The organism is Bradyrhizobium sp. 170 (assembly GCF_023101085.1).
Taxonomy (GTDB): Bacteria; Pseudomonadota; Alphaproteobacteria; order Rhizobiales; family Xanthobacteraceae; genus Bradyrhizobium.
In genome coordinates this window covers 7586268-7812417 of sequence record NZ_CP064703.1, presented here as the reverse complement: position 1 = coordinate 7812417, position 226150 = coordinate 7586268, and the positions used below count along the sequence as shown (strand labels likewise).

General features: G+C 62.0%; 220 protein-coding genes, 1 tRNA gene and 5 pseudogenes (2 of these 226 only partly in view). 118 read left to right on the top strand and 108 right to left on the bottom strand.

The genetic code is table 11. From position 1 onward, the window contains the following. From pgeF to IVB05_RS36485, 4 genes are all read right to left on the bottom strand, one after another. Positions 1-595, bottom strand: the 5' portion of a protein-coding gene (gene pgeF / locus IVB05_RS36500) for a peptidoglycan editing factor PgeF (RefSeq protein ID WP_247780946.1). It extends 173 nt beyond the left edge of the window; 595 of the gene's 768 nt are visible here — the first part of the coding sequence; its start codon is at positions 593-595; its stop codon lies beyond the left edge, outside the window. After that, a complete protein-coding gene (locus IVB05_RS36495) occupies positions 592-1659 on the bottom strand; it encodes an SAM-dependent methyltransferase (RefSeq protein ID WP_247787265.1) in 1068 nt (355 codons plus the stop codon). The genes pgeF and IVB05_RS36495 overlap by 4 nt, the downstream gene beginning before the upstream one ends. A gap of 68 nt (positions 1660-1727) precedes the next feature. Beyond that, a complete protein-coding gene (lgt, locus tag IVB05_RS36490; protein ID WP_247780945.1) occupies positions 1728-2573 on the bottom strand; it encodes a prolipoprotein diacylglyceryl transferase in 846 nt (281 codons plus the stop codon). A gap of 12 nt (positions 2574-2585) precedes the next feature. Continuing rightward, complete coding sequence (locus IVB05_RS36485; RefSeq protein WP_247780944.1) at positions 2586-3320, bottom strand: dienelactone hydrolase family protein; 735 nt, start codon at positions 3318-3320, stop codon at positions 2586-2588. Between the two features lie 197 nt (positions 3321-3517). Here IVB05_RS36485 and IVB05_RS36480 point away from each other — a divergent pair, with 197 nt between their 5' ends. From IVB05_RS36480 to ychF, 4 genes are all read left to right on the top strand, one after another. After that, positions 3518-3799 carry an accessory factor UbiK family protein gene (locus IVB05_RS36480; RefSeq protein WP_247780942.1) on the top strand — a complete coding sequence of 94 codons (282 nt, stop codon included), beginning with the start codon at positions 3518-3520 and terminating at the stop codon, positions 3797-3799. A 311-nt stretch (positions 3800-4110) separates the two neighbouring features. Then, positions 4111-4833 (top strand): 50S ribosomal protein L25/general stress protein Ctc, encoded by a 723-nt coding sequence (locus IVB05_RS36475; protein WP_247780940.1) that lies wholly within the window; start codon positions 4111-4113, stop codon positions 4831-4833. 21 nt (positions 4834-4854) lie between these two features. Then, positions 4855-5463, top strand: coding sequence for an aminoacyl-tRNA hydrolase (pth, locus tag IVB05_RS36470; RefSeq protein WP_247780938.1), 609 nt, complete (start codon positions 4855-4857; stop codon positions 5461-5463). 160 nt (positions 5464-5623) lie between these two features. Beyond that, complete coding sequence (gene ychF / locus IVB05_RS36465) at positions 5624-6721, top strand: redox-regulated ATPase YchF (protein ID WP_247780936.1); 1098 nt, start codon at positions 5624-5626, stop codon at positions 6719-6721. A 131-nt stretch (positions 6722-6852) separates the two neighbouring features. Here the strand turns inward: ychF and IVB05_RS36460 are convergent, their stop codons facing one another. Next, positions 6853-7146, bottom strand: coding sequence for a DUF4282 domain-containing protein (locus tag IVB05_RS36460; protein WP_025590606.1), 294 nt, complete (start codon positions 7144-7146; stop codon positions 6853-6855). A 209-nt stretch (positions 7147-7355) separates the two neighbouring features. On the opposite strand from IVB05_RS36460, the gene IVB05_RS36455 reads away from it, so the two are divergent. The 3 genes from IVB05_RS36455 (at position 7356) to IVB05_RS36445 (ending at position 8678) form a co-directional block, all read left to right on the top strand. Next, the gene (locus tag IVB05_RS36455) at positions 7356-7814 is read left to right on the top strand and encodes a MaoC family dehydratase (protein ID WP_247780934.1); all 459 of its coding nucleotides are present in this window, start codon (positions 7356-7358) and stop codon (positions 7812-7814) included. A gap of 2 nt (positions 7815-7816) precedes the next feature. Then, positions 7817-8305: a MaoC family dehydratase gene (locus tag IVB05_RS36450; protein ID WP_247780932.1), complete on the top strand. Its 489-nt coding sequence runs from the start codon at positions 7817-7819 to the stop codon at positions 8303-8305. 229 nt (positions 8306-8534) lie between these two features. After that, positions 8535-8678, top strand: a complete 144-nt coding sequence (locus IVB05_RS36445; protein ID WP_212420990.1) for a hypothetical protein — start codon at positions 8535-8537, stop codon at positions 8676-8678. Positions 8679-8712: 34 nt separating this feature from the next. On the opposite strand, the gene IVB05_RS36440 is transcribed toward IVB05_RS36445, so the two are convergent. From IVB05_RS36440 to IVB05_RS36410, 7 genes are all read right to left on the bottom strand, one after another. Beyond that, on the bottom strand, positions 8713-8850 hold the full coding sequence (locus IVB05_RS36440; protein ID WP_247780930.1) for a hypothetical protein: 138 nt from the start codon (positions 8848-8850) through the stop codon (positions 8713-8715). Between the two features lie 156 nt (positions 8851-9006). Next, positions 9007-9423: a hypothetical protein gene (locus IVB05_RS36435; protein ID WP_247780928.1), complete on the bottom strand. Its 417-nt coding sequence runs from the start codon at positions 9421-9423 to the stop codon at positions 9007-9009. 173 nt (positions 9424-9596) lie between these two features. Then, the gene (locus tag IVB05_RS36430) at positions 9597-10499 is read right to left on the bottom strand and encodes a hypothetical protein (protein WP_247780926.1); all 903 of its coding nucleotides are present in this window, start codon (positions 10497-10499) and stop codon (positions 9597-9599) included. A gap of 238 nt (positions 10500-10737) precedes the next feature. Then, complete coding sequence (locus tag IVB05_RS36425; protein WP_247787263.1) at positions 10738-11172, bottom strand: nuclear transport factor 2 family protein; 435 nt, start codon at positions 11170-11172, stop codon at positions 10738-10740. A gap of 183 nt (positions 11173-11355) precedes the next feature. Further along, complete coding sequence (locus tag IVB05_RS36420) at positions 11356-11622, bottom strand: hypothetical protein (protein WP_247780924.1); 267 nt, start codon at positions 11620-11622, stop codon at positions 11356-11358. A 167-nt stretch (positions 11623-11789) separates the two neighbouring features. Then, positions 11790-12239 (bottom strand): nuclear transport factor 2 family protein, encoded by a 450-nt coding sequence (locus IVB05_RS36415; RefSeq protein WP_247780922.1) that lies wholly within the window; start codon positions 12237-12239, stop codon positions 11790-11792. 153 nt (positions 12240-12392) lie between these two features. Continuing rightward, on the bottom strand, positions 12393-13220 hold the full coding sequence (locus tag IVB05_RS36410; protein WP_247780920.1) for a hypothetical protein: 828 nt from the start codon (positions 13218-13220) through the stop codon (positions 12393-12395). A gap of 147 nt (positions 13221-13367) precedes the next feature. Between IVB05_RS36410 and IVB05_RS36405 the strand changes: the two genes are divergently transcribed. The 4 genes from IVB05_RS36405 to IVB05_RS36390 all read left to right on the top strand — a co-directional run bounded on the left by IVB05_RS36405 (position 13368) and on the right by IVB05_RS36390 (position 15677). Next, entirely contained in the window at positions 13368-13547 is a 180-nt protein-coding gene (locus IVB05_RS36405; protein WP_247780918.1) for a hypothetical protein, read from the top strand. A gap of 986 nt (positions 13548-14533) precedes the next feature. Next, positions 14534-14917: a hypothetical protein gene (locus IVB05_RS36400; protein WP_247780917.1), complete on the top strand. Its 384-nt coding sequence runs from the start codon at positions 14534-14536 to the stop codon at positions 14915-14917. A 127-nt stretch (positions 14918-15044) separates the two neighbouring features. Continuing rightward, entirely contained in the window at positions 15045-15263 is a 219-nt protein-coding gene (locus tag IVB05_RS36395; RefSeq protein ID WP_247780915.1) for an SEC-C metal-binding domain-containing protein, read from the top strand. A gap of 228 nt (positions 15264-15491) precedes the next feature. Next, entirely contained in the window at positions 15492-15677 is a 186-nt protein-coding gene (locus IVB05_RS36390) for a hypothetical protein (RefSeq protein WP_247780913.1), read from the top strand. A 50-nt stretch (positions 15678-15727) separates the two neighbouring features. Here the strand turns inward: IVB05_RS36390 and IVB05_RS36385 are convergent, their stop codons facing one another. Then, positions 15728-16750 carry a D-cysteine desulfhydrase family protein gene (locus tag IVB05_RS36385; protein WP_247780911.1) on the bottom strand — a complete coding sequence of 341 codons (1023 nt, stop codon included), beginning with the start codon at positions 16748-16750 and terminating at the stop codon, positions 15728-15730. Between the two features lie 374 nt (positions 16751-17124). Between IVB05_RS36385 and IVB05_RS43850 the strand changes: the two genes are divergently transcribed. Together IVB05_RS43850 and IVB05_RS43845 are read left to right on the top strand one after the other, a co-directional pair. Beyond that, positions 17125-17823 carry an alpha/beta hydrolase gene (locus tag IVB05_RS43850; protein WP_346771803.1) on the top strand — a complete coding sequence of 233 codons (699 nt, stop codon included), beginning with the start codon at positions 17125-17127 and terminating at the stop codon, positions 17821-17823. Then, positions 17751-18443, top strand: a complete 693-nt coding sequence (locus IVB05_RS43845; protein WP_346771889.1) for an adenylate/guanylate cyclase domain-containing protein — start codon at positions 17751-17753, stop codon at positions 18441-18443. The genes IVB05_RS43850 and IVB05_RS43845 overlap by 73 nt, the downstream gene beginning before the upstream one ends. A gap of 211 nt (positions 18444-18654) precedes the next feature. On the opposite strand, the gene IVB05_RS36375 is transcribed toward IVB05_RS43845, so the two are convergent. The 5 genes from IVB05_RS36375 to uvrB form a co-directional block, all read right to left on the bottom strand. Continuing rightward, positions 18655-19527 carry a tetratricopeptide repeat protein gene (locus tag IVB05_RS36375; RefSeq protein ID WP_247780910.1) on the bottom strand — a complete coding sequence of 291 codons (873 nt, stop codon included), beginning with the start codon at positions 19525-19527 and terminating at the stop codon, positions 18655-18657. A 346-nt stretch (positions 19528-19873) separates the two neighbouring features. Continuing rightward, positions 19874-21073, bottom strand: coding sequence for an IS91 family transposase (locus IVB05_RS36370; RefSeq protein ID WP_247778958.1), 1200 nt, complete (start codon positions 21071-21073; stop codon positions 19874-19876). Between the two features lie 12 nt (positions 21074-21085). After that, positions 21086-21961, bottom strand: coding sequence for a site-specific integrase (locus IVB05_RS36365; RefSeq protein ID WP_247778957.1), 876 nt, complete (start codon positions 21959-21961; stop codon positions 21086-21088). A gap of 257 nt (positions 21962-22218) precedes the next feature. Beyond that, the gene (locus IVB05_RS36360; protein WP_247780908.1) at positions 22219-23532 is read right to left on the bottom strand and encodes a serine hydrolase; all 1314 of its coding nucleotides are present in this window, start codon (positions 23530-23532) and stop codon (positions 22219-22221) included. A 186-nt stretch (positions 23533-23718) separates the two neighbouring features. After that, positions 23719-26631: an excinuclease ABC subunit UvrB gene (uvrB, locus tag IVB05_RS36355; protein ID WP_247780906.1), complete on the bottom strand. Its 2913-nt coding sequence runs from the start codon at positions 26629-26631 to the stop codon at positions 23719-23721. Positions 26632-26863: 232 nt separating this feature from the next. Here uvrB and IVB05_RS36350 point away from each other — a divergent pair, with 232 nt between their 5' ends. Beyond that, positions 26864-28288: a hypothetical protein gene (locus IVB05_RS36350; protein WP_247780904.1), complete on the top strand. Its 1425-nt coding sequence runs from the start codon at positions 26864-26866 to the stop codon at positions 28286-28288. Between the two features lie 63 nt (positions 28289-28351). Here IVB05_RS36350 and IVB05_RS36345 read toward each other — a convergent pair whose 3' ends face one another. The 4 genes from IVB05_RS36345 to IVB05_RS36330 all read right to left on the bottom strand — a co-directional run bounded on the left by IVB05_RS36345 (position 28352) and on the right by IVB05_RS36330 (position 31097). Continuing rightward, complete coding sequence (locus IVB05_RS36345; protein WP_247780902.1) at positions 28352-28537, bottom strand: hypothetical protein; 186 nt, start codon at positions 28535-28537, stop codon at positions 28352-28354. A gap of 50 nt (positions 28538-28587) precedes the next feature. Further along, positions 28588-28800, bottom strand: coding sequence for a hypothetical protein (locus IVB05_RS36340; RefSeq protein ID WP_108522009.1), 213 nt, complete (start codon positions 28798-28800; stop codon positions 28588-28590). Positions 28801-28981: 181 nt separating this feature from the next. Continuing rightward, positions 28982-30202, bottom strand: coding sequence for an NAD(P)-binding domain-containing protein (locus tag IVB05_RS36335; RefSeq protein ID WP_247780901.1), 1221 nt, complete (start codon positions 30200-30202; stop codon positions 28982-28984). Beyond that, positions 30192-31097: a LysR substrate-binding domain-containing protein gene (locus IVB05_RS36330; protein WP_247780899.1), complete on the bottom strand. Its 906-nt coding sequence runs from the start codon at positions 31095-31097 to the stop codon at positions 30192-30194. Before IVB05_RS36330 ends, IVB05_RS36335 begins: the two co-directional genes overlap by 11 nt. Before the next feature lie 324 nt (positions 31098-31421). Between IVB05_RS36330 and IVB05_RS36325 the strand changes: the two genes are divergently transcribed. From IVB05_RS36325 to IVB05_RS36305, 5 genes are all read left to right on the top strand, one after another. Continuing rightward, positions 31422-32183: a sulfite exporter TauE/SafE family protein gene (locus tag IVB05_RS36325; protein WP_247780897.1), complete on the top strand. Its 762-nt coding sequence runs from the start codon at positions 31422-31424 to the stop codon at positions 32181-32183. A 29-nt stretch (positions 32184-32212) separates the two neighbouring features. Then, positions 32213-32449, top strand: coding sequence for a hypothetical protein (locus IVB05_RS36320; RefSeq protein ID WP_247780895.1), 237 nt, complete (start codon positions 32213-32215; stop codon positions 32447-32449). 123 nt (positions 32450-32572) lie between these two features. Continuing rightward, positions 32573-33280, top strand: coding sequence for a glutathione binding-like protein (locus tag IVB05_RS36315; protein ID WP_247780893.1), 708 nt, complete (start codon positions 32573-32575; stop codon positions 33278-33280). 214 nt (positions 33281-33494) lie between these two features. Continuing rightward, on the top strand, positions 33495-34187 hold the full coding sequence (locus tag IVB05_RS36310) for a glutathione S-transferase family protein (protein ID WP_247780892.1): 693 nt from the start codon (positions 33495-33497) through the stop codon (positions 34185-34187). Positions 34188-34450: 263 nt separating this feature from the next. Further along, positions 34451-34627, top strand: a complete 177-nt coding sequence (locus IVB05_RS36305; RefSeq protein ID WP_247780891.1) for a hypothetical protein — start codon at positions 34451-34453, stop codon at positions 34625-34627. A 102-nt stretch (positions 34628-34729) separates the two neighbouring features. Here the strand turns inward: IVB05_RS36305 and IVB05_RS36300 are convergent, their stop codons facing one another. The 3 genes from IVB05_RS36300 to IVB05_RS36290 all read right to left on the bottom strand — a co-directional run bounded on the left by IVB05_RS36300 (position 34730) and on the right by IVB05_RS36290 (position 38161). Further along, on the bottom strand, positions 34730-36070 hold the full coding sequence (locus IVB05_RS36300; RefSeq protein ID WP_247780890.1) for a serine hydrolase: 1341 nt from the start codon (positions 36068-36070) through the stop codon (positions 34730-34732). A gap of 92 nt (positions 36071-36162) precedes the next feature. Further along, positions 36163-37269, bottom strand: a complete 1107-nt coding sequence (locus IVB05_RS36295; RefSeq protein ID WP_247780888.1) for an AraC family transcriptional regulator — start codon at positions 37267-37269, stop codon at positions 36163-36165. 100 nt (positions 37270-37369) lie between these two features. Beyond that, positions 37370-38161 (bottom strand): crotonase/enoyl-CoA hydratase family protein, encoded by a 792-nt coding sequence (locus IVB05_RS36290; protein ID WP_247780886.1) that lies wholly within the window; start codon positions 38159-38161, stop codon positions 37370-37372. A gap of 90 nt (positions 38162-38251) precedes the next feature. Between IVB05_RS36290 and IVB05_RS36285 the strand changes: the two genes are divergently transcribed. Then, positions 38252-38851, top strand: a complete 600-nt coding sequence (locus tag IVB05_RS36285; protein ID WP_247780884.1) for a TetR/AcrR family transcriptional regulator — start codon at positions 38252-38254, stop codon at positions 38849-38851. A gap of 152 nt (positions 38852-39003) precedes the next feature. Here the strand turns inward: IVB05_RS36285 and IVB05_RS36280 are convergent, their stop codons facing one another. Together IVB05_RS36280 and IVB05_RS36275 are read right to left on the bottom strand one after the other, a co-directional pair. After that, the gene (locus IVB05_RS36280) at positions 39004-39693 is read right to left on the bottom strand and encodes an HAD family phosphatase (RefSeq protein WP_247780882.1); all 690 of its coding nucleotides are present in this window, start codon (positions 39691-39693) and stop codon (positions 39004-39006) included. After that, positions 39690-39893 carry a cysteine-rich CWC family protein gene (locus IVB05_RS36275; RefSeq protein WP_247780880.1) on the bottom strand — a complete coding sequence of 68 codons (204 nt, stop codon included), beginning with the start codon at positions 39891-39893 and terminating at the stop codon, positions 39690-39692. The genes IVB05_RS36280 and IVB05_RS36275 overlap by 4 nt, the downstream gene beginning before the upstream one ends. A gap of 102 nt (positions 39894-39995) precedes the next feature. Between IVB05_RS36275 and IVB05_RS36270 the strand changes: the two genes are divergently transcribed. Further along, entirely contained in the window at positions 39996-41543 is a 1548-nt protein-coding gene (locus IVB05_RS36270; RefSeq protein ID WP_247780878.1) for a DUF1800 family protein, read from the top strand. After that, on the top strand, positions 41540-42784 hold the full coding sequence (locus tag IVB05_RS36265) for a DUF1501 domain-containing protein (protein ID WP_247780876.1): 1245 nt from the start codon (positions 41540-41542) through the stop codon (positions 42782-42784). The genes IVB05_RS36270 and IVB05_RS36265 overlap by 4 nt, the downstream gene beginning before the upstream one ends. A gap of 175 nt (positions 42785-42959) precedes the next feature. Here the strand turns inward: IVB05_RS36265 and IVB05_RS36260 are convergent, their stop codons facing one another. From IVB05_RS36260 to IVB05_RS36250, 3 genes are all read right to left on the bottom strand, one after another. After that, on the bottom strand, positions 42960-43898 hold the full coding sequence (locus tag IVB05_RS36260; RefSeq protein ID WP_247780874.1) for an aldo/keto reductase: 939 nt from the start codon (positions 43896-43898) through the stop codon (positions 42960-42962). A 286-nt stretch (positions 43899-44184) separates the two neighbouring features. Further along, entirely contained in the window at positions 44185-44646 is a 462-nt protein-coding gene (locus IVB05_RS36255; RefSeq protein WP_247780873.1) for a GNAT family N-acetyltransferase, read from the bottom strand. Positions 44647-44939: 293 nt separating this feature from the next. Then, positions 44940-45752 (bottom strand): PAS-domain containing protein, encoded by an 813-nt coding sequence (locus IVB05_RS36250; RefSeq protein ID WP_247780871.1) that lies wholly within the window; start codon positions 45750-45752, stop codon positions 44940-44942. Positions 45753-45953: 201 nt separating this feature from the next. On the opposite strand from IVB05_RS36250, the gene IVB05_RS36245 reads away from it, so the two are divergent. Continuing rightward, entirely contained in the window at positions 45954-46307 is a 354-nt protein-coding gene (locus tag IVB05_RS36245) for a DMT family protein (protein ID WP_247780869.1), read from the top strand. A 99-nt stretch (positions 46308-46406) separates the two neighbouring features. Here IVB05_RS36245 and IVB05_RS36240 read toward each other — a convergent pair whose 3' ends face one another. The 5 genes from IVB05_RS36240 to IVB05_RS36220 form a co-directional block, all read right to left on the bottom strand. After that, complete coding sequence (locus tag IVB05_RS36240) at positions 46407-46673, bottom strand: Txe/YoeB family addiction module toxin (RefSeq protein WP_247780867.1); 267 nt, start codon at positions 46671-46673, stop codon at positions 46407-46409. Further along, entirely contained in the window at positions 46670-46948 is a 279-nt protein-coding gene (locus IVB05_RS36235) for a type II toxin-antitoxin system prevent-host-death family antitoxin (RefSeq protein ID WP_247780866.1), read from the bottom strand. Before IVB05_RS36235 ends, IVB05_RS36240 begins: the two co-directional genes overlap by 4 nt. 106 nt (positions 46949-47054) lie before the next feature. Further along, positions 47055-48215, bottom strand: a complete 1161-nt coding sequence (locus IVB05_RS36230; RefSeq protein ID WP_247780864.1) for a PQQ-dependent sugar dehydrogenase — start codon at positions 48213-48215, stop codon at positions 47055-47057. Positions 48216-48284: 69 nt separating this feature from the next. Continuing rightward, positions 48285-48458, bottom strand: coding sequence for a hypothetical protein (locus IVB05_RS36225; protein WP_247780862.1), 174 nt, complete (start codon positions 48456-48458; stop codon positions 48285-48287). Positions 48459-48664: 206 nt separating this feature from the next. Beyond that, entirely contained in the window at positions 48665-49318 is a 654-nt protein-coding gene (locus tag IVB05_RS36220; RefSeq protein WP_247787261.1) for a glutathione S-transferase family protein, read from the bottom strand. Positions 49319-49999: 681 nt separating this feature from the next. On the opposite strand from IVB05_RS36220, the gene IVB05_RS36215 reads away from it, so the two are divergent. Then, entirely contained in the window at positions 50000-51202 is a 1203-nt protein-coding gene (locus IVB05_RS36215; RefSeq protein WP_247780861.1) for a pyridoxal phosphate-dependent aminotransferase, read from the top strand. A gap of 221 nt (positions 51203-51423) precedes the next feature. Further along, on the top strand, positions 51424-51942 hold the full coding sequence (locus IVB05_RS36210; protein WP_247780859.1) for a DUF992 domain-containing protein: 519 nt from the start codon (positions 51424-51426) through the stop codon (positions 51940-51942). A gap of 72 nt (positions 51943-52014) precedes the next feature. Here IVB05_RS36210 and IVB05_RS36205 read toward each other — a convergent pair whose 3' ends face one another. Both IVB05_RS36205 and IVB05_RS36200 read right to left on the bottom strand, forming a co-directional pair. Further along, positions 52015-52359 carry a helix-turn-helix transcriptional regulator gene (locus tag IVB05_RS36205; protein WP_247780856.1) on the bottom strand — a complete coding sequence of 115 codons (345 nt, stop codon included), beginning with the start codon at positions 52357-52359 and terminating at the stop codon, positions 52015-52017. Beyond that, entirely contained in the window at positions 52356-52727 is a 372-nt protein-coding gene (locus tag IVB05_RS36200) for a type II toxin-antitoxin system RelE/ParE family toxin (protein WP_247780854.1), read from the bottom strand. Before IVB05_RS36200 ends, IVB05_RS36205 begins: the two co-directional genes overlap by 4 nt. Positions 52728-52995: 268 nt before the next feature. On the opposite strand from IVB05_RS36200, the gene IVB05_RS36195 reads away from it, so the two are divergent. From IVB05_RS36195 to IVB05_RS36160, 8 genes and pseudogenes are all read left to right on the top strand, one after another. After that, complete coding sequence (locus IVB05_RS36195) at positions 52996-53478, top strand: DUF992 domain-containing protein (protein ID WP_247780852.1); 483 nt, start codon at positions 52996-52998, stop codon at positions 53476-53478. A gap of 198 nt (positions 53479-53676) precedes the next feature. Then, positions 53677-54501: an alpha/beta hydrolase gene (locus IVB05_RS36190; RefSeq protein WP_247780850.1), complete on the top strand. Its 825-nt coding sequence runs from the start codon at positions 53677-53679 to the stop codon at positions 54499-54501. Positions 54502-54516: 15 nt separating this feature from the next. Continuing rightward, positions 54517-54660 (top strand): annotated as a pseudogene (locus IVB05_RS36185) (DUF992 domain-containing protein); the annotation flags it as partial. A 231-nt stretch (positions 54661-54891) separates the two neighbouring features. Then, positions 54892-56940 carry an elongation factor G gene (locus IVB05_RS36180; RefSeq protein ID WP_247780848.1) on the top strand — a complete coding sequence of 683 codons (2049 nt, stop codon included), beginning with the start codon at positions 54892-54894 and terminating at the stop codon, positions 56938-56940. A 133-nt stretch (positions 56941-57073) separates the two neighbouring features. Then, positions 57074-57907, top strand: coding sequence for a shikimate dehydrogenase (locus IVB05_RS36175; protein ID WP_247780846.1), 834 nt, complete (start codon positions 57074-57076; stop codon positions 57905-57907). A gap of 87 nt (positions 57908-57994) precedes the next feature. Continuing rightward, the gene (locus IVB05_RS36170) at positions 57995-58621 is read left to right on the top strand and encodes a hypothetical protein (RefSeq protein ID WP_247780844.1); all 627 of its coding nucleotides are present in this window, start codon (positions 57995-57997) and stop codon (positions 58619-58621) included. Between the two features lie 76 nt (positions 58622-58697). Then, on the top strand, positions 58698-59324 hold the full coding sequence (locus IVB05_RS36165) for a hypothetical protein (protein WP_247780842.1): 627 nt from the start codon (positions 58698-58700) through the stop codon (positions 59322-59324). A 390-nt stretch (positions 59325-59714) separates the two neighbouring features. Further along, positions 59715-60068, top strand: coding sequence for a hypothetical protein (locus tag IVB05_RS36160; protein ID WP_247780841.1), 354 nt, complete (start codon positions 59715-59717; stop codon positions 60066-60068). Between the two features lie 250 nt (positions 60069-60318). Here the strand turns inward: IVB05_RS36160 and IVB05_RS36155 are convergent, their stop codons facing one another. Then, positions 60319-61455 (bottom strand): alpha-hydroxy acid oxidase, encoded by a 1137-nt coding sequence (locus tag IVB05_RS36155; protein WP_247787259.1) that lies wholly within the window; start codon positions 61453-61455, stop codon positions 60319-60321. 108 nt (positions 61456-61563) lie between these two features. Between IVB05_RS36155 and IVB05_RS36150 the strand changes: the two genes are divergently transcribed. From IVB05_RS36150 to IVB05_RS36100, 11 genes are all read left to right on the top strand, one after another. Continuing rightward, positions 61564-61743: a hypothetical protein gene (locus tag IVB05_RS36150; protein WP_247780839.1), complete on the top strand. Its 180-nt coding sequence runs from the start codon at positions 61564-61566 to the stop codon at positions 61741-61743. A 214-nt stretch (positions 61744-61957) separates the two neighbouring features. Next, on the top strand, positions 61958-63304 hold the full coding sequence (gene glmM / locus IVB05_RS36145; RefSeq protein WP_247780837.1) for a phosphoglucosamine mutase: 1347 nt from the start codon (positions 61958-61960) through the stop codon (positions 63302-63304). A gap of 146 nt (positions 63305-63450) precedes the next feature. Next, positions 63451-64710, top strand: a complete 1260-nt coding sequence (locus tag IVB05_RS36140) for an MFS transporter (RefSeq protein WP_247780835.1) — start codon at positions 63451-63453, stop codon at positions 64708-64710. Between the two features lie 287 nt (positions 64711-64997). Next, positions 64998-65831 carry an outer membrane beta-barrel protein gene (locus IVB05_RS36135; RefSeq protein WP_247780834.1) on the top strand — a complete coding sequence of 278 codons (834 nt, stop codon included), beginning with the start codon at positions 64998-65000 and terminating at the stop codon, positions 65829-65831. 212 nt (positions 65832-66043) lie between these two features. Further along, positions 66044-66805, top strand: coding sequence for an outer membrane beta-barrel protein (locus tag IVB05_RS36130; RefSeq protein ID WP_247780832.1), 762 nt, complete (start codon positions 66044-66046; stop codon positions 66803-66805). Between the two features lie 83 nt (positions 66806-66888). After that, on the top strand, positions 66889-67479 hold the full coding sequence (locus tag IVB05_RS36125) for a glutathione S-transferase family protein (RefSeq protein ID WP_247780830.1): 591 nt from the start codon (positions 66889-66891) through the stop codon (positions 67477-67479). Positions 67480-67496: 17 nt separating this feature from the next. Further along, positions 67497-67967, top strand: coding sequence for a GNAT family N-acetyltransferase (locus IVB05_RS36120; protein WP_247780828.1), 471 nt, complete (start codon positions 67497-67499; stop codon positions 67965-67967). A 256-nt stretch (positions 67968-68223) separates the two neighbouring features. Beyond that, positions 68224-68418 (top strand): hypothetical protein, encoded by a 195-nt coding sequence (locus IVB05_RS36115; RefSeq protein WP_247780826.1) that lies wholly within the window; start codon positions 68224-68226, stop codon positions 68416-68418. Between the two features lie 79 nt (positions 68419-68497). Next, positions 68498-69670 (top strand): phosphoserine transaminase, encoded by a 1173-nt coding sequence (locus IVB05_RS36110; RefSeq protein ID WP_247780824.1) that lies wholly within the window; start codon positions 68498-68500, stop codon positions 69668-69670. 235 nt (positions 69671-69905) lie between these two features. Then, complete coding sequence (gene serA / locus IVB05_RS36105; protein ID WP_247780822.1) at positions 69906-71495, top strand: phosphoglycerate dehydrogenase; 1590 nt, start codon at positions 69906-69908, stop codon at positions 71493-71495. Positions 71496-71673: 178 nt separating this feature from the next. Next, on the top strand, positions 71674-73359 hold the full coding sequence (locus tag IVB05_RS36100) for a mucoidy inhibitor MuiA family protein (protein WP_247780821.1): 1686 nt from the start codon (positions 71674-71676) through the stop codon (positions 73357-73359). A 153-nt stretch (positions 73360-73512) separates the two neighbouring features. Here the strand turns inward: IVB05_RS36100 and IVB05_RS36095 are convergent, their stop codons facing one another. The 5 genes from IVB05_RS36095 to IVB05_RS36075 form a co-directional block, all read right to left on the bottom strand. Next, entirely contained in the window at positions 73513-74865 is a 1353-nt protein-coding gene (locus IVB05_RS36095) for an esterase-like activity of phytase family protein (protein ID WP_247780819.1), read from the bottom strand. A gap of 108 nt (positions 74866-74973) precedes the next feature. After that, positions 74974-75780 (bottom strand): heme ABC transporter ATP-binding protein, encoded by an 807-nt coding sequence (locus IVB05_RS36090; protein ID WP_247780818.1) that lies wholly within the window; start codon positions 75778-75780, stop codon positions 74974-74976. Then, positions 75777-76874, bottom strand: a complete 1098-nt coding sequence (locus tag IVB05_RS36085) for an iron ABC transporter permease (RefSeq protein WP_247780817.1) — start codon at positions 76872-76874, stop codon at positions 75777-75779. The genes IVB05_RS36090 and IVB05_RS36085 overlap by 4 nt, the downstream gene beginning before the upstream one ends. Beyond that, positions 76871-77824 (bottom strand): hemin ABC transporter substrate-binding protein, encoded by a 954-nt coding sequence (locus IVB05_RS36080; RefSeq protein WP_247780815.1) that lies wholly within the window; start codon positions 77822-77824, stop codon positions 76871-76873. Before IVB05_RS36080 ends, IVB05_RS36085 begins: the two co-directional genes overlap by 4 nt. 19 nt (positions 77825-77843) lie before the next feature. After that, a complete protein-coding gene (locus IVB05_RS36075; protein WP_247780813.1) occupies positions 77844-78050 on the bottom strand; it encodes a hemin uptake protein HemP in 207 nt (68 codons plus the stop codon). 255 nt (positions 78051-78305) lie between these two features. Between IVB05_RS36075 and IVB05_RS36070 the strand changes: the two genes are divergently transcribed. From IVB05_RS36070 to IVB05_RS36045, 6 genes are all read left to right on the top strand, one after another. Continuing rightward, positions 78306-80672: a TonB-dependent hemoglobin/transferrin/lactoferrin family receptor gene (locus IVB05_RS36070; RefSeq protein WP_247780811.1), complete on the top strand. Its 2367-nt coding sequence runs from the start codon at positions 78306-78308 to the stop codon at positions 80670-80672. A gap of 135 nt (positions 80673-80807) precedes the next feature. After that, positions 80808-81143: an antibiotic biosynthesis monooxygenase gene (locus IVB05_RS36065; RefSeq protein ID WP_108521446.1), complete on the top strand. Its 336-nt coding sequence runs from the start codon at positions 80808-80810 to the stop codon at positions 81141-81143. A 13-nt stretch (positions 81144-81156) separates the two neighbouring features. Beyond that, positions 81157-81672, top strand: coding sequence for a heme utilization cystosolic carrier protein HutX (gene hutX / locus IVB05_RS36060; RefSeq protein WP_247780810.1), 516 nt, complete (start codon positions 81157-81159; stop codon positions 81670-81672). Positions 81673-81727: 55 nt separating this feature from the next. Continuing rightward, a complete protein-coding gene (gene exbB, locus IVB05_RS36055; RefSeq protein ID WP_247787257.1) occupies positions 81728-82489 on the top strand; it encodes a tonB-system energizer ExbB in 762 nt (253 codons plus the stop codon). Positions 82490-82505: 16 nt separating this feature from the next. Beyond that, positions 82506-82946, top strand: coding sequence for a TonB system transport protein ExbD (gene exbD / locus IVB05_RS36050; RefSeq protein ID WP_247780808.1), 441 nt, complete (start codon positions 82506-82508; stop codon positions 82944-82946). 4 nt (positions 82947-82950) lie between these two features. Further along, the gene (locus IVB05_RS36045) at positions 82951-83781 is read left to right on the top strand and encodes a TonB family protein (protein WP_247780806.1); all 831 of its coding nucleotides are present in this window, start codon (positions 82951-82953) and stop codon (positions 83779-83781) included. A 105-nt stretch (positions 83782-83886) separates the two neighbouring features. On the opposite strand, the gene IVB05_RS36040 is transcribed toward IVB05_RS36045, so the two are convergent. From IVB05_RS36040 to IVB05_RS36025, 4 genes are all read right to left on the bottom strand, one after another. Further along, positions 83887-84783, bottom strand: a complete 897-nt coding sequence (locus IVB05_RS36040; RefSeq protein ID WP_247780804.1) for a carbohydrate ABC transporter permease — start codon at positions 84781-84783, stop codon at positions 83887-83889. Continuing rightward, entirely contained in the window at positions 84776-85732 is a 957-nt protein-coding gene (locus IVB05_RS36035) for a sugar ABC transporter permease (protein ID WP_247780802.1), read from the bottom strand. The genes IVB05_RS36040 and IVB05_RS36035 overlap by 8 nt, the downstream gene beginning before the upstream one ends. Before the next feature lie 130 nt (positions 85733-85862). Next, positions 85863-87209, bottom strand: coding sequence for an extracellular solute-binding protein (locus tag IVB05_RS36030; protein WP_247780800.1), 1347 nt, complete (start codon positions 87207-87209; stop codon positions 85863-85865). Positions 87210-87281: 72 nt separating this feature from the next. Continuing rightward, positions 87282-88325: a C-terminal binding protein gene (locus IVB05_RS36025; RefSeq protein WP_247780798.1), complete on the bottom strand. Its 1044-nt coding sequence runs from the start codon at positions 88323-88325 to the stop codon at positions 87282-87284. A gap of 251 nt (positions 88326-88576) precedes the next feature. Here IVB05_RS36025 and IVB05_RS36020 point away from each other — a divergent pair, with 251 nt between their 5' ends. Next, positions 88577-90262: a methyl-accepting chemotaxis protein gene (locus IVB05_RS36020; protein WP_247780797.1), complete on the top strand. Its 1686-nt coding sequence runs from the start codon at positions 88577-88579 to the stop codon at positions 90260-90262. 51 nt (positions 90263-90313) lie between these two features. Here the strand turns inward: IVB05_RS36020 and IVB05_RS36015 are convergent, their stop codons facing one another. Both IVB05_RS36015 and IVB05_RS36010 read right to left on the bottom strand, forming a co-directional pair. Further along, positions 90314-91852 carry an ATP-binding protein gene (locus tag IVB05_RS36015; protein WP_247780795.1) on the bottom strand — a complete coding sequence of 513 codons (1539 nt, stop codon included), beginning with the start codon at positions 91850-91852 and terminating at the stop codon, positions 90314-90316. After that, positions 91849-92568, bottom strand: a complete 720-nt coding sequence (locus IVB05_RS36010; RefSeq protein ID WP_247780794.1) for a response regulator — start codon at positions 92566-92568, stop codon at positions 91849-91851. The genes IVB05_RS36015 and IVB05_RS36010 overlap by 4 nt, the downstream gene beginning before the upstream one ends. 1103 nt (positions 92569-93671) lie before the next feature. Here IVB05_RS36010 and IVB05_RS36005 point away from each other — a divergent pair. Continuing rightward, on the top strand, positions 93672-94856 hold the full coding sequence (locus IVB05_RS36005; RefSeq protein ID WP_247780792.1) for an OpgC domain-containing protein: 1185 nt from the start codon (positions 93672-93674) through the stop codon (positions 94854-94856). Here the strand turns inward: IVB05_RS36005 and IVB05_RS36000 are convergent. Then, positions 94828-95754, bottom strand: a complete 927-nt coding sequence (locus IVB05_RS36000) for a tripartite tricarboxylate transporter substrate binding protein (protein WP_247787256.1) — start codon at positions 95752-95754, stop codon at positions 94828-94830. The genes IVB05_RS36005 and IVB05_RS36000 overlap by 29 nt on opposite strands. A 150-nt stretch (positions 95755-95904) precedes the next feature. Further along, on the bottom strand, positions 95905-96843 hold the full coding sequence (locus IVB05_RS35995) for a DMT family transporter (RefSeq protein WP_247780791.1): 939 nt from the start codon (positions 96841-96843) through the stop codon (positions 95905-95907). Between the two features lie 94 nt (positions 96844-96937). On the opposite strand from IVB05_RS35995, the gene IVB05_RS35990 reads away from it, so the two are divergent. Next, entirely contained in the window at positions 96938-97339 is a 402-nt protein-coding gene (locus tag IVB05_RS35990) for a DUF1330 domain-containing protein (RefSeq protein ID WP_247780789.1), read from the top strand. A 99-nt stretch (positions 97340-97438) separates the two neighbouring features. Here IVB05_RS35990 and IVB05_RS35985 read toward each other — a convergent pair whose 3' ends face one another. The 3 genes from IVB05_RS35985 to IVB05_RS35975 form a co-directional block, all read right to left on the bottom strand. Further along, on the bottom strand, positions 97439-98446 hold the full coding sequence (locus IVB05_RS35985; protein ID WP_247780787.1) for a tripartite tricarboxylate transporter substrate binding protein: 1008 nt from the start codon (positions 98444-98446) through the stop codon (positions 97439-97441). 62 nt (positions 98447-98508) lie between these two features. Further along, positions 98509-99417 (bottom strand): VOC family protein, encoded by a 909-nt coding sequence (locus IVB05_RS35980; protein WP_247780785.1) that lies wholly within the window; start codon positions 99415-99417, stop codon positions 98509-98511. Between the two features lie 56 nt (positions 99418-99473). Then, positions 99474-100484 (bottom strand): zinc-dependent alcohol dehydrogenase family protein, encoded by a 1011-nt coding sequence (locus IVB05_RS35975; protein ID WP_247780783.1) that lies wholly within the window; start codon positions 100482-100484, stop codon positions 99474-99476. Between IVB05_RS35975 and IVB05_RS35970 the strand changes: the two genes are divergently transcribed. Genes IVB05_RS35970 through IVB05_RS35960 form a run of 3 tightly spaced genes read left to right on the top strand, consistent with a single transcriptional unit; the run spans position 100483 to position 102270 of the window. Next, the gene (locus IVB05_RS35970; protein WP_247780781.1) at positions 100483-100764 is read left to right on the top strand and encodes a hypothetical protein; all 282 of its coding nucleotides are present in this window, start codon (positions 100483-100485) and stop codon (positions 100762-100764) included. The genes IVB05_RS35975 and IVB05_RS35970 overlap by 2 nt on opposite strands. 58 nt (positions 100765-100822) lie before the next feature. Continuing rightward, positions 100823-101692, top strand: a complete 870-nt coding sequence (locus IVB05_RS35965) for a fumarylacetoacetate hydrolase family protein (RefSeq protein WP_247780779.1) — start codon at positions 100823-100825, stop codon at positions 101690-101692. Then, positions 101689-102270 carry an amino acid synthesis family protein gene (locus tag IVB05_RS35960; RefSeq protein ID WP_247780777.1) on the top strand — a complete coding sequence of 194 codons (582 nt, stop codon included), beginning with the start codon at positions 101689-101691 and terminating at the stop codon, positions 102268-102270. Before IVB05_RS35965 ends, IVB05_RS35960 begins: the two co-directional genes overlap by 4 nt. A 3-nt stretch (positions 102271-102273) precedes the next feature. Here the strand turns inward: IVB05_RS35960 and IVB05_RS35955 are convergent, their stop codons facing one another. The 3 genes from IVB05_RS35955 to IVB05_RS35945 form a co-directional block, all read right to left on the bottom strand. Beyond that, complete coding sequence (locus tag IVB05_RS35955) at positions 102274-103491, bottom strand: alpha-hydroxy acid oxidase (protein WP_247780776.1); 1218 nt, start codon at positions 103489-103491, stop codon at positions 102274-102276. A gap of 38 nt (positions 103492-103529) precedes the next feature. Next, positions 103530-104345 carry an MlaD family protein gene (locus IVB05_RS35950; protein ID WP_247780774.1) on the bottom strand — a complete coding sequence of 272 codons (816 nt, stop codon included), beginning with the start codon at positions 104343-104345 and terminating at the stop codon, positions 103530-103532. A 93-nt stretch (positions 104346-104438) separates the two neighbouring features. Next, on the bottom strand, positions 104439-105365 hold the full coding sequence (locus IVB05_RS35945) for a DMT family transporter (RefSeq protein WP_247787254.1): 927 nt from the start codon (positions 105363-105365) through the stop codon (positions 104439-104441). A gap of 407 nt (positions 105366-105772) precedes the next feature. Here IVB05_RS35945 and IVB05_RS35940 point away from each other — a divergent pair, with 407 nt between their 5' ends. Beyond that, positions 105773-105937 carry a hypothetical protein gene (locus IVB05_RS35940; protein WP_247780773.1) on the top strand — a complete coding sequence of 55 codons (165 nt, stop codon included), beginning with the start codon at positions 105773-105775 and terminating at the stop codon, positions 105935-105937. Positions 105938-105966: 29 nt separating this feature from the next. Here the strand turns inward: IVB05_RS35940 and ybaK are convergent, their stop codons facing one another. Beyond that, positions 105967-106440: a Cys-tRNA(Pro) deacylase gene (ybaK, locus tag IVB05_RS35935; RefSeq protein WP_247780771.1), complete on the bottom strand. Its 474-nt coding sequence runs from the start codon at positions 106438-106440 to the stop codon at positions 105967-105969. 279 nt (positions 106441-106719) lie between these two features. Between ybaK and IVB05_RS35930 the strand changes: the two genes are divergently transcribed. After that, positions 106720-108012 (top strand): adenylosuccinate synthase, encoded by a 1293-nt coding sequence (locus IVB05_RS35930; protein WP_247780768.1) that lies wholly within the window; start codon positions 106720-106722, stop codon positions 108010-108012. A 37-nt stretch (positions 108013-108049) separates the two neighbouring features. Continuing rightward, complete coding sequence (locus IVB05_RS35925) at positions 108050-109693, top strand: hypothetical protein (RefSeq protein ID WP_247780767.1); 1644 nt, start codon at positions 108050-108052, stop codon at positions 109691-109693. Between the two features lie 197 nt (positions 109694-109890). On the opposite strand, the gene IVB05_RS35920 is transcribed toward IVB05_RS35925, so the two are convergent. After that, a complete protein-coding gene (locus IVB05_RS35920; RefSeq protein WP_247780764.1) occupies positions 109891-110160 on the bottom strand; it encodes a hypothetical protein in 270 nt (89 codons plus the stop codon). Between the two features lie 875 nt (positions 110161-111035). On the opposite strand from IVB05_RS35920, the gene IVB05_RS35915 reads away from it, so the two are divergent. From IVB05_RS35915 to IVB05_RS35900, 4 genes and pseudogenes are all read left to right on the top strand, one after another. Then, a complete protein-coding gene (locus IVB05_RS35915) occupies positions 111036-112166 on the top strand; it encodes a DUF2336 domain-containing protein (RefSeq protein WP_247780762.1) in 1131 nt (376 codons plus the stop codon). A 170-nt stretch (positions 112167-112336) separates the two neighbouring features. Next, complete coding sequence (locus tag IVB05_RS35910) at positions 112337-112759, top strand: DUF5413 family protein (protein WP_247780760.1); 423 nt, start codon at positions 112337-112339, stop codon at positions 112757-112759. Positions 112760-113191: 432 nt separating this feature from the next. Next, positions 113192-113305, top strand: a pseudogene (locus IVB05_RS35905) (AraC family transcriptional regulator); the annotation flags it as partial. A 120-nt stretch (positions 113306-113425) separates the two neighbouring features. Beyond that, positions 113426-113962: a DUF4112 domain-containing protein gene (locus tag IVB05_RS35900; RefSeq protein ID WP_247780759.1), complete on the top strand. Its 537-nt coding sequence runs from the start codon at positions 113426-113428 to the stop codon at positions 113960-113962. 81 nt (positions 113963-114043) lie between these two features. Here IVB05_RS35900 and IVB05_RS35895 read toward each other — a convergent pair whose 3' ends face one another. From IVB05_RS35895 to msrA, 5 genes are all read right to left on the bottom strand, one after another. Next, on the bottom strand, positions 114044-114328 hold the full coding sequence (locus IVB05_RS35895; protein ID WP_212417802.1) for a hypothetical protein: 285 nt from the start codon (positions 114326-114328) through the stop codon (positions 114044-114046). A gap of 223 nt (positions 114329-114551) precedes the next feature. Further along, positions 114552-114716 (bottom strand): DUF3309 family protein, encoded by a 165-nt coding sequence (locus tag IVB05_RS35890; protein ID WP_247780758.1) that lies wholly within the window; start codon positions 114714-114716, stop codon positions 114552-114554. Between the two features lie 144 nt (positions 114717-114860). Then, positions 114861-115235, bottom strand: coding sequence for a hypothetical protein (locus IVB05_RS35885; RefSeq protein WP_247780756.1), 375 nt, complete (start codon positions 115233-115235; stop codon positions 114861-114863). Positions 115236-115352: 117 nt separating this feature from the next. Beyond that, positions 115353-115763, bottom strand: a complete 411-nt coding sequence (gene msrB, locus IVB05_RS35880) for a peptide-methionine (R)-S-oxide reductase MsrB (RefSeq protein ID WP_247780755.1) — start codon at positions 115761-115763, stop codon at positions 115353-115355. Positions 115764-115772: 9 nt separating this feature from the next. Then, positions 115773-116492, bottom strand: coding sequence for a peptide-methionine (S)-S-oxide reductase MsrA (msrA, locus tag IVB05_RS35875; protein WP_247780754.1), 720 nt, complete (start codon positions 116490-116492; stop codon positions 115773-115775). Positions 116493-116757: 265 nt separating this feature from the next. Here msrA and IVB05_RS35870 point away from each other — a divergent pair, with 265 nt between their 5' ends. Further along, complete coding sequence (locus tag IVB05_RS35870) at positions 116758-118467, top strand: caspase family protein (protein ID WP_247780753.1); 1710 nt, start codon at positions 116758-116760, stop codon at positions 118465-118467. A 9-nt stretch (positions 118468-118476) separates the two neighbouring features. Here IVB05_RS35870 and IVB05_RS35865 read toward each other — a convergent pair whose 3' ends face one another. Then, positions 118477-119592 (bottom strand): ATP-dependent RecD-like DNA helicase, encoded by a 1116-nt coding sequence (locus tag IVB05_RS35865; protein ID WP_247780752.1) that lies wholly within the window; start codon positions 119590-119592, stop codon positions 118477-118479. 199 nt (positions 119593-119791) lie between these two features. Here IVB05_RS35865 and IVB05_RS35860 point away from each other — a divergent pair, with 199 nt between their 5' ends. Then, complete coding sequence (locus tag IVB05_RS35860; protein ID WP_247780750.1) at positions 119792-121000, top strand: LLM class flavin-dependent oxidoreductase; 1209 nt, start codon at positions 119792-119794, stop codon at positions 120998-121000. Positions 121001-121061: 61 nt separating this feature from the next. On the opposite strand, the gene IVB05_RS35855 is transcribed toward IVB05_RS35860, so the two are convergent. Continuing rightward, entirely contained in the window at positions 121062-122048 is a 987-nt protein-coding gene (locus IVB05_RS35855) for an ABC transporter substrate-binding protein (RefSeq protein ID WP_247780748.1), read from the bottom strand. Between the two features lie 487 nt (positions 122049-122535). Between IVB05_RS35855 and IVB05_RS35850 the strand changes: the two genes are divergently transcribed. The 7 genes from IVB05_RS35850 (at position 122536) to IVB05_RS35820 (ending at position 128130) form a co-directional block, all read left to right on the top strand. Next, complete coding sequence (locus IVB05_RS35850) at positions 122536-123483, top strand: sulfonate ABC transporter substrate-binding protein (protein ID WP_247780746.1); 948 nt, start codon at positions 122536-122538, stop codon at positions 123481-123483. Positions 123484-123556: 73 nt separating this feature from the next. Continuing rightward, positions 123557-124468, top strand: coding sequence for a sulfonate ABC transporter substrate-binding protein (locus IVB05_RS35845; RefSeq protein ID WP_247787252.1), 912 nt, complete (start codon positions 123557-123559; stop codon positions 124466-124468). Beyond that, positions 124465-125631 (top strand): FMNH2-dependent alkanesulfonate monooxygenase, encoded by a 1167-nt coding sequence (gene ssuD, locus IVB05_RS35840; protein ID WP_247780745.1) that lies wholly within the window; start codon positions 124465-124467, stop codon positions 125629-125631. The genes IVB05_RS35845 and ssuD overlap by 4 nt, the downstream gene beginning before the upstream one ends. After that, complete coding sequence (gene ssuC / locus IVB05_RS35835; protein ID WP_247780743.1) at positions 125628-126434, top strand: aliphatic sulfonate ABC transporter permease SsuC; 807 nt, start codon at positions 125628-125630, stop codon at positions 126432-126434. The genes ssuD and ssuC overlap by 4 nt, the downstream gene beginning before the upstream one ends. Before the next feature lie 9 nt (positions 126435-126443). Continuing rightward, a complete protein-coding gene (locus IVB05_RS35830) occupies positions 126444-127289 on the top strand; it encodes an ATP-binding cassette domain-containing protein (RefSeq protein WP_247780741.1) in 846 nt (281 codons plus the stop codon). 72 nt (positions 127290-127361) lie between these two features. After that, positions 127362-127880: a flavin reductase family protein gene (locus IVB05_RS35825; protein ID WP_247780739.1), complete on the top strand. Its 519-nt coding sequence runs from the start codon at positions 127362-127364 to the stop codon at positions 127878-127880. A gap of 70 nt (positions 127881-127950) precedes the next feature. Then, a complete protein-coding gene (locus IVB05_RS35820; protein ID WP_247780738.1) occupies positions 127951-128130 on the top strand; it encodes a hypothetical protein in 180 nt (59 codons plus the stop codon). 110 nt (positions 128131-128240) lie between these two features. Here the strand turns inward: IVB05_RS35820 and IVB05_RS35815 are convergent, their stop codons facing one another. From IVB05_RS35815 to IVB05_RS35780, 8 genes are all read right to left on the bottom strand, one after another. Continuing rightward, positions 128241-129620, bottom strand: coding sequence for a sigma-54 dependent transcriptional regulator (locus IVB05_RS35815; protein WP_247780737.1), 1380 nt, complete (start codon positions 129618-129620; stop codon positions 128241-128243). A 55-nt stretch (positions 129621-129675) separates the two neighbouring features. Then, positions 129676-130026 carry a flagellar motor switch protein FliN gene (fliN, locus tag IVB05_RS35810; RefSeq protein WP_108521346.1) on the bottom strand — a complete coding sequence of 117 codons (351 nt, stop codon included), beginning with the start codon at positions 130024-130026 and terminating at the stop codon, positions 129676-129678. A 19-nt stretch (positions 130027-130045) separates the two neighbouring features. Continuing rightward, entirely contained in the window at positions 130046-130672 is a 627-nt protein-coding gene (locus IVB05_RS35805) for a FliH/SctL family protein (RefSeq protein ID WP_247780735.1), read from the bottom strand. Beyond that, entirely contained in the window at positions 130672-131757 is a 1086-nt protein-coding gene (gene fliG, locus IVB05_RS35800) for a flagellar motor switch protein FliG (protein WP_247519249.1), read from the bottom strand. The genes IVB05_RS35805 and fliG overlap by 1 nt, the downstream gene beginning before the upstream one ends. 1 nt (position 131758) lies before the next feature. Continuing rightward, a complete protein-coding gene (gene fliF, locus IVB05_RS35795; RefSeq protein WP_247780734.1) occupies positions 131759-133381 on the bottom strand; it encodes a flagellar basal-body MS-ring/collar protein FliF in 1623 nt (540 codons plus the stop codon). A gap of 170 nt (positions 133382-133551) precedes the next feature. Continuing rightward, the gene (locus tag IVB05_RS35790) at positions 133552-133827 is read right to left on the bottom strand and encodes a DUF1153 domain-containing protein (RefSeq protein WP_002714638.1); all 276 of its coding nucleotides are present in this window, start codon (positions 133825-133827) and stop codon (positions 133552-133554) included. A 204-nt stretch (positions 133828-134031) separates the two neighbouring features. Continuing rightward, on the bottom strand, positions 134032-134727 hold the full coding sequence (locus IVB05_RS35785; protein WP_247780732.1) for a flagellar hook capping FlgD N-terminal domain-containing protein: 696 nt from the start codon (positions 134725-134727) through the stop codon (positions 134032-134034). Between the two features lie 11 nt (positions 134728-134738). After that, on the bottom strand, positions 134739-136451 hold the full coding sequence (locus tag IVB05_RS35780) for a flagellar hook-length control protein FliK (protein WP_247780730.1): 1713 nt from the start codon (positions 136449-136451) through the stop codon (positions 134739-134741). Positions 136452-136792: 341 nt separating this feature from the next. Between IVB05_RS35780 and mnmA the strand changes: the two genes are divergently transcribed. The 4 genes from mnmA (at position 136793) to IVB05_RS35760 (ending at position 139353) form a co-directional block, all read left to right on the top strand. Next, positions 136793-137992 (top strand): tRNA 2-thiouridine(34) synthase MnmA, encoded by a 1200-nt coding sequence (mnmA, locus tag IVB05_RS35775; RefSeq protein WP_247780729.1) that lies wholly within the window; start codon positions 136793-136795, stop codon positions 137990-137992. A 21-nt stretch (positions 137993-138013) separates the two neighbouring features. Next, on the top strand, positions 138014-138652 hold the full coding sequence (locus IVB05_RS35770) for a methyltransferase domain-containing protein (RefSeq protein WP_247780727.1): 639 nt from the start codon (positions 138014-138016) through the stop codon (positions 138650-138652). 179 nt (positions 138653-138831) lie between these two features. Further along, on the top strand, positions 138832-139161 hold the full coding sequence (locus IVB05_RS35765; protein WP_247780725.1) for a hypothetical protein: 330 nt from the start codon (positions 138832-138834) through the stop codon (positions 139159-139161). Positions 139162-139276: 115 nt separating this feature from the next. Then, positions 139277-139353, top strand: a tRNA-Met gene (locus IVB05_RS35760). Positions 139354-139913: 560 nt separating this feature from the next. Here the strand turns inward: IVB05_RS35760 and IVB05_RS35755 are convergent. After that, entirely contained in the window at positions 139914-140918 is a 1005-nt protein-coding gene (locus tag IVB05_RS35755) for a recombinase family protein (RefSeq protein WP_247780724.1), read from the bottom strand. 720 nt (positions 140919-141638) lie between these two features. On the opposite strand from IVB05_RS35755, the gene IVB05_RS35750 reads away from it, so the two are divergent. The 3 genes from IVB05_RS35750 to IVB05_RS35740 all read left to right on the top strand — a co-directional run bounded on the left by IVB05_RS35750 (position 141639) and on the right by IVB05_RS35740 (position 144558). Beyond that, the gene (locus IVB05_RS35750) at positions 141639-141887 is read left to right on the top strand and encodes a helix-turn-helix domain-containing protein (RefSeq protein ID WP_247780723.1); all 249 of its coding nucleotides are present in this window, start codon (positions 141639-141641) and stop codon (positions 141885-141887) included. 92 nt (positions 141888-141979) lie between these two features. After that, positions 141980-142147: a hypothetical protein gene (locus IVB05_RS35745; RefSeq protein ID WP_247780721.1), complete on the top strand. Its 168-nt coding sequence runs from the start codon at positions 141980-141982 to the stop codon at positions 142145-142147. Positions 142148-142446: 299 nt separating this feature from the next. Then, a complete protein-coding gene (locus IVB05_RS35740; protein WP_256472793.1) occupies positions 142447-144558 on the top strand; it encodes an AAA family ATPase in 2112 nt (703 codons plus the stop codon). 823 nt (positions 144559-145381) lie between these two features. Here IVB05_RS35740 and IVB05_RS35735 read toward each other — a convergent pair. Further along, positions 145382-146383, bottom strand: coding sequence for a hypothetical protein (locus IVB05_RS35735; RefSeq protein ID WP_247780719.1), 1002 nt, complete (start codon positions 146381-146383; stop codon positions 145382-145384). 755 nt (positions 146384-147138) lie between these two features. Here IVB05_RS35735 and IVB05_RS35730 point away from each other — a divergent pair. After that, the gene (locus IVB05_RS35730) at positions 147139-147513 is read left to right on the top strand and encodes a hypothetical protein (RefSeq protein ID WP_247780718.1); all 375 of its coding nucleotides are present in this window, start codon (positions 147139-147141) and stop codon (positions 147511-147513) included. Between the two features lie 1636 nt (positions 147514-149149). Next, positions 149150-149275, top strand: a complete 126-nt coding sequence (locus tag IVB05_RS43615; RefSeq protein ID WP_256472791.1) for a hypothetical protein — start codon at positions 149150-149152, stop codon at positions 149273-149275. Between the two features lie 34 nt (positions 149276-149309). Here the strand turns inward: IVB05_RS43615 and IVB05_RS43610 are convergent, their stop codons facing one another. The 3 genes from IVB05_RS43610 to IVB05_RS35720 all read right to left on the bottom strand — a co-directional run bounded on the left by IVB05_RS43610 (position 149310) and on the right by IVB05_RS35720 (position 152086). Next, the gene (locus IVB05_RS43610; protein ID WP_256472789.1) at positions 149310-149435 is read right to left on the bottom strand and encodes a hypothetical protein; all 126 of its coding nucleotides are present in this window, start codon (positions 149433-149435) and stop codon (positions 149310-149312) included. 85 nt (positions 149436-149520) lie between these two features. Next, positions 149521-150066, bottom strand: coding sequence for a hypothetical protein (locus IVB05_RS35725; RefSeq protein ID WP_247780716.1), 546 nt, complete (start codon positions 150064-150066; stop codon positions 149521-149523). 1678 nt (positions 150067-151744) lie between these two features. Then, positions 151745-152086: a hypothetical protein gene (locus IVB05_RS35720; RefSeq protein WP_247780714.1), complete on the bottom strand. Its 342-nt coding sequence runs from the start codon at positions 152084-152086 to the stop codon at positions 151745-151747. 1424 nt (positions 152087-153510) lie between these two features. Here IVB05_RS35720 and IVB05_RS35715 point away from each other — a divergent pair. Further along, positions 153511-153666, top strand: a complete 156-nt coding sequence (locus IVB05_RS35715) for a hypothetical protein (RefSeq protein WP_247780712.1) — start codon at positions 153511-153513, stop codon at positions 153664-153666. Between the two features lie 130 nt (positions 153667-153796). Here the strand turns inward: IVB05_RS35715 and IVB05_RS35710 are convergent, their stop codons facing one another. The 3 genes from IVB05_RS35710 to IVB05_RS35700 all read right to left on the bottom strand — a co-directional run bounded on the left by IVB05_RS35710 (position 153797) and on the right by IVB05_RS35700 (position 156980). Continuing rightward, complete coding sequence (locus IVB05_RS35710; protein WP_247780711.1) at positions 153797-155632, bottom strand: DUF262 domain-containing protein; 1836 nt, start codon at positions 155630-155632, stop codon at positions 153797-153799. 110 nt (positions 155633-155742) lie between these two features. Further along, entirely contained in the window at positions 155743-156144 is a 402-nt protein-coding gene (locus IVB05_RS35705; RefSeq protein ID WP_247780710.1) for a hypothetical protein, read from the bottom strand. Positions 156145-156194: 50 nt separating this feature from the next. After that, entirely contained in the window at positions 156195-156980 is a 786-nt protein-coding gene (locus IVB05_RS35700) for a hypothetical protein (RefSeq protein ID WP_247780709.1), read from the bottom strand. A gap of 446 nt (positions 156981-157426) precedes the next feature. On the opposite strand from IVB05_RS35700, the gene zorA reads away from it, so the two are divergent. From zorA to IVB05_RS35675, 5 genes are all read left to right on the top strand, one after another. After that, positions 157427-159580 carry an anti-phage ZorAB system protein ZorA gene (zorA, locus tag IVB05_RS35695; RefSeq protein WP_247780708.1) on the top strand — a complete coding sequence of 718 codons (2154 nt, stop codon included), beginning with the start codon at positions 157427-157429 and terminating at the stop codon, positions 159578-159580. Next, a complete protein-coding gene (locus tag IVB05_RS35690; protein ID WP_247780707.1) occupies positions 159580-160581 on the top strand; it encodes a hypothetical protein in 1002 nt (333 codons plus the stop codon). Before zorA ends, IVB05_RS35690 begins: the two co-directional genes overlap by 1 nt. Continuing rightward, positions 160578-161966, top strand: a complete 1389-nt coding sequence (locus IVB05_RS35685) for an EH signature domain-containing protein (RefSeq protein WP_247780706.1) — start codon at positions 160578-160580, stop codon at positions 161964-161966. Before IVB05_RS35690 ends, IVB05_RS35685 begins: the two co-directional genes overlap by 4 nt. A 7-nt stretch (positions 161967-161973) precedes the next feature. After that, positions 161974-165303, top strand: coding sequence for an SNF2-related protein (locus IVB05_RS35680; RefSeq protein ID WP_247780704.1), 3330 nt, complete (start codon positions 161974-161976; stop codon positions 165301-165303). 435 nt (positions 165304-165738) lie between these two features. After that, entirely contained in the window at positions 165739-166191 is a 453-nt protein-coding gene (locus IVB05_RS35675; RefSeq protein ID WP_247780702.1) for a hypothetical protein, read from the top strand. 85 nt (positions 166192-166276) lie between these two features. Here IVB05_RS35675 and IVB05_RS35670 read toward each other — a convergent pair whose 3' ends face one another. From IVB05_RS35670 to IVB05_RS35655, 4 genes are all read right to left on the bottom strand, one after another. Next, the gene (locus IVB05_RS35670; RefSeq protein WP_247780701.1) at positions 166277-166603 is read right to left on the bottom strand and encodes a hypothetical protein; all 327 of its coding nucleotides are present in this window, start codon (positions 166601-166603) and stop codon (positions 166277-166279) included. 11 nt (positions 166604-166614) lie between these two features. Continuing rightward, the gene (locus IVB05_RS35665) at positions 166615-168153 is read right to left on the bottom strand and encodes an IS66 family transposase (RefSeq protein WP_247786632.1); all 1539 of its coding nucleotides are present in this window, start codon (positions 168151-168153) and stop codon (positions 166615-166617) included. A gap of 120 nt (positions 168154-168273) precedes the next feature. Further along, positions 168274-168621 carry an IS66 family insertion sequence element accessory protein TnpB gene (tnpB, locus tag IVB05_RS35660; RefSeq protein ID WP_247780700.1) on the bottom strand — a complete coding sequence of 116 codons (348 nt, stop codon included), beginning with the start codon at positions 168619-168621 and terminating at the stop codon, positions 168274-168276. Next, positions 168618-169019: a transposase gene (locus IVB05_RS35655; RefSeq protein WP_247780698.1), complete on the bottom strand. Its 402-nt coding sequence runs from the start codon at positions 169017-169019 to the stop codon at positions 168618-168620. Before IVB05_RS35655 ends, tnpB begins: the two co-directional genes overlap by 4 nt. 79 nt (positions 169020-169098) lie before the next feature. Here IVB05_RS35655 and IVB05_RS35650 point away from each other — a divergent pair, with 79 nt between their 5' ends. Both IVB05_RS35650 and IVB05_RS35645 read left to right on the top strand, forming a co-directional pair. Then, positions 169099-169611, top strand: coding sequence for a hypothetical protein (locus IVB05_RS35650; protein ID WP_247780696.1), 513 nt, complete (start codon positions 169099-169101; stop codon positions 169609-169611). A 196-nt stretch (positions 169612-169807) separates the two neighbouring features. Then, a complete protein-coding gene (locus IVB05_RS35645; protein ID WP_247780694.1) occupies positions 169808-170200 on the top strand; it encodes a hypothetical protein in 393 nt (130 codons plus the stop codon). A gap of 49 nt (positions 170201-170249) precedes the next feature. On the opposite strand, the gene IVB05_RS35640 is transcribed toward IVB05_RS35645, so the two are convergent. Together IVB05_RS35640 and IVB05_RS35635 are read right to left on the bottom strand one after the other, a co-directional pair. After that, positions 170250-171083, bottom strand: a complete 834-nt coding sequence (locus tag IVB05_RS35640) for a hypothetical protein (protein WP_247780692.1) — start codon at positions 171081-171083, stop codon at positions 170250-170252. Continuing rightward, entirely contained in the window at positions 171080-171757 is a 678-nt protein-coding gene (locus IVB05_RS35635; RefSeq protein ID WP_247780690.1) for a rhomboid family intramembrane serine protease, read from the bottom strand. The genes IVB05_RS35640 and IVB05_RS35635 overlap by 4 nt, the downstream gene beginning before the upstream one ends. A 195-nt stretch (positions 171758-171952) precedes the next feature. Between IVB05_RS35635 and IVB05_RS35630 the strand changes: the two genes are divergently transcribed. Together IVB05_RS35630 and IVB05_RS35625 are read left to right on the top strand one after the other, a co-directional pair. Next, positions 171953-172903 carry a restriction endonuclease gene (locus IVB05_RS35630; protein ID WP_247780688.1) on the top strand — a complete coding sequence of 317 codons (951 nt, stop codon included), beginning with the start codon at positions 171953-171955 and terminating at the stop codon, positions 172901-172903. A 17-nt stretch (positions 172904-172920) separates the two neighbouring features. Then, positions 172921-173667: a nodulate formation efficiency C protein gene (locus IVB05_RS35625; RefSeq protein WP_247780686.1), complete on the top strand. Its 747-nt coding sequence runs from the start codon at positions 172921-172923 to the stop codon at positions 173665-173667. Positions 173668-174153: 486 nt separating this feature from the next. On the opposite strand, the gene IVB05_RS35620 is transcribed toward IVB05_RS35625, so the two are convergent. Further along, on the bottom strand, positions 174154-175074 hold the full coding sequence (locus tag IVB05_RS35620) for a LysR substrate-binding domain-containing protein (RefSeq protein ID WP_247787248.1): 921 nt from the start codon (positions 175072-175074) through the stop codon (positions 174154-174156). Between the two features lie 209 nt (positions 175075-175283). Here IVB05_RS35620 and IVB05_RS35615 point away from each other — a divergent pair, with 209 nt between their 5' ends. From IVB05_RS35615 to IVB05_RS35565, 11 genes and pseudogenes are all read left to right on the top strand, one after another. After that, positions 175284-176315, top strand: coding sequence for an ABC transporter substrate-binding protein (locus tag IVB05_RS35615; protein ID WP_247780684.1), 1032 nt, complete (start codon positions 175284-175286; stop codon positions 176313-176315). A 99-nt stretch (positions 176316-176414) separates the two neighbouring features. Then, positions 176415-177458: an ABC transporter ATP-binding protein gene (locus IVB05_RS35610; RefSeq protein WP_247780682.1), complete on the top strand. Its 1044-nt coding sequence runs from the start codon at positions 176415-176417 to the stop codon at positions 177456-177458. Positions 177459-177529: 71 nt separating this feature from the next. Then, the gene (locus tag IVB05_RS35605; RefSeq protein WP_247787246.1) at positions 177530-178363 is read left to right on the top strand and encodes an ABC transporter permease; all 834 of its coding nucleotides are present in this window, start codon (positions 177530-177532) and stop codon (positions 178361-178363) included. Beyond that, entirely contained in the window at positions 178360-179166 is an 807-nt protein-coding gene (locus IVB05_RS35600) for an ABC transporter permease (protein ID WP_247780681.1), read from the top strand. Before IVB05_RS35605 ends, IVB05_RS35600 begins: the two co-directional genes overlap by 4 nt. 19 nt (positions 179167-179185) lie before the next feature. After that, the gene (locus IVB05_RS35595) at positions 179186-180325 is read left to right on the top strand and encodes an FAD-dependent oxidoreductase (RefSeq protein ID WP_247780679.1); all 1140 of its coding nucleotides are present in this window, start codon (positions 179186-179188) and stop codon (positions 180323-180325) included. A 46-nt stretch (positions 180326-180371) separates the two neighbouring features. Further along, complete coding sequence (locus IVB05_RS35590) at positions 180372-180668, top strand: (2Fe-2S)-binding protein (protein WP_247780677.1); 297 nt, start codon at positions 180372-180374, stop codon at positions 180666-180668. Beyond that, positions 180665-182083: an NAD(P)/FAD-dependent oxidoreductase gene (locus tag IVB05_RS35585; protein ID WP_247780675.1), complete on the top strand. Its 1419-nt coding sequence runs from the start codon at positions 180665-180667 to the stop codon at positions 182081-182083. The genes IVB05_RS35590 and IVB05_RS35585 overlap by 4 nt, the downstream gene beginning before the upstream one ends. Further along, complete coding sequence (locus tag IVB05_RS35580; RefSeq protein WP_247780673.1) at positions 182080-183201, top strand: FAD-dependent oxidoreductase; 1122 nt, start codon at positions 182080-182082, stop codon at positions 183199-183201. The genes IVB05_RS35585 and IVB05_RS35580 overlap by 4 nt, the downstream gene beginning before the upstream one ends. 19 nt (positions 183202-183220) lie before the next feature. After that, positions 183221-183568: a RidA family protein gene (locus IVB05_RS35575; RefSeq protein ID WP_247780671.1), complete on the top strand. Its 348-nt coding sequence runs from the start codon at positions 183221-183223 to the stop codon at positions 183566-183568. Between the two features lie 152 nt (positions 183569-183720). Further along, a pseudogene (locus IVB05_RS35570) lies at positions 183721-184464 on the top strand (sugar phosphate isomerase/epimerase family protein); the annotation flags it as partial. Between the two features lie 31 nt (positions 184465-184495). After that, positions 184496-185647 (top strand): Gfo/Idh/MocA family oxidoreductase, encoded by a 1152-nt coding sequence (locus tag IVB05_RS35565; RefSeq protein WP_247780669.1) that lies wholly within the window; start codon positions 184496-184498, stop codon positions 185645-185647. 378 nt (positions 185648-186025) lie between these two features. Here IVB05_RS35565 and IVB05_RS35560 read toward each other — a convergent pair whose 3' ends face one another. Further along, positions 186026-187213 carry an enoyl-CoA hydratase-related protein gene (locus IVB05_RS35560; RefSeq protein ID WP_247780668.1) on the bottom strand — a complete coding sequence of 396 codons (1188 nt, stop codon included), beginning with the start codon at positions 187211-187213 and terminating at the stop codon, positions 186026-186028. Between the two features lie 185 nt (positions 187214-187398). Between IVB05_RS35560 and IVB05_RS35555 the strand changes: the two genes are divergently transcribed. Genes IVB05_RS35555 through IVB05_RS35530 form a run of 6 tightly spaced genes read left to right on the top strand, consistent with a single transcriptional unit; the run spans position 187399 to position 192862 of the window. Next, positions 187399-188658 (top strand): aromatic ring-hydroxylating dioxygenase subunit alpha, encoded by a 1260-nt coding sequence (locus IVB05_RS35555; RefSeq protein ID WP_247780666.1) that lies wholly within the window; start codon positions 187399-187401, stop codon positions 188656-188658. Then, complete coding sequence (locus IVB05_RS35550; RefSeq protein WP_247780664.1) at positions 188658-189152, top strand: aromatic-ring-hydroxylating dioxygenase subunit beta; 495 nt, start codon at positions 188658-188660, stop codon at positions 189150-189152. The genes IVB05_RS35555 and IVB05_RS35550 overlap by 1 nt, the downstream gene beginning before the upstream one ends. Before the next feature lie 23 nt (positions 189153-189175). Then, entirely contained in the window at positions 189176-189970 is a 795-nt protein-coding gene (locus IVB05_RS35545; protein WP_247780662.1) for an enoyl-CoA hydratase-related protein, read from the top strand. A 3-nt stretch (positions 189971-189973) separates the two neighbouring features. Then, positions 189974-190732: an SDR family NAD(P)-dependent oxidoreductase gene (locus IVB05_RS35540; RefSeq protein ID WP_247780660.1), complete on the top strand. Its 759-nt coding sequence runs from the start codon at positions 189974-189976 to the stop codon at positions 190730-190732. A 1-nt stretch (position 190733) separates the two neighbouring features. Further along, a complete protein-coding gene (locus tag IVB05_RS35535; protein ID WP_247780658.1) occupies positions 190734-191672 on the top strand; it encodes an alpha/beta hydrolase in 939 nt (312 codons plus the stop codon). After that, complete coding sequence (locus tag IVB05_RS35530) at positions 191669-192862, top strand: acyl-CoA dehydrogenase family protein (RefSeq protein ID WP_247780656.1); 1194 nt, start codon at positions 191669-191671, stop codon at positions 192860-192862. The genes IVB05_RS35535 and IVB05_RS35530 overlap by 4 nt, the downstream gene beginning before the upstream one ends. A gap of 48 nt (positions 192863-192910) precedes the next feature. Here the strand turns inward: IVB05_RS35530 and IVB05_RS35525 are convergent, their stop codons facing one another. Genes IVB05_RS35525 through IVB05_RS35495 form a run of 7 tightly spaced genes read right to left on the bottom strand, consistent with a single transcriptional unit; the run spans position 192911 to position 200924 of the window. Beyond that, positions 192911-194071, bottom strand: coding sequence for an ABC transporter substrate-binding protein (locus IVB05_RS35525; protein WP_247780654.1), 1161 nt, complete (start codon positions 194069-194071; stop codon positions 192911-192913). A 31-nt stretch (positions 194072-194102) separates the two neighbouring features. Further along, positions 194103-195149 (bottom strand): branched-chain amino acid ABC transporter permease, encoded by a 1047-nt coding sequence (locus IVB05_RS35520; RefSeq protein ID WP_247780653.1) that lies wholly within the window; start codon positions 195147-195149, stop codon positions 194103-194105. A gap of 4 nt (positions 195150-195153) precedes the next feature. Next, positions 195154-196026, bottom strand: a complete 873-nt coding sequence (locus tag IVB05_RS35515) for a branched-chain amino acid ABC transporter permease (protein ID WP_247780652.1) — start codon at positions 196024-196026, stop codon at positions 195154-195156. Continuing rightward, positions 196026-197960 (bottom strand): AMP-binding protein, encoded by a 1935-nt coding sequence (locus tag IVB05_RS35510; RefSeq protein ID WP_247780650.1) that lies wholly within the window; start codon positions 197958-197960, stop codon positions 196026-196028. Before IVB05_RS35510 ends, IVB05_RS35515 begins: the two co-directional genes overlap by 1 nt. Continuing rightward, on the bottom strand, positions 197960-198754 hold the full coding sequence (locus IVB05_RS35505; protein WP_247780649.1) for an ABC transporter ATP-binding protein: 795 nt from the start codon (positions 198752-198754) through the stop codon (positions 197960-197962). Before IVB05_RS35505 ends, IVB05_RS35510 begins: the two co-directional genes overlap by 1 nt. Continuing rightward, positions 198751-199572 (bottom strand): ABC transporter ATP-binding protein, encoded by an 822-nt coding sequence (locus IVB05_RS35500; protein WP_247780647.1) that lies wholly within the window; start codon positions 199570-199572, stop codon positions 198751-198753. Before IVB05_RS35500 ends, IVB05_RS35505 begins: the two co-directional genes overlap by 4 nt. A 38-nt stretch (positions 199573-199610) precedes the next feature. After that, positions 199611-200924, bottom strand: coding sequence for an FAD-dependent oxidoreductase (locus IVB05_RS35495; protein WP_247780645.1), 1314 nt, complete (start codon positions 200922-200924; stop codon positions 199611-199613). A 242-nt stretch (positions 200925-201166) separates the two neighbouring features. Here IVB05_RS35495 and IVB05_RS35490 point away from each other — a divergent pair, with 242 nt between their 5' ends. Further along, positions 201167-201802 (top strand): TetR/AcrR family transcriptional regulator, encoded by a 636-nt coding sequence (locus IVB05_RS35490; protein WP_247780643.1) that lies wholly within the window; start codon positions 201167-201169, stop codon positions 201800-201802. A gap of 105 nt (positions 201803-201907) precedes the next feature. After that, positions 201908-203155, top strand: coding sequence for a DNA polymerase IV (gene dinB / locus IVB05_RS35485; protein ID WP_346771888.1), 1248 nt, complete (start codon positions 201908-201910; stop codon positions 203153-203155). Positions 203156-203256: 101 nt separating this feature from the next. Here the strand turns inward: dinB and upp are convergent, their stop codons facing one another. From upp to IVB05_RS35470, 3 genes are all read right to left on the bottom strand, one after another. Then, positions 203257-203886 (bottom strand): uracil phosphoribosyltransferase, encoded by a 630-nt coding sequence (gene upp, locus IVB05_RS35480; RefSeq protein WP_247780639.1) that lies wholly within the window; start codon positions 203884-203886, stop codon positions 203257-203259. A 16-nt stretch (positions 203887-203902) separates the two neighbouring features. Then, positions 203903-205069 carry a URC4/urg3 family protein gene (locus tag IVB05_RS35475; RefSeq protein WP_247780638.1) on the bottom strand — a complete coding sequence of 389 codons (1167 nt, stop codon included), beginning with the start codon at positions 205067-205069 and terminating at the stop codon, positions 203903-203905. Positions 205070-205161: 92 nt separating this feature from the next. Beyond that, the gene (locus tag IVB05_RS35470; protein ID WP_247780636.1) at positions 205162-206412 is read right to left on the bottom strand and encodes a GTP cyclohydrolase II; all 1251 of its coding nucleotides are present in this window, start codon (positions 206410-206412) and stop codon (positions 205162-205164) included. A gap of 326 nt (positions 206413-206738) precedes the next feature. Between IVB05_RS35470 and IVB05_RS35465 the strand changes: the two are divergent. Continuing rightward, a pseudogene (locus IVB05_RS35465) lies at positions 206739-207000 on the top strand (RidA family protein). A 274-nt stretch (positions 207001-207274) separates the two neighbouring features. Here the strand turns inward: IVB05_RS35465 and IVB05_RS35460 are convergent. Beyond that, entirely contained in the window at positions 207275-208000 is a 726-nt protein-coding gene (locus IVB05_RS35460; RefSeq protein WP_247780635.1) for an FCD domain-containing protein, read from the bottom strand. Between the two features lie 233 nt (positions 208001-208233). Next, a pseudogene (locus IVB05_RS35455) lies at positions 208234-208572 on the bottom strand (acyl-CoA dehydrogenase family protein); the annotation flags it as partial. On the opposite strand from IVB05_RS35455, the gene IVB05_RS35450 reads away from it, so the two are divergent. From IVB05_RS35450 to IVB05_RS35440, 3 genes are all read left to right on the top strand, one after another. Continuing rightward, the gene (locus IVB05_RS35450; protein WP_247780633.1) at positions 208522-209592 is read left to right on the top strand and encodes a VOC family protein; all 1071 of its coding nucleotides are present in this window, start codon (positions 208522-208524) and stop codon (positions 209590-209592) included. The pseudogene IVB05_RS35455 and the gene IVB05_RS35450 overlap by 51 nt on opposite strands. Before the next feature lie 94 nt (positions 209593-209686). After that, positions 209687-210568, top strand: coding sequence for an alpha/beta fold hydrolase (locus tag IVB05_RS35445; RefSeq protein WP_247787244.1), 882 nt, complete (start codon positions 209687-209689; stop codon positions 210566-210568). Continuing rightward, positions 210529-211620, top strand: a complete 1092-nt coding sequence (locus IVB05_RS35440) for an Ldh family oxidoreductase (RefSeq protein WP_346771802.1) — start codon at positions 210529-210531, stop codon at positions 211618-211620. The genes IVB05_RS35445 and IVB05_RS35440 overlap by 40 nt, the downstream gene beginning before the upstream one ends. A gap of 213 nt (positions 211621-211833) precedes the next feature. Here the strand turns inward: IVB05_RS35440 and IVB05_RS35435 are convergent, their stop codons facing one another. Further along, complete coding sequence (locus tag IVB05_RS35435) at positions 211834-212658, bottom strand: SDR family NAD(P)-dependent oxidoreductase (RefSeq protein WP_247780632.1); 825 nt, start codon at positions 212656-212658, stop codon at positions 211834-211836. 174 nt (positions 212659-212832) lie between these two features. On the opposite strand from IVB05_RS35435, the gene IVB05_RS35430 reads away from it, so the two are divergent. Further along, positions 212833-214269 (top strand): NAD-dependent succinate-semialdehyde dehydrogenase, encoded by a 1437-nt coding sequence (locus IVB05_RS35430; RefSeq protein WP_247780631.1) that lies wholly within the window; start codon positions 212833-212835, stop codon positions 214267-214269. A gap of 71 nt (positions 214270-214340) precedes the next feature. Here the strand turns inward: IVB05_RS35430 and IVB05_RS35425 are convergent, their stop codons facing one another. Together IVB05_RS35425 and IVB05_RS35420 are read right to left on the bottom strand one after the other, a co-directional pair. Next, positions 214341-216053, bottom strand: a complete 1713-nt coding sequence (locus tag IVB05_RS35425; protein ID WP_247780629.1) for a bifunctional protein-serine/threonine kinase/phosphatase — start codon at positions 216051-216053, stop codon at positions 214341-214343. Positions 216054-216086: 33 nt separating this feature from the next. After that, a complete protein-coding gene (locus tag IVB05_RS35420; RefSeq protein ID WP_247780626.1) occupies positions 216087-217346 on the bottom strand; it encodes a nitrate/nitrite transporter in 1260 nt (419 codons plus the stop codon). 654 nt (positions 217347-218000) lie between these two features. Between IVB05_RS35420 and nirB the strand changes: the two genes are divergently transcribed. Genes nirB through IVB05_RS35405 form a run of 3 tightly spaced genes read left to right on the top strand, consistent with a single transcriptional unit; the run spans position 218001 to position 223465 of the window. After that, positions 218001-220460 (top strand): nitrite reductase large subunit NirB, encoded by a 2460-nt coding sequence (gene nirB / locus IVB05_RS35415; RefSeq protein WP_247780625.1) that lies wholly within the window; start codon positions 218001-218003, stop codon positions 220458-220460. Continuing rightward, positions 220457-220792, top strand: a complete 336-nt coding sequence (nirD, locus tag IVB05_RS35410; protein ID WP_214487587.1) for a nitrite reductase small subunit NirD — start codon at positions 220457-220459, stop codon at positions 220790-220792. Before nirB ends, nirD begins: the two co-directional genes overlap by 4 nt. A gap of 6 nt (positions 220793-220798) precedes the next feature. Then, positions 220799-223465: a nitrate reductase gene (locus IVB05_RS35405; RefSeq protein ID WP_247780624.1), complete on the top strand. Its 2667-nt coding sequence runs from the start codon at positions 220799-220801 to the stop codon at positions 223463-223465. Between the two features lie 4 nt (positions 223466-223469). Here the strand turns inward: IVB05_RS35405 and IVB05_RS35400 are convergent, their stop codons facing one another. The 3 genes from IVB05_RS35400 to IVB05_RS35390 form a co-directional block, all read right to left on the bottom strand. Next, a complete protein-coding gene (locus tag IVB05_RS35400) occupies positions 223470-224324 on the bottom strand; it encodes a hypothetical protein (RefSeq protein ID WP_247780623.1) in 855 nt (284 codons plus the stop codon). Positions 224325-224518: 194 nt separating this feature from the next. Then, positions 224519-225703, bottom strand: coding sequence for a Na+/H+ antiporter NhaA (nhaA, locus tag IVB05_RS35395; RefSeq protein ID WP_247780622.1), 1185 nt, complete (start codon positions 225701-225703; stop codon positions 224519-224521). Next, positions 225700-226150 carry the 3' portion of a TetR/AcrR family transcriptional regulator gene (locus tag IVB05_RS35390; protein WP_247780620.1) on the bottom strand. Its footprint extends 188 nt past the window's final position, so 451 of the gene's 639 nt are visible here — the last part of the coding sequence; its start codon lies off the right edge, out of view — the gene reads right to left on this strand; the stop codon is at positions 225700-225702. The genes nhaA and IVB05_RS35390 overlap by 4 nt, the downstream gene beginning before the upstream one ends.

Genomic DNA, 226150 nt, shown 5'->3' with positions numbered 1-226150 from the left:
CGAACATGGCATGGCCTGATCGAACCGAGGGGATGAAGAACACGCCATTCTCGGCGTCGGCATCGAGGAAACGCTCGACGAATTCGCTACCCACCTCATAGGAGTGCTGGCGGATCAGCGGGCCGATGGCGGCGACGATGCCGGAGCGGTCGGCGCCGAGTTTCTCCATCGCGTCGATGGTCGATTCCAGCACGCCGGTCAGCGCGCCCTTCCAGCCGGCATGCGCCGCGCCGATCACGCGCGCGCTTGCGTCGGCAAATAGAACGGGTCCGCAATCCGCGGCGGTGACGCCGATCGCGATGCCCTCCGTGCGGGTGACGAGTGCGTCGGCGCGCGGCTTGTCGTCTTGCCAGGGGCCGGTCACAACGACAGCGTCGGGTGAATGGATCTGGTGCGCGCTGAGCAAGCGCTCGGGCGCAACGCCCATCTGCTCGGCCATCCGGCGGCGATTTTCCGCGACACTGGCCGGGTCGTCGTTGGAGCCGAGGCCGCCATTGAGACCTTCGTAGATTCCGCCGGACACCCCGCCCTCGCGGGTGAAGAAGGCGTGGCGCAGCCCGGGAATGGCTGCGAGCAGCGACGATCCGAACGTCATTCTGTTTCATCTCCCGGCGCCGGCGGTTCGTCGCTGAGGCCCGCGACCGCGGTGAGATTGGGCTCCGTGATCGCAAGCACCTTGAACATCGATCCCATGCCGCCGCGGCCGCTGTCGGTCAGGCGCTTCAGCGCGGCGGAAATATCGGCGGAAACTTCCGGCGTGGTTTTTCCCATCAGCGTGACGGCCCGCGTCTCGATGCCGAGCCGCTTGAGGAATTCGCCTTGCGTCACCGGGCCATGAACGCGTGCGCCGACGTCTTCCGCCGCGCGCGCCAGCGCCTGGAAATCGACATGGGCGGTGACGTCGGCCTGGCCTGGATTCTTCAGGGGATCGGCAAAGCTGTGGCGGGCGATCGCCTGGAAGGTGTCGCCGGCGTCGCTGCGCAGGTGGCCGTAGTCGATGATCAGCGCCGCGCCGTCCTGGTCGCGTACCCGCGCGGCGATCTTCATCATCTCGGAGTCCGGCCGCCATTCGAACACGGCGCCGACAGGGGCCGCGCGCACCAGCGGCGGCAGCAACACCTCGAAGCGCGGCGTCGGCTCGTCCGAGGCCGCGAATACCAGCTTGCCATTGGCGTCGAGGTCGACGACGCGCTCGTGCCAGCCGGTCTCGCGTTTGACCACCTGATGGATCGGCAGTACGTCGAAATATTCGTTGGCGAGAATGACCGCGGGGCCCTCCGGCACGTCGTCGATGCTGTCATGCCAGGTAATGTTGCGGGCGCCGGACAGCGTCGCCCGCTGTTTTTCGCGCAGCACCGGGTTGATCTCGACGAGATCGACATGGAGCGATTGATAGAGCGGCGGCAGCACCCGAACCGCGCGGAGTGCGTCCGCCATCATGGTGCCGCGGCCGGGGCCGAGTTCGACCAGCCGCAGCATCGGCGGCGATCCGATCGCCTTCCACACCGAAGCCGTCCACAGGCCGAGCAGCTCGCCGAACATCTGGCTGACCTCGGGCGCGGTGGTGAAATCGCCCTCGCGGCCCAATGGATCGCGCGACACGTAATAGCCGTGCTCGGGATGCACCAGGCACAGCTCCATGTATCGCCAGACCGGCATCGGTCCTGACGATCTGATCAGCTTGTGGATCTCCGCCTGCAACGGTGAAAATTCGGTCACGGCCTGCCTTAAATCGACTTCTGTATATGCTCCGATGTCTTGCGGCGCCATGCCATCATAATCAGGATGGCCCCGGCAATGATCATTGGTACCGACAAAAGCATGCCCATGGTCAGTCCGCCCCACAAAAATCCGAGCTGGGGATCGGGTTCTCGGAAGAATTCGCCGGTGATGCGCGCAAGACCGTAGATGGCGATGAAGCTGCCGAGGATCAGGCCCGGCCGTTTCAACGCGCCCATCCGGATCATGACCGCCAGGATTGCAAACAGCAGGATGCCCTCGAGCGCTGCTTCGTAGAGCTGGCTTGGGTGGCGGAAAAGTTGAGACGGGTCATCGGGAAAGACCATTCTCCAGGGCACGCTGGCATCCGCCCCACGCCCCCACAACTCGCCCTTGATGAAGTTGGCGAGGCGCCCGAGGAATATTCCTATCGGAGCGACCGCGGTCGTGATGTCGCCAAGCGACAGGATGGAGATATTGTTCTTGAGCGCAAACAGCATCACCGCGGCGACGCAGCCGAGAAAGCCGCCGTGAAAGGACATACCGCCTTCCCATAATTTGAGAATGGCGGCGGGATGCTCGATGAAGAAGGCGGGGTTGTAGAACAGCACATAGCCGGTACGGCCGCCGAGGATGATGCCAAGGGTGACCCAGAGAATGAAGTCGTCGAGTTGCACGGGTGCGATCGGCGCCGGCCCGTCCCACAATTTCTCGCTTCTGATCAGCCCGCGCGCATATACCCATCCGATCACGATGCCGCTGATATAGGCCAGCGCATACCATCGGATCGCGAGCGGTCCGATTGAGATGGCGACGGGATCAATTGCCGGAAAGGTGATGGTGAGGAATTGCATCCGGTGCGATGCCTACGGCACGAGGTTGCGGCGATAGAGCGCCAGCAGTCGCTCCCAGTGCCGTTCGGCGGCATCGCGGTGGTAGACCGGGCGCTTCGGGAAGGCAAAACCGTGATGGGTGCCGGGGTAGATCTCGACCTCGTTGTTCGATCCCTTCATGCCGGCCGCGACCTTGTCGATAATCTCCTGCGGCGCATAGATGTCGGTCTCGGCGCAGGCGAAATAGAGTTCGGCCTTGGTCTTCGACGCGGCCAGATGCGGGCTGTCGGGCTGCTCGGTCGCAAGGTGGGTGCCGTAGATCGAAGCCGCCGCCTTCACGCGATCCGGAAAATGCGTCGCCGCGTTGACCGCGTAGCGGCCGCTCATGCAGTAGCCGACGGTGCCGACGATCCCTGTATTCGCAGCCGCTTGCGTCTCGGCATAGGCGAGCAGGGCCTTGGTGTCTTCCATCACCATGGGAATGTTGATCGAGTTCATGAAGCCGAACATCCGCTTGCGCTCAGGCGCCTCCGGATCCGGCGGGATCGGGCCGATCTCCATAACGCCGGAGCGGTAATACATATTGGGCAGCATCACGTAATAACCCGAGGTGCCGAGCCGCCGCGCCATGTCGCGCAGTTCCTCGCGGATCGCCGGTGCGTCCATGTAGAAGATGATGACCGGAAACGGTCCGCCGCGTTCGGGATGGGTGATGAAGGTCGTGGTCTTGCCGTCCTTGGTCGCAATATCGATCTGCTGGTCGATCATGGGCGTTTCTTTTTGCGTTGTGATTCTGGTTGTTGGTTAGGCGCTAGATACGATTGCAAGGAAACCGGGGCATGACAAGGCAAAGGGCACCACGTCGGCCTTGAACGGCGCACTTGAACCTTGCTCTTGAACCTTGCCTTGGGGATCGCCATTGTCATGCCGGTGACGATCAATTTGCAGCGACCGGAGCGTTTCAGATGACCCAGACCAACAATCGGTTTTTCGACGAGATCGGCCGTTTGATGAACGACGCCGCCGGCGCTGCCCAGGGCGTCAAGCGCGAGGTCGATACGGTCATGCGCAACCAGGCCGAACGCATCCTGCGCGACCTCGATCTCGTCAAGCGCGAGGAGTTCGACGCGGTCAAGGACATGGCCCGCCTGGCGCGCGAGGAGAACGAGGCGCTGAAGGGCCGGATCGCGGCGCTGGAAGCCAAGCTCGGCATTTCGCCGGCTGCGCCGGATGCCGGCGCGGTCTGAAGACGGACGGGTAGGGGATTTACCCCGTAGCCCGGTAGCCCGGATGGAGCGCAGCGCAATCCGGGGGAGTTTTACGGCTGATAGGGTGTTCCCGGATTTCGCTCCGCTCCATCCGGGCTACGGGTTACGGGCTTTGAGGCCGTCATCGCCCCCAAAACCGCAGAAAAATCCCTTCATTTCCTTGTCATTTTGTCCCTTTGGGGCTAAAAGCCCGCCACGTCCGCAGCCCCCGCACCCCTGGAGGCTTGCTGTGGGACGCCAACGGGCCGCGATGCGGCCTTTAACTTTTTAGAAAACAAGGACTTAACACGATGGCGACCGTCAAGGAATTGAAGGCGACCGCGCGTCCGCAGAGCGGCAAGGGGGCCGCCCGGGCAGAGCGTCGCGCCGGGAGAGTGCCCGGAGTGATCTACGGCAACAACCAGCCCCCCGTGACCATTTCGGTCGACGACAAGGAACTGCGCCAGCGCATCCTGGCCGGCCGCTTCCTGACCACGCTTTTCGACATCGATCTCGAGGGCAAGAAGCACCGCGTGATTCCGCGCGACTTCCACCTCGATCCGGTGCGTGACTTCCCGCTGCATGTCGATTTCATGCGGCTCGGCGAAGGCGCGACCATCCGCGTCAGCGTCCCCCTGCACATCGTGAACGCGGAATCCGCACCCGGCGTCAAGCGTGGCGGCACCGTCAACATCGTCACCCACACCATCGATCTCGAATGCTCGGTCGAAAACATTCCGCAGTACATCGATGCGGATGTCGGGGCGCTGGAAATCAGCTACTCGCTGCATCTGTCCGACATCAAGCTGCCGACCGGCGTGAAGTCGCTGTCGCGTGAGGACGCGACGCTGGTGACCATCGTGCCGCCGTCGGGCTACGCCGAAGAACAGAAGGCTGCGGCGGCTGCTGCGGCTGCGGGCACGGGTGCTCCGGCGGCGGGTGCCGCTGCGGCGCCGGCTGCTGCCCCTGCGGCGGGTGCTGCGGCTCCGGCGGCTGGCGCGAAAGCGCCGGCCGGTGGCGACAAGAAGAAGTAAGCTGGCGCGGGATGCCGCGTCATGCGCCTGTTTGTCGGTCTTGGTAACCCCGGTTCGAAATACGCGAACAACCGGCATAACATCGGGTTCATGGCCGTCGATGAGATCGCGCGTCGTCACGGTTTCGCACCGTGGCGCCGCCGTTTTCAGGGCGAGACTTCCGAAGGCACGCTCGATCGCGAGAAGGTCGTTCTGCTTCGGCCGACCACCTACATGAACGAGTCCGGGCGCGCGGTTCAGGAAGCTGCCAACTTCTTCAAGCTGTCCGCCGGAGACATCACTGTTTTTCAGGACGAGCTCGAACTGCCGGCGGCGAAGGTGCGCGTCAAGATCGGCGGTGGCATTGCCGGCCATAACGGGCTGCGCTCGATCTCCTCGCATATCGGCAACGACTATCGCCGGGTGCGGCTCGGGATCGGTCATCCCGGCGTCAAGGAGTTGGTGCACAGCCACGTGCTGTCGGATTTTGCCAAGAGCGATCGACCGTGGGTGGAAGCCCTGTGCGAGGCGGTTGCCGACAATGCCGGGCTGCTCGTAACAGGCAAGGACTCGACGTTCCAGAACAAGGTGCATCTGACGCTGCAGGCCAAGGGATTTTTCGAGAAGGAAGATGACGGGAAGCAGGGCTGACTTCTCGTGCTAGCGCTCCGCTGTCATGCCCGGCCTAAAGCGCGAAGCGCGTCTTCGCGCAGATGTGCCGGGCATCCACGTCTTCCTTTTCTGGAACGAAACAAGACGTGGATGGCCGGGACAAGCCCGGCCATGACGAAGAGAAATCATTGAGGACGAAATGGGATTCAAATGCGGTATCGTTGGCCTGCCCAATGTCGGCAAGTCGACGCTGTTCAACGCGCTGACCGAGACGGCAGCGGCGCAGGCGGCGAATTATCCGTTCTGCACAATCGAGCCGAATGTCGGCGAGGTCGCCGTGCCTGATCCCAGGCTCGACAAGCTGTCGGCGATCGCAGGCTCCGCGCAGATCATCCCGACGCGGCTGACCTTCGTCGATATTGCGGGCCTCGTCCGCGGCGCCTCGAAGGGCGAAGGCCTCGGCAACCAGTTCCTAGCCACCATCCGCGAGGTCGACGCGGTCGCGCATGTGGTGCGGTGTTTCGAAGACTCCGACATCACCCATGTCGAGGGCAAGATCGCGCCATTGGCCGATATCGAGACCATCGAAACCGAGCTGATGCTCGCCGACCTCGACAGCCTGGAAAAGCGCGTCGACAACCTCGCCAAGAAGGCCAAGGGCAACGACAAGGACGCCAAGGAAGCGCTCGATCTCGTCAACCGCGCGCTGGTGTTGCTGCGCGACGGCAAGCCGGCGCGGTTTCTGGAGCGCAAGCCGGAGGAAGAGCGCGCGTTCAATATGCTGGGCCTGCTGACGTCGAAGCCGGTGCTCTATGTCTGCAACGTCGAGGAAGGCTCGGCCAAGGACGGCAACAGCTTCTCAAAACAGGTGTTCGAGCACGCCAAGAAGGAAGGCGCGGTCGCGGTGGTGATCTCGGCCAAGATCGAATCCGAGATCGCGACCCTGTCACGCGAGGAGCGCGCCGATTTTCTCGAGACGCTGGGTCTCGAAGAGCCCGGCCTCGACCGCCTGATCCGCGCCGGCTATCAGCTGCTCGATCTCATCACCTATTTCACCGTGGGCCCGAAGGAGGCCCGCGCCTGGACCATCCATCGCGGCACCAAGGGGCCCGCCGCGGCCGGCGTGATCCATACCGATTTCGAAAAGGGCTTTATCCGGGCTGAGACCATCGCCTATGCCGATTACGTCGCTCTGAACGGCGAAGCCGGCGCCCGCGACGCCGGCAAGCTCAGGCTGGAAGGCAAGGAATATGTCGTCGCCGACGGCGACGTGATGCATTTCAGGTTTAATACCTGAGAATTCTCCACGTCATTGCCTGCGACAAACGCGGAGCGTTTGCGCAAGGGAGCGAAGCGACGAAGCAATCCATCTATCCCCGCGTGGAGAGGTGGATTGCTTCGCTTCGCTCGCAATGACGGTGAGGGGGCTTACCGCATCTGTCCCTGATCGCGGATCGCGCCGAGATGCTCGTTGATGCGGAAGACGATCAGGATGAATTCTGCGGCGATGCGCGAAAACACCACGCCGACCACGACACCGGCGATCGAGGACAGCAGCAGGATGAATCCGCCGAACGGGCTGATCGCCATCGCGGCAAGTGCCGAGAAGATCCCGGACAGGCCGAACAGCACGATCAAGCCGATAACCAGCCAGTAGAAAGTCTTGATGATCGTGGGCGTGATGAAGCGGTCCCACTGAAACAGATCCTGAAAATCGAGCATCGATGGTTCTCCGGCGGGTCAAAAACCTGGTCCCAGATGGCACAGGGCTAGCCCCGAAAATTGCTTCGGGCAAGTCAGGGGCGAGTGCCGGGAACGGTACTCGCCTCTGGCGAACGAGCCATGCGGGTGGACGGGTTGAGATTGCCGCAAATAACGGCCACATTCAGGCTTCTCCACAACCAATCCCCAATCCTTATCCTCGATCAATGATGACACTCACCTTCGATGACTTCACGCCCGGCCATTTCGGCACATTCGGACCGCGCCACGTCACGCGCGAGGAGATTTTGGCCTTTGCCGCCGAATTCGACCCGCAGCCGATGCATCTGGACGAGGCGGCCGCCAATGCGTCGATGCTGAAGGGGCTGTCCGGTTCGGGCTGGCATCTTGGCTCGATCATGATGCGGATGCTGTTTGACGGCTTTATCGGCCGCACCGCCTCGCTCGGCTCGCCCGGCGTCAACGAGATGCGCTGGCTGGCGCCGCTGCGCCCGGGCGACGACCTGACGCTGGATGTCGACGTCGCTGAGGCCAGGATTTCGAAGAGCCGTCCCGAGACCGGCATCGTGACCTTCAAGGGGACGATCCGCAACGCGGCTGGCGTGGTGCTGTGCGAGATGGAGTCGCCGATCATCGTACGCCGGCGCACTGAGGCGGGAGCGAAGTAGCGATGCGTTTCTTCGAGGACATCGAGATCGGCGCACAGCGCGAGGTTGGCTCGTTCACCTTCACCGCCGAAGACATCAAGAGGTTTGCCACGCAGTTCGATCCGCAGCGCTTTCACCTCGATGAGGAAGAGGGCCGCAAATCCCTGTTCGGGGGGCTGGCAGCATCGGGCTGGCACGTCGCCGCGGTCTGCATGAAGCTCATGGTCGCCGACGGCAAGCGTTCGGCGGCAGAGGCTGCCGCGCGCGGCGAGAAAGTCGCGGTGGGGGGGCCCTCGCCGGGCTTCCGTGAATTGCGCTGGATCAGGCCGGTGCTGGCTGGCGATACCATCCATTTTTCTAGCCGGGTCGAAACCAGGCGGACCTCGGAGAAGCGTCCCGAATGGGGCATCCTGCAGATCCGCAATACCGGCATCAACCAGCGCGGCGAGGTAGTGTACTCGTTCCTCGCCACCGCCTTCGTGCCGCGGCGGAGTGGGATTTCCGGAGCTTAATCGTAGCCCGGATGAGCGAAGCGACATCCGGGAACGGTGCCCGCGTGAATCCCGGATGTCGCTTCGCTCATCCGGGCTACGTGCTACGTGCCCCTCCGTGGCATATGGTTAGCGATTTGTGCCGTTAGCACCTCGTAATCCATGACTCCACGGAACGGATTCTTTGCTAACGCATTTTGAACTTTCTGCCTGCCAAATGCGTCTCAGGGGAAGTACCGAGGGGATGATTATGGCAGATCGCAGCAGCCTGAAATTCGTCGGCTTTGTCTTCGCAACCGTCACGCTGGCGGTGATGCTGACCGCCGGAATGGTAGTGAAGTCCTATGCCGACGGCGTCTACACGATCGAGGACACCGCGTTCGTCCGCCAGTAGTTGCGGATCGGACAGACATGCGCGCTGAAGAAGTTCAGCGGCTCCAGATCAGCGTCATTGCCGCGACCGCAAGCGTCAGCAGTCCGACGAAGCGGATCGCGATCGTGCCCACGCTATGCGACGATTGCCGCAGCGGCATTGAATTCATGTTGTCTGGCTGAACGTTCTGCATCGCCGGTGTGTCCCCAAAAGGTGCCTGCCGCCACGTGACGGCATCCGTCCTTGGACGCGACCGTGCTTATAAAGTTTAGATCGAACACAGCCAAATAAAACCGCCGCGCTCCCGTACGGAACGCGGCGGAGTGTTAGATTTTTGCAACGATCGCGCTTAGCTGTTGCGCAGGCCGTCGGCGGCGCGCTTCCACTGCGTGACGTTGTCGGAGATCATGCGCGTCGACTTCATCGCGGCCTGGCTGAGCTGGGCATAGCCGGAAATCTCGCGCTGGACGCGCTGGCCTTCGGCATGCAGCAGGTCGCGGAGGCTTTCGAGTTCGGAAATCAGCTTCTCGATTTCCGCAAGCGAGGTGCCGGCGACGCGCTGGATCAGCGAATTGACGTTGTTGACGGTGGCTTCCGCATTGGCGTCGAGCGGCGCGGTGTCCGGGGCGACCGCGGGGCGGCGTAGATAGGCAATGTCGTTGCGAACGAATTCGCGGATGCCGGCCTCGACTTCGGATACGGCGGCGAGATCGTTGTCGACCTCCGGGGTTTCATCAATCTGTTCCGGGCGAATGGTGGCGTTCATCGGCAATTCCTCTGTTTCGCTTTCAGGCGAGCGCGGAAGTCCCCCGCACGACGAAGTGGAGCGTTCCCATCTGCGCTGCCGATTTTGGCCAATCTGCGGCAATGGTTGATCATTCTCGGGGGGCGGCGCTTTGGGGCCGGCAAACTGCGTCAAATCGGGACGAGTCCAGCCCTTTACCAGCTACGTTTGAACCCCGCGCTGAGGCTCTTGTTGGCGGCGCCGGACGGCGTTTCGCCGATCGAGCCCGAGATTGTGACGCCGTCGAACAGCTTCTGCTCGGCGCCGACCTTGCGCAGCCATTTGTCGTCCGAGGTCGACAGGGTCTGGCCGGCGATCAAGCTGGTGCCGGTGTCGGTGATGCTGAGCCTCGCGGATTGATCGGTCTCATAGCTGCGCGCCGGATGGCTGACGATGCCGGGAACCGGCACGATGCCCTGCTGGATCAAATTGTAGTCGTTCTTCAGGGTCACCGAATATTGCTCGCTGAGCGGCAGCGATTTGCTCAAGGAGGTGCCGAGCCTGCTCTGCTCGGATCCGGGATCGACGCGGGCTTCAACCGAGGTCTTGTCCCAGATCGAAGCAACGCCGGGTGCCGTGATCGCCGCCCAGGCGGTGCCGGATGATTGCGGCAGGCTGCCGCCATTGGCGAGTTTTTCCGAGAGCAGTTCGGATGTCGTCGCCGTGCCCTGCCGTGCGACCGTCATGTCGGCGCCGATGCGCGTATCCCAGAACGGCGTGATCGACTGCTTGACCGACACCGCGGAGGTGCCGTTCGCCCTTTCATTGGCGGACCACGCGGCATCCACGCTGCTGGCGGCTTTCGACGCGCCGCTTCCCTTTGGCGCCGGACCGGTCAGGGTCGACGCATCGACATTGAGCAGGCTCCAGTCGAGCTTGCTGACGTCGATATCCTTCATGATGTCGACATCGTTGACGCTGGGAGCTGCCTCGGTCTCTTCCTCGGCAGGGGTGTCCGGATCGTCGTCCGCCGGCGGCGTTTGTGCCGCTGCCGCTATAATCGAAGCCAGTGTGATGCCGGCCGCCAGCAATGGCAGCCGTGCCCAGCCAAATCGCATTTTGGGAATCATTGCCCGCCCGCATTCCAAGTCGCGCCCAGAATGCGTTCGCTCTGTTGCGAAATTATGGCGTGCACGATCTTGTTCATTTCACGAGAACGTCATGGCCGGGCACAGCGCGTCGTCGCGCCAGATGACCCGGCCATCCACGCCCCTTGGGGCTGGCGAAGGAAGGCGTGGATGCCTGGGGCGCGAAGACGCGCTCCCGGGCATGACGATTGGAATCGATTGGCGTGAGCTAGACCGCCATCCGCGGCAGGTGAATCGGATAGCCCACGGTCTGCTCGACCAGATCGAAGGTGTCGATCAGCACGCGGAAGTTGGTCAGGCGGCCGGCCCTGAACTGGGCGAAGTGGGCGATCCGCAAGGAGATCGGCTTGTTCGAATCCAGCGCGGTCAGCGAATAGCGCATCATCGAGGCGGCCGAATCCACCCCCAGCATGATCGATTCGCGGTCGAAGCGGTGGACGCGGAAGTTGTCGGCGATCTGCCTGATCACATCGATCACGGCCGCCTTGCCGCGGCGCGAGCCGAAGAACGGATACATGTCGATCGGTCCGTAGATCGCCCAGTCGACGTCCTCGTCGAGCAGGGCTTCGAGATCGGCGGGCTGGCGTTCATTGATCGCGCGATGCAACGCGCGCGAAAAACGCCAGAGGCTATGCTCTGTCATTTTGGTTTGGTCCTTGAAACTGGATTTAATAAGCGGCAATCGCGCCCAAAGGGGCGTCTTCATCGACGCCGGGCCGAAATGCCGAACTTCACTGTTGCAGCCAGAAATAGAGTAGATCGGCCAAAATACAATTGCCGTTTTTGCATTGCACAAATGCGGCGGTTTTGGCCGTTTTCCGGTCACTTAAGGGTCATGACGACGCACCGGCTCGCGCTCGATAGCGATTTCGGCGTCGCGAATGGCGATGATGCCGAACAGCAGGGCGCCGCCGACGCCGCCGATCGCAACCCCCAGCGGCATGAAGGTGAAGAACACCAGCATCCCGTTATGGCCTTCAAAACTCGTGGTTTTGAAGATTTCCACCCAGGCGAGGCCAGCCCCGATGCCCAGTGCCGCGCCTCCCAGCGCCCCCAACGCCAAACCAAGCAAAGCCAGCAATGCGATCTTCATACGTTCTTCGTGTCCGGAAACAGCCTTGTGGTGGGTCACGGCCGGCCGAATGAGGTTCAATGGTGCGCGGAAAATGAGCGGTGCGTCGGTGTGCACCTCAGATGTGCAATGGCGTATCCGAGGGGTCTGCTCTGCGGCGCGTCTCGGAATGACGGAGTCCGCAATCGCTAGATCGGATCCGGCCGCCTGCCGGTCAGGATCGCGGCGATATCGCGCTCGAGCAGCTGCTGGACCAGGTCGAAGGTGTCGATGACTTCCCTGATATGGCTGATCTTGCCGCCGCGCAGCGTGTAGAAGCCGGCGATGTCGAACTGCACCATGCGCTGATTGATGTTCTTGCGGAAGAACACGCGGATGAAGGCGGCTACCTTGTCGCCTTCGGTGACCAGGGTCGGCACTTCGCAGCGCAGCTCGGAATAGCGGGCGCGCACCGCATTCCACATCTCGCGCATTTCGGCCTTGCCGCGGCGGTGGCCCATATGGGGCAGGATATCGATCGGCGCATTGGCGAGGAATTCGATGTCGTCGGTGCAGCGCTCCAGTGCGGCTTCGACGTCGCCGGAATACAGGACGTTGAGGAAATCCAGCACGTGCTGGCGATTTGATCCCTCGGTCATTCGTCGCTCTCCGCCTGCATTCGACCCGGCTTTGCGGCGGACCCATTGTGAGGGGATCGGCAGAGGGATCAATCCGCAAAAGGACTCACAGTATGTGACGCGGTGGTTTCCAAAAGGTTCACCGCCGTCACCGCGACGCAGCAAGGGCGGTAATCATTGCTTGCCGAATTCCGCTTCCCGCATGGCCTTGCTGGTTGTGAGGTCGATCACGAACCTTGCCTTCTCATGGCCGGGCGGGACATAGGCCTCGCCGGGTCCAAGCTCGCCAAAGATCTCCTTCGGGCGCGGAAAGCCCTTTCCGCATGCGGTCGCGATCGTGTCCTTGTCGGCGTAGTCGATGTCGACGGCGACGGTATCGCGTCCCGGCCCGGCGCCGAGTCTGGCGAAGCCGAAATATTTTGACGTGTCCTTGCACTCGACGACGTTGGATCCGTAAGCGCCGGTCGCGTCCTCGCCCGTCACGAAATAGTTCTGCGACACATCGATGGTTTTGGAGAAGTCCCGCGTGAACACCGTTTCCGCGACGCCGGATTCGAGATGGCCTTGCCCGAGATGGCCGGTAATGCAGATCAGGCGATCCTGCTTCTCATTGCGCGCAACGATGATGCAATCGTTGGCCTGAAAGCCGGGCTGATAGCCTTTGAAGATGGCGGCGCCGTCCTTCTGTTCGAAGATCACCGCGCCGCCGAAATTCGTGGCGTGCGGCTCGCAGCCGCTCTCGTAGTTGACGACGAGAAGCGTGCTGCCGTCGGCGAGGAATTTTCCGCTGTAGCGGTCCGGCTGCAGCTTGACGTCGCAACGCTTGCCGCTGCGATATCCCCTGGCCCGGGTGCAGGCCGATCCCTTGATATTTGCGGTATCGCAGAATGTCGCGAGCAATGGCCGGTCTGGATTTGGCGCCTTGCCCTTGGCTTGCGCGAATGCGGGTCCGCTCAGCGGTAGGACGCCGAGTGCCAGCAGGAGCGCGCCGATTGCCTTCAAGAGGGTCTCCTATTGCAGCCTCAGCATCCGCACCAAACCGGCTTTTAAGCCGGCGACAATGCATGCCGCCGTTGCATGCCGTCGTTTCCGGGGAACGATCCCGCTACGGCCGGCGTTGTTTTTCATCCGTTGATAACGGAGACCATGATGACGAAACCTGTTCCGCCTATCCCCCACGACAACCAGAGCCACAAGGGCCCCGGCAGCGCGCCCGACGTTCCGCTCGACACCACCGAGGGCCATCGCGACGACGAGAAGAACAACATCCGTGAACAGGCCGAGCACGGCAACATGACGCAGAACACGAGCAACCGCCGGTCGGGGTGAGGGGGCGCGGTGCCACCGTCATTGCGAGCGCAGCGAAGCAATCCATAGCGCGGCAAGCGGAGAGGTGGATTGCTTCGCTGCGCTCGCAATGACGAGGCGGCGATGTCGGATTCGAATGTCAAACAGCTAGATCCGTAGGATGGGTGGAGCGAAGCGATACCCATCAATCGTGATGGACGCGGCGCTCGATGGGTTTCGCTTCGCTCTACCCATCCTACAAGAGAACACACGTCCGCATTCTCGCGGCGCGACGCGCCCGAAGTGATGCACTGGCGATGCCCTCGAAATCGAAGAGGGCGCAGGGAAAGCCGGGTGCCCTCAGCACCCGCGATCGTGCGCACAAAATGCACACGGGTGATCGCAAGGTGCGCCGGAACACCCGGCCTTCCCTGCGCAATGGTTTTACGGCTTATAGCGCGCTCTCCCCGGCGACGAATTCCTCTTGCCACCGTCGCTGACGGATTGGCGACTGGCCGAAACCCGGTTGGGCCCGGCAAATCTCCATCAGCTTGACACCAGCCACGGGTGCCAGGACCACACGCCTTTGCCGTCCGCGGCTTCCTCTGCCAAAACGCTTCGACCGGCTCATGTGCTGCCGACCGAGATTCTGGCGAAGGCGTTTAAGCGCCGGTCGTCTGCGCGGAGGCCTGTCGCTCACAGGCCGAAGCCCGCCCTGCGACCCCTCGCGCGCCCGACGCTGCCGCGTCCATCGCATCCCGCGCCCAACGTCCGTGACGATCGCGATACGCCCCTCTCATGGGGTGCGGGATGGCGGGAGTTGTAGGCGTGATTTGGGGTAACGGCGAAGGGGAATATTTTTTCGGACAGGACTAGACAGGATTTTACTGATTTGCCCGACAAGCAATTTTTGCACAGCTCCCCGCATCGATCCTGTCGTCCGCGGTCGCTTTGTGACGCCGATCACGGCGCCCGCGCCAGAGGCGAACGAGACTGGCGGCGTCGTCCTCGCAACGGGAAACGCCGCCATGAACGCCGCAACAGCGCCGAAATCGCGTTCGCAAAACCGGCTCGAAGGTTTTGCGCTGACAGTCCTCCTGCAGGGCTTCCCGACCTTCGCCGGCGCAGCTTTGCTGTTGAAACTCGCCCATCACGAGATCGCCGGCGGCGTGGTGTTGTTCGTTGCGATGGCCTCGATCTTCCATGGCCTGCTCACGCCCTGGCTCGCGCCAAGGTTTCCAAAATTCCTTGAGCATAGCTACGAGCCGCTGTTCTTCGATGCGAGCCTGTCATTTGTCGAAAAGATCGAAAAGTGGCGCGCCCAGCCCACGACATCGCTTCAACTGGTGACGAACGTGCTGATGCTGTCGCTGCTGTCGCTGCTGGCGGTGGGAGCAGCGAGTATGAACTGAGCTGCGCGGCCGTCATTCCCCGATGCGCAATCGCGCATCTGAGGGCGCCGCTACGCGGCTTCCGGAATGATGAAGCGTGTGATATCTACCCCGCGCGGCAATGGGCCGCGTTTGAACCAATGGAGGTGTGCCATGCGCAAGCATCGCGATTTCGAAAACCTCCCCTGCTTTCAGCATCTCGCGTAAGCGGCGGAAGTCCTTCCCCTCGGAAACCCATGTCAAGCGTGGACCGCGCGTCGTTCATGGCGATGTCGAGCTGACCGAAAAGCTCGGCCGCAACGATCTATGTCCATGCGGCTCCGGACGCAGGTTTCAAAGCCTGCTGCATGAAGTCCGGCGTCTATGATGGGTCGAACAGGGATTATTACTTTCAGGGAGTAGTTGCCGGTCCCTGCACGTGAACTGTCATTCCGGGGCGCCGCGAAAGCGGCGAGCCCGGAATCCATGGCGCGACAGGGATGCCGCTAACGTCGTTTCCGGAATGACGCAAAGCGATGCTTCGCTTATGGTGCGAGCAAGTCTGTTGACGGACCATTGTGTTGCAGTACCAAGCCGCGAGCCTAGGAGATTGAAGATGGCCGAGGCAAAACCGTTTGATGCAGCCGAATATCTCGATAGTCCCGAGATGATCGTCGCTTACCTCAATGAAGCGCTCGAATCCGATGACGCGTCTACCATCGCTGTCGCCATCGATACGATTGCCCGCGTCCGCGGAATGAGCGCGGTAGCGGAAAAGCCGGACTCTCGCGGGAGAGTTTGACAGGGCGCTGGCGGAGAAGATCGACCTTTGGTGCCCTTGGCTTCACCAGTTCAAATCCCGAGCGCGCTCTGATAAGCGAAAAGCGCCGGCGCGCCGCCGGTGTGCAGGAATATGACATCCTCGTCGTTGCGCCAGCGCCCCTGGCGGATCAGGGCGATCAGGCCCGCGAGGCCCTTGCCCGAATAGACGGGATCGAGTGGAAGCGCCTCGAGTTGGCCGGCAAGCCGGATCGCTTCGATGGTGGCTTGGTGCGGGACGCCGTAGGCAGGTCCCGCATGGCCCGCGACGACTTCCACGCTTGCTTCGTCGAAGGGAACGTCAAGCAGATCGGACGCTTCCCGCGCAAACGCCACGACATCGGCGCGCACCCGCGCGGGCTCGGCGTCGATATCGATCCCGACGATCGCTGTGTTCGGCATGGCCACGGCGGCACCGACGACGAGACCGGCCTGCGTGCCGGCGCTTCCGGTGCAGTGCACGATGGCGGCCGGTGCAAAACCCAATCGCGCGGCCTGCGGTTCGATCTCGGCAATCGTCGTGGCATAGGCGACGGCGCCCAGGGCATTCGAGACGCCGTATGGCACGAAGTATGGCTTGTGACCCTTTGCCTGGAGATCGCCGACGAGCGTGCGAATGGCGGCATTGCGGTCACCGGACCACGGCACGTCACGGAGGTGCGCGCCGAACAGCCGGTTGAGAAACGCGTTGCCCGAGGTCTTGTATTCCGGCGTCGGCGGTTCGAGCCGGCCGTGGTAGACGGCGAGATGGCACGCGAGGCCGAGCTTTGCCGCCACCGCCGCGACCTGCCGCTGGCTGTTCGATTGCACGACGCCGCCCGAGACGATCGTATCGGCGCCGCTCGAAACGGCCTCGTGCAGGACGTAGTCGAGCTTGCGCAACTTGTTGCCGCCAAAGCCGAGCCCTGTCGCATCTTCGCGCTTGACCCACAGCCGCGGTCCGCCGAGATGCGCCGTCAGCCGCTTCATCGGTTCGAGCGGGGTCGGCAGAGTTGCAAGACCCAGGCGAGGAAAGGCGGCGAGTCGGTCGGCTAACGGCCTGCGATCAATTTGCATCGTTCTGTCCGTCTGACTCACAGGTAATATTCTAAACAATGGACCGACGGCCGCAATTATAGCGCCATTCTCGCTTCCTTGCGTCGAAGTCCGGGGTAAGTAATTCGCTCGTGGCTGCGTCTCCTCGGTTGATGAGGAGGCCATATTCCGAGCGGAAGAGCTCTCAACGTGGTCCGCTTTCAGTCACCTTGAGACCTGAGGTCATCCGGTTGCGTGGTCCAAGACGCCGCTTTTGACCCAATTCGGACGTGCAACCGGCCTATGACTATCCAACCGCACAGTCTTCTTGGGCCCGAATTTAGCCCCAGCGCAGTGTGGCAACTACGTCGGAAAGTAGTAAGCTCGAAGGCCTCTCGCCTCGCGCGGAGGTCCCGATGCGGGTCCCGAACACTCAATACGCCAAGAGCGGTCACGTTCGCATCGCTTATCAGGTCGTGGGGGACGGACCATTCGATCTCGTGTTTGTTCCTGGCTTTATTTCCAACCTCGACCTGACATGGGATGATCCAGTCCGGGCACAGGTCTGGACCCGCCTTGCTGCCTTCTCGCGCCTTATTTTGTTTGACAAGCGGGGTACCGGGCTATCCGACCGAACAGGTGGAGTGCCAACACTTGAAGAGCGAATGGACGACGTGCGCGCAGTAATGGACGCAGTTGGCTCGCGTCAGGCGGCTCTTTTCGGCGCCTCGGAGGGTGGCGCGATGTCAATGCTGTTCGCAGCCACCTATCCGGACCGCACCCGGGCGATGGTATTGTATGGTGCCTTTGCCCACTTCCTCTCTTGGATTACACCTCCAGACCAACTCGAGGCATTTCTTGAACGTTTGGAGAAAAACTGGGGGACGGGTGAAACGCTTGCTTCGTTTGCCCCTAGTCTGCTCTCTGACGACGCGTACAAGCGACGCTACGCACGCTTCGAACGCCTCAGTGCGAGCCCGTCATCGGCCACTGCACTCATTCGCATGAACAGTGAAATCGACGTTCGCCCAATCCTTCCACAATCCGAGTACCCACGCTTATTGTCCATCGAGAAGCAGATGCTAATGTCAACGTTGAAGCGGGGCGGTACCTAGCTCATCAAATCCCAAACGCGAAATACGTCGAGTTGCCTGGAAATGATCACTTGCTGTGGGTCGGCAACACGGAACGGGTGGTGGACGAGGTCGAGAAGTTCTTGACGGGATCGCGGCATACACCCGAGCCCGATCGTGTGCTTGCCACCGTTCTGTTTACCGACATCGTAGGCTCGACGAAGAGAGTGGAGGCAATTGGAGATCGGGCTTGGCATGACTTGCTCGATCGACACAATGAGATTGTACGGCGAGAGGTTCTACGCCATCGTGGGCGTGAGGTGAAAACGACTGGAGACGGATTTCTCATTACCTTCGATGGTCCGGCGCGATCAATCAAGTGTTCGCTGGCCATAAGCGAGGCCGTCGAGGATCTTGGCTTGCAGGTGCGGGCTGGACTTCACACGGGTGAAGTCGAAATGACGGACAACGACGTAAGCGGCATTGCAGTTCACATCGCATCGCGCATTGTTGCAATGGCGCAACCTGGGCAGGTTCTCGTGTCAAGCACGGTCCGTGCCCTTGTCGCAGGATCAAACATTCGTTTTCGCGATGAGGGTAGCCACCGCCTCAAGGGTCTGGAAGAAAGCATCAGGTTGTTTGCTGCAGGACACCGTAGTTAGCACGTAGGCTTGTCGGTCAGGGCACTTAAACTCGCTCCGACGAGTGAGCTTTTGCGCTCAATGAAGCTGGAGTCCGCTTCTGGCACTTTTCGGACCTGACGCACCCGGTCGGCGATGTCCGCTGATCGGAGAAGAGCAGAAGTTCGCGGCGCGCTGTCAAAGTGAAGCGATTGACCCACAGCAGACATTGCTTCCGCGACGCACGGGAATACTACCGTTCCGGTTTCGACTTCCACTCAACCGCCAGCTTCTGCGCTTCGGCGATCTGTGCCGGGGTCATCTGCTGCGCGACGCGATTTCGATTGCTGATCGCATCTTGGTCACTTCGCGCAGCCGCCAAACTGAGCCACATGTATGCTTGAATATTGTCTTGCGGCACGCCTAGTCCCGTAGCGTAACAGAGGCCAAGATATACCTGCGCTCCAATATGACCTTGGTCTGCAGCGCGGCGAAACCACTTCGCAGCCTCGATCCGGTTCTCGGACACGGCCACGCCCGCGAAATGCAGGACCCCGACGTTGAACTGCGCACCATCGTTACCGCGCTCGGCGGCAAGGTGATACCACTTCAATGCTTCAGCTTTGTTCTGAGGCACCCCATTGCCGTTGTCGTACAAGGTCCCCAGGTTGTACTGGGCGAAGGTATGGCCTTGATCGGCTGCGAGGCGCCACCACTTTGCAGCCCTAGCGTAATTTTTCGGCACACCTTGGCCGCCGTCGTACATGAACCCGAGTGCGTACTGCGCCTCGGCATTGCCTTGGTCGGCCAGCGGACGCCAGAGCCGTAGCGCGGTTGCGTAGTCGCGTCTGCTATGCGCCGCCTGCGCATCCTCAAACGGCCCCGCAACAGCGCCTCCCGCCATCGACAGCGGCGAAGCGAGCGCGAGAAGGACCAGGAGGATTCGGACGATCGGCATGGGAAACCTCAATTGGCGTCGCGCGATCGGCGCGGCACGCGCCGCCGTCGCGACGATGGCGGCTTGTTTGTCGCGGGCCGCCCGCGAAAGGTTCACCGCCGACGGCCTCTTGCGGACACAAACGAACGACCATTGCGCATTAGCCCGGATCCGTGCCTTTGCAAGCATGTCGCCTATTGTGAAGGTTTTCGGATGCCGGCCCCATGACGGTGGTGCCGCGGGCGCGGGGCCGGCGTCCGCAAACCTCCAAGGGAGGAAACCGCGGGAGGGGTACGGGGATGGCGCGGCCTACGCTATGGGGATTTGAGTGCCGCGGATGAGGTGTGTGAATGGAGTCGAGGCGCTCCAGCAGGCCGGTGGACGGTGAAACGGCTGCTGGATGAGGGGCGGGTCGCATCGACCGCAGTGAAGTGTCGGACGATTTGAGACGACGGCTGGATATCTGAGCGCGTTCTACCGTGGCCGGTCGAGAGGCAACTAGTGCGACGATCAGATTTGCGGGGGTGTGACGCGGTCATGAGGTGTCGATCTTGATTGCGGTAGGTGAAGCTGTCGGCCGATGCCGTGGCGTTGCACCGCGCGCGAAGACCTCGATGATGATCATGCGACCGCCGCAGCATGGACAAATCGGCTTGCCGGGATCGGCGGCGGCACCGGTGGGCTCGGCCTGGGAGTTTGAGACGGCGAGCAACTCACGCGCTCGGGCGATGTTGTCGGCGCGCGTGCCGCTGGCCAAAAGGCCGTAGTGGCGGATGCGGTGAAAGCCGTGCGGCAGAACGTGGATGAGGAAGCGGCGGATAAACTCGCCGGTTGGGAGTGTCATGAGCTTCTGGCGATCGCGACCATTGGCACGATAGTCTTTCCACCGGAAGGTGACACCGGTGCGGTCACAGGCGATCAGTCGGCTGTTGGCGATGGCGACGCGATGGGTATAGCGCGACAGATAGGCCAGCACGGCCTGTGGCCCGCCGAACGGGCGCTTGGCATAGACCACCCATTCGGCTCGGCGTAGCGGTGCCAGATACGCCGCGAACGCCCGCGGGTCGGCGAGAGCGGCATGATCGCCGAAGAACTTCAGATGGCCGGTGTTGTGGGCCGCGATCAGCTTCTCCAGGAACAGCCGCCGGAACAGGCGCGAGAGCACGCGGACGGGGAGGAAGAAGCCAGGTCGGCAGGACACCCAGCGCTGGCCGTCGGGCGAGACGCCGCCGCCCGGCACGATCATGTGGACGTGCGGGTGGTGGGTCATGGCTGAACCCCAGGTATGGAGAACCGAGGTGATGCCGACGCGGGCGCCGAGGTGCCTGGGGTCGGCGGCGATCGTGGCCAGGGTCTCGGCCGAGGCCTTGAACAAGAGATCGTAGACCACCGCCTTGTTCTGGTAGGCGATGTCGGCGATGGCTGCCGGCAGCGTGAACACCACATGATAGTACGGCACCGGCAGCAGATCGGCCTCGCGCGCGGCCAGCCAGTCCTTTGCCGCCGCGCCTTGGCACTTCGGGCAGTGCCGATTACGGCAAGAGTTGTACGAGATCTTGGTGTGCGCGCACTTCTCGCAGCGCGCGACATGGCCGCCGAGCGCCGCGGTGCGGCAGTTCTCGATCGCCGACATTACCTTCAACTGGCCAAGGCTCAGATGGCCGGCGTTGGCGCTGCGCCATGCCGGTCCATGATCGCGGAAGATATCCGCGACCTCCAGTGCCGGACGCGGCACGCGAGCCGCGCTTTAGGCCGGTGGCTCGACCCTCTCGATCTTGCGGGCGATATGCTCCAGCGGGCTCATGACTTGTTGGATCGTCTTGGTGGCGACGCGGGTATAGAGCGCCGTGGTGTCGAGCTTGGCGTGCCCGAGCAGCACCTGGATCACCCGGATATCGATGTTCTGCTCAAGCAGATGGGTGGCGAAGCTGTGCCGCAAGGTGTGGAGCGACACGCGCTTGTCGATCTCGGCCCTCTCGGCTGCGGTATGGCAGGCGCGATTGAGCTGGCGCGTAGTCATCGGCTGCACGCGGTCGCGGCCAGGAAACAACCAGCCCTGCGGTCGTGCTGTCTTCCACCAGGCACGCAGCAACTCGAGCAGATGCGGAGACAGCATCACGTAGCGGTCTTTGCGGCTTTTGCCTTGTTCGACGCGGATCACCATGCGCTTGCTGTCGATGTCGCCGATCTTGAGCGAGATCACCTCGGCGGCGCGCAAACCTGCGCCGTAAGCCACACTCAGCGCCGCCTTGTACTTGAGGCCCGGCGCGGCATCCAACAGCCGCGCCACCTCCTCTGGGCTGAGCACGACCGGCAGCTTGCGGGGCTCGTGGAGGAATGTGGTGTGCTCGATGATATCGGAGCGCCTGAGCGTGATCCTGAAGAAGAACCGCAACGCAGCTACGGTATGATTGAGAATCGGGATGTGCGCGCCGTTCGCCGCCAGATGCAGTTGAAAGCGCCGGACGTCCTCGAAGCTCGCCGTGTCGGGCGATCGGCCGAGGAATGCAGCAAAGTCCCTGATGGTGCGGATGTAGCCTTGTTGGGTCTTTGGCGCTAACTTGCGGATCGTCATGTCTTCGATCATGCGCCGCCGTAAAGGGCTCATGGCCTCGTCGGTCATGGGGATGCTCCTGTCTTGAGTGAGGTTGTCGAAACCCCTCGATCTCAAGACAGGACGTCCCGTTGCGCTATCGCCTTGGCTGTGCCTCCCGCCGCAGTGCCCTACCGCGCGAGCGGTTTAGTCCTTTGGCACATTTGAGACATGCCGACCCACGGTAACGAGGTCTGTTTCTAGGGGTAGAGCGGAAGTCGTCGGTACGTGCCTAAACCGACGCGAATGACCCGAAGCGGTCATGTCGAGTTTGTCCCGAGCTACTATCAGCCTAGCTGATCGACCAGGGCCGACCACAAGGCCCATGGCTCGTCTCGATGTACCGGGTCCTCAATTGCAGTGTGCACCATGACAATCTTGGAGGTCGGATCAACGCAAATATACTGGCCTTTGAATCCTAACAACGCGAATTGCCGCCTCTCACCGGGAAAAAGCCACAAGAGATAACCGTAGCCAAATCTTTTCGTCGCCACGCCCGGTAGCAGATAGCCATCCGAAGCTCGAACGGTTGTTGCATCGATCATCCATTGCTCCGGAACGATCTGCTTGCCATTCCATGCGCCATCATGCGCCAGCAAACGCCCAAGCCGGGCGTAATCGCGCAGAACGGCATTGAAACCGAAGTGTCCCAGTTCAAATCCTTCTGCGTCTACCAACCAATTGGCATCCGCTTCCGCGCCGATCGGCTCCCATACTTTCTCGCGCAGATAGTCAGACGCTGACTTGTTAACAGCACTGTGAAGCACCATACCGAGCACGTCGGCTTCAATGCTGGCGTAGTAGAATCTCGTTCCCGCTGGGGCGATACGCTGATTGAATTGCACGATGCTCTTAGTCGTGCCCAATTTCGTGTTCGGGAACGCGATCCCCATACCGTTCCACAGGCGATTGAGGTCGCGTCCTCCGTCTCTTGTTTCACCGAAATCCACGCCTGAGGACATGTGCAGCAGATCGCGAATCGGCGTCCTGCCGTACTCGCTGCCCATAAAGCCCGGCACATAACTTTCGGGGATATCATTGATCGACTTAATCGCGCCCTCCGAGATCGCGATCCCGATCAACAGTCCGGTTATCGACTTGACCATCGACTGGGATACGAACCGATCTTGATCAGTTCGCGCGTACTGATAGCGCTCGAAGATAATCTGGTCGTCCTTGGCGATCAGCAGGCCAGTGACCGGATTGCGCGACATGTAGTCGAGTGGCGAAAACCTGCTTCCCTGAAAATTGTAGTAAACTTCTGCCTTCGAGCACTTGAACTTCCAAGGCGTCACAGCTCGCTTAATGAGCCGTGTTGGATAGATGTGATCGATATGGGTGAATGCGCCGACACGGTATTTGGGTTCCCAAGGGGTGCCTTGCCTCCGTGCCTCCGTAATGTCGGGAAGAGGATAACCATCTTTGGCTCCGTACAGCTCGGCGTTTGGCCCTGTTGTGGAGAAAATCGGTCCGGCGCAGTCTTGCGTCTCGCCCGCGGAAGCTGGTTCTGCGGTTGCGGAGATGGGGCCAGCCAACGCACAGGCGACTGTAGCAGCCAGCGATGAAACAGCCTCACGACGGGAATATTGCTGCTCCGACATATAAATCCCCCAAGGATTCCCGTAAGTAGAGACCAAATTGAGTGGAAACTTCAAGGAGTATGTCTCTTGTTGGCACTTTTCGGACCTCACGCGATGACCCGACTTGAGTCCGGAATGCGCATCAAAGCGGACGTCCGCCGACCAATCTGAATTTATGGGTTCACGCCCTGGAATGCGGAGCAGCGACTACCTCTTCTTCCATCCTCCCCGATGCCCCGGCGCGCCGCCGCTCGATCGCGGGGCGGGGCCGAACTCGGGGCCGGATTGGCGGGAGTCGGTGGGCTGGAAGATCTTGCTGCCGCTGTCGGTCTCGGGCTTGCGCGGTCTGGCGCCGCCGGGGCGGAAAGGCAGTGACTCCGGACCGTGCATTTCGTCGAGATGGGGTTTGTGGACCTTTGAACCGCCACCGCCGCTGGCCTTGATCGCCGAAGACACGCCTTTCTTCTTCATGGCGCTGACGGGGAGGTTTGCCGCCTCGCCATACTTCTTCGTGCCGGCATAGGCGCCGGCCTTGCCTTGCACGGCGCGTTGTTTGGCGGTGGGGTCGTCGACGACGGCCATCTCCGTCGCGCGCAATCGCTTGACTTCGTCGCGTAATCTGGCGGCTTCCTCAAAATTCAAGTCGGCGGCGGCTTCGCGCATCCTCGTTTCGAGGTCGGAGAGGACGGCCTCGAAATTGTGGCCGATGCTGATGACGTCATCGGCCATGCCGCCGTCGCCGATCTCGACCAGCACGTGGTCGCGCTCGTAGACGCTGTTCATGATGTCGCCGATCGACTTCTTCACGCTCTCCGGCGTGATGCCGTGCGCCGTGTTGTACTCGACCTGCTTCTCGCGGCGGCGGTCGGTCTCGGCGATGGCGCGCTCCATCGAGCCGGTCATCTGGTCGGCATAGAGGATCACCTTGCCGTCGACGTTGCGCGCGGCGCGGCCGATGGTCTGGATCAGCGAGGTCTCGCTGCGCAGAAAACCTTCCTTGTCGGCGTCGAGGATCGCGACCAGCGCGCATTCGGGAATGTCGAGGCCCTCCCGTAGCAGGTTGATGCCGACCAGCGCGTCGAACGCGCCGAGGCGGAGGTCGCGGATAATCTCGATGCGCTCGATCGTGTCGATATCGCTGTGCATGTAGCGCACGCGAATGCCCTGCTCATGCAGATATTCGGTGAGGTCTTCCGCCATTCGCTTTGTCAGCACCGTGATCAGCGAGCGATAGCCGGCCTGCGCGGTGGCGCGGACTTCGCCGACGAGATCGTCCACCTGCGTGCGGGCGGGGCGAATGTTAACGGGTGGATCGATCAGGCCCGTGGGGCGGATCACCTGCTCGACGAACACGCCGCCGCTTTCGTTCAATTCCCAGCCGCTCGGCGTCGCCGACACCGCGACGCTCTGCGGGCGCATCATGTCCCATTCCTCGAACCGCAGCGGACGGTTGTCCATGCAGGAAGGCAGGCGGAAGCCGTATTCGGCGAGCGTCGCCTTGCGGCGGAAGTCGCCTTTGAACATGCCGCCGATCTGCGGCACCGTGACATGGCTTTCGTCGGCGAACACCAGCGCGTTGTCAGGCACGTATTCGAACAGCGTCGGCGGCGGCTCGCCGGGTCGGCGTCCCGTGAGGTAGCGCGAATAGTTTTCGATGCCGGCGCAGCTTCCCGTGGCTTCCATCATTTCGAGATCGAAGGTGGTGCGCTGCTCCAGCCGCTGCGCTTCCAGCAGGCGGCCGTGATTGTTGAGTTCATCGAGCCGCAGCTTCAACTCGGACTTGATCGACTTGATCGCCTGCACCAAGGTCGGGCGCGGCGTCACATAGTGCGAGTTGGCGTAGATCTTGATGAATTCGAGATCGTCCTGCTTGTGGCCGGTGAGCGGATCGAACTCCTCGATATTTTCCACGGTGTCGCCGAACAGGTTCACCCGCCAGGCGCGGTCTTCATAGTGCGCCGGGAAGATGTCGATAACGTCGCCGCGAACCCGGAAGGTGCCGCGGGTAAAGTCGGCTTGTGTCCGCTTGTATTGCAGCGCCACGAGGTCGGCGATCAACTGCCGCTGGTCGATGCGCTCGCCCTTCTTCAGCGCAAAGGTCATCGCGGTGTAGGTCTCGACCGAGCCGATACCGTAGATGCACGACACCGACGCGACGATGATGACGTCGTCGCGCTCCAGCAGCGCGCGCGTCGCCGAGTGGCGCATGCGGTCGATCTGCTCGTTGATCGAGGAGTCTTTTTCTATGTAGGTGTCGGTGCGCGGCACATAGGCTTCGGGCTGGTAGTAGTCGTAGTACGAGACGAAATATTCCACCGCGTTGTCGGGGAAAAAACTCTTGAACTCGCCATAGAGCTGGGCGGCCAGCGTCTTGTTCGGCGCCAGGATGATGGCGGGGCGCTGCGTCGCTTCGATCACCTTGGCCATGGTGTAGGTCTTGCCCGAGCCGGTGACGCCGAGCAGCACCTGCGTGCGGTCGTTGCGGTTGATGCCCTCGACCAGTTCGGCGATCGCGGTCGGCTGGTCGCCCTTCGGCTCGTATTCCGACTTGATCTCGAAGCGCACGCCGCCTTCGGATTTCTCCGGGCGCGGCGGCCGGTGCGGCGTCCAGACCTTGATCTGGCCGGCATCGCCCTTGAACTCCGGGCGGCCGTCGCGGATCAGATTCTCCAGCGCCTCGGCGGTGGCCTTGACGCCGAGCGCCTCCATCTTGTTGCGCGGCGGCCGGGCCAGCGCCTCGTCGTCGTCTTCCGCGGTCGGCAGGCCGAGCTGGCGCGCAAGTTCGGGATCGAGCGTGGGGATGGTGGCCGAGGTGCCGTAATTGGCTTGGGGGGCTTCTTCGAGGCCTTGGCTCGACGCGTCGCGTTTGGCGACGTCATCGCTTGTTCCCTTGGTCGAGGCCCGCGCGCGATGCGCCGCGGCCTCGCCGCCGGCGCGGCGATCCCAGGAATTGTCCGGCGGCGGCTGCAAGCCGGTGCCCGAGCCCATGCCGGCATCGCCGCGGTTGAGCGCGGGATTGAGCAGCTCGGCCAGCGCCGGCCCGATCGGTTGCACGTCGGGCCGGTGTGCTTTGGATTTTGGAGTTTTCGATTTCTTGGGAACTTCGGGAGTCTTCGCCATGACGGCAATATGGGACTGCGGCAGGCCGCTGAAAAGGCCGAAAACGGCAACTCGTTTTGCAGTCCCGTGGCAAATCCGTTCGCTTCAGCACTGCTGCCAGCCACTGACAAGCGCAGCCTAGACGTCACCCGAACGGGGGAAGTGAAAGATGTCTGGATTCGCTGCGCCGAGTCTTGCTGGTAAAAACAGCCTGTGATTGTATCGATGCCGGAGCAAACTCCGGGGGGAAGTCATGCAGCTCATTGAAGCCGCGCTGGCGTTCGCGATTACGATGCTCGCGCTGTCGCTGGTGGTCTCGTCATTCGTGGAAATGATTCACCGCATATTCTCGATGCGCGAAGCCGGGCTCAAATACGTGCTCGGGCAGATGTTCGACCAGGTGATCAAGAAATACCTGACGGATGGTAATATCCTTCACCTGGTCAACGGCTCAAAGCCCGCGAACGAACGTTTAACGAGCGTGACAGAGGCGCTGAAGATCCTCCGAGACGGCTTTGTCGAACGCATGAGCGCAAATCGCGCGCCGATGGGTGTGACCCCGAACGCCACGCCCACCGTTGCGGCCGCGGACGTCGCGGGCAGTTCGACGGCCGCGCCAACCGATGCAACGGCGCAGGGCGTGGGTGGTCAGCAAAAACGCAGTCTGCCCGAAATTCGTTTGTGGAACGGCCGCGATCTCGCGGCGATGACGTCAGCCGAGTTTATGGAGCGGCTTGGCAGCATGGATGTCGGTCAAGCTATCGCCGGGGTCAAGTCTGCCGCAACAGGCGCCGTCGAGAACGCCGGTGCGACTGCAGCGGATGCCGTCGATACCATCCTCAAGGATATTGCGCAGAAGTTCGAAGCGTTCGGCAAGGAAGCAAGCGTTTATTTCGAGGGCCGCGCCCGATTGCTCTCGGTGGTGGTGGCGATCGCGCTGGCGTTCCTGGCCCATGTTGATGCGGTCGATCTGTTCAGGACCTATCTGCGCGATCCCAACGCGCGCGCCAAGGTGATCGAGCAATCCGAGGCGGTGACGGCGCAGCACAAGGCGGCCGTCGAGGCGATGAAGGCGCTGAAAGAGATCGATCCAACCGAGGCGTTGACCGCTGAGCAAGTCAGGCAGCAGATCGAAGCGTTAAGAAACGACTGGAAGGAAGCAATTGCCAAGGCAAATTCGACGGTCAAGCAATACGCCGATCTTGGCGTTCCGCTCGGGTGGAGCGATGACCGCATCAAGGCGGCGGAGATGTGGCGGTTGCTCTGGACCTGCACCAAGCTGAGTGATGGCGACACGGAGCGATTTGGAACCTGGCGGCAGACCTGCAGGTCGGATGAAGAGGACAGCAAGACCAAGCAGGAGTTGGCCGAGCTGCGGAACACCGGCAAACTGAATTACACCAAACACCGGAATATCTGGTTGCAGATTCCGACGGCGGCGGGCGTCTGGTTCTACCTTTTCCTCGGCGGCCTCCTGGTCGGGCTCGGTACGCCATTCTGGTATAACGCGGTCACCGGGTTGACCAACATCCGCAACGCGGTGCGCGGGGCGACTTCGACTGATGCGCAAACGCGTGCTGCTACAGTCGCCGCCGCGCAGGCCCGCACGCTACAGCCGGCGACGCCGGTCGATGCCTTCAAGGTATCGGCCAAGATGCCGAACGCGGCGCAGCCGTGAATGAAAGGCAGAGGAGGGGAATCTGAACGCCTCGCCCGCCACGACGGTGGCGGGGGCCGCGCCTTACGCGATCAGCGGGGCGGTCGAGGGTTTGACGATATCCAGATGGATCCCGCCGCAGCGGGTGCAGCGCATGGTCCAGTACTCGGCGCCGGAACGGCCCGGGATGATGCGCAGGACCGAGAGCGAGGCGCTGCAATCCGGACAGTTCGAGAGCACCGGCGTCGCCTGCAGGATCTGTTCGGACAAGGGCAGCGAGAGTCGGCCAGCCAGCGGGCGGGCCGTTCCGTTGGGGGCGCTTACGGGTTCGCGAACCGCGGCTTGAAACGGTCGATATGGGCTTTCGCGTCCGCAATCGCCGCTTCCGGATCCGACCACGCGAAACCGACTTCGAGGGTCGGAAACGCCATTCCATCGATCACCACCGGCTCCTGGTCGGCCCGTTGAATCCTGGCGTGCCATAGCCCTCTCCCTGCTTCGAACGACTGAATTTCAAAGCCGCCATAGATCATGGCGTGTCCCCCGGATTGTCCCATGGGACGAGAACAGCATGGCTGGGGGATGGCATATGTGAACGGGTTCACATGTCCGGCGATTTTTTGGCGTTCCACGGATGCGGCGCAGCGTTACCGGACGATGCTACGCATCGCCTGGGCTGCACCGCGTCCGGGACACGAGAGCATCTCCGGCTTGTCAGCCCCGCGCCAAAATATGATCGGCAAGTACCGCCGCGTCGTCGCCGACGCCGGACAGGAACGAGGAGTTCATTTTCGACAGCCATTGCAGGCCGAGGAAATACAGGCCCGGCACGGCGGATATGCCGTTGCGGTGGACTGCCTCGCCTTTGGCGTCGGTGACCGCAAGGTCGATCCAGCCGAAATCGACGCCGTAGCCGGTGGCCCAGATCACCGCGGAGATGCCTTCCGCGGCGAGGTCGAGGTGCGTGAGCGGTGCGGTGACGCAAGGCGGGTCGGCGAACGTCGCGCGGGCGTCGGGGTCTTCGGGCAACTCCATGCGGCGCCGTTTCACATACGCGTCCACCGTATCGAGGAAGGTGGTGTAGACGAGGTCGCCGTCGGTCATGCTTTCGGCAAGGCCGGGTGCAATCTCGATCACGCCGCCATGCGCCGCCTCGATGCGTCCCACCAGGATCATGCCGTCGGCGGCGAAGTTGCGGAAATCGATGGTGCGGCCGCCATACGCGCCGGAAATGACGGGGCCCAGGCGCGCGGGCCCACGCTCCTCCGGCGTGACCTGATCGAGGCGCATCTCGGCGAGCCACCAGACCAGGTCGCGGCCGCGGTAGCGGCGCGGCAGGCGGCGGTGCCGCCCGATCGAGAGGTAGACGCGGCGGCCGGCCTGCAACAATTCCTCGGCAATCTGCGCGCCAGATGCGCCGGCGCCGGCGACCAGCACCGCGCCCGGCGGAAGCTGTCCGGGATTCTTGTAGTCGGCGGCATGGACCTGGAACACGGGATGATTGTGCAGCAGGTCCGGGACGAGGTTGCGCTGATAGGGGCCGGTGGCGACGACCACATTGTCCGCCGCGATCGTGCCGTCAGTGGTCTCGGCGATGAAACCTGTGCCGTCACGCTTCGAGAGCCGCGTCACGGCTACGCCGCAGCGGATCGGCGGGTTGACGAAACCGGCATAGGCCTCGATGTATCTGATGATGTCGTCCGTGTTGGCAAAGGCATCCGGATCGCTGTGCGGAAACGGAAAGTCCGGCAGCCGCACCGACCAGTTGGGAAACTGGAATTTCAGCCCGTCCCAGCGTTCGCTGCGCCAGCGTTCGGCGATCCGGTGGCGCTCGAGCACGAGGTGCGAAAGCCCCCGCTCCTTCAGCCGGTGGCTCATCACGAGGCCAGCCTGGCCGCCGCCGATCACGAGCGTTTCGATTTTTTCATCCGGCATGTCTCTGGCCCCTGCGGCGCATGGCGGGTTCGGCCGCCGCGCGGATAATCCAGCGCCGGAACGCGGCGAAATCGCGCTGCTCCGTGCTGAAGCCGCGATAGACCAGATACCAGCGCATGCCTTTCGGCACGCTTAACGCAAACGGCGCGACCAGCCGGCCGGCGGCGAGGTCGTCGTCGATATAGGGGCGGATGCCCATGGCGATGCCGAGGCCGTCGACGGCGGCCTGCAGCGCCTGGCCGTAAAATTCGAACTCCGGTCCGCGGGCGGTGATGCGCCCTGTGCCGGCGGCCTCGAGCCATGATGGCCAGTCGTCGGGCGAATGGGCAACCCGGAGCAGCGTCGGCCCTTTCAGGTCGGTGGGGCGCTTGAGCGCGTTCGCAAGCCGCGGGGCGCATACCGGCAGCAGGTCGGCGGCGAACAACGGTTCGACGATCAGGCCGGGCCATTCGCCGTCGCCCAGCTTGATGCCGCAGCTCCAGTCCTCGCCGAACGGCACCGCGGCGCCGCCGGTGGTGATGCGGACGTCGATATCCGGCTCTGATTTCCGGAAATCCGCCAGCCGCGGGATCAGCCACTTCATCGCAAAGGTGGGACCGACCCCGATGGTCAGCACGCGGACGCTGGAGGGCGCGGTGACCTGCGCGGTCAGGCTCGCCAGCGCGTCGAAGATCGGCGTCAGCCCGCCCTGATAGGCGCGGCCCGCCGCCGTGGTGGCGAGGCGGTTGGCCTTGCGCTCGAACAGCGCGACCCCGAGCCGGTCTTCCAGCAGGTGCACCATCCGGCTGACCGCGGCGGCGGATACGTTGAGCTCGGCGCCGGCGGCGGCAAAGCTGCCGGTCCTGGCCGCAGCCTCGAATGCCTTGATACCGTTGAGAAAGAGCAGCCGCCGCACAATACCCTCAGGAAAACTGATGCCAGAGCAAGATAACTCAGTTTGCGTGCGCGTCACAAGCTGAGGCACAAGAATGGGCATGTTGATAGGTTGAATTGGTGCGGCTCTTTCAACCTCGCCCCGCTCTTTTGCGGGGAGGGGTCGGCGCGAAGCGCCGGGTGAGGGGCTCTCTCCGCGAGTCCGACTGTGAGCGAGTCCGCGGAGAGAGCCCCTCACCCCGACCCTCTAAGAGCGAGCTTTGCTCGTCTCGACCCCGCGAAGAGCGGGGAGAGGGGGCAGAGGCAGCGCCGGCACCCTGAGCCTGGCTTGCGAAGGAGACTTCTCTTGACGCCCCTGATGATCGCAGCCCTCGGTGCGTTGATGGTCGCGACAGCGTTCCTGTCGGGCCTGTTCGGCATGGCTGGCGGGATGATCCTGATCGGCGTGCTGTTGATGCTGATGCCGCTGCCGACCGCGATGGTGCTGCATGCGATCACGCAGATGGCCTCGAACGGCTGGCGCGCCTTTCTGTGGCGGGCGCATATCCGCTGGCGGCCGGTGTTCGTCTATCTGATCGGCTGCGCGCTGGCGCTCGGCGTCTGGTCGATCGCCCGTTACGTGCCGGACAAGCCCATTGCATTACTGTTGCTCGGGGCGACGCCGTTCCTGGCGCGGCTGATGCCGAAGAACCTGAAGCCCAATCCTGATAGCATCGCGCAGGGCTCGTTCTACGGCTTCATCTGCATGGGCCTGATGCTGATGACCGGCGTCTCCGGTCCCCTGATGGACACGTTCTTTCTCGGCGGCAATTTCGGCCGCCGCGAGGTGGTCGCCACCAAGGCCACCTGCCAGGTCGCCAGCCATCTCACAAAACTGATCTATTTCGGCGGCATCGTCGACCAGGCCGCGACGCTCGATCCGGTGCTGGCGGCGGTCGCCATCGTAGCCTCAATGCTCGGCACCACGCTGGCGCGGCGCATCCTGGAAGCGATGAGCGATGCGCAGTTTCGCACCTGGGCGAACCGGCTGATCACGACGGTCGCGGGCTACTACATCCTCTACGGCGGCTGGCTGTTGTTCACGCGCACCAGCGCGATGGCATTTTGAGTTTGACCGCTTCTGATACGGAGGCGCTGATGACCGAGACCACGGACGCACTGGTGCTCGATCTCGTCGAATGGATCGGCCGCGAGCCGAGACTTTATTCCGACGTGATCGAGACGTGGCGCACCTCATGCCCGCGCCTGACCATCTGGGAAGACGCCGTCGATCGCGGCTATGTCACGCGCCAGCCGGCGGTGGGGCAGGGCGTGCGCGTCACGATCACCGCAAGCGGCGCCAAATTCCTGCGCGAGCACGGCCGCAGCGCCTGACACATCTATCACATTCGCGCGTGCGGGGCCGGCGCCAATTGACTTGAGCGTGTGATCCGCCCAAATTCATGCAGTCGCATCTTTCTTGCGAAAACAACAATCTAGCGCATAGCAGGATCGCCCATGATCGACCTTCACTACTGGACCACGCCGAACGGCCACAAGATCACGATGTTCCTCGAGGAGACCGGGCTTCCCTACAAGATCTTCCCGGTCAACATCAGCAAGGGCGAACAGTTCAAGCCGGAGTTTCTGGCGATCGCGCCGAACAACCGCATTCCCGCGATGGTCGATCATGAGCCGAAGGGCGGGGGAAAGCCGGTCTCGATCTTCGAGTCCGGCGCGATGCTGTTGTACCTCGCCGAGAAGACCGGAAAGTTTTTGCCATCGGATCTTTACGGCCGCTACGACGCGATCCAGTGGACGTTCTGGCAGATGGGCGGGCTCGGCCCGATGGCCGGGCAGAACCACCACTTCAGAAATTACGCGGTAGAGAAAATCAAATACGCCATCGACCGCTACGTGAACGAGACCAACCGGCTCTACGGCGTGCTCAACAAGCGCCTGTCGGATCGCGAATTCATCGCCGGCGACTACTCGATCGCCGACATGGCGAGCTATCCCTGGATTGTGCCCTACAAGAACCAGGAGCAGAACATCGACGACTTCCCGCATCTGAAGCGCTGGCTGGAAACCATCCGCGCCCGGCCGGCGACCGAGCGCGCCTATGCCAAGGCGAAAGAGGTCAATCCGAATTTCGGCCAGCCCGTCAACCGCACCGAGGAAGAACGCCGGATCCTGTTCGGCCAGACCGCGGCGGTGGTGCGGTAGGGTGCGCTGTTTCCATCACGCTCCACCCGTCATCATCCGCGAAGGCGGATGATCCAGTAATCACCGACGGATGTGAGTCTCACTACTGTCTCGGCGTACTGGATGCCCCGCCTTCGCGGGGCATGACGGGAGTGGTGGGCGTAGTGGCATGGATTGCTTCGCTTCGCTCGCAATGACGATTGTCTTCGGCGTTGACTTCGCACACAATATCCTCATGCCACTCAAACTTTTCGAACTCGTCGGCACCGACGCATCCCGCCCGTTCAGCCCGTTCTGCTGGCGGACGCGGATGGCGCTGGCGCACAAGGGGCTGTCGGCGGAAACGATCCCGTGGTGCTTTACCGAGAAAACGGCGATCGCGCCGCATGGCTCTGAAAAGGTGCCGGTGCTGCTCGACGGCGATAGCGCAGTCGTCGATTCCTGGACCATCGCCAACTATCTCGAAGACAAATATCCGGACCGGCCTTCGCTGTTCGGCGGCGAGGGCGGCCGCGCGATGGCGCGGATGCTGAACTGGTGGGGCGACGGCGTGATCGGCGGCATGTTTCCGCTCATCATCGCCGACATCCCGCTCAACCTGAAGCCGGAGGACGCGGCCTATTTCCGCACGTCGCGCGAGGCGCGTTTCGGCAAGAAGCTGGAAGAAATCATGGCCAGCCGCGACAAGGCGGTCGACGGTTTTCGCAAAAGCCTCGACCCGCTGCGGCTGACATTGCGGACGCAGCCCTTCCTCGGCGGCACTGCTGCGAACTATGCGGACTATATCGTGTTCGGCGCGTTCCAGTGGGCGCGGGTGGTCAGCCCGTTCAAGCTGCTGATGGAAGACGATCCGGTCTATGCCTGGCGCGAGCGGCTGCTCGACGCGTTCGATGGGCTGGCGCGGAAGTCGCCAAGCTATCACGGGTAGTGTCAGCGGGCGCAGGCCGGCTGTCGGTGCTCGATCCACGTATTAATTCCTTCGCCGAGATCGCCGGCCGGCGCCAATCGCGGCGGCGTTGGTTGGCGGCAGCAATGACGACGTTCGCCGGCGCAAATCAGCAGGCAATGATTGCGCGACTGTCCGCCCTATCGCCGAGGCTGTAAATTAGTTCTATCCGATAACGATGTTAGCTGTGACGTAAATTGAAGGCGTAGTCTTGTCTCCTTGGTGGCCGTCAGGGGAGGCGCGTCATGATCGACTTTGAAGCCAAACTGGAGCGGTTTGAGACTCTCGCTGCCGAATGCGATTTGATCAGCAAGTTGACGGCGGATCAGACGAAGCGCGAGCTATATCTGCGCCTCGGCCAGCATTACCGCGAACTGGCTGATGACATGCGGACGGTGATTGCGACCAAGAACGCCGCTTAGCGCGTGGACTCATTGGCGCGCCGTCACAGCCGTATTGACGGGGTGAAGCGAGCCGGCCTTTAGCTGCGCTGCGGCATCGAGACGTTCGGAAAGCTGAGCCGGTCATCGTCCAAGCTGCCCGAGCACGCCGAACCACAACGCAAGCGGCTCGGCATAAGAGGCCGGGTCCGACGGTTTCCTGCGAACGGCGGTGTGCACCATGACGAGCTTGGAGGCTGGATCGACCAGGATGGTCTGACCCCGGATTCCGAACAGCGCAAACCTCCGCTGCTCGCCAGGGAAAATCCACACTTGGTAACCGTAACCAAAGTAGGGGTTGGCTATTCCCGGAGCGAGATAGCCATCCGCCGGCTTCACTGTCGTGGCGTCCAACACCCACTGCCGTGGAATCAATTGGCGCCCTTCCCATGCGCCGTCATGCGCAAGCAGCCGTCCCAGTCGCGCGTAGTCGCGCAAGGTCGCGTTGAAGCAGCAGAAGGCGATCTCCTGCCCGGTGCCGTCGATGGCCCAGGCCGCGTCGCCCTCGGCGCCGATTGCGTCCCAGATCCGGTCGTGAAGATAGTCTGCAATCGGTACGCCCGTGGCAGACCGCAACACCAGGCCCAGGATCTCGGTCTCGATGCTGGCGTAGTGCCATTTGGTTCCCGGTGGAACAGCGCGCGTGTTGAACTGGGCGACGCTGGCGACGGGATCCTTTCCGGGCTGACCAAACAGGTCGAGCGATAGCCGCGCGATGTCGTCTTTCCCATCATAGTTTTCCGAGAAAGCGACGCCTGACGACATGTGCAGGAGGTCCCGGATAGACGTCTTTCCATATTCCGCGCCCGCTAGGCCGGGAACATAGGCCGAGACGGGATCATCGATCGATTTGATTTTGCCTTCGGAGACGGCAATGCCGATCAGCATCGCCGTGATCGTCTTGGCCATGGACTGTGAGAGGAAGCGGTCGCGATCGGTGCGTCCATATTGATAGTGCTCATACAGGATGGTGTCGTCTTTCGCGATCAAGAGGCCCGTGGTTGGGTTGTGGCTAAGATAGTCTGCGATCGAGCGCCGTTCCGGCCCGAACGTGTAGGAGATCACAGGCTCCGGCGCCCGCTTGAACAGCCAAGGAGTGGTCGCGCGCCGGATCTGGCGCGAGTGAAACATTTCGTCGAAATGGCTGTAAGTGCCGACGAGATTTTCGATCTGACTTGCGGTTGCCCGGGTACCAACTGGAAAACCAGCCGCAGCGCCGTAGGCGGGCGCGTCGGGGCCAGTATCCGAAAACACAGGCCCTGGCGCAGCCACACCGTTATGGCCCGCGCCCGGCATGCCTTGCGCGTGTGCCGATGACGTCAAGCCGGCCATGACAAGGTTGAGCGACACCAAGAGAGACCGTAACCAGCGCGACCTATCCAGGGCTGCGAACGCTACCGGGGCCGAGGTTGAAATCCTGATCACCTGTATTCTCCCGCTATGGTCTTGCCACCGGAAAGGTTGGCGGATCGATCGCGAACTGGCTTGTCGAATTTTGAAATCGCCCGGTCGAATTGTCAGGTCGATGGATCAATCCCTGACTCGTCGTTCCCGGCATGCCGTCTGGCGAGTGCCGAGCGCCGAAATTCGGTCGGTGTCTGCCCGGTGTCTGCCTTGAACGCGCGGTTAAACGGCGTAATGGACTGGAATCCGGCATCCAGGGCGATCGTCAGAACCGGCACGTCCATCTGATCGGGATCACCTAGCGCCGCCTTGGCCTCGTCGATCCGATAACGATTGAGGAATGCATTGAAATTGCGGTGCCCCAGCCCCTCATTGATCAGCGTTCGCAAGCGATGTTCGGGCAGCCCGAGCTTGACTGCCAGCAGCCCGATCGTCAGTCCTTCCTGCCGGTAGACACGCTCCATCGTCATCACGCGTTCGATCTGCTTCCGCCAGGCCTGGTTTGGCGGAAAGACACCGATGCGCGCCGCCGCCTCTCTTTTTCGAGTGGCTTCCCGGACCGGGCCGGCGGCGCCGACCAGGGCCGGCTGGCCGATGAATTCCGGGAACGAGGTCCACACGCCGAGCAGCACCACGACGCCAAGGCCGAACGCATAGCTGAAACTCAGGGATCGCCACGGAATTGCAGCGAGGCCCGAAACCGCATTGACCACGACAAACGCCGTCATCGCCAAGAGGAAGGCGATCAGCAGCCGGCGACGCCCCGCCACCAGATCCGCACGCCAGACCGGCAGGGTCTGCGCAGCAGCCAGAAGGGCGAACATGATGGAGACCAGCGCGAACATGCGGCCGCTGATCAGGCTGATCATCGGCGAGGTCGCCCATCCGCAATAGGCGAAGAGCCCGAGGCCGGCGACAAGCGCCCAGATCGCCAAGTGGTGCGGCCGCAAGACGAAACTGTCGTCGAAGACCGCGAGTGCCCACAGCCACAAGATGACCGGTGAGCCGGTATAAAGGATTACAAGCGGCGCGTTCCAAAAGGATCCCAGCGGAAAGAACGGCGCCGTTGAAATGGCATAGGCGGCGGCGCCAGTGCCCAGCGCGACGCGCAGCGCCGTGAGCGTGCGGATCGGCCGATCGCGCAGCAGCAGCGCACAAATCACGAGAACAAGGCCAACCGCCGCGCCGCGGAAACCGAAATCAAGTGCCGTCCACGCCATAACGACCCGTCCCCTGCCGTCTTCTCGGTGTTCTCGTATCCGGCGTGAGCATAGTGCCTCCGATGTTTCGTATGAAGAGGCGTTGATACTGAGCCCGGCATCAGCGGCCGGAATAGCTCGGCGGCCGGCGCTCGATCCAGGCATTGATGTCTTCGCCGAGATCGCTGGTCGGCACCAGCGCGGCGAATTGTTCGCTCTCGACCTGCAGCCCTTCGCCGATGCCCATGTTCAGTCCGCGGGTGACCGCCGTGATGATCCCGCCGACCGCGAGCGGCGAATGTCGCACGATACGTGCTGCCAGTTCGCGCGCGGCCGGCAGCAGCACGTCATGCGTCACCACCCTGTTGACCAGCCCGATCTCCAGCGCCCGTTGCGGCGAGAAGGGATCGCCCGTCAGCAGCAGTTCAAGCGCGCGCTTGCGCCCCACGAGCCGCGGCAGCCGCTGCGTTCCGCCGAAAGTCGGCGGCATGCCCAGATCGATTTCCGGCTTGGCGAAACGCGCGCGCTCGCTGGCGATGGCCAGATGCACGGCCTCGGTGATCTCGCATCCGCCGCCGAACGCCAGCCCGTTGACGGCTGCGATCACCGGTTTCCTGAACGCTTCGAGCCGCGCAGTCATGGCCTGTCCGCGCCGGACGAAGTCCCGCACGGCCGTATCGCGACCGCGACGGACGCTGCCTGCGAATTCGTGGATATCGGCGCCCGCGGAGAACGCGCGTTCGCCCGCGCCGGTCAGGATTACCGCGCGCACGGCGGCGTCGGTCTCGATTCTATCCAGTGCCGCCATCAGGCAATCGATCAGATCGTAGTTCAGGGCATTGAGCTTGTCAGGGCGGTTGAACGTGACAAGCGCGATTCCGTCATCGATTTCGAGCAGCACGGCGTCGGACATCAGGGTCTCTCGGTAAGTGTGGGTAGCTTGCGGGCACCCTAGAAGCCGGATCGCGTTGTGTATATTCACTGGTTAGTATACATACGCCCCATGGCACGATCCGGCATCCCGACACGCGAACGCATCATCTCGGCGGCGAACGCGTTGTTCTACAATGACGGCATCAGGGGCGTCAGCGTCGATGCGGTGGCGGCGAAGGCCGGCGTCACCAAGCGAACGCTGTATTATCATTTCAAGAGCAAGGACGATCTCATCGCGGCGTATCTTGCCGCCCGCGACCAGCCCAACCTCGCGCTGTTCCGGCAATGGTTCGCGGAGGCCGACGACGGGCTGCCGGCCCGGGTCGAGCGCATCTTTCGCAACCTCGCCCGCTCGGCGCGGCATCCGAAGTGGAAGGGATGCGGATTCCTGCGCACGTCAGCCGAACTCGCCAACATGCCCGGTCATCCCGCGATGAAAATCGGCGCCGCGCACAAGAAGAAGTTCGAGGAATGGCTGCGTGTGAGCTTCGAGGAGGAAGGCATTGCCGATCCTCTGCAGCTCGCGCGGCAAATCCTGCTGCTGCTCGATGGATCGTTCGCGGTCGTGCTGCTGCACCGTGATCCCGGCTACATGGAAACGGCGGGTGAGGCCGCCCATGCGTTGATCGAGGCTGCACTTCCCGTGCGGGTGAAGCGGCGAGTGCGATAATTCTCCGTCATTGCGTGCCAACGGGTCGCGCGAATGCGCGCCCGATGACAGGCTCCGCGAAGCAATCCATATGTCCGCTTGCGGCGCGATGGATTGCTTCGTCGCTTTCGCCCCTTGCGCAAACGCTTCGCGTTTGTCGCAGGCAATGACGGCTAGAGCGAGCGGCTTTCGAATCGCCCGCGCTCGCGCAGTACCTCGAGCACGGCACCGAGGTCGGGCACCACGGCAGCGCATCGCGCGCGCGACTCTTCCGTCGGCGTCACCATATCGGGCACCATGATCGTAATGGCGCCGGCGGCGAGGGCGGCCGCCACGCCGTGATTTGAATCCTCCACCGCCACGCAAACTTCCGGTTTCAGGCCAAAGCGCGACGCCGCCAGAAGATAGAGATCGGGACTCGGCTTGCCGCGGACAACGTCGTCACGGGTCAGGAGCGTTTCGAAACGGTGGCGAATGCCGGCAAGCCGCAGATGCGCATCGGCGGTTCGTTGCGACGAGGAGGTGACGATCGCCATCGGGCATTCGGCGGCCTGCAGCGCATCCAGCAGTTCGACCGCGCCGCTTTTCAGCGGCAGGCCCGCGCTGAGAAGTTCATCGCGGTTGCTGACGAAGGCCCGGCTGATCTCCGCAAGCGGAAAGCTCTCCCCATAGCGCGTGTGCAGCATGGCCTCGCACTCCGGACCGGGGAGACCGACCATTGCCTGACACAGCGTCGTGGTGTCGTCGGTGTAGCCATGCGTCTTCAGCGCCGCGACCAGGCTGTCGAGATAGACGCGCTCGGTGTCGAGCAGCGTGCCGTCCATGTCGAGGAGGACGGCGCTGACATTCCATTTGCCGGTCACGTCGCACCTGCGCCTGCGCGCTGTTCTGCGAGTTTGCGCAGGCAGGTCGGGCAGAGACAATCGCTGCCGTCTGCCGGCATCGGCAGGCGGAACGCTTCGTCGGAACACCAGCACGGCCCCGACAGGCTGCAACTGAATTCAGCGCCGCAGCCGGCGCAGGCGAGGCGGCGGGAAGGCTGATTTTCTAACCGATTTGTCATGAATCGGGCGGCATCCCTTAAGTGGAATTAATCTCGGGTTCACGGCGAAGCGCGGTATAATCAGCGGCAATATACGCCGGCGAAAGACCCAAGGGAAATCCGATGGCCCGCGATTCGCAAGCAGCCCTCGTTGCGCTCAATCGCTTCGGACTGGGCGCGCGTGGCGGGGCGTCCGGCGATTTTCTCAATGCGGCCTCCGATCCGCGCGGCTTCGTCAAGGCAGAACTCGCCCGTCCCAACGGAGTGCTGCTCGAAGTGCCGGGATTGCAGTCGACGCCGGCGCTCGGCAAGGCCGTGTTCGACTATCAGTTCGAGATTCAGCAGGCCCGGGACGCAGCCGGCAAGTCGGCCACGCCGGCGCCCGCGACCGAAGGTCAACCGCCGGCGGATGCGAAGGCGCAGCGGCGGAACCTTTCGCTCAACAGCATCGCCATGGAGATGGCGCCCAAAGAGCCAGCGAAACCGCCGGACAATGCGGCGATGGCGCCCGCCGAGGCGATGCGGCCCAGTGCGCCAAAACCGCCGCCGCAACCGCTCAACATCATCCAGAAAACCTTTCGCGCCGAGGCGCTGGCGCGGCTGCAACGGGCCGTCATCGCCGATTGCGGTTTCACCGAGCGGCTGGTGGTGTTCTGGTCCAATCATTTCTGCATCTCGGCCAACAAGGGCGGGCCGGCGCGGATGTGGGCCGGCTCATTCGAGCGCGAGGCGATCCGGCCGCATGTGCTCGGGCGTTTCGGCGACATGCTGAAGGCGGTCGAGCAGCATCCGGCGATGCTGTTCTTTCTCGACAACCAGCAATCGCTGGGCCCGGATTCGCGCGCCGGGAAAAACCGCAACCGCGGACTGAACGAAAACCTCGCCCGCGAAATCCTGGAACTGCATACACTCGGCGTCGGCGGCGGTTATTCGCAGGACGACGTGACGTCGCTGGCGAACATCATCACGGGCTGGACCTATGCGGGAAGGCTGGGCCAGTTGGGCGCGCCCGGCTCCTTCGTGTTCAACGCCAACGCGCATCAGCCGGGCGCGCAGCGGGTGATGGGAAAAATCTACGGCGCCCCTGATGTGGCGCAGGGCGAGGCGGTGCTGGCGGATCTCGCGCGCCATCCTTCGACCGCGAAATTCATCGCGGCGAAGTTCGCGCGCCACTTCGTGGCCGACGATCCGCCGCCGGCATTGGTGGCGCGGCTCGCCGATGTCTTCACGCGAACCGACGGCGATCTCAAGGCGCTGGCAATGGCGCTGGTGGATTCCGACGAGGCCTGGAAGGCGCCGCTCTCCAAGATGCGCTCGCCTTACGAATTCCTGGTCGCGGCGGGAAGATTGCTCGCGCAGATTCCGAACGATCCCGGCCGCTATCTCGGCGGCTTGAACGCGTTGGGCCAGCCGCTGTGGTCGCCCGCGGGGCCGAACGGCTTCCCTGATACGAACGCGGCATGGGCGGCGCCGGAAGGCATCAAGCTGCGGCTCGATATATCAGCGCAGATCGCCTCACGGCTCGCCGACGGCGTCGATCCGCGCGACCTGCTCGAACTCGTTGCCGCGGATGCGGCATCATCAGAGACGCGGAAAACCATCGAGCGCGCGGAATCGCGGCAGCAGGCGCTGGCGCTGTTGTTGATGTCGCCGGAATTCCAGAGGAGATGACGCCCATGGAAACGACAATGGATTGCTGCGAGAACCTGAGATCGTCGGTCGTTTCGCGACGCTCGCTGTTGCTCGGCGGCGCTTCCTTTGCGGCGTGGGCCTATTTGCCGAAGTTCGCGCGCGCCGCCGATGGCCGCGATCCGCGGCTGGTGGTCGTGATCCTGCGCGGCGCGCTGGATGGGCTCGCCACCGTGGCGCCGATTGGCGATCCTGATTATGCCGGCCTGCATGGTTCGATCGCGTTGTCGTCGAGCGGACCGAACGCGGCTGTGGGGCTCGACAATTTCTTTTCGCTGCATCCGGCGATGCCGGAGCTCGCGCGGATGTATCGCGAGAAGAAGGCGGCCGTGGTTCATGCGGTCGCGACGTCCTATCGCGACCGTTCGCATTTCGACGGGCAGGACGTGCTCGAAAGCGGTTTTGCAGGTCCAGGCCGGGTGCAGTCCGGCTGGCTCAACCGCGCGCTGGAAGGCCTGCCGAAAGGCGAGCGAGTGACGGGCGCGCTCGCGGTCGGCCCGACCACGCCGCTGGTGCTGCGCGGCGCGGCACCGACGGTCGGCTGGGCGCCAGTCGCGGTGCCGCAAGCTGCCGAGGATACCGCGATGCGGCTCGTCGAACTCTATCAACACCGCGATCCCGCGCTGGCGAGCGCGTTGAAGCAGGGCCTCGCGCTCGACAAGGCCGCGCAAGGCGACGACATGAAGCCTAAGCCCGGCACCAACGGCGTGGCTGCGATGCGGCTGGCGGCGCGCGGCGCCGCAAAGCTGATGGCGGCCGACGACGGCCCGCGGATCGGCGCGCTCGCCTTCGACGGCTGGGATACGCATGCCAATGAAGGCGGACCTGTCGGGCGGCTGGCGCAATTGCTCGGCGGCCTCGACGGCGCGTTGGCGGAATTCGAAAGCGGGTTAGGGGCGCGCTGGCGCGACACGGTGATCGTGGTCGCCACCGAATTCGGCCGCACCGCGCGCATCAACGGTACGCAGGGCACCGACCACGGCACCGGCACCATCGCGCTGCTCGCCGGCGGCGCGGTAAAGGGCGGGCGCGTGATTGCGGACTGGCCGGGGCTGAAGCCGGCCAATCTCTATCAGGGCCGCGATCTCGCCCCGACCACCGATTTGCGCGCGGTGATGAAGGGCGTGCTGAAGGATCAGTTCGGGCTGGCGGAGCGCGTGCTGGCGGAGAGCGTGTTTCCGGACAGCAGCGCGGTGAAGCCGATGCAGGGGCTGGTGGGGTAGGGAGCTAACCCACCCACGGTGTTGTCCCGGCCCATATGCGCAATTGCGCATCAGGAGCCGGGACCCATAACCACCGCAGATAATTGTTGGAGCGCGCTGGAGCTCCAGCGCGGCGTAACCGCAAACATTTGTGGTTATGGGTCCCTGCTTTCGCAGGGACGACACCGAGCAAGATCTATTTCGTAATCTGGTCGATCTCCGCCATCTCCTCCGCGCTCAAACTCCAGCCGATCGCTTTCACGTTCTGCTCGACCTGTTCGACACGCGTCGCGCCGGCGATGACGCTTGAGACTTGCGGGCGGGAGGCGAGCCAGGAGAAGGCGAGTTCGAGCATGGTGTGTCTGCGCGCTTGCGCGAACGCCTGCAGTTTTTCGACGATGTCTTCATTGCGCGACGTGACGTAGCGGTCCTTCAGCGCCGGCGCCTTGGCGAAGCGGGTGTCGTCGGGGGCGGCGGCGCCGCGCTTGTATTTGCCGGTGAGGAGCCCGCTCGCCAGCGGGAAGAACGGCAGCAGACCGAGCTTGTACTCTTGCGCGGCGGGCAACAGATCCTTTTCGATGCCGCGCACCACGAGGCTGTATTCGTCCTGGCAGGAGACGAAGCGGCTGACGTTCATCTGCCGCGCCATCAGTTCCGCTTCCGCGATGCGCCAGGCCGGAAAATTCGAATTGCCGATGTAGCGGACCTTGCCCTGGCGGACGAGATCGTCGAGCGCGCGCAGCGTCTCTTCCATCGGCGTCAGGGGATCGTAATCATGCTGCTGGTAGAGATCGATGTAGTCGGTCTTCAGCCGCGTCAGGCTGGCTTCGACGGCGGACATGATGTAGCGGCGCGAGGCGCCCTGCTTGGTGCCGTCGGTTGCCATCGGCTTGGAATATTTCGTCGCCAGCACGATGTCCTTGCGGCGGTCGCCGAGCACGGTGCCCAGCACGGTCTCGGAGCCGCCCATGCCGGCATAGATGTCGGCGGTGTCGAACAGGGTGATGCCGAGGTCGATCGCCTTGTGGATGACCTTGCGCGAGGTCTCCAGATCGGTGCGCTGGCCGAAATTGTTGCAGCCGAGGCCGACGGCGGAAACGCGCAGGCCGGAGCCGCCGAGGTTGCGAATTTGCATGGATCGATCCTGTGGGGAGCACGTAGGGGAGGGGGTCGGCATTGTGGCCCGCGCGGCTTGGCGCCGCAAGCAGCGGGGCCATCGGCCTTTGCGCTTGGCAGCCATGCGGCACAAAAAGATGCGGCCCCGGTCAGACGCGGCGACTGACGGGGGCCGCTTGGGGCGCGTGATCTGAGACGGGGGGCCTGATCAGACGCGCCTGCAACCTATCCGCGCTATGTTACGCTCCCGTGACATCCGGACTTATCCACAGCCGGCTTGACGGGACCGTCTTCACGAAACCGTGTCAGAACAGCTTGCGGTAAACGATGAAGCCGGAACGCTCCGCCACCTTGTCGTAAAGCTGCATCGCGGTTTCGTTGGTCTCGTGCGTCTGCCAATAGACGCGGGAACATCCAGCGAGCTTCGCCTGTTCGTACACGCCGTTGATCAGGGCGCGGCCGACGCCCTTGCGGCGTACTGCCGCGCTCGTGAACAGATCCTGCAGATAGCAATTCGGCTCGATCATGGTGGTAGAGCGGTGAAACAGATAATGCGTCAGCCCAAGCAGCTCGCCGCCGCTCTCGGCGACCAGCGCATGCACCGGCTCATAGGCGTCGAAGAAGCGCGCCCAGGTCATCGCCGTGATCTCGGGCGCCAGCGCGGTCGCGCCCGATCGGCCGTAGAAGGCGTTGTAGCCATCCCACAGCGGAAGCCATTGCGCGTAGTCCTGACGGGTGACGAAGCGGATGGTGAGGTCGCCGGACATTTAGCGATTCCGTTTGCTGGGACGCGTCGGGACGCGCAGGCGGGGTGTCCGTTCATTACTACAGACACACTTGGCAGCCATCAACTTCGCACGTCGACGTGTCGTCTCGCGCGATTGACTCCCTCTCCCCGTTCTTCACGGGGAGAGGGTTGGGGTGAGGGGCTCTCACCGCGAGCAGTGAACGACGTGAGACCTGTACCCCCTCACCCGGATCGCACCGGACGATGCTTCGCATCGCCGAGGCGATCCGACCTCTCCCCGCAAGCGGGGCGAGGTTTAAGAGAGAGCCGCCGCTATTCCGCGGCGCCGAGGTGGTGGGCAAGGCTGCGATAGCTGCCGCGTAGCGCGCGATAGTAGTCGGCGCTGCCGGGATCGTCGCTGTGGCGGACGAGGTCGGTGACAGGTGTGTAGCTCAGCATGCGTCCACCATCGGGCAGCGCCGTGCAGATGAAGCGCAGCACCTGTCCGTCGGCGAGATTGATGTTGATCGGCGTGGAATCGCCGGTCCGTATCATCTCGGTGCGCTTGGCGATGAACGCGCTCAACTCGTCCTCGGGCAGTTGCCAGGCGCCGGTGTCGCGGCCGTGATACATCAGCGCGATGAAGGGCGGCTTGCTGTCGGCCTGCGCGTCAGACAGCGCGAAATAATCGCGGAAGGCGCGGTTGATGAATTCGGCGCGGGTATCGGCATCGAGCAGCACGATGCCGATATCGACCTGATCGAGCGCGGCCGACAGGCGGTCCGCGGTGGCATGATGCTTTTTCTCCCATGCGAACGCATCGACCCATTTCTTCCGCAACAGGCCGGTGATCAGCGCGGTGCCGCCGGCGGTAACCGCCAGCAGCAGCATGCGCGCCAGGTCCGACATGTCGTAGCCGGGCGTGGCGCGGTGGTTGAGGAAGAACAGCGCGGAAGACGCCACCGCGATGACGGCGCTGGCCATGCCGGAGGCGATGCCGCTGACGGAAGCGGCAAGAGCGACGATGCAGACGAACAATGGCGCGGGATTGGGGACGGGAACGAAATGCCGGTCGACCAGGAAGGCGATCAACGCCGTCGCTGTCGTAAGGGCCGGACCGGAGATTGCGCGCCAGTTTAACTGCATGCCCGTTCTCGTCACTTGCCGGGAATAAGACGCAAGCATGCCCGATTGTTGCGATTGTGCACGCCTTTCTGCCGCCAGTCTTAAGAGAGCGTTGCGCGGATGCGGCGAACTTTCGCATTTTTGAAATCAAATGATATCGAGTTAAGGAACGGGGTACCGCACCCGCCGATTGAGCCGCATGACATTTGCAAGAGGACATCGATGCCCACTGTTTCCCCGACGTTGCTGCCGGTCCTGATGCTGTTCGCCTCCAACGTCTTCATGACCTTTGCCTGGTACGGCCATCTGAAATTCAAGCAGAGCCCGCTGGCGCTGGTCGTGCTGGCGAGCTGGGGCATCGCCTTCGTCGAATACTGGCTGGCGGTGCCGGCCAACCGCTGGGGCAGCGCGGTCTATTCGGCGGCGCAGCTAAAGACCATGCAGGAGGTGATCACGCTGGTGGTGTTTGCCTGCTTCTCGGTGCTCTATCTGAAGGAGCCGCTCGGGTGGAACCACGCGCTCGGCTTTCTTTTCATCGCCTTCGGCGCGTTCCTGATTTTTCACAAATGGGCGTGAGTTGATGGCAACGGCGTGTTCGGGGAACACCGCTCAATCGCATGAGCCGCTGAAGGCTGAGAAAGTAGCAAAGAGAAAGAAGGCTGGAAAAATGGCCCGCTAGTAATGATAGCGGCACTGAGCAATGTCGAGTTGCTGAGTGTCACCCTTTCCAGAAACGCGATACACCAAGCGATGTTCGCCTGAAATGCGGCGCGACCACCATCCCTGGAGCGCATGTTTAAGGGGCTCTGGTTTCCCAAGCCCCTTGAACGGATCGCGCTTAATATCTTTGATTAGACCGTTTATGACTTCGAGGATCTTTTCATCCTCCTTTTGCCATTGCAGATAGTCTTGCCAGGCATCTTCCGTCCAAGCGGTTTTCATACCTTGGCCGAACCTGCCTTTGTTGGCTCGATCAACTCGCGTTCAGTTAGTTTGCCCTCGTCCGCTTCCTTGATGGAACGTAGAAGACGTACTGCATTGGCGGGACTCTTCAGGAGGTGGACGGTCTCCATGAGACTCTCATACTCATCCTCGGCCATGAGAACGACGGTGCGGGCATTCTGGCGGGTGACGAACAGGGGGGCGCGATCATCGCAAACCTCGTCCATGTAGGACGCGAGGTTGTTACGCAGTTCAGTGTAAGAAACGTGTGCCATCTCTTCTACCTTTGTGCTGCACGGCGATATGTACAGATATATGTACATATAGTGCGCGTGTCAACAAGAGGTTTAGTTCCCCGCCGTTCCCACCAAGTACGCAACTTCACTTCGCAACCGGCGCCACCCGCAATACCCGTCCGTTCGAACTATCCGTCAGCAGCCACAGCGCGCCATCCGGCCCCTGGCGGACGTCCCTGATGCGCTCGTGCAGGTTTTGCAGCAGGCGTTCCTCCGACGTCACGGCATTGCCGTTCAGCGTCAGCCGCACCAGCATCGCGCCGCGCAGCGCGCCGGTGAACAGGCTGCCGTTCCATTTCGGAAACAGCTTTCCGGTGTAGAAGGCCATGCCCGACGGCGCGATCGACGGCACCCAGTATTTGAGCGGCTGCTCCATGCCGTCCTTGGCCGTAGCGTCGTGGATCTTGGCGCCGGAATAATCGATGCCGTAGCCGATCACCGGCCAGCCGTAATTCTTGCCCTTGCCGATCAGATTGAGCTCGTCGCCGCCGCGCGGGCCGTGCTCGATTTCCCAGGGGTCGCCGGAAGCCGGATTGATCGCGAGCGCCTGCACGTTGCGGTGCCCGTAACTCCAGATCTCTGGCTTGGCGTCAGTGCGGCCCGCGAACGGATTACCTGATGGCACCGAACCATCGGGCGCGATCCGGATCAGTTTGCCGAGATGATTGCCGAGGTTCTGCGCCTGGTCGCGGTGAGTGAAATGATCGCCCAGCGCCACGAACAGATTGCCGTCATCGGCCTGCGCGATGCGGCAACCGTAATGATTGCCTGATGACAGAGGCCCTTGCTGGCGGAAGATGATCTTGACGTCGTCGAGGCGGCCGTTGCCATCGTTGAGTTTTGCGCGGGTGACCGTGGTGCGCCCGCCACCTTCGGTTCGTTCGGCGAAGCAGAAATAGATGGTTTTGCTCTGCGCAAAGGATTTGTCGACGACGACATCGAGCAGGCCGCCCTGGCCAGACGCCCAGACCTCGGGAACGCCCTTCAGCGGCGGCGAGATCTGTCCTTCGGTCGTAACGATGCGCATGCGGCCCGGACGCTCGGTCACCAGCATCTTGCCGTCGGGCAGGAACGCCAGCGCCCAGGGATTAGCGAGGCCTCTGGCGATGGTCCGGACTTCGAGTTCGCCCGCCGACGAACCAAATGCCTGCTCCTGGCCGCGGGTGCCGGTGGCGATCAGGAACGAGACGGCAAGCAGGATCGCGACCGCCAAGGCGGCGGTCACAAGGCCGACAGGTGTCTTCATCCTGTCCGTCCAATCGCGATGACGGTCATCGCGCGTTCGCTAATGATGCAAACAGAAAAGCCGCAACCATTACGGAAAGGGCATCGCGACCGTGGCCTTGATCGACAGCACCGTCAGGGTGACCATGAGGCAAAGCGATAGCGTGCCGATCGCGAGCGAGGTGGCGATGGCACCAAGCAATCGGGAAGAAGCGACGGGCGCGCGGCTACTCTCGAAGCCGACCGCGCCGGGGGACCGTATCATTGGCCTAAATCCTTGTAACGCGGGACGAATCACCCGCGACTCACGCGACGTCAGGAAAATCTTGCAATGATCACCGGCAACATTGCGGCGTTCGGCCCTTGAAAATGGCGGAATCGCGGCAAACGTTAACATTATGCCCGCTATTTTTAACCTTTGGCGGCGTGCTCGCGCGAAAGTGAGGAGGCCGGCGGCAGACGTGGCGGCGGTTATGCGCCGGCGGCGATACCGGCCTGGTCGTCGACCTCGACCTCCGGCTGCCAGTCCATGGTGACGAAGCCAGGGGTCTGCTCGACCCGCCGCAGCCAGGCGCGGATGGCGGGGAAGGTCGCGAGGTCGTAGTCGCAGCGGTCGGCGACATGGGTGTAGCCGTACAGCGCGATATCGGCGACCGTCAGTTGCCCCGCGGCGAAATAGCTGCAGGTCTTGAGATGGTTTTCCATCACCTGAAGCGCGGCATAGCCGCGCTCCATCCAATCCTCCAGCGCATGCGTCTGCAGGTCGCGGCCGCCCTTGACCAGCGACAGCCAGAAATAGGCGGCGCCGATATTGGGCTCGAGCGCATGTTGCTCGAAGAACATCCATTGCAGCGCTTCGGCGCGTTCGACCCGCGACTCCGGGGCCAGCGACGTGCCGCCGCAGACATACCAGAGGATGGCGTTGGACTCGGCGAGGTAGCGTCCTTCGGCGACTTCCAGCAGCGGCACCTGTCCGCTGGGATTCTTCTCCAGAAAATCCGGCGTGCGGCTTTCGCCTCTGAGAATGTCGACTTCGATCGCCTGATACGGCGCGTTGAGCAGCGCCAGCGCAAGGCGGACCTTGTAGCTGTTGCCGGAGCGCTGCATCGAATAGAGCTTGTACATCGTCGTTGGGTTCACTCAGGGATCGAATCGCGCACGCGGTGGGCGAACTGCGGAAAGCTCTTGCGCCGCAACGCGGCTAAACAATGATGCCGATACGAATGCGTCGCAAGGCCCGCGGAATGGAAAAAGTCGAAAACCTCTACTGCACTGCACGCGCGCAGCATGTCATGCCACGCCGCATAGCTCACGCGGCCGGGAGCGGAGCAGCAAACCGATTCAAGCCTTCGCGATCAAGCTGCCGGCGTCCGCTTCCGACATGAGCGAGGGGGAAACCGAATCGCGCGCGAGACACCTTGGCGTTGTGTCCATGTTGGCCGCGAAGAGGCGTGTGCCACTCCGTCTGACACGGCGCTGGAGAACCGGGATGCCGGCGGCCTTCCTCTGCGGCCATGCAGCAGGACGGTGGCCCCCGGGGCCATCAGCCGCGCTCGGCATCGCGATCCATGGCGGATGTTCGCGCTTGCCGGCCCCTTGTCAGATATGAGTCAATTCGCTGCGGAACTTTGCGAATATTGCGCCGATATTGCTCCGATCGTACCGAGCCTCTTCGACGCTCCTTAAAGTTTGACCCGTATCCGGCCAAGCTTCTTGCGATGCAGCGCGCAGCGCCTTAGGGTGCGGTGTTCCCATCAAAAAGAGTCGTGAAATTCTTCAGCTCACGACGTTTGCCAGGAGATGATGATGCCCTTCCTGTCCGCCTCGCTCGCCCGTGTGAAGCCGTCCGCGACGATCGCGGTCACGGATAAAGCGCGCGCGCTGAAAGCGGCGGGCCGCAACGTCATCGGCCTTGGCGCCGGCGAGCCGGATTTCGACACGCCCGCCAACATCAAGCTGGCGGCGATCCGCGCCATAGAGGCCGGCAAGACCAAGTACACCGATGTCGGCGGCATTCCCGAACTGAAGGAAGCCATCATCGCAAAATTCCAGCGCGAGAACGGTCTCAGCTACAAGCCGAACCAGGTCATCGTCGGAACCGGCGGCAAGCAGGTACTCTACAACGCGCTGATGGCGACGCTTAACCCCGGCGACGAGGTGATCATCCCGGCGCCATACTGGGTGAGCTATCCAGAGATGGTGGCGCTGGCCGGCGGCGAGACGGTGCCGGTGGTGTGCCCGGCGTCGAGCGGCTTCAAGCTGCTGCCCGAGGATCTCGAAAAGGCGATCACGCCGAAGACCAAATGGATCATCCTGTGCTCGCCGTCGAACCCGACCGGCGCCGCCTACACGCGCGCTGAGCTGAAGGCGATCACCGACGTGCTGATGAAGCATCCGCATGTCTGGGTGATGACCGACGACATGTATGAGCACCTGGTCTATGACGACTTCCAGTTCGCAACGCCGGCGCAGGTCGAGCCGAAACTGTATGAGCGCACGCTGACGGTGAACGGCGTGTCGAAGGCCTATTGCATGACCGGCTGGCGCATCGGCTATGCCGGCGGCCCCGCCGACCTGATCAAGGCGATGTCGACGATCCAGTCGCAGTCGACCTCGAACCCGTCGTCGATCGCGCAGTGGGCTTCGGTGGAAGCGCTGAACGGTCCGCAGGACTTCATCCCCGTGCACAACAAGGTGTTCAAGGAACGCCGCGATCTCGTGGTCTCGATGCTGAACCAGGCCAAGGGCATCGAATGCCCGCGGCCGGAAGGCGCGTTCTACGTCTATCCGTCCTGCGCCGGAACCATCGGCAAGACCTCGCCGTCCGGCAAGGTCATCGCTAACGACGAGGACTTCGTCACCGAGCTTTTGGAGAGCGAAGGCGTCGCCGTCGTGCAGGGTTCCGCGTTCGGCCTTGGGCCGGCGTTCCGGATTTCCTACGCGACGAAAACCTCCGACCTCGAAGACGCCTGCAAGCGCATCCAGCGCTTCTGCGGCAATTTGAGATAAGAAGCGTTTTCGCGGCACAAGCCTGTCCCGCACTTGATGCGGGATGGCTTCCCGGTTGCTGTCCAAGAAAACGCGTCAGAAAAAAGGCGTGTCAAATCACAACAGGTCGTGATCGACTGATGTTTTGACGACTTCTTGAGGAAGCGCCATGTTTTGGACACGGCGCTTCCATCCTGTCCGCTCCGCTGAATTTGTTTTTCAACATGCGGAGACTGGGACACATGCGACTTCTGACACTGACACTCGCGACGCTATCGCTGCTCGCGCCGATCGCAAGCGCTGACGCGGCGCCGGTGGTTCGCGCCGGCATCCTGCAATGCCAGGGCGGCCAGAATGTCGGCTTCGTGGTCGGCTCGGTGACGAGCCTCGAATGCGTGTTCCGCAGCGAAGGCCGCCGTCCTGAACCCTACATCGCCAAGGTGCAGCGCATCGGCCTCGATCTCGGTGTGACCGCGCAGACCCAGTTGTCCTGGGCGGTCAGTGCGCCGAACAGCCGGCTCGGACGCGGCGAACTCGCCGGCAGCTATGGTGGCGTCGGCGCCAACGCGTCGATCGGCATCGGCGGCGGCGGCAATTTTCTGGTTGGCGGTCCCGCCAACGCCTACGCACTGCAGCCGATCAGCCTGCAGGGACAGACCGGGCTGAACGTCGCCGCCGGTATCGCCGGCCTCGAACTGCAGCCGTTCAACGGCAACGCTCCGCGCCGGCACACCCACCGCCGCCACCGTCACCGCGGCTAAGGATGACACGTTAAGGAAAAGGCCCGCGCAAGCGGGCCTTTTTTTTCGTCATCTCGATCGAGTCCATTTGTTCTACGCGGCCGCAACGAAGGTAATCCGGCCGGGCCCGCCGCGTTTGCGATGCGGCTTCAACGTAATCTCTACGTCCTGATCGAAGGCGGTGAGCATCCGCATCAGCTTTTCCACGGAAACAAGCCGGAACTGGCCACGCAGCAGCTTCGACAGGTCGGGCTGTTTCATCTCGATCAGCTTGGCTGCCGCGACTTGGGTCAGGCCACGTTCGGCGATCAGGCGCTTCAACTGCACCACTAGAGCAGCCTTGAGCTGGTGTTCCTCCGCATTGGGCAGGCCAAGGTCAGCGAAGATATTGCCGCTTCCGACCTCATGGGTGGGTAGCTTTTTTTTGGCGCTCATCATCGAACTCCCTTGGTCGCTTGGTGAATGGTTTCGGCGTCGCGCAAGCGCTGGCGTATCAGGTCCATGTGCCGCTGCGGGGTGGCTTTCCCGCTAGTGGATTTTTTTTGGAACGCGTGCAGGACGTACAGGATGCCCTCAAGACGCACCGTGTAGACGGCTCGATAGGTATCGCCGTCAAAGTTGTCGCGAATCTCCAAAACCCCGCTCAAACCCTTCAAGGGCTTGGCATTGTGCGGATGCTCCCCGATCTGAGCTTCGAAAAGGGCTTGCCCGATCCCGCTGCGGACGGCCGCCGGAAATCCTTGCAGGTCCTTTCGGCTGGAGCCTACGAAAACCGCAGGTTTGATAGCGCGGAGCAAATCCTTCACGACATTATAGATATATACCTATATTCGCCTGTCAAGAGCTTCTGACCGGACACGAAGCTTGATGGACCCAATCCCAGCTGCACGAACGTGGAGCGGAAGTCTCACTTCGCGCGCACCGAAATGACTTTCGCCTCTGAATCGGTTAGGCGCTTCTTCCGCCAATCTGGCACGGCCCGTGATGTTGTGGCATAGAACGGCGAGCGTCGCGGGTACGGCGTTGTTTTTGATTCTCTGCTTGCATCACAGTTTTTCAGCCGGAGATTACTTCATGCGTCGTTCTCTCATCCTTGCCGCTGCCGCGCTCGCCGTGCTGGCTTTGTCGATCGGCGGCGCCAATGCGCAGCAGATGCAGCGCGTGCAGGTCGGCGTGCTGGAGTGCCGCGGCGGCGCCAGCGTTGGGTTCATCGTCGGTTCCGTCACCAATCTCGGCTGCGTGCTGCGCGCCGAAGGGATGCCGGAGGATCGCTACATCGCCACCATCCGCAAAGTCGGACTCGATCTCGGCATCACCCAGGAATCGGCGCTGGCCTGGGGCGTGTTCGCACCTGTAGCGCGGCTCGGGCCGGGCGGTCTGTCCGGCGATTATTTCGGCGCGCAGGGCAGCGCCACGCTCGGCGTCGGTGTTGGCGGCAACGTGCTGGTCGGTGGCTCCGCCAATTCGATCGCGCTGCAGCCGCTCAGCGTGCAGGGCCAGGTCGGCGTCAGCATTGCTGCCGGATTGGAAAGCCTGGAATTGCGGCCGGGGCGTTAGTTAACGCCGTCTCCAAGTCATTGCGAGCGAAGCGAAGCAATCCACATCTCCGCGCGGGGATAGATGGATTGCTTCGCTTCGCTCGCAATGACGGGAGAGGGAACATCCGGCCTTCTGGCTTGTCCTTTTCCGCGCATAGCGTTGCGCTCTCGCGGGCTGCTTGCTGGCCGCCCCCTCCGGCACCGGCTAGCATAAGTCATGAGTTCAAATCATCAGATTGCGTCCGGCCAAGCCAGGCTGGCTGCGAAAGTCGTCGGCGACGGCGACCCCGTTGTCTTTCTGCATGCCGCGGTCTGCGACAGCCGCATGTGGCGCGCGCAACTCGATGCCGTCGGCGCAAGCAACAAGGCGATCGCGTATGATCGGCGCGGCTTTGGCGAGACGCGCGCGGAAATGGAAGACTTTTCCGCAGTCGCGGATTTGATGGCGGTGATTGATGCCGTCGGGAACGGCGCGCCGGCGATCCTTGTTGGATGCTCCCAGGGTGGACGGGTCGCGCTCGACACCGCGCTTCGGTATCCATCCCATGTCCGCGCCCTCGTTCTCATTGCGCCCGCCGCGAGCGGCGCGCCTGAGCCGATCTATCCGCCCGACATCGAGCGCCTGATGGCCAGGCTTAAGGACGCCGAACAAGCCGGCGATCTGGATCGCGTGAACGCCATCAAAGCTCATCTTTGGCTGGATGGTCCATTGCAGCCCGAGGGTCGTGTCACAGGTGAGGCGCGCCGGCTGCTCCTCGATATGAACGCCATTGCGCTACGGTCGCCGCCGGTTGGCTCGAACCTCGATGTCGCGCCCACCTTCCATCGTCTCGGCGAGATATCGGCACCATCGCTTGTGATCTGGGGTGACCTCGATTTCCCGCACATTCAGGAACGATGCCGTCATATCGCAACGACGATGTCGAACGGGTCGGGCCATATGTTGACCGGCACGGCCCATCTGCCGAGCCTGGAGCGACCAACCGAGATCACGGGCCTCCTTGCCGAGTTCATCGATGGCTGTTCCGACCGCCGGGCATAGCAAACGCCGCGCAGGGCAGACCTCGGCGTCGTCGTCGGCAACGTGCTGGCCGGCGGCTCCGCGAATTCGATCGTACTGCAGCCGCTCCGCGTGCAGGGCCAGGCCGGCGTCAGCATTGCTGCCGGATTGAAGCGCCTGGAACTCCTGCCGGGGCGTTAACTTTCGTTGTCTACCACCGTCATTTGCGGGGAGCGTTAGCGACGAAGCAATCCACGCTTTTCCGTTTGCGCGGAATGGATTGCTTCGCTTCGGTCGCAATGACGGCGTTTAGCCTTTTGGGCCTCGCCGCACCGCAGCGAATTTTTCCCGCTTGCCAAAATCACGAGACAGGCGGAGCATTGGAAGTCGCCGACCCAATCACGGGCCGAGCTCCAAACAAAGGAGGCGGCAATGGGACAAGACGTCAGAAGTCCCCGCGGTCCACGGTGCATTGCACTGGTGGGCCCTTTCCAGAGCGGTAAAACCACACTGTTGGAGGCGATATTGGCGCGAACGGGCGCCATTAAAAATGCCGGCAGCGTCGATGCCGGAACTTCCGTCGGCGATGCCAGCCCCGAGGCGCGCCATCACAAGATGGGCGTGGGCCTAAGCGCCGCCACCACCACCTTCATGGGCGACAGTTACACCATTATCGATTGTCCCGGCTCGATCGAGTTCGCGCATGACATGCGCGCCGCGTTGCCCGCGGTCGATGCCGCGGTCGTGGTCTGCGAGGCGGACGAGAAGAAGCTGCCGCAACTGCAGATCATCTTGCGCGAGCTGGAAGATTTGGGCATTCCGCGTTTTCTGTTTTTGAACAAGATCGACCGCGCCAACAAGCGCATCCGCGAGACGCTGGCGACGTTGCAGCCGGCCTCGCGCGTGCCGCTGGTGCTGCGGCAGATCCCGATCTGGAACGGCGAGTTGATCGAAGGTTTTGTCGATCTCGCGCTGGAGCGCGCCTTTGTTTATCGCGAGCACAAGCCGTCCGAGGTCGTTGCATTGGAAGGCGGCAACCTCGACCGCGAGAAGGAAGCGCGCTTCTCGATGCTTGAAAAACTCGCCGACCACGACGACGCGCTGATGGAGCAGTTGCTGGAGGACATCCAGCCGCCGCGCGACGCGGTGTTCGACGATCTCGCCCGCGAATTGCGCGAAGGCCTGATCTGCCCGGTGCTGCTGGGCGCCGCGGCGCGCGAAAACGGCGTGCTGCGGCTGATGAAGGCGCTGCGGCATGAAGCGCCCGGGGTGAGCGAGACGGCGAAGCGGCTCGGCGTGTCGGCGCAAAAGGAGGCGCTGGCCTATGTGTTCAAGACGCAGCATCTGCAGCACGGCGGCAAGCTGTCGCTGGTGCGGCTGCTCGCCGGCCATCTCGATGACGGCGCGACGCTGCAATCTTCCTCCGGTGAGGCCGGGCGGGTTTCCGGTATTCTCGCGGTGAGCGGCGGACACGACACCAAGCGGGCCGCGGCCGAGGTCGGAGACACGAACGCGCTCGGCAAGCTCGAAGCGATCAAGACCGGCGACACGCTCTCGAACGGCAAGACCGCGCCGGCCGCGCTCGTGCGCATCGAGCCGACGCCGCCGGTGCTGGCGATGTCGCTTGCGGCGACCGACCGCAAGGACGACGTCAAGCTCGGGCAGGCGCTGTTGCGGCTGAACGAGGAGGATCCGTCGCTGACGATGATCCAGAACCAGCAGACCCATGACATCGTGCTGTGGGGGCAGGGCGAGATGCATCTGCGCGTCGCGCTCGAGCGGCTCAAGGACCGCTTCGGCGTCAACGCCAAATCGCAAGCACCCGCGATCGGCTATCAGGAGACCATCCGCAAATCGGTCACCCAGCGCGGCCGTCACAAGAAGCAGTCCGGCGGCCATGGCCAGTTCGGCGACGTGGTGCTGGAGGTCAAGCCGATGCCGCGCGGAAGCGGCTTCGAGTTCCACGAGAAGGTGGTCGGTGGCGCAGTGCCGCGCAATTATATCGGCGCGGTCGAGGAGGGCGTGGTCGACAGCCTCGTGCGGGGGCCGCTCGGTTTTCCAGTGATCGATCTTAACGTCACGCTGACGGACGGCTCCTATCACAGCGTCGATTCCTCCGATCTCGCCTTCCGCACGGCGGCGCGGATCGGCATGGGTGAGGCGCTGCCGCAGTGCCAGCCGGTGTTGCTGGAGCCGATCCACATGGTGGAGATCGTCTGCCCGACGGAGGCGACGGCGAAGATCAACGCCATCCTGTCGGCGCGGCGCGGCCAGATCCTGGGCTTCGACACCCGCGAGAACTGGTCGGGATGGGACTGCGTCCGCGCCACCATGCCGGAAGCGGAGATTGGCGACCTGATCGTGGAATTGCGCTCGGCCACCGCCGGCGCCGGCAGCTTTACGCGGGCCTTCGACCGCATGGCCGAAGTCACCGGCCGCGCCGCCGACCAGATCATCGCCGCGCATCGCGTGGCGGCGTAGTTAACGGCGGGACGCCGCGGCCTTGGCCGGCCGCGGTAGTCTGCGTTTGGCTTGACACACCTCCAGGGAAGATAAATTGATCGTCGTGGCCGGGTTCATCCCCGGCCATCGATGTCTTTATGAGGTTGTTGCCGTGACCAACCCCCCTGCCGCGTGCCTGATCGGATGGCCGGCCGCGCATTCGCGCTCGCCGCTGATCCATCATTACTGGCTGCGGACGCTGGGCATCGCGGGCGGCTATGTCATCGAGGCGGTGCCGCCCGACGAGTTCAAGGATTTCATCTTCCGCCTGTCGCTGCGCGGCTTCGTCGGCGCCAACGTCACCATGCCGCACAAGGAGCGCGCGCTTGCGCTCTCGAAGCCGGACGAGCAGGCGCGTGCGGTCGGCGCGGCCAATACATTGTGGTTCGAGAATGGCGAGCTCTGCTCGACCAATACCGACGTCGAAGGGTTTATCAACAATCTCGACGCCAGCGCGCCCGGCTGGGACGGTTGCGAGGATGCGCTGGTGCTCGGCGCCGGCGGTGCGGCGCACGCGGTGGTGTTCGGTTTGCTCGACCGCGGCATCAAGCGCGTGCACCTCGCCAATCGCACGGTCGCGCGCGCCCGCGTGCTCGCGGATCAGTTCGGCGCGAGCGTTCTGCCGGTGGCGTGGGATGCGCAGGGCGATATCCTGCCGCGCGCCGGTCTGCTGGTGAACACGACCTCGCTCGGCATGAAGGGCCAGCCGCCGCTCGAGCTCGACGTCGGGCGGTTGCCGTCATACGCCGTCGTCGCCGATCTCGTCTACGTGCCGCTCGATACCCCGTTGCTCGCCGCCGCGCGTGCTAACGGCCTGAAGACCGCAGACGGGCTCGGCATGCTGCTGCACCAGGCGGTGCGCGGCTTCGAATTGTGGTTCGGCCGGCGCCCCGAGGTGACGGCGGAACTTCGTGCGCTGGTCGAGGCCGATCTCACGAATACATGATCGGCTGGTCGCGGAGACTTGAGCCGGAATTTTTTTGAATGGCCGGGGTCAATGGTTACGTCACTGCCGCCACCGGAGATTCCCGCCATGTCCGTCAGTCGCTTTCAACTCGTTCGCCTGCTTGCCGCCATAGCGATGGTCGCCGGCTCCACGCTTTACGCCATCGCCCAGCAGCCGCCGACGCCGACGCGGGTTCGCGGCACCATCGAGGCCGTCGACGGCGACGTGCTCGCCGTGAAGTCGCGGGGCGGCGAGGACGTGAAGCTGCATATGACCGGCGATCTCAGGGTCGTGGGGATCACCAAAATCTCGCTGTCGGACATCAAGGTCGGTTCCTTCATCGGCACCACCACGGTGCCCGGACCGGACGGCAGCCAGAACGCGGTGGAGGTGCATGTGTTTCCGGAAGCCATGCGCGGCACCGGCGAGGGCTCGCGGCCCTATGACCTGCGTCCCAACTCCACCATGACCAATGCCACCGTGGCGGAGTCCGTGGTCGGCAATGACGGTCACACCCTGATGATCAAGTACAAGGACGGCGAGAAGAAAGTCGTGGTCTCCCCGGAGACGCCGGTCGTGACCTACGTTCCCGCCGACAAGTCCGACCTCAAGCCCGGCGCCAAGGTGATCGCCTTCATGAAGAAGCTGCCGGACGGCTCGCTCGAGACCAGCCGCGTCAGCGTCGGCCGCGACGGGCTGACCCCGCCGATGTGAAGTCGCCGCCTGGAATAGCTGTTCCCGTCCGGTGTTTGCGTTGAGTTGGGCGCCAATACACCTCGGGAGGAATACCATGCTGCAATCTTCTTCATGGCCGCGCCTGCTCGCGGCCTCGCTGGCCTTTGTCACCCTGCTTGGATCGGCGGCGTGGGCGCAACAGCCGCCGACGGTGCGGATTCGCGGCACCATCGAGGCCGTGGACCTGCCCATGCTGTCGATCAAGTCGCGCGAGGGCGCCGACATGAAGGTCCGTGTCACCGACAATGTCGCGGTGTTCGGCGTCGCCAAGACCGAGCTGTCGGAAATCAAGGAGGGCTCCTATATCGGCGTCACCGCGATGCCGGAGCCGGACGGCACCCAGAAGGCGGTCGCGGTGCATATCTTCCCGGAGAACCAGCGCGGCGCGGCCGAAGGTTTCCGGCCTTGGGATCAGCGGCCGAACTCGACCATGACCAATGCCACCGTTGCCCAGACGGTGAAGGGCACCGACGGGCAGAACATTTTGGTCAAGTACAAGGACGGGGAAAAGAAAGTCGTGGTGCCGCCGGATACCCCGATTGTCACCTTCGTCGCCGGCGACAAGTCAGAACTGAAGCCGGGCGCGAAGATCATCATCTTCGGCGCGGTGAAGAAGGACGACGGCACGCTCGAAGCCGCCCGTGTCAACGTCGGCCGCGACGGGATTACGCCGCCGATGTGAGGCGAAGCTTTCTTACTTCCCTTCTCCCCTTGTGGGAGAAGGTGGCCATAGGCGGCCTCCGGCCGCCGTCGTTCAGCAAGAACGCCGATGCTACTGCATCGGCTACGCGCAGTCCGTGCCGGATGAGGGGTTCTCTCCGCGGAGGCAACCCCTCATCCGCCTTCGCTGCGCGAAGCCACCTTCTCCCACAAGGGGAGAAGGAAGGCAGGACGCTTCGCTTGGTGCGCGCATCACGTCCTGGCCAAGGCGGAACCGCGCCATCCAGCCAGAGCTTTGATCTAGGTCAAGCGCCTGTTCAGCCAGAGTCGAACCCTGCCAGGGGGTGGAGAACTGCGAGTTGGGTTGGTTGCAGCCCGAATGATCGGGCCCAATCAACAGGAAGGAAGCGCCATGTTTCGCTATGTTCTACCGGTTCTTGCAGCACTCGTTCTGGTTACGGCCAGCCTCATCCCGGACGACGCGTTCGCGCGCCGTGGGGGTGGTGGCGGATACCGAGGCGGTGGAGGCTTCCACGGCGGCGCCGTCCGAGCTGGAGGCGTTTACCGAGGTGGAGCCGTTCATGCCGGTCGCGTAGGTCGGGCCGGATATGGTTACCGGGGAGGGTATTATCCGCGTCGCGGATACGGTGCGGCGGCGGTGGGGGCCGCAGCGGTTGGTGCCGCGGCCTACGGCGCCTACGGCTCTTACAACAACTGCTACGACGCGTACGGCAACTACATCTGCGGCGGCCAGTATCGATACTGACACACGCCGGGAGCCTGACGCGGTCAATGCGCTACGTACTTTCCTTCTCCCACAAGGGGGGAAGGAAAGTCGCGCTCCATTCGCGAGTCGTCCCGCGAAAGCAGGCACCCACAACCATAATTGCTCACTGTGGATGGAAGGCGTCTACCACATCGCTTAACCAAGGGCCGCGGCGTATGTGTCCCCGCGCCCGTGCGCAATTGCGCACTAGGCGGGGACGACCCGTTGCGGGATTCGTGCTAACTCCGCCTCACACCGCCAGCACGTCATCGTCGATCTCGGCAATCGTGTTGACGCCGCATAATCCCATGGTGGTGAGCATTTCCTTGGCAAGGATGTCGAGCGCCTTGGCGACGCCGGCCTCTCCGCCGGCGCCCAGGCCATAGGTATAGGCGCGGCCGATCATGCAGGATTTGGCGCCGAGCGCGAGCGCGCGCACCACGTCCATGCCGGTGCGGATGCCGCCGTCGAACATGATCTCCATCTGCGAACCGACGGTATCGACGATCTCCGGCAGCACTTCGATCGACGACGGCGCGCCGTCGAGCTGCCGGCCGCCATGGTTGGAGACGACGATGGCCTGCGCGCCGGTCTTGGCCGCGAGCTCGGCGTCCTCAACGTCCAAAATGCCCTTCAGGATCAGCTTGCCCGGCCAGATCGAGCGGATCCAGTCGAGGTCCTTCCAGTTCAGCGAGGTGTCGAACTGCGACGCGGTCCATTCCGCCAGTTTGGTGAGATCCTCGGTGCCTTTGACGTGGCCGACGATGTTGCCGAAGCTGCGGCGCTTGCCGCGCAGCACGCCGGCGACCCATGAGGGCTTGCTGGCGAAATCGATCAGCTTCGCCAGCGACCATTCCGGCGGCACCGTCATGCCGTTCTTGATGTCCTGGTGGCGCTGCCCGATCACCTGCAGGTCGACGGTCAGCACCAGCGCCGAACATTTCGCCGCGATCGCGCGTTCGATCAGCGCCTTGATGAAGCCGCGGTCCTTCATCACGTAGAGCTGGAACCAGAATGGCTTGTCGACGGCGGCTGCGATATCTTCGATCGAGCAGATCGACATCGTGCTCTGGGTAAAGGGAATGCCGGCCGCCTGGGCCGCGCGGCAGGCGTGGATCTCGCCGTCGCCATGCTGCATGCCGAGCAGGCCCACGGGAGCGAGGATCAAGGGCATTGCGGCGGGCTCGCCGAGAATCGTGGTGGAGAGATTGCGCTTGGAGACATCGACCAAGATACGCTGGCGAAACTTGATCTGCGCAAGATCCTCGGAATTGGCGCGCAGCGTGTCCTCGGTGTAGGAGCCGCGGTCGCAATAGTCGAAGAAGGCCTTCGGAACGCGCCGCTTGTGCAACTGGCGCAGATCTTCGATGCAGGTGATGTGCTTCATGGACATTCCGGCCCCTTCTTGAATTCGGTGGCTGGGGTGTCATCTACCATGGTTGGGTGGCGAGCCAAATCGCGTCTGGCGGCGCCATTCCCGAGGAAGGGACATCCCATGACCGGACCGCGCAAGGCCTCCAGTCCCGACACCGGCGCCGAGGAGCGCGAGGAAAAGCGCCGGCTCGACGACGCCCTGGACGAGGGCCTTGAAGAGACCTTTCCGGCCTCCGATCCCGTCAATGTCACCCAGCCGCCGCCCTCGAAGGGCGACCATCACGTCAAGCGCGGCGGCTAGCGCCTTGACCCGGCGCGGTGGTTCTGCAAGAATACCACGTCATAACAAAGGGTTATGCGTTGGTCGTGACCGCTAATGGCCGTAATGATTCATCATATTTTTTGAAGCCATTTTAGCGGCCGAGGGATTATAACCCCTGCACGCTACGATGGAGGGCGTTCAGGGATTCGTGGCCGTAATGGCCTGAAGAAGCCCTGGAATCGCTGGGGGTCACATGAGCCGTAAATATTTCGGTACCGACGGAATTCGGGGCCGCGCCAATGGTCTGATCACGCCGGAGCTCGCGCTCAAGGTGGGGCAGGCGGCCGGCCTGGTGTTTCAGCGCGGCGATCATCGCCACCGCGTCGTCATCGGCAAGGACACCCGTCTCTCCGGCTACATGATCGAATACGCCATGGTGGCCGGCTTTACCTCGGTCGGCATGGACGTGCTGCTGCTCGGCCCGATGCCGACGCCGGCGGTCGCGATGCTGACCAAGTCGATGCGCGCCGATCTCGGCGTGATGATTTCCGCTTCCCACAATTTGTTCGAGGACAACGGCATCAAGCTGTTCGGCCCGCAGGGTTTCAAACTGTCCGACGATGTCGAAAAGCAGATCGAGCAGTTGCTCGACGAGCCGATCGACCGCCGGCTGGCGCAGAGCGCCAGCCTCGGGCGTGCCCGCCGCATCGACGGCGTCCATGATCGCTATATCGAATTCGCCAAGCGCACGCTGCCGCGCGAGCTCTCGCTCGACGGCTTGCGCGTGGTGGTCGATTGCGCGCACGGCGCGGCCTACAAGGTGGTGCCGGAAGCGCTGTGGGAGCTGGGCGCCGATGTGATTGCGATCGGCGTCGAACCCGACGGTTTCAACATCAACAAGGAATGCGGCTCGACCTCGCCGGAAGCGCTGGCGAAAAAGGTGCGCGAGATGCGCGCCGATATCGGCATCGCGCTCGACGGCGACGCCGATCGCGTCATCCTGGTCGACGAGCGCGGCCACGTGGTCGACGGCGACCAGCTGCTCGCGGTGATCGCGCAAAGCTGGAAGGAAGACGGCCGTCTCGCCAAGCCCGGCATCGTCGCCACCGTGATGTCGAATCTCGGGCTCGAGCGTTTCCTGGAAGGGCAGGGCATCGGCATGGTGCGCACGCCGGTCGGCGACCGCTACGTGCTCGAGCAGATGCTCAAGCAGGGCTACAATCTCGGCGGCGAGCCTTCGGGCCATATCATTCTTTCCGACTACGCCACGACAGGTGACGGCTTCGTCGCCGCGCTGCAGGTGCTGGCCGTGGTGCAAAAGCTTCGCCGTCCGGTGTCGGAAGTCTGCCACCGCTTCGATCCGCTGCCGCAGATTCTCAAGAACGTGCGCTACCGGTCAGGCAAGCCGCTCGACGATGCCGAGGTCAAATCGGCGATCATGGATGGCGAGAATCGCCTCAACGGCCACGGCCGTCTCCTGGTCCGCTCGTCCGGCACCGAGCCGGTGATCCGCGTGATGGGCGAGGGCGACGATCGCATCCTGGTCGAGGACGTCGTCGATCAGATCGTCAACGCGCTCGGCCACGCCGCGGCGGCATAAGCCAGCTTTATTCTGATGGCGCGGGATCGCTGATCGGTGGTGCGGCAACGCATCGCAGCCATAAGCTATTGATGCTGGTCGCGACGATAGCCCGATCGTAGAACACGAGACATCGCCTGTCCGCGATTCTTTTCGGGAATGCGCCCTTGAACAAGCCCGTCATCGTGTCAGAGGAAACGGCGACTGCGCCGGTAGTCGTGCCGGACGTGGCGCCGGGCCTTGCCGCCAAAGCGGCTGTCGCGGGGCCGGCTTATGTCGTGCTGACCGGCATCAGCTTCTCGCATTTCCTCAACGACACCATGCAGTCGCTGATCGCCTCGGTCTATCCGATCCTGAAGGATGCTTACGCGCTGGACTACGGGCAGATCGGCATGATCACGCTGGCGTTCCAGTTTACCGCGTCGCTACTGCAGCCTGTCGTCGGGCATTTCACCGACAAGAAGGCGCAGCCGTTCTCGCTCGCGATCGGGATGGGTTTCACCTTCTTCGGATTGCTGCTGCTGAGCGTCGCGCATCTCTATCCCTTGATCCTGATCTCGGCGGCGCTGGTCGGCCTCGGCTCGGCGGTGTTCCATCCGGAGTCGGCGCGGATCGCGCGTCTCGCCTCGGGCGGCCGCTACGGTTTTGCGCAATCGGTGTTTCAGCTCGGCGGCAGTTTCGGCACGTCGATGGGGCCGGTGCTGGCGGCGCTGATTGTGGTGCCGTTCGGCCAGCCATCCATCGCCTGGTTTTCATCGATCGCGTTTCTGGCGATCGTGATCCTGTGGCGGATCGGCGTCTGGTACAAGCCGCAGATCGCGACGAAGAAATCGGCGGCGGTGGAACGTCACCCTGATTTGCCGGATTCCCGGCGCGTAAAAATTGCGCTTGCGGTGCTGGTGGCGCTGCTGTTTTCAAAACAGCTCTACGTGTCGAGCCTGTCGAGCTATTACATCTTCTATCTGATCGACAAGTTTCAGGTGTCGACCCAGGCAGCCCAGCTCTATCTCTTCATCTTCCTTGCCGCCAATGCGGTGGGTGCGTTCTTCGGCGGGCCGCTCGGCGACCGCTTCGGCCGCAAATACATCATCTGGTTCTCGATCCTGGGCGCGCTTCCGTTCACGCTGGCGCTGCCCTATGCCGGTCTTGCCGCAAGCGCCGTGCTGACGGTTTTCATTGGCCTCATCCTCTCGTCGGCGACGTCCTCGATCATCGTGTTCGCACAGGAACTGATGCCACATCGCTTCGGGATGATCTCCGGGGTGTTCTTCGGCGTCGCCTTCGGCATCGGCGGACTTGGCGCAGCCGTGCTCGGCAAGCTCGCCGATCACACCGGGATCGCCTTCGTCTATCACCTCTGCGCGTTCCTGCCCGCGCTCGGTCTGCTCGCGGTGTTCCTGCCGAAGATGCCAAAGCACGCGCGTTGAGCGCGCGGCGAGGGCGCAGCTCACCGCATCAACGAAATCTTAACGGTGCGGCGGCGGGCGGATTTCTCGCAATACACCGTTAGGATGTATGGCGGTTTCGCCATTTTTCGTTGGTGCAAATGCATCGTGACTCGCGTTGCAAATAGAGTCGCGAAAAAAAGTCAGAGTTTGTCAACCTTAAAAATTAGGGTTAAGCGCCGCTTAAGCATTTAATGCCATCGTCCGTCCGTGAGTTTTTGAAGTGGGGCTCATTGCAGTCAGCCTCACCGGACAAAAGGACGAAGCCCATGCGTAGCGTTAAGTCTTTCATTGCCGCCGGTGCGGCCACATTATTGTCGCAGGCGGCGTTTGCTGCCGACATGGCGATCGCGCCTCCTCCAGCATACGCGCCGGCCCCGGTGGTCGAAGACTTCGGCGGCTGGTATCTGCGCGGCGATATCGGCTTCAGCAACCAGCGCGTCGATCGTCTGAACAACGCGCTCGATTCCACGCTTACTTCGTCGGTGCAGAGGAACAACTTCAACAGCGCCGGCATCTTCGGCGTCGGCGTCGGTTACAAGGTCAACAACTGGTTCCGCGCCGACGTCACCGGTGAGTACCGCGGCAACTCGCAGTTCCACGGCACCGACCGCATCACCTATGTGGGCGGCGTCGGCACCGACACTTATCACGCCACCAAGAACGAGTGGGTCGTGCTCGCCAACGCCTATGTCGATCTCGGCACCTGGTGGTGCATCACCCCGTTCATCGGCGCCGGCGTCGGTGGCGCGCGGGTTGCAATCAACGGCTTCACCGACCAGAGCATTGCGCTGAACGGCGGCGTTGGCCCCGCGTTGGCCGGCCTCGCCCATGCCGACAACTTTTCGAGGTGGAACTTCGCCTGGGCGGTCCATGCCGGTCTGGCCTACAAGGTCACGCCGAACTTCACTGTCGAACTCGCCTATCGCTATCTCGACATGGGCGATGGCCTGACGGGCGACCTTCGTGCGTTCGACGGCACCAACGGCATCAACAATCCGATGACCTTCAAGAACATCACCTCGCATGACCTGAAGCTCGGCGTGCGCTGGGATCTGACCAGCCCGCAGGTTTACGCGCCGCCGCTGATCCGCAAAGGTTAATCGCGGCTTCCATTCGTTAACGATTGCAGACGGCGCGGGAGCTTCCCGCGCCGTTTTTCTTTTGACGTATGCGGATGTGGATGCGGCGGCTGGCGAAAAATGTTCGCCGGCTTTCCGACAAGATGTTGCCAATTGGATGCCGCGACAACGATTGGTTAAGGTTAACAGGCGATGATCATCGTCAAGTTCAGAGTGTCGGATGGAGCGTTGCGATGCGTCGATTCTTGCTGGTGGCTGTGATGTGTGGAGCGGCGAGTGTCGCCCAAGCGGCCGATATGCCGGACCTGCCGTTTCTCCGCGGCAGCTTCACCGACGGCCTGACCAGCGCCAAGGTCAACTGGCAGGGCTACTATGTCGGCGGTCAGGTGAGCTACGGCTCGGTCACTTCGAAGGTGCCGCCCGGCGCCAACACCGACCTGCAATCGAGCTTCCGTCCGCCGACCGGCGTCAATTACAACTGGCGACCTTTGCCCAACGCGCACAGCAACACCACCGGCTTTGGTGCGTTCGCGGGATACAACTCGCAATGGGAAGACGTCGTGCTCAGTCTGGAGGCGAACTACATCCATGACGGCATTCGTTCGGTCTCGGATTCAATGGGGGTGATATATAATACCGACCTCTCGTTCCACAGCCTGACGCATTCGAACGCGGTCGTAAAGCTCTCCGACTTCGGCTCGCTGCGCGTCCGCGCCGGCTACGTCATGGGGTGCTTCCTGCCTTACGCCTTTGCCGGCACCGGCTTCGGCAGCCAGACCGTCGATCGCACCATCTCGGCCTTTCCGTACCCGGTACTGGGGACGAGCGCCGCCAGCAAGACCAAGCTGGTCTATGGATACAGCGCGGGCGTCGGCATCGACGTGATGCTGGTGGGTGGCCTGTTCATGCGCACCGAATACGAATATCGGCGGGTGACGTCGGATATCGAAACCAACATCAACACCGTCCGCGCCGGCCTCGGCTACAAATTCTGATCCCGTCGCGGCGGCGCCGATCCGGACGCCGTTGACAGATTTGCCGCCACCTGTTGCAGTGTCGCCGTTAGCGAGGGCTGCGCATGAAAGTCTACGGCGATACCAATTCCGGAAATTGCCTGAAGGTGAAGTGGGTGTGCGACCATCTCGCGCTGCCCTACACCTGGATAGCGGTCGATACGCTCAAGGGCGAGACGCGCACCGCGGAGTTCCTCAAGCTCAACGGCGCCGGCCAGGTGCCTGCTGTCGAGCTCGACGACGGCCGCACGCTGGCGCAATCCAATGCCATCATCCGTTATCTCGCCCGCGGTTCTCATCTCATTCCGCAGGATGCGTTCGCGGCAGGGAAGATGGACGAGTGGCTGTTCTGGGAACAGTACAGTCATGAGCCCTACATTGCCGTATGCCGCTTCCAGATGTTCTATCTGAAGAAGCCGGCTTCCGACCTCGATCCCGACAAGGTCAAGCGCGGCTATGCGGCGCTGGCGCGGATGGAGCACCAGCTCGCCATCACGCCATTTTTGGCCGGCGACGCCGTCACGCTCGCCGACATATCGCTGCTGGCCTATACCCGCGTCGCGCATGAAGGCGGCTTTCATCTCGACGGCTACGCCGCGGTGCGCCGCTGGATCGGCGAGACCGAAAAATTCCTCGGCCTGCCGCCGGCGCGTTGACTTCACCGGAAATCGTCATGTCTGCCGTCTCAGAGGTTACCATCCGCCGCGCGCGCCGTGAGGACGTCGGCACCATCGTCGCCATGCTGGCGGACGATCCGCTCGGCGGCGGTCGTGAACGGATCGAGGATCCGCTGCCGCAATCTTATTTCACGGCGTTCGAGCAGCTCACACGCGATCCGAATATTCTCCTCGTCGTCGCCGAGGGCGGCGAGGGCGCCGTGGTCGGCTGCCTGCAGCTCTGCATTCTGCCGGGGCTGAGTTCTCAGGGCGCCTCGCGCGGCCTGATCGAGGATGTCCGCGTCGCCAGCCATTGCCGCAGCCGCGGCATCGGCGAGCAGATGGTGCAGTGGGCGGTTGCGGAAGCACGCGCGCGGGGATGCAAGCTGGTCGAACTGTTGACGCATCACACCCGCGTCGATGCGCAGCGATTTTACGAACGGCTCGGCTTTGCACGCAGCCATGTCGGCATGACCTTTCGATTTTGATCGGCATAGCGTTTTCGAGCGAAGCCCGTCCCGCACGTGATGCGGGATGGAATCCGGCTCGCGTAAGAAAACGCGTCAGAACAAAGGTCAGCCAATTGCGGTTGAGGCGAATTTGCGACGAATGCCTGAGGTAGTCGTCACTGTGCGATCCGGTTAACAACCGATAAACTACGCGTGCGTCCGTGATTTTACGGACCGGAACGTCTCCGCTATGCCAGCGTCTCCCATGGGGCTTTGGGCAGCTTGGGGATTTCCGATGAAAAAATATTCGATTGTCCGGATCGGAAGCGAATATGTCGTGCAGGCCGGAAAGACCAGTATTTTGAAGGTCTCGAGCCGGCGGGAGGCGGCCAAACTGGTCACCGATGCCGCCGAACTCCTGCAGCAGGAGCCGGCGCCTGTCGCGGACGAGCATCCATCAATCGGGCGTGAAGCACCCGAAGTTTCTTGACGATCGGGCGCGATTCCCTTAATCACCGCCGCGGGACACCTCCCCCCAACGGGAGGCTTACTATCTGGAAGGATAGATCATGACCGTGGCGAAGCCCGCTTCGCGGCCGAACGTGCCGCATTTTTCCTCCGGCCCCTGCGCCAAGCGCCCTGGCTGGAATCCCCAAAATCTCAAGGACGCTGCCCTCGGCCGCTCGCATCGCGCGAAGATCGGCAAGGCAAAACTCAAGCTCGCGATCGAACTGACGCGCGAAGTGCTTGAAGTGCCGGCCGATTACAAGATCGGCATCGTGCCGGCGTCCGATACCGGCGCGGTCGAAATGGCGCTGTGGTCGCTGCTCGGCGCACGCCCTGTCACCACCATCGCCTGGGAATCCTTCGGCGAGGGCTGGGTCAGCGACATCGTCAAGGAATTGAAGCTCAAGGACGTCACCAAGCTGCATGCCGGCTATGGCGATCTTCCCGATCTCTCCAAGGCCGATCCGGCGTCCGACATCGTTTTCACCTGGAACGGCACGACCTCGGGCGTGCGTGTGCCCAACGCCGACTGGATCAGCGCGACCCGCGAAGGCCTCACGATTTGTGACGCGACGTCTGCCGCTTTTGCGCAGCCGCTCGATTTCGCAAAGCTCGATGTGGTGACGTTCTCCTGGCAGAAGGCGCTGGGCGGCGAAGCCGCGCATGGGATGCTGATCCTTTCACCGCGTGCGGTGGAACGGCTCGAGACCTACAAGCCGGCCTGGCCGCTGCCGAAAATTTTCCGCCTGACCAAGGGCGGCAAGCTCAACCAGGGCATCTTCGAAGGCGAGACCATCAACACGCCGTCGATGTTGTGTGTCGAGGATTATCTCGATGCGCTGAACTGGGCGAAATCGATCGGCGGCCTCAAGGCCCTGATCGCGCGCGCCGACGCCAACACCAAGGCGCTGTCGGACTGGAAGGCGAAGACACCGTGGATCGATTTCCTGGCCAAGGAAGCCTCGATCCGTTCCAACACCTCGGTGTGCCTCAAGTTCGTCGATCCGGCGATCACTTCGCTGACGGCGGATGCGCAGGCGGACTTCTCGAAAAAGCTTGTTGCGCTGGTCGAGAAGGAAGGCGCCGGTTACGACTTCGCCTATTACCGCGATGCGCCGGCGGGCTTGCGGATCTGGTGCGGCGCCACCGTGGAAGCCTCCGACGTCGCGCTGCTGACGCAGTGGATCGACTGGGCATTCGCCGAGACCAAGGCCGCGTTGCCGAAGGCGGCTTAAGTTTTCTTTCTTAAACCTCGTCCCGTTCTTACGGGGAGAGGTCGGATCGCTCGGCAGCGCAATTGCGCGCCTGAGCGATCCGGGTGAGGGGCTCTCTCCGCGCGCACCTCGCCTGTGGTTGGCCTTCACCCCGACCCTCTCCCCGTAAGAACGGGAAGAGGGAGAAGAACTCGCAAGAGATACCCATTCTGGTCTCGCAGGCCGATCCTCCCTTTGGGAGGTGAAGGAACATCAAATGACAAAACCCAAAGTTCTCATTTCCGACGCGCTGTCTCCCGCCGCCGTGCAGATCTTCAAAGACCGCGGCATCGAGGTCGACTTCCAGCCCAATCTCGGCAAGGACAAGGACAAGCTCGCCGAGATCATCGGCAATTACGACGGCCTTGCGATCCGCTCCGCGACCAAGGCGACCGCGAAGATCATCGACAAGGCCATCAGGCTGAAGGTGATCGGCCGCGCCGGCATTGGCGTCGACAATGTCGAGATCCCGGCGGCCACCGCCAAGGGCATCATCGTGATGAACACGCCGTTCGGCAATTCGATCACGACCGCCGAGCACGCCATCACGCTGATGCTGGCGCTGGCGCGTGAAATTCCGCAGGCGGACGCCTCGACCCAGGCCGGCAAGTGGGAGAAGAACCGCTTCATGGGCGTCGAGATCACCGGCAAGACGCTGGGCGTGGTCGGCTGCGGCAATATCGGCTCGATCGCCGCCGACCGCGCGCTCGGCCTGCGCATGAAAGTCGTCGCGTTCGATCCGTTCCTGTCGCCGGAACGCGCCAAGGATATCGGCGTCGAGAAGGTCGAGCTCGACGAACTGCTCAAGCGCGCCGATTTCATCACGCTGCACACGCCGCTGACCGAAAAGACAAAGAACATCATCGACGCCGCGGCGATCGCCAAGATGAAGAAGGGCGTGCGCATCGTTAATTGCGCGCGCGGCGGGCTGGTCGACGAGCAGGCGCTGGTCGATGCGCTGAACGCCAAGCATGTCGCGGGCGCCGCATTTGACGTGTTCGTCGAGGAGCCCGCCACCAAGAACGTGCTGTTCGGCCACCCCAACGTGATCTGCACCCCGCATCTCGGCGCCTCCACCACGGAAGCGCAGGAGAACGTCGCACTGCAGGTCGCCGAGCAGATGTCCGATTATCTGCTGACGGGTGCGATCTCGAACGCGGTGAACTTCCCGTCGATCACGGCCGAAGAAGCGCCGAAGCTGAAGCCGTTCATCGAGCTTGCCGAAAAGCTCGGCTCGTTCGCGGGCCAGCTCACCGAGAGCGGGATTTTGAAAGTCCAGATCACCTATGAGGGACACGTCGCCGAGATGAAGATCAAGGCGATCACCTCGGCGGTGCTGTCGGGCTTGCTGCGGCCGATGCTGGGCGAGGTCAACGTGGTCTCCGCGCCGGTCGTTGCGAAGGAGCGCGGCATGGTGGTCGACGAGATCGTGCGCGCGGCGCAGAGCGATTATGAAAGCCTGATCACCGTTACCGTCATCACGGAACGGCAGGAACGCTCGGTGTCCGGCACCGTCTATCACGACGGCAAGCCGCGGCTGGTCGACATCAAGGGCATCCGGGTCGATGCCGAGTTCGGCAAATCGATGATCTACGTTACGAACGAGGACAAGCCCGGCTTCATCGGCAGCTTCGCCGGCCTGCTCGGTGCGGCCCAGATCAACATCGCGACCTTCCATCTCGGCCGCACCAAGCAGGGCGGCGACGCCATCGCGCTGGTCGAGATCGACGGGCCGGTCCCGGCCGACGTGTTGACCAAGGTGCAAGCCTTGCCCCAGGTAAAGCAGGCCAAGGCGCTGGTGTTCTAACCGCGCGTCGTTCTATTCCCTTCAGAGAGGGGATTGCTTATCCTTCGCCGCGGTTCCGCCGCGGCGAAGCCACGTGGAATTCCCAATCGAACCAGTTTCTCCCTCGCTGCGTCTCATGACCGGGAGTGGTGGGGGTTGTTGCGCGTCGCCGGCCGGCGAACGGTTCAGGAGGGTATCCATGCGATTGATTACGAACGTTTTTTCGACGACGAGCCTCGTCTTACTCACGGCGCTCGGCGCGGGTGAGGTGCGGGCGGCTGAGTTGGCCGCCAGTTCGGCGGTCGATGCCGTCACCGTCTATCCCGATGGCGCCAGCGTCACGCGGATCATCGCGCTCGATCTGCCGGCGGGCGAGAATTTCGCCGTTCTCAAGGATTTTCCGCTCGCGCTGGATCCGTCATCGCTCAGGGTCGAGGGCGAAGCGGGCGCAAAACTCACGATCGGTGCGATCGACGCAAAACCGCCGCGCGCGGCGCCGCCGGTCAACCTGCCCGAACTCGACAAGCGCATCGAGGCGCTGAAGGACGAGCGCGCCAGCTTACAAGGCGTGATCGATGCCGCGACCGCGCGGCGCAAATTCGCCGAGCGATTTGCGGATACCTCTCCGGCCGGAATCGGCGACAAGGGTGAGGCGCGGCCGATCGCCGAATGGCGCGCGGCCTTTGCCGCCGTCGGCGACGAAATCGCCAGCGCCGACGCCGCCATCCGCGATGCCGGACGCAAGCAGCGCGAGCTCGACCGAGAAATCGCGCGTCTCGAACAGGACCGGGCACAGAAGCCGCCGAGCAAGATGGAAGTCAGGATTGAACTCGCAGCCGCCGCCGCCACCAAGGCGACGCTGCGTGTGACTTATGCCGTGCGCAACGCGCGCTGGGTGCCGCTCTACGACGCCCGCCTCGACACCGGCGCGAAAGACCGCAAGCCCGCGCTGGAACTGGTGCGCCGCGCCGAAATCACGCAGGCCACCGGCGAGGATTGGTCCAACGTCGCGCTCAGCGTCTCGACCGTGCGCACCGCACGTGGCGGCCGCGCGCCCGACCTGAAGTCGCTCGTCGTTCAATACCCGCAAGTACCGCGTCCGATGGCCGCGGGCTCCGTATCGGATACTGCGATGAACTTGGCTGCGCCAGCTCCGGAGAGGTCGAGGCAGTTCCGCGCCAGCGGGGGGAAGAGCGAAGAACCCGTGATGGAGAAGGCGGCCGAGCAACAGGCCACGGCCGATGTCAGCGGCTTCCAGGTGGTGTTCAAGATTCCCGGCCGCGTCAGCCTCAGTGCCAGCGAAGGCGCCAAGAGCCTGCGCGTTTCCACCGCGACCATCGCGCCCGATCTCGCCGTGCGCGCGGCGCCGCTGCTGGATCCGACCGCGTTCCTGGAAGCCAGCTTCAAGCAGACCGAGGACGCGCCATTGCTGCCCGGCCGGGTTTCGATCTATCGCGACGGTGTCTTCGTCGGCCGCGGGCTGATGGCCGCGGCGAGCAAGGACGAAACCGTGCGGCTCGGCTTCGGCGCCGACGACAAGATCAAGATCGAACGCACCGTTCTCAAGCGCAACGAGGGCTCGGCCGGCCTGATCGTGACGACGTCGAAGACCGACGAGCGCGCGTTCAAGACGGTCGTGCGCAACGGCCACGATTTTCCGATCCGGATCGCGATCGAGGATCAGTTGCCGGTCAGCGAGAACGAGGACATCTTGGTCGAGATGTTGCCGTCGACGACCCCGCCGACCGCCAGCAACATCCGCGACAGACGCGGCGTGCTGGAATGGGCTTTTGAGGCGAAGGCAGGCGAGGTCAAGGATATCAACTTCGCCTGGCGGATACGCTGGCCCAAGGACAAGGGCGTCGTGATGGTGCCGGCGGGGTAGGGCTTGCTGAGCATCTTCTCCGTCATGCCCCCGCGAAGGCGGGGCATCCAGTACTCCGCAGCGCCGAAGTGTACACACAATAGGCGCCGCGGCGTACTGGGCGCCCGGTCAAGCCGGGCGATGACGCTGTAGAGGCAGGTGAGGCGAACGAACTCACTTCGCCTTCAAAAACTCGCTGACCTCAAGCAGCACAAACTCATTGTCATCCGCCTTGTTCGGCTCGCGGCTCGACGAGAACGGCAGGTTGTTGTCGTTGCCGACGATGATATGCGTCTCGTCGACGCGGTCGACGTTCTCGATGGTGAAGAACGGGAAGGTCAGCACGCCGTCATTGAGCGGCTTGCGCGCCTTGTTGTCGGGATCCTTGATCTTCATCAGGTCGATATAGGCGACCTTGCGCACCGGCCTTCCGGCATTGGCGTCGGACAGTTCGATCTTGTAGACGCGCTTGAATTTGGCCAGATCAGCAAAGCAGTTCTCGCCGCGCTGGCCTTGCGGGCAGGCCTTGTCGGCGGTGCCTTCGCCATTGTCGCGCTCGATGACCATGCCACTTGTGGCGTCGATCATGTTGAAGTCGCCGATGGCGTTGCCGTTCTGCTCGAAGGCGTAAGTCCAGTAGCGGCCGGTAAACTTCTCCGCGGCGACGTCGAACTCGAGAATACGCGAGGCTTCCTTGCCGTCGATCTTTTCAAAGTCCTTCTTCTCGGCGTCCCACAGCGGGCCTTCGAGCAGGCCGTAGAGGAATTTTCCGTCCTTCGACGCGGCAAAGCCTTCATAACCCTTGGAGCGGCGCAGATTGACCGTGGTGTAGCTCGCGCCTGGTGCTGCCGGCGACTGCACCGACCAATGGTCGGGCGAGCGTACCGGCTTGCCATCGGCGGTGGTTTCGAACACGGCCAGGATCTTGCCGGTCTTGTCGGCCTTCAGCACATAGGGGCCGAATTCATCGCCGATCCAGAAGGTGTCGCCGACGATCTGAAATCCTTCAGTGTCGAAGTCGGCGCCGGTGAGATAACGTTTTGCCGTGTCTTCATGCAGGATGCGGAACGGCACTTTCTTGTCGGGGTCGTGCAGGAAGATGGTTTCCTGCCGATCGATCTTGCCGGTCGCCCAGTCGATCTTGTGGCGGTTGAGGTAGAGCATCGAATCCGCCGAGTTGTAGCGTGAGCCCATGCCGTTGTCGGTGAGCACCCAGAACGAACCGTCCGGCATCACCTTGATGCCGGAATGGCCCTGTAGCGGCTGGCCCTTGAACGGCAGCGATACGCCGGTCGGCCACTCATAGGATTTGCCCATCACGCTGCCGACAGCATCGACACGGCGGCCGGTGGTGTATTTGCCTGCCGTCTTGAGATCATCAGGCGCATCGGCGGGCGCGTCGATGAAGCTCTGCGCCGGCAGCACGGCGTGGCCCTTCAGCGTGGCGGGAAACTCGCCTTCGCCCTGTGCAAAGGCGGCACTGGCCAGAAAGACAGACGCGACGGAGCAGAGCAATGACACGCGCATGGCGGATCTCCTGTGAATGACGATGCGGAGTGTCTTGCGGAGCGGCCGTTACAATTGGCTGACAGTTTTGTGAAGAACCTGTAACGCCGTTGGATAAGCCTTGCGGCGTTATGCCGTCGGCGCGCCGGCCGGCCGCATGGTTTGCGGCAGCAGGAACGGCACGCCCTGATCGGTGTAGTCGATCGTGACGTCGACTTCAAAAATCCGGCGGATGGTCTCGGCCGTGATTGCGTCAGCGCGACCGCCGTCGACGGCGAGCCGGCCGCGGTGCAGCAGCACGATCCGGTCGGCGAAGCGCATCGCCAGATTGAGATCGTGCAGAACGGCGATGACGGCCGTGCCGTTCTGCGCGCGCCGCCGCGCCGTTTCCACCAGATCGATCTGGTGACGCATGTCGAGGCTGGAGGTCGGCTCGTCCAGCAGCAGAATCCCCGGGCCGTGCTGCTCTTCGCCGCAGGCAAGCTGCACCAGCACGCGGGCAAAATGCGCGCGTTGCTGTTCGCCGCCGGAGAGCGTCGGCAATTGCCGGTGAGCGAAATGCGCGAGATCGACTTCGCCGAGCGCCGTATCGACCAGCCGCTGCGCGGCGGCGCGGCCGCTATCGCCGGCGCCCATATGGACGATTTCCTCGACCGTGAACGGGAAGGTGACGTTGACGTGCTGCGACAGCATTGCACGGTGATGGGCGAGGAGGCGCGGCGCATAGAGGTGGATGTCGCGCTCTTTCAGCCTGATCTGCCCGCGTGTCGGGCGGAGATCGCCGGACAGCATTCGCAGCAGCGTCGATTTTCCGGCGCCGTTGGGGCCGACGATCGCGACCATCTCGCCGGCTTTGATGCGCAGATCGATGCCGTCGACCAGCGTGGCGCCGCTGACCACCATCGAGATCGCCTGCGCTTCGAGAATGGCGGTCATAGCGAAACCAGCCCGCGCTGGCGCAGCAGCATGCCTAGGAAGAACGGTGCCCCGATCGCCGCCGTCAGGATGCCGATCGGCATTTCCGCGGGCGCCACGATGGTGCGGGCCAACGTATCGGCGCCTACCATCAGCACCGCACCCAACAACATCGAGGCTGGCAGCAGCAGCCGGTGCGCCGGCCCGATTACCAGACGCAGCAGATGCGGCACCACGATGCCGACAAAGCCGACCACGCCGCAGACCGAAACCGCAACGCCCGTCATCGCCGACACCAGCACGATCGAAATCCGCTTCAGGCGCTCGACGTCGACGCCGCTGTGAAACGCCTCGGCCTCGCCGAGCACCAGGACATCGAGGCCGCGCGCGATCGAGACGCAGGCGACCAAAGCGAGCCCCAGTACCGGCGCCAGCGTGGCGAGCTTGGGCCAGGTCGCGCCGCTCAGCGAGCCCAGCATCCAGAACGTGATGTCGCGCAACTGGCGGTCGTCGGCGATGAACACCAGAAGCCCGATGCCGGCATTGGCGATGGCGGCAATCGCAATGCCGGCCAGCAGGAAGATCGCGATCGACGTCCGCCCGGAGCGGCTCGCGATCGAATAGAGGATCACCGTCGTGACCAGCGAGCCCGCAAACGCCGCGATCGGCAGCAATTGATGCTGCATGAAGCGCAAGTCTTGGCCGATCTGGCTGTCGGTGAACACGATCGCGGCGGCTGCCGCCAGTGCGCCGCCGGAGGAAACGCCGACCAGCGCGGGGTCGGCGAGGGGGTTGCGAAACAGCCCCTGCATGATGGCCCCCGATGCGGCGAGCAGGGCGCCTACCATCGCGGCCGCCGCGATCCGCGGAATCCTGATCGACCACAGCACGAGCTGGTCGCGCGCAAGCGTCGGACCCGCTGCGGCGTCGCCCCACACGCCGAGCGCGGCCGGCAGCCGCGCCAGCGGAATGCCGGCGGCGCCCATCGTGAGCGCGATCAGCGCCGCGCCGGCTAGCGCGGCGAGGAGGCAGATGAGGGTCAGCGAAGCCGGCGGGCGCAATGCATATCCGCTGCGGCGCTTCGCACGTTCCGTGCTGTCGGCCAGAGCGGTCACAGCCGGCAGTTTGCGGTGACTGCCGCAGGCTTGAACTTCTCCGCCTGCGGCGCCAGCGCCGGATAGAGCTGGATCGAGAGGTCGCGGGCAGCGGCGGCCGTGCGCGGCCCGAAGCCGAGCAGATAGAGGCCCTCCATCGAGATGAAGGTCTTGTTGGCCGCGACAGGGGTCAGCGCGAAGGCCGGATGAAGATACACCGTCTCCGCGTCCACCGAATCCTTGCCGCGCTGGATCGAGAGCACCACGTCGGGCTTTGCCGCGACGATCGCCTCGTCGTTGATGATCTTGTAGCCATCATAGCCGTCGATCGCGTTGACGCCGCCGGCAAGCGCGATGATCTCGTTCGCCGCGGTATTTTTTCCGGCCGCCATCGCCCGTCCGTTCAAGAGCGACATCACGAACATCACGCGCACCGGCCTCGTCACCTTGGCGCGCAGCTCGCGCAGTTGCGTCAGATCATCCGTTACCGCCGCGGTCAGGCATTCGGCGCGCTTGTCCGCGCCCATGGCGTGGCCGACCAGCCTGATCTTCTCGATCAGGCCTGCTTCCGAAAATGTTTCCGGCACCAGCACCAGCGGCACCTTGGCGGCCTCCAGCACATCCATGGTTTCCTTCGGGCCGGACCCTTGCGCCGCCAGCACCAGCGAGGGGTTGAGCCCGAGCACGCCCTCGGCCGAAAGCTGGCGCATGTAGCCGACATTCGGTTTGTCGCGCAGCGCCGCGGCAGGATAGAGGCTGGTCGAGTCGACGCCGGCGAGGCGGTCCTCGAAGCCCAGCGCGTAGAGGATTTCCGTAATCGCGCCGCCGATCGAGACGATCCGCCCGGCATCTGAGATCGTGACGTCGCGGTTACGGGCGTCATGCACGGTAATGCCCGCGGCGAGCGCTGTGCCGCCGAGCAGGAAACCGCCCGCGGCGGCCGACAATGCGAGCGTGCGACAAAATGTCATTGCCGGTTCACCTGGTCGGTCATTTGGTCAGGATCAGCTTGTTCTGCGACGTCAGCCGCAAGCGATAGTTGTCCTCGCCATGCGCGATGATGATTTCGCGCTCGGTCGCGAACAGCTCGCGGCTGTCGATCCGGCTGCCGTTCATGGTGAGAAGGCGCGTCGCAGACGACGGATTTTCGGTATGCTTTCCGGCGCCTCCGACGTTGTTTCCTGAAGGTGCCGCCATAATTGCTGTTGTGTCCCCGATGTCCCGACCAACTGCTTGTATAATTTGATCGACGCGCAATCCAACTGCTGCACTTTACAATCGATATAAAGTGCGCCCTGGCATTATTGACCGGTTCCGCAACGCGGCGTAACCAAGTCAGACGCGATACGAGCCGGGGGGTCCGGTCGCGAAGATTTTTAGCCAGCAAGCAGCCGCTCATCACCGCGGCGCCCGCCAGCCAAACCCAAGAGACAAATAACAGGTTGGGGCAGTATGGCTTTCGGGGTCAGGCATTCGCGCGCCTTGGTTTTGGGCGCGTCGGCATTTTCGTTCGCATTGATGTCGTCAAGCGCAGCGTTCACGCAGGCGCTCGAAGCGGAGGCCGTCACGCGCTCTCCCGAGCAGAAGAAACAGAAGCAGGCCAAGCGCAGCCAGGCCAAGCCGCAGCAGGATACGCAGGCGGCAGCGCCGGTCATGAACGCGCGGGCGCAGATTGGGGCCGCGCCGGTGCAATCGCTCGATACGATCACGGTGGCGGCCTCGAAGACCGAGGAGCGCGCCATCGACGCGCTCGCTCCCGTCAGCGTGGTGACGCTCGAACAGATCCAGGGCCTGCAGCCGAACCGGCTGTCCGGCATCCTCTACCAAATACCTGGCGTGTCGGTCCAGGAGCGCGGTGACGATCCCTCGACCGTCATCAACATCCGCGGCCTGCAGGATTTCGGCCGTGTCGCGGTCGTCGTCGACGGTGCGCGCCAGAACTACCAGCGCACCGGCCACAACGCCAACGGCTCGTTCTTCCTCGATCCCGAACTGGTCGGCAGCGTCGACGTGGTGCGCGGCCCGACCGCGAACGTCTACGGCTCCGGCGCGATCGGCGGCGTGGTGTCGTTCCGCACCAAGGACATCAACGATGTCGTGCGCCCCGGTGAGCGCTGGGGCGTCGACATGACCGGCGCCGGCGGCACCAACAGCGCTCGCGGCCTCGGCTCGATCTTTGGCGGCGTGCGCGCTGATCCCAATGTCGATGTGTTCGGCGGCGCGGTGTACCGCACGCAAGGCAATTACAAGGACGGCAACGGCACCGAGATCGGCAACACCGGTAACCAGATCGCGGCCGGCCTGATGAAGGTCACCGTTCGTCCTGCCGATGGCCATGAGATCAAGTTCGGCGCCATATTCCAGGATTACCAGTACAGCATCGGCCAGCTCAATCGCGGTCCCACGACGACCGCCGCACTGCGCGCGCTGAACCAGGGATCGTCGGTCGACGCGTCCGATGCCAAGAACTACACGGGGACGGTCACCTGGAAATACAGCAAGCCGGATGACAATCTCTGGGACTGGAATATGTCGCTCTACGGTAACCGCACCGACAACGACCAAACCAAGACCGCCCACATCAGCACGACGCCCTCGACTTATTGCGGCGGCGGCTTCGGCAACAACGTTTCCGGCTGCGTGGGCGACAAGCGCGGCTACGTGCTCGATACGCTCGGGATCGACGTCTACAACACGACGCGGTTCAACGTCGGCGACTGGCGCAACGCGGTCACGCTCGGGGTCGATGCGTTTCAGGATGACGTGAGAACCTCCGACAGCCGCGGCAATTCCAACATCACCACACCCGGCGGCCTGCGCACCGTTTCCGGCGGATTCGCGCAGTTGAAGCAGAATTATTCGACCTGGTTCGAGGCCGTCAGCGCGATCCGCTACGACCGCTACGACCTTCATTCGCCGACGGTGGCGACCGGTGGCGGCGGCGACCGCTTCTCGCCGAAGATCACCATCGGTGTGACGCCGGTGGCGGGCTTTACGCCCTATGTCAGCTATGCCGAAGGCTATCGTGCGCCCTCGATCACGGAAACGCTGATTGCCGGCGAACACTCGACCGGCGGCGGCCCTCCGTTCTTTCCCTGCCCGGGTGGCACGGTCGGATTGTTCTGCTTCCTGCCAAATCCGAACCTGCGGCCGGAGGTCGGCAAGAACAAGGAAGTCGGCATCAACCTGAAGTATGACAACATCTTCAACGCCGGTGACAGCTTCCGTGGCAAGATCAACGTGTTCCGCAACGATGTCTCTGATTACATCGATCTCGTTGGATCGACGCCGCGGCCGCCCATCCTCTTCCCTGCCCCCGGACTTTTCAGCCAGTTCTACCAGTACCAGAACATCACGCAGGCCCGGATCGAAGGCATCGAGGTGGAGACGCTGTATGATGCGGGCCTGTGGTATGTCGGTGTCGCCGGCCACTTGATGCGCGGCAAGAACGTCGCGACCAATATCGGGCTCGCGACCATCACGCCGCGCAAGATCACCACGACCGGCGGCGTGCGGCTGCTCGACCGCAGGCTGATCTTGGCCGCGCAGTGGTCCTCGTTCGGCGCCAACAACGACGTGCCCGCCGGCTATCTGCCCGCGACCGGGTATGAACTGGTCAATCTGTACCTGACCTGGAACGCGACCAAGGACATCGTTTTCTCGGCGTCGATCGACAATCTGTTGAACCAGTACTACCGGCCCTATGCGATCCCCGGCAGTTCCACCGACGGCACCACGCAGAACGACGTGTTGTGGTCGAGCCCCGGACCGGGCAGGGTCTACAAGGCCGGCTTGAAGATCCATTTTGGCGGAGCGTAGCTCGACGAACTGACAAACCTATCAAGTTGCACCGGGCCGCGCTGATGCTCCAGCGCGGCTTCGGTGCATCCATGTTTCCAACCAACTCAAACGGTACGCCAGGCGCACCCCAGCAACCCAGCAAGGAGATTTCAAATGTTTATCGCAATGAACCGGTTCCAGGTGAAGATTGGCTCTGAAGCGGCCTTCGAGACCGTCTGGCGCACGCGCGAGTCCTATCTCAGCAGCATGGCCGGCTTCGTCGAGTTTCATCTGCTCAAGGGACCCGTCGCCGAGGATCACACGCTGTATTCCTCGCATACGGTCTGGGCCGACAAGGCCGCCTTCGAAGCCTGGACCAAATCAGACGAGTTCCGCCGGGCGCACGCCCGCGCCGACAACAAGACCGGCGAAAGCCTCTATCTCGGCCATCCCAAGTTCGAAGGATTCGACGTGATCCTGAGCGAGCGCAAATCCAGCGCCGCCGCTTGACGGGGAGGGTGCGATGTTGAGCGCGGACCTTGCCGGCCTCAAGGCCCATATGGCTGACAATCCAGGCGCGGTGATCGAGGACGTGGCGCGGGAGCGGAAAGTGAGCCCGCGCGCCGTCCTGGAGGCGTTGCCTGAATCGATGGTGCGCATCGGCGCCGGCGGCGAATTTGGCGCTGCCATGAACGATGTCGCGCAATGGGGCGAGGTGACGCTGATCGTCCATACCGACGATGCGATCTTCGAGTTCACGGGCTCGATCCCGGCGGGCGAGGTCGGGCGTGGCTATTTCAACCTGATGCAGCCGAAGGGATTGCACGGCCATCTCCGCCACGAGCGCTGCGCGGCTATCGCTTTCGTCGAACGTCCCTTCATGGGCAAGTCGTCGGCCTTCATCGCCTTCATCAATGTCGACGGCGGCATCATGTTCAAGGTGTTCGTCGGCCGCGACGAGACGCGCGCGCTGCGCGGCGACCAGTTGCAGCGCTTTCACGCGCTTAGCGAGAGGATCGCGCCCGCCCGCGCGGCGTAGCCGATCCGTATTGTCAGCCCGGGAGACGATCATGCAGCGAACAGTGCTTGACGTTATGATCCGTTGGTGTGGCGCGGCCGGCGTGGCCGCCTTCCCGAGTGCGGCGCTGGCCGCCACCGACGTTGCGCTGCTGCCGCGCAACCTGTCGCCCTGGAACATGTTCGTGAATGCGGACATCGTGGTGCAGGCGGTCATGGTCGGGCTCGCCTTTGCCTCGCTGGTGACGTGGACGATCTGGCTTGCCAAGACCATTGAAGTCCGCCGCAAGACGGCGACCGCCAGGCGGCGCCTGAGCCTCTTGGAAACCGATACGGTGCTGGCCAAGGCGGAGCAGGAAACCCGCGGCGGCAGCGATGCCGTGGCGCAGATCATCCAGTCCGCCGCGCGCGAGGCCTCTCTGTCCGGCGGCCATTTCGACGACGGCCTCAAGGAGCGGGTGGCGCTGCGGCTGGAACGGGTCGAGGCCGCGATGTCGCGGCAGATCGCGCGCGGCACTGGCGTGCTCGCGACCATCGGAGCCACCGCGCCGTTCGTCGGCCTGTTCGGGACGGTCTGGGGCATCATGAATTCGTTCATCGGCATTTCCGAAGCCCACACCACCAATCTCGCCGTCGTTGCTCCCGGCATCGCCGAGGCGTTGCTGGCGACCGCGCTAGGTCTCGTGGCGGCGATCCCGGCGGTCGTGATCTACAACCATCTCACCCGCACCATCGCGGCCCATCGCGCGCTGCTCGGCGACGCCTCGGCGATGGTGCTGCTCCTGATCAGCCGCGAAGGCGACCGCGGCTCGTTTCGCCTGGCGCGCGCCGCCGAGTAAAGACGGAGTGTGAGTGATGGGAGCGAAGCTCGGTCAGGCAATCGGCGGACGGTCGCGCGGCGGCGACGATCTTGTCGAGGCCCATGAGATCAACGTCACGCCGTTCATCGACGTGATGCTGGTGCTGCTGATCATCTTCATGGTCGCCGCCCCGCTCGCAACCGTCGATCTCGGTGTCAATCTTCCGGCGAGCGCCGTCGAGCCGTCGCCGCGGCCGGACAAGCCGGTGTTCGTCACGGTGAAACCGGATCTTTCAGTTGCCGTCGGCGAGGACGTGATCGCGCGCGATACGCTGACGGCCACCATCGACTCCGCCACCAAGGGCGACAAGAACGAACGCATCTATCTGCGCGCCGACAAGGCCGTCAGCTATGGCGACCTGATGGAGGTGATGAACCTGTTGCGCAACGCCGGCTATCTCAAGATCGCGCTGGTCGGCCTCGACGGCCGGAGCTAGCGCCGTGAACGCGTTCGCGCTGCATGATGTTTCCGACCAGGCGGGCGTCCGGCGCTGGGGTGCGTCGGCGTTTGCGATTGCTGCCGCGCATGCGGCGCTGATTGCGTTAGCGTTGAACTGGTACACGCAGCGGCCGGTGCCGGGCGTCACCTTGCCCGCGATCATGGTCGACATGGCGCCGGCTTCCTCTGCGCCGCAGCCGACGCAAATGGACCTCGCGCCGGGACCCGTCATGCAGCAGGCCGATGCTTCGCCACCGGAGCCCGCGGCTGCGGAAGCCGTGCAGGAACAGATCCCGCCGACGCCGCCGCAGGAGAAGCCGGAAGTCGTCGCCCCGCCGGAGCAGAAGACCGAGCCGACCCCGCCGAAGCCGGAGCCGGCCAAGGTCGAGCCTGAGAAAAAGCCGTCACCGGTGAAGCCGAAGGTAGTCCGCGCCGACGCGAAGAAGCCGACCGACGCGCCGCCTGCGCCGCGCACCACCGCCTCGCCCAAGGCCGAGCGGCAGGCGCCGGCCGCATCCGCCGCCAACGCCGGCGCATCGGCGGCCGCTCTTGCCTCTTACCGGCAGATGGTCGCCGCGCATCTGCAACGTTTCAAGCAATATCCGCCCGCCGCCAAGGCCGCGGGCCAGCAGGGCACTTCACGAGTCAGCTTCACGCTCAGCCGAAGCGGCGGGGTGGTTTCTGTCGGCCTCGGCGGCTCGTCAGGTCATTCGGCGCTGGATGCCGAGACGCTGGCGATGGTGCGCCGCGCCCAGCCGTTTCCCGCATTCCCTGCGGATGTGAAGCAGTCCTCGATGCCGTTCACCGCGCCGGTGGCGTTCTATATCCGTTAGAGCCTTTTCGGTTCTGATTGAATCAGAACCGAGCTCTAGCTTTTTGTTTTGACGCGTTTTCTTTACGCGAACCGGGATCCACTTCGCTCGAAAACGCTACGGACCCTATTCCTTCACCGCGCCCGTCAGCGACGACACGTAGTAATCCACGAACAGCGAATAAAACAGTGCGACCGGCAGCGAGCCGAGCAGCGAACCCGCCATCAGCGCCCCCCACTGGTAGACGTCGCCGGTGACGAGCTCGGTCAGGATCGCGACCGGCACCGTCTTGTTGGCGCCGCTCTGGATGAAGGCGAGCGCATAGATGAACTCGTTCCACGATAGCGTGAAGGAGAAGATGCCGGCCGAGATCAGGCCCGGTACGGCGAGCGGCAGCGTGATCCGCCGCAGGATCTGCAGCCGCGTCGCGCCATCGACCAGCGCGCATTCCTCCAGCTCATACGGGATCGACTTGAAATAGCCGATCAGGAGCCAGGTGCAGAACGGCACCAGGAAGGTCGGATACACCAGGATCAGCGCCATCGGCGAGTCGAACAGGCCAAACTGCACGATCACGGTGGCCAGCGGAATGAACAGGATCGACGGCGGCACCAAATAGGCGAGGTAGATACCGAGGCCCACGTAGGGGCTGCCGCGGAAGCGCAGGCGCTCGATCGCGTAGGCCGCAAGCGTCGACGCGAACAGCGACAGGAACGTGGAGCCGATCGCCACGAACATCGTGGTCTTCAGCCAGGTCGGATAGGCGGTGTTGAACAGCAAATGCTTGATATGGGCGAGCGTCGGCGAGGAGATCCAGAACGGATTATGCTCCTTGTAGTTCAGAAGCTCGGCGTTCGGCTTGAACGAGGTGATCGCCATCCAGTAGAACGGGAACAGCAGGATCAGCACGAAGCAGGACAGCGGCAGGTAGATCATCATCACCCGCCGCGCCCGCGAATCCCACGCCATGGTGTCCGGCGTGGCGCTGGCGACGTTGGTCGATTGAGCGGCTGCGTCAGTCATTGGCTTCTCCTTGCTGCCATTTGCGGCGCGCGAGGCCGAAGTAGCTGAACAATGTCGCGAACACCAGGAACGGGATCATCGACACCGCGATCGCCGCACCCTCGCCGAGCTCGCCGCCGGCGATGCCGCGCTGGAACGCGAGCGTCGCCAAGAGATGCGTGGAGTTGACCGGCCCGCCGCGGGTGATGGCGTAGACGAGCTGGAAGTCGGTAAAGGTGAAGATGATCGAGAACGTCATCACGATCGCGAGGATCGGCATCATCATCGGGAAGGTGATGTAACGGAAGCGCTGCCAGGCGCTGGCGCCGTCCAGCATCGCCGCCTCATAGAGCGATGGCGAAATGGTCTGCAGGCCCGCCAGCAACGAGATCGCGACGAAGGGAATGCCGCGCCAGATGTTGGCCACGATCAGCGAGAAGCGCGCCGGCCAGGGCGTGCCGAGGAAATCGATGTTGGTGGAGCGGATGTGCAGCACGTCGACCAAGAGATAGGAGATGATCGAGAACTGCGGATCGTAGATCCACCAGAACGCCAGCGCCGACAGCACCGTCGGCACGATCCACGGCAGCAGCACGATGGCGCGCAACAGGCTCTTGAGCGGGAAGTGGTTGTTGAGCAGCAGCGCCAGCCAGAAGCCGAGCGCGAATTTCCCGAAGGTCGCGACCGCGGTGTAGAATACGCTGTAGAACACCGCGCCCCACCACAAGGGATCGGTCCAGAGATACTGGAAATTCTCCAGGCCAACGAAGATGCCGCGTTGGCCGATGGTGGTGTCGGTGAAGGCGAGCCAGACGCCGAGGCCGAGCGGATAGGTGAGGAACACCGCGAGCAGCCCGATCGCCGGCGCGAGGCACATCACGATCAGGAACGGCTTGTAGTCGAACAGGCGTGCGATCCAGCCCGGTTGCCGGAGCGCGATCCCTCGAGAAGGTAGTGTGGTTACAGACATTGAATGCGTCCACCGTCGTCATTGCGAGGAGCGAAGCGACGAAGCAATCCATTTTTCCAGTGTGGCGCTATGGATTGCTTCGCTTCGCTCGCAATGACGGTTGATCCAGATTTGCGATTCAACGAGGCCGCTACCGGCCTTGCCGCCGGAAATACCGCTTCGCGCGCTGCTCCGCCTCCGCGGCCGCGGCTTCCGGGGTCGAGGCGCCGGTCGCGACCGCTGCACACATCTGGATCAGCACGTAATCGGCGCTGACCGCACCTGTCGCGGTCGAGATCGGTCCCTTGTAGCCATCGTAGTAGGTGCTCTTCATCGTGTCCTTGAAGATCGAGACCTTGGGATCGCCGGACCAGACCGCGGAGTCGGCATAGGCGACAAGCGGCTGGGACCAGTAGCCGGAGTTGGCGTTGAGCCACGGCTCGTATTGTTCCTTTTCAAGCATGAATTGCAGGAACGCCTTCGCGGCATTGGGATACTGGCTGTGCTTGAACAGCATGGCGTTGAGCGTCAGGCCCGCCATCGGCGAGACCTTGGCGAGGCCCTTCGGCAAGAGCTGATGCTCGCTGTCCTCGGCGATCGCCTTGGTGGCCGGATCGTTCTTCAGCGAGAAATACAGCGAGACGCCGTTGGCGGTCAGCGAGATTTCCTGCGAGGAGTAGGCGCGGTTGTTGCTGACGTCGTTCCACGACGGCGTGCCGGCAATAAAGGTCGGGTAAAGTTCCTTGACCCACTTCAGCGCGGCGATGGTCTCCTTGCTGTTGATGATGATGTTACCCTCTTCATCGAGCAGGGAAGCGTTGTGCGACCACAGCACCCAGTTGGCAAAGCCGTTGCCGTCGCCCTTGGCATTGCCCAGCGCGAAGCCGGCCGGCTTGCCGGCCTTCTGCAGCTTCTGGCACAGCTCCAGGATTCCGGCATGGTCTTCCGGAACCTTGTCGTAGCCGACCGATTTCAACACCGATTTGCGGTAGATCAGGGGGCCGGCGGTGGCTCCGAACGGCAATCCGATCCAGGCGTCGCTCTTGCTGCGCTTGCCGTAGGTCTGCGCCAGCGGCAGCCAGCCGCCGTAGCGCTTGCCGAGATAGTCGGCGACGTCGGTCAGTTCGACCAGCTTGTCGATATAAATGTGCGGCGCATCGGAGAAGCCGATGATCATATCGGGGCCGGCGCCGGAGTTCGAGGTCACCGCGGTCTGCTGGTTGATGTCTTCCCAGCCGACAAAGTCGACCTTGACCTCGATGCCGGTCTTGTCGCTGAAGGCTTTTGCGTTGGCGCGGAACACGTCCTCGTCGGCCTGCACGAAACGGACCGGGCGCAGCATGCGCAAGGACGCGCCTTTCTCGATCGCAAACTTGGGGGCCGGGACGTCGGCGGCCTTGATGGCGGATGCGGTTTGGGCAGACGCGCCGGTCGCGGCCAGCGCGGCGGCGGAAACGCCCAAAGCCAACGCATCGCGACGGGTGATGTCGTTCTTCATGCTTCTCTCCCTGTTCTGGTTCCCGGCGTTGAATCGCTGGTGAACCTGTCGTTCAAAACGCCTTTTGCCGCTCTAGCTGTTCGGGCCGCGATCCATGCTGACGGGCTGCCAGCGGCGGAGCGCGGTGTTTTGCAGCACCGACGGATTGACGCAGCTTACCGGCCACATCCCCTGCAGGACCAGTGACAATTCGTAGCCTACGCGGCGCTTGCGCGCCTCGTCAAAACGTGCCGACGCAGAGGCGACATGCGCGGTCAGGGTGACGTTTTCCATCGAAAGCATCGGGTTGTTGTGGGACGGCGGCTCCTTTTCCAGCACGTCCAGCGCGGCATGCGCGATCCAACCCTCCTGCAGCGCCTTGATCAGCGATTCCTCGTCCACCGTGGCGCCGCGGCCGGTATTGATGAAGACGGCGGATTTTTTCATCTGGCGGAAATGCTTCTCGGTGAGCATGTGATGCACCTCAGGCCGCGCCGGCGCATGCATCGAGACGAAATCCGACTGCGACAGCACCTCGTTCAGCGTCGAGGGGATCACGCCGTGGTCGTACATCAGCGTTTCCTGGATGAAGGGGTCGTAGGCCATCATGCGCAGTCCGAACGGGGCGGCGCGCTTGGCGACCGCGCGCGCCACCCGGCCGAACGAGATGAAGCCAAGCGTCTGGCCCATCAGCCGCGGGATCTTCAAAAGCGCCGGCCGGCCCTCCGACCAGCGGCCGGTGCGCACCATCTTGTCCTGCTCGACCAGCCGGCGGAACCCAGCGAGAAGCAGCATCATGGCATGGTCGGCGACCTCCTCGATGAAGGTGTCGGGGATGTTGGTGACGGGAATGCCGCGGGCGGTGGCGGCCTTGACGTCGACGGAGTCGACGCCAACGCTGCCGAGCGTGATCACCTTGCAGTTTTCGAGCGCGTCGATGACCGCCTTCGTGATCGGCATGCCCTTGGCGTAGATCGCATCCGCGGTCTTTGCGGCGGCGATGAATTCCGCCTCGTTGGCCGGCGCCTCGATGATTTCGGCCCCGATCGGGTCGAGCGCTTCCTTCTCATAGTCGTAGCCGCCGCCGGCCACCGTGAAGCTCGCGCCCTTCGGCGTCACCACCTTGAAATTCGGCATTTCCTGCTCCCGATTTTATTCTTCGGTGTTGGTTCAGGGCGGCGGGCGCCGCCCGATTCTTTTACGCAACTTCATCTTTTACGCGACCTGACCGCCCCCTGCTACAATCGCCGGTTGCTGCATCGATTGGAAGCGGTGTTTTCAGCCGGGTTTCCGCTGGTCTTCGTAACAAAGCGCTAAAGGGTCTCACGATATTGTGCGCCAAATCAATCGGCCAATCGCGCGCCACGCGCCTATTTCCGGAGATCCCCGTGAAGCTCACCAATCTCAAGATCACCCCCAAGCTCGGCATTCTGGTGGGTGTGACCCTGCTCGGCCTCTGCGTCGCCGGCTTGCTCGCGGGCTATCTGATGCAGCGTGAGATGCTGAATGCGCGGGTCGAGCAGACCAGGGCGATCGTCGACATGGCGCGCAACATGGCGCTCGGCCTGCAGAAGCAGGTTGCCGCGGGCCAGATGACCAAGGAAGCGGCGATTGCCGAGTTCAGCAAGCGCGGCAATACGCTGACCTTCGACAACGGCAACGGCTACGTGTTCGCCTACACGATGGATGGCGTCGCCGTGCTGGCGCCGGTTCCCTCTCAGATCGGCCAGAACCGCATGGACATCGACACGGGCGGCAGGAAGCTGGTGCGCGAACTGCGCGATGGTGTCGCGGCGAACGGCGAAATCATGTTGCGCTATGAATTCCGCAAGCCGGGACAAGACGACCTGATCCGCAAGTTTTCCTACGCTGTTCCGATCCCCGGCTGGAACATGTTCGTCGGCACCGGCGCCTATCTCGACGACCTCGACACCAAGATGAAGCCGATCGCGGCCGTGCTCGGCCTCGCCATTCTCGGTATCGCGCTGATTGCAGGCAGCATCGCCTGGATGATCGGTCGCAGTATTTCCAAGCCGCTCGTTCAGCTTGGCACCCGCATGCAGGACCTGGCCGAGGGCCGTCTGGACGGCGAAATTCCCGGCATCGGCCGCGGCGACGAAATCGGCGCGATGGCCAAGACCGTCCAGATTTTCCAGGACAATGCGGTGCGCATCCGCGGGCTTGAGCAGAAGGAAGCCGAGGTGCAGGCGCGCGCCGAGGCCGAACGGCGGGCGGCGATGGAAAGCATCGCCAGCGATTTCGAACGCAGCGTGACCGGCATCGTGCGCTCGGTGTCGACGGCGGCCGCCGGCATGCAGACCACCGCGCAGTCCATGACCACCACCGCCAGCGACGCCAGCGCGCGGGCTGCGACCGTCGGCGCGGCATCGCAGCGTTCGTCCGACAATGTCGGCACGGTGGCCTCCGCCGCCGAAGAGCTCTCCAGCTCGGTGACCGAGATTTCCCGTCAGGTAGCGCGCTCCAGCGAGATCGCCAGCAAGGCGGTCAGCGACGCCGAACGCACCAACGCCACCGTCGGCGCGCTCTCGACCGGCGCCGAGAAGATCGGTGAAGTCGTCAAGCTGATCCACTCGATCGCAGCTCAAACCAATTTGCTCGCGCTCAACGCCACCATCGAAGCGGCGCGCGCCGGCGATTCCGGCCGCGGCTTCGCGGTCGTGGCGTCGGAAGTGAAGGCGCTCGCCAACCAGACCGCGAAGGCGACCGAGGAAATCTCCTCCCAGGTCGCGGCCATGCAGGCTTCCACCAGCGAAGCCGTGGCCTCGATCGGCGGCATCACCGAAACCATCTCGCAGATGAGCGAGATCACGGTTTCGATCTCGACCGCCGTCGAGCAGCAGGGCGGCGCCACCCGCGAGATCGCCCGCAACATTCAGTCGGTGGCGGCCGGATCGAACGAGATCTCCACCCATATCGGCGGCGTCACCACCGCGGCGGCGGCGACCGGCAAGGCAGCCTCCGAGGTGCTGGCCAACGCCCGCGAACTCGACAACCAGTCCGGCGCGCTGCGCAGCGCGGTCGACGAATTCTTGGGCAAGGTGCGGGCAGCGTAGGGCGTGCACTCATCCCTGCGGCCTTTCGCGCATCGGCGGTCTGCTGGGTGATCAATATGATTTCGACGCGCGCTGCAAGATCGTGGCCACCGACGAAGGTTTTGCCGGCTCGAGAGCGTTGATGACGTCCTTCGCCCCTGCGACCGTGACCGGCCGGCTGATGGAAGGCGGCCCGCCATCCAGCGCTGGCAAGCTAATGGCCGCGTGTAGTCCCTTTTTCTGGTTGATCAAGGCGATATCTCCGCCGTGGTGGCGGACAATAGACCGGGCAATGGAAAGGCCGAGACCTACGCCTCCAGTTTCGCGGTTCCGCGAACTCTCCATCCGGAAAAACGGCGTAAAAACCTGCTCCTTGGCGGTATCGGGAATCCCGGGTCCATCGTCCGAAACGATGATTTCGATACTGTCTGCTCGTCGCTCCACGCTGACGCGCGCCCGCTCGCCATAACGAACGGCATTTTCGACGAGGTTACGGCATGCGCGGCGCAGTGCGTCCGGTCGGCAGCTGTAGCTGATCTTCTGTCCCTCGGAGAAAGAGACGTCATAACCGAGTTCGGCGAGATCGTCGCAGAGACTTTCCACGAGAGCTGAGAGGTCCACGGTCCGCGTGTTTTCTGCGGTTGCATCTTCGCGAGCGAATGCGAGGGTTGCCTCCGTCATCGTCTGGATCTCCGAAATTGTGGAGAGCATTTTCTCGCGAACGTCGTCGTCGGGCACGAATTCTGCGCGCAAACGGAGCGAGGTCAGGGGTGTACGCAGGTCATGGCCGATGGCGGCCAGCATTTTGGTGCGGTCGTCGACGAAACGGTGCAGGCGCGCTTGCATGCGATTGAATGCCTCGGCGGTGCGTCGGATATCGTCGGGGCCGGTTTCCGGCAGCGGTACGATCTCCTGACCACGGCCGAGGGCTTCGGCCGCCACGGCCAGGCGGCGCAACGGTTGCGCAATGCCTCGAGCGGCGAATACGGCAATGATCGACAACGACAACGCCGAAAGGCCGAGCGCAAGGGTGGATTTGGAGGTCCAGAAGCCGTCTTGCGCGGGTTTGGCAAATGCAGTGTTCAGCCATGCACCGTTCGCCAACCGGACGGCCAATCCCATGCCGGTGGCGTCATCGAGATAAAGAAATTTCGCTGGTCGAGACAGCGGCCAGGCTTCCGGCCTTAAATCGATCCATTGCGAGGAGGAGGCGCTGCCACTGCTGGCATTATTTCGGGCGAAATCCAGTCTCGCTTCGGCCGGCACGGTATGGCCGGGAAAGGACACGCGCGGCAATGGCTGAGCCAAACGCTCCCATGCCTCCTCTCGCCACGCGGAGGCATCCTTCAGACCGTTGGTCGATATCCAATATCTCGCCGTACTGGTGTTACTGGCGCTAAGGATATCGGTTTGAAGCGCCGGAGGCGTGGCCTCCAACACTCGGGCGAGCGAAGCGCACCGGCTGAGTATCTCGCCCTTGGCGGCCTTTCGAATCGTCTGCCCGTGCTCATCCCACGAAATGAAGAACACGATTGCTTGCGACAGCACGAGGGACAGCAGCGTGAAACAGATGAAACGGGCCGCAAGACTACGCTTCCATAAGTTCATCATGGTTGCTCGACCTGTGCGGCGAGGCTGTATCCACCGCCCCAGTGAGTCTTGATCAATGCTGGTACTTTCGGGTCAGCCTCGATCTTCTTCCGCAAGCGGCTGACTTGATTGTCAATGCTCCTGTCGAATGGATCGGCATCTCGGCCGACCGTCAGGTCAAGGAGCTGATTGCGGCTGAGTACCAGGCCCGGATGATCGAGAAATGCGCACAAGAGGCGGAACTCCGCAGTGCTGAGCGGCACTGCGACGCCGTCGTGTCCAACCAGCTCGCGCCGGCTGACCTCGAAGGTCCACCGATCGAAGCGCACGACCTTGGTCGCGAGCCGCCCCTTTTGCGGCGGCAGGCTTTGGACTCGTCGAAGCACCGCTTTGATACGGGCGAGAAGTTCGCGGGGATTGAATGGCTTGCTCACGTAGTCATCGGCACCTACTTCCAGGCCGACGATTCGATCGGTTTCCTCGGCCATCGCAGTCAACAGGATAACGGGAATATCCGTGGTGCTGCGCAGATGGCGGCAGAGAGACAGTCCGTCCTCGCCCGGCATCATGACGTCAAGAACCACCAGGTCCAGAGCACTTCGTTCGAGCAAACGGCGGAGTGCAACAGCGCTCTCCGCAAGGCTGATGCGGTAGCCATGCTGCATCAAGTATTTGCCGACCAGATCGCGAATATCGCGATGATCGTCCACTACGGCGATGTGAGGTGCCGAGTCCATCTAGTTTGCTCCGTCCCGGATCATACTGAAGTCCTGCACCCAACCCATCGGAAAAGTGTATCAGAATGTATCGGCCGCATATGATCGACCGAAATCAAATGCTTGTGGCTGGCTTCACTTACAGCGCCGCGGCATCGGATCGGGATCGCAGGATCCCGATGCCGATGCCGGCCGATCCGAGCAGGAACCGGCCTCATGTGCATGATTCCCCGATCTGGCTGAAACAATTTAGGCACAAGCTGTCGCAGAACATTGTCCCGGTGAGCCATCTTTGTCGCAAATTGTCGCAGACCCGTATGCCTGTTCAGGCTTGATGCAACTTAAGAAGCCGCATTGAGAGCAAGGTCATTCAAGAGCGGATGACGGGAGTGGCCATTACCGAGGCCGCAACTGTCGCGAACTATCCAATGCAGTATTCCTGAGACAGATCGCGACAATTCCCGGCAGCGGTCGGCAAAGTTCTGCGACATCCGGACTTCATCGTGCGAACGCTCAACGAAGCAGGAGCGTTACATGTACGATGCTATGCACGCCGTTTCGCACGGGGGCGCTCCGGAAATCTCGAAAGGCTCATCGGCCGAGGGCGATGACTACGCTACACCGAAGGGACTGTTTCTTCGCAGAGCCGCAGTGCGGATAAGCTGGCTGCTCGTTTTGGTGTTGCGGAATACCTCGACCTCGACCCCGCCCCTTGATTTGCTGCACAGTGGAGATCGTATGGCTGTTTCTCGCCTCGTAACGGAGGACGACGGTTTGACGTCCGAGCAGAATCCTAAGTTCGTTTGCAGAGTGCCCGCCGTTACTTCTTGCGGGCGATGTCTTCGTGTCACAGTCACGAAAGCTCATCCTCGGCCGATCAACCTGAGACTGCCGTCGCGCACAAACGCTCTTCTCCAAGAGCCGACTTGAGGAGAAATCGTCAAGCGCCGAAGGCGGGCGGCCGTAATTGCGTAGCTCAACGGATCAATTGCGAAGCCAGCGACGCTCAACGTTGGCGCGCAGATTTGTCTCAAGTGACAGCGCAAAAATAATCTTTGAAGGTGAACCAGCTCACACCAGAGCCTCCAGCGGCAGGTCCAGTTTGCCGGCTTGGGATAACCCAGATGCACGATCGAGTCACCATCCCCAAGCCAATCGTCGGCGAGCTTCCGGAGCTGAAAGGCCACGCCCGCGACCTGCGAATAGATGCCTGCCGAGGCATCGCGCTGTGGTGGATATTTCTTGATCATGTCCCTAACAACATCGGAAGCTGGCTGACGCTGCGGAACTACGGCTTCGGCGATGCCGCGGAAATATTCATGTTCGTCTCGGGCGTGACCTGCGCGCTGGCCTACGGCAAGGCATGGCGCTGCGAGGGCTGGACCGCAGTGATCCGCCGGACACTTCGGCGAAGCTGGGACATTTATGTCGCATTCCTGCTGCTCACGATCGCCTGCGCCATCCTGGTTCACCTCGCAGGCGGCGGCCGTCTTGCTGACGAAAGCAATACGCGCATTCTATTGGACCATCCCGGCGCGACGCTCGCGCACGCGGCGATACTCCAATACCGGCCGGTCAATACCGACGTGTTGCCGATCTTCGTGCTTCTTCATCTCTTGTTCGCGCCGTTGCTGTGGCTGCTGCTGCGGTGGCCGAACGTGACGCTTGGCGCGTCGCTGGCGCTTTATGCGCTGGTGCAGGTCTTCGGCTGGACCGTCCCGGCGGGGCCGAGCGGCCATTGGGCCTTCAATCCGCTGGCCTGGCAGCTGCTGGTCGTGCTTGGCGCGTGGTGGATGCTCGATGACAAGAGAGTCCGGCCGTTGGTCGCGTCACGCGCGGTGCTTGGACTTGCCGTCCTGTATCTGCTCTTCAGCCTGGTCATCGCATTGAGCTGGCGCATCAAACCGCTGGAAGCATTGATCCCGCAGGCGCTGGTGAAGCTGCACCCATTGGATAAATCGAATCTCCATCCATTGCGATTGCTGCATTTTTTGGCCATAGCGGCTTTGGCAGCATGGTTCCTGCCTCGCAATTGGCGAGGGCTGACGACGCCGGTGATGCTCGGCGCGATCTGCTGTGGCCAGAACTCGCTGCCAATCTACTGCCTCGGTGTTCTGCTGGCGTTCGCCGGCCACATGGCGCTGTCCAACATCTCGGACGGGCTTGCGATGCAGATAGCGGTGAGTCTCGTTGGCATCGCGGCGATGATTGCGACCGCGGCGCTGCTGAACTTGATCAGCATCAAATCCAGACAGCAACCCCACGCAGCGCCGTCTTACCCTACTGTTTCTCGATCCCTGCCGCCGTGATCAGCTTCTCCCATACCACGAGCTGCTCCTTCACGAACCCGTCGAACTCTTCCGGTGTACCGGAGAACGCCTCCATGCCGCGCTCGGCGAGCTGGCTCTTGATGTCGGGCCGTTCGACCACTTTGCGGATTTCCGCGTTCAGCCTGGTGACCACATCCTTCGGCATGTTGGCCGGGCCGAAATAGCCCTGCCATGAGGTGATGTCGAAACCCTTCACCGTGGCGTCCATGGTGGGCAGGTGCGGCAGCAGGGCCGAGGGCTTTTTGGTGGTGACCGCAAGCGCCTTCAGCGCCCTGGCGTTGACATGGGGCAGGCCGGTCGGGACATCGATGAACATCATCGAGACGCGGCCGGCGATCAGATCGGTCAGCGCCGGCGGCGAGCTCTTGTAGGGGACGTGAAGCAGATCGATCCCTGCGAGGCGGGCGAAGGTTGCGCCCGACACGATCGCCGACGAGCTGCCGCTGGCGTAGGAGTATTTGCCCGGCTCCTTCTTGGCCAGCGCGATCAGCTCGGCCACCGAATTTGCCGGAACGTCGGGATGGATCACCAGCATGAAGGGCAGGTCGCCGGTGCGGGCGATCGGCGTGAAATCCTTGACCGGATCGTAGGTCATGTTCTTCAGCAAATACGGATTGGCCGAATGCGACGTATTCGTCGTCACGAACAGCGTGTAGCCGTCGGGCGCGGAGCGGGCGACATGGCTCGCCGCAATCGAGCCGTTGGCGCCCGCCTTGTTCTCGATCACCATGCTGACGCCGAGCGCGACACCGACTTCTTTCCCGATCAGGCGCGTCGTGGTGTCGGTGCCGCTGCCGGCGGCGAACGGCAGCACCAGCGTGATGTTGCGGTTCGGGTAGGGCGCCTGCGCGGAAGCCGTGGCGGTCATCGCCAGCATCAGGGGAGCCACTGCGGCGACGTGCCGGTACCGTTTCCATAACGCGAACATATCGTTGTTTCCTCAGCTGTTTTTATAATGCATTGGCCGGCAAGCTAGCCTGCCGGGATCGAAAGGGGAAGCCGGTACGGCGTCACGCCGCAGACCAGCTCAAGCCTTCTTTGCCGAAGCCCGCCTGGAGGCGATCACGACGCCGGCCAGCACCAGCGCATAGCCCACCAGGTGGAATAACCGCAATTGCTCGCCGAGCAGCAGGATCGCCATCGCCGAGCCGAATACCGGCACCAGATGAAAGAACGGCGCGGCGCGGTTCGGCCCGATCAGCGCCAGCCCGCGGTTGAAGAACAGATAGGCCAGCGTCGAGGGAAAGATCACGGCATAGCCCAGCGTCGCCATCGAAATGAAGTCGAACTTCAGCGTGACGCCGGTCGAGAATTCCCAGATCGAGAACGGCACCAGCATCAGCGCGCCGCAACAGGTGGTGAATGAAATCAGCGACAGCGCGTGCGTCACCGGCCGGCGCGGGATCAGCGCCGAGTACAATCCGAACGACACCAGTGAACTTGCAAACATCAGGTCGCCGCGGTTGAAGCTGATGCTGGCGAGCGCGCTGAAATCGCCGCGCAGGATGATGGTCAGCACGCCGAAAAGCGAGATGGTGATGCCGGCGAGCTGCGCGCCGGTCAGGCGGACGCCGAACAGCGCCAGCGACCACAGCGCGACAAACAGCGGTCCCGCCGACTGGATCAAAAGCGCGTTCAGCGCCTCGGTATATTGCAGGGCCCAGTAGGAGATCGCGTTGTTGTAGGCGAATCCGACCAGCGACAGAAACAGCATCATCGGCAGATGCGCGCGCAGCACCGGCCAGTCCTGCTTCAGATGCGGCCAGGCAAAGGGCAGCAGGATCAGAAAGGTGCCGATCCAGCGGACGCAGGACAGCGTCAACGGCGGCACGTGGCCGGCGACATGGCGCGCCAGCACGATGTTGCCGGCCCAGAACAGCGAGGTCAGGGTCAACAGCAAATAGGGCTGGTTGTTCAGCCACCGGACCGGATCGAGGGCAGGCGGCGCTGGTGCGGGCTGGGTCATGGTCGCCGGCCCAGTAGGGCCGGATTTTCCGCCGCGCGACAAGTCCCGCGCATGCAATGCTACAATGTCCCAAGATTGTCGCGAGGTACCGTCGATGGCTGTGGACTTGCTGAACGTGAAGGGCCTGCAGGAGCTCGATCCATTGGCGCCGGTGGTAATGGTGAACCTGATGCGGTTTCGCGAGCGCTCGCTCGACGGCGATGGATCCGGATGGGACGCTTATCTGCGCTACAGCGCGCTCACTGTGCCGATGATCAAGGCCCGTGGCGGCACTCTGCTATGGACCGGCGACGCCAAGGCGGTCGCGCTGGGACTCGAAGCCGGCAACACCTGGGATTATCTGGCGCTGGTGTACTATCCGACCGTTGCCGCCTTTATCGACATGATGACGTCGGCGGACTACGAAAACCGCTGCGATCCGCACCGCACCAACGGCTGCGCCGAGCACGTGATCATCGCGACCAGGGAAGCCTACAGCAAGTTCAAGGTCCCGTAGCCCGGATGGAGCGCAGCGCAATCCGGGGCAGTCTTACCGCGGTCAAGCTTTCCCGGATTACGCTGCGCTCCATCCGGGCTACGGCACCTCGCAAGCCGCTCAGATGCGCGGAATGCCGGCGTCGTTGATCACTTTCGACCATTTGTCGGTTTCGGACGTTATCAGCGCGCGCATCTCCTCCGGCGTGCTGCTGCGGACTTCGCCGCCGGTTGCCGTCTCCAGCGCCGTTTTCGCCGCGGGGTCGGCAAGCATCGACTGGATCTCCGTATGCAGCCGTTTCACGATGTCCGGCGGCGTGCCTTTGGGGGCCACCAGCCCGGCCCAGGTCCGCACATCGAATCCCTTGACGCCGGCTTCCTGCGCGGAGGGCACATTCGGCAGCAGTTTTGTGCGTGCGGGCGAGGTGACCGCGAGGCCGCGAATCGCGCCGCTTTCGATCTGCCCGGCGAGCAGCACGGTGGTCCCGACGATCACGGGAACGTCTCCGGCGAGCAGGGACGTGACGGTCAGTGAGTCACCGCGATAGGGGACGTGCACCATCCTGGTGCCGGCGGTGATGTTCAACAACTCGCCGGCGAGGTGATGCGTGCTGCCGAAACCGACCGAGCCGTAGCTCAGGTCGTCGGGCTTGGCTTTCGCTATCGCAATCAGGTCCGCCAGTGTCTTCGCCTTATGGTCGGCGCGAACCGCGATCACCAGCGCGTAATACACCATCGTCGACAGCATCTCGAAACTGTCGGTGGGGCTATAGGCGAGCTGCTTGTAGAGCGCGCCCGAGATCGCATGCGCCCCCGTGACGAGGCCGATCGTGTAGCCATCCGGCGCGGCTTTGGCGACGGCGTCTGCCGCGAGATTGCCGCCGGCGCCCGGCTTGGCTTCCACCACCACCGGCTGACCCAGCCGCTTGGAAAGTCCGTCGGACACGATGCGCGCCATGGTGTCGGCGGCGCCGCCGGCCGCAAAGCCGTGCAGCAGCCGGATCGGCCGGTTGGGATAGGTTTGCGCGGTGGCGATCGAGGGCGCGAGGCACGCCAGACTTATCGCCGCGACTGCGATGTAACGCAGGGTATACAATCGTCCGCGAAGGACGTTCAACGATCGAGCCATCTTGTTTCATCCCCAGAGTTTTGTTTTTGACGTCAGTTTCGGCTGGTCGTGACGCGGCGCGATTACTTCACGCCGCGCATCGTCGGAGAAAATTCGCTGGCTTCCTTGGCCGGGCCGACGCCCCAGACGTCGCGCGGCAGTCCCACCCAGGTCTTCGGCCGCTGCGGACGATCGTGATGCCAGGGGCGAGGCTCGAAATAGCCGAGCTCTTCGTCGAGCATGAGGTCCATGCTGTAATAGAGCTCGATCAAATAGCCGTCTGGATTGTGGTGGTAGACCGCGACGTTGTGACCGGGTCCGTGCCGTACCGGTCCCCAGAGGATCTGGAATTTGTTGCGTCCGAGCAGATCGCAGGCCTGATGCATGTGCGAGGCGTCGCGCAATTCGAACGCCAGATGGTGGATGCGCGCCTCCGCACCGCGAGCAAAATTCATCGCGTGATGTTCGACGCCGCACCGCAGGAAAACGAAGTTCTCCTCAATGCGGTCGGAAACGCGGAAGCCGAGAACGTCGCCAAAGAATTTTGCGGTCCGTTCCGGGTCGGGCGTATAGAGCGCGACGTGACCGAGCTTGGCGACTGCCAGGCCGCGGATGGGTTCGACCGGCTTGCAGAAATCCCAGCTGGAGAACAATTCGATCTGAAGCCCGTCCGGATCGTTGAAGACCAGCGTCTTCGGTATTCCGGGCGCCGTGTCGCTCCTGATTTCCGATGTGATATGGAGGCTCGCCAGCGACTTTTGCAGGTCGGAGAGATCGAGCCCGGGAGCAACCTCGCAGGCAATGGCGGTCAAGCGCGAAGCCGAGCCGTGCTCGAGAACGAGCGTGAGTTCATCGGACTCCGTTCCGAGAATAACCCGGCGGTCGTCCCGCCCGATCACGGCGAGCCCGATGATGGATCGATAGTAATCGAGTTGCGCCTCGACGCTCCGGCTCGCAAAGCTGACGTGTCGCAGTCGCTTGACCTTGATCATCTCGTGGCCTCTTTAAATCAGGCAAACTCTCTGGCGGTGCGGGCGTCCAGCCCGTCTCAGTCCGGTGTCATCACGATCTTGCCGAATGCAGCACCCGAATCGAGCAGTTCATGCGCAGCGCGCACTTGCGAGAGCTTGAAGCGTTTGAAGATCGACGGGCGAATGGCGCCATCGGCGAGATAGCCGATCATCCTGCGCATGATGTCGCGCCGGCCTTCGCGGTCGTGATCATAGATGTGAAAGGAAAAGCAGCGGATTGCCGGGCAGATATCGAGATACTTCCGCATCTCGCCCATCAGGTTTTCCGTCGGCAGTCCGGCAAACGCATTGTAGGATATGACGGTGCCCCATTTGTCGAGCGCGCCGAGATAGGAATAGAATTCCGGGCCGCAGACATGATCGAGCACGAGGCTGACGCCGCGTCCGCCGGTCAGCGCGCGGGTGCGGACGACGACGTCCTCGTCGCGATAGAAGATGATCTCGTCCGCTCCCATCTTGCGCGCGAAGGCGGCCTTCTCCGGGGTGCTGACGGTCCCGATCACCTTCATCCCGGCGATTTTCGCTAGCTGCACCAGCGAGGTCCCGACTCCGCCGGCCGCACCGATGACGAGGGCGGAGTGGGGCGGCGTGCAGGAGCCGCAATTATTCAGCAGCGCCCAGGCGACCTGGTAGTTCGGCAGGCAAACGGCGTCCTCGAACGCGACGTTCTCGGGCAGCACGTGCACGGCATCCGCAGGCGCGGCGACATATTCGGCGTAGCAGCCACCACGCTGGGCAAGGTCGCGCGCGCTCAGCAGCACCCTCTGGCCGACCGAGACCCCGGTCACCTGCGCGCCGATGGCTTCGATCTGTCCGGCGACGTCGTTGCCGGGATTGGCCGGCAGTGGCGGCATCCATTTGTAGACGCCGCTGCGGATCAGTCTGTCCGGCTGGCCGACGCCGAAGGCCTTCGCACGGATCAGGACGTCCCGCTCGCCCAGGGCCGGCATCGGCACCTCGGTATAGTCGAGCGCCTCCGGGCCTCCCGGACGATGCACCAATACAGCCTTCATGAATACAGCCTTCATGAATACAGCCTTCATGCGAACGCAGCCCCCAATTTCAGTCGCGATTCAATTATTTTCGAAAATATTGCCTATTACGAAAGTTATTGCAACGGGATTCTGCTGGTCAGGGATGGCGTGCCTTTTGCTGCGAGGAAAAATGACCACGGCGGCGCTCAGGCTCGCGCCAGGCGCCGGGCGTCAGCTCCGCTATTGGCCTGCGGGCGGGTCGATGGCGGCCCATCCCAACAAAGAGTTCAACGAGGGCGCTCTGGTGACGAATTTCGGTTGCGCTCAGCAATAATTTCGAAAATAATATCTTTTAGCGAAATTCATTCGCCAACGAGAAGGATGTCTGTCGCATGCGGCTGCTCTCATTTCTGAACAATGGCCGGGAGACCTGGGGAGCGATCGCCGGTGACGGCGTGGTCGATCTCGGCAGCAAACTCCCTTACGCCACGCTGCAGGACTTCATCGGTAGCTCCGATTTCGAAAAGCGCGATGGCATCGTGGCCGGGCACAAGCCGGACCTGAAGCTGTCCGACGTCAAATACCTGCCGGTCATTCCGCGCCCCGAGAAAATCGTTTGCGCCGTACGCAACTATCTCGACCACCACCAGGAGGCGGTGGCCCACGGCATGCAGCGCGAGCTCACGGCCTTTCCGCCGATCTTCCTGCGGGTCTGGCGCTCCCAGGTCGGGCATGACGCGCCGGTGATCCGGCCGAAAGTGTCGACCCATCTGGATTGGGAGGGTGAGCTTGCGGTGATCATCGGCAAGCCCGGCCGCCATATTTCCGAGGCCGATGCCATGGGCCATGTCGCCGGCTATTCGATCTACAACGACGTCAGCGTGCGGGACTATCAGCGGCACGCCCAGCAGATCGCGGCGGGGAAGAATTTCGTCGGCACGGGACCGTTCGGGCCCTGGATGGTGACGACGGACGAACTGCCCGATCCGACGAAACTCAAGCTCGAGACCCGCATCAACGGCAACACGGTTCAGAAATCGGACACCTCGTTCCTGATCTTCTCGATTCCGCGGCTGATCAACTACGCCTCCGAGATCTTCGACCTGATGCCGGGCGACGTCATTGCAACAGGCACCCCGGCTGGCGTCGGTTTTACGCGCAAGCCGCCGATGTTCCTCGTACCGGGCGATGTCGTCGAGGTCGAAGTGGAGAAGATCGGCGTGCTGCGTAATCCCGTCGTCGATGAGAGCGCGCAGTCGTGACGGCTTACGATATCCGCAAGACGCAGCTCTCGATCGAGGAAATCTGGCACGAGCGCGGGCCGCGCCGGGCGCAGCCGCTGTTGATCGGCACCGCGCTCGCCGTCATCAACAATCCCCATGCCGGCCGCTATGAGCCGGACCTGATGCCGTTTCAGGCCGGCTTGCGCGATCTCGGCCGGCAACTGGCCCGGACGCTGTGCGAGCGGCTGGGCGGCAAGGACGCCATCGAAGCCTATGGCAAGGGCGCGATCGTCGGCGGCGACGGCGAACTCGAACACGGCGCGGTCTGGCACGAGGCCGGTGGTGCGGCGATCCGCGAAGTGATCGCGCAGGCCAGGGCGATCGTGCCTGCGGCCAAGACGATCGGCGCGGTGGGCACCCGGTTGATGGTGCCGCTCGGCCATATCGAGGCGGCCTATGTCCGCAGCCATTTCGGCACCGCCGAGATGACGATCTGGGACGCGCCGCGGCGCGACGAGATCGTGTTCGGGCTTGTCATGGCGACCGGCGGCCGGACGCACGCGCGCATCGGCGGGCTCTCGGTCGACGCGATTTCAGTGCATGACGGTCAACGGTAGCCTTTAGAACTTTCGCACCAGGTCCGGCGTGATCTCGCTGAGTTTGCGGATGCCCAATAGCGCGAGATCGCGGTCGATCTCGGCCTTCAGCAGCGAGATCGCGCGCTGCACGCCGGCTTCGCCGCCGGCGATCGCGGCATAGAGGAACGGACGGCCGATCCAGACGAAATGCGCACCGAGCGCGAGCGCCTTGATCACGTCGGTGCCGCGGCGGATGCCGCCGTCGACCATGATTGTCATGCCCTTCGCTTCGGCCGCGATCTCCGGCAGCGTGCGCAGGCCCGACATCGTGTAGTCGAGCTGGCGGCCGCCATGGTTGGACAGCATCACGCCGTCGACGCCGCACTCGCGCGCCCTGCGCGCATCCGCAGGCGAGACCAGTCCCTTGACGACGAGCTTGCCTTTCCACTTCTTGCGGATCAGTTCGACATGCTTCCAGGCGAGCTGGTCGCGGGCGCCGATATTGCGCATCAGGTTTTTCGCCAGCACCGGCGGGCCGCGTTTGGCATCCATGTTCTCGAAATGCGGCATGCCGAAATTCATCAGCGTGCGCGCCCAGGTGCCGAACAGCCAGTGCGGATGCGTGACCGTGTCCCAGAACACGCGCGGCGTGATCGCGAGCGGCACCTGAAAGCCGTTGCGGATGTTGTTCTCGCGGTTCGGCGGCACCGGCACGTCGGCGGTGACGACGAAGGTATCGTAGCCGGCCGCCGCCACGCGATCGACCAGCGGTTCGATCCGCTCCGGCAGGCCGGCGAGATAGGCCTGATACCACGCCGCCTGGTTGGCGGCGCGCACATCCTCCAGCGTGATCAGCGACGAGGCGCTGAGAATCATCGGCACGTTCTCGGACCTGGCGGCCTTCGTCAGCACGATATCGCCGCGATAGGCTGATAGCGCCGAGGAGCCCATCGGCGGAATGCCGAACGGGGAGGCATAGGTCTTGCCGAACAGCGTGGTGGTCTGGTCGCGGCCGGAGACGTCGTTGAGCACGCGCGGCACAAAACCGTATTCGTCGAAAGCCTTGCGGTTGTCGCGCATCGCAGCGTCGGTCTCGGCGCCGCCGGAGATGTAGCCGTAGAGGAATTTTGGAATCCGGCGCCGCGCCACCGGCTCGAAATCGTCGAGCACGAGATATTTTTGCAAAGCTCGTGGTACCGCGCTTTCGGTGCGGGTCACGGTCGTGGGCGGCGCGGTCACTGCGGCGGATTTGTCGAGCACGTCGAGCGTTCCATTTTTTTGGTTGTGCGAAAGGCAGGTTAGCGCCGGGGAGGCGGCCCGCCAAATTTCTGGCCCGCCTTGTTGACGGATGCGCTGACGTCACCGAGCATTTTTCGCGTCTCGGCGATCAACTGCCCGGATTTCTTGTCGAAACTTTCGATCAGCTCGCGCATCGAGATCACGGTCGGCAGCAATTCGCCGCCATATTTGTCGCTGGCGAGGCTGCCGAAGAAGTCCTTGGTCTTGGTCAGCGCTCCGTCGACGGCGTCGACGCCGCTTTCGGCGGTCGCGATGATGCTGGTAATCCTCGCGCCATTGCCGGACAGCGAGGCCGTGAACGTCTCGAAATTCCGCAGCGTGTCCTTGATTGCCACTTCGTTGTCGGCGATCACCCTGTCGACGTTGCGTAGCGCCACGCGGATCTTTTCCTGGGTGTTGAGCGTGCCTTCCGGATCGGCGGTCAGCTCGGGAATGCCGTCCGCGCCCCTTGGCGGCGGCGGCGCCTCGTCCGATCCGCCGGTGAACGAGATCGCCGCAATGCCGGTCAGCCCCTGAAATTCGAGGCCGACCTGGGTGTCGCTCTTCACCGGCGTGTTGCCGTCGATCATGGTCAGCGCCACGACGCGGCGCGGATGATCGAGCTTGAGCGACACCACTTCGCCAACCCGGATGCCGGCGAAATTCACGCTGCCACCCTTGCGCAGGCCGGACGCCGAGCCTTCGAAGACCACGCGGAACGGCACCTTCTGCTTGGCGCTGACGAACTTCTGGTAGCCGAGAAACCCGCCCAGCGATCCCCCGATCAGGGCCAGGACGAGCGTGCCGATCATCAGATTGCTGGCGCGAACCTTCATCGAATGCCCTTAAACGAAGCGGGTCCAAGAAGTAGCGGATTTGCCGGGCCAAGTCACCGCGGTCCCTTTGCCTCGCGTCCGGGAGAGGGAACGCTACGCAGAGGCCTTTCGCGACGCCACAAACACCCCGGTCAACACCAGCGCGAAGCCGATGAAGTGGAACGCTTGCGGATGCTCGCCGAGGAAGACGATCGACATGATGGTTCCGAACACCGGCACCACGTGGAAGAACGGCGCGGCGCGGTTGGCGCCGATCAGTTGCACGCCGCGATTGTAGCAGAGATAGGCGATCGTCGAGGGAAACAGCGCGACATAGGCGAGCGTCAGCAGGTTCGCCGCATCGATCTGCATCAGCGGCCGCGCGAACAGTTCCCAGATGAACAGCGGGATCAGGCAGGCCGCGCCGGCCCCGAAGGTGAAGGCGACGAACGACAGGCCGTGGATATCGGGGCGTTTTAGCGACAGCACCGAATAGATCCCGAAGATCGCCAGCGCCACGATGAAGATCAGGTCGCCGCGGTTGAACTCGATATTGGAAAGCTTGGTGAGGTCGCCATGCATCAGGATGATCAGCACGCCGGCCATCGACAGCAAAACGCCCGCGGTCTGAGCCAGCGTCAGTCGTACCCCGAGCAGCACGAGCGACCACACCGCGACCACCAGCGGTCCCGCCGACTGCAACAGCAGCGTGTTCAACGCCTGGGTATGCTCAAGCGCCCAGTATTGCAGGGTATTGAACGCGCCGATGCCGGTGATCGAGAGCACGATCATGATGCCGAGCCGGCCGCGGATCGCGCCCCAGTCGCGGACCAGATGCTTCCAGGCAAACGGCAGGATGATCAGGAATGCGAACGACCAGCGCAGGAAGGAAAGCGTCACCGGCGCGATGTGGCCGGCGGCCATCCGCCCGACAATGGCGTTGCCGGCCCAGCACAGCGCGGTGATGCTGAGCAGCAGGTAAGGCTGGTTGGCGAGCCAGTTCCCGGATCGGGCGGGTGAAGTCTGTTCGGAAGCCGTCATTGAGGGATAAGGCCCGGTTGATGGCGCCGCGGCCCGCCCGGCTGACGTCGCCGGGCCGGAAATGTAGCCCGGCCCCTGCCACAGACACGGATTTGCGGTGCTCATCAATGGTGCAGGACGCATCGCGACCATGCAGCCCGACTCAGCTTTCCCCTTGTCTGTTCCTTGCCTGTTGTTTTGGGGTTGCCAGCGGGCGGGCGAATATGCAATCAAAGGACGATTGATTCATGCGACCCAACCTTGGTTTGTTTTCCGGGCGCATGCAGTGGGTTATTCCAGGTTAATTTCAGTACAGGCGTTCGTTCGATCGCTGGGACCACGGTTTTGCAGGCGGCGGCTGCGCAGCAGCTTCGTCTGTCCGTGAGGCGAATTTCTAGAGATGATGGGTTATTCCTTTGAACAAGCCGATGTCGGCCGAAGAAGCCGAAGCCGAAACACGTCACCAGTTTGCCGTTCGCGCCAATTCCATTCTGGCGTTCATCGAATGCGATGAGGAGCAGCGCCCGAAACTGCGCAGGGCCATCATCGAGGCGATGCTATGGGCGCAGACGCAGCAACAACTCACCACGTAGCGGCTAGCCGAAGCCGAAGCCAAGGCCGCTCACGCCACCAGTGCGCGCGCGATCGCGCCCGCAGCCTTCACGGCGTCCTGGGGAGCGAGTTCGACCTGCAGGCCGCGCTGGCCGCCATTGAGGAACACGCTTGGATGGCCGAGCGCGGCTTCCTCGATCGCGACCGGCACGCGCTTCTTCTGCCCGAACGGCGAGATGCCGCCGACATGGTAGCCGGTCAGCCGTTCGGCATCGGCCGGCCGCATCATCTTCGCCGCCTTCGCCCCGAAGGCGCCTGCGAGTTTTTTCATGCTAACTTCGCAGTCCGACGGCACCACGGCGCAGACCGGCTTGCCGTCAACCTCGGCCATCAGCGTCTTGAGCACGCGCGCAGGCTCAACGCCGAGCGCGTCCGCCGCCTGCAGACCGATGCTCGCCGCATCCGGGTCGTAGTCATAGGCATGCAGGGTGAATTTCATGCCCAGCTTTTCCAGCGCCTGGGTTGCACGGGTGGTTTTCGACATGGCCTTTCCGTCATTGCCGGATGTTAATGCGTCTGTCGCCCGGTGGTCAGGAATTTTACGGGGATATCAATGGGTTGGATCGGTTCTAAGACCCCCCTAAAACCGCCTTCTTGCTTGCCTAGAGCACCCGCTTCCTTTATCCGGTGGGGCTGCCTCGCATGCGAACGGCCCCGGCCGTGATTTTGGCTGGGCAAGCTAGCGCATGATTCGGAAAAGTGGAGACCGGTTTTCCGGAAAGGTCATGCTGGGACCATCAGATTTGCAGGGAACACTTTAGAAATGGCCAACGTTGTCGTCGTCGGCGCCCAATGGGGCGACGAGGGGAAGGGCAAGATCGTCGACTGGTTGTCGGAGCAGGCCGATATCGTCGTGCGCTTCCAGGGCGGCCACAATGCCGGCCATACGCTCGTCATCAATGGCGAGACCTACAAGCTGGCGCTGCTGCCTTCCGGCGTGCTGCGGCCCTCGAAGCTCGCCGTGATCGGCAATGGCGTGGTGTTCGATCCGCAGGCCTTCCTTGACGAAGTCGCAAGACTGAAGGGCCAGGGCGTCGCCATCAGCCCGGAAAACCTGCGCGTCGCCGAGAACGTCACGCTGATCCTGCCGCTGCACCGCGAGCTCGATGCGCTGCGCGAATCATCCAATGCCAACACTGCGATCGGCACCACCCGCCGCGGCATCGGACCTGCCTATGAAGACAAGGTCGGCCGCCGCGCCATCCGCCTGATGGACTTAGCCGACCTCGACACGCTGCCGCACAAGATCGACCGTCTGCTGGCGCATCACAACGCGCTGCGCCGCGGGCTCAATCTGGAGGAGATCGACGGTGGCGGCATCCTGAAGGAGCTCTCCGCGTTCGCGCCAAAGCTGTTGCCGTATGCCGAGACGGTGTGGCGGCTGCTCGACATCAAACGCCGCGAGGGCAAGCGCATCCTGTTCGAGGGCGCGCAGGGCGCGCTTCTGGATGTGGATCACGGCACCTATCCCTACGTCACCTCGTCCAACACGGTGGCGGCGCAGGCGGCGACCGGCACCGGCATGGGCCCGGGCGCGGTCGGCTATGTGCTCGGCATCTGCAAGGCCTACACGACCCGCGTCGGCCAGGGGCCGTTCCCGACCGAACTCAACAACGAAATCGGCGAGGAGATCGGCCGCCGCGGCAAGGAGTTCGGCGTCAACACCGGCCGCAAGCGTCGCTGCGGCTGGTTCGATGCCGTGCTGGTGCGGCAGACGGTCCGCACCTGCGGCATCACCGGGCTCGCCCTTACAAAACTCGACATTCTCGACGGCTTCGACACCATCGAGGTCTGCACCGGCTACATGCTGGACGGCAAGGAAATCGACCATCTGCCGGCGGGCGAGGGCGCTCAGGCCCGGGTGGTGCCGATTTATGAGACGATCGAAGGCTGGAAAGAGCCGACCGCCAACGCCCGTTCCTGGGCAGATCTGCCGGCCCAGGCGATCAAATATGTCCGCCGGGTCGAGGAACTCGTGGGTTGTCCGATTGCATTGCTTTCCACCAGCCCCGAACGCGAGGATACTATCCTGGTACAGAACCCGTTTGAGGCTTAACGGGATGTTACGGCCGGGGCAGCAGTATTGAAGAGAAATGGCTGATTATTACCCGCTGATCGCACGCGCCATCGCCGGCCTGGACCCCAATGCTCCAGGCGAGAGTCGGCGTGCGCTCTATGAGCGGGCGCGCACCGCGCTGATCGCGCAGTTGCGCAGCGTTCAGCCGCCGCTTTCCGAATCCGAAATCACCCGTGAGCGGCTTTCGCTGGAAGAAGCCGTGCGCAAGGTCGAATCGGAAGCCGCCCAGCGCGCCCGCGAGGCCTCGCGGCCCGGCGGCGGCAGCGGTGCCCCGCGTGGTGGCGACGCTTTCCGCCGCGCCAATGCCCGGCCGCCGGAATCCGCAGGCCCTCCCGGCGCGCCGTCCGGCGCCCTGCGGCAGCAGCGTCCGCCTTCTCAAGCCCCCTCGCGCGAGGCCCGTCCGCCGCTTGGCCAGGACGAACAACGCCCGCCGCGCAATCTGCGCGCCGATGCGCCGCCGCCCGGCGCACCGCGCCCGCAGCCGCCGCAGATTCCGATGCAGGATGCCGGCCTGCCGCCACCGCCGCCCCGCGAGCGCGGCGGCGGCCCCCGCCGCGGCCCCGACAACGGTAATGGCCCGCCGCCGATGCCGCCGCAGCCGCCCGGCATGCGCGGTTTCCGCGACATCGCCGCCGACGCCGACGATCTCGGCCGCGCCGCGGCGCAGGCCAACCGTGCCGCGCGAAAGACCTATGCCAACGTGCCGTCGCCTTCGCCGGAATTCGACCGGCTCGAGCCGAGCATGGAAAACCGCGGCGCCGATCCCGACGCGCCCTATTCGTATGACGAATCGCTGGCGGAGGCCGACCGTTACGCGCCGCAGTCGCCGCAGACGCCGCCGCCGCGTGAGCGCTCGCGGCTCTCGCAGGATCGCGACCGCGAGCCGAAGAAGCGCGCCCGCGCAGGCACCGTATTTCCTTTCAAGAGCGCGATCGCCGTCGGCATCGTGCTCATTCTGGTCGGCGCCGGCATCCTGTGGGGCAAGTCGGTCGTCACGACCGTGAGCAGCCTGTTCAAATCCTCCACTGCAGTGGAAGCGCCAAAGGATCCGGCCGCACCCCAGTCGCGCCCGAAGATACCCGACCGCGTCGGCCAGCCGGGTAGCGAGAACGTCGCGCCGGTGGCGCAGCGCGTCGTGCTGTATGACGAGGACCCGTCCGATCCCAAGGGCAAGCAATATGTCGGCTCGGTGATCTGGCGCACCGAACCGATCAAGGCGAGCGGCAACCAGAAGCCTGATGTCGCCGTGCGCGCCGACATCGAGATTCCCGACCGCAAGTTCAAGATGACGATGTCGTTCCGCCGCAATACCGACTCGTCGCTGCCGGCGAGCCACACCGCGGAATTGACCTTCATCCTGCCGCAGGATTTCTCCGGCGGCGGCGTCGGCAACGTGCCGGGCATTTTGATGAAGTCCAACGAGCAGGCGCGCGGCACGCCGCTGGCCGGTCTCGCCGTGAAAGTCACCGACGGCTTCTTCCTGGTTGGGCTCTCCAACGTCGATTCCGACCGCGCCCGCAATTTGCAGCTCCTGAAGGAGCGCTCCTGGTTCGACGTGCCCTTGGTCTACGTCAACCAGCGCCGCGCCATCATCGCGATCGAAAAGGGCGCCCCCGGCGAACGCGCGTTCAACGACGCGTTCGCGCTGTGGGGGGAGTAGCTATGGCGCGAGTGGCTGGAGCGCCGCAGATGCGCTCTCCAGCCTGAGCTGATCTCTACTGAGCCAGGAAATCGATAGCTAGATCGATCGCTAAATCGATCGCTGCACAGGTAGCGACCGGGTCCAGCAAGAAGACGGCCTCGGCATTGCACGCAGCTCTGCTGAAGCCGTTCTGTTCGTCTTCGCGCGAAGACCGGTCACTCCGCGGCGGCAGCTCGCCTCCGCGCGGCGTGGCCGCGCTCCATCACGGCACGGCAGCCCGGACTGAGATTCGCGCGCTGCCTGACCATGCAGGCGGTGATTCTCTGGACATTGGGAACTTCATGGCCGCATAGCCGCATGGCGTCGCCGGTGCACATCTGCTGCGCCTCCGACGAGAAGGCGAGGCTCGGAGTTACGGAAAGTGCCGTCGTCGCGAAGGCGATGGCGAAGAGAAGTGCGATCCTGCTTGTATGGTGGAAAGTCATCGATGCGTTCCCCAAGGTTGCGCGCGGTGCTGGCCGCTGTTCATCGGGGGCGCTGCACGCGGTTTGCGCTGCCGCACGCGTCATCCATCACCCGGGAATCACCCGGTGTGGTTGCTCGATTTCTGCCGATGTTCGAATCAAAAGTGCTGCGCCGCTCCGCCGCGAATTATGCGCTAATGCTGCGAAGCTGCAATGGCTCGCGCCAACACTTCCTTAACTGTTGCGTGCGCGCCACGTCGACCGAAGCGCAGAGACAACTCGGCATTGACGCTGCGTTCTTTCCAGGTCGATGGATTCCAAAGAAGGCACAGATGCGGGTCTCTGCGTCTTTCGTCCTCGAGCGCGATCGAACCGCCCGCCTCCGCTTGTCATATCCCGCCTTGTGCGCAATTGCGCACTGGGGCGGGGATCCAGTACGCCGCAGCTTCTCGATGGACTATGAACGTCTCTGGAATACTGGATCACCCGCCTCGTGGGTGATGACGGTCCTGTGCGGATTGTAGCGGTGAGGCCCCCGGAAGCGGCCGTTGCCCGGCCCGGTTGCCGCAACCGGCCGGGCTCGCCTTCCGCGCTGCAAAACTCAGTATAAATGCGGAAATTCCCGGTACCGAAACAACCACCCGTTAGGGAAGCCCGGGTACGATCAGCGGCTATTGCTCGCACCCGGCTCATTGCTTTCGTTGGAGTGAAAAGGCTGCCGAAACCGGCCTTTCGAATGGCGCTCAAATGTTTGTTCATTCCGCTGCCGATGGATCCACGAAGACCCCGGCCGTCCCTGCGATGGCGCGGCTGCTGGGAGCATTCCGCATGACGCGAACTTGCGCAAATGGGGTCATGCGGCGAGCCGGCACGACCGGTGCGGAGGCGGGATAGTCATGCCTGCCGCTTCGACGGATCTGCGCAAGGAATTGAATGGCGCCGAAGAGGATGGACCCGAGCACGATGCCCGGATTTTCGGCGAGGTGACGGACCTGTTCCTGTCCAATGTCGGTCGCCTCGGTGACTCGCAGATCGCTGCGGTCGATGGCGTCCTCGCCCACCTGATCGCGCGGGTGGACGCAACGACCGTGATCCAGCTCAGCGAGGCGCTCGCCACCATCGACCGGGCCCCGCGACAGACGATCCGCCAGCTTGCGTTCCACGAACAGCCCCAGGTCGCCGCGCCGGTCCTGAGAAGCTCCGGCTGTCTGTCGGAAGCCGACCTTCTTGAAATCGTCAAAAGCCGTAGCCAGCAGCATCTGCTGGCGATCTGCGACCGGAAGGCGCTCAACGAAGCGCTGACGGACGCGCTGATGAGATTTGGCGACGTCAACGTCTCCAATGCACTCGCGCGGAACGCCGGCGCACGTTTCTCCGAATGCGGCTACGCGACGCTGGTGGGGCGGGCAGAGCGTGACGAGGGGCTGGCGGAAAAGCTCGGCGTTCGCCTGGACATTCCCGGCAGCTTGCTGCGCGAGCTCATTGGCAAGGTTGCCGACGTGGTTCGCGCGCGGTTCCTGACGGCGCCGCGGCCTGTCGTGCGGGGGAAAGGTTCTGCCGCGGCCGCCGGACAGAGCGGCGCGGCCCGGAAGGCGATAGACTATACCCAGGCGCAAAGCGAGGTCGTTGCGCTCAATCGTACCGGCAAGCTGAATGATTCAATCGTCAACCGGTTCGCGGTGAGGGGTGAATACACCCACGTGGTCGCAGCGCTTGCCTTGAAGGCCGACGTCAAGGTCGAGGCGATCGAACCCTTGCTCGAACCCGACCGGGTGTATGGGCTGATCGTCGCCTGCAAGGCCGCCCGGCTGACCTGGTCGACAACGACGATGATCGTCCGCAACCGGCCCAATTGCCCGCCATCCACCGACCGGGAGCTCGAACAATGCGTGGCGGTGTTTGAGTCCTTGTTGCTGTCGGTCGCGCAATGGACCATCCGGTTTGGATCGGATCGGATTCTGGCCAAGAAGAACGAGCCGGCAGCAGTGTCGACGGCTGCCAATGGCAAACTGAGCCGGTCTGCCTGACGGCGGCTTTGGCATCGAAGGTTGCTGACCTCTTGACTCCGCCCTGACTGGATTTGAAATTGTGTACGGCCAAGGCGCTGTCGAGATCGGATCATGTCCGGTCACGGAACCAGCGGTTGGTCCGACGGTGAGTCTTCGTTCTCGACACTTGACTCAACGCAGAGGTCGCCATGAAACGCTATCTGATCTTCGGAGCTATCGTCCCGCTCGTCGGCGGGTTTTTGATGCTGTTCGCGACCACTGTGGCTTCGGGCTACTGGACCGAGACCAACTGGTCGGAGATCGGAAAATTCCTCGGCGCGTTCGTCAAGACGCTGCAGTACAGCTACCTGTTCGGCATCGTGCCGGCGCTGATGGTCGGCGCCATCGATGACATTCTCTGCCACGTCAAGCGCATTTCTCCCGTGGCGCGGATGCTGATCGTAGGCGCGATCGGTTTCACCGCATCGGAATTGCTCTATGGCTCGCGCGGGCCGGATACCGGCGCGGTGCAATTCCTGCTCTACGGCATCGTCGGCATGGCGCCTGCGATGCTGTCGTCCTGGCTGGCGCACAGATATGCCGACACGCCGCGGCCGGTGCATTCGACTTAACGCTTCGCATCGATGCAAAATCGCAGGGTGGGCAAAGGCGCGATAGCGCCGTTCCCACCATCTATCATCGAGCGAGCTTCTTGATGGTGGGCACGCTTCGCTTTGCCCGCCCTACGGACTGCGAACTGATTTGCTTTGCGCGCAAGCGCACGAGCAAAGCAAAAACGGCGGGCCTTTCGGCCCGCCGCTCATGCGCATGTAACTGCAATACGCTTACGTGAAAGAAAGCCCCGAGCCCACTCAACCGTGGTTAAGGCTTGAACTCTAGATTTTTTTCGCGGCCGGTCTATCCGGTAAACCCCGGGGTCGGGGCAGCGGGTTGCCGATCGCGCGTCAGGTTCCGTTGGCGCGGCAGCGGCCGAAGGGGCCGCGGTGCCAGCCACGGCCGTATCCGCCGGCGACCTCGATGACGTCGCTATGGGTTGCGGGCGCGAGCGGCGCATCAGCGACATCGCCTTCGCATGCGGCTTCAACGATCTGTCCTATTTCAACCGCTGCTTCCGCCGCCGCTTCGGCCTGACGCCGACGGCGGCGTGGGGGAGGTAAAGCGTTTTCAAGCGAAGCGGAGACCGGTTCGCATCAAGAAAACGCGTCAAAGATCAACAGCGTCGAAAGCGAAAGCGATAATTTGACGCAACTTGCAGCTCGCGTTCGCGTTACCATGTGATGACCATGTCAAACGACGATATCTACACGCCGCCGCGTTCACGTTCCGGGCAGTCTTCCCGGACGCGCGCGGCCGGGCGCGGCCCGGTGATCGACCAGGAGGGGCACGAGCTCCCCGAGGCGAACCTGCATACGCAGTTCGAGGGATTGCGGTTCGATTTCGGTCATTCCGCCGCCAATCCGTTCGGAGATCTGACGCGCGAGCAGCGGCTGGCGCGGCTCGATGCCATCGCAAAATTGCTTGATGTCGCCTTCATCGTGCCGGGCACCAAGTTTCGCTACGGCATCGACGGGCTGATCGGGCTGATCCCCGTGGTCGGTGACATCATCACGACGGCGATTTCGCTGTGGGTGGTGCGCGAGGCGCGCGCGCTCGGGGCGCCCTGGCACATCACGGCGCGGATGCTCGCCAATGTCGCGGTTGACGGCGTGGTCGGCCTGGTGCCGGTCGCGGGCGACGCTTTCGACGTCATGTTCCGCGCCAACGTCCGCAACGTGCGCATGCTCAAGCGCTGGCTCGACCGGCAGCCGCGTTAACGCATGACGCTGGAAAACATGTCGCCAAAAAACATGCCCTCGGAGATGCTCCGAGGGCATTCCATTATCGATCGCGGAATCTTAGGCCGCGTCGGCCTTGTCTTCGGCGCTGGCGGGCGCACGCGGACGGCGCGGCAGCGGGAAGGCTTCGCTTTCATAGAGCGAGCGGATGCCGCTCTGGTCGAAGCGGGCTTCCTCGACCTGCAGGTAAGCGCCATTCAGCGAGTCCGCCGGCAGTTCCTCGATCGCGAAGCGAACCGCTTCGGCCGCGGTGCCAAAACGCCGATAGGCAAACCCGGCCCGCTTCTTCTTGCGGATCGCGGCGGGAAACAGTTCGGCGGCGGTGTTGTAGCTGAAGGGACGCATGGACGGTGACCTCAATCTTTTGCGGCTCTCGCGTGTGAGCAATGGGGATTGGATGACGGTGGGCCACTATGGCGGGCCGCGCCGTGCACGTCATTTCAGGACCCAATATAAGCTTCTTTGACAAAAATGCGACCCCTGAACGAGCGGATCGGGGGTGATGATGAATCCACGCATGGCTGCCGGGAACAAAAATTTAATCAAGTTTTTTCAATGGCTTAACGGCTCAAATCTTGCCGAGCAGCAGCAGGATCAGGAGCACGATTAAAATCACGCCAGCGAGGCCCATGCCGGAATGGCCGTAGCCATAGCCATAGCCCCGGATACGGCCGGAGAAGCCGCCGAGCAGGAATATGATCAAGATAATGACGAGTATCGTTCCAAGCGACATGGCGCGCTCCCCGAAGGCCCGCGAGCGCCTCCCCAAAAACGCTCCCGCAGCCCGGATCAAAGCATATTCCGGGCCGCGAGTCCGTGGTCGATCCGCCGAAAAGGGGGGCACTGCCCTTCTCCCACAAGGGGAGAAGGGAAGAAGTCACTTCTTCGTCGCGTCGATCGGCAGCACCTTCAGCGGCGTTGCATAGGGCTCGACGCGAAGGGAGTCAGTGGCAATCAGGCCGATCTTGTGCAGCGGCGCCTGTTCGAGATCGCCGCCGGCGGATTTGCGCACCGCGTACTGCCACGCGCTCATCGAGCCCTTGGCGACCAGCATTTTGGCGACGCCGCCGGCGTTCTGGCCTTCCATCTGGGCAAGATCGCCCTCGCTGATCCCGATCACGACCTCGTCCTTGGCGGTGATGACCTTGAACAGGGAGACCTTGTCGGCGGCAAAGGCAGGCTGGATCACAACGCTCTCCATGATGAGGATCGCTGCGCCGAGACCGAACAGCAGACGTTTGGAAATGTGCATGTCGAAATTCATCCTTGTTTGCGCGCCGGGTAGGTCGGGAAGCGTCCCACAAACAAAACCCCGCGCGACCAGCCCTTGGTCGCACGGGGTGAAGAACAGGTTCGAGCGCTACTGGAACTATTTCGGCTGCAGCTTCAAGGCGGCCGAGTTGATGCAGTAGCGCAGGCCGGTCGGGCCGGGGCCATCGGGGAAGACGTGGCCGAGATGGCCGTTGCATTTCGAGCACAAGACTTCAGTGCGGATCATGCCGTGGCTGACATCGCGCTCTTCGTCGACATGGCTATCCACGGCGGGCGCGGTGAAGCTCGGCCAGCCGCAGCCGGAGTCGAACTTGGCATCGGATTCGAACAGCGTCTGGCCGCAGCCTGCGCAGGTATAGGTGCCCTTGCGGTGCTCGTGCTCATATTCGCCCGAGAACGGCCGCTCGGTCGCCTTCTCGCGCAGCACGGCGTACTGCATCGGCGACAATTCCTTGCGCCACTCGGCCTCGCTCTTGACGACCTTGCCGGATGTTTTGGTGTCGGACATCTATCCTCCTTAATTGGTGGCCTTCGCCTTGCTCACCAGCGTCGGCTTCTCAATGTAGTTCTCCGCGAAGATCTTCTTGAGGTTCTCGACCTTCGGGATGTCGTTGAAGACAATATAGGGCTGGTTCGGGTGCAGCGTCAGGTAGTCCTGGTGATAGTCTTCCGCCGCGTAGAACGCCTGCAGCGGGCCGACCTTGGTCACGATCGGCTTCTTGTACACCTTGGCGGCGTTGAGCTGGGCGATATAGGCCTCCGCGACCTTCTTCTGCTCGTCATTGGCGGTGAAGATCGCCGAGCGATATTGCGTGCCGGTGTCCGGGCCCTGGCGGTTCAATTGCGTCGGGTCGTGCACGACGGAGAAGAAAATCTGCAGGATCTTGCCGTAGCTGATCTTCTTCGGGTCGTATTTGATCTCGACCGCCTCGGCGTGCCCCGTCGTGCCGGTGCCGATCATGGTGTAGTTCGCGGTCATCTTGCTGCCGCCGGAATAGCCGGACACCGCGTTGAGCACGCCAGCCGTGTGCTGGTACACGCCCTGCACGCCCCAGAAGCAGCCACCGGCGATCACGGCGGTCTGGATGCCGTCGGCCGCCTGGACGTCAACGGCAGGGGCCGGAATGATGACAGCTTCCTCCGAGGCGCGCGACGGGCTGATGGCGACCGCGGCGATGGCCAGCGCGCCGATGGCGGCAGCGCACAGCGACAGGTGGCTGAGATGGCGAGGGGACATGGTTTCCTCTTTCGGCAATGGTTGGGGGCAGTCTAGAGCGGGATCGGCGTTTCGCAATCGGCTCAACTCTCTCCGATGCCCAAGATACGGCGTGGGCCGCGGATTGTTACGGCGTGCGCCACACGAGTTCGTGAATAAAGCTGCGCCCGCGCAAGGCCTTAAGGAGGGGCGATCGGTCACGCTTGACCGGTGCGGGCCTCTCTTTCCACAATGAACCGCCGGTCGCGCGCCGCGACCAAATTCCATGTGCCGGAGCGTTCTGCCGATGTTGCGGGCCTTATTGCTGGGTCTCGTCATGCTTGTTGCCGCCGGCCCCGCGCGGGCCGCCGGCGATGTCGAAACCTGCCGGAACGCCACGGCGGAACCCGCCGCACGCCTGGCGGCCTGCGAGAGCGTGATCGCCGACGAGAAGATCACCGGCCCCTCACGGGCCGCCGCCTTCTGGTTTCGTGGCGACAGCCTGATGAAGAAGCGCGATTACGATGGCGCGATCGCGGCGTTCACCGCCTCGCACGAGATCGCGCCCCAGAATATCAGCGTCATCAACGCGCGCGGCATTGCCTACAGCTACAAGGGCGACGACGAGCGCGCGCTGGCCGACTATGACCTGTGCCTGCAGTTGCGTCCGACGTACGGCAGTGCCTACAACAACCGCGGCCTGATCTTCATGCGCAGGGGAGAACTGCAGCGGGCCCTCGATGAATTCAACCTGGCGGTCAAACACGTCTTCAACGATCAGAGCCGCTTTCTCCACCACTACAACCGGGCCCGCGTCGAGGGCTTGCTCAAGCTGTATGACGCCTCGCTCGCCGATTACGCCGAAGCGCAGAAGGTCAATCCCGATGGCCCGCAGGTTCCGGCCTACCGGTGCATCACCTACACCAGCATGGGCAAGTTCGATGAAGCGATCGCCGACTGCAACGCGGCATTGGTGAAAACGCCGAACCAGATCTACACGCTGACAAGCCGCGCCAACGCCCATCTCGGCAAGGGCAATCTCGACGCCGCGCTCGAGGATTACAACCAGGTGCTCAAGACCAATCCGAACTACGTTCGAGCCTATGTCGGCCGCGGACAACTTTACGAGAAACGCCGCAACATCGCCACCGCACGTGCCGACTATCGCTCGGCAGCCAGCGCCGTTGCGGCGCGGCGCGAGGACATCGACACCACGCTGGCGCGCCGTATCGCCAAGGAGCGGCTGGAGGCGTTGTTGGGCACGGCGGCGCCTGCGCAGGCGGGCAAGGGCACGCCATCAGCGCCGGCCGGGCCGCGCAAGGTCGCGTTGATCGTCGGCAATGGCGCCTACAGGAATGTTGCTCCGCTGGCTAATCCGCCGCACGACGCCAAGCTGATCGCGTCGACCTTTCGCGAGCTTGGCTTTGCCACGGTGACGGTGGCGCCCGATCTCAGCCGGGACAAATTTTTCGCCACCCTGCACGAATTCGGCATGGAGGCCGAGAAGGCGGACTGGGCTGTCGTCTATTATGCCGGTCACGGCATGGAGATCGGCGGCGTGAATTATCTGATTCCAGTCGACGCCAGGCTGAAGGCCGACAGCGACGCGGAGACGCAGGCGGTCGCACTTGAACAGGTGATCGCATCTGTTGCCGGCGCTCGCAAGCTGAGGCTTGTCATGCTCGACGCCTGCCGTGACAATCCCTTTGAAAAGACCATGCAGCGGACGATTGCGCTAAAACTGGTCAACCGCGGCTTCTCCAACATCGAGCCGGAAGCCGGCTTCATGGTGGCCTATGCCGCCAAGCACGGCGAGACCGCGCTCGACGGCGATGCCGCCAACAGCCCGTTCGCCACGGTACTCGCGCGCGTCATCAAGGAACCGAAGATCGAAGTGCGAAAGCTGTTCGACATCGTCCGCGACGACGTCTGGAAGGCCACCAATCGCACGCAGCAGCCGTTCACCTACGGGTCGCTGCCGGGGCGCGAGGATTTTTACTTCGTGGCGGGGAAGTAGGTTCGGCCGCTACACCACCACGCTCAGCCGCTTCGCCGCGCGCGTGATGCCGGTGTAGAGCCATCTGGCCCGGCTGTCCTGGAACGCAAAGCTTTCGTCAAACAGCACCACGTCGTCCCATTGCGAGCCCTGCGACTTGTGCACGGTGAGCACGTAGCCGTAGTCGAACTCGTCATACGGCTTGCGCTGCTCCCACGGGATCGCCTCGATGCCGCCCTCGAAGCAATCATGGCGCACCGACACCTTGGTGACCTTGTGACCGAACTCCTCGTCGGGCGACAGCCGCATGGTCAGGATTTTTGATTTCGTGCGCGGCTGGGTGCGCGACTTCACCCGCCACAGCCCGCCGTTGAACAGGCCCTTCTTGCGGTTGTTGCGCAGGCAGACCAGCTTGTCGCCGGCCACCGGAAAGGGATCCTCGATGTTCTGCTTCTGCCGCACCCGCATGTTGTAGGCACGGCGGGTGTTGTTGCGCCCGACCAGCACCTGGTCGGCGCTCATCACGCGATCCGGGTCGAGCTCGCTGCGCGGTACCACCTCGCTCTCGCCATGGCGGCCGATTTCGAGTTCGCGGCCCTCGCGGATATCCATCGACATCCGCACGATCGGGTCGTCCTGCGCCTGGCGATGCACCTCGGTCAGCATCGCGTCGGGCTCGCAGTCCGTGAAGAAGCCGCCGCCCTGGATCGGCGGCAACTGCGCGGGATCGCCGAGCACCAGCAGGGGACAGTCGAACGACATCAGGTCGCGGCCGAGTTCGGCATCGACCATCGAACATTCGTCGATCACGATCAGTTTGGCCTTCGAGGCCGGTGCATCGTCCCAGAGTTCGAAGCTCGGCTGCTCGACGCCGGATTCCTTGGCGCGATAGATCAGCGAGTGAATGGTGGAGGCGTTGTCGCAGCCCTTGTTGCGCATCACCAGCGCCGCCTTGCCGGTGAAGGCCGCATACTTCACCTCGCCATCGACGCCATCGGCGATGTGGCGCGCGAGCGTGGTCTTGCCGGTGCCGGCATAGCCGAACAGCCGGAACACCGGCGGCGTGCCGCCCCTGCCGGGCTTGGCCTTCAGCCAGTCGGCAACGGCCTTCAGCGCGGAATCCTGATGCGGCGTGAACGTAGTCATTGGGTCCAGATGAAGAGAAGAGCGGGCGGAAGGCCGCGACTCAACGGAAGCGTAAAGCTAACCATTCGCGCGTTCCATGCAAGGCTGCTTCCGCGCCACGGAATTGCTGTTTCGCGGTCGAGGCTGGACTTGGGTTGCATGGCGAATACACTGCCTGAAAACAACAAGCGGTTCGTAACAAGCGGTTTTGGGAGGCGTCATGAAATTCGGCATCTTTTACGAGCTGCAACTGCCGCGCCCATGGGAAGAGGGCGACGAGCTCCGGCTCTACCAGAACGCGCTGACCCAACTTGAGACCGCCGACCAGCTCGGCTATGACCATGCCTGGGTGGTGGAGCACCATTTCCTGGAAGAATATTCGCACTCGCCTGCGCCGGAATCCTTTCTCGCCGCGGCCAGCCAGCGGACCAAAAACATCCGGCTCGGCCATGGCATTTTCCAGCTCACGACAAATCACCCCGCCCGCGTCGCAGAACGCGTCGCGGTGCTCGATCTACTGTCAAACGGCCGCTGCGAGTTCGGCATGGGCGAGAGCGCGTCGATCACCGAACTGACGCCGTTCGGCCGCGACATGGAAACCAAGCGCGAGGTGTTCGAGGAAGCGGTTCAGGCGATCTTTCCGATGTTCACGAAAGTCGGCACCGAGCATCATGGCAAGTATTTCGACATTCCCCTGCGCAACGTGGTGCCGAAACCCGTGCAGAAGCCGCATCCGCCGCTGTGGATGGCCTGCTCGCAACTGCCGACCATCGAGCGCGCCGGCGAGAACGGCTTTGGCGCGCTCGGCTTCCAGTTCGTCAGCGCGGACGCGGCGCATGCCTGGGTGCATGCCTATTACAACGCGATCACCAAGCGGCTGAAGAAGCTCGCCGATTACGAGATCAATCCGAACATGGCGCTGGTGTCGTTCTTCATGTGCGCCAAGACGGACGAGGAAGCGCGGGCGCGTGCCGACGGCGCCACCTTCTTCCAGTTCGCGTTGCGCTATTACGGCGCCTCGCAGAACCGGCAGCGTCCGGATCCCGGCACGGTCAACATGTGGGGTGAGTACAACAAGTGGAAGCGCGAGAATCCGGAAGCCCAGGAGGCGGCGCTGCGCGGCGGCCTGATCGGATCACCGGAAACCATCCGGAAGAAGCTGCGGCGTTTCCGCGCTTCCCACATCGATCAGGTGATCCTGCTCAACCAGGCCGGCAAGAACACCCACGAGCACATCTGCGAGTCGCTTGAGCTGTTCGGCAAGGAAGTGATGCCGGAATTCCAGAACGACCCCGAGCATGACGCGTGGAAGAAAGGCGTGATGAGCGGGGCGATCCAGCTCGAAGAGATCGACACCGAGGCCTTCAAGGACCGTTACGGGAAGCTGGCGGTGAGCGTCTCACCGCCGCCGAAAGTGGCGGCGGGGTAGTGGCTTCGGCGGAGTGAACCGGACGCGGTGCGATGGAAGGGATCGCGCCGCGCCCGTGGCATTAGTTCGAATTTGCGGCTGCCGTAAAGCTGCGATCGACCGCCTTGTTGACATCGAGCTTCTTCGCCAGGATGCCGTAGCGGGTGGCTCGGTCGGATGCTTCCTGAATTTCCGTGACGATGTTTTCGTCGATCGCGATCGGGCTGGTGCGTTGCGCCTTGTAGGCACTCAGCAGCACGTCTTCGGGAAGTTTGGTGAGTTCGGCGGTGTTCTTTGCGTATTCGGGCAGATGATCCAGCGACCATAGTCGGGCCTTGTTGAGCCGCTGCACGAGATCCTGCACGGCCGCGCGCTTGGTTGCGATGGCGCTATCGGATGCCACGATGAAGGTGACGGTCGGCGTCAGGCCCTCGCCGTTGGCAACCACCCGCGCGTTGTCCTTGAGCGTGGCGTAGGACACGTAGGGCTCCCACACCGCCCACGCGTCGATCGAGCCGGCGACGAGCGCGATCTTTGCGTCCACCGGCCCGAGCGGCGCAAAGGTCGCGTCGTCGATCTTGTATCCGGCTTTCTCCAGCGTCGCATCGATCAGGAACTGGCCCCAGCCGCCGCGCGTTCCGGCCAGACGCTTGCCCTTGAGGTCGGCGACCGACTTGATCGGCGAGTCCTGGCGGACGAGGATCGCTTGCGTCTTGGCATCGGAGCGCGTGCCGCCGATGGCCTTGATCGGGGCGCCGGCCGCATACACGGTCAGGAACGAGAGGTCGCCGGTATAGCCGACATCCAGCGCACCTGCGTTCAGCGCTTCGAGGATCGGCGCGGCAGCAGGAAATTCCGACCATTCGATCCTGTATGGCAAATCCTTCGCGTATCCGGAGATTTCGAGCAGCGAGCGATTGCCGCCCTTCTGATCGCCGACGCGGAGCGTCACCGTGTCTGCGGCCAGCGCGGATGCTGTGATGGCCACACCGACCACCGCGCTAAACAACGTTACGCCGATGCGGCGGAGACGCGCGCGGGCGCGCGATTCGAGTTTGGTTGCCTTCATGTTCTTGATCTTTCCATATCTGCCGTGTTGCCTAACGAAATCGGCGATGCGCAAAGCCTACGAGCAAGCGGAACGCAGTCAATGAAATGGCTGACTGAATAGCGTTGTGAGGTCGCAATGAATCATTCGTTCGAATTCATTGTTGTGAAACGAAATCGTATACAGCTCAGCTATCGCTTAAATACTGTGCAGCAAGTAGCTCGCGACTAGTGCTTTGAATCATGTCGTCGGACATTCACTGCGCAAAGCGATTGGCGGACAAAGTCACAGCGCCGTGAAGCGTTGGACGTGGTTCCGATCGTGTGTGCTGCGGGAAAAAATATCGTCGCAATCATTCATCCAACAATAAATGCGTTGTGTCTTTGTCGAATGATAGAACGCGCATCGTTATTTCTTTCAGGCGCTCGACAGCTTCGATGGTCGGTCCCATCATTCTGACATCGCATGATCGCGCCGCGTCGCGCGCATGATCGTCAGGAGATATGGAATGAGACGTCGGGAGTTTCTCGGATTGTCGTTTGGAGGCGCAATTGCTGCGCTGTCGTCGCGCGCGCAGGCGCAAGCATCCCTTAAGGAAGTCCGTATCGGTTACCAGAAGACCGGCGTGCTGGTGATCGCGCGGCAGCAGGCTGTGCTGGAGAAACGGTTCGCCGGCAAGCAAATCGGCGTCAAGTGGATCGAGTTCACGTCGGGGCCGCCCTTGCTGGAAGCCATGAGCACCGGCAGCGTCGATTTCGGCGCGGTCGGCGATACACCGCCGATCTTCGCGCAGGCTGCCAATGCCAATATCGTTTATGTCGCGGGATCGCCGATCACCAACGGGCAGGGCATTCTCGTTCCCGCCAATTCCGGCATTCGCAGCATTGCCGACCTGAAGGGCAAGCGCGTCGGATTCACCAAGGGCAGCAGTGCGCATAACGTGGTGATCGCCACGCTGGAGAAAGCCGGGCTGACCTATGAGGATATCACGCCGGTCTATCTGACGCCGCCCGATGCAGGGCCGGCGTTCGCCAATGGCAGCATCGAGGCGTGGGCGGTCTGGGATCCATATTTTGCGATCGGCGAGAAGCGCCAGAACGGCCGGATTCTCGTCAACGCCTATGAAGTGGCCAAGACCAATTCGTTCTACCTCGCCAACCGTGATTTCGCGAACACCCATGTGCGGGAAACCCGCGAGGTGATCGACGGCCTGGGGGAGGCCGCGCGCTGGGCCGAGGCCAATCGCGCCGAGGTCGCCAGCGCGCTCGCCACGGTCACCGGCGTGCCGCTCGAGGTCCAGACCGTCGCCGCCAACCGCGCGTCATTCCTGATCGGCCCGGTCACCGCCGAGATTGTCACGACGCAGCAGGCGGTCGCCGATCGCTTCCACAAGCTCGGGCTGATCCCGAGGCCGATCGCCGTGCGCGACATCGTCTGGCGCCATACCCAAAGCTGAATTCCAACAAAGGAAATAACTCATGACGCGTTTGATTCAACGCTTGCTCGCCGGCGCCGTGCTGTCGATCAGCATGGTCGCCGCGACCGTCGGCGCTTCCTACGGCCAAGACAAGCAAGACAAGGTGGTTCGCATCGGCTTCCAGAAATACGGCAAGCTGGTGCTGCTCAAGAGCAAGGGTACTCTGGAAGAGAAGCTGAAGGCCGCCGGCTACAAGGTGCTGTGGACGGAGTTTCCGTCCGGTCCGCCGCTGCTCGAAGCGCTCAATGTCGGCGCGATCGATTTCGGCAACACCGGCGAAGCGCCGCCGATCTTTGCCCAAGCCGCGGGCGCACCGATCCAGTACGTCGCCTATGAGCCGCCGGCCCCGAAGGGCGAGGCGATCCTGGTACCGAAGGACAGCAAGCTGAACTCCGTCGCCGAGCTGAAAGGCAAGAAGGTCGCGCTGAACAAGGGCTCCAACGTTCACTATCTGCTGGTGAAGGCGCTGGAGAAGGCCGGCGTCAAATATTCCGAGATCGAGCCGGTGTTTCTCGCCCCGGCCGACGCGCGTGCGGCGTTCGAGCGCGGCGCGGTCGATGCCTGGGTGATCTGGGATCCGTTCCAGGCCGCCGCCGAAGCCGCCACCGGCGCGCGCACGCTCGCCGACGGCGCCGGCATCGTCGCGAACTACCAGTTCTACTTCTCATCGAAGAAGTTAGTGGAGAGCGATCCGAAGATCATCGATCTCGTGCTCGCTCAGCTCAGCGAGGTCGACGATTGGGCCAAGGGCGACATCCATGCCGTCGCCGAGCAGCTTGCACCTGCGATCGGGCTTTCCGTGCCCGTCGTCGAAGTCGCGCTCAAGCGACAGTCCTACGGCATCAAGCCGATCACCGAAAGCGTGATCAACGACCAGCAACAGGTTGCGGACGCGTTCTTCGCACTCGGGCTTTTTCCAAAACAAATCAAGATTTCTGACGTGGCCCGGAGGTCCGGATCGTGAGCACGCAACAAAGCGCCAACATCCTCTGGTTCCTGCCGACGCATGGCGACGGCCGTTATCTCGGCACCACGACGGGCGGACGCGAGGTGAACTTCAATTACCTGCGCCAGATCGCGCAGGCTGCGGACCAGCTCGGCTATTTCGGCGTGCTGCTGCCGACCGGGCGAAGCTGCGAGGATTCCTGGGTGACGGCCTCGGCGGTGGCGCCATGGACCGAGCGGCTGCGTTATCTCGTGGCTGTTCGGCCCGGACTACAGTCGCCAAGCGTCGCTGCGCGCATGACGGCGACGCTCGACCGGGTATCGAACGGGCGCCTGCTGATCAACGTCGTCACCGGCGGCGACCCCACCGAGAACAAGGGCGACGGCGTCTTCCTCTCGCATGACGAGCGCTACGAGGTGACGCGCGAGTTCCTCAACGTCTATAGCGACCTTCTGGCGGGCAAGACTGTCAATGTCGAGGGCAAGCACATCCGCATCGAGGATGGCAGGTTGCTGTTCCAGCCGGTGCAGTCGCCGCGGCCGCCGCTCTATTTCGGCGGATCGTCGGACGCCGGCATCGACGTCGCCGTCGACACCGTCGACAAATATTTAACCTGGGGCGAACCACCGGCGCAGGTCGCCGAGAAGGTCAACCGGGTGAAAGCCGCTGCCGCGGCACGCGGGCGAAAGCTCTCGTTCGGCATTCGCCTGCATGTGATCGTGCGCGAGACCAATTCGGAAGCCTGGAAGGCAGCGGACGAACTGATCCAGCATGTCACCGACGAAACGGTCGCTTCGGCGCAGAAGATCTTCTCGCGTATGGATTCAGTCGGCCAGCAGCGCATGGCGCAGTTGCACGGCGGCCGCCGCGACAAGCTTGAGATCAGCCCCAATCTCTGGGCCGGCGTCGGCCTGGTGCGCGGCGGCGCGGGCACTGCATTGGTTGGCGATCCCGAAACCGTCGCGGCGCGGATCAGGGAATATCAGGATATCGGCATCGATACTTTCATCATGTCCGGCTACCCGCATCTGGAGGAGGCCTATCGCTTCGCCGAGCTGGTGTTCCCGCTGCTGTCGCTGGCGCAGCCAAACAACGTGACGCCGATCCGCCTCAACACCGGGCCGTTCGGCGAAACCATCGGCAATGAATACCGTCCGCAAAAACAGGCAGGGCAATCATGAGTCTCATCGACAGTTTTTCGCGCGTCAGTGCACCGAAACTGCCGCGGATCGACGGCTTGATCCCGTGGATCGTGCCGCTCGCAATCATCCTGATATGGCAGCTTGCCTGCGTCACCGGCTTCGTGTCCGCACGCGTGCTGCCGGCGCCGAGCGACGTCGCGCTGGCGGGATGGAAGCTCCTGCTGTCAGGCGAGCTGGCCCGCAACATCTGGGTCAGCTTCTGGCGCGCCAGCATCGGATTTTTGATCGGAGGCAGCATCGGCTTCTCCTTTGGCCTCGCCAACGGCCTGTCGCAGCTCTCCAGCAAGCTGACCGATACGACGCTGCAGATGGTGCGCAACATCCCGCATCTGGCGCTGATCCCGCTCGTCATCCTGTGGTTCGGGATCGATGAATCCGCAAAACTGTTCCTGGTCGCGCTCGGCGTGTTCTTCCCGATCTATCTGAACACATTGCACGGCATCCGCACCGTCGATCCGCAATTGATCGAAATGGGCCGCATCTATGGCATGACCGACGGCGAATTGTTCCGCCGGGTGATATTCCCGGGCGCCTTGCCGTCGATCTTCGTCGGCCTGCGCTTCGCGCTCGGCATCATGTGGCTGACCTTGATCGTGGCCGAAACCATCGCCGCGTCATCGGGCCTCGGTTACATGGCGATGCAGGCGCGCGAGTTCATGCTGATCGATGTCGTGGTGCTGTCGATCCTCATCTATGCACTGCTCGGAAAGCTGGCCGACAGCGCGTCACGCGCGCTGGAACGGCTGACGCTGTCCTGGCATCCGGCCTTCCAGAAACATTGAGGACAAGTAATGCAAGAAGCCCTTCGTTTCCGTCTGTCGGACGCCGAGCCTCTCGGCCGCGCCGAGATCATCGAGCAGGCGCGCTTTGCGCGCCGCGGCCCCAGAACCGCGTCTCGCGGCCTTTCACTGACCATCCGTGATTTGCGCAAATCGTTCGGCGATAACGAGGTGCTGCGCGGCATCGACCTGCACATTCCCGCTGGCCAGTCGGTTGCGATCGTCGGCCGCAGCGGCTGCGGCAAGAGCACATTGCTCCGGCTGATTGCAGGCCTCGAGACCGCCACCGCCGGCACGATCAGCCTCGGCGAGGATGCGCGCCCTGAGGACGTCCGGGTCATGTTCCAGGAGCCACGGCTGTTGCCGTGGGCACGGGTGCTGTCGAACGTCGAGGTCGGACTCGGACGCGAACGAAACTCGGCCGGTGCGCAGGCCCGCGCCGAGAGCGCACTGGTTGAGGTTGGTCTCGCCGACAAGCGGTCGCAGTGGCCGGCGGTCCTGTCAGGCGGGCAGAAGCAGCGCGTCGCGCTCGCCCGCGCGCTGGTCAGCCAGCCGCGCGTGCTCGCCTTCGACGAGCCGCTTGGTGCGCTCGACGCGTTGACGCGCATTTCGATGCAGCGGCTGCTCGAACGGGTCTGGCACGATCAGGGCTTTACCGCGATCCTGGTGACGCACGACGTCGCCGAGGCCGTGGCCCTGGCCGACCGCGTGCTGGTGATCGAAGACGGCCGCGTCGCGGAGGATTTCAGCGTCGATGTTCCGCGTCCGCGGCAGCGCGGGTCGGTCGAACTGGCGGCGCTGGAAGGCGCCATCCTGAAAAATCTGCTGGAAGGTACGGAAGATACTTCCGACCTGTGAGGTGCCGATGAACCTTATTGTCCGTCCGCGCCGATCGATCCCGAGGTTTCCGCCGGCGACTTTCGCAACGCGATGCGCCACTTGACGGGTGGCGTCAGCGTTATCACCGCAGGCAGGGGCCGGGATATCTCGGGCATGACAGTTACCTCGGTATCGTCACTGTCGGTCGATCCGCCGGCCTTGATCGTCAGCATCAACCGGGAGGCCTCTTCCTGGCCGCTGGTGAAGCGCTACGGCTTTTTCGGCGTCAACATCCTGACGTCGGACCAGATCGATATCGCCGAGCGGTTTACCGGCAAGGGCGGGCTGAGGGGTGCCGACCGCTTTGCCGGCGCCCGGTGGATGACGTGCGCGTCCGGTGTGCCGCTGCTCGTAGGCAGCCTGGCGGCGGTCGACTGCGAGGTCGAGGATATCGTCGAGCGGCACTCGCACGCGATCGTCATCGGCCGAGTGCTGGATGTTGCGGTGTCAACGCGCACCGCGGCGCTGGCCTATTGGCAGGGGCGGTATGTCGCCATCGATCAGGATGAGGATGCGATGAAGCTTGCCGAGGTCAGCGTACCGGCGCGGAAAACCGCACGGAAGGTCTGACGGGAGCGCTCCGCGGTTGTCCGGCCCTTCCGGGCTGGCTTTTTTGCCGCGTCCGATCTAAACCCGGCGAATGAAGCGTCTCGCAACCTGGGCATTTTACGCAGTCGGCGCGGTCGCGATCGCCTATCTCGCGCTTTATGCCTATGCGGTTTTCACCGGGCGCGATCTGCAGCCCGGCGATCCCATTCACATTTTCCGGAAGCCCGACGCGCCGAGCTATTCCGCTCTTTCCACGTCATTGCGAGCGTAGCGAAGCAATCCATCCTTCGGCATAACGGATAGATGGATTGCTTCGTCGTTTCGCTCCCTTGCGCAAACGCTTCGCGTTTGTCGCAGGCAATGACGGCGGAAGGGATCGGCCTAACCCGCCGCGACAAAACGTTGATGTTCACCTGCGCCTGCCGGCGTAATCGGGATGCCGCCGTCGGCATATTCGTTCAGCTTGTTGCGCAGCGTGCGGATCGAGATGCCGAGAATGTTGGCGGCATGGGTCCGGTTGCCCAGGCAGTGTTTCAGCGTCTCCAGGATCAGGTCGCGTTCGACATCGGCGACAGTGCGGCCGACGAGCGCACGCGTCACCTGCTCGGCGGCAAAGGTGGCGTGGGCCACGGCGGGCACGGTCTTGGCGAGGTCGAGGCGGTCGCCGTCGGGCGTCAGGATGGCCTCGGGGCCGATCTCGTCGCCCTGCGCCATCAGCACCGAGCGATGGATGGTGTTTTCCAGTTCGCGGACGTTGCCCTGCCAGCGGTTCGAGGTCAGCACCCGCCTTGCGTCGGCGGAGACCGGACGCAGCGGTACGCCATTGGCGTCGGCATATTTCTTGGCGAAATGCTGCGCCAGTTCGAGGATGTCGGCCGGTCGGTCGCGCAGCGGCGGGATCTTCAGGTTGACGACGTTAAGACGAAACAGCAGGTCCTCGCGGAAAGTGCCTTCGCGCACGGCGTCTGCGAGGTTGCGGTTCGAGGTCGCGATGATGCGGATATCGACCGGCACCGGCCTGGTGCCGCCGACGCGGTCGATCACGCGCTCCTGGATCGCGCGCAGCAGCTTGGATTGCAGGCGAACGTCCATCTCGGAGATTTCGTCGAGCAGCAGCGTGCCGCCGGTCGCTTCCTCGAACTTGCCGATGCGGCGGGCAACGGCGCCGGTGAAGGCGCCCTTCTCGTGGCCGAACAATTCGGACTCCAACAGATGCTCGGGGATCGCCGCGCAATTGATTGAAATGAACGGCCGCTTGGCGCGTCCCGAGCGGGAGTGGACATAACGCGCGAGCACTTCCTTGCCGGTGCCGGATTCGCCGGTGATCATCACCGAGGCGTCGGAGCCCGCGATCTGCTGCGCCAGCTTGACGACCTTGCCCATGGCTTCGTCGCGATAGATCAGGTCGCGCGAGTCATTAGCGACGGCGGCGAGAACGGCGGCGATCAGTTCCGGATCGGGCGGCAGCGGGATGTATTCCTTGGCGCCGGCGTGGATTGCGGCGACCGCGGCGCGGGCGTCGTTGGAGATGCCGCAGGCCACGATCGGCACGTGGATGTGCTCGGCCTCCAGCCGCATCACCAGGTCGCGGATGTCGAGGGCGACGTCGACCAGCAGCAGGTCGGCGCCCTTGCCGCCACGCAGCACGGCCATCGCCTGTTCGATCGCTTCGGCGTGGGTCACCGATGCCCCGTTGGCCATCGCGATCTTGGTGGCGGTCGTAAGCTGGCCCTTCAATGTGCCAACGATGAGAAGCCGCATTTTTTATCTCCTGTTCGTCTGTTCGCGCCGTTCGCGGCGCGTGTCGCCAAAATTGTTAGCTGCGTTCCGCCTTGATGATTTCCGTCATGGTGACGCCGAGCTTGTCTTCCACCAGCACGACCTCGCCACGCGCCACCAGGCGGTTGTTGACGTAGATGTCGATGGCCTCGCCGACGCGACGGTCCAGTTCGAGCACGGTGCCGGGGCCGAGCTTCAACAGTTCGCCGACGTCCATCTTGGAGCGGCCGAGCACGGCCGAGACCTGCACCGGTACGTCGAACACGGCCTCGAGGTCGGCCGCGATGCGCGAGGCCTGTTCGTCCTCGTTGTAGGCGAGATCGTCGATCGGCGGGGCGTCCGCGGCGTTGAGATCGGGCAACGGTACCTGTGCGTCGGTGTCACTCATGGTTCAGTCCTCATGGCCTTTACGTTCCGGCCTGATCGCGGGACGCCAGATAGCGCCCGACGAGTTCGCTGATCTTCACTTCGATGGCCGCGCGTTCCAGCACCACGCCACCGTCGGCCCATTCGATCCGGCAGTCGCCGGTTGCGATGCCGGGCTCGGCCAGGATCACCAGCCGGCCCTCGAAGCCGCTCTGGGCTGCCTGCCGTTCGATCTTCTCGCGGGCGGCCTCGTAGAGCTGGTCGTTGATGCGGACGACGAGATGCGGGGTGGCGACCAGATGCGAGAAGCAGTCGCTGACCAGCGCCATGATCTCGCCGAGCGGTTCGCGGACGATCAGCTCGCTGCACAGCTTGCGCGCCACCGCGACCGCGACTTCGACGGCCTCGGTCTCCATTTTGGCCTCGATGCCGGAGAAACGCGTGGCGATGCCGCGGATGGTGATGCCGATCTCTTCCAGCGCCAGCGCCGAGCGGCGGTCGCTCTCCACCCTGGCCTCGTGCTGGGCCGCCTCGTAGCCGGCGCGGTAGGCACGTGCCTCGGCCTCGGCGATCTTCTGCGCGATCTCGGTGGCCGTTGCCGCACGCTCGCGCGCCTTGTCCGGCGCCGCGAAGTCCGTGTCGAACAGGAATTTTGCGGGCGCGGCCATCAGTACACCAGCTCGTCGTCGGCGCGGTTCTTGGTCAGCGTGATTTCGCCCCTGGCGGCCATGTCCTTGGCAAGGTTGACGAGCAGCGCCTGCGCCTCGTCGACATCGCGTAAGCGCACCGGTCCCATCGCGGCCATGTCGTCCATCAGCATCTTGCCGGCGCGCGAGGACATGTTGCCGAGGAAGAAGGCACGCACCTCCTCATTGGCGCTTTTCAGCGCGATGCCGAGCTTGTCCTTGTCGACATTGCGCATCAGCGTCTGCGCCGAGGCGGAGTCGAGCTTGATCAAATCGTCGAAGGTGAACATCAGCGCCTTGATGCGCTCGGCGGATTCGCGGTTTTCCTCTTCCAGCGAGGTGATGAAGCGGGTCTCGGTCTGGCGGTCGAAATTGTTGAAGATTTCGGCCATCACCTCGTGGGCGTCGCGGCGGCGGGTCTGCGAGAGATTGGACATGAATTCGGTGCGCAGCGTCTGCTCGACGCGCTCGATGACTTCCTTCTGCACCGCTTCCATCTTCAGCATGCGGCCGACCACGTCGAGCGCGAGATCCTCGGGCAGGATCGCCAGCACGCGGGCGGCGTGCTCCGGCTTCAGTTTCGACAGCACCACCGCGATGGTCTGCGGGTATTCGTTCTTGAGGTAGTTGGCGAGCACCTCTTCCTGCACGTTGGAGAGCTTCTCCCACATGTTGCGGCCGGCGGGCCCGCGAATTTCGTCCATGATGCCGGTGACGCGCTCGGACGGCAGATATTGCTGCAACAGCCGTTCGGTGGCGTCGAAGGTGCCCATCAGGGCGCCGGAGGCCGACATCCGCGAAACGAATTCGAGCAGCAGGTCTTCCACGATGTCGGCCTCGACTGTGCCGAGCGTCGACATATGAATCGACAGTTCGCGTACCTCGTCGTCGTCGAGCAGTCCCCAGACCTTGCCGCCATATTGCTCGCCCAGCGCCAGCATCAGGATGGCGGCGCGCTTCGGGCCGCTCAGCGGCTTGCCCTTGGGCCGGCTTGCCTGGCGGCTCGCCAGCGCCGAGATGACGGTGGTGATGTCGTTGGCGTTTGAGGTTTGCGGTACGGCAGCCATGTCAGTTCTCGACGGGTTCGCTGAGCCATTGGCGAACGATGGAGGCGGTTTCGTTCGGATTGCGTTCGGCCAGTTCGCCGACCCGGTGCACGGCCTGCGCGTGGACCTGGCCCTGAACCTGGGCGACGTCGATCAATTGGGCGGTGCCGCTGGTGCCGGCAATCAGCGCCTGGCCGGGACCGAGTTCGGCATGCGTGCCGTCGGTCAAAGCGAGCGCCGGTTCGGGCTGCGCGGGAATGACTTCGGCAGCCAGGATGCGCTTGACCAGCGGACGGATCACCATGAACAACACCACGAGGCCGAGCAGCATCATGACGCCGAGCTCGATGACATACATGACGTCATCCTTGGTGAACTGCAGCATGCCGAGAAGGCCGGTCGGCTCAACGACCGCTGGCACGGCCGGCGCTTCGGCAAAGCGAAGATTGACGACCTCGACCTGGTCGCCGCGCTTCTGGTCGAAGCCGATCGCCGAGCGAACCAGGGTGGCGATGCGGTCGAGCTGTTCCTTGCTGCGGTCCTGATAGACCATTTCGCCTTTTTCGTTCTTGGTATAGGCGCCGTCGACCAGCACCGCGACCGAGATCCGGTTGACCCGTCCGGCCTCGGTGACCTCGGTCTTGGTGGTGCGGGAAATCTCGTAATTGTTGGTCTCTTCGCTCTTCTTGCTCTGGTCGCGGGCCGCAGGCCCGGTGGTGTTGGCCTGATTGTTGGGCAGTTCGTTGTTGACCGTCACCTGGCCGTTGTTCTCGGCGGTCAGCGACGATTCCTCGCGGGTCTGCGTGGAGCGCAGCACGCGGCCCTCCGGATCGAACTTGTCCGAGGTCTGGGTAACCTTGTTGTAGTCGAAGTCGGCGGTGAGCTGGACGCGGGCGCGGCCCTGGCCGACCACCGAGGAGACGATCGCCTCGACCTCGTTGCGCATGCGCTTCTCGAAGGCCGTGCGGCGCTCTTCGCCGACGGCGATATCGGCTTCCTTGCCGGCGCCGTCAGCCAGCAGCCGGCCGGCTTCGTCGACGATCGACACCCGCTGCGGCTTCAATCCGTTGACGGCGGAGGCGACGACATGGCGGATGGCGCGGATCTGCTGCGGTTCGAGGCTGCCGCGCACCCGCACCACGATCGAGGCCGACGGCTCCGGCGCCTCGCGCGCGAACAAGGGCCGTTCCGGCAGCACCAGATGGACGCGGGCGGCCTGGATGCGGTCGATGGCGCGGATGGTGCGGGAGAGTTCGCCCTCCAGCGCGCGCAGATGGTTGATGTTCTGGACGAAGCTCGTGGTGCCGAGCGCGTCGGACTTGTCGAAAATCTCGTAGCCGACGCCGCCGCCCTTGGGCAGGTTGCTTTCGGCCAGCTTCATCCGCAGCCGCGTGACCTTGTCCTTCGGCACCATGATGACCGCGCCTTCGTTGCGCAGCTCGAACGGGATCGCCTGGCGCTCCAGATCCTTGATGATGCTGGAGGAATCTTCGGTAGTGAGGTCGGTGAACAAGGTGGTCATCTGCGGCGTCGTGACGCGCATGATGACGAAGGCGAAGAAGCCGATCAGCGCGGTCGTCACCGCAACCATGGCCATCAGCCTTGCCGCACCGAGGCCTCTCAGGAAAGCAACGAGACTTTGCACCAACCGCCCCCAGGGATTCGGCCCGAGGGACCGACTGGGCAATTATTGCCTAGGGGATGGTTTCCATATGGTTAACAACCGTTAAAGCCGCCGCGAATAGTTCCGGCATGAAAAAAACCGGCTTCGCAAAACGAAGCCGGTTTTCATCAAATCTTTCGGTTCGGGAGAGTTTACTGCCGATATTGCTGGATCCGGGTGGTCCGCAAGCCTGCCAGACCATGCTGATCGATGGAAAACTGCCAGGACAGGAACTCGTCGACGGTCAGCGTATAGCGGCTGCAGGCCTCCTCGAGGGAGAGCAGGCCACCACGGACCGCCGCAACGACTTCGGCCTTGCGGCGGATGACCCACCGTTTGGTACCGGGCGCGGGCAAGTCGGCAATTGTTAACGGACTGCCGTCAGGCCCGATGACGTATTTTACCCTCGGGCGATGGGGTTCTGTCATGGCGTACTCACAAACTCTCAACCACTGAACTCACCATGACAACCTACGCCTGCCGGCTTAAAAATTGCCTAAGCCTACGGCTTCAATACGAATCTCCTTGAAAATGACGGAAAATACGTCGGCCCCGGGTTCCCTGTGACGCTTTTGCGTACAATCAGGGATTGCCGGACCGGAAGTGGCGGATCAAACGATGCGAGCGTTGGGCTAGCTGGAGGTGCTCGGACGGACCACGCGCTTGATCTTGTCGGTGGTGTAGCTCTGGCCGCCGATCGACAGCAGTGGCGGGGAGGCGCTGAGATCGACTGAATCGACGATGCCCTGGACTTCGGTGGAGATCGCCACGTTGTTGCCGGAGCTGTCCTTGCCGGTGGCGGTCAAGGTGTAGGTACCGGCCGGCCACTGCACGCCATCATTACCCTTGCCGTCCCAGACGAAGCTGGAGCCACCCTGTTTCAACGTATAGGACCCGGTATAGGCGGTCTGTCCGGCCGAATTGGTGATCGTGATCGTTGCGGAGGTGTCTTTCTCGGATTTAAAATTCCAGGTCGCAGATTTGTCGAACTGTGCCTTGCTGCCATCGACGGCGACCGTGTTGCCGACATAGACCAGCGCCTGCGTCGCCTGCGCACTCTTTTCGATCTCCACCAGCGACTTCAACTGTTCGTTCGACTTGAGCTGCTGCTCGATGCCGGCAAACTGCACGAGCTGCTGGGTGAACTGGTTGGTGTCGAGCGGATCCATCGGATTCTGGTGCTGGAGCTGCGTGGTCAGCAGCGTCAGAAAGGTCTGGAAATTATCCGCAATTCCCGTCGTCTTTTCCGAAGCGGTCTTGTTGCTCGTGGCGGTACCGGTCCCGGGCGCCGAGACGACCGTCGTCGGCATGGTTGCATCAACTGCCATGGCGCTCTCCCTTAAACCCTGATGTCGACGCCGCCGCTCGCACCGAGCATGCGGCCATAGTTGCGGCCGGCGACGACGGCCGGCACGCTGTCTTCCTCGCTGACGACGAGGCGATGCGCGTTGGGATTGGACTGGTTGCCGTCGTTCTGGCCCTGCGAAGACTGGTCGCGCAGGCTGAATTGCAGGCCGCCATTGCCGGTCGAGAGCCCGGCATTGTCGAGTGCGCGCTGCAACTGGTTGGCATCCTGGCGCAGCATCGACAGCGTTTCCGGCCGCTCGACCGTCAGATGCGACGTCACCTGGCCGTGGCGGTCGATATCGATGCGGACATCGATGCGGCCGAGTTCGGCGGGATCGAGCCGGATTTCGAAGCGGGTCTTGCCGCTCTTGGCAGACGCGGCGATTTCCATCGCAAGTCCGCTCACCGGCACCGGCGCGCTTGCGGCAGCCGTGGCGGTGAGTTGGGCAGCGGTTGCCGGCGTCGTGGTGGAAGCCGGTTGCTGCGTCTGGATCGCGCCGGCGGCCTGCAGGCCGTTGCCGGAGGAATTGACCGGCGTCTGGCTAATATCAGGGGCAGCAAGATGCGCGTGGGCATGCGCGTTGGCGGCCGGCGGCGTGATGGAATTGCCTGACGCGTCGGCCTTCACCGCGTCGACGATGCCATTCTCGGACTTCGGCTTGCCCGCGGCTTCGGTCGGCGCCGTGACGGCGGGCACGATGGTATCAGCGGCAGGCGTTGCAGGCGCGGCGGTGTCGGTGGTGCCGGCCTGCTCGACTGCCGTCGTGACGCCCTTCCTGGCGAGATCGGGGTTCTTGAGTTGCGCGCCGGCTTTGGTGGCGGCGGGCGTCGCCGCGATCGCTGAAGCGGCCTGAGCAATACTGGTTGCGATGGATGGATCGGCGGATGTGACCTGGGCGCTGACGGCCTGGCCGACCGCGCCTTGCGCGCTGGTCTTGGCGCCGCCGTCGGCTTGCGCGGCGTTCGCGGTTGCGGGCTGGGTTACGATGGCCTCGGTGGCTTCAGCGGCGGGAGCGGCCGGCGCGGTCTCGGCGGCGAGCGAAGCGGAGGCTGCGATCGCTGCCGCTGCGATGGCAAGCGGTGCGGTCGCCTTGTCGGTTGCTTGTGTCGCGGGAGCTGTCGCCGCCGGCGTTGCGGCAGTCGGGATGGCAATGGCAACGGCGTCGGCCGTCACCACGACCGTTCCATCCTGCTTCGTCTCGGCCTGATCGATTACCGGGGAAGCGTCGGTGGAAGAGCCTTGCGTCGTCTCGTCGGACTTCGTCCCATCGGACTTCGGCGCGTCGGACTTCGATTTGGCGCCGCGGGCCGACGCGGCCTTGTCGGTATCGGTCTTGGTTTCGGTATCGGTATCGGCGTTGCTGTCGATTTTGCCGTCGTCGCGTGCCTTGTCGCTGCGTGCCTTGTCGCTTTGTGCTTTGGCCGCGGCGTTGCGATCATTCGAATCGTTGCGCGCGACCTTGTCCGATGCGGCAGCATTGTCGCGCGAGCGGTTATCGGACGCGGCTTGCGCATCGTCGGCGCGGCGCGGGGCGGGCGCGTTGTCCTGGGCGCGATTGTCGTTGTTGTTGGCGGCCGTGTTGCTGTCGACCAGTGCCGCGAAGCTGTCGTTTCTGGCTGACGGCTCGGAATCCGGCCGGGCGGATCTCGCCGCCGCGTTCTGAAAAGATGCGTTTGCCGATACTTCTGACGTGACACTAACCACGGGTAACCCTCGCGCTGAGCTCTCGGCTATTATTCAGCAAGGACCGGGCCACTCGGCGGGACAAAAAATATCATGTAATTTCAAATACTTACACGACTGGCAGCCAAATTTCGGAGCATGATCGCAACCCCCTTTTCTGCCCGGCGGCAAGATTTGCCGTCCTGGACACACTCCAAAATGGCGATCGGCTGATTGCCTCGCGCCAATACGGCCTATATTAAAGAGCGGCGTCCGATCCGGCCCGGTATGGCCGAATGATGCCCTAAGGCCTTACAATAAAAAGGCTTTTTAACCCTGTCCGCGAGCCGCGTAGCTTGCGATGGAAGTCGATGACCTCTGGCATGCGAAACAGTCTGGATCTCGAAGGCCGTCCGCAGGACACACGGATCGTGGTCGCCATGTCTGGCGGCGTCGACTCCTCGGTGACGGCTGCCTTGCTGAAGTCCGAGGGCTACGACGTGGTCGGGATCACGCTGCAGCTTTACGACCATGGCGCGGCCACCCATCGCAAGGGCGCCTGCTGCGCCGGCCGCGACATCCACGACGCCCGCAACGTCGCCGAGCGGATCGGCATTCCGCATTACGTGCTCGACTATGAAAGCCGCTTCCGCGAATCCGTGATCGACAATTTTGCCGACAGCTACGCGCTCGGCGAAACGCCAGTGCCCTGCATCGAGTGCAACCGCTCGGTCAAGTTTCGCGATCTGTTGGCGACCGCGCGCGAACTCGGCGCGAGTGCGCTCGCGACCGGACACTATGTCGCCTCGCGCCGCCTCGGCGACGGATCGCGCACGCTGGTGTGCGCTGCCGATGCCGATCGCGACCAGAGCTATTTCCTGTTCGCGACCACGCGCGAGCAGCTCGATTATCTACGCTTTCCGCTCGGCGACATGACCAAGCCGCAGGCGCGCGAACTTGCGCGGCGATTCGGTCTCGAAGTCGCCGACAAGCAGGACAGCCAGGACATCTGCTTCGTGCCGACCGGGCGCTACACCGACATCATCGGCCGCCTCAAGCCCGGCGCGATCGAGCCCGGCGACATCGTTGATCTCGAAGGCCGTACGATTGGCCGGCATCAGGGCATCGTTCATTTCACCGTCGGCCAGCGCAAGGGACTGGGCATCGCGGCCGGCGCGCCGCTCTATGTCGTCAAGCTCGATGCGGCCAGCCGCCGCGTCGTGGTGGGGCCGCGCGAGGCATTGCGGATGGATCGCATCCGCCTGCGTGACGTCAACTGGATCGGCGACGGGCTGCTGGACCGCGTCATCGGCGACGGCATCGAGATGTTCGTGCGCGTGCGCTCGACGCGCGCGCCGCAGCCGGCCTGGTTGCGCGCGGTCGACGGCGGTTATGAGGTCGAACTCGTGGCCGGCGAAGAGGGCGTTTCACCCGGCCAGGCCTGCGTGTTCTACGATGCGCCGGCGGGACAGGCACGCGTGCTCGGCGGCGGATTCATCAAGAGCGCGACCGCAACGATTGCGGCGGCGAGGGCAGGGGCGCAGCAAACGACCGCGCCACTCGCCGAGGTGATGCGCAGTTAAGAAAAAATCGGGGCAGAGGGAATGGCTGGGGACATCGACCGCGAGGGGGTCGAAAAGGCTTATGAGCGCTGGGCGCCGGTCTACGATCTCGTGTTCGGCAAGGTATTCGACGAGGGCCGCCGGTCGACCATCGCGGAAGCCGACAAGATCGGCGGACGCGTTCTCGACGTCGGCGTCGGCACCGGGCTCTCGCTGTCTGAATATTCGCGCAACACGAAATTATGCGGCGTCGACATTTCCGAACCGATGCTGCGGCGGGCGCTCAAGCGCGTGCGCGAGTTCGGCCTGACCAATGTCGAAACCCTTGCGGTGATGGACGCCAAGAACCTGGCGTTTCCGGATTCGTTTTTCGATGCGGTGGTGGCGCAATATGTCATCACGGCGGTGCCGGATCCGGAGCGCACGCTGGATGATTTCATCCGCGTCCTGAAACCCGGCGGCGAGCTCATTCTGGTCAATCATATCGGCGCCGAAAGCGGCCCGCGCCGCATGTTCGAGCTGGCGTTCGCGCCACTGGCGCGGCGGCTCGGCTGGCGGCCGGAATTCCCATGGGAACGTCTGACCAACTGGGCCGCCAAGCATGGCGGCGTCACCCTGACCGAGCGGCGTCCGATGCCGCCGATGGGACATTTTTCGCTGATTCGTTTTCGGAAATCGTGAAGCAAATAGCGTTTTCGAGCGAAGCAGTCCCTCGGACTTGATCCGGGGGTGGAGCCCGGTTTCGCGTTAGGAAAACGCGTCAAACAAAAAAGCGACAGTTTGACTGCGGAACCTCCGCAAGTGCAGGCCGTTTCCCCTGCATGGCAATGAAACGCGCACTTCTTCTCTCATGTGTGTTGATGGCAGCCGCTGACGTGGCGGCGGCACAGGCCCCGCCGGGTCCGACCACACCGCCGGCCCAGACCGCGCCGCCATCGCCGCAGCGCGCCGCCGATTGCGCGCCTATGCAGCCATTGCCGAAGCCCGGCGAGAAGGCTCCCGAGGGAACAACCACCGGTCAGCGAGTCGAGCCGCTCGGCGACAAGCTTGCCCGCTCGGACGGCGTATTGTGTCCGCCCCCAGGCGTCGATCCCGAAATGCACGCGCCTGCGCCGCCGAACGGCGGCAAGACGCCGGTGATTCCGCCGCCCGGCAGCCCCGGCGGCGACCCGACAATCCGGCCGAAATAGCGCTATTTCGCAGGCGGTTGGCTGGACCGCCGGCTTTGCTTGACAGGCCCTTAACCCACTCCTTATATGCCGCGCGTTCGCGAATGCGGTATGGTGTGCCGCGAAGGTGAACCGTGGCGAGGTAGCTCAGCTGGTTAGAGCACGGGAATCATAATCCTGGGGTCGGGGGTTCGAGTCCCTCTCTCGCTACCACTAGTCCCCCACCCACAGAACGGGTGAGGAACGGAGCGCCTAGAAGTTCCTGCAAACGCCCTTTGATTTCGACCTCGAAGCCCTTCACGCCGGGCTCGGCATGCACCACGACGCTATGGATCAACCGTCGCAACGGTGCGATCAGTTCCGGTCGCTCGGCAGCGTCTTCGTCGTCTAGCGCCTCGCGCATCGCCGCAACGTCTTTCAGATAGTTGTTGATCGCGGCCGGATGGATCGAAACCGTCTTCTTCTTGTCTTCGGCCGCCGCGAGCTGTTGGGCGACCGAGGACTTTTCCGCCGCTAGGGCTCTAAGTCGTTCAGCAACGCTCGCAGGGTCCGCGCCGAGCTTTGCAATCGCATCCCAAATCCGGTCTAGCTCGCGCTTAATCTCTCCGATTCGGCGTTCCAGATTTGCGCGGTCCTTGACAGCGCCACGGGCGAGCCTCGTGCGTTCGTCATTGTATGTCTTCAGATAGACCTTGAAGTAATCTTGGTCGTTAAGCACTTCGCGGAGACCATCAAGCACGGCGGCTTCAATCTTGTTGCGGTTGACCATGCGGCTATTCGTGCAGGACCCACTCTCGCGATACGTCGAGCACTGCACGCCGAGGCTCACCACGATGCAGGCCGACCGACCCCATGCCGCCGCCACACGTCGGACAGCGGAGAAGCCCGCTCAATAGTCGCGCAACGCGGAACTTCGGCTTCGTGTCTGAAGGCGTACGACGCCGCGCCTGTGCGGCAGCCCATGTTTTGTCGTCGACGATACGGAGATGGGGGGCAGGTGCGCGTCGATGCTTCGCGGCTGGATTCGGTCGTGAGAGCCGCTTGCCGGTTGACGGGTCTTTGACCATCGTCACCTTATTCCAAACGATCTGCCCGACATAAACTTCGTTCAGCAAGATACCGTTGCCGCGCTGAACGTTGCCGTAGATTGTTGAGGCATTCCAGCGCAGCCCGCTCGGCGGTTCGATCTTGTCGGCGTTCAAACTGCCTGCAATGTCGCGCGCCGTTTTGCCTTGCGCAAATTCCTTGAAGATGCGCCGGACGACCTCGGCTTGTCCTTCCACAATCTCAAGCTCACCTGGACGGCCGAGCACAGGCCGATAGCCGTATGCCTTGCCGCCTGCATGCCTGCCGGACCGCACCACGCCTTCAAGTCCGCGAATGACGTGCAGCCGCAGATTATCGATGTACATTTCCCCCATCAGCGCGCGAAGAGCACCATCCAGCTTCCCGACCCTGCCGGTTGCCGTGTGGATGGTGATGCCGTGATGATCGAGGCGCTTCCGGGCGTGATGGTAGTCGCCCTGATCGCGGAAAACGCGGTCCATGTCTTCCGCCACAAGCACGTCAAAGCCCTTGGCTTCCGCAGCGCGCATCAAGCTCTGATAGCCCGGCCGATTGATGACCGATGCACCCGAGATAGCGCGGTCGCTGAATGTCGCGACCACACTGAAGCCCTCGCGCTGGCACAGTTCGCGACAAAGCGCGATCTGATCCTCAACGGATTTATCGGACTGCTGGTCGCTTGAGTAGCGAGCGTAGATTGCGGCGCGGAGCATCAGCCTTCCCCCGTGGCCCCCAATTGGGCCTCATGATCCTTGCGCGCCGCATACCAGGCCAGAGCCTCGACGAACGCGACGACATCGGGGTCTAGCTTACGCTGGCCGGAGGGGCCGGGTAAGTCCTCCACGACGGCCGGAAGGCCAGTTGATCCACAGGAATCCACCCGAGAAAGCATGCAAAGCACCACGTCGGGCAGGGTAGTACCTGTCCGCTAAAAGCTGAAAAGGCCCGCTTACGCGGACCGGGCTTATGGGGTTTGTGGTTAGAGTTGCTTTGTTTTGCTTTGGTGCCCGATTGGCGAGCAATCGAGTTCTCAGTCCCGTCTAATCGAAGAGTGCCAGGATTGCAATTCGCGGAAGTCCGGGAAGGTCAGAGTGGGGGGCCAACTATTTTCTTCCGTAAGTTGAGATTTCGCCCGTACCGGCTGATATTGCCCGAGAAAGGCCGGGCCAGTCGGTTACTTCCGCGAATTGCAATTTTCTGACTGGCTGTGATTTAATACATCAAATCGGGTGGACACCCACCCAACGTTTAGCCGTGATCGGACGGGTATTCTGCCGGCTCCTTTTTGGGGCCGAGGCGGACGGGTAAATCCGATACGGCTCCAGTGTGCGAAACCCCGCGCTGGCCGGTCTAGACGACCATCAACCCTTTGAATGTCCTTTGACGGCGATTCGGCCGATGCCTTCGCGCGTCCATAAAGATGGAGTCGAGCTATGTCTGATACCCACACTCCCGCGGCAACTTCGCCTTGGATGACCTTCCGTGAAATTTCCGAGCGCTACGCGGGAGCGTCTCGGAGTTGGATTTACGCCGGGATCGCAACCGGCGACATCCCCGCTCCCGTTTCCATCGGCGGCAAGCGGCTCTTCGCGCGCAAGGCGATCATCGCCCGTGATGTGGAGCGTGAAGCGGAAGCCGAGCGCGAAACCCAAGCGCGCCGTGCGGCCAACGCGCTGGTGTAAATCAGCGCGGCACACCCTCCACAATCCCATCAACACAGCAGCATCGCCGCACGGCGAGCAGAGCTGTGCTTCACGACCATTGAGACCCTATCATGCCTATCACCGACCAACCCGCGGCCGCCGCGCACGACCCGTTTGACCACCACGAAGAAGTTGCTCGTAAGGGCGCGATTGAGGACGCCAGCGAAACCAACCGTAGCCCGGCCGCCGATTCGCGGCGCGGGCGCGTGCTCCTCCTGGCCACCACAGGAGGGATCTAACGTGAGCCTTGACCGAAAGATGCAACGTCGCAACGCCCAGGCGTTTGCCAAGTACGCGCGGTCGCTACCGCAAGTCCCGATTAGCGAAGCTTTCCGGCCGGGGACCGTAACACACATGGTCATAGCCCACGATCCCGGCTGCAAGGCCGAACGCACCCACAACAGTTTCGATTGCACATGCAACCCGGACATCTTGTTCCATCGCCAAGGATTTTGAAGTGAACAAGTCTAGCGTCATTGCGCTGTCCGCACCGGACAACACACGAGCCCGGCAGAACATTAACAAAGAGAACGCCTTGATGCTCGTTAAGGTCGGGGTCGCGGTGTTCCCGTCGAGCGGCAAGACCCCGTTGGTGCCGATGTTCAATCGGCTCGACACCCAAATCAGCCCCGCAGATCGCGCAGCCGCCATTGAGAAGTACCGCGAAGAGCACGACGACAAGTCTCCGATTCATGTCGGCTCCACCAAGGATCCCGAAGTCGTCAAGCGCATGTGGCGCGCATTCCGCGACGCTGTGCCCTCGATTGCGACCGGCCCGTCCAATCTCGTCGTGCTCGATGCCGACGCGAAGGACCAAGGCCCTGAGAAGATGGCCGCGCTGTGGGAAGAGAACGGCGGCCTGCCGGAGGGCGTGCTGGCTTCGCCGACCAAGTCGGACGGTAAGCATTTCATCCTGGCCGACCCCGAGCGCAGCTTCACCAACAAGGCAGGCGCGCTCAAGAAGAACTACGGCACCGACGTACGCGGATCAGGCGGACAGATCGTTGCGCCTGGCTCTCTGCTTGACGACGGCCGCAGCTACGGCACGCGCGACGATCTCGTGCGCTTCCTGCGCGCGTACGTCAACAAGACGATTCCCGAAGTCCCGGAGTTCATCCGCGATCTGATCGGCTCGCAAGCCGAGCACAACGATGACATGTCACCGTCGAAAGAGCGCGACGCCATCAATGCGTTGCAGGACGCCGATTGGGAGAAGCACGAGAACGACTTCGACCCCGATGTTGGCGAATACGATCTCGAAAAGCTGCGCGCAGAGAACGCGGAGTTCAGGGAGCTATACGACAACCCGTCGTCCGACTGCTCGACCAACCGCTTCCTGGCAGCGCGCCACGTCATGCGCGAATGGCCGGACATGCCTGCGCCTGCGCTGTCGATCTTCTTCTCCAATTGGGTAGGCGCTGGCACCTACACCGACGAGAAGCCGAAGTCCGGCGAGTACGACGACCGGCAAATCGCTCGCGAGTGGCTGAAGAATCAGGGCCTCTCCAAGCCGTCGTCCGGCGAAGCGTTCGGCGCAGTCGTCGACGAGGACGAACCGCCGAGAAACTCCGCCGTGCTGCGCTCGACGAACATCTTTGAAAACTTCGCGCCTGCGCCGGATGTGATCGAAAATTTGTTGCCGGCGGTCGGGCTTGCTTGCATTTACGCGGATGCGAACGTCGGTAAAACGTTTCTTGCAATCGAAATGCTTGACCGGGTCATGCGGGGCGAAAAGTTCTTTGGCCTGAACACCGAGCGCGGTGACGTGTTGCTCGTGGCGGGCGAGGGGCAGGAAGGTCTCAAGAAGCGGCTGACGGCACTGCATAAGATGCGCCCACTAGGCGAGGGTAAGGGGATCGCCGTATCCTTCGAGCTACCTTCGTTCGATGGGAAGCCGTCCGTGGCGGCTCGCAAGTTGAAGCGGCTGATCGAACTGAGCGAGGGGCAGAGCGGCCAGAAGGTTCACCTTGTTGTCCTTGACAACTTGATCGGGATGATCGGCAGCGGCGATCTACATACCAGTGCCGCGACTAAGCCGGTATTGGATTCTCTGTCAGAGCTGGCGCACGAACTCGGTATCTGTATCGCGGTCATCCATCATGAGAACCGGAGCGGGAGCACGGCTGGCTCGTTTGCCATTCGGGCGAGCGTGGATGTGATGTTGCATGTTGTTGAGGACAAATCGGGCTTGCGGACCGTCAAGGTCGATAAGAGCCGCGACGGCACAAAGAGTCTCAAATTGCAGTTCCGACTGAAGTACGTCCCGCTCGGACACAATAAGTGGGGCAACGAGATCGGGAGCTGCGTTGTCGAGCCGTACCAAGGGCCCGACATGGCTGTTACCGATGACGAGGAAGCGCCCACTATCAATCAGTCTGACCGCCGTGAGGATCGTTTGCAGGCCGTGCTGGATGTGTTTGAGCGCGAAGGGCAACGACAGAAGGCGGCCGACGAAAGCCCGTCGGCGGCCTCCCGACGCATCGAGCTTCAATCCGGCGAGATCGGGAAGGCCGTCAACGCTAGGCGGGTCGCCGATGGGCTCGACGAACTCAGACGCTCGACGGTGCAGGGCTACATCCTGGAAGCCGTTAAGTCTGGCAGTCTTGATGTCGGGGGCACCAAGGCAAGGCCGCTCTATCGCCTCGCATAGCCGGCGGAACGACTGCCGGATGGACTGCCGAATGGCGGTTGTCCGGCACTCGCTCGGCAGTCTATCCGGCAGTTGGCGTTGGCAGTCGCCCGGCAGTTCGTTTCGGCAGTTTAGTAATTGAAGTATTTGACGAACTCGACGACCGCCGGAAAGTGCCGGATAACCGCCGAGTTGCATAAAATTGGACTGCCGGACGATTCCCCATCCCTAAGGATGGGAATCCGGGTCGGAGCTTAAGGATTGCGAGCTCGTGTTCGGCAATGTCTGTTTTTCGTTCGCTAGATCAAAGGGAGCGTGGGCTTGTACATTTTTGCGCTACGGGCTTTCCTCATACTCCTCCATGGCCTCTGCTCTACCCCTGATCGTTGCCGTCTGGCCACAAACTGGAGTGCTCGCCCAAAATTCAGCGCAATATTCTTCTGCGTTTTCTCGGACGGTTCGAGCGCCAGCCCTGCCCATTTGATAATCAATTTTCGGATGGCCGCTTCCGACCATAATCTTTCCCCCATGTTGCGGACGGACGCAGGTGCTGAAAGACACACTGTTACATCCATGAATGCCGCCCGATGCTATCGGGGGTGTAGAATCGGATTCGACTGCAATTTTGATGTTATTACCGCGGGGAGAAGTCGGACTCTGCAATTTCTCTTGCTCACCCAGAACTGCCTCGGCAGAGCATAAGTGCAATGCCACCGCCAGAGTTGCTTTAGACATGCCGCGCGACATAGGGCATCCTCTTCGGCGTTTCTGCCCGCTGTCGAACTAACGTCAACCGGTCTGGCCGAAGCCGTGCTCTTGTTGCGCCTTCAGAAGGGTGGGGCGGCTAGAGCTGCTCCTCGTACTCCTCCATCGCCGCGGCCTTCCCGGTAATGCTTACCTCGGTCTCGCACGCGCCGGTGTTCGCCCAAAACTCAACACAATACTCCTCAGGAACTTCACGAGGGCTTCGAACCCCGCTTCTGCCCCCTTGATAGAGAATTTTGGCGTTTCCGCTTCCCGCAACGATCTTCCCCCCGTGTTGCGGCCGGACGCAGCTTTGGACGGCGCGCAATTGACAGAAAGGTCCACGGCCTCCGCCACCTGAAGTGATGCGCGCTGGCGGATCAGCCGCTTCAATTGCTACTCGGATTTTCTTTGGAGGCAGTGGAGGCGGTAGCACTGCGGGAGGCAAATAAGCCGATTTCCCCCCAGCATCTGTATTAACGATGACGGTAATGTCTTCCTTGGGATTTGGTCGGTCTATCGTGACCTGCAACGGAACGCGCTCCTGAAGTGTTACGCGCCTCTTCGGATTAAAACCTGCGACGAGCTTTCCATGCCTAACCGTAACGTCCCGTACCTCAATGCTTTTCTTTCCGCCCGGGTAAGAAAAATATACAAGCTGAGCAACGGCCGTGTCCTTTCCCGAATCATTCAAAGATACGTAAAAGCCGCCGTTGCTCGCGATGCAGTCTGAAATGCTCTTACTCGAATTTGAATCGCCGGACGTAATCTCGACGGATTCCGCGTTTTGAAGTACCAATTCCACATTGAGGTATTTCTGAAGCTCCTCACGCAGTTTTTCCTGCTTGTCCTTATTCCAGGTGCCCGGCCCTATTTCGATTGGTCCAACCTTAACCTTGCCTGAATGAGCTAACGCTTCTCCCGCCTCTTTCGTGCTTATCTGAGTAAGCGTTGATAAGAATAGCAGCTTTCGGTAGTCGGACGTTTGCGAAGAAAAGCTCTTTCGAATTGTGTCTTTAGCGAGCTGATTGCAGTCGGTTTGAGCGTCGGCGAGCGCGGGGTAGAGCAGCATGGGAATTAGGATTGCAGCAATCTTTTGCATTCAGATCACTCCTGAAAAAAACGACTTTTGGTTGAATCCCTCATGATTGTATTAAAACTAGCGGGAAGGCAAGAGCTAATGCGTCGTCTACCCGAGATTCGCATCAGCATGCCTCCGCTGAAAAGCTACGCAGCAGCAGAGAAGTTCAAAGATCACTTCGCGAATTTTAGGGTTCTTCGATCTTTCGCAACGGTATCGGCACTGAGCGGACCTGACTGGACGATGCCCGCCGTTAGACGGGACATCGCCCGATTGACCAAATATTTCGGATGCCCGCAACATTCTCGCCTCTCGTCCTTTTACAGAGTGTAGCGCTCACGCTTGTGGGGCTTTTCTCATCTCGAAACAGCGTGCGGCCTGTCCTATCGAATCCGCAAACCGTGCCGATCTGAAAAGGGGTTGGCAAGTCTCTGCGACTGAAAGCGCAGGACCCGGCAGCCTTCCTCGTTGCTTTCCCTTCGGGTGCTTTCGAACGGAGCGAGATGCGCGATGTCCCGCGAGGGGGCAACGAATAGGACACACTGCCGTCGCATCACTGGTCAGGGCCCGAGGCGGGGAGACGACCCGTTCACCTGAGGTGAACTGAATGAACGACGATCCGCCTCGCAGGCGTTCGCCTATAAGCCAGCAGGAGGGGCTCAGGCAAGTTGATGAACATTCCGCAACTCTATCAAGTCGCCCCCGCTCAGAAGCTGGAGGGATCTGAGTTAGAACTTTTACCTTGATCGCGCGTTGTGCGACTAGCGGAGGTAATAATGATTAAAGCCAAAGATGCTGTTGTATGGATCAATAACGCAAGCCACGGCGTGCTTGTGCTGCCGCAAGGCGAGCGCCCACCTGAGGGAAATGGCCGGTGGAGCGACCCTATAGGCGCATCGTACCGCCAATGGCAGGAAATGGAGAATAGAGAGCGCGTCCTCCTGATGTTGGAGACTGCCATCGACTTGTCGATGCAGGACTTCGATCTCGGTAGCGTGCTTCGAGAGATGGCGAGGGTAAAAGAATTCCGAGCGCTCGGTTCCGAGAGTAGCCCAATGTGCCGAGCCTTAACAAAAGCGCTGACCGGTAAGACTCTCGATTCGGTCACCATGACGTTCGAAGAGCTGCTGGTAACTTACGGTCGAAATTGACCTTGCCCGCGGATGTCGCGGCCTTCCGCAATTAGAGCCGACGCTAACGTGTTCGCCGGATTTGTGGCCAGAAGAATGCCGGTCTCAACCCGGAACCGTTCTAACGTCGTGAGTTCGCGTGGGTGCCAGGCTGGATGGGAAGTGGCGGTTCAGGGCGGAAGACCGCTTTTATTGGCTCAGACTGACCGAACCGTAAATGAACACGCGACGGAAGCGGCCAAAAACTGTCAGCGGTGTTGCCCGAGCCCTATTTCTCGACGGCTCGTAATTGCTCTTAATCGCCGCTCATTTATTTTTTCGCTGTGGAGGATACCTAGCCGTTCTGAGCTGCACCTAGTGCCTCCTCAGCATCGCCCTGTTTTCGGCCGCAATAGAAAGAGAGTGGGTCCCTTTCGGCCCACCCCCGTCTCACCGGGGGCACCCGCCGCCCCCGAGAAGATCGCTCACTTAAGTAATTACCTTCACTCTTGATCGCGCAGCATGGTGTGGAGGTATCTCATTTTTGCGAACTCCTTGAGAACGTTTGCGGATTTTCCGTCATTTGGGGCAGGCGGGGGCGCAAAATAGCAGCAAAATGCAACGCGGGGCAGGTGTTGCGTGTCAATTGCGTGTCACTCGTTCTACGGCTGTTCCTGGCCTTCCGGATGGCGCAGGCACCCATCCCAGGCTCGGTCTCAGTGTCGCCCCGTGTCTTTAGCCCCAAGCCTCTTAAGACGCCCACCGGGTGGGTGGCGTGGGGTCTAAGGTCCGCGTAGCGGACGGGCGTCAGGTAAATAGCTGCGACATCATCGCGCAAGCCCCGCTCGAACCTCGTTTGAACTGGCAGCGACAACTCTGGGCGTTCGTCCGATAAAAAGGAGGAGGACACTGTGACGGATCTTATGAAGCTGATGGTTCTCGCTGCAATCATTGCCGCTTTCGGCATCGCGGATGCACATGCGCAGCGTGCGGATTCGCCGTTGCCTGGTCATACGAACATGCCGGTAGAATCTCCGCCTAACCCTCACCAGAACCACGGCACGGGGAGCTTCGGCGTCACGTTTCCTTGGCCTGGCGGAACCAGTGGCCCGCGCATCGGTGGCAGTTCTAAGAGCGGCGGTGGGGCGGCACCCTTTCAATACATGCACCGAACGCCTGACGGCACTATTCGAGGTCAGCCAGGGTGAGCCGGCGAGAAGTGGGCGCTCCACACCCACTATCCGTGCAAGATGAAGCCCGGAGCAATCCGGGCTTTTTCTTTGTCTGGTTTGCGTCCGCTCATGATTTCAGCGAGCGATTACCCAAAGTCGGCAAAAATAGTTGTTCAATGTCAAGTGGGGCGCCGGACTAGTTTTCCACACCATAAGCCTCTGGATTTTACCCGTTTTCGGTAAAGCGACCAAAAAGACACTCTTATCGCTTGTGCCGGGGGTGATCATTTTTCCGGGTATAATGGGGGAGAACTGCCGAATCGGCGTGTCGCCTTTGTGCGACTCGTGTTTACAAGGTGGTCGGACGGTGCTCTTGCGGAACACCGCCCGACGCCTGGAGGAGATCCCGAAGGACTCTCCGCCTCAACACCGAAGGTTCTCGCTTTCCCCAGGCAAACTGTCAATCGGCTGCGCGATGTCGTTTCGCGCCACGGAGATGCTTTGCCATGTCGGATAAACTGCTAGTGAGTTTTTGGGGGGTGAATATCAGCGCCGAGGGCCTGTGGGCTATCGTCGCTGCAATCATCATCGTCGGCATCATCGCCGCGGTGGTGGGACGACGGCGCGCGTAACCTATGCGCGATTTCACTGCGGCTTTTGAGTATCCTAATTTCCGCCTGACACTGGGCGGCAAAAAGCCAGCTGCCGTTCAACCGTGATGCTGTCCATGATGCTGCGCGCCAACATTTCAGCGCGGGCAGCTTGTTCCTGAAGCTCTTGTATCTTGCTCATGGTCCCACCCTCCGGCGAGATAATTTGCAGCAAATCACTCCGTTCCCAGCATGCTCCAGTCTTGCCTAACGGAGTGTGAACTGGGTCACGCTGATGGCGTAGACGGATAGGGATGCTCCCTGAAAAAGGTGAGCAGAGACTTTGCGAGCAGGAGCTGAGCCTCCCTTGGAGAGGCTTTTAGGATTACGATTCCTTCTCGGCTCAGTTGCTCTATGTCAGGATCGGGATCGGGCGGTATCATGAACTTTTCAGGATGCAGGGCCTTCATCCAAGTATCAAAAGCCATCATCTCAGGGCTGGATGACTGTGTAAGACGCCGGTACAAAACGATACCAAAGCCTATTCCCATTTGAGTGTCGGTTTCTTGGACATCGGTTTGGGCGGCAGGGTCTTTATCAGCATGCTTTAGGAAGTTCGCAGCCTCATTAAACCGCTTCCATCCGGTGGCCTCTATGAACGCCGCCAAGTTGGTCGAAAACCCATCGCCTCGGTGTGTAGGGTAGATGTCGTAAAGCACGCGAAAGGCTGCGCGCGACAAGGTATGAACGGCCAACAAGTCTTCGCTGTTGATGTAGAGGCGAATTGCACAATCTAGCTGGCGCTGGGCGGCTTCAAGTTTGGTTATTGGCATTCCGCCTTATATCAGCTTTCAACTCTCACGCAGCCGCGCTTTCGCTCTGGTTGTTGTTCGCCGCCGCCATCACGGACGTCGCAGCCGCTTCCGGGACGAATCGCATTCCCGTAACCGCTGGACCACCCTGCCGGATACCCCATGAGCCAGCGGGCTAACTCCGGGTTCAATTGGCCGGGCTTTTCCATCTCGGCAGTCGATCCACTCAGTATTGTCCCAAAGGCCGCTACCCCAGCTCGTTGTTCCAGCCCTTGCGCTTCGCTTCGTTCTCCGCCCCGAGCAGCGTCCTGGTGCCCGTGCATCCGTCGTGCACTCGTGGAGTAGCCCAACCGGCCATCCCGCATCCCCGATAAGGTTGCAGCGGCTCGTTTTCATGTTGAAGCGGGCCATCGTTAGCGCATCCGTTCTGCCGCTGTCGCACGCCTTGGGTGTCGACCACCCCGCTACTTGAGCCACTCCGCCCAATTTCAGAATCCTCCGTCGCCCGGGTCCGTAGCTGTAAGGACTGTCGCTCGTCAGTGGCGTTGGCCACCCAGTACAGTCGTTGACGGATGTGCGGCGCACCGACGCCAGTACGCACAGATCGGCAGCCCCAACGGCATAGCCGAGTGCTTCCAGTCAGAGCGTACAGCGGCGAGCCACAGCCTTCCGTTAGCCGACGCAACTTGCTCTCCAAACACCGTTGAAGGTTGGCACTGGCGGATGAGGGCGTGGAAGGCGGGCCAGAGATGGCGCGCATCTTCTGCGCCTTTTTCACGTCCAGCATAGCTGAAGGGTTGGCAGGGACAGCTTCCGGTCCAGACCGGCTTGTCGTTCGGCCACCCAGCAAGGGCAAGACAACTGGCCATCCGGCGATGCCACAGAAGAAGTGGCATTGAGTGTATCCTCGGCAACCATCGGGGGAGATTTCAGTTGTTGATTTACAGACCACGTCGCCGAGCGGTATCCGCCCGGCGGCAACCAAACCTTCAACCCACGCGCAAACTGCGGGGTCATTGATGAGCAATCTTCCCTGTTGAATGCGCTAGGCAAGATTCACTACCGCGCGAAGGCAGACCGGCTGAAAGCCCTGAAGGCGGAAATGCAGCGGCTTTCCGCGCGGAAGTAGAGCCCGCCATCGGCGTCAAGAAAACTCGCGTGAAGCGGAAACCAACCCATCGCAGCAAGAAAGACCGCTAGCTCACCTGGACGGGCAGGGGTTCGATGCCGCGGTGGATGCGGGACGCGATGAAATCGCTCAAGCTTAAGCCAGAGGCGTTTTGCATCGGTCAATGGGCTTAACGTCTGGGTTTGGCTCTTTTTCGCTTCTTCTTTTTCTCTAGGTACCAAGTCAGAAGAATAGAAAGCATCGGCAATGTCAGTAGAAAGGAGGCAATCGCACCAGCGGCTTTCAACGAGTCTAAGGTCAACTCCGGTAACCGATATGGCTTGTAAACATTTACGCCCAGCGACACTTCGCCAATGTGCTGTTCAAGTTGTACGCTATTCACCAAGATTGACTTGGTCTTAAAGCCCTGGGACGCATCAAGGCGGACAATGATTTTCCAATCTCCAGCCTTCTGAGCGCTAATCGTCCAAGTGCGCTGATCAGAAAGAAAGCGTTGTATCCGTTCCAAGCTGAAAGTGTAGTCTTTAGGCTCTGGCTGTATGGCTAAGTTGCCAGATCTTACGGCTACGCTCAGTTTCGAAGACTCTTCTCCTTTGGCCTACGCAGCCAGTCACCGGCGTCGCCATCGTAGCGTACTTTAAGTTCGGTCTCCTCATCGTCGCGCATAACGGATTGATAACTTATATTGAGCCAGCCCGTTAGTTTGTCTTCCGTGTCGCTGACTGCGAATGCCCTGACGCGTTGCTCTACCGACGGCCGAATGGAAGCCTTGTGTAATCTATCAGCATAGTCGTCAATGGCGGCCGGAATCGCGATAGCAGCCACTAGACCGATAACAAAAAGAGCCGCTGCAAAATTTTCGACGGTGTAACGCCAAATCCGTGCGATGCCGCCGATGGCGTTCGCCCACATAATCGGTTGTCCTGCTTTACGCCCTCTCTTGCACGTTGGGTCGCTTGAGTAATTAGCATTATGTCATCCTCAACTGGAGGTGGGCAATGGTGAAAATCGTGGCGGACTTCAAAGCTCTTCCCTTAGAAGCGCAGCTTAGGCTTACCCGGAAATCACCGCGGTCCTGAACGCCGCCAAGGACGCACGGCGTCTCCAGCTCGAAGCGGAGATCCGTGGCCTTGGCTTCAGGCCTGGCGAGGGGAAGAAGGCGCCGGCTGTGGCCGCCAAATACCGCAGCAAGAAAAACCGCGCGCTCACCGGGGGCGGACGCGGTGGCGGGGCTCGATGCGCTGACTACCGACGGAGATTGGATCGAAAGTAAAGATCAAGACCCTAAGGGTACGTTCGCCTTATTCAGCTGGCTGATATTGGAGATGGTGAGTTTCGGAACCGATCTGCCCGATTTGTTAATTTGGAGACAGCTCGTCGGTTAAACTGCACATTTCTCGACGCGAACGACTTGCTTACTGCTCGAATGCCCGATCCGCTTGGTCGAGCGTGCATTCTCCCTGGCGTAGGCCAGCCAGCGATTTTACCGCCGTGGACGTTTTCGTGTGACGCTCCTCGCACGAGGGCGCGTTAGCGCGATGGTTGATGTACTTTGTGAACAGCAAGGATGTACGAGACGCGATAGCCGAACAGGCCGGAGGAACGACTAGACAGCGCATCTCGGGCGGGCGCCTCAAAAAAATAGAGATACCTGTTCCACCGCTACCCAAGCAGCATCGGATTGTCACCAGGATCGACAGCCTGTTCGCGAAGTCTCGACGCGCCAGCAGCCATCTCGACCACATCCCCGACTGGTCGAGAAGTATAAGCAATCGATCTTGGCGCGGGCGTATGAGCTTGCGAAGCGAGACTCAGGGCAAGCGACCCCCTTGGGCGAGCTATCTCTCGATAGAAACGGTCTCTCAAAAAACCGTCCGTGGTACCGGCCTGCCTATTCTTCGTATCTCAGCAGTGCGCTCGCTGAGCGTCAGTTTGCGAGATGTGCGTGACTATCCGAAAACTGAACTCGTTCCAAAACCGGCCCTGCTACAAGAGAACGACCTCCTATTCAGGCGATACACCGGAAATCCAGATTTCACTGGTGTTTACGGAATGGTAAGAGGCTTGGAAAGCGATACAACATATCCCGATAAGCTTATCCGCGTTCGCTTAACTGATGCCGCTGATCCAAAATTTGTAGAATATGTTTGTGCTGCACCACAATCGCGCGAGTGGCTTGCTCGATACGTCAAATCCGCCGGACAGCATGGGATCTCGGGTGCCGATTTGAAGCGAGCCTATACCGCTTCCATCGATCACGCACGCTGGCTGCACGCATCGAGAGCGCCTTTGTTTAGATCACCCGCCTCGCGGGCGAGGCGACGAGCGCCCGCAAATTGATCGATCATCTCGATCAAGCCATCCTCGCGAAAGCGTTCCAGGGCGAGCTGGTGTCGCAGGACTCCAACGAGGAACCAGCCAGTACCTTGTTGGAGCGGATCAAGGCAGAAACGCCCGTAGCAGAAACGTCGAGTCATAAAGGCGTCCGGTGACTTATTTCACTGGAAGCAACTCAATAGCCATGGGACATTCGATGTTTGTTATCGACGAGACCGGGCAACTCCGCTCACAAACAGCCGGCGCCAGGGACTCGCGCGGTACTTGGAATGCGCGGCTGGCGATTCATGCTGCACCAGCAATAAGGGCAATTCTATCTGGATTCCAGATAGCCTTCGCCAAACTCTGATAAAGCGTTTGGCGCAGATCCAGCTCCGCTTTGGAGAATGACTTGTAGGCTTGGAAAGCTAGCTTCGTCTTTTCAAGAAAGCGAAGAAAGCCAGGGTTGTGTTGATAAGCAAGTTCATGAAGACTGCGCGCGAGCAGGTTCTGAGTGTTGTAGTGTTCTATCTTTGCTTCATAAGGAAGGTCGCCGTAGCTGGCGTTAAAACTTTTGGGAAGCAACAGCAGGCCGCCGATTCGGTTTCGGTATTCTTCGAAGTCGGTGGCGTTTGGAAATTCATCTTTGTGAAGCTCGGGATGATTTGCCCATATATGCTCAATCTCGTACGCACCCTTTCCCGAGCGAACAATGTAATCGCCATATTTTGACTTCATCTCCGAACCCACTTCTACAAACTCAGTCATGCGGGCAAGTACGTTATGAATCTGCTTCCCGTTTCCTCCGTGCAGCCTAAAACGATCATTGCTCGAAAAAGTCTCTTGCTCTTGACTTAGGCTATTGGTGAGAATGCTGACAAGTTCTGTCGGGGTCTTCCCGCGTATGTCTCGCATGATAAGAAACATCGCATATTGCATCGTTGAATAGTCGATAGCTCTGGAATTCCAAATTCGCCGCGTGACCAGAATATCGATGAATGTGCCCACAATCCGGAGCTTTGTCTGGATCGCGGCCTCACTGTCTTCCTTTCTCAGCGGGGCTAGTAGTAACGGAAATTGAAGCGTGAAATTATGCCTCGCGTTGTAGTGTACGACCTCAAGTCCCGGGACAATTGCTTTGGACGCCTTGCTCAAAGCCTCGTACTGACGAGCATAGAAGACGAAATCTTTCTCAAGAAAAGTCGCAAAGTCGGCCGGATGATTGAGACCGAGGGCTTCCTCGTTGTCTCGAATCCAGCGATGAAATTCCGTTCCAATCTTGTCGAAGTCTTGTGGAACTGCCCCGCGCTTTCTTTCTCGGATACTGTTTGCATGCTGACTCCTCAGCCACGCCTTTATGCAGTCCGAATCCTCCTCCTTTCCAATATCGACCAGAGCATTGATGCGAGCCTTCCAGAGGTTGGCGGCGACGAGCCGGCGACTCTCGTCCGTGATATTCGCTAGTAGATACCCCTTCAACATATCTGTTGGCGTGAGAGAAAGTCCTCGGTCATTCATCGTCTCAAATATCGAATAGGCGTCCTCGTCCGAATAGGCCGTGATCTCGACCAGGTGGACATTTTCAATAAGCCAGTCAATAAAGTAGGGAAGAGACGAAGTCTTGAGTTCGTCGGGAAAAAGATCGCCTATGTCAGCGTACCGTCCCAGGATGTTGCGATTAGATTCGTTCTGGGACGACTCATCGAGTGAGATGCCGGTGAACAGGGCCTCCATACAAGGATTGCGTTCGGGTACGTCGATATTGAAGGATCTCCGAGAAAACTTCTCAGAGTAAATAAGTTCTGAAACCTGAACTCGGTCCGACCGGGTCTTTTGTAGATTATGAAGATAGATCAGCAGGAGGGTTAGGGTTGTGAGGCGCTGCTGGCCGTCGATAATGTATTTCAACCCGTCTCGGTCGCTGATGATGATGGAGCCTAGAAAGTAGTGCCCGTATTTTTCAACTTGCGACCGCTCGTGACTAGCTTGGTGATCCTCAAGGAATCGCACGGACAAATCGTCCAGTAGTTCTTGAACCTGCTTCATTTGCCATTTGTAGTCGCGTTGATAATAATCGATAGCGTACTTTGCGCCGTTCAGAAGCTGGCGTATGGTCTTGGCGTCACCCCGAATTTCCTTCACTTTGGCTCACTTTCAAGAATGTGATCTTAATTATTTTGGACTTTAGGCGAGAAGGCTGGTGGATGAAACCAGAAGAGTGGAACGGGAGTAAGGCCTCACCCGTCAAATGCTTATGAACGACGCTGCGCCGCGCGAAGCTGAGCACGGGGCAGGGGTATTGGTCGGGGCTGATGTGCGAAGGAAGTCGCCCGCCGATTTTCGCGCAGCCACTCACCAAGAAGCGAAAGCTGCCAAACGTCCACTACCTCATGTCCGTAGAGTGCCCACCTGTCATCCTCGGGATCAAAAGGAATATCGGTATCATCGGGTACGAAGTTCGGGCCCGTGGCATCCAGTTCTTCCCAGACGTCGATGCCCGCGGTTGCCTTCGGGAGTTTAGTGCAGAAGAAAAAGGCGCCCGTTGGACTGTGTTGTCGTTCGGAGTCGGGCGGCGTGGGTGGGACTTCTAAGAGTAAGCCCTTCTTGCGAATGCTTCCCCGGTTCGTAGTGGCGCTGGCCTGATAAAGCTTCATCTGTAGTTCTAATCCGCTAGCTTGGAAGAGACAGCGCCGATGGTTCCGCGCTATGCAAGTGCTCTATCAACTGCCTCGCGGGCCAATAACCCGAGGCGTGAACGTGGGTGCGCGTTTATTCCAAGCCAGTTAGGAATGTTGGCACCTTGTGAGGCGAAGTGCTCAACGTGAACTACCGTGACGGTTTCGTCCGCATAGGCGACTTCGTTCAGTGATCGCCAGCTGCCAGGGCGCGCCGCTTCAATTGATTTGCGAGCCGTGGCGACATAGCTTCCACCTGCACCAAGTCCAAACATCACTATTAGCTTAGTCCGTGATGGAAGGTTGCGGAGAAATCGCGTCGCGCAGTTCGCGGCTATGCGCTCTCCGAAATCGGTCGCCATGAATTGGTCAATCATCCCCCCACTGCCGACCCACCTTTGGTCATTTGCGTCGAAGCGTTCGACAGTACAGCGAATCAGTGAGCCCCAGCCAAATCGACCATTAGGATCGGCAAGAGCGCGTTCAACCATCGCCTTAAGTGACTTTGGTTCGGCTGAAGGCAGGAGTCCCACGTGAGACAATATCTTGCCGACCTGCATACGGCCTTTGCGATAGGGTATGTCGTTGTGGGGGGTATTTCTCAGTGGGCCCGCTTGGCTAGGCCCCTTTGAAAAGCCAAGCACCAGCACTTCTGGACGGCTATTCCCCCATGCGAGGGGGTTGGCTGTGATACGCCAATCCCCTTGTGCGCGTTGCGTGCGGGTCTCGTCAAAGATGATCGGCTCACCATGGCAAAGCGAGCACGAAATGCGCCCGTGAAGCGGGAGATCGGAAGTCGCGTCGGTCTTATTCACGTGTCGCCTCGCGAAGTTTGTCGGGTCACATGCACGAGCCGAACCAATTTCGTCAAGACAGCGAACGTCTGAGCAACTTTTACTGTGACCCGCTTGGGCTCTCACATAAGTACGCATAGACTGATTGGCGGCGGCTCTACAAGTCCGACCGTGTATCCGTATTTCAACGGGCTTGACCATAGAGTCTAATAGACCACAAACGTCAAACGGCATTATTTGCAACCAAAGTAGGCCTTTGCGCCGCGCCTGTCGGACCGCTCTGCCCGCTCCGGCGACAACTGCGGGGCTTGACCGGCCACAGATTCCGGGCGTAACTCAGCACTCAACTGACAGTTGACGTTTGCTTATGCGTGTTCGACAGAAGTCGACGGGGCACGAAGCAGCTCGTCAAATCGTTCAATGAACCCATCGAATTACGCACACGCCTTACGGCGTTAGAATGTCAGATGGAGGTTACTGAAAAGGGGTGGATGATGGGGGGCCTATTTGATCAAGTACCCAGTTTCCTGGATCTGGGAACCTGGACCAACAACCTAATCATTCCACTGTTTCAACTGTTCAAAAACGATGCCGTTGCGCCCGCACTGGCGTCTTCGATTCTGATTGTCGCGGTATTGATCTCCATCGTGTTTCTGATCGAGTCGTTCTACATAAGAGGTCAGATCGGCAGGCGAGCCAGAGCGATAAAACTCGTAAGTAGAGCCGCTTTTGTTGACGCGTTACCAAACATCGAACGACGAATGTTGGCTAGCGGTTATCTTCGTCATTCCTGGCAGAAGTTTCGGGAAACGTTGATTGAGCCTACCGGAAACGAGCCGGATTACGATACAGCGATCCGTAATACCGAGCGACCGCAACACTACTTCAACATGTCGGAAGCGGGTCTTCGCTTTCCCCTATATCGAGCCATGCCCAATCTGCTTGTTGGAGTTGGCTTGCTGCTTACGTTTGTGGGACTTGTTACGGCACTTTATTTTACAACCGAGGCACTAAATAGCGCTCATGACCTTGATGCAAGTCAAGACGCGCTAAAGAATCTTCTGCATGCCGCGTCGTTCAAATTCTATACATCTGTCGCGGGTCTTGGCGGCTCGATTCTCCTAACCATCGTGCTCAAATACGGCATGGCCAAGGTTGAGGACAGCTTCGATAATTTAGCGGCTGTCCTTGAGAGTAAAGTGCTTTTTGTGACGCCGGAGTCTATCGCCTTCGATCACTATCGCGAAGCGAAGGAGCAGACTAGGAATCTTAAACTCTTCAACACCGAGGTTGCCATCAGCGTCGGACGGCGCATAGAGGAAGCTCTTGCCGCCACCTTGCCGAAAATGCTTGAGCAGGCGATGGCCCCTATAGGCCAGGCACTGACCGATGTCGCTGATAAGCTCAATTCAAAAAGTGAGAGTGCGATTGGAGAGATGGCCGGCAGCTTTGTTGATAGACTGCAAGGCGCAACCGGAGAGCAGATGCAGCGTCTCGCTGATACGCTGGGAGATCTAAGGTCGTCTATCGACAATATTAATAGTCGGATGAATGAGAGCGGTACTGGTTTAGCGGAGAACGTTGCAAAATCGACTCAAGATCTGCAGGTCGCCATCACGACAATGACGGCGGCACTCGAAGAGCTAACGTCCAATACTGCACGAAGCGTCGAGGGTGGAAGCTCCACTTTAAACAAACATATTGAAACGGCCGCAGCAACGCTCGAGTCGGTAAGCACCAAAATCGCACAAGTGCTGAGCGATAGCACGGATCGTATGAGGGGCGGCTCAGAGCAGGCAAGTGCTGCTTTCGCCGCAGAACTCTCGCGCGCGACGGAAAAATTCCACGAAGCGTCAGATCGAACCGCGGCGCGCATTGAAGAGGCCGTCGCAGCAATTTCGAGCAAGCTGGTTGGCGAGGCTGGCGAGATAAGCAACCGAATTGCGAAAGCAGCGACGGAAGCGGGAGAAACGTCGCGTATGGAGGTGGCAAGTGCTGGCTTGGAGTTGGCCAGAGCGTTTTCGAGCATGGGCGACCAGCTTCTTGCCGGCCTCGGCCGATTTCAGGACGGTCTCGATGGTACATCTTTGAAAATCGCTGAGATTGAACGTGGTATAGCCCAGCATGTTGGGACACTCGGGCAGCTGTCTAAGGCCACAGAAGACACCGGAAATGCCATGTCAGGAACTGCTCGTTCTATCCGAGATGCGGGAGCGCCCCTCGCTGAGAGCGCTCGACTAATTGCCGATGCTTCTAAGAACATTGCAGACGCGACCGGAAGTACTCAGCAAACCGTTGAAGGTGCGCAAGTAGAGATCCGCAATATAACTCAACTTCTCCAGCACACGTTGGAGGTAACGACTCAGCAGTGGCAGAACTATGAGCGTCGTTTCAAGGGAGTTGACGACAATTTGGGGGCCATACTCGACCGCATTATCAAATCTGTTCAGGAGAACCTTGAAGGCTTGAGTTCCTTCGTTGAGAAGGTCGACGAGAAGCTTTCCGGGGCGGTCGATAAATTGGGAGGCGGAATTGATGACCTTGGCGAATTTGCACAGTCTATGGAGCAAATAACTTTGCGTCTGAATGGCACGAATCATCCCGGCGTTAGGCCGAGCTGATGAGTACGCGTCGCAACGCTATTCATAGCGAGGACGAAGAAAGCTACTTCGCATCGATGACAGATGTGGTCATCGGGCTTCTCTTTGTTTTTATAATCATGTTGATGTTCTTCGCTATGCGCTTCCAGCAGGCAACGCAGCAGCAGGATCAAGCGACTCAGCGCCAAGAGAAGGCCACGGAGGAACAGCTTGAAGTTACTGAGCGCCAGAAGACGCTTATTGACGAACTAACAGATTCTGAAGCCGCTCGATGGGAAATTCTCCAAAATCTCGGAGACCGACTTCAGAAGGAGGGCATCATTGTTTCCATCATTAAGGACGAAGGAATTCTGCGATTTCCAGAGGAAATTCTCTTCGAGAAATCCAGTTGGGACCTAAACGCAAAAGGGGTAGTTGCCCTAAAGTCGCTTGCACGCGCACTGGATATCGTACTGCCCTGTTACACTAGTGGCTCCCGGTCTCACGTTGACGGCTGTCCGAATAAAAAGGCGCGGGCGCAGGTTGAAGCCATTTTTATTGAAGGACACGCCGACTCTGATCCTTACAAGAATCCAGCCAATTCCAAAATGACCCAACAGATAAGGAAACGTTCGGACGAGGCAAATACCATTCCCAGCGAGCAACGTCCCTCTCTACTTTCATTTTTGAACAAGCCAAGCCCGACGCCAAACGTCCCGAGTAATCCACCCGATCAGCGCAGGCCGGCGAATCTGCCTCCTAAAGATAATCTCGACTTGGCGGCATTGCGTGCAACAAGCACTTTTCGAGAGCTTCTGAAGGTGTTGCCAGATCTTGGCGAATATAAAAGCCCGGATAGCAAGCCTGTTCTCAGTGTGTCTGGGTATGGAGAGTATCGTCCCGTAGCTCGTTCAGAAGCTGAACCACTTGATAAATTCAAGCAACGAAATCGACGTATTGACCTCCGCATCCTCATGGCCGTTACAAATGCGGAAGTGGCCAAAAAGAGGATCGACCTACGATCATCTGGATCGTCTCAATGAATCTGGCCGAACGATTGGAAGAGCTGAAACGCACCAAATCAATCGTGCGACAACCCAAGCTGCGTCGTCATTCGCTTATGGAAAAATCGTTCGAGCTTATCGACACACGTTATGCGAGAGTCCAGGCTGTAAACCCGGCGGACTTTGAACATCTCTACCTGAAGCTGCGATCATTATCAGAAGAGGGGGCGCTGGCCGACCTATCGTTGAGAGAGATGCGGCTGACCGCGAGTAGTCTGTTTGAAGGCAACGAACGGTTGGCTGAAGACCAAAAATTCCTGGAACAGTATTTCGACGCGATACGTCCAATTCGAAGCCGAATGATTCTGAAGCGTCTCATTCATAGTTACTGTGTCCATTTCGATCCAGCTCATCCTGGCATTCGGCACATTGGTGCATTCCTAGCAGAGGCAGTGTCCGCTCACGATGACCAGTGGGAATGGAACGAACGACATCGCATTTACAAGTTTTTCACTTCTGAGCGCGCGCCCCAGGAGCTTGCTCAGTCCGTCATTGACAGTGTGACGCCGCGAGTAGATTTGGCTAAAGCTGGCTTAAGGGGGCAGCTCTGGGGTACCGGTCTTTCCACCCACGTTTTCCTGAGTAGTTTAAGAGCAATTCAAGATCGGCTCGAAACCAACCCCACTCTTCGGGACGTGGAGCGCGCAATCGCGTGGGTTAGGAATGACGCCGGGGGGCTCTTTTTCTTGGCCAACCGAAGTAACCTTGTTGAAACTCTCCTTTGGCCGTGGATTGACAGAGATCCTCCACTTGATATCCGCAAACGTATCCAAGAGTTTCTTTTGGACGCTGTAAATGACCCTAGAATCGACCGTGGGTCATGGCTCGGCACCGATGAGTCTGCACGCGGGGTTATGGTTAGATGGTTAGCTCAGGCAACGCTCGAACAGTTCTTAAAGGTGGTCGATAGAGTCGCGGCCGCACATCAGTGGGAGTATCGTCGCGCATTTTGGAATGCCTACATCGAGAAAGGCTGGGTAAGCAATGCGTGGGTAGCCTTTGGGAGTAGCGGGGCGGCTGTAGCTAGGCAGATTGCTGCAGAGTCGGGCGACAACCTTATGAAGCGATTCGCGAGCTTGAGTGGCGCCAGTACGGATCAGGCGGTTCTACTTTTGCAAATCGGCGAATTATCTATCGCTGATTGGAGTCACAACGGAAAGCTGAGGATCTGGCGACGAGGGAACCCAAACTCACCGAGCTTTGACGAACCGTCTTATGTTGCGACCGAGCTCCGATCCGGGTCTGATTTTGATATCGCTCACCTTCCCCCCGATGGATGGCAGAGCAGGGCGGAAAGTTATATTCGGCGGTTCACCGGCCTCAGATTGTCAACAATAGAATTCATGCCTTCCAGGAGGCGGTGAGGGTCCGATGGCACGTATGCAGTTTTCATACGATATCGTGGATGGAGGCATATTCTTACGGCTTCTAGAAAATAGAGCCTTTAGAAGCGCTGCACCAATAGCCGTTGATGATTGGGCAACCCGGACTTCTGACCTAGGCTTTTCGGCCATCGCGCGGCTCTTGGCTTTGGTAGAAAATGCCGAGAATACGGTGGACCCAAGAGCGGACGGACTCTTCGTTGATCATCACAGTCTCGCTGGATTGACTGAACCACAAGCACTCAGTCTTGGCTTGGTGCCAGCGACGAAGCTCCTTCTCCAAGTCGAGACCCAAAATCTTATAACCGATCCTAATTTCCGTATCGTTGGCCGCTGGATCGGGGAGGGAAATCGTCCGTATCGAACGAAGCGCGACGGTGCTTTCTTGCTTGTAAACGATCAACGCTACCGAATTCCTGAACCTCTGTTTAGCTTAATCGAAGCTATTGATTCGTTTGCCGCCAAACCTCTAGGACCGGAGGGGCGAGACCTTTCTGCAATCGCAAGGCTACAGAACCTGTTACCGCAGGAGCCGCGAGATCAGCTTCGCATAGACTCTTACTTCAACAGCTTTCGTGTGCAGCACGCGACTGCGTTTTCCCTAAGCTTAAGGACGGTCGACAGGAGCTTTGATTTTGACCCTATACTTTTTGGTCGTTCCGTTTCGGCTGTCGCGGAAACTGACGGCGCTTTGATTGATGAAGCGGGGAGCTTGCTTACTGCTCATCAGAATGACCTATTTGCAAGGGAACGTTTCCGTTCATTTGAAGATTGCAAATCGAGCTACGTTATTGAGCGTGGTGTGTACGTAACGTTGGATCCTTCACTACGACAGGGCCTAACTGTCGTACGTCAAATGCAGCGGGCGGATAGCGATACTCGCAAGAGATTCGCTCGAACGCCGCAAGTCTATCTGAAGGAAGCGTTGGCGGGTGCTCTGTCGGATGACGACATTGAGAAGCTCTTTATTGAGACGGAGCAATATTCAGCAAGAGTAATCGACGTCGGCATCTGGTCTCCGCCGGTGCTGCCCTGGATTAAGGGCGAACCCAACGATTGGCTTCCCGAAAAATTTGGACTTCGCATCGGAGGTGAGTACGTCGTTCTGAAGGCGGAACAATTGGAGCCACTTCGTCAGCAAATCACCGAGGCCGCAAAAAGTGGCGAACCTTACGTAGAGTTCGGCAAAGATAAGACTCGGATCCCGACCACGGAAGAGACCCAAACAGCTTTACGTGATTTGGTAGGACTAGTTCGTCCGACTTTGGATCACGAGAAGACCCCGCCGACCACTATAAAAGATGAGCCTGAAGCTGAGCATAAGAATGTTCTTATTATTGAAGAGAATTTTGATGCGATTGGCTACCGGAGAAGTGTGAAGCCGAGATTGAGGTTACAGCTTGGTGTCCCATCGTCGGTCAAACCGAGTCTGATGAAACATCAACTCAGCGGTCTGAATTGGTTGCAGGAGGTGTGGCGGCTCGGTTACTCGGGCGGTTTGCTTGCAGACGACATGGGGCTAGGCAAAACGCTCCAAGCACTCGCTTTTCTCTCTTGGTTGCGGGAGGGCACCAACTCGACAATCTCTTCATCCGAGTTTGCGGGCCCGATCCTGATCGTCGCGCCTACCGGGTTGCTGGCTAACTGGGAGAAGGAACATGGTTCACATCTATTCGAGCCCGGCCTAGGAAACGTCTGCAGAGTCTACGGTCGCCACCTTAAAGTGCTAAAGGTTGATCGCAGCAACGATATAAATCGAGGCTTTCCTTCGTTGGATCGGCGCGAACTCCAGCAGTCCAATTGGGTGCTGACGACTTATGAAACCCTTCGAGATTATCACCTTAGCTTTGCATCTATTCGTTTCTCGTGCGTCGTTTTCGATGAGATGCAGAAGATAAAGTCCCCGTCTTCTCTTCTCACGCGTGCAGCCAAAACATTGAACTCAAATTTCGTTCTGGGGCTCACCGGCACACCAATCGAGAATCAATTGGCCGACTTGTGGTGCCTTATGGATATCATCAGCCCAGGGACACTCGGTGATCTAAAAAGTTTTTGTAGAGACTATCAGCCCAATGGCGAAGCTCAGTTAGAGAACCTTCGGAAGTCGATGCTTGATCCCAGCGCGCTAGGTCCAGCACCGGTGTTGCGACGAATGAAGGCCGACCATCTCGATGGGCTTCCGAAGAAGCATATTCATATTCGCCGACGATTAATGCAAGGGATCCAAGCGCAAAACTATTCCGACATTGTCGCTCGGGCGAGAGAGCCCAAATCAGGTCCCATCCTTGAAACTCTGCATTTTTTGCGAGGCGTATCTCTCCATCCAACGTGGCCGCCCGCAACCGAGATCGTTGATCCGAAGTCGTTTATTGAGCAATCAGCGAGACTCACTGAGACGTTCCTGATCCTAGATGAGATCGCGGCTCAGCGCGAAAAGGTCCTGATTTTTCTGGAGAGCCTGGATCTTCAGGAGCATCTCGCATTAATGATCCAAAGGAGATACAAGCTCGCGCGACGCCCGATGCAGATCAACGGAGAGGTGAGCGGAGAAAAGCGACAGAACCTAGTAGATGCGTTTCAGTCTGAGATCGGCTCATTCGACGTGATGATTTTGTCGCCGCGCGCTGGCGGCGTGGGGCTAACGCTTACAAGCGCTAATCACGTCATCCATCTTTCACGCTGGTGGAACCCAGCGGTTGAAGATCAGTGTACCGATAGAGTGTATCGTATCGGCGCTAAACGCGACGTCCACGTTTACTATCCATTGGCCGTTCATCCAGTTTACAACGACGGCAGCTTTGATGAACTGTTACATGTATTGCTCGAAAAGAAGCGACTTCTCTCAAATCGGATGCTAGTTCCGCCAGTCGATTCCGATGCAGACCGAAAGTGGTTCGCCCAGCGGCTGGGGCGACGTACGCCCATAGCACAACCGAACGAAGTCGCGGAAATCGATATGATGGAACCCAATGCCTTTGAGGAATGGGCGCTCAGGAGGTGTGTCGGGTTGGGTTGGGAAGCATATCGGACACCTCGCTCCTACGATGGTGGGGCGGACGGCCTTTTGTCGCACCGGATTTCAGGTGCGCGCGCTATCGTGCAATGCAAGCATAAACAGGATGTCAATAGTGCCTGTGGGCCCGAAGCAATTGAAAATCTCTTGAGGGCGCGTTCGAACTACGCGGGCGTTACCCGACTTTTCGCACTTACCAATGCCAAACGGTTTTCAAGGGCAGCCGAAGAGCGCGCGCGGAATCATGGAATATACTTGGTTGCCAGAAGCGGGCTGGAACAATGGCCCAGTCAACTCAGCGAATGACGGAACGATTCCAACACTGAGTTATGGTCGTCTACGACGGAGTGACGCGGAACACGGTTCTCAATACCTACCTGTGGCACAAGAAGCAGGGCAGATTATTAATTCTTGTCGATACCACAGCGAACCGCACGTCCCGAAAGGCATGCGGTTCGTTCGTGTTGATGCGGGGCAGGCGAATTGCCGGGTGATCCTGAAATCGAGGAGCCTTGTAGTCTTCCTGCCGTTTCAACGTCTTGATGCTTTGTCGCTTAAACTGTCGAGTCGCCGTCGATGACGCTCGCCTGTCCGCGCGCATCGTTTGCAAGAGCGCTTCCTGTCAGAAGCAGCGCCAACACTGCCCACAGCAGTATCAACACTGCTGGTTTGGATGTACCTGATGGTTCACCCGATTTCCGGGATATAAAGGGCTACGGACTAACCCTAAAGGGGAGCAACATGCGTGATATTATGGAGCTTATTAGGGCCTGGGTTCCGTTCCTACTAGTTATCCCATTGACTATGGGTCTCCTAGAATGGATCGGAAAACCTCGCGTAGATAGCAGTGGGCGGAGGGTTATTGATGAGAGCAAGGCGGCGCATCGTGGAATCATTTGGGTTGGAGAGGTTGCCGCCCTTCTATTCGTGATTTGCCTTGCTGTCGCTGGTGCTGTGATGGGGAGTCTTTCCAGCGCTTTAACGTCATCGATTCTAAATTTGCTCGGGTTAAGCCTCGGAAATGACTCTAAATTTGCAGCGACTGTCGGTGCGATCCTCGGAGCATTTGGCGGATTTGTCACAGGCGCACTTGCTACCTCTTTTCTGTTTGCAGTGTTCGCCATCGAAAGAAATACGCGTCGAGCAGCCGCGTTCTTGGAGCGTCTGGAGAGTGAAAAGCTAAGGGCCTCATAGAAGCCACCGTGGATCATCTACGGCTATCAATCGTATAACGGTAGGAGAAGAGCAAAGGGTTGTCCTTGGCCCATTGGGAACGGCCCTATGTTACGACGCGGTTCATGGAACACCATACGAGGGTGCGCCGTACCTGTTGCGGACACTCCTGAAGCCAAACGAACACCTCTTCCATACCGTAAACGGCTTCGACTTCAGGATCACCCGGCAAATCGGCTACCCGCATAGCCGATCTCGTTTCGACTTCGGTCGTGTCAACTGCCGTCGTTTGCCTGTTCGGGGGTACGCCGTTGGTGCCAGCGCGGCGAATAAACGCGCGCAAAAGCTTTTGGTTTGGCGCACGGACGAAAGCGAACGCATCCGCCTTGAGTGTACGCATCCGGCCAGCACCCCAGGCGGGCGCGATGGTCATCCGCGAAGCGCTCAGGCAGCAACGGCGGGCTTTGACCGTTGGTTCGCCTTCCAATTCCACGGAAGCAATTCGTCGACTTTGTTGGCTGGGTGGTCTGGAAGCCTGGCCAGCACGTCAGCGAGCCAGGCTTGCGGATCGACGTCGTTCATCTTGCAAGTTTCGATCAAGGTATAGACAGCGGCAGCCCGATGGCCGCCCGCGTCCGAACCGGCAAAGGTCCAGTTTCTTCTTCCAACCGCCACACCCCGCAACGCTCGTTCGGCGGCGTTGTTCGTAAGACAGACGCGGCCGTCGTCGAGGAAGCGCGTGAACGCTGCCCAGCGGTTGAGCAGGTAGTTGATCGCCTTTGCGGTATCGTTCTTGGTGGAGAGCAACGCTCGCTGCTGGCGCATCCAGATTTCAAGCTCGGCAATGAGTGGCCGTGATCGTTCGCGGCGCACGGCAAGCCGCTGCTCCGGCGTTTTGCCGTTGATGGTGCGCTCGATCTCGAAGAGGATATCGATGCGCCGCACAGCCTCGCTGGCGATCGGCGCTTCTCCCTGTTTCACCAAGTCGACAAACTTCCTCCGGCCGTGGCTCCAGCAGGCTGCTTCAAGGATCGGCGCCGGCTTCCTTTGAGCCTTGTAGAGCTGGTTGTACCCATCAAAGGCATCGGCCTGCATCAGGCCCACATAGCCGGCAAGATGGCCTTGTGGATGTTCCCCGGCACGACTGCGCGAGTAATGGAACGCTGCCGCCGGTGGGTCTTTGCCGCCAAACGGCCGGTCATCGCGAACGTAGGTCCAGATCCGGCCGATGACAGTCTTCAGTTTCGCCAGTACGGGCACCGTCGTGTCATCGGCGTGGATGCGTTCCGCGCTCATGACGTGAGTTCGGATCGCCTCAATAATGGGGTCGAGCGCCACCACGCAGGCGCCGACCCGATCCGCTAGCGTCGAGACATCGATCTCGATCCCTTCCCGAGCATAGGTCTTGCTCTGGCGGTTCAACGGCTGATGCAGCAGGAACTTGTTGACCAGCACCATCGCCAGCAAACTCGGCCCGGCAAAGCCGCGCGGGATCGGATGTGAGGGCGCCGGCGCCTCGGTGATCGCCTCGCAATCCCGGCAGGAGAACTTCTCGCGGACGTGCTCGATGATCTTCCAGCGCCGCGGCTCGCATTCAAGGGTCTTCGACACCACCTCGCCAAGCTTGTGCAGCCGCTCGCTGCCACACTTGCCACACGCGCAAGGTGCGGGTTCGACGATACGTTCGACAGGCAGATTGTCCGGCAGGGGACGTCGAGGCAGCCGCGGATTTTGCGCACGCTTCTGTTTGGCGGCTTCTGGTGCTGCGATCTCGGCCCTGGTTTCCTGCTCAGCCTGGGTTTCTTCAAGATCCTCGATGGCCAGCTCGAGCTGCTCGACCAGCAGCTTGCCGCGTTCAGAAGATTGCCCGAACTGTTCGCGCCGTGCTTTGGCCAGCATCAGCTTCAGCCGCTCGATTTCCAGGCGGCCCACGGTCACTTCGCTCTTTGCCAGCATCAGCAATTCGCGCTGCGCAAGGATCATTGCGTGCGCAGCAGCAAGGTCGGCGGGAAGCGGATCGGAGGGCGTCGTCACGACGACAATCCAACATATTCGCCACTAAAAATCCCGCTAGATTTCCGTCGTGAGTCAAAAAGCCACAGCTTATCCGGAAGCCTGCGGACGCCAGGTTGCCTGCGGCATTCGCCAGTCAATTCCGGACAGGAGATAGGATAGTTGTGCAACACTGATCGTGACAACGCCGTCCGCCACCGATGGCCACAAAAATCGGCCGCGCTCCAGTCTTTTCGTGAACAGACACGCGCCCTGGCCGTCATGCCAAATGATTTTGATCAGGTCGCCGCGACGACCCCTAAAAACGTAGAGATCACCAGCGTGCGGATCACGCTTCAAGCTCTCCTGAACCAGACGCGCCAGGCTCGGGAATCCGCGGCGCATATCGGTATGGCCGGTCGCAAGCCACACCCGCACATTGCCTGGTATGGCGATCATCGGCGCTCAAGCACGTCGAGGACCCGCGCCAGCGCCTCGGGGTCAACCTGTGCATCCACCCGGATGCGTCGCCGGTTGCCAAGATCGATCTCGATCAATCCGTTCCGGGCGGCCGGCACGGGCTGCAACCGCCGGTCATCCTTGGATAGCGGCTTCGCTTCTTCCGCGCTCGGCTCCACCGCCAAGGCAATCTGCACCGGCGCAAAACACGTCCCGACCTTCTCGACCGTCCGGGCCTGGCGGCGCCAGGTGAACACGACGCTGGCCGCGACACCGTTGCGGCGCGCAACATCTGTCACCTTGGCGCCCGGTACCAGCGTTTCCTCGACGATCCGCGCCTTGTCATCCTGCGACCAGCGCCGCCGCCTCTCCAACCCGCCTAAAACCTCGACCCGCATCGCCTGATGACCTTAAAGCTAGACTTAAGGTCACACGCTTCGCGAAATACTACGCGTCAGGCAAGACGGCGCTCGTCGGATGCGTACCCTTGAGTCCGAGACCCGTTATCTAGAAGTCCTACGGCGCGAGCTTGCGAACGTCATCGTTAGCGATGATCCTGCCAAAATGGTCGCGGCCTACTACAAGGCAGGGGAGTTCGAGCGCGAAATGTCGGCATCGGCATCGTCGCGCGTTGATGCGGAGCTAGATGTTCTAACGGAACGTTATCCCATCTATGACGAGTTTGATCTGCTGAACGTCAGGCATTTTATCCCTTACAGCGATGCGGCGAACGGTTGCGGCGAAGATGCGGTTGAGGAGCGATATCTCAACATTTCAAAGTTTATGATTCTCAGAAACGTCAAAGCGAAGGCGTCGAGGCCGATCTTTAGCGAGAAAGAGAGCGAGACGCTCCGGAACTCAATGCAGCGGGAAAATGATCGGAGATTTCGAGCTAAGATCGAAGATGCAATGATAACTTATAACGTTGCACGCTCCGCCGACAAGGATCGAAGCTTCGAGCGCGAAGGCCGTGCGGTTCGTTTTATCTGATTGAGGGATCGGGCAGGCCGGGCGAACTTGAAGTCGTAAAGCCTCACAGCCTTCAGGCTGTGTATCGTTGGCTTCAGGACTTGCCGTGGCAGATTGAGCGCACAGTGATGAGCAGCGTTTGAGCGCCGGGCCAAACAGAAAGGGTGACGTCTCGTGAGCGTTGTGTAAGATGCGGTATTTCTAAGAGGAGCGTCAAATGTTCGGGTTTGGTAAAAAGCCAGAGCAGCCAACTTTGGAGAAGGGCGACGAGTTTCCCGGCGAAGCAGAGAAGGTAGTGAAGATCAAGAACCTCTGCTGGATGGGCAAAATGAGCGCGGAGTCGTTTGTTGGCTTTTCAGAGGAAGAACAGCGCGAAGAGTTTGGTCAGTATGAACTCAAGCGATATCAGTCTATGCTTCTTGAGGCGACAAACCTTGCCCGCGAGTTGCGAGATGAGTTTTACCGCGACGCGGCGCTGCACTTCATAATCAATCTTTTGATGGCCGCTGGCGACGAGGCGCAGGCCAAGAAGCTTTATTCTGTAATCGAGGTTGACGCCATCCAAGATGCCATACTGAAAGACTATCCGCGGCTGGGTGCCAAGTTCTAATTAGGTCGTTTCTTTCCAAGTTACTGCGCGTACTGTAGCTTTATACTGGCTATGAGAATGCTTGCCGAAGAGAAAACCCATCAGCGAGATTTCGACGGGTCTCTAAGGTTGGCATTTCAGTCCACTCGCTACCATTGCTACAAACTTGGACTTTCGCGGCGATTTGTTCGTTTTGACACTTAGGGCAGCCCAGAAGGTTGTACGTCAAAATCCAGCGTCGATCATTCTTATTAAGCTGTCTCCCAGAGGGAGCGTTCCACGCAAGCGATTCAGTAACCGCGTCAATATCGCCGTGCTGAAGTGATTGGAGCAAAGGCGCGACTTCATCGTCCAGCAACTCGTCAGTTCGTTTAGTTTTTAGCTTGCGCAAATACGAGCTACAAACGACGCAGCGCGGCATCGAGCTGACGAATGCGAAAGTGCTAAAGCCACCAATTAGAAAGCCGACAAACTCGGCAACTGCAAACCAGTAACCTGCTTGTCCTACCTCACCTACGTCACGCGCGCCGCGTCCGACACGCATGTGTGCCGTGGTCAGCGATAGATTCACAAACTGTTCGAAGGAGACTAAGTCCGCTATTTTCCGTCCGTCTTCGAACACCATAGTGCTGTAGTCGAGATAATAAATAAGTAGCATCGTCATGGCGGCGAAGACGATCATCATCACCGCATCGAACCAATTGGGCTTAGCGTGGAAGAGTCTAGTAGCAAGCAGCCCGCCAGACGCGGCTGCGGCTCCGACTATGAGGGCTCCAACCGGAACAACCAACCAAATCTTTAAGCTAAAGACGTTGAAACCGGTGATTCTCGCGATCACAACATTTGCAACGGCAACAAGAACACTGGTGATTGCGATGCCAACGAAAATCGCGAGATCCTTCACGACGACGCCCCTCTGATCTCGGAAATGATGCGCTCTGTATCTAGGGCAAACTCGCGCCAGCAGGCTGCAGCAACAAGGCCAATAACGAAACCGGCAAAATGGGTCCAATAGGCGATCCCGCTGCCCGCTTCTCCGACACTGACGACATCAACCATCTGCAGTAGAAGCCACATCGCGGCAAAAAACCACGCTCTAAGATAAGGCCGTCGAAGAAAGGGGAGCAGTCTGATCTTCGCTTTCGGGAAAATTAAAACATAACCTCCGAGAAGAAAGGAAACAGCCCCCGAATTGCCAATGATTGGAACGGCAGAAGCGGGGTTGATCAGCCATGACCCGAGAAAACCCAATGCGCCTAAGCCGACGAATGCTGCGGCGAAAACGGTTGAGCCAACTAGCCCTTCGACCGCTCTGCCGAAGGCAAATAGGAAAAGCAAGTTTCCCACGAGGTGCGTTAGATTCTGGTGGATAAATTCAGCGGTGACAAATCTGTAGAAGTTCAAGGCAGGGTGAATTGAGAATTCCAAGGGGATGAATCCAAACAAGAAGATCAACGGTTGTCGCAACTCCGGCATTAAAGTCGTGGCTACAAGACTTGAAGTAGCCAAACAACAGATGAGCCAAGTTGCCAACGGCCAACTCTTTCGGTGTAGATCATCCCCGAATGCAAAGACCATTCTATCCGCCCCGTACCTTCAGGATAGCTGCACTTGGCGCTTTTTGGTAGTCCTAGCAGCGGAAGCGTCCTAAGAGCGAGCGGTACAAGACCCGCTAACTAACAGCGCCAATCCCAATGTTGCCCTCATCCCCGCTCCCCTTGGCTAAGTCATTTGATACCACTATAAGGTGTTTCGTAGTGCGAGGAAGTAAATATGTTCGATACAATCACAGGGAGCATCAAGAAATGGCTGGTTGGCCGGTTTGCGTCGGCTATAAAGCACACGACGCGGGCGGAAGATCGTGTGCTCGCGATACAATGGCTAAGCGAGTCGCGAACCGTTGTCGCGAGTAACCTAAGTCCTGTTGATAAATTCAAGAGACTGAACGCGCTTATTAGTTCACGAACCGCCATTGTGGCGATTGCGAAAAGCGTTTCTGAAGCCGTCTCGAACTACCGGAAGTCTGACCTTCCGCTGTCGATGAAGATCGCTCTCCCCGCGACGTTAGCTGCTATTCCATTGGTTGGCGGACAGGCTGCCGGTGTCGCAGCGTTTGGCGGTGCTCTTGGGGTTCCGGTGCTGTTGCTGATCTTTCTCGGTGCGGCGGGCATCACTTCAATAATCGAGGCTGTTGTAACGAACCCTGAGGCGCGGCCTCATATCGCCGAGATCATTGACGTCATAGTCCAAGACGAACGGTTGCGCCGCGCTAGCGCGCAAATGAAGGCTGCGATGAAAGAACAGCCGATGGACCCCACCCGTTTTGCCGTCCCGGTGGAGGAGTTGGCCCTTCGGAAACATCTGCTCGGCATGGACCCTTTCCATTTCGAGCGCCACACCATGAGCTTCTTCGAAGCTGCGGGCTTTGAGTCGTGGGCGACGCGGAAATCAAATGACTATGGCGTTGATGGCTTTGCCATCCACCCTGAAGGTTTGATGATCGTACAATGCAAGCGAAATTCGACTGACAATAAGGTCGGTCGACCCACTATCCAGCAATTCAAGGGCGTCATTGAGGAACATAACGCCCTGCGCGGTTACGTCGTCACGACATCCGCTTTTACGGAGGAGGCGACAGAGTCCGCCGCGCTTTCGGAGAAAATCGTTTTGGTTGATATGGATAATCTTGTGCGATGGCACGCTGAGGCTCCAGCATTTTTATGATTGTTCGGACCATGCAAATGCACACCCGCAAGTCATTGACGATGATGATTGTGACAGGCCTGTTCGTGCTCGCTGCGATGATGGCCCAAGCGGCTGAGCCAACGCTTGTCGCTAAGGTAAAGAAGGACTGGCGAGCGCAGGACGGCGAGACCGCCGAACAAATCTTCGCCAAGGTCTCGAAGGTAGCGCACTTCGTTCCGAGAGGGTGGGAAGTCGCCAAGACTGGCAGCGGTGACGAGGTCGTAGTGTTCTCATGGGCCAAACACAGCAGCGAAAAAACAGGGGATGAATATACGATCACCTGGGAAGTCGCATCGGATGGGACGATGACACTTGGGCCACCCTATGCAAAACCGATGGAGCTGGGCTGGCAGGCATTCGCTCTATCGCTCGTTGCGAGTGAGGTCAGCGAGGAAGAGAAGAACCCAAATCTTCGTTTCCTGCATGATCTATCCAACTTCAATTTCGTCACGACGGCGCAGGGGAAGCTTGGCGATCTACTTAAGCGCGGCCGATGCGCTATCACCAACGATCCGGTCCACGTGACCTATTTGCCGCCAACCTTCAAGGTTCCCGAGACCGGAGACCTATGGGCGGTCCACTTGCAGGTGGACTGCGATATTCCCGGACCTGCCTATTTCACCAGAGGAGGAGTCGTTCTATTCGACAGGCGCGGAAAGGAAGACTGGAAGCCCGCTTCAGTTTTCGCCCGTCGAATAGCCAATCATCCACCGGGCTCATGGTTTGATCGACCTGAGCCTTAAGGTGGCGAACTACACCGGGCGTGTACGGTGTGGCACGGGAAGACAGGCGGGGTGCTACACACCCGCTTTCGTACCCGGCTGGGCGGGCCACCTGTCAGGCTACGTTCCGAAGGCGAGCGCTCGCCATCTCACGGGAAGCCCGCTTGGGCTGTGCACCAAAACTGAGACAAGTTCATGGCGCGTCTGGAATCAAGCCGCCCTGTAAGTCTTTGAAAACAAAGCCTCGAATTGGGTGGGGGACTGCATGTAGCCCTCTCTCGCTACCAATAAAATCAGCTCTTCTCAGCCTCCACGAGCATTCGTACCACAAACCCGCCTTCGCCCGCGTGAGGCGTCAGCAGGCGTGGAGAGCCTCGACAAGGTCGACCTCTCAAAGCTCCGCACTTAAAGCGACAGGGATACGCGCGATCGGGACGAAAGGCTTAAGCTGCACTCGATCGCGCCATGGCGATCTACCGTACGGCCCCGTTCAACAATTGCGCAAGTTCATGTTGTTCCGATTCGGGCTGAGATATTCGTCTCGCTCAGCGCCCGCCGCACGGCCTCCACCAGATCCAAGGCCACTGGCGAAGGACTGCGTTGCGGCGGGAACACGGCAGCGAATTCGAAATCGATCCGCGGTAAGAAAGGACGCGCCACGACGCCTCGGCCCTCGAACTCCTGTGCCGTAAAGGGGTCGCAGATCGCCACGCCGAGTCCAGATGACACCAACCCGCACATGATTTCGGACAGGCTGGTCTCGACCCGAAGAATCCGGCGGACATCGTCGCGATTGAAGGCTTGGTCAATCAGATGTCGGCCGGTCGATCCCGCCGTCAGGGACACGAAGGTCTCGCCTTCGAAATCGCGCGGCTGCAGCGTCGTCTTGGCCGCGAGCCGGTGGCCGGCGGGCAGAATTGCTACGCGAGCGGGCGCCGGCAGCCGCACGCTCGACAGGCCCGCATGGGCGATCGGCACTTCAGCGAAGCCGATGTCACATTGGTTGTTCAACACCCAGTCGACCACAATCGGTGAGATCACGCCGAAGAACGACAGGTTGAGGTTCGGCCGCTCCATCAGAAATCGCCCGGAGAGCCTCGGCAGGTAGCCGTTGGACAGCGCCGGCAGGGCCGCGATCCGCAGCGTGCCGGTCCGACGGCTGCGGATTTCTTCGGCTGCTGCGGTAATTCGTTCGAGGCCAATGAAGGACCGTTCGACCTCCATGTAGAGTGCCGTCGCGGCAGCCCGCGGCACCAGTCCGGTGCCGCGCTTTTCGAACAGCTCCATTTTCAGCAGCGCCTGAAAGTCGCGCAGCAGCCGGCTTACGGCCGGCTGCGTCACAGCCATCAGCTTTGCCGCTTCCGTCACACTGCCTGTCAGCATCATCGCGCGGAAGGCTTCGACCTGCCGCGAATTGATCCGCGCCATGCTTTCCAATCCATAATATTTCAGCATGAAGAGGGTGCCATTATTAATTGGACGGTGAAAGCGTGGATTGCGATCTTTTTCATCAAGGCTGGACGCAGCCAGTTTTCTAGGCAGCGCAGCAACCCCAAGCGCTCAAAGGCTTCGAACCGGTCAAATTGGGGATGCGCTCCGGGTGCTCACCTCGCAAACGATGTTGGAGATCGATCCAAATGAAGCAACTCGGCCTTGTGACCGCGACCATCGCGACGCTCGCCTTCGCCCCCTCGGCGGCTTTGGCGCAGCAGAAGACGCTCTATGTCGCCGGATACGGCGGCTCTTTCGAGAAGACGATCCGCGACGAGGTGATCCCGGCGTTCGAAAAGGCGAACGGCGTCAAAGTTGAATACGTCGCCGGCAATTCGACGGACACGCTTGCCAAGCTGCAAGCCCAGAAGGGCAACCAGCAGATCGATGTGGCGATCGTCGATGACGGTCCGATGTACCAGGCCATCCAGCTGGGCTTCTGCGGCAAGCTCGAAGGCCTTCCTGCCGATCTCTACGAGGCCGCACGCTTCAAGGACGACCGTGCGGTTGGCATTGGCCTGGTCGCAACCGGCTTGATGTACAACACCAAAGCCTTCGCCGAGAAGGGCTGGGCGCCGCCGACCTCCTGGAACGATCTCAAGGATCCAAAGTATCAGAAGCAACTGGTCATTCCGCCCATCAACAACACCTATGGTCTGCACACATTGCTGATGCTCGCCCGGATGAACGGTGGCAGCGAGGCCAACGTCGACGCCGGCTTCAAGATCATCAAGACCGACGTCAATCCAAATGTGCTGGCCTATGAGCCTTCGCCGGGCAAGATGACCGAGCTGTTCCAGTCCGGCCAGGCCGTATTGGCGGTGTGGGGTACGGCCCGCGTCCAGAGCTTCGCCAACACCGGCTTCCCCGTCGACTTCGTCTATCCGAAGGAAGGTGCGGCCACGCTGCTGACGACCGCCTGTCCGATCACCAAGCCCAACGCATCGCCGCTTGCCTCGGCATTCGTCAAGACGCTGCTCGAGCCGAAAATACAACTCGTGCTGCTGAAGGACTACGGCTACGGCCCGGTACTGAAGTCGGTCGTGGTCCCACCGGAGCTCGGCAAGATGGCTCCGATCGGCGATCGCGCCGCAAAACTCTATACGCCCGACTGGACTGTTATCAACGACAAGCGTGAGGAATGGACCAAGCGGTGGAATCGCGAAGTCGAGCGCTGAGCCAAGGCTCGGCGCCGGCGGACAGGATTTCGGCGATGGCTCCGCGCAATGGCGCAGGCCCACCATCGAACTCTACCACAGCAGCACCTGGAAGCATCCATGTCCTTTCTTGAGCTCGACCGTGTCGCAAAGCAGTTCGGCCCGCAGACTGTTGTCGATGACTTCAGCCTTACCGTTGGCAAGGGCGAATTCGTCTCCTTCCTCGGTCCGTCGGGATGCGGAAAGACCACGACGCTGCAGATGATCGCGGGCTTTCTGCATCCCTCGCGCGGCGCGATCCGGCTCGAGGGATGCGACCTGACCGCGGTGCAGCCGGCGAAGCGCGGGCTCGGTATCGTATTTCAGAGCTATGCACTGTTCCCGCATATGACGGCGGCCGAGAACGTCGCCTTTGGCCTTGAGATGCGGCGCGTGCCGCGGGCCGAGTGCCGCGAGCGCGTGCGCGCCACGCTGGCCATGGTCGGGCTCGCCGGCTACGAGGACCGCTATCCGCGCCGGATGTCCGGCGGTCAGCAGCAACGCGTCGCGCTTGCTCGTGCGCTCGTAATCCGGCCGAGCGTGCTGCTCCTCGATGAGCCGCTGTCGAATCTGGACGCCAAGCTGCGTGAGGAGATGCAGATCGAGCTGCGGCAGATCCAGCGAAATATCGGGACCACCACGATTCTCGTCACCCACGACCAGAACGAGGCGATGTCGTTGTCCGACCGGATCGTGGTGATGAGCCAGGGCCGCATCGAGCAGATCGGTACGCCGCAGGAAACCTACGAACGGCCGGCGTCCGCCTTCGTGTCACAGTTCCTCGGCAAGACCAATGATTTCGCCGCGAGCATCGACCGGAGCGCCACGCCGGGGCGGCTGATCGCGGGCTCCTGGAGCGCACCGGCACCGGCTGGCCTCGCGGGCCCGGTGACGGTCAGCATCCGCCCCGAGCGGATCGGCTTCGGCGATGCGGGGCTCGCGGCGAAGATCGTCACCCGCATCTTCCAGGGCAATCACTGGCTATTCCAGTGCGAGTGCGAGTGCGGCTTCATGATTGTGATCCGCCAAAATGACGGCCAGCCGCAGCCCGCGGAGGGCGAGGCCGTTCGGCTCGCCTGGCGGCCGGAAGACATGAGCCTGCGTCGCGCCGGAGGTGCCGCATGAGCGCGGTCGTCGATGCGGCTCCGGCGAGCGCTGCACCAACGACAGACGAGCGCGATGGGCGCGCGGCGTGGATGCTGACCGCGCCGGCGCTGATGCTGTTTGTCGGTGTCCTGGTGATTCCGCTCGCCATGACGGTGATGCTCTCGTTCCACGACTGGGGCCAGTACAAGGGCATCGAGCCGGTCTTCATCCTGAAGAACTGGCACGAGATCGCGATCGATCCCTATTTTGCCGAGATGTTCTGGCGAACGTTCCGCATCGCGCTGTTGACGACGCTGATCACCGCCGTGCTCGGTGCGCCGGAGGCCTACATCCTCAACCGCATGAGCGGACGCTGGAAGAGCTTCTTCCTGCTCGTGATCCTTGGCCCGTTGCTGATTTCGGTGGTGGCGCGCACGCTGGGCTGGGCGCTCCTGTTCGGCGGCAATAATGGCCTCGTCAACAAGTTCCTGATGTCGCTCGGGCTGATCGGCTCGCCGCTGCCTTTCATGTTCACCGAGACCGGCATCGTCATCGCACTCGCGCATGTGATGATGCCGTTCATGGTGCTGTCGGTCTGGGCCGCGCTGCAGCGCGTCGACCCGCAGATCGAGAACGCCGCTTTGTCGCTAGGCGCCAGCTCGTTCACGATCATCCGCCGCATCGTGCTGCCGCAGATCATGCCGGGCGTGTTGTCGGGCGCGATCATCGTGTTCTCGCTGTCCGCCAGCGCTTTCGCGACGCCCGCCATCATCGGTGGCCGCCGGCTCAAGGTCGCGGCGACGCTTGCCTATGACGAGTTTCTCAACACGCTGAACTGGCCGCTCGGTGCGGCGGTGGCGGTCCTGCTTCTGGTGGCGCTGGTGCTGATCGTCATCGGCAGCAACGCGCTGATCGAGCGACGCTATGCCGAGGTGTTCCGATGAGGACGAACGGCCCGCTCTCGCTCATCTTCCATACGATCTTCGTCTTCGTCATGCTGGCGCCGATCGTGGTGGTCTGCCTCGTCGCTTTCACGCCCGAGGGCTACCTGTCGCTGCCGACCACCAATTTCTCGTTGCGCTGGTTCAGGGCGATCGCGAATTATCCCGAGTTCGTCCACGCCTTCTGGGTGAGCCTCGGGTTAGGCGCGCTGTCCTCGTTGGTGGCGCTTCTGTTCGCGGTGCCGGCGGCGCTTGCGATCGCGCGCTATAGCTTCCGCGGCCGCGACGCCCTCGCAGCGTTGTTCCTGTCGCCGCTGATGATCCCGCATGTCGTGCTCGGCATCGCCTTCCTGCGCTTCTTCACGGCGATCGGCATGGGCGGCAGTTTCACAGGGCTGCTGGTCGCTCATGTGGTGGTGGTGTTTCCATTCGCTCTCCGGCTGACGCTGGCCGCGGCGACCGGCATGGACCGCTCCATCGAGATGGCCGCGGTCTCGCTCGGCGCCGGCGACTGGACGTTATTCCGCCGCGTGACACTGCCTCTGATCCTGCCGGGCGTCATCAGCGGCTGGGCACTGGCCTTCATTCAGTCCTTTGACGATCTGACCATGACCGTCTTCCTAGCCACGCCCGGCACCGAGACGCTGCCCGTTCGCATGTTCCTTTACATCCAGGACAATATCGATCCGCTGGTGACCTCCGTCTCGGCCAGCGTGATCGCGATAACCATGACCGCCCTGATCCTGCTCGACCGCTTCTACGGGCTCGACCGCGTGCTCGCCGGCAAGAGCGACCCGGGGCGCTAGGAGAACCCAAGGAAAACCCATGTCAAAGGAATACGACGTCGCTGTCGTGGGCGGCGGCCTGCTTGGCTCCGCTATCGCCTGGGGTCTTGGCCGGCTCGGCAAGAAGGTCGTCGTCCTCGACGAGGGCGACATCGCCAAGCGCGCCTCGCGGGCAAACTTCGCGCTCGTCTGGGTGCAGAGCAAGGGGTTAGGCATGCCGGCCTATACCGGCTGGACGGTGCGGGCGTCCGAAGGCTGGGGCAAGCTCGCCGCGGAATTGAAAGATCAGACCAGGCTCGACGTCGCCCTGCAGCAGAATGGCGGCTTTCACCTGACGCTGGGCGAAGACGAGTTCGCGCAGCGTGCTCAGCTCGTCACGCGCATGCACAACCAGGTGGGCGCGGCTGACTACAGGATGGAGATGCTGTCGGCGTCTGAGGTCAGAAAGATGCTGCCGCTGATCGGTCCCGAGGTCTCTGGTGGCAGCTTCTGTCCGCTGGACGGGCACGTGAATTCACTGCGCACCTTCCGCGCCTTCCACACCGGGCTGAAGTTGTTCGGCGTCGACTATTTTCCAGAGCGGTCGGTCTCGGCAATCGCCCGGAGTGGCGGCGAATTCCGGCTGTCGACATCGCAGGGCGAGATCCGCGCCGGCAAGGTCGTGCTCTCCGCCGGCAACGCCAACCAGACGCTCGCACCGATGGTCGGCCTGTCGGCGCCGATGGGCCCGACCCGCGGCCAGATCGTGGTGACCGAGCGCACCATGCCGTTTCTGTCGCATCCGCTGACCACCATTCGGCAGACCGACGAGGGCACGGTGATGATCGGAGATAGCAAGGAGGATCAGCTTGACGACCGCACGCTGAACCATTCGGTGAGCGCCGTGATGGCGGATCGCGCGCAGCGCATGTTTCCTCATCTGGCCCGCCTGAACGTCGTGCGGACCTGGTCCGGCATCCGCGTGATGCCGCAGGATGGCTTCCCGATCTACGATCAGTCGGAGAGCGCGCCGGGCGCTTTCGTCACCTGCTGTCATTCCGGTGTGACGCTCGCCTCCAACCATGCCTTCGACATTGCCCGGATGGTCGCGGCGGGTGCGCTCGAGCCGGAACTCGTCGGCGCGTTCTCGGCCCGTCGCTTCGATGCAAACCATGCCGCGACAGGCAGCGGCTACTACTGAAATCGACACGGCCCGAGCGGGCGAGAAGGCGGCGAAGAGGCACCCCATGTTCAAACGATCCGATCAGGACAGCAGAAGCTCCGTGCACATCCTCGTCGACGGAACCGCCGTCGAGGCGCGCGAGGGCGATACTGTTTCCGCTGCGCTGCTCGCCTCCGGCCGTGACGTGCGCCGTGCGACCGCGGTGAGCGGCGCGCTGCGCTTGCCCTATTGCATGATGGGCGTGTGCTTCGACTGCCTCGTCACCATTGATGGCGTCGGCAATCGCCAAGGCTGCCTTGTGCCTGTCGCCGAGGGCATGCAGATCGAGATCCAGAAGGGCAAAAGGGAGATTGGCCGATGAACACGACTCCCAAGCGCGATAGCTATGACGTCGTCGTCATCGGGGCAGGGCCGGCCGGGCTTGCCGCCGCCGCGACCGTAGCCGAGGCTGGCCTGTCGACGCTGCTGCTCGACGAGAATGCCGGCCCCGGCGGCCAGGTCTGGCGCGCCATCGCCTCGACCCCGGTGACGGAACGCGATCGCCTCGGCGCCGACTATTGGGCGGGCGCGAATCTTGTCGAGGCAGTGCGATCGAGCGGCGCCGAGATCATCCAGCGCGCGACCGTCTGGAGCCTTGACCGACATCTCGAGGCCGGCGTGTCAATCGGCGGCGCGTCGTCCCTCGTCAAGGCGCGCCGCGTGATTCTGGCGACGGGTGCGCTTGAGCGCCCGTTTCCGATTCCCGGCTGGACCCTTCCGGGCGTGATGACCGCGGGTGCGGCGCAAACGATGCTGAAGTCGTCGGCGCTGGTGCCGGACGGGCGCACCGTGATCGCAGGGCAGGGGCCGCTGCTTTGGCTGCTCGCGGCGCAGATCCTGCGCCTTGGCGGCAACATCGACCTCATCCTCGATACGACCGAACGTCGAAACTATCTTGCCGCGCTGCCTCACGCCTTCGCCTTCGTGACCTCGCCCTATTTCGCGAAGGGCCTTGCCCTAATGCGCGAGGTGCGGGCGAAAGTACCGGTGGTGAATGGCGTGAGCGAACTCGCTGCTGCCGGCGACGGCCAGCTTGCAACGGTGACCTATACGGCCGGCAGCCGACGCGAGACGATTCCGGCCGAGCTATTGCTGCTGCATCAGGGTGTGGTGCCCAACGTCAATCTCGCGATGGCGGCCGCGATCGATCATCGCTGGGACGACCTGCAGCTCTGCTGGTCGCCGGTTCTCGATCACTACGGCGACACGTCGGTCGAAGGCATCGCGATCGCTGGCGATGGTGCTGGGATCGGTGGCGCGGAAGCCGCCATTGTTCGCGGCCGTATCGCTGCACGAGCGGCGGTTGAAGCGCTGGCGCCTGCGGCTGCTGCCAAGCTCGCACCGATGGCAACCCTCAGAGCATCGCTGGCCCAGGCCGAGCGCGGCCGCAACTTTCTCGATACGCTATTCCGTCCGGCGCCGCAGTTCCGCGTCCCCTCCGGCGACACTATCGTCTGCCGCTGCGAGGAAGTATCGGCCAAGGACATTCTCGACGCCGTCGCGATCGGTGCGACCGGTCCCAATCAGCTCAAGGCTTATCGCCGCACCGGCATGGGTCCCTGCCAGGGCCGGCTTTGCGGCCTGACCGTCACTGAACTGATGGCGCAGGCCCGAGACAGGACTCCTCAGGAGATCGGCTATTACCGGCTGCGCGCACCGGTGAAGCCGATCACGCTGGCGGAACTGGCGGCGATGCCGAAGACGGAGGCCAACGTCCAGGCGGTGGTGCGCGGATGACGAAGCTCGCGGATGCCATCATCGTGGGTGGCGGCATCCACGGATGCTCAACCGCGCTTCATTTGTGTCTCGCGGGGATGAAGCCGGTGCTGATCGAGAAGGACTATGCCGGCCGCCACGCCTCAGGGGTGAATGCCGGTGGCGTTCGTCAACTCGCAAGGCATGTCGCCGAGATCCCACTCTCGATCCGCTCGATGGGAATCTGGGAGCGGATCGAAGAGCTGGTCGGCGACGCCTGCGGCTTCGAAAGCCACGGCCAGGTGCTGGTCGCCGAGAACCACGCCGAATTCGATGCGTGTCGCGCGCGCGTCGCCGAGTTGAACGCGTTCGGTTTCACCCACGAGGAGCTGATCGATGGGCCGGAGCTGCGGCGGCTGGTGCCGGCGGTGGCCGAGAGCTGCCCTGGTGGCGTGGTGTCGCGGCGCGATGGCGCGGCCGATCCGGCCCGAACCACCACCGCGATCCGCCGAAAGGCAGAAGCGCTCGGCGCAACCGTCCGTGAGGGCGTGGCAGCGACCAACATTCGAAAGCAAGATGGGCTGTGGCTGGTGGATGTCGGTGCCGACACCTATGTCGCGCCGGTACTCGTAAACGCTGCCGGGGCATGGGCCGGCCGTATCGCCGCGGCGCTGGACGAGCCGGTGCCGGTTGAGACTGTGGCGCCGATGCTGATGATCACCTCCCGCGTGCCGCATTTCATCGATCCGGTGGTGATCCTGCGTGGCCGCAAACTCTCCTTCAAACAATTCGCCAACGGTACGGTGCTGATCGGTGGCGGGCATCTGGCGACGCCGGATCAGGACCGAAACGAGACCGTGCTGGACTGGCGCAGCCTCGCCATGAGCGCCCGCACGGTCTTCGAACTCTTTCCAGTCATCCGCGACGCCACCATTGTTCGCGCCTGGGCCGGCATCGAGGCGCGGACGCGCGACGAACTACCCGTGCTCGGCCCGAGCGCTCGACACTCCGGGCTCTACCACCAATTCGGGTTTTCGCTGCATGGCTTCCAGCTCGGCCCCGGCGCCGGCGCCGTCATGACGGAGCTTATCGTCAACGGCGGCACCCAAACACGCATCAGCGAGCTCGGCATCGACCGCTTTCATCCTTCCACACCCTAGAACCCAAGATGAGGACATCATGAACATTATCCGCAACATCCGCACGCCGATCATGCATCGCGCTGTCGAAGCCAACGGGTTTGTATTCGTGGGCGGCACGATCGCCGACGACACCAGTGCCACGATGGGCGAGCAGACCCGCAACATCCTCGGCAAGATTGCGGGCTATCTGAAGGAGGCGGGAACGGACAAGTCTCGCGTCGTCAGCGCCTCGATCTTCGTGACGGATCTCTCCAGGAAAAAGGAGATGGACGCGGCCTGGACCGAATTCTTCGGCGACAACCTGCCCGCGCGCGCAACGGTCGGTGTAGCCGACCTCGGTGGCGGCGCCTTGATCGAGGTGGTGGTCACCGCGCTCAAAGGCTGAGCGTTCGACGAGCCCGTTCCGAGCGGGCTGTAGTCGCTGGCGCAGGTCCGTACCCCTGCGCCATTAAAAGACTTGACGCTCATGGTCTGGTCATCCTACTGGTCTGACCAAGGTCAGATCAATAGGACCAGGGATGGAACTCACGCGACCCAGTCAGGGGCAGACCGAACGAACGTCAGATCTGGGCGGTAGATCAAATGATGAAGGCCGCGCAGGCGTCTCGCCGCCTGGGCCTCACCGGCAGCGTGAGCTTCACCGGCGCGCTGGCCTGGCCGTTCCTTTATCCCTGGCCGCAGCGGCCGCCGGGCCTGATCGAGACTGCGTTCGACGAACTCGCGCGTCGTTGGCGTCCCATCCTCGATGCCTATGAGGAAGCGGGTGTCGACCTCTGCTACGAGGTCCATCCAGGCGAGGACGTATGCGACGGCGTTACCTTCGAGATGTTCTACGAGCGCACTGGCAGGCACCCGCGTTGCGCAATCAACTACGATCCGTCCCATTTCATCCTGCAGCAATTGGACTATCTGGCCTTCATCGACATTTACGCCGAGCGCATCCGCGCCTTCCACGTGAAGGATGCGGAGTTCAATCCGACCGGGCGGCAGGGCGTCTACTCGGGTTTCCAGCCCTGGATCAATCGCGCCGGGCGCTTTCGCTCGCTCGGCGACGGGCAGGTTGACTTCAAGGCGATCTTCTCGCGGCTGGCTGCCATCGGATTCGACCGCTGGGCGGTGCTGGAGTGGGAATGCTGTTTGAAGAACGCGGAGGACGGCGCGCGCGAAGGTGCCGCCTTTATCCGCGACCACATCATCCGCGTCACCGAGCGAGCCTTCGACGACTTCGCCGGCGGCACCAGCGACGAGACACAGATCCGACGGACATTGGGCCTCGTTTGAGCGCCGGAATAAATCGACAGGAGCGCGCGACATGGCTGAGCCACGCATTCGACTTGGAATGGTAGGCGGTGGGGAAGGCGCCTTCATCGGCGCCGTCCACCGTATCGCCGCGCGCCTGGACGATCGTTACGAACTCGTGGCTGGGGCGCTTTCGGCCTCGCCCGACAAAGCGATCCGATCGGCGGAGGCTATCGGCCTTGAGTCCGATCGATCCTATCCTGACTTTCGGACCATGGCGCAGGCCGAGGCCGCGCGAACCGACGGTATCGAAGCGGTTGCGATCGTCACTCCGAACCATATGCACGCACCTGTCGCCGACGCCTTCCTGGATGCGGGTGTTCACATCATCTGCGACAAACCGTTGACGACAACCCTTGAGGAGGCGCGCCGCTTGCGCGACAGGGCACGCACGAGCGGATTGATATTTGCCGTCACCTATAATTATTCCGGTTATCCGCTTGTCCGCCATGCACGCGCTATGGTTCAGGGCGGCGAACTCGGCGCGATCCGGATCGTGCAGGTCGAATACCCGCAGGATTGGTTGGCCGATCCGCTAGAGGTCACCGGCCAAAAACAGGCCGACTGGCGTACCGATCCGGCGCGCGCTGGTGCCGGCGGCTGCGTCGGCGACATCGGTACCCATGCATACCAGCTGGCGCACTTCGTGACCGGGATGATGCCTGAGCAGATTCTGGCCGAGACGACGATCTTCGTGCCGGGCCGCCGTGTCGATGACAACGTGCAAATTCTGCTGCGTTACGGGAACGGGGCGCGGGGGACGTTGTGGGCGAGCCAGGTTGCACCCGGAAACGATAACGGGTTGCGGTTACGGATCTTCGGTGAGAAGGGCGGTCTGGACTGGCGACAGGAAGAGCCGAACCTTCTCGTCTGGTCGCCGCTCGGTGAAGCACCACGGTCGATCCGCCGCGGCACAACGTCCATGAACGCCGCCGGTCAGCGCGTCAATCGTACTCCACCCGGCCATCCTGAGGGATACCTGGAAGCATTCGCGACGATCTATACCGAAGTGGCCGCAGCTATTGTGGCCAGTCGTACCGCTTCCCTTGCCGATCCGGGGCTGACCTTTCCAACGATTGAGGATGGCTTTGCCGGTGTTGCGATGGTGGACGCCGTCCTGCGCTCGAGCGCAGCCGGAGGGGTCTGGATGCCGGTTGAATTGTGAACGCAGCGACCATGCCATCGCTCGGCGCAGCCGTAGCGATCCTGGGTAACCGGCCGGAGCGTGACGAGGCCCGGAAGATGGTCCGCGACCTCGAAGGCCGTATCTGACGCAGTCCGAGGGTGGCCAGCGGTACCGATCCTAGAGGATCAGCTTTCCTGGATTCATAAGATTGTCAGGGTCGAAGGCCGTTTTTAGCGCTCTCATTGAGGAAAGTAGCGCGAACGGATGAATTCGCCCGGGAAAGCTCGGCTTGTGCGCGATCCAGGTAGCGCGCGAGACAGCTCACTCAGGTATTCGCGTAATGGGCGGTTATGGAATCTGCCGGAAGGTTGAATCCGAGCGATCGCTGCGAAATGAGTTGCTTTCCATTCGGTCGGTTCAATCGCCGCGAAACTGCGGGCGGCGCTTGGCGACGAAGGCTGCGATTCCTTCATTCGCGTCACGGTTGCGGCTAGTCGCGATAATCGATTCTTTTTCAGCTTCGAGCTGATCCGACAGGCCGGTTTCAAATGACTGCCTCAGCATGCGGCGGACGGCGCCAAAGGCGCGCGTCGGACCCGCGGCCAGTGTGGCGGCGAGGGCGTTCGCCTCGCTCTCCACGCTATCGCTCGATGCCAGACGCGACACCAACCCGAAGTCCAGCGCTTCCTGCGCGGTAAGACGGCGATTGAGCAGGAACAGCTCTTGTGCGCGTCGTATCCCAACCATTCGCGGCAGGAACCAGGTGTTTCCGCCGTCGGCTGTCAGGCCGAGCGCGCCATAACCCAGCGCAAACCGCGCATCATCGGCCGCCACGACAATGTCGGCGGCGTAAATCAGGCCCAATCCACCGCCACCGGCACCGCCGCGCACCGCTGCGACGACCGGCGCGTCGATGCTGGTCAGCCGTTCGATCGCCAGATGATAGCTGTCGATCATGCGGCGCAACCGGTTCGGCAATTGCTCGCGCGCAGTTCCCGCGAACAGGCTGAGGTCGCCGCCGACCGTGAAGTTCGGCCCGTTGCCGGCGATCAGGACGGCGCGGACATCTGACCTTTCCGCGATCTGGGTTGCAGCTTCGGCGAGATCGGCAGCCATGCTTTCGTCGATTGCATTGCCTTTGTCCGGACGGTTCAGGCGCAAGGTCGCAACGCTACCTTCGAAGTCGAGCAGCACGGTCCGCAGCGGACCCGCGGCGTCATGCCAGCGTGCGGTGTCGGTAAATTGTTCGAGCGACTTGATGCGTCCCTGATCTACCGCGATCAGATGCGCAAAGGCTGCATCGAGAACGGCGCCGCCTTGCTTGCCGTGGCCGTGATAACGGCCGGTCACCAGCAGACGGCCATCGGCGAGATCGAGAAACCGTTCCGGCTCGGCCCGCGCCTCGAAATGCCGAGCGATCGCGCCCCAGCCGTTGCGCCGCATTGCTGCGGGTCCGTCATGATCGCCGCCGATGCCGTACGGCAAGCCCTCGGCGGTGCGGCCGGTGAATTCCGGATGCAGCAGCGCGTCGAGCTGCTCGCGGTCGCCGGCGGCAAGCGCGGCGTAGAGCGCGCGGGCGAGATCGGCAGGTGGGCGGCTCTCCATCCCAAAACTCCCTTTTCAAACCCGTTGTTATCAACGGAGTTCAGCCCGGGCGGTCCGGGCGAGGGAAAATCCCCCTTGAAGCCCCCAAACGCCGGTGCTATTCTTAGAACGGTCAGTCGGATTATTTTAGACCGAGCCGCAGGTCTCCGCAAGAGAGCCCTGGCCAGCCAGTGGGAGATGCAGCGATGAACGTCGTGCCGCGCGCGTCGCAGTGGGGCGAATTGATCCGGCCGGACCGGGTGCACGGCTCGCTTTACAGCGATCCCGCGATCTTCGAAGCCGAATTGCAGAACATCTGGTACCGCACCTGGGTCTATGTCGGGCACGAGAGCGAAGTGCCGAACGCGAATGACTACGTCGTCAAGTCGATCGGCCCGCAATCGGTCATCATGACCCGCGACGAGCTGGGCAAGGTCAATTTGCTGCTCAATCGCTGCTCGCACCGGGGCAACCAGGTCTGTTCCTATGACAAGGGCAATGCGCGTTCCTTCACATGCCCGTTCCATTCCTGGACCTTTGCCAATGATGGCCGTCTGGTCGGTTATGCGTTCCCCGACGGCTACGAAGGCCAGGACAAGTCAAAACTTTCGCTCGGCCGGGTGACGCGGGTGCAATCCTATCGCGGTTTTGTGTTCGGTTCGTTTGCGGCCGAAGGCCCGACGCTGGAAGAGCATCTCGGCGGCGCGGCCGAGACCATCGACCGTCTGGTTCGCTTCTCGCCGGAAGGCGAGGTCGAGGTGACAGCCGGCTTCCTCAAGCATCGCGTCAAGGCCAACTGGAAATTCATTCTGGAAAACGAATGCGACGGTTATCATCCGGCCTTCGTGCATTCCTCGATCTTCGGTGTCGCCGACAGCGCGATCGGCAAGCTCTATGGCGGCGCGTCGACCGCGGTGACGCGCGACTATGGCAACGGCCATACCGAGATCGACCTGCGGCCCGAATTCCGCAAGCGCGATGCGCCGATGAGCTGGTTTGGCACCACGGAGGAGCGGTTGCCGGATTATACGGCGCGGATGAAGGCGGCCTATGGCGACCAGCAGGCGCGCGAGATCATGATCGATGGCACGCCGCATGTGATGATCTTCCCGAACCTGTTCATCGCCGAAATCCAGATGTTCGTGATCCAGCCGCTCGCGGTCGACGACAGCGTGCAGCACGTCACCGCGTTGCAGTTCAAGGGCGCGCCCGACATGAACCGGCGTTTGCGCCAGCAGACCATGGGCTCGGTCGGTCCGGCCGGATTGCTGCTTGCGGACGATTCGGAAATGTACGAGCGCTGCCATCGCGGCGTGCTGGCGCGCAATCCCGAATGGATTTTCCTTGGCCGTGGCGAGAAGCGCGAACGCCAGGACGAATTCGGCTTCAAGGTCGGTCATGTCACCGACGAAATCCCGTCGCGCGGCATCTGGCGGCATTATCGCAGCCTGATGGAGGCCCGCTGATGCTGTCGCGCGAAAGCAGCGCCACGCTCATGAGCGCCGTAACAGCCTTCATCTACAAGGAGGCGCGGCTGCAGGACGAGCACCATTATGAAGCCTGGGAAGCGCTCTGGACCGATGACGGCGTCTATTGGGTGCCGGCCAATGGCGACGATATCGATCCCGAAAAGGAAATGTCGATCATTTACGACAACCGTTCGCGCATTTCGCTCCGCATCAAGCAATTGCTGACCGGCAAGCGCCACACCCAGACGCCGCAATCGCGGCTGCGGCGGCTCGTCTCCAATATCGAGCTCGTGGACGAACAGCCGGGCGGCGATATCTCGGTCGCCAGCAACAGCATGGTGTTTGAGTCCAGCCTTCGCGACGACACCATCTGGGCCGCCCGCAACGAATATCGGCTGCGCTATGTCGATGGCGAGCTGCGAATGGCCTACAAGAAGGTGATCCTGGTCAATAACGAGAAGGCGCTGTTCACGCTCTCGTTCCTCATCTAGCCGGCCAAAGGCGGAAATCAGCCATGATCGATAAAGGTCCCGTTCTGCTCGACATCGCCGACGGCATCGCGCGGCTGCGGCTCAACCGCCCCGATGCCGCCAACGGCATGAGCGCCGAACTTTTGCGCGCGCTGTGCGACGCCATCATGGTCTGCCACGGCCAGCCGGACTTGCGCGTGTTGCTCCTGAGCGGGGAGGGAACGAATTTCTGCGCGGGCGGTGACGTCCGCGCGTTCGCGTCGAAAGGCGAGAAGCTGCCTGACTATATCAGGCAGGCAACGGCCTATCTGCAGAATGCGGTGACGGGGCTTTTGCGGCTGGAGGCGCCCGTCGTCACTTCCGTTCAAGGCTTTGCCGCGGGTGGCGGCGGCTTTGGCCTCGTCTGCGCTTCCGATATCGTCATCGCCGGCGAGTCGGCAAAATTCCTCGCGGGCGCGACGCGTGTCGCCATGGCGCCCGACGCCGGGGTGTCCGTCACGCTGTCGCGATTGGTCGGCCTGCGCCGCGCAATGTCGATCCTTCTCACAAATCCGGTGATATCGGCGCCCGAGGCGCTCTCCATAGGCATCGTCACCAAGGTCGTTCCGGATGCAGAACTGGCCGAGGCGTCGCTCGCGATGGCGCGCGAACTGGCGGCCGGTGCGCCGAAAGCGCTGGCGGCGACCAAACGGCTGGTCTGGGCCGGGACCGGCACCAGCATCGAGCAATGCCTTTCGGAAGAAGCGCGCACCGTGTCCGAACTGTCGGGGATGGCCGACGCACGCGAAGGGCTGGCGGCCGTCATCGAGCGGCGCAAACCAGTCTTTACGGGACGCTAGCCAGTGCCGGCTCCCGGCACCCGGCCTTTCGGGCGGCTCGATGGCCGCCGCGCCTTCGTCTCGGGCGGCGCGCAGGGCATTGGTGCGGCGATCGTGCGAAGCTTTGCCGAGGCTGGCGCTCGCGTCGTGATCGCCGATCTCGATATCGCCGGAGCATCCGATCTTGCCGGGCAGGTTGGTGCGACCGCAACTCGCCTTGATGTCGGCGACACCAGCTCGGTGCAAGCGATCATGTCGCAGCACGGACCGTTCGATATCGTCGTCAACAATGCCGGCGTCGACCAGCATGCGTTCTTCACCGATACGACGATGGAAGATTGGGCCAGGCTGCTCGCGCTCAATCTGGTTTCGGCTTTTGCATGCACCCACGCCGCGCTCCCGGCGATGCAGGCGGCCGGCTTCGGGCGCATCATCAACATCACCTCGGAAGCCGGCCGGTTGGGTTCCAAGGGTGGCGCAGTTTACTCTGCCGCCAAGGGCGGCGTGATCGCCTTTACCAAAAGCATTGCGCGCGAAAATGCACGCTTCGGGATTACCGCCAATTCAATCGCGCCGGGGCCGATCCGCACGCCGATGCTGGAAGCGGCCGTTGCCCAAGGTGGCGACAAGATTCTGCGCGCCATGACCGATGCCACCCTGTTGCGGCGGCTCGGCGAGCCCGAGGAGATCGCCGCCGCCGTGTTGTTTCTGGCATCCGATCAGGCGGCCTATATCACCGGCGAGACGATTGGCGTGTCGGGTGGCATGGGAACGGGTGGCTGATATGGGGCGCGCAGGCGGGAATATCGCAGCAGCTCCGATCGAACTCGCGATCGAACGCATCCGCGCAGTCTACCGCAGCTGGAACCGCGATACGTCCGTGGCCCAGATGCGCAGCGATTGGGATACCGCTTTCGGAGGTTGCACTGCGCCGGTCACGTGCGAACGCGTCTCTGCTGGTGGCGTCGATGGCGAATGGATATCGCCGAGCGATGCGCGAGAGGACAAGGCCATTCTCTATTTCCATGGCGGCGGCTTTCGCATCGGCTCGGTGTCCTCGCACCGCGACCTGATTGCGCAGATCGCACTTGCCACCAGCTGTCGCGTGCTCGCCATCAACTACCGCCTCGCACCGGAACATCGCTTTCCGGCCGCGCTGGACGATGCCATCGCGGCCTATGGCTGGATGCTCGATTGCGGCCTGAAGTCGGCCAACGTCGCCTTTGCCGGGGATTCCGCCGGTGGCAATCTCGTGCTTGCAGCCATGCTGGCCTTGCGGGAACGCAGGCTTCCGCTGCCCGTATCCGCAGTGCTGATGTCGCCATGGACCGATCTCGCGGCGACCGGCGCGAGTTACGTCAGCCGGGCCGAAGCGGACCCGATCCATCAGCGCCCGATGATCCTGGCGCTGGCGAGGAATTATTTGGGCGCGCAGGGCGATCCCTACGATCCGCTGGCATCACCGCTGTATGCCGACCTCGGAGGCTTGCCGCCGCTATTGATCCAGGTCGGCGATCGCGAAACCGTGCTGGACGATTCCGTCATGTTTACCGACATGGCGCGCGCCGCCGGCATCGATGTTACTCTTGAGGTGTGGGATGGTATGATCCACGTCTTCCAGATGTTCGGCGCGGAGCTTCCCGAGGCGCATCGGGCCATCGCATCGATCGCCGGATTTCTCAACCGGCACCTTCACATCAAGGCCGAGAGGGGACCATCATGAACGTCAGGCCCGCCGATCCGCGCAGTCACTCCGACAGCGAATTCCATTTCTCGGAGCAGCCGCAGCTTTCAGAGGAGTTGCGGATGCTGCGCGAGCAGGTCCGCCGCTTTGTCGAGAAGGAAGTCGTGCCATATGGCGAGCAGTGGGAGCGCGATGGCAAGATCCCGCGCGAGATCTATCGCCGCATGGGTGCGCTCGGCTTTCTCGGCATGCGTCACGCGGCCGAATATGGCGGTACCGATATGGGCCCGCTGGCGTCGATGGTGTGGGCGGAAGAACTCGGAAGGTCGACTTTCGGTGGTTTCACCTCGTCGGTACTTGTTCATACCGACATGTCGGCGGTCCACATCAGTCTGCGCGGCACGCACGAGCAGAAGCAGAAATATCTACCCGCGATCATTCGCGGCGAGACGATCTGCTCAATCGCGGTGACCGAGCCCGACGCGGGCTCCGACGTCGCCGGGCTGAAGACGCGTGCGCGTCGCGACGGCGATTCCTGGGTGATCAACGGATCGAAAATGTTCATCACCAATGCAGTCTATGGCGATATCCTGATCGTCGCCGCACGCACCGATCCAGCGGCCAAGGGCAGCCGCGGCATCTCGCTGTTTATCGTCGAGCGGACGACGCCGGGCATCTCGGTAACAAAACTCGACAAGCACGGCTGGCTTTGCTCCGACACCGCCGAAATCGCTTTCCAGGATGTTCGCATCCCCGCGGAAAATCTGCTGGGCGAGGAGAACCGCGGCTTTTACGGCATCATGGAAACCTTCGAGAACGAGCGCATCTGCATCGGCGGCATCTGCGCCGGCGAGTCCGCCAAGGCCATCGAACTCACCACCAATTATGTGAAGAGCCGGCAGGCGTTCGGCGGCCCGCTATGGAACCAGCAGGCGGTGCGGCTCAAGCTCGCCTCGCTCGCGACCAGGACCGCGGCCGCCCGGGCGCTGGCCTATCATGCGGCGGAGCTTGTCGAAGCCGGCAAACCATGCCCGCGCGAGGTGTCGATGGTGAAGGCGCTGTCGCCGGAAGTGCTGCACGAGGTCGTGCATGGTTGCCTGCAACTGCACGGCGGCACCGGTTTTATGCGCGGCACGCCGATCGAGCGCATGGTGCGCGATGCCAGGGTGCTGACCATCGGCGGCGGCGCCACCGAGGTCATGCTGGAGGAAGTCGCCAAGCGGATGTGAGGCGGCTGACCGGCGCGTCGTGTGCCGGCCAGCATCTCGTTTGGTTGCTCAATTCACCGGCTTGAAGCTCAGCGTCGAGAACTCGGACTGCATGATCTGCAGCTTCTGGTTCGAGAAGCGGATGCCTGGTCCGAAGCTGATCGGCGCCATGATGCCCGTCTCGACGTTCTTGGTCTTTTCCAGTTCCGCGATGGTGCAGGCCCACGTCGGCTGCTTGCCGCAGCGCTCGATCGCTGAAATCAGCACCTTGGCGGCAGCATAGCCGGTCATCGAGTAGCGGTTGATGCCTTTCATCTCGGCTTCCGGAAGCAGTCCCTTTGCCTTCTCAAGGAAGGCCTTGCCGGCCGGCCCCGCGAACGGTTCTACATAGTCAACCGCGTAGATGCCATCGCCGGCCGGTCCCATCAGTTTCAGCACCGGCTCGACCCGTCCGGGCCAGAAGATGCCGACCACCGGCTTGATGTTGAGCTTCTCCAGCTCCTTCATCATCGCGATGTTCTCGCCGATGATGCCGCCGGCCAGAAACACTTCGGCGCCGGAATCCTTCAGTTGCAGCATGTCGGAAGAGAAGTCCTGCTGGCCCTTCTTGTAGTTGCCGCTGTAGACCACATTGAGCTTCTTGGCCTTGACCACGGTATCGAAACCGTCGCGCACGGTGATGCCGTAATCATCGTCCTGCGTGATCAGGCCCCATTTCTTGCCAGGGTTCTTGTCGGCGAGATAGTTGACGAGGTGGATGATGCCTTCCTCATAGGACTGCCCGACTACGAACACGTTCTTGCGCGTCGGCTCCCAGAGGAACTTGACCGGCGCCACGTCGATCACGGTGGGAATGCCGGCCTTTTCCAATAGCGGCATCACGGCGATGGACTGTCCCGAGCCAGAGATGCCGAGCAACGCGAAGGCTTTGTCGACGTCGGTCACCTTCTTGACGCCTTGGATGGTGCGGGCAGTGACATATCCGTCGTCTTCCAGCACATATTTGATCTTGCGGCCGTTGATGCCGCCGGCGGCGTTGGCTTCCGCAATCGCGATCTTGTGGCCGATCGATGCGGCGACGCCGAGCAGCGCCGGTGGACCGGTCAGGGGCTCGACGTCGCCGATCACGATTTCGGTGTCGGTGATGCCGGGATCGGCGGCGAGCGCCGGGCCGGTCGACAGATACGCGCCTGCGAGTAACAGCGACGCGGTCGCCAGATATTTGATCATCGTTTCCTCCTCCTGTTCGGTGCTTTTTTGATTAGTAACGAAGCGGCCAGTTCACCCACATTCGCCTGATGTCGTGCCAGGCGCCGACCAGGCCGCGCGGCTGGAAGCGCAGGAACAGGATGATGACGAGACCGTAGAGCATGCTCTTGAGCTCCTGCGCCCCGGTCGTGAACATGGCGTCCATCTGCGCGCTGAACAGGCTGAACACGAACCGCGTCGCTTCCGGCAGCAGCACGATCAGGATGGTGCCGAGGACGGCGCCGAGCGCGGAGCCGAGGCCGCCGACAATCAGGATCGCCAGCGCCTCGATCGAGAGCAGGAACGGAAAGCCTTCGACGCTGACGAAGGAGAGGTAAATTCCATACAGCGCGCCTGACAGGCCGGTGATGAAGGCGGAGGTGACGAAGGCGAACAGCTTGTAGGCGTGCAGATTGATGCCCATGACCCGGGCGGCGGTGTCGTTGTCGCGGATCGCGACAAAGGCGCGGCCGACGCGGCTGCGGCGGATGTTGAGCGTGGCGAACAGCGTGAGAATCGCAAAGCCGAGGCAGAGATAGGTGAAGGCGGCGTCGCTATCGAAGCTAAGGCCGAAAATCTCCGGCCGCTGCACCGAAATGCCGCGGGCGCCGTTGGTCAGCCACCGCGCTTCCAGGATAACGGTGTTGATGATGAAGGAGAAGGCCAGCGTGGTAATCGCGAGATAAAGCCCCTTCAGCCGCAGCGACGGCGCGCCGACGATGAGGCTGGCGAGTGCCGGCACCACGCCCGCGCCAAGGAAACCGACCAGCGGATGCATGTGATACCTGGAAACCAGCACCGCATAGGCGTAGGCGCCGGTGACGAGGAAGCCGACATGGCCGAGCGAGATCAGGCCGGTGTAGCCGGTCAGGATGTTCAGCCCCAGCGTGCCGACAACCGTAATCAGGATGATCATCAGGAACGACAGCGCATAGGAGTTCAGCACAAACGGCGCGACGACCAGGCCTGCGACCAGCACCGTCGACCATAGCCATACCGGGGGCGAGTCGACGAGAGTTACGAGCTCGCCGTAGGTCTGTTTGAAATCGCCGGTGCGCATCGCCCTAGACCCTCTCGATGTCGCGTTCGCCGAAGATGCCGAACGGGCGGATCATCAGCACCACGATGATCATCGCAAAGCCCGCGACTTCCTTCATGCCGGAGCCGACATAGCCGCCGGCGAGATTTTCGGTGATGCCGATCAGGAGGCCGCCGAGGCCGGATCCGAGCACGGCGTCGAGGCCGCCGAGGATGGTCGCCGGAAACGCCTTCAGCCCGAGCTGGAACATCGCCGGCGACAGGTCATAAGACAGCGCAAAGAACACGCCACCGATTCCGGCAATCACAGATGAAGCGGCCCAAGCCAGCGCATGGACCCGGGTGGCGCTGATCCCCATCAGAAGCGCGGTACGGTCGTCGGCGGCAACCGCGCGCATCGCGACGCCGATCTTGCTGTAACGAAAGAACGCCCAGATCGCGGCGAGCAGCGTGAGAAGCGTGACAATGACGGCAATCTGTCCGGTCCGCACGCCAATCGAGCCGATCCGCACGATGCTGCGGCCGAAACCGACATCCAGGCCATGCGGATAGGCGTCCCAGATGAAATTGATCGACGAGCGCAGGATCACAGCCAGGCCAATGGTCACCATCACGGTGGCAAAGACGGGCTCGCCCAGCATCGGCCGCATCACTGCGCGTTCGATGACGAGGCCGAGCACGACGGCGGCCAGGATCGCGCCGAGCGCCACGACGAACACATTGCCGCTGACCGTGGTCGAAATGGTCCAGGCGATATAGGCCGTGATCATGGTCATTTCGCCCTGCGCGAAATTGACCAGGCCGGTGGATTTGTAGATGACAGCAAAGCCCATCGCGATCAGGCCATAGATGGCGCCGATCGCAAGGCCGGATATCAGCAGCTGCATGAAATACTGCATCAGCCCTCCGCCTGGTAGATGATGGCGAGTTCGCGCGCGAACTTCTTCTCGATCATGGCGCGGCGTACCTTTTGCGTGGCGGTCAGCTCGCCATCGTCGTGATCGAGTTCCTTTTCGAGGATGGCGAAGCGGCGGACGTTTTCGACGCGGGCGAAGCGCTTGTTGGTCTCGTTGACGATGCGCTCGACCAGATCGTGCACTTCCGTCAGCTGCGACAGCGACTTGTAATTGGTGTAGGCTAATGCCTTGTCGCGCGCCCAGCGCCCGACATTGTCGAAATCGACCTGGATGATCGCGCCGAGATACTTCTTGGCCTCGCCGACCACGATCGCTTCCTTGATGAACTCCGAGTCCTTCAGCGCGTTCTCGATCTCGGAAGGGGCGATGTTCTTGCCGCCGGCGGTGATGATGATCGCCTTCTTGCGGTCGACCACGGTGATTTCGCCATTGTCCAGGACCTCAACGATGTCGCCGGTGCGCAGCCAGCCGCCGGAATCGAGCGTTGCGGTGGAAGCCTTTTCGTCGAGGAAATAGCCTTTGAAGACCCCGGGATTGCGCAGCAGGATCTCGCCGTCGCTGTCCAGCTTCCATTCGGTGTGGAGCAGCGGCAGGCCGCAGCCGCCGAGCCGGTGATGGCTTTCGGTCTGGATAAAGGCGACGCCGCCGCTTTCGGTCAGTCCATAGCCCTGCGAGACCGGGCGGCCGACGATGTCGAAGAAGCGCAGCGTCTCCGGCGAGATCGATGCGCCGGCACAGAGACGGTGGCGGCTGCGGGCGAAGCCGAGATGACGCTGGATGTTGCGGAACAGCAGGACGTACAGCAGCGCATAGCTGAGGCGGTCGAGCCATGTGGTTGTCCCGTCTTGGCGACGGTCCGATAGCTTGCGGCCCCAGGCCATGCAGAATTTGACAAAGCGCTGGCGTAGTTGACCGCTTTCGCCGAGCCTGAACAGGAAACCCTGCTGGAGCTTTTCGTAAATGCGGGGAACGCCCACAAAGAATGTCGGCGCGATCTCGCGGATGTTAAGCGCAACGGTGTCGATCGATTCCGCAAAGCTGACCGCGCCGCCGAGCACCAGATGCGTCACCTCCCCATAGCAGCGCTCGGCCACGTGACACAGCGGCAGGTAGCTCACAGCCTCGAACGGCTTGTCGGCGATCCCGACGGCTTCAGCATAGATGAAGGCGGCGTAGACCAGGTTGCGGTGCGTCAGCATCGCGCCCTTGGGTGGCCCGGTCGTGCCTGACGTATAGACCAGGATGGAGACGTCATCGGGCGAGGCCTGCGAAATCAGCCGATCGAGCGTCGCGTTGGCGTCGGGATTTTCGAGTGCATAGGCCTTGCCGCGCTGGCACAGCTTGTCGAACGACATGAGCTGCGATTGCCGGTACTGCCGAAGGCCTTTCATGTCGACGCAAACGACGGCCTCGATCGCCGGCAGGCCGTCATTATTGGCCAGCGCGTCCAGCACCTTGTCGGTCTGTTCCTGATCGCCCGTAATGACGACCCGCGCGCCGGAGTGGCGAACGATATATTGCAGCTCGACCCAGGGATTGGTCGGATAAATGCCGACCGCGACCGCACCGATCATCTGGACGCCGAGATCGGCGTAGAACCATTCCGGCGTGTTCTCGCCGGCGATTGCGACGCGGTCGCCCGGCTTGAGGCCGAGCGCGAGCAGGCCGAGGGCTGCCGAACGCGCGGTCTCGTAATAATGGCTCCAGGAATAGGGCTTCCAGATGCCGTATTCCTTTTCGCGCAGTGCGAGCTTGTCGCCATGCATCGCGGCGCGCTGGCGGAGCAGTTGGGGAATGGTGATCGCGGCGGTCTTCAGCGCGGTCCGCAACGAACCGGTGTCGGGCGCCGACGAGGTTCGCGCCGAACTCGTTTGGATCGGAGGATGCTCGGTTCGCAGGCTCTCGAGTGCCGACATCACGCGCCCACCTGTGCGGCAGCTTCCGCGCGGTGGCCGCCGAGATAGGCTTCCGTCACGGCCGGATCGCGTCGTACTTCGACGGGCGTGCCTTCGGCGATCTTGCGGCCGAAATTCAGGACATGAACGCGGTCGGAAATATCCATCACGATTCGCATCTCGTGTTCGATCATCAATACGGTGATCCCGAGCTCATCTCGGATATCGAGCACGAAGCGCGCGATGTCCTCGGTCTCCTCCTGATTCATGCCCGATACCATTTCATCGAGCAGCAGCAGTTTCGGCTCGCACGCGAGCGCGCGCGCCAGTTCGACGCGCTTTTGCTGGCCGTAGGACAGCGTACCGACGACCGCGTCGCGGATGTGTTCGATCTCGAGGAATTCAATGATGTGCTCGACCCGCTGCCGGGCCTCGATCTCCTCGCGGCGGGTGCGGCCGAAGAAGATCACGGCATCGAGCACGTTGGAGCGCAGATGGGTATGCCGGCCGGTCAGGATATTCTCGACCACCGTGCCATGCTTGAACAGCGCAAGGTTCTGAAACGTCCGCCCGATCCCGATTCCCGCGAACCGTGAGGGTGAGATGGTCGCGAGATCAGTGCCGTCGAACAGGATGCGGCCGCCGCTTGGCCGCAACACGCCGGAGATCATGTTGAACAGCGTGGTCTTGCCGGCGCCGTTCGGGCCGATCACGCTGCAGATTTCACCTGATGTCACGGCGAGGCTGACATCGGCGACTGCCTGCAGGCCGCCAAAACGCTTGCTGAGGTTTTGGACGCTGAGCAGGGCGGTCATGACAGCCACCGTTTGCGCCGCTTGTAGTGCTTGACGTCGCGCAGGCTCTTGCGCCCCGAATTGGAGACGCCGAGATAGAATTCCTGCACGTCCTCGTTCGACGCCAGCTTCTGCGCCGTGCCGTCGAGCACGACGCGCCCGGTTTCCAGAATGTAGGCGTAGTCGGCGATATCGAGCGCGCGCTGCGCGTTCTGCTCGACCAGCAGCACCGTCATCTTCATCTCGTCGCGCAGCTTCGCGATCACCTCGTAGATGCGGTCGATGATCAGCGGCGCGAGACCCAAGGACGGCTCGTCGAGCGCCAGCAGCACCGGGTCCGTCATCAGGGCGCGGCCGATCGCGAGCATCTGCTGCTCGCCGCCGGACATGTAGCCCGCGATCTGATCGCGCCGTTCGAACAGGCGCGGGAACAGCGCGAACACTTTTTCACGGCGGTCGCGCGCCTCGGTGGCGGTCTTGGTGTAACCACCCATCTGCAAATTTTCGTCGATGGTCAGCGCCGGAAACACCCGGCGGCCTTCCGGAACCTGCACGATGCCGCGCCGTACCAGCTCATCAGGAACGAGGCGATGGACTTCCTTGTTGCGAAATCGGATCGAGCCGTTCTCGATCACGCCTTCCTCGGTGTAAAGAATCCCCGACATCGCCTTCAGCAATGTCGACTTGCCGGCGCCGTTGGAGCCGAGCAGGGCGACGATGCCGCCTTCGGGAACCGCAATGCTGACGTCGCGGATGGCTTCGATGGCATTGTCATAGACGATGCGGATGTTGCGGAACTCGAGCAGGCATGACGGATCAGGCACTGCCTGAGCGCTCACCAAATCCGCCTTTGTCGGGATCGTCGTTGGCATCGCGCTCACACCCGGCTCGGCTGCGGCATGCGCTGCCGCTGCGCCAGGATCGCATCAGTGACGATCTTTGCGGTTTCGGCGCAGGCCTGCGTGCCGCCATTGCCGTATTGCTTCACGGCGTCGCCAACGCACCACAGGCCGTCGATGCCGGTTTCCCGGGGCAAATCGTATCCGGCGCAGCTACGCTGGGCCGGCCAGTCGTCGCGCATGACGCGGATCGACAGGATTTTGGCCTGAGCAAAGTTCGGGAACTGTTCGCGCAAATCCGTCAGCGCCAGTTCGACCTCGGCGTTGGAGTCGAAATCGCCGAGCGCCGGGATCGGCACGGCATAGGCGACATAGAGATGCCAGCCGGGAGGCGCGAGTTCGGGGCACGTTGCTGTAAGATTGGCCATGTTGCACAGCCGCCGCGTCTTGCCGAAGGTCACGATGCCGGGATGGGAGATCAGCGGCTCCCGGCTTGCGATATTGATGACGATGTTGGCGGCGGGGCGCAGGCCGCTGCGCACTTGCTCGACATAGGCGGGCGGGAAGGCGGCCTCGCCGCCAAGCGCCACGGTGGTCTTCGGGCCGGCATTGCTAATGACGAGATCGGTCGCGATCCGTAGCTTTTGACCGTCGCGAACAACCGTGACGCCTTCGACGCGGCTCCCGGTCGTGTGAATTTGTATAGCCGGCGTCGACAGCCAGATATCGCCATTGCGTTTGATGGCTGCTCCAAGCGCATTCCAGACGCCGATCGTGCCTTGCGGGCAAAAGCCAAAGCGTTTGAAAGCGCCCTTGCTGGTGAAATAGGTCAGGAAGGCCCGGGCCGGCAATTCGTCGGCGTTGCAGGCAAAGATCGCCGCGCAGAGGTTGCGGAAGATCGCGTGCACCGAGGCGTTGCTGGTGTAGGTCTTGAGCCAGTCCTCGGTTGATTGCCGGCCATCGGGAAGGTTGCCGGAACGGGCGTCGGCGAATTTCTCCAGGATACGCGAGGCCTGTTTTGTCAGTTGCCCGAGCAGCAGCGACCAGCCGCCGCGGCCGACATCGATCAGCTTGCCGTCGATGTAGAAGGAGCTGGCGGGCTCGGGGGTGCGGATATCGAGCGGCGCGCCGACAGTATTGAAGGTCTCCTCGAACACACCGCCGAGTTCGATCGCGATGGCGCCGATATTGACGGTAAAGCCGTCGATCTGCTCGGTCGAAGCGCGTCCGCCGATGCGGTCCTTGTCGTCAACGACGAGGGTATGGAGCCCGGCATGGGCGAGCCGCGCGGCGGCGCAAAGCCCGCCAGCACCGGCCCCGATCACGACAGCATCCGCACGAACGACCGTCATTCCACCTCCCAAAGCTTGCAGCACGGTTGATCCGTGCCGTCCTTGATTTAGGTCATTGTATTATAATCCGACTGGCCGTTCAAACAATTTTTTGCGATAAGGGGACGGGTGGTCGGATTTGGGGCCCGCCTGGCTGAAACCGCGGCGGGACCGAAGGCCAAGTATCTGAAAAAAGGCTGCTGAATCAGCTAAGCATGCCCTTGGGAATACGAGCCAAGCTGAATGGAAGCGGACAATATTCAATGGCGCGAACACGCTCTGAAAATTATGACGGCATCCACCTCGGCATATTGACCAATGCCGCCCGGTTGTTTTCGGCCCAGGGCTATATGCGCGCCTCGATCGCCGACCTCGCCGATGCCTGTAAATTATCGCGCGGCGCGCTCTATCACTATTTCGACTCCAAGGAAGCGATCCTGTTCGCGATCCTTGACGCCCATATTCGGGAAATGATCGAGCATGTCGAAACGGCGGTGGCGGTCGGCGGTCCGACGCTGACACAGTTTCAAAACGTCATTCGCGCGATTGTCGAGGTCAATGCCAAATCGCCGCATGAGCAGCGCGTGCTGATTCACGACCTCTCATTCCTGAACGAGGAAGAGCAGCAAGCCATCAAGGATCTCGAGCGGCAGCTCGTCGATATCGTCACCGATCTCCTGGTCAGGCTCGACGCCGAGGGGCGGATCGTCAGGCGCACCAAGAAAATCTACACGATGATCCTGTTCGGCATCATCAACTACACCTACACTTGGTACGACCCCAAGGGCGGGATCGGTCCGCAGGAATTCGCCGATATGGCGGTCGAATTGTTCCTGCACGGGTTTGTGCCCGGTGGGGCTGCGAAGTCGGCCGCAGCGCACCGGCGCGAGAAGGGTTAGCCGCGGCGAACAAGCGCTCGCGCCGGGATCTTGACACTTGTCGTCCTTGTTCCCATTATTTCTCTCTGCGAGACTTCTTCGAAACGGCACGGGCGAACGGTCGGGATGGCTACGACGGCCACCATCCTCCATGCGGACCTGGATGCTTTCTATGCCTCCGTAGAGCAACTGCTTGACCCTCCGTTGCGCGGCAAACCCATTGCCGTCGGTGGTGGGGTTGTGCTTGCCGCTTCTTACGAAGCCAAGGCCTTCGGAGTCCGCGGCGGCATGCCGGGACGGCAAGCGCGCGAACTCTGTCCGCAACTCATCTTTGTCAGCGGGCATTTTAGGGAATATCAACGGTTGGGCGACGCCGCCATCAAAGTGATCGGCGATTTCACGCCGCTCGTAGAACGGATTTCCATTGACGAGGCCTTTGCCGACGTTGCGGGCTGCACCCATCTCTTCGGTGCGCCTGCCGAAATAGCGCGGGCAATCCGCCAGCGCGTGCGCGCGGAGCTTGGCCTTCCGATCTCGGTCGGTGTGGCGCGCACCAAGCATCTGGCAAAAATTGCCTCGCAAGTCGCCAAGCCCGACGGGCTGGTGGTCGTCGATCCCGACACCGAGCTGAAATTCCTTCACTGCTTGCCCGTCGAGTTGATGTGGGGTGTGGGTCCGGTCACGAAGGCGCGGCTCGCCGAGATTGGCGTGCTAACCATCGGGCAGCTGGCAAAGACACCGGGATGGTCGCTTGAGCGGTTGCTCGGTCCCGCGGCAGGAGAGAAACTTGCAGCGCTGGCATGGAATCGCGATCGACGGGAAATCAAGGCTCACCGCCGGGCTCGATCGGCAGGAGCGCAATCGGCAATCGGCAGGAAGCCTGCCGAAGAGCAAGTTTTTCGACCGACCCTGTTCCACCTCGCTGACCGAATCGGTACCCGGCTCCGCGCTAAATCGAGGCCTGGCCGAACCGTGACGGTCCGCGTTCGCTTCGCCAATCTGAATTCGGCCACCCGGTCGGTAACGCTCGACGCACCGATTTCCGCGACCGTAATCCTCGCCGAGATTGCCGAGGATCTAGTGCGCGCGATCCTCGCAGAACGCCCGGACGAGAAGACCATCTCGCTCCTGGCGATCTCTGTATCGCATCTCGAAGAGCACTGGGATCTGGAGCTTGAACTTCCGCTTGGACTTCAAGATGAACGCCGCTGCCCCGGCACCAAAATTGGCATGGCACGATGGGCGGCCGACCGTGCCGTTGACAAGATCCGCGATCGCTTCGGATGGGACGCTATTGGATACGGCTCAGTGGCGCTGGGCATCTCTCGTTCCGTTCCCGACGAGTTTCGCGAACTCGCCGAAAAGGACCCGTGACCGTCACATCGTGCGTCCAAGCGTGCTTATGGTGCACCACGGACATCTCTCAAGGCGTTGTCGGAAGCCCGCTCACTGATCCCGTGCTGCAGCTCGCTAACCTACTTCGTGCCGTAAGCGCGGTCGCCGGCGTCGCCGAGACCCGGCACGATATAGGCGTTACCGTCCAGCCCCTGGTCGATCGCCGCGAGCCAAATCGGAACGTCCGGGTGGATGCCACGCATCCGCTCAACGCCTTCCGGTGCGCCGATAAGGCATACCAGTCGAATGTCGTTCGCGCCGCGCTCTTTCAGCCGGTCGACCGCGGCGACGGCGGAGTTCGCCGTCGCCAGCACCGGCGAGATCACGATCACCAGCCGCTCGTGCAGATCGCTCGGCGCCTTGAAGAAATATTCCACCGCAGTGAAGGTTTCCGGTTCGCGGTAAAGGCCGATATGCGCAATCCGTGCGGTCGGCACCAGATCGAGCATGCCGTCCGCAAAGGTCACGCCGGCACGCAGCACCGGCGCGAATACCAGCTTCTTGCCCGCGATCTGCGGCGACTTCATATGCGCAAGCGGCGTTTCGATTTCGATATCGGCCAGCGGCAGGTCCCGGGTGACCTCGTAACAAAGCAGCATCCCGATCTCCTTGAGGAGTTCGCGAAACGACTTGGTTGAAATGTCTTTTTTCCGCAACAGCGTCAGCTTGTGCTGCACCAGCGGGTGATTAACGATCGTAACGCCATCCATGTCTCTGACCTCGGATCTAGAATACCGTGCCGTCGCTGACCACTTTCACCGGAGGTGACGCGTCGGCGCGACGCTCGCGCGCCAACCGTCGGCCCGCAGCCCACGTGCCGCCCTCGAGGATTTTCGCCAGCGGCATCGACGTCGCATCGCGTCCAAGCCGGTGCCGCAAACCATCAGCGACGCGGTCGAGCAGCGCCACCGTCAGCGCCCGCCACTCCACGACAAGCGGTGACGCGACCTCGTGTTCTTGCTGCGCTGCATCTGCTTCGCGAAACGCGAGCACCCCGGTATCGACGAACAGCCCGCCGTTGCGATATTCCGCAAGGCCGGTCAGGCCGTCGATATCGGTCACGCTGATGCCGGATGTCTGCAGCGGTTCGATGAGAGAATAGGCCAGCCATTGCGAGAGCTTGTGCAGCGGCACCAGGCCGCTGGTTGCATCCGCTGTCGTCAACGCCGGATGCCGCCAGCAATCGCCGAGCGCGATCCCGCCCAGCGTCAGCCGCGATGGCCAGATCGGCCCCAGTTGTTGCAGCAGTTCCGCCAAAATCGTTGGGGCGGGCAGCTTTCCACCTTCTGCCAGCATCGCAAGCCGATCGAACAGGCCGCCGGGCCGCGGCGTGTCGAGGCTGCCGAATACTTCCGGTTTCGAGGCCACCAGCCGGCCCAGGCGACGCAACAGGTCGGCGCGGCCGTCCATCCCGACCAGCGGATTGGCATCCGAGATCTGCATGCCGCGCTCGAGGTCGGCAACGGTGAAATTTCCGAGCACGTCGGCATCGACTCGCAAGGGCTCAAGCGGGGCAGCCGAGAAGGCGCCACCCGTGAACATGGCAAGGCTGGCCAGCCCCAATCCTTCCGAACGGCCGATCGCTGATCCGGTTTTTGGATCGCGGTAGCGCCACGATGGGCCGGCGCCGGCATCGAGGAAGACGCTGACGATCGCCAGATCGAATTCGGCCCGGGCGCGGGCCGCCCGATCGGGCCAGCCGGTCCGGTCGGCGACAGCAGCCCAACGATTGTCCCCATCGGTGACGAAGTGCCGCCAGCGCGAATGAAACGGCACGTCGAACGAAGGATAGGCCTTGCGCGTCGTTTCCAGCACCAGGTCGACTGCGCTGCCCAGGCGGTCAAGGTGGATACGGAAATTCGGCAGCTTGTCTTCAAGGCCGATTGCGAGCATACGGTGTGCGCGCTCGCGGACCGCCTTCGCACTTAGCAACGTCAAAGCCGCTGACGTCTCCGGATTTGCAGGGGACAAGGCGGCCGCCTCTCTCAATATTTTTCGAGCGAACGGCCGACCGGATTGTCAGGGTCTTGCTGCGGCTCGGGCGAGTAGTAACCCGCGGCCTTCTTTGCCGCGATTTCCACATGGGCGTCGGCAGGCACGAGATCATCGGGAATCGGCACGCGCTCGACGATCTCGATGCCCTGACTGGTCAGCGCATCGTGCTTCATGTCGCTCATGGAAACGAAGCGGTCGATGCGCTTCAGACCGAGCCAGTGCACTACATCCGGCATCAATTGCTGGAACCGGGCGTCCTGCACGCCGGCGACACATTCGGTGCGCTCGAAATACTGGGCTGCGGCATCGCCGCCTTCCTGGCGCTTGCGGGCGTTATAGACGAGAAATTTTGTCACTTCGCCGAGCGCGCGGCCTTCCTTGCGATTGTAGATGATGATGCCGAGCCCGCCGCTTTGGCCCGCGCGCGCGCATTCCTCGATGCCGTGAATCAAATAAGGACGGCAGGTGCAGATATCAGAACCAAACACGTCGGAGCCGTTGCATTCGTCATGCACGCGGCAGGTTATCCTGGTGGAGTGGTCCGGCAGCTTGGTAACGTCGCCGAACAGATAGGCCGTCGTGCCGCCGATCGGCGGCAGAAAGACCTGCAGATCGGGCCGGGTCACCAGTTCCGGAAACATGCCTGCGGTCTGCTCGAACAGTTGTCGGCGCAGATTGTTCTCGGTGGTTGCGAAGCGCTCCGCCAGGCCGGGCAGGTACCAGACCGGGTCGATCGCAATCTTGACCACCGAGACGCTTCCATTCTTGTGCACGACCTCGCCGTCCTGCTTGAGCCGTCCGGCCTCGATCGCAGCCTGCAGTTCGGGCAGATCAAGCCGGGCGCGCGTGATGGCAATACTCGGACGGATGTCGATGCCCTCGGTTATCTCGCTTGCGAAGTCTTCCGCGGCCAGATGTCCCCATGGATCGAGCGAGACGATCCGCTGCGGCTCGGTCCATTGCAGAAACGGCCCGATTGTTTCAGCAGGATGGGTATTGGTGAGATCCGGACGTCGGATCGGATCGAGGGCGCCGGATGAGACGGCGAGCGCACGATAGACCGAATAGGAGCCGCCATGCGTACCGATCACGTTGCGGTCCTGCGGGCGCGACACCGTGCCGATCACCGGTCCGCGTTCGCGCGCGCTGGCTGCGCCCCAGGTGATCGGGAATTTAAGCTTGGCACCCGGTGCCGGGTGCGACGTAATGCGAATATGATCAATCCGATTGGAATGAGTCATCGCCACGAACCCTGAAACGGCGACGGCCCGCCTAGATAGACGGGCCTGGTCACCAACAATGAAATCTCAGCAGCGGTTGCGGCTGAGACAGTAGTATAATCGGATTTCGAGCGAGCACAACGGCGATTTGAACGTAGCACCGTTGGGCTACCTCGGCCGTTAACCTTTCAGCGCCTGGGGCCGCGCTACCGGCTCTTGCGCCCGCGGGTCTTCGCTGCAAACGAGATCGAGAAGCGGGACTATTCGTCGTGCGCTTGACGCGCGCGATCAGGCGCGGTCGCGCGGCCGACCGCTTTCCACACCCTAGAACCCAAGATGAGGACGTCATGAACATCATCCGCAACATCCGTACGCCGATCATGCACCGCGCGGTTGAAGCCAATGGGTTCGTATTCGTCGGCGGCGCGATCGCCAACGATACCAGCGCCTCGATGGGCGGGCAGACCCGCAACATCCCCGGCAAGATTGATGGACGCGGCCTGGCTCGAATTTTTCGGCAATGACCTCCCGACGCGCGCAACGGTCGGTGTAGCCGGTCTCGGGGGCGGCGCCTTGATCGAGGTGGTGGTCACTGCGCTCAAAGACTGAGCGCACTGATTGATCTGCCTGTCCAGCCGCTGACTGGCTACCGCTTGGAGGAAGGTATTCCAGATCTTGCGCCGTGGCATCTCACCTGGTGCACGCAGGCTTGGCGCCCGCTGTCCCCGATGCACTGTGACATGACATTTTCGAAAATACAATATATTTTCGTAATGTCGTCACGGGGAGGGCTCGAAGCACGCGGGCGTGCTCGCACAGCCGAATTAACCGGCGGCGTTAAGCAAGGCCTTGCATTGAGAGAAAGGAGTGAAGCGCTGCTGTGTTATTCAGCCGGGACGTGATCAGCCCGGGTGTGAGGTGCTTCGTCCGCGGCGTCAAAGAGATGACCGGCGTGCTTGATGACGTTTTCGGTCGTCTCGCGGATGTGACGCTCGATCAGTTCCTGAGCCTTTGCCGTATCCCGCGCGATCACCGAATCCATGATCATCTTGTGTTCGACATCCTTGGCGCGCCACTTTGGCCGGAACTGCGACGACATGCGGCGGTAGCGGTGCGCGCGCTCGAACAGCTTTTGGCGGATCTCCAGCAGATTGGGGGAGCCGCAGGCGGCGACGAGCGAAAAATGAAAGTCGCCATGAAGTTTGCCCCACTCGCCGGAAAGATAGTAGTTGGAGCCGAGGCGGGTCTGGAGGCGATCCATCCGATGGAAAGAGCCGATGATATCTGCTTCCCAGTCGTCATTGCCGTGCTTGATGGCAAGCCCGAGACATTCGCGTTCGACGAGTACGCGGACGTAGGTGAGGTCATTCAGGTCGGCAATCGAGACCGGCGCGACCACAAAGCCGCGCTGATCCTCTGCTACCACGAGGCCTTCGGCCACGAGACGCGACAGCGCCTCCCGCAGCGTAGAGAAGCTTACCGCGTACATGTCACGCAGCCCTTCGAACCGAAGCTTCGCGCCGGGCTTCAGCACGCAGCTGATGATGTCCGCGCGCATCCGGTGCAGTACGTCCGCCGCGCGTGTTTCTCCTGCTGGTTTGTCGCGCATCCGCGCCGTCCTAGGTTGCTGTCTGCAACACATTATGGGTTGCAGTCCCCATACTATGGCTGATTTTCGAAAAAATCAAACCGCGTCCGATGAGTGGATGTGGATCGGCCAGGTGCGTGCGCTGAGGAACCGGTGCCATGCCGGCGGCCTCGGCGCCGAAACGGGCAATCCTCAGATCTGCTGGGAGCCGGCGAATTCCGGCACTTTCGTTTCCCTCAGTGGGACCTCCTTCCTTAGAAGAAGGTCTGCAATCCAGTCTGGGCCCGGCCAAGAATCAGCGCGTGCACATCATGGGCACCCTCATAGGTATTGACCGTTTCGAGGTTCAGCATATGACGGATGACGCAGAATTCGTCTGAGATGCCATTGCCGCCGTGCATGTCGCGGGTAAGCCGCGCGATCTCGAGCGCCTTGCCGCAATTGTTGCGCTTGATCAGGCTGATCATTTCGGGCGCCGTGCTTCCTTCATCGAACAGTCTGCCGACGCGCAGCGCCGCCTGCAGTCCGAGCGCGATCTCCGTTTGCATGTCGGCGAGCTTCTTCTGGTAGAGCTGGGTATTGGCGAGAGGCCGTCCGAATGCCTGCGGTCTAAAATTTCGAAAATATCAATTTTAATCGAAAATGTGTTGATTCCTTCGCTCCGATGCGATAGCAGAACTCTCCAACATCTTGAAGTTTGGGAGGTGCAGATGCCGCATTTGGTGCACGCGATCGGGCATGTGAAAATCAACACCACCGTGACCGAGACCGTGGTGCGGGAAGCAACCGAAATACTCGGATTGCATGTCACTTACTCGGACGAGCGCCAGACTTGGCTAAGCTCCAACGGGCGCGCGGCCGAGCTCGTATTGCTCAGGTCGCATGAGAACTCGACACATACGATCGGGCTGGAAGCGCTCACCGTCGAAGCCGTCCGGGAGGCGGAGTCCCGGATCGAAGGCGCCGGCTGCCGGATTCTTTCTCGCGAACCCAGTCTCGACTGCATGGCCGCGGGCGTAACCTTCGCGACGCCGGAGGGGCTGCGTTTCGAGATACACACGCCCACGCGCAACCAGCTTTATGGACGACGGTACCCGACCCATGGCGTCGGCCCGAACCGCATGGACCATCTCAACCTGACGACACCCGATCCGGCTGCAACGCGCCGGCAGCTCGAGAGCATCGGCGGCCTTCGCTTGTCGGAACGCCTGGTCGACGACAGCCTGAGCTGGATGTATGGCGGCAACCGCCTGCATCACATCGTCGGTGTCGTTCGCGGCAAGGCGGGGCTGCATCACTACTCCTTCGAGTTCAGGGAATTCAATGATTACCTGAAGCTCGGCGATCTGCTCGATCGATTTGACAAGCAGATGCTCTGGGGGCCGGGCCGCCACCGGCCGGGTGACAATACTTATGCGTATTACACCGACTCCAGCGGCGCGATGGTTGAATGCTCGGGCTCGATGGCGTCGATCGCGGACGACGAGGGTTTCGTTCCAAACGTCATCACCAATCTCGAACGTCCCGGCAATGTGCGCTCAATGAATGTCTGGGGTACGCCCGCGCCGCTTGAGTGGCGCCAGCATCACTTTCCCTTTACCGCCATCAACTGACCGAAACAGACAGGCGCCTTTGCGCCCGAAACATCTGCCTCCGTGCCGCAAGCGTGAATGCACAAGGACGGCACAGCAGTACGAGGACATGCCAATGCAAGAAAGACTCTCCTTCCGCTCTGACGGGCTCAAGCTTTCCGCCGTTCTCCATGTGCCGGATGCGAAAAAACCGGGCCAGCGACTGCCTGCCTTCATTGTCCTGCACGGCTTCGTCGGATCCAAGGACGAATCCCATGCTGAAATCCAGGCGCGGATGCTCGAGGAGATGGGCTATGTGGCGCTTCGCTTCGATTTCCGCTCCTGCGGCGAGAGTGAAGGTGAGCGGGCACAAGTGCGCTGCTTCGACCAGGTGGCGGACGCCAAGAACGCACTGACGTTCCTCGCCGAGAGGGAAGAAGTCGATCCCAAGCGTATCGGCGTGGTCGGCCACAGCTTCGGTGCGGCGGTCTCCGTCTATGCGGCGGGTGTGGATGATCGGTTCGCCTGCGTGATCTCATCCTGCGGCTGGGGCGACGGCGAGCAGAAATTCCGTGGCCAGCACCCCACGCCTGAAGCCTGGGCAAAGTTCACTTCGCTTCTGGAAAAGGGTCGCAAGCACCGCCAGGAAACAGGTGAGAGCATGTGGATCTCCCGTTTCGACGCCGTTCCGATTCCCGAGCATTTGCGCAAAAATCTCTCCCCGAAGGCGATCATGGAGATTCCGGTGGAGACGGCGTGGAGCATGTACAATTTCCGTGCGGACGACGTTGTGGGAAACATCGCGCCACGCCCGATCCTTTTCCTGCACACCGCCAATGACACGATTACGCCGACCGAGCAGTCGATCCGCATGTTCGAAAAGGCCGGCCAGCCGGCCGAACTCGTTCTGATCACCGGCACGTCCCATTTCCCGCTCGCGCAGGGAGATGCGCCGCGCACGAAGACGATCATCAAAGGGTGGCTCGACAAGTTCTTTCCCTCGCCCCTGGGAGCGTGAGGGTGGGTGCAGCTTCGGACACGGTTACGATCGGCTCCCTGACGCTCCGGGGCTTCGCCGCTGACCTGCTTCGGGCCGGTGGATTTACGGCCGATCAGGCCGAACAGACCGCGGCAATGCTGGTGTGGGCCAATCTGCGCGGCGCCGACTCGCACGGCGTGCTGCGAATTCCGCGTTACGTTGAGATGGTGCAGCTTGGCCTGATCAATCCGTCGGCCGAGCCGCGCCAGGTTTCAGGCAAAGGCGCGATAGCGGTGCTCGACGCAGATCGCGCGCCTGGCGCGGTGGCGATGAACCTCGCCGTGCGGACGGCCGTGCGACTGTCGGATACTCATGGCATCGGCTGGTGCGCGGTTCGCTCCATCAGCCATGCCGGTGCGATCGGATACTATGCCAACCAGGTTGCCCAAGCGGGGCGCGTCGGCATCGCCATGACGGCCTCAAAGCCTCTTATGATTTATCACGGGTCCAGAGCGGAAGGGGTCTCGACGAATCCAATCGCGATTGCCGCGCCCACCACCAATCCGGACCGCTCCTTGCTTCTGGACATGTCGACCGCATCGGTGGCGATCGGAAAAATCATGGCCGCCCGGGATGCCGGCAAGCCGATTCCGGCGGGCTGGGGTGTCGATGAAAATGGGGGCGAGACAACGGACCCGCGCAAGGTGAAGGCGGTCTTGCCCATGGCCGGAGCCAAAGGTTCAGGCCTCTCCCTGATGATCGAGGTGCTTGCCAGTGTTCTGGCAGCGAATCCTCTCATCGCCGTCGCACTCACCGAAGGCGGCGATCCCGGCGCCAATGGTCTGGTGGCGGTGCTCGACCCATCAGCATTCGGCAACAACTTTCCTTTTGAGGTCGACCGCCTCGCTGCTGCCATCAAGGATCTGCCGCCGGCGGACGGATCGGACGGCGTTTATCTGCCGGGAGAACGTGGTTTCGCGGAGATGGAGAGAAGGTCAGACGCCGGCATACCGCTGGTGCAGGGGACCCTGTCCAGGTTGCTGGTGCTCGCCTCGAATTTGAACGTCGTGGTGCCCGAGGGTCTCGCTTAGCGGAACATGCGCCGTCGACGCCGCCCCAAGGACGACCGCAAAACGGAGCGGGTCCGCTCTTTAGCAGCGATGCATTGCCGATGGAATCATAGTGCGATCAATCTCCTCGCGCTTGCAGACAATGATTGCCTCGCTTATCGCCGTTGGCCTAATCGCCGCATTCGTCATGACCACCGCAAATTTGTGGCGACGTTGGTATGAGGCTTGCCGTCCTCACCCCGCCCAGCACTGTCCTCCGCCGTCGACGCGCAGTACCTGGCCCGAGACAAACGCGCCCAGCGGTCCGGCAAACACCTCCACGACGCGCGCGACTTCGTCGACGGTGGCGATGCGGTCCAGCGTGCCCGTTTCCACCATTCGCTCCTGATCCACCGCGCGCGTGCCCATGAATCGGCCGGTGCGGGTGTCGCCGGGCGCGATGCAGTTCACGGTGACGTCGTAGGAGCGGAGCTGGTCGGCGAGGCAGCGGGTGTAGTGCGTCATGCCCGCCTTCGCGACCGCATAGATCGAGCCATTGGTGCGGCCCTTGAAGGCGGCGACCGAACCGATGGTGACGATGCGGCCCTGACGCCGCGGCATCATTTCCTTGGCGACCGCCTGGCAGGTCAGGATGGTTGAGAGCAGGTTGCGGTCGAGCACCGCGCGCACGTCCTCCTCGCGGATACCGACCGCATCGTTCGGATCCGGCTTGCCACCCTCGGCGGCGATGTCGCCGCCGGCGTTGTGGACGAGAATGTCGATCGGGCCCAATTCTTTCGTCGTGGTCTCGACCACTCGCGCGATGTCGGCGCCCTGGGTGAGATCGCCGAGCACGCGGATGGTGCGCACGCCATGCGCCGTTGCAACGTCCGCGGCGACTGCCGTCAGTGTCGATCCCTCGCCATACTCCGTCGGGCCATGCTCGCGCATGCCGTGGATGGCGACATCGGCGCCGAGGCTCGCGAGCCGTTCGGCGAACGCACGGCCAAGCCCGCGGCCCGCGCCGGTAACCAGCGCAACCTTGCCCTGCAGCGTCCGGGCTGTGTCGTATGTCGGCATGATGTCTTCTCCTGATGTGAAAAGTCAGTCTGCGGCGGAAGCGCCCTGCGCCGGTCGCAGGGCCGTACCCGGTTGAATCGGCTTTGCAATCCGGCCGGGCTTCGATCATAAAGGCGCCTGATCTTCAGCCGGCCGATTTCGCCATCCGGCGACAATAAAAGAGGGAGCAAGTCCGTGGCATATTCCAATACGCAATTGTTCATCAACGGCAAATGGCGGCCGAGCCAGTCGGGCAGGACCATCGCCGTGCTCAACCCGGCGACGGAGGAAACCATCGGCACCGTCGCGCATGCCGACCGTGCCGATCTCGACGAGGCGCTGGAAGCCGCCGCCAAGGGGTTCAAGGTCTGGCGGGCGGTGGCGCCGTTCGAGCGCTGCAGGATCATGCGCAAGGCGGCCCAAATCATGCGCGAGCGTAATGACGAGATCGCGCCGCTGATGACGATGGAGCAGGGCAAGACGCTGGCCGAGGCCAAGATGGAAGCCATGGCCGCCGCCGACGTCATCGAATGGTTCGCCGAGGAAGCCAAGCGCGCCTATGGCAGGGTGATCCCGGCCCGGGGCCCCGGCATCTACCAGATCGCGATCAAAGAGCCGGTCGGCCCGGTCGCGGCCTTTACGCCGTGGAATTTTCCGATCAACCAGGTCGTCAGAAAACTCTCCGCGGCCCTTGCGGCGGGCTGCTCGATCATCGTCAAGGCGCCCGAGGAAACGCCGGCGTCGCCTGCGCAACTGATCAGGGCGTTCGTCGATGCGGGCGTGCCTGACGGCGTGATCAATCTGGTCTACGGCGTGCCGTCGGAGATTTCGGAGTATCTCATTCCGCATCCGGTGATCCGCAAGATCTCCTTCACCGGATCGACCGTCGTGGGCAAGCAGCTCTCCGCGCTGGCGGGCCTGCACATGAAGCGCGCCACCATGGAGCTGGGCGGCCACGCGCCGGCGATCGTGTTCAAGGACGCCGACGTCACGTCGGCAGCGAAGATTCTGGCGGCGGCGAAGTATCGCAACGCCGGCCAGGTCTGCATCTCGCCGACGCGCATGCTGGTGCAGGACGACGTATTCCGTGAGTTCGTCGACAAGTTCGTCGAGGGCGCCAAGTCGACGAAGGTCGGCAACGGCCTCGATCCGGATTCGAAGATGGGTTCGCTCGCCAATCCGCGCCGCGTCACCGCCATCGAAGACATGGTGCAGGACGCCGTGGGCAAAGGCGCAAAACTCGAGACCGGCGGCCACCGCGTCGGCAACAAGGGTTACTTCTACGAGCCGACCGTGGTCAGCGACGTGCCGAAGGATGCGCGCGCGATGAACGAGGAGCCGTTCGGGCCGCTGGCGCTGATCTCCCGCTTCTCGACCTTCGACGAGGTGGCCGAGGAAGCCAACCGCTTGCCGTTCGGTCTGGCGTCCTACGCCTTCACCAGCTCGACCAAGACGGCGACCGCGATCGGCGCCGCCATCGAAGCCGGCATGGTCTCGATCAATAGCTTTGGGCTCGCGCTGCCCGAAGTGCCGTTCGGCGGCGTCAAGGATTCCGGCTACGGTTCGGAGGGCGGCACCGAGGCGATGGACGGGTATTTCAACACCAAGTTCATCACCCAGACCGGGGTGTGAGCCGGATCGCGAAGCCGACGCGGTTGGCTTCGCTCATGTAACATGGCCCGACGCTCCACCGGAGCGTCGGGCTAATGTCGTACCGACCATGCCAGAAGCAGGATGACGAGCACGATCAGGCCTGCGGACAGGCTCTTCCAGAAAACGAGCGGATCGCGGTCGTACAGCGAGCGCCGTGACGTGGCGGCCGGCTTGGCCCACATCGCGCCGTTCTCGAGCTCGTGCGAGAACTCGATGACGTCGCCGTAGCGCTGCACCGGATCGACGTTGAGCGCCTTGCCGACCACCGCATCCAGCCAGGCCGGCAGGTCGGGGCGATAGCGGGAGAGGGAAGCGGGCTTGCCGAAGCGGGGCCGCGAGAACGGCTCGATCTCGCCATAGGGATAGGCGGCAGTGAACGTCCGGTACACGGTGACGCCGAGCGCGTAGAGATCGGAAAACTCGTCGCCGGTCCGCCCGCCAAACAGCTCCGGCGCCATGTAGCTCGGCGTGCCTGGAATGTCCTCGGCCGGGAAATCCTCGAGCAGCGGCACGCGCGCGACGCCGAGGTCGACCAGCCGCAATCCGCCGGCCTTCAGCAGGATCACGTTGTCGGGCTTGATGTCGCGATGGATGATGCCGGCCCGGTGCAAGGTCGCGACCGCGCGCGCCAGCTTGGTCGCGATCCCGATGCCTTCAGACAGCGAAAGTTGCGGCGAGCGGTTGAGCCGCTGTTCCAGCGTCTCGCCTTCGTAAAGCGGCATCACCGAATAGAGGCGGGTCTGCCGTTCGGCAGGCAGTTCGACGATTTCTCCGATCCACAGGCTTCGCACGCGCGCCGCGACCCACGCCTCGCGCACGAAGGCGAGGCGATAGGAGCCCTCGCTGGCCACGCGCGGATGCGGAAACTTCAGCACGAGTTCGCGGCCTTGTCGTTTGTCGATCGCCTTGAACAGCCGACTGTAGCGTCCGTCAGACAAAATTTCGCCGAGCGTGAAATCGTCGATGACGTCGCCGGTTTCGGGCAAGTCCAAAATCGGAAACGTCGCGATCGAGTGGGTGAGTTCGTCGCGGTCGGCGGGCGGCAGGTCGACGACGTCGAGCACCAGGGCGGTCATGTTGTCGCTGGAGCCGGCATCCATCGCCGCGTCGACCAGTGCGCGTGCGGATTCTTCCGGCGAGGTGCGCTCGCTCAACAGCACCTGGAGTCGGTGATCGGCCAATACGCCATGAACGCCGTCGCTGCAGATCAGGAGCCTGTCGTGCTGGCGCAGTCCGACGGTGGCATAGTCGAAGCGGGCAAAATCCTCGAAGCCGATGGCGCGGTTGAGCAGATGCGCGAGATCGCCGCGGCCGGCGATGTGGTCCGTCGTCAGCCGCTCCAGGCGCCCCTCGCTCAGGCGATAGGCGCGGGTGTCGCCGATGTGAATGATGTGGCACTGCCGCCGCGACAGGATGATCGAGGAGAAAGCGCAGCTCATTCCGCTGAGCAGGGGATCGGTGCGGCCTTGCGTGTAGATCCAGCTATTGGCGGCTTCCAGCGAACGCGATGCCCGGCGGCGCACGCCGAGCGTTTCGGGGAGGGAATAATAGGCGTCGATGAAGCAGCGAACCGCGAGCTCGGCGGCTTCGCGCCCGCCCTTGTGTCCGCCGACGCCGTCGGCGACCGCGGCGACGATGTCGCGGTTGCTCACACCGGACCGGCCGAGGCAGGTCGCGACGTAATCCTCATTGGCGGAGCGCTTGCCGGTCTCGCTGACGAAGCCGACGCGAACCCCGAGATTTCGTTGCGAACCGATCGTCACCCGCGCGGCCTGTCAGGTTAGCAGCGCGCGTCGTCAGACCCGCGCTCCCGATGCGGCGCCCCATGTGGTGCGCCAGCGGACCTTGACCATGGCAAGTCCCAGGAAGCCAAGCAACGCCAGCAGGCCGAAAAACAGGAAGCCGGCGCCGAAGCCGCCGGTCATTCCCTTGGCGACGCCGAGCGCCTTGGCAAGGAAGAAACCGCCGATGCCGCCGGCGCAGCCGACCATGCCCGTCATCATGCCGATCTCGTGACGGAAGCGGAGCGGAATGAGCTGGAATACCGCGCCATTACCCATGCCGAGCGCGAGCACGCCGATCGAGAACAGCAGCACTGATACCCACGCAATTCGCGGCAGCTGGGTGAGCCCCCAACCCGCAGGCGTCGATGCGGCCGGCCCTTCCGGCATGAAGGCAATGACGAGGTACGCCGCCACGACGACCCCAAACAATATAGACAATGAACGGATGCCGCCGATGCGATCGGCGATCATGCCGCCGACCGGCCGGAAGCCGGAGCCGAAAGCGACGATCAAGCCCACCAAGAGGCCCGCCGCGACGCCGGACACATGATACTGCACGGTGAAATACAGCGGCAACGCGTTGGCCAGCCCGACAAAACCGCCGAAGGTAATGAAGTAGAAGAACATGAACCAGCGGCTGTCGGGATCGCGCAGCAAGGTGCCATAGGCCTTCAGCGAGATCGGCTTCCGTTCTCCGGGCGCATCCTTGGCGGCGAAAACGTAGTAGGCGAGGATCAGCAGCATCGGAACGAGCAGCACCCCGAACACGGCCTGCCAGCCCCAATGTTCGGCGATCGTCGGTGCGAACAGCGTGTCGAGCACGACACCCATATTGCCGGCGCCGGCGATCCCCATCACCACGCCCTGATATTGCGGCGGATACCAGCGGCTTGCCTGCGGCAGCGCCACCGCGAAAGACGCACCACCGATGCCGAGCCCGAGACCGAAGACCTCGATCGCAAGCTTGCTGTTGAGGCCGAAGTACCAAACCCAGGCCGTTGCAATGATGACGACGACTTGCGCGATGATCCCGGTCCGCTTGGCGCCGATGATATCGGCGAGGATGCCCATCGGAACCCGCAGCAGCGCGCCGGCCAGCACCGGGATGGCGACGAGGGTAAACTTCTCGTCGACGGCCAAGTTCATGTCTTGCGCGATGTAGACGATCAACGGACCGAGCGCGACCCAAGCCATGAAGCTTATGTCGAAATAGAGGAAGGCGGCGAGCAGCGTGGGCCAGTGGCCAGCCTTCTTGAATTCAGCAAACTTCATCGAGCAGCCTCGAACATCGGCGCGTGACACCGCGCAAGCGCGGTGATCTCGGCACAAAGGGATTGAATTTTGGAAAGCGAGAGGTCGTCTCTTCGTTGAGACACACTCTGGTGTCGCAACGTCAGCAATTCGTGTGCCAGAACAACGAGCGCGCCACTTTGCGTGTATTTGCAGTGCCTTGCTGCGGGGGGACAACCGGCCGCGAAGGCGGTCACTGCTCTGTTTGTTGGCAAAAACAGCCGCTCGAACGCGCATTTTGGTGTTTTATTATGCGGTGCCGGTCATCAGCGGAAAAGCGCTCCTGAAAGGCCGCCTGTCCGTGCCGTGACATTTTCGCGGGCAAATGAACGCCCGCTCGTGGTTAAGCATTGGTGCTGTGCACAATGGATAGCCCCCGTAGATGATTTTTTGGGCATTCGCGCGCGCGCAGCTGCCGCCAATTACCGATTCATCGGCTGAAGCCGTGCGTTGCGCCCGGAAAATTACGGGTCTGGTGTTGGCACGCCTCTTGAATACCCAAGATATCAATCGTCATAGTCGACGGTTCTCTGCCCGCCGATGGGCGCTCCCAAATCATCAATACTTCTTGCCAATCGGCGATGCAGAGCTGCGTTGCCGAGTGGGGCCATCGGAACCAGGATTAGTAGGCAGAGCATGCTCGAGAAAGTAATCAAGCAAAAGTTGGTGGTGATCGGCAACGGTATGGCCGGCATCCGCACGGTAGAAGTGCTGTTGGACCGTGCGCCCGATCTCTATGACATCACCGTCTTCGGTTCCGAACCATACGGCAATTACAACCGAATTCTGCTGTCGCCCGTGCTCGCCGGCGAGAAGACCGTCAACGACATCATGCTCAACACGGAGCAGTGGTACGAGGATAACGGCATCACGCTGCGCAAGGGCGAAATGATCGAGATGATCGATCGGCGTACCTGCGAAGTCGTCACTGCGGAAGGCGCGCGGGTCCCTTACGATCGCCTGCTGATCGCTACCGGTTCGAACCCGATCATGTTGCCGCTTCCGGGCAAGGACCTGGCGGGCGTCATCGGCTTTCGCGACATTCAGGACGTCGAGCGCATGGTCCAGGCCTCGACAAGCTACAAGAATGCCGTTGTGATCGGCGGCGGTCTGCTCGGCCTCGAAGCCGCCAACGGATTGATGAAGCGCGGCATGAACGTCACCGTCGTGCATCTGCTCGACACGCTGATGGAACGTCAGCTCGATCAGGTCGCGGGCGGATTGCTGCGCAAGTCGCTGGAAGAGCGCGGCATGGTATTCAAGATGCCCGCGCAGACGGAAGCGATTCTGGGCGAGGATCGCGTGACCGGCGTGCGCTTCGCCGACGGCGAGGAACTGCCCGCCGACCTGGTCGTGATGGCGGTCGGCATCCGCCCGAATGTCGAGCTGGCGCGCAAGGCAGGCCTTTATTGCGAGCGCGGCATCGTCGTCTCCGACACCATGCAGACCTATGACGGGCGAATCTATGCGGTAGGCGAATGCGTGCAGCATCGTCGCCAGACCTACGGCCTCGTCGCTCCCTTGTTCGACCAAGCCAAGGTTTGCGCCAACCACCTCGCCATGAAGGGTTTTGCCACCTATGACGGTTCGGTCGTTTCGACCAAACTGAAGGTGACCGGGATCGACCTGTTCTCCGCCGGCGACTTCGCGCCGGGCGCGGACAAGGAAGAGATCGTCATGCAGGACGCTTCCCGCGGCGTCTACAAGCGGATCATTCTGCGCGACAAGAAAATCATCGGCGCCGTGCTCTATGGCGATACCATCGACGGCCCGTGGTACTTCCAGCATCTGCGCGACGGCACCGACGTTTCGCAAATGCGCGAGCGGCTGGTGTTCGGCGCCGCCAATCTCGGCGATGGCGGTCATAGCGGCAAGAACTCGGTCGCCGCCATGAGCGACGACGCTGAAATCTGCGGATGCAATGGCGTCTGCAAGGGTACGATCGTCAAGGCGATCAGCGAAAAGAAGCTGTTCACGATCGACGACGTGCGTGCCCACACCAAGGCATCATCGTCCTGCGGGTCCTGCACCGGCCTGGTCGAGCAGGTTCTCGCCTTCACGCTCGGCGGCGACTATTCGGCGGCCCCGAAGGTCAAGCCGATGTGCGCGTGCACCGATCACAGCCATGACGACGCGCGGCGCGTCATCATCGAGAACGGATTGAAGACCATTCCCGATGTCATGAAGTTCATGGACTGGAAGACGCCGAACGGGTGCCACTCCTGCCGGCCCGCCCTGAACTATTACCTGCTCGCCACCTGGCCCGGCGAATATCGCGACGATCAGCAGTCGCGCTACATCAATGAACGTGTCCATGCCAACATCCAGAAAGACGGAACCTATTCGGTCGTGCCCCGGATGTGGGGCGGCGTCACGACGCCGGATGAATTGCGCGCCATCGCCGACGTTGCGGACAAGTTCAAGATTCCGACCGTCAAGGTGACCGGTGGGCAGCGCATCGATCTTCTCGGCGTGAAGAAGGAGGATTTGCCCGCGGTCTGGGCGGATCTGAACGATGCGGGCATGGTGTCGGGCCACGCCTATGCCAAAGGATTGCGCACGGTGAAGACCTGCGTCGGTTCGGAATGGTGTCGTTTCGGCACGCAGGATTCGACCGGCCTCGGCATCAAGATCGAAAAATTTATGTGGGGCTCATGGACGCCGGCCAAGGTGAAACTTGCGGTGTCCGGCTGCCCGCGTAATTGCGCGGAGGCGACCTGCAAGGACGTCGGCGTCGTCTGCGTCGATTCCGGTTTCGAGATCCATTTTGCCGGCGCCGCCGGTCTTCACATCAAGGGAACCGAGTTCCTGGGCAAGGTAGCGACCGAGGAAGAGACGCTCGAAGTCATTGCCGCGTTGACACAGCTTTATCGCGAGCAGGGCTGGTATCTGGAGCGTATGTACAAGTGGTGCGATCGGGTCGGCCTCGACGCCATCCGCAAGCAGGTGGTCGACGATGTCGCCAACCGCAAAGCCCTGTTCAGCCGCTTCGCCTATTCGCAGCAATTTTCGCAAAGCGATCCCTGGGCGGCGCGCGCCAAACGCGGCGTCGATCGCAACGAATTCACCCCGCTCGCGGAGCTGGAACTCGCATGACGAAATGGATCGAAATCGGGACGCTGAACGATATTCCCGTTCTCGGCTCGCGCGTCGTGCGAACGGCGTCCGGTGACATTGCGGTATTTCGGACCGCCGACGACGAGGTGTTCGCGCTCGACGATCGCTGTCCGCACAAGGGCGGACCGTTGTCGCAAGGCATCGTTCACAACAAGCGCGTCACCTGTCCGCTGCACAATTTCGTCATTGAGCTCAAGAGCGGTACGGCGGTCGCTCCCGACGAGGGATGTACGCGCGCGCATCCGACCAAGGTGGAGAACAACACTGTCTGGCTTTGCGTCCAGACGGCGGCGGCTGTCCCCGCCGAATGAGGGTGATTGCCCGTGCCAGTGAAGACAAGCTGTCCGTATTGCGGCGTCGGCTGCGGCGTCATCGCTGACAGGGATGCCTCGGGCGCCGTTACCGTTCGGGGCGATCCGCTGCATCCCGCCAATTTCGGACGGCTGTGCGCGAAAGGCTCGGCGCTCGCCGAGACCATCGGCCTCGAGGGCCGGCTGCTGGCTCCCGTCGTCAACGGGCAGGAAACGAGCTGGGATACGGCGCTCGATCATGTCGCGGACGGATTTGCCAGAGTCGTCCGCGAGCACGGTCCGGATTCGGTCGCTTTCTATGTCTCCGGCCAGATTCTGACCGAGGACTATTACGTCATCAACAAGCTCGCCAAGGGCTTCATCGGCACCGCCAACATCGACACCAATTCCCGGCTGTGCATGGCATCGAGCGTGGCGGGTCACAAGCGCGCGTTCGGCAGCGACACCGTTCCGGGCTGCTATGAGGATCTCGAAACCGCCGATTTGCTGGTCCTCGTCGGCTCCAATGCCGCCTGGTGCCATCCGATCCTTTACCAGCGCATGGTGGCCGCCAAGGCCAACAACCCGGCGTGCCGCATCGTCGTCATCGATCCGCGGCGGACCGCGACATGTGACGGCGCCGATCTGCACCTGCCGCTTCGCTCGGGCAGCGATTCGGTGCTGTTCAACGGGTTACTCGCGCATCTTGCGTCGCGCGACGCCATCGACCGCGCGTTCGTGGATGGATCCACCACCGGCGCCGAAGCCGCGCTGCGGCAGGTCGCCGGCCAGACGGTTGCGCAGACTGCCGAAATCTGCGGCCTGACCGAGGGGGCGGTGGCGCTGTTCTTCGACTGGTTCGCCAGAACCGAGCGGGTCGTCACGCTCTATTCGCAGGGCGTCAACCAGTCGAGCAGCGGCGTCGACAAGGTCAATGCGATCATCAACTGTCATTTGTTGACCGGCCGTATCGGGCAGCCCGGCATGGGCCCGTTCTCGCTGACTGGACAACCCAACGCCATGGGTGGCCGGGAAGTCGGCGGGCTGGCCAATCAATTGGCCGCCCACATGGAGATCGAGAACCCGAAACACCGCGATATCGTCCAGCGATTCTGGCAGTCGCCAATTATCGCGGACAAGCAGGGTCTCAAGGCCGTCGACATGTTCGATGCGATCGCCGACCGGCGCATCAAGGCGGTCTGGATCATGTCCACCAATCCGCTGGTCAGCCTGCCGGATGCCGATCGCGTGCGCCGCGCACTCGATGCGTGCGAGCTCGTCGTCGTCTCCGATTGCATGCGCCATACCGACACCACGCGTCATGCCCACGTACTGCTGCCGGCGCTTACCTGGGGCGAAAAGGACGGCACGGTCACCAACTCCGAACGGCGCATCTCCCGGCAGCGGCGCTTCCTGCCGGCGCCCGGCGCTGCAAGGGCCGATTGGCAGACGGTCTGCGACGTCGCGCAACGCATGGGTTTTGCGGGGTTCGACTATCCGAACGCTGCCGCGATCTTCCGCGAGCACGCGAGACTCTCCAGTTTCGAGAATGAAGGGACGCGCGATTTCGATCTGTCTGCCCTCAATACGCTCGATGATCGCGCCTACGATGCGCTCACCCCGATCCAGTGGCCGGTGACGCGCGAATATCCAACCGGCACGCCGCGGATGTTCGAAACCGCAAAATTCTTCACGGCCGATCGCAAGGCGCGTTTCGTGCCGGTGACGCCGCGTGCCGCCGTGAACGCGACCAGCCGCGACTATCCGCTGGTGCTCAATACCGGGCGGGTCCGCGATCAATGGCACACCATGACACGGACAGGAAAATCGGCGCGGCTGCTGGCGCATGTTTTCGAGCCTTGCGCCGAATTCCATCCCGACGATGCACGCATGGCCGGCGTCGAGAATGGCGGGCTGGCGCGATTGACCAGTCCCTGGGGCGAGATGGTGGCGCGCGTTGTCGTCACTGCCGAACAGCGGCGCGGCTGCGTGTTCGTGCCGATGCACTGGAACGGCGAGTATGCCGGCGACGGCCGGGTCAACGCGCTGGTCAATCCGGCGACCGATCCGATCTCCGGACAGCCGGAGTCCAAGCACACGCCGGTCAAGGCGGCAGCTTACTTGCCGAAATGGCATGCCTTCATCCTCAGCCGCCAGGAGATCGCGCGTCCCGAAGCGGGCTACTGGGTCGGCGGGCTTTCAGGGACCTGCTGGCGGATGGAACTCGCCGGTGACGAGCGGCCGACGAGCTGGCGCGATTGGGCACGGGCGCAGCTCCGCGTCGGATATGACGATATCGAGTGGATCGCCTATCGCGATCCGAAGGCCGGCCGTTTCCGCTACGCGGCCGTTCGCGACGGCCGGCTGGAAGGTTGCGTGTTCATCGCACCCGATCACAAGCTGGTCTCGCGGTCGTGGCTGTCAGGGCTATTCGCAGAGCAGGCATTGTCGCCGAATGCGCGGATGTCGCTGCTGACGGGGCAGCCGCTCGATGCAAGCCAGGATGTCGGGCCGATCGTCTGCTCGTGTTTCGGCGTCGGGCAGCATCAGATATCGTCGGAAATCCTTAAAGGGGCGACCAGCGTCGACGAGGTCGGCCGGCGCCTGAAGGCCGGTACCAATTGCGGCGCCTGCAAGCCGGAGATCGGCAAGCTGCTGCGCGGCGCGGCCGTGCGGGATTCGCAGCCTGCATGAGCGGCTAATTCTTGATCGCGTAGAGCGGCGTTCGCAGCGTTAGCTGGTACGACGGCTTCGGCGTCCAGGCGATCTGCGCGGTGATGCCGAACAGCCGATTGTCATCGTCGTCCATGCGGTCGAGGTCGAACCGCATGATCGGCTGCGTGAACGCGGGAAACGGCGTCAGGTTCAAAAGCTGCGCGCCGCCGAAGTGCTGCACGCCGAAACGGCCGGTGAGCTTCCAGTTGTTGTCCCACTGATAATAGCCACCGACATAGCCCATGATATCGGGGCTGACGCGGGCGAGCGGGCTATCGACGAGGATCCTGGCGTACTGCGCGCCAGCGAGTAGCCCGCGTGTCTCATCCGCGTTCAGCGCGTAATCCGCCTCGAGGATGGTGTTGTAGGATGTCGTTGCCAACGGCGCGTCCGAAATCGATCGCGTCGCGTTGGACTGAACGGTGATGGTCGGAAACATTCCACCGTTCTGCTGGTAGATGTCGGCCTGGAATCCGACCGTAAAGGCGTAGATCGAGAAATTCGTCCAGGGATCAGTGCCCGCCTGCGACGTGGCTCCGCTGACGCCGCCGTAGACCGAGAGCCGATCGTTGACATCGACAGTCAAGGGCAGGTCGACCGAGAGGCTTTGGCTGGACGGCGAGGTGAGGGTTCGTAGCGAGGAAAGGTTCGAAAGCCTCGACAACAAAGGCGGCGTGCTGAATCCGATTGAGAGCGAACCGGCCGGCAGCGTCGAGTAGATCGTTCTCATATCGAGATAGAAGTTCGGCAGGGCCGGTTTTGCCTTGGCCGCATCCTCCTCACCGTCGCCATCGTCTTTTCCAAGCGCAAGGCCCGTAACGCAAGACGATACCAGCATGCCGAGCGCTACGCCTCTGACGGATCGCGCTAGCGCGAATTTCAGACGGCGCGGTGCAGTTGATCTGGTGAAGCTCGTGCTCAACTGGCGTTGCCCTTGACTGGATAAGCTAGATCATTTGCCCGTGGCGAATACAAGCGGCGGCTGCCATCCGGGCTCCGGTCTCATGGCGGGTGTTGCGCGTTTGCGCCGCCCTACCGTGAAGCCGGAACTCCGTTCGATCGGCTGAGGGTCGAAAAAAGCAGCGCGGCGACGATGCCGGACAGCAGCGAAGCCGCGAGGACGCCGAGCCGGACCTGTTTCAGCACCACCTCGTCGTCGAAGGCCAGCGTGCCGATGAAGAGGCTCATGGTGAAGCCAATGCCGGTCAGGATGGCGATGGCATAGAGTTTTCCTGTCGTTGCCCCTTCCGGCATCGCAGCCAGGCCCAGCCTGATCGCGAGCAGCGATGAGCCGAAGACCCCGATCTGTTTGCCGACGAAAAGCCCTGCGATAATGCCAAGCGTTATCGGCTCCGCCAGCTTTGACAAGGTCAATCCGTGAAGCGATACGCCGGCATTCGCGAAGGCGAAAATCGGCACGATGGCGAAAATCACCCACGGCCTGAGCGCGTGTTCGGTATCTTCGAGCAGGCTGTGCCCGTCGCGTCTGGTCAGCGGCATCGCAAGACCGACAGCGACGCCGGCCAGCGTCGCATGCACGCCGGATTTGAGCACACAAACCCAGGTGAACAATCCGGCGATGAGATAGAACGACGGTCTGCGCACATCGAGCAGGTTGAGGACCACGAGCGCCCCGACGCCAATGCCGCCGAGCGCCAGCGCCGTGACCGAAAGGTCCGCGGTATAGAAGATCGCGATGACGACGATCGCCATCAGATCGTCGATAATCGCGAGCGCCATTAGAAAGATCTTCAGCGAAGCCGGGACCTTGCGTCCCAGCATGGCGCAAACACCCAGCGCAAAGGCGATGTCGGTCGCCGCCGGGATGGCCCAGCCGCGCAATGCGTGGGCGTCGCCCCAGTTCACCGCGGCAAAGATCGCCGCCGGCGTGACAAAGCCGCCGAACGCGGCGATCACAGGCAATGCCGCCTGCTTTGCGCTCGACAGCGGGCCCTCTAGCGCCTCGCGCTTGATCTCGAGGCCGACCAGCAGAAAGAACATCGCCATCAAGCCGTCATTGATCCAGTGATCGACGGTCTTGCTCAGTCCGATCGATCCGATTCGGACCTCGCCGGTCGTTCGTAGCAGCGCCTCGTATTGCGGCCCCAGCGGTGAGTTTGCGACGATGAGAGCCGCGATGGCGGCAAGCCCGAGAACGACGCCTCCATAGAGGCCACTGTTGTCAAATCCGTCAGATGCCGGCGCCTCGGCCGTCATGAACCGGCCTTGCCGGCCGTATCGATGGCGACCGACAGCGCGAGTTTCGTTTCCTTCACTATGTCCTCGACCAGTTCTTCCCGGCTGACATGGGCAACCTGGCCGGTGAGCAATCCCTGTTCGGCGAGCATGACCACGCCGTGCAGCGAGGCCCAGACCTTCAGGGCACTACGCTCGCGCAACAGCCCCACGGCGGGGGCCTCCAGCGCTTCCACCAGGAGTTCGAAGGTCTCCATTGCCGCGCTCTGCAGCTCGCTGCCTTTCGGTGCGCATGCCATGGTCCGCGACGCGAACATCAGGCGATAGATGCCGTTGCGGCGCAGGCCAAAATCAAGCGTGAGCTGCGCGAAGCGCGACAGCTTCGACTGTTTCGACGGCTTTTCGATCGCCGCACGCATTATCGCGCTGAATTGGCGGAACGCTTCGGCCGTGACAGCGGTCAGCAAC

Coding starts and splice junctions, on each gene's coding strand:
- IVB05_RS36495 (WP_247787265.1), bottom strand. CDS start 1,659: ATGCCGGTCTGGCGATACATGGAGCTGTGCCTGGTGCATCCCGAGCAC.
- lgt (WP_247780945.1), bottom strand. CDS start 2,573: ATGCAATTCCTCACCATCACCTTTCCGGCAATTGATCCCGTCGCCATC.
- IVB05_RS36485 (WP_247780944.1), bottom strand. CDS start 3,320: ATGATCGACCAGCAGATCGATATTGCGACCAAGGACGGCAAGACCACG.
- IVB05_RS36480 (WP_247780942.1), top strand. CDS start 3,518: ATGACCCAGACCAACAATCGGTTTTTCGACGAGATCGGCCGTTTGATG.
- IVB05_RS36475 (WP_247780940.1), top strand. CDS start 4,111: ATGGCGACCGTCAAGGAATTGAAGGCGACCGCGCGTCCGCAGAGCGGC.
- pth (WP_247780938.1), top strand. CDS start 4,855: ATGCGCCTGTTTGTCGGTCTTGGTAACCCCGGTTCGAAATACGCGAAC.
- ychF (WP_247780936.1), top strand. CDS start 5,624: ATGGGATTCAAATGCGGTATCGTTGGCCTGCCCAATGTCGGCAAGTCG.
- IVB05_RS36460 (WP_025590606.1), bottom strand. CDS start 7,146: ATGCTCGATTTTCAGGATCTGTTTCAGTGGGACCGCTTCATCACGCCC.
- IVB05_RS36455 (WP_247780934.1), top strand. CDS start 7,356: ATGACACTCACCTTCGATGACTTCACGCCCGGCCATTTCGGCACATTC.
- IVB05_RS36450 (WP_247780932.1), top strand. CDS start 7,817: ATGCGTTTCTTCGAGGACATCGAGATCGGCGCACAGCGCGAGGTTGGC.
- IVB05_RS36445 (WP_212420990.1), top strand. CDS start 8,535: ATGGCAGATCGCAGCAGCCTGAAATTCGTCGGCTTTGTCTTCGCAACC.
- IVB05_RS36440 (WP_247780930.1), bottom strand. CDS start 8,850: ATGCAGAACGTTCAGCCAGACAACATGAATTCAATGCCGCTGCGGCAA.
- IVB05_RS36435 (WP_247780928.1), bottom strand. CDS start 9,423: ATGAACGCCACCATTCGCCCGGAACAGATTGATGAAACCCCGGAGGTC.
- IVB05_RS36430 (WP_247780926.1), bottom strand. CDS start 10,499: ATGCGATTTGGCTGGGCACGGCTGCCATTGCTGGCGGCCGGCATCACA.
- IVB05_RS36425 (WP_247787263.1), bottom strand. CDS start 11,172: ATGACAGAGCATAGCCTCTGGCGTTTTTCGCGCGCGTTGCATCGCGCG.
- IVB05_RS36420 (WP_247780924.1), bottom strand. CDS start 11,622: ATGAAGATCGCATTGCTGGCTTTGCTTGGTTTGGCGTTGGGGGCGCTG.
- IVB05_RS36415 (WP_247780922.1), bottom strand. CDS start 12,239: ATGACCGAGGGATCAAATCGCCAGCACGTGCTGGATTTCCTCAACGTC.
- IVB05_RS36405 (WP_247780918.1), top strand. CDS start 13,368: ATGACGAAACCTGTTCCGCCTATCCCCCACGACAACCAGAGCCACAAG.
- IVB05_RS36400 (WP_247780917.1), top strand. CDS start 14,534: ATGAACGCCGCAACAGCGCCGAAATCGCGTTCGCAAAACCGGCTCGAA.
- IVB05_RS36390 (WP_247780913.1), top strand. CDS start 15,492: ATGGCCGAGGCAAAACCGTTTGATGCAGCCGAATATCTCGATAGTCCC.
- IVB05_RS36385 (WP_247780911.1), bottom strand. CDS start 16,750: ATGCAAATTGATCGCAGGCCGTTAGCCGACCGACTCGCCGCCTTTCCT.
- IVB05_RS43850 (WP_346771803.1), top strand. CDS start 17,125: ATGCGGGTCCCGAACACTCAATACGCCAAGAGCGGTCACGTTCGCATC.
- IVB05_RS36375 (WP_247780910.1), bottom strand. CDS start 19,527: ATGCTTGCAAAGGCACGGATCCGGGCTAATGCGCAATGGTCGTTCGTT.
- IVB05_RS36365 (WP_247778957.1), bottom strand. CDS start 21,961: ATGACCGACGAGGCCATGAGCCCTTTACGGCGGCGCATGATCGAAGAC.
- IVB05_RS36360 (WP_247780908.1), bottom strand. CDS start 23,532: ATGTCGGAGCAGCAATATTCCCGTCGTGAGGCTGTTTCATCGCTGGCT.
- uvrB (WP_247780906.1), bottom strand. CDS start 26,631: ATGGCGAAGACTCCCGAAGTTCCCAAGAAATCGAAAACTCCAAAATCC.
- IVB05_RS36350 (WP_247780904.1), top strand. CDS start 26,864: ATGCAGCTCATTGAAGCCGCGCTGGCGTTCGCGATTACGATGCTCGCG.
- IVB05_RS36340 (WP_108522009.1), bottom strand. CDS start 28,800: ATGATCTATGGCGGCTTTGAAATTCAGTCGTTCGAAGCAGGGAGAGGG.
- IVB05_RS36335 (WP_247780901.1), bottom strand. CDS start 30,202: ATGCCGGATGAAAAAATCGAAACGCTCGTGATCGGCGGCGGCCAGGCT.
- IVB05_RS36320 (WP_247780895.1), top strand. CDS start 32,213: ATGACCGAGACCACGGACGCACTGGTGCTCGATCTCGTCGAATGGATC.
- IVB05_RS36315 (WP_247780893.1), top strand. CDS start 32,573: ATGATCGACCTTCACTACTGGACCACGCCGAACGGCCACAAGATCACG.
- IVB05_RS36310 (WP_247780892.1), top strand. CDS start 33,495: ATGCCACTCAAACTTTTCGAACTCGTCGGCACCGACGCATCCCGCCCG.
- IVB05_RS36305 (WP_247780891.1), top strand. CDS start 34,451: ATGATCGACTTTGAAGCCAAACTGGAGCGGTTTGAGACTCTCGCTGCC.
- IVB05_RS36295 (WP_247780888.1), bottom strand. CDS start 37,269: ATGGCGTGGACGGCACTTGATTTCGGTTTCCGCGGCGCGGCGGTTGGC.
- IVB05_RS36290 (WP_247780886.1), bottom strand. CDS start 38,161: ATGTCCGACGCCGTGCTGCTCGAAATCGATGACGGAATCGCGCTTGTC.
- IVB05_RS36285 (WP_247780884.1), top strand. CDS start 38,252: ATGGCACGATCCGGCATCCCGACACGCGAACGCATCATCTCGGCGGCG.
- IVB05_RS36275 (WP_247780880.1), bottom strand. CDS start 39,893: ATGACAAATCGGTTAGAAAATCAGCCTTCCCGCCGCCTCGCCTGCGCC.
- IVB05_RS36270 (WP_247780878.1), top strand. CDS start 39,996: ATGGCCCGCGATTCGCAAGCAGCCCTCGTTGCGCTCAATCGCTTCGGA.
- IVB05_RS36265 (WP_247780876.1), top strand. CDS start 41,540: ATGACGCCCATGGAAACGACAATGGATTGCTGCGAGAACCTGAGATCG.
- IVB05_RS36260 (WP_247780874.1), bottom strand. CDS start 43,898: ATGCAAATTCGCAACCTCGGCGGCTCCGGCCTGCGCGTTTCCGCCGTC.
- IVB05_RS36255 (WP_247780873.1), bottom strand. CDS start 44,646: ATGTCCGGCGACCTCACCATCCGCTTCGTCACCCGTCAGGACTACGCG.
- IVB05_RS36250 (WP_247780871.1), bottom strand. CDS start 45,752: ATGCAGTTAAACTGGCGCGCAATCTCCGGTCCGGCCCTTACGACAGCG.
- IVB05_RS36245 (WP_247780869.1), top strand. CDS start 45,954: ATGCCCACTGTTTCCCCGACGTTGCTGCCGGTCCTGATGCTGTTCGCC.
- IVB05_RS36240 (WP_247780867.1), bottom strand. CDS start 46,673: ATGAAAACCGCTTGGACGGAAGATGCCTGGCAAGACTATCTGCAATGG.
- IVB05_RS36235 (WP_247780866.1), bottom strand. CDS start 46,948: ATGGCACACGTTTCTTACACTGAACTGCGTAACAACCTCGCGTCCTAC.
- IVB05_RS36230 (WP_247780864.1), bottom strand. CDS start 48,215: ATGAAGACACCTGTCGGCCTTGTGACCGCCGCCTTGGCGGTCGCGATC.
- IVB05_RS36225 (WP_247780862.1), bottom strand. CDS start 48,458: ATGATACGGTCCCCCGGCGCGGTCGGCTTCGAGAGTAGCCGCGCGCCC.
- IVB05_RS36220 (WP_247787261.1), bottom strand. CDS start 49,318: ATGTACAAGCTCTATTCGATGCAGCGCTCCGGCAACAGCTACAAGGTC.
- IVB05_RS36215 (WP_247780861.1), top strand. CDS start 50,000: ATGCCCTTCCTGTCCGCCTCGCTCGCCCGTGTGAAGCCGTCCGCGACG.
- IVB05_RS36210 (WP_247780859.1), top strand. CDS start 51,424: ATGCGACTTCTGACACTGACACTCGCGACGCTATCGCTGCTCGCGCCG.
- IVB05_RS36205 (WP_247780856.1), bottom strand. CDS start 52,359: ATGATGAGCGCCAAAAAAAAGCTACCCACCCATGAGGTCGGAAGCGGC.
- IVB05_RS36195 (WP_247780852.1), top strand. CDS start 52,996: ATGCGTCGTTCTCTCATCCTTGCCGCTGCCGCGCTCGCCGTGCTGGCT.
- IVB05_RS36190 (WP_247780850.1), top strand. CDS start 53,677: ATGAGTTCAAATCATCAGATTGCGTCCGGCCAAGCCAGGCTGGCTGCG.
- IVB05_RS36180 (WP_247780848.1), top strand. CDS start 54,892: ATGGGACAAGACGTCAGAAGTCCCCGCGGTCCACGGTGCATTGCACTG.
- IVB05_RS36170 (WP_247780844.1), top strand. CDS start 57,995: ATGTCCGTCAGTCGCTTTCAACTCGTTCGCCTGCTTGCCGCCATAGCG.
- IVB05_RS36165 (WP_247780842.1), top strand. CDS start 58,698: ATGCTGCAATCTTCTTCATGGCCGCGCCTGCTCGCGGCCTCGCTGGCC.
- IVB05_RS36160 (WP_247780841.1), top strand. CDS start 59,715: ATGTTTCGCTATGTTCTACCGGTTCTTGCAGCACTCGTTCTGGTTACG.
- IVB05_RS36155 (WP_247787259.1), bottom strand. CDS start 61,455: ATGAAGCACATCACCTGCATCGAAGATCTGCGCCAGTTGCACAAGCGG.
- IVB05_RS36150 (WP_247780839.1), top strand. CDS start 61,564: ATGACCGGACCGCGCAAGGCCTCCAGTCCCGACACCGGCGCCGAGGAG.
- glmM (WP_247780837.1), top strand. CDS start 61,958: ATGAGCCGTAAATATTTCGGTACCGACGGAATTCGGGGCCGCGCCAAT.
- IVB05_RS36135 (WP_247780834.1), top strand. CDS start 64,998: ATGCGTAGCGTTAAGTCTTTCATTGCCGCCGGTGCGGCCACATTATTG.
- IVB05_RS36130 (WP_247780832.1), top strand. CDS start 66,044: ATGCGTCGATTCTTGCTGGTGGCTGTGATGTGTGGAGCGGCGAGTGTC.
- IVB05_RS36125 (WP_247780830.1), top strand. CDS start 66,889: ATGAAAGTCTACGGCGATACCAATTCCGGAAATTGCCTGAAGGTGAAG.
- IVB05_RS36120 (WP_247780828.1), top strand. CDS start 67,497: ATGTCTGCCGTCTCAGAGGTTACCATCCGCCGCGCGCGCCGTGAGGAC.
- IVB05_RS36115 (WP_247780826.1), top strand. CDS start 68,224: ATGAAAAAATATTCGATTGTCCGGATCGGAAGCGAATATGTCGTGCAG.
- IVB05_RS36110 (WP_247780824.1), top strand. CDS start 68,498: ATGACCGTGGCGAAGCCCGCTTCGCGGCCGAACGTGCCGCATTTTTCC.
- serA (WP_247780822.1), top strand. CDS start 69,906: ATGACAAAACCCAAAGTTCTCATTTCCGACGCGCTGTCTCCCGCCGCC.
- IVB05_RS36100 (WP_247780821.1), top strand. CDS start 71,674: ATGCGATTGATTACGAACGTTTTTTCGACGACGAGCCTCGTCTTACTC.
- IVB05_RS36095 (WP_247780819.1), bottom strand. CDS start 74,865: ATGCGCGTGTCATTGCTCTGCTCCGTCGCGTCTGTCTTTCTGGCCAGT.
- IVB05_RS36090 (WP_247780818.1), bottom strand. CDS start 75,780: ATGACCGCCATTCTCGAAGCGCAGGCGATCTCGATGGTGGTCAGCGGC.
- IVB05_RS36080 (WP_247780815.1), bottom strand. CDS start 77,824: ATGACATTTTGTCGCACGCTCGCATTGTCGGCCGCCGCGGGCGGTTTC.
- IVB05_RS36075 (WP_247780813.1), bottom strand. CDS start 78,050: ATGGCGGCACCTTCAGGAAACAACGTCGGAGGCGCCGGAAAGCATACC.
- IVB05_RS36070 (WP_247780811.1), top strand. CDS start 78,306: ATGGCTTTCGGGGTCAGGCATTCGCGCGCCTTGGTTTTGGGCGCGTCG.
- IVB05_RS36065 (WP_108521446.1), top strand. CDS start 80,808: ATGTTTATCGCAATGAACCGGTTCCAGGTGAAGATTGGCTCTGAAGCG.
- hutX (WP_247780810.1), top strand. CDS start 81,157: ATGTTGAGCGCGGACCTTGCCGGCCTCAAGGCCCATATGGCTGACAAT.
- exbB (WP_247787257.1), top strand. CDS start 81,728: ATGATCCGTTGGTGTGGCGCGGCCGGCGTGGCCGCCTTCCCGAGTGCG.
- exbD (WP_247780808.1), top strand. CDS start 82,506: ATGGGAGCGAAGCTCGGTCAGGCAATCGGCGGACGGTCGCGCGGCGGC.
- IVB05_RS36040 (WP_247780804.1), bottom strand. CDS start 84,783: ATGACTGACGCAGCCGCTCAATCGACCAACGTCGCCAGCGCCACGCCG.
- IVB05_RS36035 (WP_247780802.1), bottom strand. CDS start 85,732: ATGTCTGTAACCACACTACCTTCTCGAGGGATCGCGCTCCGGCAACCG.
- IVB05_RS36030 (WP_247780800.1), bottom strand. CDS start 87,209: ATGAAGAACGACATCACCCGTCGCGATGCGTTGGCTTTGGGCGTTTCC.
- IVB05_RS36025 (WP_247780798.1), bottom strand. CDS start 88,325: ATGCCGAATTTCAAGGTGGTGACGCCGAAGGGCGCGAGCTTCACGGTG.
- IVB05_RS36015 (WP_247780795.1), bottom strand. CDS start 91,852: ATGATGAACTTATGGAAGCGTAGTCTTGCGGCCCGTTTCATCTGTTTC.
- IVB05_RS36010 (WP_247780794.1), bottom strand. CDS start 92,568: ATGGACTCGGCACCTCACATCGCCGTAGTGGACGATCATCGCGATATT.
- IVB05_RS36005 (WP_247780792.1), top strand. CDS start 93,672: ATGCACGATCGAGTCACCATCCCCAAGCCAATCGTCGGCGAGCTTCCG.
- IVB05_RS36000 (WP_247787256.1), bottom strand. CDS start 95,754: ATGCTGGCGATGACCGCCACGGCTTCCGCGCAGGCGCCCTACCCGAAC.
- IVB05_RS35995 (WP_247780791.1), bottom strand. CDS start 96,843: ATGACCCAGCCCGCACCAGCGCCGCCTGCCCTCGATCCGGTCCGGTGG.
- IVB05_RS35990 (WP_247780789.1), top strand. CDS start 96,938: ATGGCTGTGGACTTGCTGAACGTGAAGGGCCTGCAGGAGCTCGATCCA.
- IVB05_RS35985 (WP_247780787.1), bottom strand. CDS start 98,446: ATGGCTCGATCGTTGAACGTCCTTCGCGGACGATTGTATACCCTGCGT.
- IVB05_RS35980 (WP_247780785.1), bottom strand. CDS start 99,417: ATGATCAAGGTCAAGCGACTGCGACACGTCAGCTTTGCGAGCCGGAGC.
- IVB05_RS35970 (WP_247780781.1), top strand. CDS start 100,483: ATGAATACAGCCTTCATGCGAACGCAGCCCCCAATTTCAGTCGCGATT.
- IVB05_RS35975 (WP_247780783.1), bottom strand. CDS start 100,484: ATGAAGGCTGTATTCATGAAGGCTGTATTGGTGCATCGTCCGGGAGGC.
- IVB05_RS35965 (WP_247780779.1), top strand. CDS start 100,823: ATGCGGCTGCTCTCATTTCTGAACAATGGCCGGGAGACCTGGGGAGCG.
- IVB05_RS35950 (WP_247780774.1), bottom strand. CDS start 104,345: ATGAAGGTTCGCGCCAGCAATCTGATGATCGGCACGCTCGTCCTGGCC.
- IVB05_RS35945 (WP_247787254.1), bottom strand. CDS start 105,365: ATGACGGCTTCCGAACAGACTTCACCCGCCCGATCCGGGAACTGGCTC.
- IVB05_RS35940 (WP_247780773.1), top strand. CDS start 105,773: ATGTCGGCCGAAGAAGCCGAAGCCGAAACACGTCACCAGTTTGCCGTT.
- ybaK (WP_247780771.1), bottom strand. CDS start 106,440: ATGTCGAAAACCACCCGTGCAACCCAGGCGCTGGAAAAGCTGGGCATG.
- IVB05_RS35930 (WP_247780768.1), top strand. CDS start 106,720: ATGGCCAACGTTGTCGTCGTCGGCGCCCAATGGGGCGACGAGGGGAAG.
- IVB05_RS35925 (WP_247780767.1), top strand. CDS start 108,050: ATGGCTGATTATTACCCGCTGATCGCACGCGCCATCGCCGGCCTGGAC.
- IVB05_RS35920 (WP_247780764.1), bottom strand. CDS start 110,160: ATGACTTTCCACCATACAAGCAGGATCGCACTTCTCTTCGCCATCGCC.
- IVB05_RS35915 (WP_247780762.1), top strand. CDS start 111,036: ATGCCTGCCGCTTCGACGGATCTGCGCAAGGAATTGAATGGCGCCGAA.
- IVB05_RS35910 (WP_247780760.1), top strand. CDS start 112,337: ATGAAACGCTATCTGATCTTCGGAGCTATCGTCCCGCTCGTCGGCGGG.
- IVB05_RS35900 (WP_247780759.1), top strand. CDS start 113,426: ATGACCATGTCAAACGACGATATCTACACGCCGCCGCGTTCACGTTCC.
- IVB05_RS35895 (WP_212417802.1), bottom strand. CDS start 114,328: ATGCGTCCCTTCAGCTACAACACCGCCGCCGAACTGTTTCCCGCCGCG.
- IVB05_RS35890 (WP_247780758.1), bottom strand. CDS start 114,716: ATGTCGCTTGGAACGATACTCGTCATTATCTTGATCATATTCCTGCTC.
- IVB05_RS35885 (WP_247780756.1), bottom strand. CDS start 115,235: ATGCACATTTCCAAACGTCTGCTGTTCGGTCTCGGCGCAGCGATCCTC.
- msrB (WP_247780755.1), bottom strand. CDS start 115,763: ATGTCCGACACCAAAACATCCGGCAAGGTCGTCAAGAGCGAGGCCGAG.
- msrA (WP_247780754.1), bottom strand. CDS start 116,492: ATGTCCCCTCGCCATCTCAGCCACCTGTCGCTGTGCGCTGCCGCCATC.
- IVB05_RS35870 (WP_247780753.1), top strand. CDS start 116,758: ATGTTGCGGGCCTTATTGCTGGGTCTCGTCATGCTTGTTGCCGCCGGC.
- IVB05_RS35865 (WP_247780752.1), bottom strand. CDS start 119,592: ATGACTACGTTCACGCCGCATCAGGATTCCGCGCTGAAGGCCGTTGCC.
- IVB05_RS35860 (WP_247780750.1), top strand. CDS start 119,792: ATGAAATTCGGCATCTTTTACGAGCTGCAACTGCCGCGCCCATGGGAA.
- IVB05_RS35855 (WP_247780748.1), bottom strand. CDS start 122,048: ATGAAGGCAACCAAACTCGAATCGCGCGCCCGCGCGCGTCTCCGCCGC.
- IVB05_RS35850 (WP_247780746.1), top strand. CDS start 122,536: ATGAGACGTCGGGAGTTTCTCGGATTGTCGTTTGGAGGCGCAATTGCT.
- IVB05_RS35845 (WP_247787252.1), top strand. CDS start 123,557: ATGGTCGCCGCGACCGTCGGCGCTTCCTACGGCCAAGACAAGCAAGAC.
- ssuC (WP_247780743.1), top strand. CDS start 125,628: ATGAGTCTCATCGACAGTTTTTCGCGCGTCAGTGCACCGAAACTGCCG.
- IVB05_RS35830 (WP_247780741.1), top strand. CDS start 126,444: ATGCAAGAAGCCCTTCGTTTCCGTCTGTCGGACGCCGAGCCTCTCGGC.
- IVB05_RS35825 (WP_247780739.1), top strand. CDS start 127,362: ATGCGCCACTTGACGGGTGGCGTCAGCGTTATCACCGCAGGCAGGGGC.
- IVB05_RS35820 (WP_247780738.1), top strand. CDS start 127,951: ATGAAGCGTCTCGCAACCTGGGCATTTTACGCAGTCGGCGCGGTCGCG.
- IVB05_RS35815 (WP_247780737.1), bottom strand. CDS start 129,620: ATGCGGCTTCTCATCGTTGGCACATTGAAGGGCCAGCTTACGACCGCC.
- fliN (WP_108521346.1), bottom strand. CDS start 130,026: ATGAGTGACACCGACGCACAGGTACCGTTGCCCGATCTCAACGCCGCG.
- IVB05_RS35805 (WP_247780735.1), bottom strand. CDS start 130,672: ATGGCCGCGCCCGCAAAATTCCTGTTCGACACGGACTTCGCGGCGCCG.
- fliG (WP_247519249.1), bottom strand. CDS start 131,757: ATGGCTGCCGTACCGCAAACCTCAAACGCCAACGACATCACCACCGTC.
- IVB05_RS35790 (WP_002714638.1), bottom strand. CDS start 133,827: ATGACAGAACCCCATCGCCCGAGGGTAAAATACGTCATCGGGCCTGAC.
- IVB05_RS35785 (WP_247780732.1), bottom strand. CDS start 134,727: ATGGCAGTTGATGCAACCATGCCGACGACGGTCGTCTCGGCGCCCGGG.
- mnmA (WP_247780729.1), top strand. CDS start 136,793: ATGCGAAACAGTCTGGATCTCGAAGGCCGTCCGCAGGACACACGGATC.
- IVB05_RS35770 (WP_247780727.1), top strand. CDS start 138,014: ATGGCTGGGGACATCGACCGCGAGGGGGTCGAAAAGGCTTATGAGCGC.
- IVB05_RS35765 (WP_247780725.1), top strand. CDS start 138,832: ATGGCAGCCGCTGACGTGGCGGCGGCACAGGCCCCGCCGGGTCCGACC.
- IVB05_RS35755 (WP_247780724.1), bottom strand. CDS start 140,918: ATGCTCCGCGCCGCAATCTACGCTCGCTACTCAAGCGACCAGCAGTCC.
- IVB05_RS35750 (WP_247780723.1), top strand. CDS start 141,639: ATGTCTGATACCCACACTCCCGCGGCAACTTCGCCTTGGATGACCTTC.
- IVB05_RS35745 (WP_247780721.1), top strand. CDS start 141,980: ATGCCTATCACCGACCAACCCGCGGCCGCCGCGCACGACCCGTTTGAC.
- IVB05_RS35740 (WP_256472793.1), top strand. CDS start 142,447: ATGCTCGTTAAGGTCGGGGTCGCGGTGTTCCCGTCGAGCGGCAAGACC.
- IVB05_RS35735 (WP_247780719.1), bottom strand. CDS start 146,383: ATGCAAAAGATTGCTGCAATCCTAATTCCCATGCTGCTCTACCCCGCG.
- IVB05_RS35730 (WP_247780718.1), top strand. CDS start 147,139: ATGATTAAAGCCAAAGATGCTGTTGTATGGATCAATAACGCAAGCCAC.
- IVB05_RS43615 (WP_256472791.1), top strand. CDS start 149,150: ATGTCGGATAAACTGCTAGTGAGTTTTTGGGGGGTGAATATCAGCGCC.
- IVB05_RS43610 (WP_256472789.1), bottom strand. CDS start 149,435: ATGAGCAAGATACAAGAGCTTCAGGAACAAGCTGCCCGCGCTGAAATG.
- IVB05_RS35725 (WP_247780716.1), bottom strand. CDS start 150,066: ATGCCAATAACCAAACTTGAAGCCGCCCAGCGCCAGCTAGATTGTGCA.
- IVB05_RS35720 (WP_247780714.1), bottom strand. CDS start 152,086: ATGTGGGCGAACGCCATCGGCGGCATCGCACGGATTTGGCGTTACACC.
- IVB05_RS35705 (WP_247780710.1), bottom strand. CDS start 156,144: ATGAAGCTTTATCAGGCCAGCGCCACTACGAACCGGGGAAGCATTCGC.
- zorA (WP_247780708.1), top strand. CDS start 157,427: ATGGAGGTTACTGAAAAGGGGTGGATGATGGGGGGCCTATTTGATCAA.
- IVB05_RS35690 (WP_247780707.1), top strand. CDS start 159,580: ATGAGTACGCGTCGCAACGCTATTCATAGCGAGGACGAAGAAAGCTAC.
- IVB05_RS35685 (WP_247780706.1), top strand. CDS start 160,578: ATGAATCTGGCCGAACGATTGGAAGAGCTGAAACGCACCAAATCAATC.
- IVB05_RS35680 (WP_247780704.1), top strand. CDS start 161,974: ATGGCACGTATGCAGTTTTCATACGATATCGTGGATGGAGGCATATTC.
- IVB05_RS35675 (WP_247780702.1), top strand. CDS start 165,739: ATGCGTGATATTATGGAGCTTATTAGGGCCTGGGTTCCGTTCCTACTA.
- IVB05_RS35670 (WP_247780701.1), bottom strand. CDS start 166,603: ATGACCATCGCGCCCGCCTGGGGTGCTGGCCGGATGCGTACACTCAAG.
- IVB05_RS35665 (WP_247786632.1), bottom strand. CDS start 168,153: ATGATCCTTGCGCAGCGCGAATTGCTGATGCTGGCAAAGAGCGAAGTG.
- tnpB (WP_247780700.1), bottom strand. CDS start 168,621: ATGATCGCCATACCAGGCAATGTGCGGGTGTGGCTTGCGACCGGCCAT.
- IVB05_RS35655 (WP_247780698.1), bottom strand. CDS start 169,019: ATGCGGGTCGAGGTTTTAGGCGGGTTGGAGAGGCGGCGGCGCTGGTCG.
- IVB05_RS35650 (WP_247780696.1), top strand. CDS start 169,099: ATGCGTACCCTTGAGTCCGAGACCCGTTATCTAGAAGTCCTACGGCGC.
- IVB05_RS35645 (WP_247780694.1), top strand. CDS start 169,808: ATGTTCGGGTTTGGTAAAAAGCCAGAGCAGCCAACTTTGGAGAAGGGC.
- IVB05_RS35635 (WP_247780690.1), bottom strand. CDS start 171,757: ATGGTCTTTGCATTCGGGGATGATCTACACCGAAAGAGTTGGCCGTTG.
- IVB05_RS35630 (WP_247780688.1), top strand. CDS start 171,953: ATGTTCGATACAATCACAGGGAGCATCAAGAAATGGCTGGTTGGCCGG.
- IVB05_RS35625 (WP_247780686.1), top strand. CDS start 172,921: ATGCACACCCGCAAGTCATTGACGATGATGATTGTGACAGGCCTGTTC.
- IVB05_RS35620 (WP_247787248.1), bottom strand. CDS start 175,074: ATGGCGCGGATCAATTCGCGGCAGGTCGAAGCCTTCCGCGCGATGATG.
- IVB05_RS35615 (WP_247780684.1), top strand. CDS start 175,284: ATGAAGCAACTCGGCCTTGTGACCGCGACCATCGCGACGCTCGCCTTC.
- IVB05_RS35610 (WP_247780682.1), top strand. CDS start 176,415: ATGTCCTTTCTTGAGCTCGACCGTGTCGCAAAGCAGTTCGGCCCGCAG.
- IVB05_RS35605 (WP_247787246.1), top strand. CDS start 177,530: ATGCTGACCGCGCCGGCGCTGATGCTGTTTGTCGGTGTCCTGGTGATT.
- IVB05_RS35600 (WP_247780681.1), top strand. CDS start 178,360: ATGAGGACGAACGGCCCGCTCTCGCTCATCTTCCATACGATCTTCGTC.
- IVB05_RS35595 (WP_247780679.1), top strand. CDS start 179,186: ATGTCAAAGGAATACGACGTCGCTGTCGTGGGCGGCGGCCTGCTTGGC.
- IVB05_RS35590 (WP_247780677.1), top strand. CDS start 180,372: ATGTTCAAACGATCCGATCAGGACAGCAGAAGCTCCGTGCACATCCTC.
- IVB05_RS35585 (WP_247780675.1), top strand. CDS start 180,665: ATGAACACGACTCCCAAGCGCGATAGCTATGACGTCGTCGTCATCGGG.
- IVB05_RS35580 (WP_247780673.1), top strand. CDS start 182,080: ATGACGAAGCTCGCGGATGCCATCATCGTGGGTGGCGGCATCCACGGA.
- IVB05_RS35575 (WP_247780671.1), top strand. CDS start 183,221: ATGAACATTATCCGCAACATCCGCACGCCGATCATGCATCGCGCTGTC.
- IVB05_RS35565 (WP_247780669.1), top strand. CDS start 184,496: ATGGCTGAGCCACGCATTCGACTTGGAATGGTAGGCGGTGGGGAAGGC.
- IVB05_RS35560 (WP_247780668.1), bottom strand. CDS start 187,213: ATGGAGAGCCGCCCACCTGCCGATCTCGCCCGCGCGCTCTACGCCGCG.
- IVB05_RS35555 (WP_247780666.1), top strand. CDS start 187,399: ATGAACGTCGTGCCGCGCGCGTCGCAGTGGGGCGAATTGATCCGGCCG.
- IVB05_RS35550 (WP_247780664.1), top strand. CDS start 188,658: ATGCTGTCGCGCGAAAGCAGCGCCACGCTCATGAGCGCCGTAACAGCC.
- IVB05_RS35545 (WP_247780662.1), top strand. CDS start 189,176: ATGATCGATAAAGGTCCCGTTCTGCTCGACATCGCCGACGGCATCGCG.
- IVB05_RS35535 (WP_247780658.1), top strand. CDS start 190,734: ATGGGGCGCGCAGGCGGGAATATCGCAGCAGCTCCGATCGAACTCGCG.
- IVB05_RS35530 (WP_247780656.1), top strand. CDS start 191,669: ATGAACGTCAGGCCCGCCGATCCGCGCAGTCACTCCGACAGCGAATTC.
- IVB05_RS35525 (WP_247780654.1), bottom strand. CDS start 194,071: ATGATCAAATATCTGGCGACCGCGTCGCTGTTACTCGCAGGCGCGTAT.
- IVB05_RS35520 (WP_247780653.1), bottom strand. CDS start 195,149: ATGCGCACCGGCGATTTCAAACAGACCTACGGCGAGCTCGTAACTCTC.
- IVB05_RS35515 (WP_247780652.1), bottom strand. CDS start 196,026: ATGCAGTATTTCATGCAGCTGCTGATATCCGGCCTTGCGATCGGCGCC.
- IVB05_RS35510 (WP_247780650.1), bottom strand. CDS start 197,960: ATGTCGGCACTCGAGAGCCTGCGAACCGAGCATCCTCCGATCCAAACG.
- IVB05_RS35505 (WP_247780649.1), bottom strand. CDS start 198,754: ATGACCGCCCTGCTCAGCGTCCAAAACCTCAGCAAGCGTTTTGGCGGC.
- IVB05_RS35495 (WP_247780645.1), bottom strand. CDS start 200,924: ATGACGGTCGTTCGTGCGGATGCTGTCGTGATCGGGGCCGGTGCTGGC.
- IVB05_RS35490 (WP_247780643.1), top strand. CDS start 201,167: ATGGCGCGAACACGCTCTGAAAATTATGACGGCATCCACCTCGGCATA.
- dinB (WP_346771888.1), top strand. CDS start 201,908: ATGGCTACGACGGCCACCATCCTCCATGCGGACCTGGATGCTTTCTAT.
- upp (WP_247780639.1), bottom strand. CDS start 203,886: ATGGATGGCGTTACGATCGTTAATCACCCGCTGGTGCAGCACAAGCTG.
- IVB05_RS35475 (WP_247780638.1), bottom strand. CDS start 205,069: ATGCTCGCAATCGGCCTTGAAGACAAGCTGCCGAATTTCCGTATCCAC.
- IVB05_RS35470 (WP_247780636.1), bottom strand. CDS start 206,412: ATGACTCATTCCAATCGGATTGATCATATTCGCATTACGTCGCACCCG.
- IVB05_RS35460 (WP_247780635.1), bottom strand. CDS start 208,000: ATGCGCGACAAACCAGCAGGAGAAACACGCGCGGCGGACGTACTGCAC.
- IVB05_RS35445 (WP_247787244.1), top strand. CDS start 209,687: ATGCAAGAAAGACTCTCCTTCCGCTCTGACGGGCTCAAGCTTTCCGCC.
- IVB05_RS35435 (WP_247780632.1), bottom strand. CDS start 212,658: ATGCCGACATACGACACAGCCCGGACGCTGCAGGGCAAGGTTGCGCTG.
- IVB05_RS35420 (WP_247780626.1), bottom strand. CDS start 217,346: ATGAAGTTTGCTGAATTCAAGAAGGCTGGCCACTGGCCCACGCTGCTC.
- nirB (WP_247780625.1), top strand. CDS start 218,001: ATGCTCGAGAAAGTAATCAAGCAAAAGTTGGTGGTGATCGGCAACGGT.
- nirD (WP_214487587.1), top strand. CDS start 220,457: ATGACGAAATGGATCGAAATCGGGACGCTGAACGATATTCCCGTTCTC.
- IVB05_RS35400 (WP_247780623.1), bottom strand. CDS start 224,324: ATGCTGGTATCGTCTTGCGTTACGGGCCTTGCGCTTGGAAAAGACGAT.
- nhaA (WP_247780622.1), bottom strand. CDS start 225,703: ATGACGGCCGAGGCGCCGGCATCTGACGGATTTGACAACAGTGGCCTC.